Genomic DNA, 223695 nt, shown 5'->3' on the forward strand with positions numbered 1-223695 from the left:
CACTCAAACCCCAGAGCGACTCCTCCACCACATGGCCGATGTTCGAGGTGGTCAGCACCGAGTACCAAGAGAAGGTCTCGGCCACGGCAATCATGGGTACGATGGCCAGCGCAGCCAGCTTGCCTGTCCGGCTCCCGGCATTGCTTGACACCTCGTGCAGGAGCAAGGCCCATTGCGCCACAAAGCACAGTTCAGCGATGGTGGCCACCGACCGCCCCACCACCACGCTGGACAACCAGGTGTCCAGCAGGCACAGGCGCGGCACGTCGAACACCGGCAGCGCTGAGCGGAAGGCGCAACCCAGCACATAGCCGGCCGACAGCAGCAGTTGCAGGCGGCGCATCGAGTAGGCCTTGGGCGGCAACAATGCTTGCCGCTTGTGCAGTGCCAGCGAAGACATCATCCAAGCGGCGATATTGAACAAGGCCACGGCGCACAGCAGAGACCACCAAGTTGAAACGCTGATCGTCATCATGGCGTCATATTCGCACGCTAGTGCTTTGGCGCCAAGTGCCTTGACGCACTGTTTGCGATATTGGATGCCACCAAGATCAATCACTCGGCCCTATTCCGGCGAACCGGACATATGCCGCTCTATCGCGGCCAATAGCAGGTCGAGGGAGCAGGGTTCCAGCGTGAGCTGTTACAGCCCCGGCCATGCAGGCTGGCATGTAGAAGTTTTTTGTCCAAGCGCAGCCTTGCCGAAATTCAGTCGAGCGACTCCAATCCATCGCGTGCCGCCGCCAAGACCGCTTGAGTTAGCCTCTCCAACATGGGCAGTTGCTGGCGCGTGTATTGCCAATACAGCGGCAGCATCAAAGGCGCTTGCGGCAGCAAGGGCTGCAAGCGGCCCTCGGCCAGCGCTTGCGCGACCGAGCTGGCCGGGTTCATGCCCCAGCCCAGCCCGGCGACCGTGGCGTCCACAAAAGCTTGGGAGGAGGGCAGGCCATGAGTCGCTAGGGTCAGGTCTTGCCCGAGCTGTTGTTCGACCCAGCGCGCTTGCAAGCGGTCCTGCTGGCTGAAGCGCAGGCAGGGCGCCAGGCTCAAGGCCTGGGCCGTCACGCCGGCCGGGAAGTAACGCTTTACAAACGCAGGGCTGGCGGTGGCCAGGTAGCGCATGGCGCCCAGCGGCAGGCTGCGGCAGCCTTGCACGGGTTCGACCAGGTCCGTCACCGCCGCCAGCACCTCACCGCTGCGCAGGCGCTCGGCCGTATGGGCCTGATCCTCAATGCTCAAGTCCAGCAAGGCCGCTTCGCTGTCGGCAAAGGCGCTGGCGGCAGGTAAAAACCAGGTCGCCAAGCTGTCGGCGTTGACGGCCAGACGCAGCGTCACGCGGCCAAGGCCGTCGGGTGCCAGCGCCGGCATTGCGCCGACGAGATCTTGCTCCAGCATGCCAACCTGCTCGACATGACGGCATAAATGCCGGCCCGCCTCGGTCGCCACGCAGGGCGAGCCGCGCACCACCAAGACCTGGCCCAAGCGTTCTTCCAGTAGCTTGACGCGTTGTGACACTGCCGAGGGCGACAGGTGCAAGGCGCGCGCTGCGCGCTCAAAGCTACCTTCGCGCACCACGGCCGCGATGGCGGCCAATAAGGAGTAGTCAAGCATGAGGCTGTGCGGGCAAAGGGGAGTGGATTCAGCAGCGCTGATGCGGCATCAGCAAGTCTAACTGGCGCCCTCGGGGCACTATCGGCGATGCTGCGCGGCATGAATATCGACTCGACAGCTTTCAATAGCTACTCTCAGGGCCTGTTGTTGGGCGCCTCCTTGATCGTTGCCATCGGCGCGCAGAACGCTTTTGTGCTGCGCCAAGGCCTGCGGCGTGAGCATGTGACGGTCATCGTGCTGGCTTGCGGCTTGACCGATGCCTTGTTGATGGCGGCGGGCGTTTTCGGCCTGGCCGCCTTGATCAATGGCCAGCCCTTGCTGACCCGCTTGATCAGCTGGGCGGGCGCCCTGTTTCTGAGCTGCTATGGCGCGCGGGCGCTTTGGCGGGCGCGCCGGCCCGGCGCCGACCTGCATGCCGCGCAAGGCCCCAGCCTGAGCCTGCGTCAAGCCTTGCTGCAGTTGGCCGGCTTCACCTTGCTCAATCCGCATGTCTATCTGGACACGGTGATGCTGGTCGGCTCGGTCGGTGCGCAGCAGCCAACGGCCTTGCGCCTGGCCTTTATGGCCGGCGCAGCTAGCGGCAGCCTGCTCTGGTTTGCGCTGCTGGGCTTCGGCGCGCGCTGGCTGGCACCTTGGTTCGCGCGGCCACGCGCATGGCAGATCCTTGACGCCCTGATTGGCCTGACGATGTTGGCGCTGGCGGCGATGCTGATCTTTCAGACCTGAGACACTGCCCGCATGTGGACAGGAATTGTTTTTGCGCTCGCGGCCGGCTTGATGTGGGGGCTGGTTTTTGTGGCTCCGCTGATGTTGGGAGACTACCCGCCCTTGATGCTGACCGTAGGTCGCTATTTGGCCTTTGGTTTGATTGCGCTGCCCTTGGGCCTGTTGGACCGCAGCCGCTTGGCCGAGCTGCGCCCGGTCGATTGGCTGCAGGCGCTCAAGCTCAGCCTGATCGGCAATTTCATCTACTACCTCTGCCTGTCCGCCGCAATTCAAATGGCGGGCGGGCCGCTGCCCACCGTCATCATCGGCACCTTGCCGGTGGTGATCGCCATCATCGCCAATCTGCGTAGTCATCAGGCTCTACCCTGGCTCAAGCTGGCGCCTTCGCTGCTCTTGATCGCGGCCGGCATTGCGGCAGTCAATCAATCCGAGCTTGACGCGCTACTTCAGAGCCGGGACGCAGACCTGCACCATTACTTGCACCGTTACCTGCTGGGTGCCCTGCTGGCGGTGGCCGCCGTCGCTTGCTGGACCTGGTACCCGATCCGCAACGCCGATTGGCTCTTGGCCCACCCCCAGGCCAGCCCGCGCGCCTGGGCCACCGCGCAGGGCTTGATGACGCTGCCGGTGGCCTTAGGGGGCGTCTTGCTGCTGTACGGCGCGCAAGGCCTGGGCTGGCCCTTGTTGCCGGCCGGCTTCGAACTGCCGCTTGGGCCGCGTCCCTTGCCCTATCTCGGGCTGATGTTGGCGGTCGGCCTGTTTTCCTCCTGGTTGGGGACCTTGTGCTGGAACGAGGCCAGCCAGCGCCTGCCCACTTCCCTGGTGGGGCAGCTGATCGTGTTTGAGTCGCTGGCTGCGCTGGCCTATGCTTTCATGCTGCGCGGCCAGCTGCCGCCGCCTTTGACGCTGCTTGGGATTGCCTTCTTGTTGGCCGGGGTGGTGTGGGCCTTGCGGCGGCATCAAGCAAAGTAATCCGCAGCCGTTACCATCAAGCCCCAACCAGGTAGCTCCGGGCCCATGCCCACACCATGTACGCGAATTTTTTTGGCCTGAAGCAAGAGCCCTTCTCGATTGCCCCCGACCCGCGCTATCTCTATATGAGCGAGCGGCACCGGGAGGCTCTGGCTCATCTGCTGTACGGCCTGCGTGGCGGCGGCGGTTTTGTGTTGCTGACGGGTGAGATCGGCGCCGGCAAGACCACGGTTTGCCGTGCCTTCCTGGGGCAGATCCCGAAGCGCTGCAATGTCGCCTACATCTTCAACCCCAAGTTGTCGGTGGCCGAGCTGCTGCGCACCGTTTGCGAGGAGTACGGGATTCAGCACCGGCAGGCTCTGCCCGAGGACGGCTCCGCCTTGGTCTCGGTCAAGCCTTTTGTAGACGCCATCAACGAGTTTTTGCTCACCACCCATGCGGTCGGGCAGAACAATGTGTTGATCATCGACGAGGCGCAAAACCTCTCGCCCGAGGTCTTGGAGCAGCTGCGCTTGCTGACCAATCTGGAGACCAACGAGCGCAAGCTCTTGCAGATCATCTTGATCGGCCAGCCCGAGCTGCGCGATATGTTGGCGGCGCCCGAGTTGGAGCAGTTGTCGCAGCGCGTGATCGCGCGCTTTCATTTACCGGCGCTGTCCGAGGCGGAAACCGAGCACTATGTGCGGCACCGCCTGGGCGTGGCCGGCTTCAGCGCCGCCTTGCCCTTCGAGCCCAAGGCACTGCAGCGCATCTACCAGCTGTCACGCGGCGTGCCCAGGCGTATCAATTTGCTGTGCGACCGCGCGCTGCTGGGCGCCTATTCGCAGGATCAGCGCAGCGTTGACCGCAAGACCGTGGACCGTGCCGCCGCCGAAGTCTTTGGCCCGCAGGACTTGAGCGCCAAGGCGCCCAGCGCAGGGCTGAAGCGCCTGCGCTGGACATTGGGCGGCGCCGGCCTGCTTGCGACCGCAATGATCTTTGCCTGGTTTGGCAAAGCTTCGTTTTTGCCGTCTAGCCTTCCAGGCAAGGGGCAGGCGGCCATGCCGCCCAAGGCAATGCCGGGTCAAGCGGCTCAAGCGGCAAAAGCGGCTCTTGCCGCCTCGGCCCCAATGAGCGGTGCTGCACAGCAGGTGCAAAAAATTGAGCTGACCGAAAGCCTGACCAGCAGCCTGGGTTTGCGCAGCGAAGCTCAAGCCTGGCAAGAGCTTGCGCGCAGTTGGCAACTTGAGGCCGCAGAAATCGAGCCCTGCCAAGCCTTGGCAAAGCAGCAGGTTTTTTGCTATCGCAGCGGCGCCAGCCACAAGAGCGATAGCGACGGTGGACTGAGCCTCTTGCGCCTGCTCGACCGCCCCAGCATCCTGAGTCTGCGCGATGATGCCGGCAAAGCTTTTTACGTTGTCTTGACCAAGTTGGACGATCAGTACGCGACCGTGCGACTGGGGGAGCAGACCCAGCGCATCAGCCTGCCGAACTTGAGCACGCAATGGCGCGGAGAATTTGCCCTGCTATGGCGCGCTCCGCCCGGCTACCCGGCCAAGGACGGCGGTGGGGAATTACTGGCCTGGGTGAATACCCAATTGGCCAAGGTCTTTGGCGGCACGCCGGCCGCCGGACCTTTCCGCCTGGATGCGGCGATGCGAGCAAGGCTGGCAGCATTTCAACGCTCGCAAGGCTTGCGCAGCGACGGCCAACTAGGCCCCGTCACCTTGATGCTGCTCAGCCGTGTGGCGGCAAGCGGCGAAGCAGCCGGCTTGCCCGAGCCCCATCTGAAAGGCGGCAAGGCCTTGCAAACCGCCACTGCGGCACCGTAAGAAGAAAGCGCTATGTCCTATATTCTTGACGCCTTGCGCAAAGCCGACTCCGAGCGGGAGCGCGGCAGCGTGCCTACCTTGCACAGCCATGCAGAACATGAGCATGCCGGCGGCAGGCCGGGCCGCTCCGGCACGGTAGCTGCTGATTGGCCGCCGGCCCTGCGCTGGGCTCTGGCCGCTGCTGCCGTGGTCTTGCTCTTGCTGCTGGGGGCTTGGGCTGCGCGCTGGGGGGCTGCGGATTCGGCGCCGGCCGGCTCGGTCGCAATCCCACCCGCACCGGCGGCGACCCTGCCTCCGCCAGCCGCCATTGCCGCCAAACCCACGCTAGCAAGCCAAGCTCCCGCGCCGCTAACGCCTGTTTTGTTGGCACCGCCGCCGGCGGCGGTCGAGCCTTTGCCGGCGGCCAAGCCGCTGGCCGGCGGCGCGCCAAGCAGCGCTGTGCAGGCACCTGCCATCAGCTCAAGCAGCCCAATTGCTCAGCCCAACCCAAGCGCCCCGGCCATCCTCAAGTTTGCTGATTTGCCCGACGCGACCCGCAAGGCGCTGCCCACAATTGCCACCAGCGGGGCGATGTATTCCGACACGCCCGCCAACCGCATGCTGATCGTCAATGGCCAACTGCTGCACGAGGGCGAGCAGATCGCGCCCGAGCTGCTGCTGGAACGCATCGAGCTGAAGAGCGCCGTGCTGGTCTTCAAGGGTCAGCGTTTTAGGATCAGCTACTGAATGAGCGCGCGCCAAGCTTTGTCAGCGCTGCTGCGCTCTTTCACCGTCCTTGGCCTGCTGCTGGGCACGCTCTTTGTCGCGGCCTCTTTGACGCCCAGCCTGGTGCCGCGCCATCCTGCCGTGCAGGGCATGCTCAGCGGCCTGTGCTTTGCGGCCGGTTACGGCATCGGGGTGCTGGTGCAAGCCTTGTGGCGGCTGTTGCAACTGCCCGAGCCGCGCGCCGAAACCATGATCTGGCGGCGCGCGCCGGCGCTGCTGCTGTGCCTGGGGGCGATCAGTTATGGGCTGTGGCGCGCCAATGAATGGCAAAACCGCCTGCGCGCCCTGATGCAGCTGGCGCCGCAAGACAGCGCCGGCCCGTTCACGATCGCAGGCGTGGCGCTGCTGACCTTTGCCCTGCTCTTGCTGATTGGGCGCGCCTTTGACTGGGTCAAGCAGGGCATCGCAGCGCGCTTGAAGCGGCAGGTGCCAGGGCCGGTGGCCGTGTTGACGGCGCTGGGCCTGACCGCCTGGCTGTTTTATTCGATCGGCAATGGTGTGCTGGTGCGCGCCGGCATGCATGCTTTTGACGCGTCCTACCGGCGCCTGGATGCCTTGATCGAAGACGACAGCAGCCCGCGCCCCAGCGACCCGCTGAAGGTCGGCGCACCCGGCTCCTTGTTGAAATGGGAGGACTTAGGGCGGGCTGGCCGCCGCGTCATCGCCGCCGGGCCGGATCGCGCCGCGATCGCACAGATGACGGACAGCAGCGCCGCGCAAGTCAAGGAACCACTGCGCGTTTACGTCGGCCTGAACTCGGCCGACACCGTCGAGGCGCGCGCGCAACTGGCGCTGGCCGAGCTCAAACGAATCGGCGCGTTTGAGCGCAGCAACCTGGTCATCGTCACGCCCACGGGCACCGGCTGGGTCGACCCCGAGAGCCAGACAGCGCTGGAGTATTTGCTGCGCGGCGATGTGGCCAGCGTGTCGGTGCAGTATTCCTATCTGGCCAGCTGGCTGGCCTTGCTGGCCGACCCCGAGCTGGGCCGCGACACCGCCCGCGCCACCTTCACCGCCGTCTACGACCATTGGCGCAGTCTGCCGCGCGACAAACGCCCCAAGCTCTATCTGCACGGGCTGAGCCTGGGTAGCCTCAACTCCGACCTCTCGCATGACCTGCATCAGGTGATTGGCGACCCTTACGCCGGCGCCTTCTGGGCCGGGCCACCGTTCGCCAGTGAGACCTGGAACCTGGTCACCGCACAGCGCAAGGCCGGCACCCCGGCCTGGCTGCCCGAGTTCCGCGATGGCTCGGTGATTCGCTTTACCGCGCAGGTCAACCGATTGAATCAGGCGCCGGCCGCTTGGGGACCTTACCGGGTGATTTATTTGCAGTACGCGAGCGACGCGGTCAGCTTCTTCGACCCCGGCGCGCTGTGGCGCCGTCCGGCCTGGTTGCAAGCGCCGCTGGGGCCGGATGTGTCACCGGATTTTGTCTGGGTGCCAGTGGTGACGTTTTTGCAGCTGACGATTGACTTGATGCTCGCCACAACGCCGCCGCTGGGCTATGGCCATCTCTATGCTTTTGAGCATTATCTGGACGGCTGGGCCGGCCTGACCGACGCGCCCGGCTGGACGCCAGAGCAATTGCAGGCGCTCAAGAACAAGATTGCGGCGCGGCGCTGATGCGCAGCGTTAAGGCTGACCCAGCGCGGGCGGCACGACGTCCTCGCTGCTCTGCCCGGTGCGGCTGCGAAACAAGGCGGTGCGCGCCAGCATGATGGTGGTGACCGGCACCGTCAGTGACAGGCAGATGATGATCAGCCACGCCTGCAGGGCCAGGCCTTGCTCCAGTGCCGAAAAATAGAGGATGGTGGCCAAGGAGGCCGCCCAGCTCGCCAGCGTGAAGGCCAGCGCCGGCGGGTGCATGCGCATGAAAAAACTCTTGAAGCGCAGCACGCCAATGGCTGCCGCCAAGGCGAAGCCGCCGCTGAGCAGGAGCAGCAAACCGACCGGTACTTCAATCCACCAAGGCAGGGCGTTGATCATTCGATCACCTCGCCGCGCAACAAGAACTTGGCCATGGCGGCGGAGCCTACAAAGCCGAACAGCGCGATCAGCAGCGCCGCTTCAAAATACATCGCGCTGCGGTAGTTGATGGCCAGCACCAGCATGATCAGCATGGCCAGGGTGCAGATCAAATCCAGCGCCAAGATCCTGTCCTGTGAAGCGGGCCCCCGAATCATGCGTACAAAACACAGCGCCATGGCCGTCACATAACAGGCCAAAGCAACGGTGATGGCCAGGAACAAGAAGCCGCTCATTCGAAGATCTCCATCAGGGGGCGCTCGTAGCGGGTTTTGATCAAGTCGATCTCCGCTTGCGCGTTCTCCAGTTCGAACATATGCACCAGCAGCGCGCTGCGGTCCAGCGCCAATTCGGACCAGATGGTGCCCGGGATCACGCACATGATGACGGCCAAGGCGGCCAGGCCATTCGGGTCGCGCAGCTCCAGCGGCACGCGCACAAAGCCGCCTTGTGGCAGCTTGCCCGGGCGCGCCAGCGTGCCGCGCAAGACTCGCCAATTCCAGATCAGCACATCGGCGCCCACCTGCCAAAACAGGCGCCAGGCCACCGCCGGCCGCTTGAGGCTGACCGGCGTGGACCGCAGCGAGGCCGTCAGCAGTGGCGCCGCCACACCCAGCAGCACGGCCATCAGCCAAGCTCCGAGACTGAAGGCATCGTTGAGCAAGAGCCACAAGGCCATCAAGGCCAAACTCAGCAAGGGCGCGGGCACGCAGCGCCTGAACAGACTGGGCTTCATGGTTGGGGCTCCGGCGGGGTGCTCGCGCGCAGGCGCTCGGCGTTGGTCGGTGTGAGCAGGGGGCGGGCCGACAGCACCGCATCGATGTAGCGCTGTGGGCTGTACAGCAGCTCGGCGGTGGTGTTGGCATAACGCAGAAAGCCCTCGGCATGCCAAGTCATCGCGCCGCACAAGGCGATCAGCATCACGATGGGCGCGTACTCGAACAGCTGCAAGCTCGGCGGGCAGCGGTCGACCGGGGTCCAGAAAAACCGGATGCCGGTGCGTGACAGGGCAATCAAGGCCAACAAACCGGCCGCGATCAGCAAGCTCAGGAACAACCAAGCCGAAGAGGCGATGCCCCCGGCCGCCGCGCTGGTCTGCAACAGCGCCGACAGCATCGCAAACTTGGCGACAAAGCTGGCCAAGGGCGGCAGGCCGGCGACCAGCAGCGTGCAGCAGATAAAAGCCAGGCCCAGCAGTGCCGTGGCCGCCGGAATGGCGCGGCCCACCAAGCGCTCTTCGTCCTCGTCCAGATTGCCCTCGCGTGCCAGCTCCTGCTCGGCCAGCGCAAAGGGCAGGTGGTCTTCTTCGTCCTCGGGCGCGCGCGGAGCTTGCGGGCTGGGGTTGCGCGAGCGGTCCATCAGCTCGGCCAACAAGAAAAATGCCGCCACCGCAAAGGTCGACACGGGCAGGTAGTAGAGCGCGCCAGCGCTCAGCTCGGGCCGAGCAAAACCCAGCACGGCCATCAAGGTGCCCGAGGACACGATGACTGCAAACGAGGCCAAGCGGGCGGGCCGCTGCGCGCTCAACATGCCGATCGCGCCAAAACTCAGCGTGGCCATGCCGCCCCACAAGAGCCAGCCCTGGCCAAAGCCCGCCGAGGCGCCGGCGCTGGCCGAGAACAGCAGCGTAGACAGGCGCATCAGCACATAGACGCCAACCTTGGTCAGCAGTGCAAATACCGCGGCAGACGGCGCGCTGGCGGCCGTGTAGGCGGGGGCTAACCAAAAGTTCAAAGGCCAGCAAGCCGCCTTGGCCAAAAAGGCCAGCGCCAGAATCGAGCAGCCCACGTGCAACAAGGCCCGGTCGGACGCCGCCACCAAGGGGATGCGCGCGGCCAGATCGGCCATATTCAGCGTGCCCGTGACGCCGTAAATCAGCGCAGCGCCGACCAGAAAGAGCGAGGACGCGACCAAGTTGATGCTGAGGTAGTGCAGGCCCGCCTTGACCCGCGCCGGCCCGCTGCCATGCAGGAGCAGTCCATAGGAAGCCGCTAGCATGACCTCGAAGAAGACAAAGAGATTGAACAGATCGCCGGTCAGAAAGGCGCCGTTCAGGCCCATGATTTGAAGCTGCAAGAGCACATGGAAATGCGCGCCAGCCTTGTGCCAACGGGCCAGCGAGAACAGCACGGCCATCAAGGCCACGACGGCTGCAACCACCAGCATCAGCGCCGAGAGATGGTCCAGCACCAGCACGATGCCGAAGGGCACATCCCAGTTGGACGGCAGGTAAACGCCGAAGGCATGGGGCTGAGCGGCTTCCATATGCACGCCCAACATCAAGAACAAGGCGATGGCCAGATTGGCCAGGGTCGCCGCCAAGGCCAATGTGGCTTTGCGGTGATGGCGTCGGTCGCCCAGCAGCAAGAGCAGGCAGGCCGCGATCAAGGGCAGCAAAATCGGCGCCATGGTCAGATGGGGCATCAGCGCCGCATTGGCCAGCAAGGCCCAGTCGCTCAGCAGCGTCATCATGGAGGCGGATCCTGAGGGCCAAGCTCATCAGCGGTGCCGTCCACATGGTCATTGCCGACAAAACCCCGCTGCGCCAGCATCACCACCAGGAACAGGGCGCTCATGGCGAAGCCGATGACGATGGCCGTCAGCACCAAGGCCTGCGGCATCGGGTCGCTGTAGTTTTGCAGGGTGGTCGCCACGCCGGGGCTCAGGACCGGCTCTTTGTCCAGACTCAAGCGCCCCATGCTGAAGATGAAGAGATTGACGCCGTAGCCCAAGAGGCTCAAACCGATGATGACTTGGTAGCTGCGCGGGCGCAGCAGCAGCCAGACGCCGCAGGCGCTCAAGAGGCCAATGGCCAGGGCCAGGACGATTTCCATCAGCGCTTGCTCCCGGCTGTTGTGTGCTGCGTGTCGCGTTTGTGGCCGCGCACCGATTGGTGACCCAGCGCCGTCAAGATCAAAAGTACAGCGCCGACCACCAGCGTGAACACGCCGATGTCATAGAACAAGGCGCTGGCGATATGAAGCTCGCCCAGCAGCGGCAGCGTCAGGTGGCTGGTGTGGGTGGTCAAGAAGGGGTAGCCGAAAAACAGCGAGCCCAGCCCGGTGGCGCAAGCCGTTAGCAAGCCAAACGCGATCCAGCGCTGCGGCCGCAGGCTCAGGTGGGCCTCTACCCACTGGGTGCCGGAGACGATGTATTGCAAGATGAAGGCCGTCGACAAGACCAGGCCGGCCACAAAGCCACCGCCCGGCTGGTTGTGGCCCCGCATGAACAAATGCACCGCGATCACCAAGGCTACCGGCAGCAAAAGGCGCACCAGCACGGCCGGCACCAGGAGGTAGCCGCTGGCGCCGTCTTTGGGCGAGTTGGTCGCGGTGTTGGCGTGCACCAGGTCGGTGGCAATGTCGGGTGCGAGCAGCAGTTGTTGGTGCGGCAGCGCCATGCTCTCGGGCGCCGGGCGAAAGCGCCGCAGCAGCGCGTAGACGGTCAGCGCCACGCAGCCCAGCACGGTGATCTCGCCCAAGGTGTCTAGGCCGCGGAAGTCCACCAGCATCACATTGACCACATTGGTGCCGAAGCCCTCGGGCAGCGCGCGCTCCAGGAAAAAGGTCGAAATGCTTTGCGGGAATTCGCGCGTCATCATGGCGTAGGACAGGCCGCTCATGCCCGCGCCCGCCGCCAGGGCCAGGCTCAGGTCGCGCAGGCGCCGCGTTCTTTTGCGTGCTCTTTGCAGCTTGTGGCGGCGGGCCTGGTCCGGCAACGATTCGGCCTGGGGCCCGGCCCGCTCCAGCGAGCTGATCCGTTTGGGCAACCAGCGCAGGCCCAGCAGGATCAGCACCGTGGTGACGGTCTCGACGGCCAACTGCGTCAGTGCCAAATCGGGTGCCGAGAACAGGGCGAAGGTGATCACCGTGCATAAGCCCGCCACGCCCATCAGGGCCAGCGCGGTCAGGCGTTGATACTTGGCCGCCTTTGTGCAGGCCAGTGCGGCCGCGCCGCCTATCAGCCAGAGCAAGGTGAAACCGGGCGAGAAAGGCAGCGCCTCTCGCGCACCCAGGGTGATGCCGCCTTGGCCAGCCAAGACAGCGGCGAGCACCGTCAGGCCCAGCAAGAGCAGCAACTGCGTCTGCAGCCGGCGCGTGCTGATCAGGCGCAGCAGGCTGCGGCTGGCGGCGGTCAGCCCTGCCAAGCCGGTTTGGAACAAGCGCTTGCCATTGAGCCGGCCCAGCAGCGGTGTCTGCGTAAACTGGCCACTTGCGAGCGGGCCGCGCAAAACCCAGTACAGCGCGATACCTCCGGCCAGCGCGATCAAGCTCATGATCAAGGGCGTGTTGAAGCCATGCCAGAGGGCCAGATCAAAGTCCGGCAGAGCGCTGCCCACGACAGGCGCGGCAGCCGTCTCCAGCACTGCCTGCATGGTCCACTGCGGCAGGGTGCCGACAGCCAGGCAGGCCAGCACCAATAACTCCACCGGCACACGCATCCAGTGCGGCGGCTCGTGGGGACGGCGCGGCAACTCGGCACTGCTGTCCGGCCCGAAAAACACATCGACACAAAAACGCAACGAGTAAGCCACGCTGAACATGCCGGCTAGCACGGCCGCCACAGGCAGCAGCAGATCAAACCAGGGCACGCTGCTGACGAACACCGCCTCGGTGAAGAACATCTCTTTGGAGATAAAGCCGTTCAACAGCGGCACGCCGGCCATCGCCGCGCTCGCCACCATGGCCAGGGTGGCGGTGATCGGCATGGCTCGCCGCAAGCCACTGAGGCGGCGCATATCGCGCGTGCCGGTTTCGTGGTCGATGATGCCCACGGCCATGAAGAGCGAGGCCTTGAAGGTGGCGTGGTTCATGATGTGAAAGACTGCAGCCACGGCGGCCAGCGGGCTGTTCAGACCCAGCAGCGTGGTGATCAAGCCCAGATGCGAAATGGTTGAGTAGGCCAGCACGCCCTTCAAATCCTGCTGAAAAATCGCCGCGAAGCCGCCCAGCAGCAAGGTGATCAGCCCGCATCCAGTGACGATCCAGAACCATTGCTCGCTGCCGGCCAGCACCGGCCACAGCCGAGCCAGCAAGAACACCCCCGCCTTGACCATGGTGGCCGAATGCAGATAGGCCGAGACCGGCGTCGGTGCCGCCATTGCATTGGGCAGCCAGAAGTGAAACGGGAACTGCGCGCTCTTGGTCAGCGCGCCCAGCAAGACCAGGATCAATGCCGTGAGGTAGAGCGGATGCTTGCGCACCAAGTCGCCCGACGCCAACACCACATCCAGCTCATAGCTGCCGACGATATGCCCCAGCAGCAAGACGCCGGCCAGCAGACATAAGCCGCCCGCACCGGTGACGGTCAGCGCCATGCGCGCGCCGCGCCGCGCGTCGCGGCGGTGGTGCCAGTAGCCGATCAAGAGAAACGAGAACAGGCTGGTCAGCTCCCAGAACAGCACCAGTTGCACCAGATTGCCGGAGATGACGACGCCGCTCATCGCGCCCATAAAGGCCAGCAAGAAGGAGAAGAAACGCGGCACCGGGTCGCTGGGTGACATGTAATAGCGCGCATAGAGCACCACCAGCGCGCCTATGCCCAGCACCAAGAGCGAGAACATCCAGGCAAAGCCGTCCATGCGCAGGACGAAGTTCAGTCCCAGCGAGGGCAGCCAGACGAACTCCTGCCGGATCACGCCGCCGGCGGCGACTTCGGGGAAGTAGGACGCCGCCTGCACAAAGCAAAACAGTGCCACGAGGCCGGCCAAGGTCGATTCGGCATTACGCGCATTGCTGGGCAGCAGCGCCGCGATCAAGCTGGCCAGAAACGGCAAAGCCACCAGGCTGATCAGGCCGAATTGTTGGAAGAAGTACAGGTAATTCGTTACTTGGTTTGCCATTGGCAATCTGGAACTTCTGGCTTGTTCGGGCGAGGCTGAGTTTAACCGCCGGCCATAAATCCCCCCCAGGCCGGCCGCCTCAAGCGACCCGGCTCAGACATCAAAGGCCGGGTCTTCACCCAGGTCCGGCAAACGCCGAGTGACCTCAGCAGCGCCCCCGTCCCGTGGCACGTTGGCGCCGGAACCAGCTAGACCGACGTTGGCGCGCAAGGCATTGAGCCGGTTCATCCAGCCGCGCAAAAACACATTCAGCTCCGGCTTGGCGTGGACCAAACGCTGGTAATAGCTTTCACGCGCATTGCAAAACATCGGCAAGGCCCGAGCCGGATCGCAGCACTGCACGGCCGTGAAGGTGGCCGGGCCGAAGCCGCCATCGACCGCGCAGCCCACGCTGCCCTGCAAAAAGCCCACCGCCCGCCCGACGCCCATATTGACGGCGGTGTCGAACAGGGCCAGATCGAGCTTGTCCTGCACATCGCCGCAGTGCGCCGCGCGCCAGTAGTTTTGTTCGTAAATGGCGGCCATCTCCTTGTCTTGCAAGTCGCGCACCGAGCGTCGGGGCAGGCCGTTCTTGGCCCGCCAAGTGTCATAGACTTTTTGCGTCACGCCGCGATTGGTGGCGCCGCCCGGGTCGGCGGGGTGGTCCACAAAGCCGCCCTCCCAGCGCAAGACAAAGGGCAAGGATTTTGCAAAAGACATGACGCGCTCCTACTCTGGATGGGGCCTGATTGTGTTGCCGCAGGCTAGCCGGGGCACTCCCTAGAAAGACAGCAAAAGCCCCGCAAAGCCTAGGCTGCAAAGCGCTTGACCGCGCGCCGATTGCCGGCATGATGGCGGCAACTCTGTCGCCAGACTTGCGCCATGCCCAGCCTATCAACTTTGCCGCCGCCGCATGTGCAGCGCATGCACCAGATCTTGTTGTGGCCGCTGCGCCTGATGCCTTTGGGCGATGCGCCGGGCGCACCGCGGCGACCTTGGGAGTTGCTGCCCAAAGGCGCCGAGGCGGGGCCTTGGCATGAGTTGATTGACGAATACACCGGCGACCCGGCCAGTTTTCACGAACGTCACTATCAGGAGTTCGTGACCTTCCTGCCCTATGTGCAGCGCTTTCTGTATGGCGACGGGCGCTCGCCCGGCCGCCCGCAAGACGGGCGCAGCGAGGCCGGCATGAAGGTGTTCCGGCGCCGCGATCTGGCCAAGCTGCGCGTCTGCCCGCGGCCCGGTGCGACTCCGCTGACGCTCGACGTGGTGCATGTCGATTTGTATTTCTTTTTCGACGTGGATGTGGTGCTGCTGAATGTCGAGGTCTGCGCCACCGACCTGGAATTGCGCCAGGCGCAGGAATTGCTGTACCGCCTGGGCCGTGCCTACCCGTCTGGCTGGGACGCGCAAGGCTTGCCGCTGCACAGCCTCGCCAGCGCCGAATGGCTGGACGCACAGGGTCAGGTCTTGTCGGCCTCGGATGCGCTCGAGCGCGAGCATTACATCGCCCATGTGCAGGAGCACCGCGCGCCATGCATTGCCGAGCATTGGGCCTTTGTGCTGCGCCCGCTGGTGGTTGACCACTCAAATGAGCCCGGCGCCTTGCGCTTTCGGCAGATCGAGTATTACCGCATGCCGATGATGGCTTATCTGGCGCTGGACGAGCCGCTCGCGCTGACGCGCAGCGATATGGTCAGCTTGGGGCTGGTGACCGGGCCGCAGGGCAAGCCGGGCTCGCAGCAGCTGCCCTTTGCCGAGCAGCATCTGCATGATTTTGAAAGCAAATATTGCTATGACAGGTTCTGGGGCGATGCCGGCGCAGCGCCGAATACGCGTTACTTGTGCAGCGGGCATTCGCTGGTGGTGATTGGGCGCGCCGACTCGAGCTTCTTCAGCTGCCGGGATCGAGGCGTCTTGGCCCATTTTCGGCATCAGCATTTCATGATCTTCCTGATCGCTCATTTTCAGAAGGCATCGCTGCTGATGTTCTCCGACCGTTTGGTCGAAGCGCTGCGGCGGCTGAATGTGCAGGACGCCGAAAACGTGCGTCGCTTCAAGCGCGCGATTCGTTCCAGCTTCGAAGGTTTCTTGCGCTTCTCGCATCGCTACTGGTTTCATGAGGTGGCCGAGCAAGCGCAATCGCGCGCCTTGTTCCGCATGTGCGCCAATCATCTGGAACTGCCGGTCTTGTACGCCGAGGTCAAGGAGCGCATCACAGATATGAGCGCTTATCTGGAAACCGACAGCATCCGCCGCCAGGCCAACACCGTCGTGCGCTTGACGGTGGTGACGATCTTTGGCTTGGTGGGCACCATCACCACCGGTTTTCTGGGCATGAATTTGCTGGCCGAGGCCGATGCGCCGCTGAGCCAGCGCCTGCTCTACTTTGCGCTGGTGATGGCCGCGACCTTGGCGTTGACGGTCTACACCATGGTCAAGTCCAAGCGTCTGTCGGACTTTCTGGACGCATTGTCGGACGAGCGCATGTCGGCCTGGAACAAGCTGCGAGCCTTCGCAGCGGTCTGGCGTTCCGGGCCAGATTGAGCAGATAAGCGAAAATCACCAGCTGCCCACCTTCTTGGCCCTTGCCGATGTTCACCGATCTGATTCCCGACAGCGCGCCACCCGTGGCCAAGGCCGATGCCAAAGTGCGTTTCTTGCGATTGCTGGAAACGGCGCTGGCCAACAGCACATTTGCAAAGCTGCTGCTGAGCAAATATGTCGGCGAAGAGGCACAGTTGGACCGGCTGACGGTGCGCGAAGTAGTGTTGCGCGGCGAGCGCCAGCTGTCCTTCTTGTGGCGCTATCAGACCCGCGACATCACCAAGAACTTCCCCCTTGCCGAAGCACTGGCGCGCTTGAGCGAGCTGCTGGGCGCGCAGTTCCACAGTGCGCATCTGCAAACGCAGAGCGAGGAAGTGCAACTGGTGTTCAGCCGCAAGGGCCGGCCCAGTTTGCGGCTTGGCAAGGCGCCTCCCGCAGTTTTGCCGGTGGCGACTGAAGCTGGGCATGACAAGGAAAAGCTGCGTTACTTGGAGTTGAGCCGGCCTTTCTGGCTTGACCTGGGCGTCACGCATCTGGTGCGCGGTGAGGCTCAGTTAGTGCCGGCGATGTCGCGCAAATGGAAGCAGATCAACAAGTTCATCGAAATTTTTTCGGCGGCCCTGAAGTCTTCCGGCCTGAGTGATAGCCCCGATGTGCATGTGGCCGACTTTGGCTCCGGCAAGGGCTATCTGACCTTTGCCATGCATGACTGGCTGCGCGCGCAGGGCAAACGAGCCGAGGTGACTGGCGTCGAGCTGCGCGACGATATGGTCAAGCTCTGCGGCGCTGCGGCGGCCAAACATCAGATGACGGGCCTGCGCTTCGATCAGGGGGACGTGCGCAGCTACACGCCGCTGAGGCTGGACGTCATGATCGCGCTGCACGCCTGCGACATCGCGACCGACTACGCGATCCACTTCGGCCTGCGCGCCGGTGCCAAGGTCATCATGTGCTCGCCCTGCTGCCACAAGCAGGTGAGGCCGCAGATGCAAACGCCGACGCTGCTGCGCCCGCTGCTGCAGCACGGTATTCATCTGGGCCAGGAGGCCGAGATGGTCACCGATGGCCTGCGGGCGCTGTTGCTGGAGGCTGAAGGTTATGACACCCAGGTGTTTGAGTTCGTAGCACTTGAGCACACCAGCAAGAACAAGATGATTCTGGCCGTCAAGCGCGCGCAGCCGCTGAGCGCCGCCAGGCGCCAGGAGCTGCTTGAGCAGATCGCCGAGATCAAGCGCTTTTACGGCATCCGCGAGCAGGAGTTGCAGACCCTGCTCGCGGCGTGAGGCGCGCCAGCAGGGCTCAGCGGACGGTGTTCTTGTAGACCTTGCCGTCCTTCATGATGACGAGGAAGTTCTTGGCTGCATCGGCCACCAGGTCAATATTGGCGATGGGGTCGCCATCGACCAAGATCAGGTCGGCCAGCGCGCCTTCTTGCACGACGCCGAGCTTGCCGGGGTAGGGGTTGCGCGGGCCGCTGAGCGCCAGCAACTCGGCATTGCCGCTGGTGGCCATCTTCAGCACTTCGACGGGGCTGTACCAGCGCACCATCTGCGCCAGCTGCGCGCCTTGGGTGGCGGCGGCCTTGGCGTCGAACAAGGTGTCGGTGCCCCAGGCGGTTTTGATCTTGAACTTCTTGGCCAGGGCGAAGGCGGTGTCGGTGCCGGCCATCATCTGCTTTTGCTTGATGCGGTTGGGCGAGCCCTCGGCAAAGGCCGACTTGCCGTCATCAATAAAGGGTTGCAAGCTCCACCACACGCCTTTTTCGGCCATCAGCTTGGCGGTGGCTTCGTCCAGCATCTGACCATGGTCTATGCACTTGACGCCGGCCTCGATGGCCTGGCGCACCGCGCGCGGGGTGTAGGCATGCACGGCCACATAAGTGCCCCAGTTCTCGGCGGCCTCAACACCGGCGCGCAGCTCGGCGGTGGTGTATTGGGTGACGTCCAGCGGGTCATAGTCGGAAGAGACACCGCCGCCGGCCATCATCTTGATTTGCGAAGCGCCCAGGGCGAGTTGCTCGCGGGCGCGTAGGCGGACCACATCGGGGTTGTCGGCAATGGCCGCGGCGCCCACGCGCTCGCTGTGGCTGAAGTCGCCCGGCCGGGCCGGCAGGTCAACCGGCAGGCGGAAGTCCCCATGGCCGCCGGACTGCGAGATGAAGGCGCCCGAAGACCAGATGCGCGGGCCGCTGGCCAGGCCCAGGTCGATGCCCTTTTTCAAACCCAGCGAAGGGCCGCCCAGGTCGCGGATGCTGGTGAAGCCACGCATCAGCGTGTCTTGCGCTTCTTTCGTAGCCGCCACATTCATGAAGCCGACATCCGAGGTCAGGATGGCCAGTTTCGACAGGCTGGAGAACATGATGTGGGTGTGGGCGTCAATCAGGCCCGGCATCAAGGTGCGGCCCGCGCCGGCCACGCGAGTCAGCGCTACATCTGCTGGTGCGGCAATCGGCGCCGAGGAGATGGCTTTGATCTGATTGCCCACCACCAGCACGTTGGACGGGGCTGAGAGCTTGTCGGCCTTGCCGTCAAAGATGCGCACGTTCTCGAACAGCACGCCGCTGAGCTTGGCTGCAGGGGCAGCAGCAGCCGGGGCAGCGTCGGCCTCAGAAGTGGGCCCGGCGCCATGAGCCAGCGCAGCAGGCAGGCCCTGCGCCAGCAGGCAGGCGGCCAACAAAGACTTGATGATCATGGGGCGGCGACGCAGCGACATGGGAATCCTCGGTTTGTGATTAAAGCCGGGTGATTCTGACTCACCGTCCGCGGCCGAGAATTGGCAAAAGTGCCAGCGCCAAAAAAAAGACCCCGACCAAGCTGACTCGGTCGGGGTCTATCAAGAGCGCGTGACGCTGCCCGAGGACATGGCTAGCTCGATGCTTGATTGATCTGGGCTAGCCCGTAGGGCCGCAGCGTTGAAGAGTTTTGCGCTGGCAGCGCTGGGCCGGGCAGACCGTTACGGGCCTGCAGCCTGGGCGCTGTTGGATGTGAATCCTTGCTGGCCTAGGAGCTCGGCGGCCTGGGCGCCAACGCCGGCTGTTGCAGGGGGCCGCAGCAGAATTTGCTGTGGCACTGGTGGGAGCGGTGTGGCGTCGTCATGGGCTGTATTCTCACCGGCCAGCCCTGCACAAAACCGTCAAGAACCGGGCCCAAAGCTTGCCATCTTGTGGGCTGGTTTTCGCCGGCTTTTCCAGACTTTGCGGCTCGGATCAATGCTGGTGCGAGCCCGGCGCGGCAGCCGGCTTGAGCAGCATCAGCCGCACGGCCGGCGCTTTCAGGCCCTTGGTCGAGTCGCCCTCGGCCGGCAGCTCGGCCCAATTCCATTCGCCTTTGACGCAGCTTTGCCGCACCTTGAACCAGATCGGCCCGGGCTGCTCCGGCAGGCTGCCGCGCAAGATGAACTCCTCATACCAGGCGTCTTGCAAATAGGCGTCCTCGCCTTTGGCCGTCCAGCTGAGCTCGATCACGTCATCGCTGATCGTGCGGCCATGGCTGTCATAGGGCTTGGCCAGCGGCGCGCGCTTGATATCCAAGGCCCAGCCGGCTTTAGGCATCGGTTTGGCGCCGCGAAAGCCGGCCGGCAATGTGACGGTGACTCGGGTGGTGGCCGAGCCCTCGCAGCCGTGGCCGACGCGCAGCACCGCTTTATAGGGCGTGCCGGCCACGGCCTCGGGCTGCTCCAGCGTGATATGGGCTTGGGCCGCCGCACTCAAGCTGGCGGCAAGAACAAATAAGAGAGGGGTCTTCAACATGGTGGTGTGCTCCGGTGAAAGGGACGAGAACATGGGTCAAAGGTCGAACTTCAGCTCAGCGTGATAGGTGCGCTGGGGGTAGGGGTGGAAGGCCCAGTAGCGGTAGTTGTTCAGGTTGTCGATGCCGGCGGCCACGGTCCATTGCTTGGCCACGCGCCATTGCAGCCGCAGGTCGGTGGTGAAGAACTTGGAGAAGCCCTGATAGGTAAAACCGTTAGGGTCGCTGTTATTGAGCGTGCCGTACTGCGGGCCCGAGTAGCGCAGGCCATAGCTGGCGCTCAAGGCCGGCGTGATTGCATAACTGGCCACCAGCGTGGCACGCCACTTGGGCACGCGCGGCTGCTGTTTGCCCACCGTGTCGCCGGGAACGCTGACGAAGCCGGCGTTCTCCAGAATCTCGGAGTCGGCAAAGGTCAGGCTGCTTTGCAACTCCAGGCCACGGGCAGACAAAAAGTCCTCGGCGTTATAGGCCAACTCGACGCCCATGGTGCGTATGCGGTCAATGTTTTGCACGCTGCTGATGGTCTTGGCCGGGTCCGCCGGGTTGCTGCTGAGTTGTGAATACAAGGCATCTCGGGTGTCTTCATGGAACAAGGTGCTGCGCAGTTGCTGCTTGGCCGAGCTCCAGGTCGCACTCAGCTCGCTGGTCCAGCCCTTCTCCGGTTTGAGATTCGGATTGGTGCTGGGGTCGTTCGGCACATAGACGCCATTGGCATTGACGCCGCCTTGGTACAGCTCGCCGGCCGTCGGCATGCGCACCGCTCGGCCGGTGGACAGTTTGAGGGTCCAGGCCTCACTCAGCTCATAGCCCAGCGCCGCCTTGGGCGACAAATACTGTTCCTTGCGGGTGGCAAAGCTGACCGGCTTGCCGTTGGCGGCCGTCTTGTTGCCCTCAGTGGCTTGCCATTGCTCGGCGCGCAGGCCGAGCACGCTCTTGAGCTGCGGGCTGATTGCCCAGGCATCTTGCACAAAGGCGCTGCTGAGTTGGGTCTTGCCGCTGAAGTCGGTGAACAAGGCCCCGGCCGCGCCGCTCAGCCAGTCGGCTGTATCGGAAACCTTCTGCTGCCAGACATAACGCTCATGCTGCAGGCCAAAGTCCAGCACATGGGTGCTGCCGCTTGGGCGCCACACGCCCTTGGCACTCAGATTGCTCCAGCCGGTGCCGCGCAAATCGGTGATGCGGCCGGGGCCGCCGGCGTCGGCCGCTGGCCTACTCAGGCTCTTGGGCGCGTTCGGCGCGCGCGCTTCGTCGCTGCGATAGTCATAGCTGCTGGCGGCCAGCTCGAAGTCAAACACGCCGCGTGTCTGGCTCTTCAGCGCCAGGCCATGCATCAGATGTTCCAGCCGGTCGCGGTTCTGGCCGAAGTCGGTGTTGGCGATGGTGTATTGCTTGCCGCCTATTCCGATATTGGCCCCGCTGTAGACCGTGTTGCCGCCCGCGTCACGCAGATAGCTGGCGCTGCCGCCGACGGCATTGTTCTTCCACCAACCCAGGCTGTAGGTGGCGCGCAGCTCGGGGTTGAAGTCATAGGCCAACTTGAGCTTGGCATGGTCTTGCTGGGTGTGATAACTGGTGCCGGCGCCCAGAATCTGCCAGGGCACGTTGCTCTTGTCGGCGTCCAGCACATTGCCCGTGACGGGCAAGGTCGCGGCATTGACGGGTTTGCCGGTCGAGGTGAGCTTGGTGATAAAAGTCAGCGGCTGGCCTTCGCTGTCCAGGTGATTGACGTTGACCCACCAGGCCAGCGCGCCGGCGCGGTCGCCTATCGACGCGCTGGCTTGATAGCCGCCGTAGTTGGCCGAGCTGTTGTAGAGCTCAAACGGTTGGTGAAAGATGCCGACCTTGGCATGAGCCTCAAAGGTTTTGGGCATGCGGGTCTGGTAGTCCACCACCGCGCCGACCGAGTTGCCCGAATAAGCGGCCGAGAAGGGGCCGTAGAGCACATCGACGCGCTCGATTTCCTCGGGCGTGACCATGCCCCAGCGCGGGGTGAAGCCGGCGCCGTTGCCGAGCAGATTGGAGAGCTGTATGCCATCGGCAAACACCAGCGAGCGCGCGCTATTGCCCGTGCCCGAGGCGCGCGTGGACAGCACCGCGTGGTTGTAGTCGCCGATATAGCGCTTGCGCACCAACAGGCTGGGCAGGTACTTCAGCGCATCTTGCGCGTCGGTCGCGTTGATCGTGCGGGCGATCTCCTCGGCCGTGACGCTCTCCATGGTGGTGGGGATATTGCTTGGCAAGGAGCGCGTGGCGTTGCCGGCGATCAGAACGATGCCGAGATTGCGGGTCGGAGTGCCGGAGGCGCTTGCCGTGGCGGAATTGCCGGCGGCGGCCACCTGGCCGGCTTCAATCGCGGCGCTCGCGGCCGTGGCTTCGTCGCCGCAGTCGTCGCAGGCACCCGCGGCGGGGTGGTGGAGCATGGAGAAAGCTGCGGCCAAGGCCATGCTCAGCAGGCTTGGTTGGAACATCATGGGCTTCATGAGAGGGAAATTCGATTCGGTCAGCACCGCAGCCCGGCCTCTAAGAGGCCGGCGCAAGCGGGGCAAGGGATAAGTGGAGCGGGCTGCGCGGACGAGAAGCCGGCAAGCGCGCTCAGGCGCGTTCAGAGCTGGTGAATCAAGCCAGCAGCACAGGTGGCGCGCGTGACTGCGCGGGCGCCCAGGCATGGGCGCTTTGCGGAGCGCTGTAGAAGCGCTCGGGCATGTCGAAACTCAAGGGCAAGAGCAAGACCGTGCTTGCCAAAGCGGCCGGCGGCGGGGCCAGGTCTTGCGTGTGAAGCGCGCAGTAGGGGCAGTTGGCGAACAAACCATGCACCGACTGTTGTGAATCCTGTTGATCAGCCTGGGCCGCCAGCACCGAGCTACTGGCGCGCGGCGACACCACGCTGCTTCGGCACACCTGGCTCCATGCCACCACATCGCCCCGCGCATGCGCCAGCGCCTGCGACAAGGCAGGCATCAGCGCAGCCAGCAAGAAGGTCAGTGCGACCAGCCAGCGGCTTGTGATGGAGGGGCGAGGGAAAAGGGCTTGCACGGGCGGGATTCTAGCGAGCGAGCGCCATGCCGCCCTTGAAGCCGATCAAGATTGGCTCAAGCGAGGATGGGCCTGGCCTTGCGTGCTCATGTCCTAAACTAAAGCGCAAGCCCCAAGGAGTCACCCCTCATGTCCAACTCGCCCTTGATCTTTCGCCAGCTCTTTGACCCGGCGTCCTCGACCTACACCTATTTGCTGGGCGACAAGGCGTCTGGCGAGGCGCTGATCATTGACCCGGTGTTCGAGCATCAGCGCCGCGACGCGGCCTTGCTGCGCGAACTGGGCTTGCGGCTGCTGGCGACGCTGGACACCCATGTGCATGCCGACCATGTGACCGGCGCCTGGGGCTTGAAACAGCGCTGCGGCAGCCAGATCCTGCTGTCCGAGCAGGCCGGTGCGCAGAACGCCGATCGTTTGTTGAAGTCGGGCGAGCGCGTGTTTTTTGGCGCGCGTTATCTGGAAGTACGCGCCACGCCGGGCCATACCCATGGCTGCCTGAGCTATGTGCTCGACGACCACAGCATGGCCTTCACCGGCGACAGCCTGCTGATCCGCGGATGCGGCCGCACCGACTTTCAGCAGGGCAGCCCGCAGCAGCTGTACCAATCGGTGCAGAGCCAGATCCTGTCCTTGCCCGAGGCTTGCTTGCTCTACCCGGGCCATGACTATCGCGGCCTGACCGTCACCAGCGTGGCGGAAGAGCGGCGCTTCAACCCGCGCCTGGGCGGCGAGGTCAATGAGGCCGACTTCACCGGCTATATGAACAACCTCGGCTTGCCGCACCCCAAGCTGATGGATATCGCCGTGCCGGCCAATCTGCGCTGCGGCCGGCCGAGTGAAGATTCCGACGCGGCCGTCGAGCAGACCTGGGCGCCCTTGACCTTCACCTTCAGCGGCATCTGGGAGATTCAGCCCACGGTGTTGGCCGAACTGGCCGCTGATGTTCAACTGATCGACGTGCGCGAGCCGGCCGAGTTCAGCGATGCGCTTGGGCATATCGAAGGTGCCCGACTGCTGCCCTTGTCGCAACTGGCCGCGCATGCTGCCGAGCTGGCCGCAGCCGGCCGGCCGGTGGTGGCCATCTGCCGCTCGGGCACACGCTCGGCGCAGGCGACCGTGCTGCTGCAAAAGTCAGGGCTGGCGCAGGTGGCGAATCTGGCCGGCGGCATGCTGCGCTGGCGCGCCGAGCAGCTGCCGGTCGTGGGCAATGCCGCTCAGTGATGCATGGCGGGGGCCGGTGCGCCGAGCTGGCGCGCTTCGGCCTTGACATCAACGGTCTCGCGCTTTTTGTCCGCGGCCTCGAACACCAGCGTCAAGGGCACGCTGTCACCGGCCTTGATCGGCGCCTTCAGGTCCATCAGCATCACGTGATAGCCGCCGGGCTTGAGCTCCACGGTCTGGCCGGCCGGCAGCGCCAGGCTGGGCACGGCGCGCATCTTCATCACTGAGCCGTCCATTGCCATCTCATGCACTTCGACGACGCCGGCCGCGCTGGAGCGCACTTCAACGAGCCGTGCATCGGTCTTGGCCTTGAGTTGAAAGAACGCGCCGGTGGCTTTTTGCTGCGCGACGGTCGCGCGCACCCAGGCTTGGCTGACTTCGACTTGAGCTGCAGCTTGAGTCGCGCCAATAACCATCAGGAGGGCCGCGAGGGTCTGGTTCAGTTTGATGTTCATGGCTCGATTCTATGCAGCAAGTCCAGCAGCGTGCGCGCCACCACCTTGGTCGCGCCACGCAGATCGGCCAGATTGAGGTGCTCGTCGGCGCGCTTGGCGTTGCTCTCCAGCACCGTGCGCGGGCCGGCGCCGTAGATGGCAGCCGGGATGCCGTAGGCTCCGTACAGCCTAACGTCAGTGTAGAGCGGTGTGCCTGAGGTGGGAATCGGCTCGCCGAAGATCGCCTCGCCATGTTTTTGCAAGGCGGCGACCAAGGCCTGGTTGGCCGGGTTCGGTTTGAGCGCATGGGCCAAGAGCAGGCGCTTGATGTCAACGCTGATGCCTGGGAGTTCGGCCACAGCGTCGCGGATCAAAGCGCGGATCTGGGCCTCGACCAAAATCGGATTCTCCTCGGGGATCATGCGGCGGTCGAGCTTGAAGCTGACCTTGCCGGGCACCACATTGGTATTGCTGCCGCCCTCGATGCGGCCGACATTCAAGTAAGGGTGGGTGATGCCTGCCACCTCGGAGCTGATGGACTTGTAATGCTCGTTTTGCGCATAGAGCGCTTTCAGCACCGCCACTGCGGCTTGCAGGGCATCCACGCCGCTATCGGGGTAAGCCGCGTGCGCAGCCTTGCCGTGCAACGTCACCTCCATCTGCAAGCAGCCGTTGTGAGCGGTGACGACCTGGTAGCTGAAGCCGGCGGCCAAGAGCATATCGGGCTTGGTGAGGCCATTTTTAAGCAGCCAGCCGGGGCCCAGCTCGCCGCCGAATTCTTCGTCATAGGTGAAGTGCAGTTCGACTCCGCCTTGCAAGTCCAGGCCCAGCGACTCAAGCGCCCGCAGCGCGAAGCTGTAGCTGGCAAAGTCGCTCTTGCTGACGGCGGCCGCGCGGCCGTAGATTTTCCCTGTTAGCAAGTCCCCGACCAGCTCGCCGCTGTAGGGGCCATGCGTCCAGCCTTCGCCCGGCGGCACCACATCGCCATGCGCGTTCAGCGCGATCACCGGGCCGCCCTCGGCCTTGTCTTGGCCGCTATTGCCGCTATTGCCGTAATGGCGGCGCACGATCAGATTGGTGATGCTCTGCATGCCCTGAGCCTGCACTTGCTCGCTGGGGACAGCATGCTTTTCGGCCGGCAGCCCCATGGCGGCCAGCAGCTCGGCCGTGCGTTCGGCATGCGGCGCGTTGTTGCCGGGCGGCGTGTCGGTCGGCACTTGCACCAGCGCCTGCAAAAAGCCCACTTCTTCGGCGAAGTGGGTATCAACCCATTGGTCCAGTTGGGCGTAGAAAGAGGGGTTCATGCGGCTTCCTTGGCCAAGTTGTCCAGCAGTGTTTGAAAGGCTCGCACCGCCAGCTCGGCATCATCATTGCTGACTTGTTCCAGCGGGTTGTGGCTGATGCCGCCGTTGCCGCCGCGCACAAACAGCATGGCCTGCGGCAGCGAGCGGTGCAGCATCATCGCGTCATGGCCGGCACCCGAGGGCAGGCGATGCACCGGCAGGCCTTGGGCGGCGACGGCCGCCTCCCAGCGGGCCTGCCAGCGGGCATCGCTGGGCGCGGCGTCGGCCTTCATCGTCGGCGTGAGCGTCCACTGCAGGCCGCGGCGCTGGCAGATCACGGCCAGCGCCGCGCGCACATCGGCGTCCAGCGCGTCGCGGGCGGCGTCGGTGCTGGCACGCAAATCAAGGCTGAAGCGGCAGCGGCCGGGGATCACATTGATGGAACCGGCCGGCACCTCCAGCATGCCCACGGTGCCCACCACTTGATCCTTGTGCGTACCGGCGCGCTGCTCTACATAAAGAATCAACTCGGCCACGGCGCAAGCCGCGTCGAGGCGGCGACCCATCGGTGTGGTGCCCGCATGCGCGGCCAGGCCCTGCACCTCGCCGAGATAGCGCATGCTGCCGTTGATCGAAGTGACCACGCCCAGCGGCAGGTCCAACTCGGTCAGGACCGGGCCCTGCTCGATATGCAGCTCGACAAAGCCGAGGTAGCGGGCCGGGTCACGCCGCAGCGCCTGAATGCTGGCGATATCTCCCGGCAGGCCCGCCGCCTGCATGGCGGTGCGCATAGCCAGGCCTTCGGCGTCAAGTTCATCCAGCCAGGCGGCGTCGAAGTCACCTGTGATGGCGCTGGCGCTCAGAAAACTGGCCTTGTAGCGTTGGCCTTCCTCCTCGGCAAAGGCAATCACTTCAAGGTCAAAAGGCAGGCGGCGGCCGCTGGCGTGCAGCTCGCGCACGCAAAGCATAGCCACCAGCACGCCGAGCCGGCCATCGTATTTGCCGGCGCGGCGCACGGTGTCGTAGTGGGAGCCGGTCAGCAGGCCTTGGGCGCCGGCTTGCTGTGCCCGGTAAAGGCCGACCACATTGCCCACCGCGTCGATGCTGACCTCGTCAAAGCCGCAGTCCTGCTTCATCCATTGCCGCAGCTGCGCCGCGCAGGCTTGGTGCGCAGCGCTCAGATAGGTGACGGTCAACTCGCCGTTTTCCTTGAAGCCGGTGTCGGAATGGACGGCCAAGCTTTCGGCCCAGTCCCAGACCTGATTGCCCATGTCCGGGCTCAGGCCAAACTTGTCATTCAAGCGGATCTCGGCGATGCGGTGGACATTGCGCAAGCATTCCGCCAGCTCCAGGTCGGCCGTCAGCCCGAGGCGGCGCTCGAAGGTTGCGATGATCTCGGCCCGGCTCAGGCCCAGCCCGCGTGGGCCGCGCACGGCCAGGATGAAGGGCCAGCCGAATTTGGCCGCGTAGTCGGCGTTGAGTTGCCCAATCCGCTGGAGCTCCTCCGCCGAGCAGTGGCTCAGGCCAGCGCGCGCCTGCTCTTGAGTGGATTCGGCCGTCAGCGACTGGCTGGCAGCGGCCTTGCCGGCCAGCTCGGGGTGGGCGCGCAGCAGGGCGAGTTGCTGGCTCCGCCCGGCCTCGCGCACGGCGCCGGCCAAGGCCAGCTTCAAGCCGGCGAGGCTGGCGAAGGGGCGCGCAGCGGCGGCGGCCTGCGCCACCCAGGGCGAATGCTCGTAAGTGCCGGCCAGCAGCCGCACAAACGCGTCCGCGTCGGCGCTGTTCAATTGTTCCAAGGTCAACAACATGCTTCAGCGCTCCCAGACAAAGGCGGTGTTGGCGTCAAAGGGATGAACGCTGCGCCAATGCCGCGCAATGTCGACGCGTCGGCAAATCCAGACGCGCTCATGCTTTTCCACATGGTCAAGAAAGCGCTGCAGCGCACGCATGCGGCCGGGTCTGCCCAGCAGCCGGCAATGCAGGCCGACGCTCATCATCTTTGGGGCCTCGGCGCCTTCCGCGTAGAGCACATCAAAGCTGTCGCGCAGATACTCAAAGAACTCATCGCCGGTTGAAAAGCCCTGCGGCAGCGCAAAGCGCATATCGTTGCAGTCCAGCGTGTAGGGCACGACCAAATGCGGCGCCAGCTCGCCGTCGCTCTTGCGCACCTGCAGCCACAGCGGCAGGTCGTCGCCGTAGTAATCGCTGTCGTACTCGAAGCCGCCGTAATCGGCCACCAGGCGGCGGGTATTGGGGCTGTCGCGGCCGGTGTACCAGCCCGAGGGGCGCTCACCGAACAGGCGCTGCAAGCTGTCCATGCCGCGTTCCATATGGTCGCGCTCGGTCGCGGCATCGATGTTTTGATAGTTGATCCAGCGCCAACCGTGGCAGGCGACCTCATGGTTCATGCCCACCAAGGCCTGGCACAGATCGGGGTGGCGCTCCAGCGCCATGGCCACGCCGAACACGGTCAGGGGCAGGCCGCGCGACTCGAACTCGCGCAACAAGCGCCAGACGCCGGCCCGTGAGCCGTACTCGTACATGCTCTCCATCGACAGATGGCGCGCCGGGTAAGCGGGAGGGTTGGCCATCTCCGACAAAAACTGCTCCGAGCCGGGGTCGCCATGCAGCACCGAGTTCTCGCCGCCTTCCTCGTAGTTCAAGACAAACTGCAGGGCGATGCGGGCCTGGCCCGGCCATTGCGCTTGCGGCGGGTGTTCGCCGTAGCCGATCAGGTCGCGGGGGTAGTGTGGGCTGGCGGGGAGTTCGGGTCGCATCGGGAATGGCCTTGGGTTCTTGTGCCTACACTGTGCCTCAAATCTGCATCCATCGACTCAAGCCATGACTTCTACAACAGGCAAGCTCACCACCCATGTGCTGGACACCATGCATGGCGCGCCGGCCGCTGGCATGGCGCTGTACTTGTATCGCCTGGACGGTGACCAGCCCTTGTTGTTGAAGAGCTTGAGCTTGAATCACGACGGCCGTGCCGACGGCCCCTTGCTCGCAGGCGCGGACCTGCTGCCCGGCCGCTACCGGCTGGTCTTTGGCGTCGCCGACTATTTCAAGTCGCTCGGCGTGGCTTTGCCCGAGCCGGCTTTTCTGGACCAGGTGCCGTTGGATTTCGGCATTGCCGATGCGGGCCTGCATTACCACGTGCCCCTGCTCGCCAGCCCGTGGAGCTATTCCACCTACCGGGGGAGCTGAGGCATCTTGGCTGCTTTGGACGAGTTGCAATTGGCACTGCACGACGGCCCTGCCGTGCTGGTGCAAGTGACCCGGGTGCAGGGCAGTGGGCCGCGCGAGGTCGGTGCCTGGATGGCGTTGACGCCGACGCGGCTGATCGCCACCATAGGCGGCGGGCATCTGGAGTTCGAGGCGATCGCGCATGCGAAGGGCTTGCTGGAGGGTCAGGTTTTGCCTCCGAGCCGCAGCTTCGCGCTCGGCCCGAGCTTGGGGCAATGCTGCGGCGGCGTGGTCGACCTGAGCTTCGAGCTGCTGCCCCAGCGGCCCCAGCACGCGCTGCCTGACGCGCTACCCGACGAACTGCTAGACGAGTTACGCCAGCGCCTGAGCCCGCCCGAGGCAAGCCTGTTGCCGGTGGGCCTGTTCGGCGGCGGTCATGTCGGCCGCGCCATCATCGAGCTATTGACCCGCTTGCCCAGCCGGGTGCAGTGGTTTGACAGCCGCGACGAGGTATTCCCAAGCGGCTTGCCCGCCCATGTGCGGGCAGAGCACAGCGAGCCTGTACAAGCGGCGGTGCAGGAGCTGGCGCCCGGTAGCCGGGTCTTGATCATGAGCTTCAGCCATGCCGAGGATCTGGATGTGCTCGCCGCATGCCTGCTGCGTCAGCGCGCACGGGGAGATCTCGCTTTCATCGGCCTGATCGGCAGCAAGAGCAAATGGGCCAGCTTCAGCGCCCGCCTGCGAGAGCGCGGCTTCAGCGCTACCGAGTTGGCCCAAGTGACTTGCCCGATCGGCTTGGCCGGCATCGCGGGCAAGCAGCCCGAGCTGATTGCGCTGGCTGTCGTGGCGCAGTTATTTCTGAGTTGGCAGTGCTCGGTGTAGTCCGAATGGATCATGGCGGGGTGAACTTGGCCGGCAGACTTTCATCTGACGCCATGATCATGCCGGCTCCAACCTGGAGCCTGTTATGCAAACCAAATTCATTCTTTCCGCACTGGCCGCCGCCTGTGCATTCGCCGCTGCACCTGCTTTTGCCTGGAACACGCTGGACGGTAAAGCACCGCTGGTGATCGCTCACCGCGGCGCCTCTGGCTATTTGCCCGAACACACTATTGAGGGCTACACCAAGGCGATCGAGCTGGGTGCAAACTTCATCGAACCCGACCTGGTGATGACCAAGGACGGCGTGCTGGTAGCTCGCCACGAGCCCATCATTGGCGCTTCGACCAATGTCGCCAGCCTGGCGCAGTTCGCCGGCCGCAAGACGACCAAAACGATTGACGGCGTCACCTATGCGAATGAGTATTTCGTCGAAGACTTCACGCTGGCCGAACTGAAGACGCTGGGCGCGATGCAAACCCGCGCCGGGCGCCCGACCACGTTCGACGGTCAATTCAAGGTGCCCACCTTGGACGAGGTGATTGCCTTGGCCAAGGCCAAAAGCATAGAGACCGGCCGCACCATCGGCATCTATCCTGAACTGAAGCACTCGACCTATATGCAAGGCGTCTCGGTCGCTCAGGGTCGCAGCAAGTCCTACTTCGAAGACAAGCTGGTCTCGACCTTGCACGCGGCCTATGGCAACCAGGCCAATGCACCGGTCTTCATCCAGAGCTTCGAAGTCTCGAACCTGCAATACCTGAACACCAAAACCGATATCAAGCTGGTGCAATTGGTGGACGCCGATGACGTCAATGCCGATGGCTCCATGTCTCTGGTCGCTCCTTATGACAAGCCTTTCGACATCGCCAAAAAGGGCGGCAAGCTGACTTTTGCCGACCTGGTCAGCGATGTCGGCTTGTCCTTCGTCGCCACCTATGCCGACGGTATCGGCCCGTGGAAGCCCTATTTGCTGAAGACGGTGGCGGATGGCGTTGACCGCAACGGCGACGGCGCCGTGAACGGCAAGGACCGCCGCGTGGATGGCTCCACCGGCGTGATCGAATCGGCCCATGCCAATGGCCTGTTCGTGCACACATGGACCTTCCGCAACGATGCATCGATGCTGGGCTTTAGCGACCCGCAAAAGGAAATTGAAGCCTATCTGAAGCTGGGCGTTGACGGCATCTTCACCGACTTCACCGACACCGGTGTGGCCGCTGTTGCCGCTTTGACGCCTGTGCCGGAGCCAGAAAGCTATGCCTTGCTGCTGGCTGGCTTGGGCGCTTTGGGTCTGGTCGTGCGCCGCCGTCGCGCGGCCTAAATCAGGCGCAGTGCGGAATTAGGGCTGGCCCCAGATCAAGGTCTCGGTCCAGCCCAGGGCGGCAAACTCGGCCGCCCGCTCATCGGCCTCGCCGGCGCAGAAGAATTCATCCAGCTGCGGCGGGGCGACCGAGCTGCCAGCCAGCATCGCGTGAACTTGCCCGCGGTGGTGGATCTGGTGTTGGAACAAGTGCGCCAGCAGGCGTGTGCGGCTTTCCAGCTGCGGCCGGCCAGGGCGGGCTATCGTGACGATGCGCTCAAGTTGATCGTCATGCTGTGCCCCGCACAAGGCGATCAGACGCAGGTCGACCTTGCTTTGCGCTTGTTGCAGCTCCGCACAGCGTTCAAAGGGCTCGTCTACGGCAAAAAAGCTATAGCAATCCGCATGCGGTGGCAGGCCTTGCTGCTCGCGCTCCAGCGCGTCGACATAGAACCAGTCGACGCACAGATTGTGATTCAGCGTCGCCTTGATGCTGGGGAAGAAGCTGCAACGCTGGGCTTCGAACTCCGCCTGGCTGAGCTGCGCGCAAGCCCGTAGCAGCCGATCATTGGCCCAAGCATTGTTGTAAGCCATGCTCAGCAAGTGATGGGCCAGGGGGTCAGGTCTTGCGCTTTTCATGGTGTTGGTCTGATGCTTGTCGCTTGGATGAAACGCAGGCCCATCCTAGTTGAAGCTAGGGGTTTCGCTGCCGGCCTGCGGCATGGAAGATCCAGAGTTGCCGCCATGGGGGCGGTTTCAGGAGAACTGCACCATGGCCAGCAAAACAGCAGCAGCGTCAGCATCCGCACCGGCGCTTAAAGTTTCAACGGTGAAGCCCAAGGCTTTGTCACTGCACATCGGCTTGAACGCCGTCAGCCCCGCAGCCTACGGCGGCTGGGACGGCCCGCTCGCCGCTTGCGAGTTCGACGCCAATGACATGGCCGCGCTGGCCAAGTCCAAAGGCATCAAGTCGACCGTGCTGCTGACCAAAAAGGGCACGCGGGCGGCGGTGTTGTCGGCCCTGCGTGCGGCCGCCAAGGCCTTGAAATCGGGGGACTTTTTTCTGCTGACCTACTCGGGTCACGGTGGCCAGGTCGGCGACATCAATGGCGACGAGCCTGATAACCAAGACGAAACCTGGTGCCTTTTTGATGGTCAGTTGATCGACGACGAGCTTTACCTGGAGCTCAGCCGCTTTGCCGCCGGCGTGCGCGTGCTGGTCTTGTCGGACAGCTGTCACAGCGGCTCGGTGGTGCGGGACTTCCCGCCTCCACCGCCCCCGCCCGGTCAGCGGGTCAAGCTGATGCCGGCCGAAGTGGCGCGCCGGGTCTATGCCGAGCACAAGGATTTCTATGACCAGCTGCAGATCAATGTGCTGAGAGAAACCGCCAAGGCAACGATCGACCCCGATGCCGCCCTGGCCCTGGTCGGTGCGGCCTCGCATGCGGCGGCGCTGGTGGGTGTGTTCAAGCCGGCGGTGCTTTTGATCTCGGGATGCCAAGACAACCAGACTTCGATGGACGGCGCCCATAACGGCGCCTTCACCGGCCAGTTGCTGAAGATCTGGAACGGCGGCGCCTTCACCGGCAATTACGCCAGCTTCCATGCGCGCATACGCGCCGGCTTGCCGCCCACCCAGTCGCCCAATCTGTTTGTCTTGGGCAGCAGCGCAGCAACGGCGGCCTTTGTGGCGCAAAAGCCATTCACGGTTTGAGTCTGGAACAACAGTAGCAGGAGATCATCATGGCCGAGCGCAGCATCCAGATCAGGCTCAATGGCCGGGCGGCAGAGCAGCTGCGCTTGCCGGCCATGCTGACGCCGGCAGCCCGATCGGCCGATCGGCGTGATGACGTCTTCTTGCCGGATGGCTATCTGGAGCCGCTGAGCGCGTTTGATATGAGCCCGGCCGCGCGCAGCGTGGCTGGCGCTGCCGTGGTGCAGACCCATGTTGCGGCGGCCAACGAGGTGCTGGTGCTGGAGCTGGCCGATGGCAGCACGCTGATCACCAGCGCCGGGCGCCTGCGCGAGACGCTCTTGCTGACGCATCCTGAGCTGATTGCCGAGGACGGCGCCATCTTGCTGGAGGCCTTGCGTGCCCAAGGCGCGGCACCCGGCCGGGGCCTGGGTGAGGCGGTCGGCGGGCTGATCAGCAAGGTCTATTCCTTTGCAGTCGGGGCGGCGCCCGACGCCATCATTGATGCGGCACTGGGGGTTTTGAAGAACAAGGCCGAGCTGGGGGTGACTTGGGCCGGCACCAAGGCCTTGATGTGGGCGATCGAGAAACAGCTGTCGCAAGCGCCGGGCCTGTACCGCTGGGTTTCAGCGACGGGCAAGCCGCAAGACCTGGAGGACTGTGGTTTTGAGGCCAAACCGCCGGTCGGCCCGATGTTGGTCTTTGTGCATGGCACCGGCTCCAGCACCCTGGGCAGTTTTGGCGAGTTGCGCAGCGGCGACCGCGATTTGTGGGGGGCACTGCAGGCCAAGTTCAGCGGCGGCATCTATGGCTTTGAGCACAGAACTCTGTCGCAAAGCCCGATCGAAAACGCGATCGAGCTGGTCCGTGCGTTGCCCATAGGCGCACAAATCTGCCTGGTTTCCCATTCGCGCGGCGGCCTGGTGGCGGATCTGCTGTGCCTGGGGGACTTCGACGCCTTGATCGACGGCTATGCCTTTGCCTTTGAAGGCACGGGCGACGCAGATACCGAAGAAGCCGGGCGCGTGATCAAGGAGCTCAAAGACGCCCATGCCGAGCAGCGCCTGCAACTGCGCACGCTGGCCGGTCTGCTGCGCGAGCGCAAGATCAGCGTGCAGCGCTATGTGCGCGCCGCCTCGCCGGCCAGCGGCACCAAGTTGGCCAGCGGCAACTTCGATGTGTTTTTGTCCGGTCTGCTGACGCTGATCGGCACCGTCCCTTTTTTCTTCGGCAGCCCGCTTTATTCGGCGTTCAAGCGGGTGGTGATCGAGATTGCCAAAAACCGCAGCAACGCACATCTGGTGCCGGGCATCGAGGCGATGCTGCCGGACTCGCCTATGGCCAGGCTCTTGCACGACGCGCCGGTGCGGCCGGGCACGGCCATGTCCATCATCGCCGGCGACATCCAGGGCGGCAATATGCTGCTGCGCCTGGGCGTCATGTTGACCGACTTCTTGCTCTTCGATAACGACGACAACGACCTGGTCGTCAACACCACCTCCATGCTGGCCGGCATCGCGCCCAAGTCCGCCGCGCGGGTCTTGTTTGACCGGGGTGCCGATGTCTCGCACTTTCGCTATTTCGTCAATATCGACACCCGAAGTGCGCTGCGCGACTGGCTGTTGGTGGCCGAGCCCGAGGGTTTGAGCAGCTTCCGTGCCTTGCCCGACCCGGCTGACTATGAAGCGGCTCTGGCGGCCGCCGGCGCCAGCCGCAGCGCAGCGGCCCCTGACCGGCCGATTGTGGTCGTGCTGCCCGGCGTGATGGGCTCCCATTTGCAGGTCGAAGGCAAGGACCGGGTCTGGTTCGACCCGGGCGATATTGCCACCGGCGGCCTGGCCAAAATCGAATGGTCGCGCAGCGGGGTCGAAGCCGAGGAGTTGTTCGCGATGTTCTATGGCCGCGTCTGCAAACATCTGGCCGACAGTCATCGGGTCGAACCCTTCCCCTATGACTGGCGCCAACCGCTGGATGTGTTGGCCGAGCGCCTGGGCGAGTTTCTGGACCGCCTGATGCGTCAAACCCAGCAGCCTATCCGCCTGCTGGCCCACAGCATGGGCGGCCTGGTGGTGCGCGCTTGCATCTACAAGCGCCGCGCCGTGATGGACCAGTTGATGGCCCGCGACGGCGCCCGCCTGATCATGCTGGGCACACCGCATCAGGGCGCGCATTCGATGGTGGAGAACCTGATCGGCAAGGGCGACACCTTGCGCACCCTGGTGCGCCTGGATGTGACGCACGATATGCAGGAGGTGCTGGACATCATTGCCGGCTTCCGAGGTGCCTTGCAGTTGCTGCCCAAGCCCGGTTTTGTCGACACCTTCCAGGGTCAGCCGGATGGCGGCGCAACTTATGCCTACCAAGAAGCCGACACCTGGCTGAGCCTGAAGAACAAGGTGCGGGATTTTTGGTTTGGGGACCAACATGCGGGCACGCCCAAGCAAGAGGTGTTGACTTCGGCCAACTGGTTGTGGGCGCAGGACGGGCCCAATGCGCCGGCCTTGCCGGCTGCCTACGAGGCCAAGAGCATCTATATCTTTGGCCAGGCACCCAACACGCCCTGTGGTTTGCGTGAAGAAGGCACAGGCTCGAACGCGCGCTTGAAGATGGTCGGCACCACACGCGGCGACGGCACGGTGACCTGGGACTCCGGGCGTATCGGCGGCATTGGGCGCTTCTATCATTTGCCGGCAGCACATGGCGACCTGCTCTCGACCAGCGCCTACTTCACGGCCATGACGGAGTTACTGAACTCGGGCTCGACCTCGGCTCTGAGCAGCCAAGCCCCGAGCACCCGGGCGATCGAGCATGCGCAGCCGGTCAGTTATGACGCCGGCCCGCCCAGCGCCGAGGACCCGGACGCCTTGCTGCGCGGCCTGATGGGTGGCTCGTCCCGCAACCGCGTGCCGCCCCGCACGCAAAGGCGGCTGGAGGTGGCGGTCAAGGCGATGGATCTGCGTTTTGTGTCCGACCCCATCCTGGTCGGGCATTACGAGCGCGACCCGATTTCCGGCGCCGAGGCCTTGATCGACCGCGAGTTGTTGAACAAGGAGTTGAGCGAGCGCCACAGCCTGGGGCTGTATGCCGGCGCGCGCGGCACGGCCGCTGTGGTGCTGCGGGTGCGCGGCGATTTCGAGCGCCAACTGGGTGTCTTGAGCGGCGCGGTCGTCACCGGCCTCGGCTCATATGACCGCGCCCTGAGCCCGGCCGACCTGACCGAAGCGGTGCGAACCGGCGCTTTGCGCTACCTGTTGCAGATCATTGATGTGCTGGGCAAGGCGGACCGCGAGGTGCCCTTGGCCAGTTTGTTGCTGGGCTATAACTCCTCGGCCAATCTGACCGTGGCGGCTTCGGTGGAGGCCTTGGTGCGCGGCGTGATGGAGGCCAACACCCGCTTCTACGCCACCACCCGGCTGAACATCCGCATCGGCCGGCTCGACATCATCGAGCTCTACCTCGACACCGCCATCGGCGCCACCTACGCGCTGCGAAGCTTGAGCACGCAGCTGGCTGCCCAGGCCGAGAAGCAAGGCACGGCCTTGCTGTGTCAGGGTGAGTTGCAGCAAGGCGAGGGCTTCCGGCAACGCCTGTACGACGATGGCAACTCCAGCTATTGGCCGCGCTTGATCATCACCGACGCCGAGCGCAGCGAAGCCCAGAACGCGGCGGCGCACAGCGGTGGCGCCGCCCCGCTGGCCGACAAGCTGCGCTTTGTTTTCGTTGGCCAAAGAGCGCGCGCCGAGTCGGTCGCCTTGCAGCGTCAGCCCGGCTTGATCGAGCAGATGGTGGCGCAGCAGATCGCCAACCCCATCTGGAACGAAGACTTCGGTCGCATGTTGTTCCAGCTGATGGTGCCGCATGACTTCAAGGACGCTGCGCGCCAACTCGACCGGGTGGTGCTGGTCGTGGATGGCTACACCGCCAATCTGCCCTGGGAGCTGATGCTGGCCGATGACCCGGACCGGCCGTCGGAAGAGAAGCAGCCGCTGGCCTTGCGCACGGCGGTCGTGCGTCAGCTGGCCGCGCAGGTCTTCCGTGCCAGCGTGCATCAGGGCGTGGTGTGCCGCGCGCTGGTGATTGCCAACCCCTCGGTGGCCGGCTTCGCCAAGGGCTTCCCGCTGCTCAATGGGCAGCCAACTCAGGCGCCGCCCGATCTGCCCGGGGCACAGGCCGAGGGCGAAGCCTGCCTGAGCTTGCTGGGCAGCATGGGCTACGAGGTCGAGGGCGTCATTGGTGACTACAACAAGGCCAGCGACGTGCTGGCCAAGCTCTACGCCAAGCCTTGGCGCATCCTGCATGTGTCCGCCCATGGCGTCTTCGATCTGCCCCATGTCGATGGACGCAGCCGCAGCGGTGTGCTGCTGTCTGACGGTTTGCTGATCACCGCGGCCGAGATCATGGCGATGGAGACCGTGCCCGAGCTGGTGTTTCTGAATTGCTGCCATTTGGGCCAGGTGAACAATGAGAGCCAAGGACCCGGCAGCAACAAGCTGGCGGCCAGTGTGGCGCGTGAAATGATCGCCATCGGTGTGCGCTGCGTGGTCGTGGCCGGCTGGGCCGTCAATGACGAATCAGCGCGCCTGTTCGGCCAGGTCTTTTACGAGCAACTCTTGCTGCGCCGCCAGCCCTTTGGCGATGCGGTGTTCGCCGCCCGCAGGGAGACCTGGAGGGCCCACCCCCAGGACATCACCTGGGGCGCTTTCCAGGCCTACGGCGACCCGGTCTGGCTGGCCGAGCCTGCGGCCGAGAAGCTGGGCGGCGCCGGCACGGCAGGGCGTTATGTCTCACCGGACGAAATGCTTGACGAGTTGGCCAGCCTGCGCTCCGACCTGGCGCGCCGGGGCGACAGCCTGGGCTCGCGCGAACTGCAGGCCGAGGTCGAACATGTCGCTGAGTCGCTGGCGCGGCGCTGCCCGCCCGGCTGGCAGCAGAATCCGCAGCTGCAATATGCCTTGGGCAAAACCTGGTTTGATCTTGGCCAATGGGAGCGTGCGCGCGCGGCCTTTCTGAGCGCGGCGCAGGCGGTGGACCGCAGTGGCGGCGTGCCGATTTCTGACCTGGAAAAATTGGTCGATGTGGAGTCGAGGCTGGGTGAAGCGCGTGCGGTCGAGGCATTGCCAAAGGCCTTGAGCGGCGACGCGGCGGCCTTGCAGCAATTGCGGGCCGGCGAAGCCTTGATCGATCTGGCGCTGCGCCGCCTCGACGGGCTCGACGCCTTGGTGGCGGATGGCGATGACGACGACTCAAACGACGTCGCCGCCGGTTCATCAATGCACAGCGAGCGCACCGCCCTGCGTGGCGCGGCCTGGCAACGCAAGGCCAACTTGCAGGCCCGCCGTTTGCTCAGTGGCAAGCTGGATACGGCCGCTGCCGACGCTGCCGCCAAGGCCATGGCGAACTGCTTGCAGCAAGGCGTCGAGGCCTACCGGGCCGGTGAAGGCCAGCCCGGCTCAGACCATTTCAGCCCCTGCCATGCGCTCTACCGCTTGGCGCTGGATGCCTTGACCGATTGGCACAGCCCGGCGGAGAAGGACGCGGCGATCGAGCTGGCGCAGCAATGCCGCCGCACGGCCGCTCGCAACTTTGCCATCCAACCCAGCCCCTGGGACCTGCTGATCCAGCCCGAAGCCTTGCTGGTCGAACGCATGATAGACGGCAAGCTGGGCCAAGCCGCGGAGGAGGGGAGGCGCTGGTTTGAACAGTTAGCCGCCAGCTATGCCCAGGCGCTGGGCTGCGTGACGGTGCGGCCGCTGCAGTTGGAGGCGATTGTGGACCGGCTTGAGCGCCTGTCCCGTTTCGTCGATGCGCTGGCCATGGCCCAACATGATGACGCCGCCTTGAGCCGCAGCGCGAGCCAGCTGATCGCCCTGGCGCAAAGCATTCTGCCCAGCCATGCGGCGCGCACGGATAGGCCGGCCAAACCAAGGCCGCCCGGCCCGTCCGCGAAGAAAGCGCGCAAGCCCGGATGACTTGGAAAGCTCGCTACACTTTGCCGCACCAAGAACTTGTCCGTAAATAGCCGGGTCAGAGGATGGCGAGGCGATTTGAGCGCAGAGCAAGGCGCAGACCACAGCGATACCCGTAGGTATCGCGAGGATCTGCAACGCAGCTATGGGTTCAAATCGACCGTCAGCCGACCCCGGTTATTTACGGACAAGTTCTAAGGAAATCTGTCGCAGCGGCCTTGATTGACGCGACTTGTCTGCAGCTCACAGCGCCCGCCTGTGGTGAGATGCATCTGACTCATTGAATGAGACTCGCATGGATCTCGCCTATCTGCTGGATTGGGCCGCGTTGTTGCTGCGTTGGCTGCACCTGATTGTCGGCATTGCCTGGATCGGCGCTTCTTTCTACTTTGTCTGGCTGGACAATCACCTCGTCCAGCCGCAAGCACCGGAGCTGCGCGCCAAAGGCGTTGACGGGGAACTCTGGGCTGTCCACGGCGGGGGCTTTTACAACCCGCAGAAATACATGGTGGCGCCGCCCAATCTGCCCCAGCATCTGCACTGGTTCTACTGGGAGAGCTACTGGACCTGGATCAGCGGCTTTGCGCTGTTTGTGACGCTGTACCTGTTCAACGCCAACACCTATCTGATCGACCCGCGCGTGCAAGTCTGGAGCGCGCCGGCGGCTGTCGTGGCGGCACTGGGTTTTTTGCTCGCGGGGTGGCTGGTCTATGACCAAATTTGCCGCCGGCTCGGGCATAAGCCCGATGGCAGCATAGGCCATGATGGTCGGGTCTTGGGCCTGATCGCCGTCTTCATAGCCCTGGCGACTTGGGCTGCCTGCCAGCTGTTTGCCGGGCGCGCCGCCTTCCTGATCATCGGCGCCATGATGGCGACGATGATGAGCGCCAACGTGCTGGTCTGGATCATCCCCGGCCAGAAGCAGGTGATTGCCGAGATGCGCGCGGGCCGCCCGGTCGACCCGGTTTACGGCCAGCGCGGCAAGCAGCGCAGCGTACACAACACCTACTTCACGCTGCCGGTCTTGATTGCGATGCTCAGCAACCATTACGGCATGCTCTACAGCCACGCGCAGAACTGGCTGGTGTTGACGCTGTTGATGGCGGTAGGCGTGCTGGTGCGGACCTATTTCGTCAAGCGCCACAAGGGTGTCAATGCCTGGGGTTTGCTGGCTGGCGCGCTGGCGCTGCTGGCCGGGCTGATCATGTGGATGGCGCCCACGCGGGCGCCGCTCACGGTTGCGCAGGCCGCGCCGAGCTTTGGCGAGGTGCAGGCCGTCATCACGCAGCGCTGCGTGCTGTGCCACAACGCCGAGCTGGCGCAGAAGGGGGTGCAACTGCACACGCCCGCTTTGATCGCTCAGAACGCCCAGTTGCTCTATCAACAGGCGGTGGTGCAAAAGCTGATGCCGCTGAACAATGCAACCGCCATCACCGAGGCCGAGCGGGCCTTGCTGGGGCGCTGGTTCGAGGCCGGCGCCAAGGCGCAGTGAAGGGCTCGGCTGCAGCCGCCGCCAAGGGCTGGCGTGGCCGCCTCGCCGGCTGAATTGCCCAGCGGCCTGGCGAGCGAAAGAAGTTAGGTATTTGCGCTAGCCCCCCCGGAATCAGGGGTGTTGTGCTGTCATGTCGCGCAAATATACTGCGCCCGACCCAGCACTTGGCGGACCTGTTGAGTGGCAAATCATCGGGTCTCCACACTTACATTCAGACAGAGGGAAAGACAATGCAGAGCTTGAAGATGAAGACATTGAAAACGGCCGCGCTGCTGGGCGCCATGAGCTTGATGGGTGCGGCGCAAGCCACATCCGCGTTCGAAGGGCGCGCTGCCAACGGTGCGGTGGACCTCACCTGCACCGCGACGGGTGCAAGCAAGTGCGCAATGTTCTATAACGCCACGCTTGACCTGACGATCCTGAACGACTGGAATATCGGTACGGGCGTCTGGAGCGCCACGGCTGACGCAGGTTCGGCCCAGGCCCTGGCTGAAGCGGCAGGTGCTTCGCAGACCAACTTCAAAGGTTGGTCCTTGCCAACTGGCGGTAACCAACCAGCCGGCAGCGCTAACCAATTCCTATCCATTTGGAACGATGCAGGTGGGAGTTTTGACTACTTGTCGGCGCAATTTGACGGCGTGCAGCGCCAGCGCTACTGGTCCAGTTCGTTTGCCTTTTCAGGCTCCGCGTATATCTTCCATGCCGGTGGTGGCTGGTATAACCACGATGTCATGTACTCTAAGAATTACACACTGGCTGTGCGCACCGGAGATGTGGCCCTCGCTGTGCCGGAGCCACAAACTTACGCGCTGATGCTCGCCGGTCTCGGCCTGATGGGCTTTGCCGCTCGCCGCCGTAGCAGCAAGCAGCAGTAAGCCTTGGGCTTGCCCTGCGCATAAACAAAAAACCGGCTCAAGTGGCCGGTTTTTTTATGCGCAGCTGCGAAGTTCAATGGCTGCGAAGCGTCCATTCTCCCGGCCAGATAAGGAGCTACGCTGATTGACCGGGGGCCTGCGATGGCTCCGAGCAGTGAGCGGCATCGCAGCCGCAGAGCGGGCCTTGCTGGGGCGCTGGTTCGAGGCCGGCGCCAAGGCTCAGTGAAGGGCTCGGCTGCAGCCGCCGCCAAGGGCTGGCGTGGCCGCCTCGCCGGCTGAATGGCCGAGCGGCCTGGCGAGCGAAAGAAGTTATGTATTTGCACTAGCCCCCCCGAAATCAGGGGTGTTGTGCTGTCATGTCGCGCAAATATACTGCGCCCGACCCAGCACTTGGCGGACCTGTTGAGTGGCAAATCATCGGGTCTCCACACATAAATTCAGACAGAGGGAAGAACAATGCAGAGCTTGAAGATCAAGACATTGAAGATGGCCGCGCTGCTGGGCGCAGTGACCTTGATGGGCGCGGCGCAAGCAGCCGGGGTGCCGAACCAAGGCACCTGGGAAACCACGCTCAAACCACGCGACCTGGACGGCATTCTTGCCAATGGCCCGGAAGCCTTCTACGACACCGACCTCAACATCACCTGGTTGCGTGCCGGTAACACCTACGGCGCGATAAGCGGTGACGAGGCCCGCGCTTGGGCCAAACAGACCTTTTTCGGCCTGAAGGGCTGGCGCTTGCCAAATGCCGTGGACAAAGGTGGTAACGGCTGCGACTGGAGCAACAAAGGCGGCACCGATTGCGGCTACAACCCCGACAGCAGCGTCGCTACTGGCAGCGAAATGGCGCACCTGTTCTTTCAGAGCCTGGGGAACAAGAGCTACTACATCCCCGGCACAACGACAGTGCAAACGGGCTATGGCCTGACCAATACCGGCAATTTCCAGACTCTGTGGCAGCCCGGCGTCTACTGGGCCTTTCAAAAGGACTTTCCGGATATGGATGTGGCGTGGATCTTCGATACCGAATATGGCATGCAGCAATTTAAGGGCTTCGGAAAGAACGACCCTCTTCTTTATGCGCTGGCCGTGCGCGACGGAGATGTGACGGAAGCGGTGCCTGTACCGGAGCCACAAACCTACGCCCTGATGCTCGCCGGTCTCGGCCTGATGGGCTTTGCCGCTCGCCGCCGCAGCAGCAATAAGCAGTAAGCAGTAAGCAGTAAGCAGTAAGCAGCATGCAGCAGCAAGCGTTGGGCTTGCCCTGCGCATGAAAAAAAACCGGCTCAAGTGGCCGGTTTTTTACGCGCGACTGCGAAGTTCAATGGCTGCGAAGCGTCCTTTCCTGCCAGATACCGAGGTCCGCTGATTGACCGAGGTCCGCAGATGGCTCAGGGCGCCGAGCGGCATCACAGACGCAGAGCGGACCTTGCTGGGGCGCCGGTTTGAGGCCAGAGCCAAGGCGCAGTGAAGGGCTCGGCTTTTGCCGCCGCCAAGGGCTGGCGTGGCCGCCTCGCCGGCTGAATTGTCCAGCGGCCTGGCGAGCAAAGAGAGGCGAGGCATTTGCCCCAATACCCCCGAATTCGGGGATGGTTTGCGCTCTTGTCGCGCAAATATACTGCGCCCGACCCTGCACTTGGCGGACCTGTTGAGTGGCAAATCATCGGGTCGCCACACCTACATTCAGACAGAGGGAAGAACAATGCAGAGCTTGAAGATGAAGACACTGAAGACATTGAAAGCGGCCGCACTGTTGGGCGCCATGACCTTGGTGGGCGCTGTTCAGGCGGCCGGGGTGTCGGGCCAAGGCACATGGGAAACCACGCTCAAAGCGCGTGACCTGGACGGCATCACGGCCAACGGCCCGGAGGCCTACTACGACACGGCCTTGAACATCACCTGGTTCATCAACGCGGGCGGGGCTGCCCTTCCCTGGAGTCAGGCCAATGATTGGGCGGCCAACTACGTGATTCTCTATGGCATCACAGGTTGGCGCTTGCCGAAAATGGTTGATCTCGCCGAAGCGGGCTGTAATTTTGAATACAGTGGCTCCGATTGCGGTTACAACGTGAGCACGGCAAATGCCGAGTTGGCGCATATGTACTACGTGACGCTGGGCAACAAGGCCTCTGTGGCTCCGAATGGGTCTAACCAGGCCGGGGCTGGCTTGGTCAATACAGGGCCCTTCAACAATCTTTCGAAAGGTTATTACTGGTACGGCACTGGCTCCTATGACGCGGCGGATCCGACGGGTCAGGTTGTGGCTGAGCGAGCGTTTTTTTTCATAAATGAGCTCACCTTCACCTATGACGACGGCTACACGGAGCTGAAGGCGGGACAACAGGGCACAGTGGGTATAGGTCGTTCTGCTTTTGTCTGGCTTGTGCATGACGGCGATGTGACCGCTGCGGTGCCAGAGCCACAAAGCTACGCGCTGATGCTCGCCGGTCTCGGCCTGATGGGCTTTGCCGCTCGTCGCCGCAGCAGCAATAAGCAGCAGTAAGCAGTAAGCAGCATGCAGCAAGCCTTGGGCTTGTCCTGCGTATGAAAAAAACCGGCTCAAGTGGCCGGTTTTTTTATGCGCAGCGGCGTAGTTCAATGGCTGCGAAGCGTCCCTCATCCCGGCCAGATAACGAAGTACGCTGACGGACCTGCGGCCGGCGATGGCTCCGAGCAGTGAGCGGCATTTCAGCCTTGCCTTGTCTGGCCTGGCAGCGTTGTTTGGGCAGTTGGCGCCGATGTACCCTTGGCGGGTTTCGCCTTCTCGCCAACGAATGCCTGGCACTTTCAAGCGCACGCCGGTGAACACCAAAGTGAACACCAGGAACACCGGTTTTCGGGCCTCGCAAATTTTGTGAATATCCACAAGCATAACCCCTCGAATAAGTGGAGTTTTCGCTTTTTTCCGCAGCTACACTCCCGCCGGTTTCAGTGCTTGCTGGCCATGGGCCTGAAGCGTGCACTCGGTGCTTTGAGATCCAATTATTCAGGGAAAAGACTATGCGTAAATTGACGACGAAGACCTTCAAAACGGCCGCGCTGCTGGGCGCACTGGCCATGGTGAGCGCGGCGCAAGCCGCTGGCGTGCCGGGCCAAGGCACATGGGAAACCACGCTGCAAGCGCGCGACATCGACAAAGACGGCACGACCGATGCCTTCTATGACACCGAACTCAACATCACCTGGCTGCGTGCCGGCAGCACCGGCACCATGGACTGGGGCACGGCCAAAGCCTGGGCCGAAAACGGCAACTTCTTCGGCCTGAGCGGCTGGCGTCTGCCGACGACCCATGTCACCACGCCAGATGGCAGTTGTGATTACTCTTACACGGGTGGCACCAGCTGCGGCTACAACCCGCTGAGTGACAAAGTCAATGGCAGCGAGATGGCGCACCTCTTCTTTCAGAGCCTGGGGAACAAGAGCTACGTCGCGCCCGGCACAATTAACTATCAGCCAGGCTATGGCCTAAGCAATACCGGCGATTTCCAGAATCTGCAGTCCAAATTCTACTGGTCCGGTACGGAGTTCGCGTCGGAATCAGACTACGCGTGGTTCTTCCATACCAACGTCGGCCTACAGAGCGAACTCGCCAAGCACTTTAGTGAGTACGCGCTGGCTGTACGCGACGGAGATGTGACCGCTGCGGTGCCAGAACCACAAAGCTACGCGCTGATGCTCGCCGGTCTCGGCCTGATGGGCTTTGCCGCTCGCCGCCGTAACAGCAACAGCAACAAGCAGCAGTAAGCAGCAGCAAGCTTTGGGCTTGCCCTGCCCATGAAAGAAGGAACCGGCTCAAGTGGCCGGTTTTTTTGTGCGCAGCGGCGGAATTCAATCCCAGCGATTCATCCCTGCCAATTACCGATGTCGTGCAGTTGCTCAGGGCACTGTGTTGCCACGCAGTCAGTGCAGTGCCCCCGAGATGTCCCGGCTTGCGCTAAGCCGACCGTTTTGGTCAAGGTCGGCTTCCCAGCGATGTTGCGGTCTCACGTTCCCGGCAGGCAAGTTCCTGTCTTTCAGATGCGCAGTGGAGGCGGCAACAGGGTGGCCAAAGCGGCCCAATGCCCCCGCCTACGGCAGCATAAAAACAGCGCAAAGGGCCGGCCACATGCAGCCATCTTGGTGGTGAATCAGTCACCGTTGATCCATCAAGTTAGGGGGTGGCGGACCATTGGGTGCAGGCCTATCGTTTTTACGATAGCGAGAGACGCAAGCCCTGTGATACAACCCCGCGACCGTTTCAGGCAAGCGCGTACTCAGGTCGCATCGGGGAGAGGTCGCGCCATCAAAACATTCCGGTGCTGAAGGTAAAGGGAGAGATTTATGACCGTTTTTTCTCGTGCTCTAGCGGCTGTTGCGGCTTCGCTCTTGATCGCCCCGTTTGCAGCGGAGGCTGCACCACAGAATTACGCGATCCAGTTCACCGTCACGCAGGGGTCAATTGCGCCGACGGCAGGAAGCTTCACCTACGACGCCGGGGTTGGCTTCAGTGCTTTCACTGTCGTATGGAATGGAGTCACGGTTGATTTGACTGCGACATCGAACAAGCCGCAGCTCTATACAACAGCAGGCGGATATTTCTTGGGTACAGCGGCTGACTCTTTCGCTCTGTTGAGCAATACGCTGCCTCAGCCGCGAAGCTACACGAATTGGGCCGCCTACAACTTCAGCAGCGGTACCTTTTTTGGGTTCGCATCCGGGGCGGGAACGCCTGGCGTGAGCGAGTCTATGGTGTCCTTTCGAGAAGTACGGCCTGTGATTGGAGTGGATCCCACAAGCCAGGTTCAATCCGGGGCATTCACCATCACCGCAGTGCCAGAGCCACAAACCTATGCAATGCTCCTTGCTGGTCTTGGCCTCATGGGCTTGGTTGCTCGCCGCCGTAGCAGCAAGCAGCAGTAATCGATTGACTTAGGCCTACCGAAAAAACCGGCTCAAGTGGCCGGTTTTCTTATGCGCGGCGGCGGAGTTCAATGGCTGCGGAGCGTCCATTCTCCCGGCCAGATAACTAGCTACGTTGATTGACCGGGGGCCTGCGATGGCGCCGAGCAGTGAGCGGCATCGCAGCCGCAGAGCGGGCGCTGCTGGGGCGAGGCTTCAAGGCCGCCGCCCCCAAACCCCCTCAAAAGATCCGAAGGGGACGAAGCCTCAAAGCCTCAGCGTGCCCGCCGCCGGGCGACCACCGCCAGGGCGCCTAAACCCGCCAGCAGCATTGCGTAAGTCTCGGGCTCCGGCACCGGGGCGCTCACATCGCCTGTACGCACAGCTACGGCAGCGAAGTTACCGTTCTTGGAGAAACCGTACTGGAAGTCGCCTGTGGTGCCGAAGTTCCACGCGTTGGCCGTACCCGACCCATACCCGGTACTGGACCAGTAGTAAGACTGCACGTTTTTGAACGGCAGAGTGTTTGAAGTGAGATTGCCGCCGTAGGCGGTACGCAGCTCAATGTACTGATAAATGGTCGGTAATTCCCAGTCGCTGCTGCCGGCGAAGGTCAAGCCTTCGGCCCAAGATTTCTGCGTGGCCCAGCTATTGGAACCGTTGAGGTTCCAGTCCTTCAGCCAAATCAGGTGCTTATTGGGGTCATAGACGGTGCCGTCGCCGACATCGACCAATGGCTTTGGCACCGAGGCCTGTGCCGCGCTTGTCAAGGCCAACGCTCCCAGCAGGGCGGCGGTCACAAAAGTCTTCTTCTTCAAGCTCTGCATTGTTCTTCCCTCTGTCTGTATAAAAGTGTAATGACCCGATCATTTGCCACTCAACAGGTCCGCCAAGCGCTGGGTCGGGCGCAGTATATTTGCGCGACAAGAGCCCTCCCCATCCCCTATCTCGGGGGGGCGCTGATGTAAATCTCCACGTTTTTTTGCTCGCAAGGCCATTCGGAATTTCCGCTCGGGAGCCGCGGCAGTTTCTGCGTTTTGCCTTGTGCAGGCGCAAAGGAATCTGTAGCTGCGCCGAGCACGAAGCTGACTTCCAATCTCAGCGGAAGATCGGGGCAGTTCGGCTCGCAGCCATTCAAGCTGGTCAAGCGAGGTGCAGCGAGCCGAGTTCTTCAGAATTCCCCTTCTGCATGGGCGCGGCCTGGCAAATTTGAGCATCCGAGCGGACCCGAAGGGCCATGCGGCAGGGCCTGAGGCCGCACCAAGCAAGCATCGCTTGCGACGGCTGCCGAAGGATCAGACGCCTATCAGCGGTTGAGTGCCTTCTTATGCTCACTTTTCTTGGCGAAGGCAAGAAAAGTGAGGCGCCCGCCGGGGCGAAATCCAGGCATCGTGCGGGCAGAGCAAACTTAGCCCTAACAAACACCATCGGCGTCTATGCCCCTGGATAATGAAGCTCATGCGCGCCATCAATGGGTCTGAATCCCCCGCCGATCTTCTGCGACATCTCTTCGATGTTGCTGTGGCTCGCGCCTTGCCGGCCCAGATCTTGGCCGCTCATCTGCCGGCGCCGCCAACTGGACGCACCCTGGTGCTGGGTGCCGGTAAAGCAGGCGGCGCGATGGCGCAGGCGCTGGAAGCGGCCTGGCCTGTTGATGCGCCGCTGAACGGCCTCGTTATCACGCCCTATGGGCATTGCCCGCCGGACTACAGGCCGCGCCGAATCGAGTTGGTCGAGGCCGCTCACCCGGTGCCCGATGCTGCTGGTGCCGCAGCGGCCGCGCGCATCTTGGCCATGGCACAAGGTCTTACCCCCGACGATCTGGTCATTTGTTTGATCTCGGGCGGCGGCTCGGCGCTCTTGAGCCTGCCCGCGCCCGGCCTGAGCTTGGCCGACAAGCAGGCCATCAATCGCGCGCTGCTCAAAAGCGGCGCCAGCATCAGCGAGATGAATTGCGTGCGCAAGCATTTGTCGGCCATCAAGGGCGGGCGCTTGGGCGCGGCCTGTGCGCCGGCGCAAATGCTGACCCTGTTGATCAGCGATGTGCCCGGCGACGACCCGGCCGTTATTGCCTCTGGCCCGACGCTGGCGGATGCGACGACTTGTGGGCAAGCGCTGGCGATTTGCCAGCGCTATGGCATAGCCTTGCCGGCGGCGGCGCAGCAAGGCTTGAGCAGTGGCGCCTTCGAGACGCCCAAGCCGGGCGCGGCTTGCTTCGCGGGCCAGCAGATGCGTCTGATCGCCACGCCGCAGCAGAGTTTGCAGGCCGCAGCCGAGGCTGCCCGGGCGCTGGGTCTTGCGGCCTACATCCTCAGCGACGCCATAGAAGGCGAGTCGCGCGAGGTGGGCCGCGTGCATGCGGCGATCGCACGCGCCGTGGCGCGGCATGGCGAGCCTTTTGCCAAGCCTTGCGTGCTGCTGTCCGGCGGCGAAACGACAGTGGCTTTGCGAGGCAGCATGAGCGCTCCTGGCCAGGGCGGCCGCGCCAGCGAGTTCTTGCTTGGGGCAGCGATCGCCTTGGACGCCGAGCCCGGTGTTTACGCGCTAGCGGCCGATACCGACGGCATTGACGGCGTCGGTCCCAACGCGGGCGCCATGCTCACGCCGAGCAGCCTGGCCCGCGCAAGTGCGCTCGGTCTGCAGCCTCAGGCCGAGCTGGATGCCCACAACGCCGCCGGCTTCTTCGACGCGCTGGGGGACTTGGTCAACACCGGCCCGACCTTCACCAATGTGAATGATTTCAGGGCGCTGCTGATCCTGTGATTTGCGCTGGCGCAAGCCGCGGCCCCCGCGGATGGGTTTGTCAGGTGCCGTTTTGACTTTTCGCAAAGACAGAAATAGGGGCTTGCGACACATTGCGATCCATTCAGCGACTTTTCCGTCAGGCCCACCGTGGATACTGCCATCATTTCCCAGTCCGCTCGCCGCTTGCCGCGCAGTACCGGCAGCAGTGCCGCTTTGCTTGACAAGTTGCTCGGCCCACCTCGGCTCAGCGATGCCGAGTTGCATGCCTTGGCGCCTTTGTCCCAAACTCGCCAGCTGCAAACCGGTGCAGCGGTGTTCTCGCGGGGGCAGGCAGCCAGGTGCTTGGTCGCGGTGCTGGACGGGGCGGTCGGTCTTGGCTCGGCCGTCGAAGACCAGCCGTTTCAGCTGGAGCGATGTGTCCATGGGCCGGCTTGGCTGGACTTGAGCAGTGCTTGGCTGGGCTCGGGTCATGTGCAAGATGCGCGCGCCTTGCAGCCCTCGACCTTGCTTGAGCTTCCCTTGGACGGCATGCGCGTGCTGCTGGACCGCTTTCCGGACATGCGCGAGCGCCTGATGCTGGGCCTGGCTCAGACCGTGCAGAGCCTCACCGGCGCCACCCATGACTTGATGTCCAAGGACGCACAAAAGCGCTTGGTCACCTGGCTGCTGCAGCGCAGCCCGGTGCAGGGGGCCGATGTGGCGCTGAAGGAGCGCAAGCGCGAGTTGGCGGCGCAGTTGGCCATCACACCCGAGACCTTGTCCCGCCTGCTGCGCCAGCTGATGACGGCCGGCCTGATCGAGGTGAAGGGCTATTCGATCAAGCTCTTGAACTTGGCCGCCTTGCAAAACCTCGCGCATGGCTGAGGGCCGCGCCTTTTGGCGGTAAATTTCAGCGCTTTTCAGCTCTTCAATCTCAGCAAAAAAGCTCGGCCGCCGCTTAGACTGCGGGTAACGGGGCCCCGCTGTGGTGGCTCCGATGCTGCTCAGGTTGCTCAAACCTTGGGCCATCAGCTTGAGGAGACCAATGTGAGCGCTGCAGCCGAAAAGTTTTTCAAGAACAACAACGCCTTGCCCACCATGCCCGAGGTGGCCAGTCGTTTGATTCGCAGTTTCGACGATGAGAACATCAGCCTCGGCGCCATCGCCGATCTGATCGGCAAGGACTCCACCTTGTCGGCCAAGGTTTTGCGCTTGGCCAACTCGGCCCGCTACAGCCCCTCGCACCAGATCTCCAGCCTGAACGACGCCGCCGGCGCGCTCGGCCTGGACACCTTGCGCAATCTGTCTTTGGCGGCCTGTATTTCGGGCGCCTTCCCGGTCATCAAGGGCTTGGACCGCGCCTTGTTCTGGCGCCACAGCATCACCACGGCCGCCTACGCCCGCATCCTCAGCCAGATTCTGCGCGTCGACGCCGACACCAGCTATCTGGCTGGCCTGATGCTGCGCACGGGCCAGCTGATGATGGCAATGGAAGAGCCTGAGATGGTCGCCGACGTTGAGGCCCATGCGGCCGAGCCGGGCAGCCGCTTCTCGCTGGAAGAGCACCGTTTTGGCTGCACCCATGCCGATGTGACGGCCTCTTTGGCTTCGCACTGGCGCTTCCCGGCGACCATGGTCGAGGCCTTCAAGGATGCCAACACGCCGATGGAGATTCGACCCTTTTCGCTGATGGCTGCGGTCTTGCATCTGGCCGAAGTGCTGGCCGACGCCGCCGAGCATCACGACAACCCGGCGCAGGCGCTGCTGGTTGCCGTGCCCGACCTGGTCGAACATTTGCACCTGGATCTGGCCTTTTTGGAAGCCAAGATCACGGCCGCAGGCGATGTGGCCAGCGACGTGGAGCAACTGCTCCACTGAGGGCGGTTCAAGCGGCGGCTCAGGCCGCCAGTCTTCAAGGTCCGGTGTAGCGCGCCGCCACCCAGAGGCGTTGGCCGCTGCGGCGCTGCTCCAGGATATGGGCCAGCACACCGATGCCGCGCCCGGCCATCTGCAGGCTTAGCGCGGCGTTGGCCGGCGCGCCCAGTGCGCGCCGCAAGCTCACCAGCGCGAAGTCGATCGAGGGCTTCCAGCCGGTTAGGCGCTCCACGGCCGGGGCTATGCTTTGCGCCAATCCAGCTGAGTCGGCTCCGGGCATATGGCTGCATTCGGCCAGCAGCATGCGCGCGCGCGGGTCGCCCGCCGGATAGGACATATGGTTGAAGCCCGGCAGACCTGCGCCGCGGTCGAGCCGGCGCATCAGTGCAGCTTCCAGATCGGACGCGGCCGCCAATTCGTCCCACAAGGCCTCCACCTGTTCGCAGGAGCCGCCGTTGAAGTTGGCCGTTATATTGCACATCGCCGCGAGCAGCGCAGCGCCCAGGCTGGCGTTCACCGAGGCCAGGCAGCGGGCGGTGAAGCTGACCATATTCATTTCGTGATCGGCCACCAAGACAAGCGCGCGTCGCAAGAGCGGGTCCGCCGCAGCCGGCAACTGCCAAGCCTCGCGAAATTGGCAGTGCAGAGGCTGGTCTGAAGGCGGGCTGGCCAAAAAGCTGGCGATCAGTGCGCGCAGATGGGCGGCGCAGGCTTGCGCAAGAGCCGGCCCGTCGGGCAGCCAGGACGGACCATGCAAGTCCCCCAAGGCTGTGGCGAACAAGGCCAGGGTGCGGGTGTTGTGGCCGGCCGGCAAGGTGACGCACAGGCTGTGCCAAGGCGCGCACAGGGTCGGCGCAGGCCCGGCGAAGGGGTCAATCGCGGCGTCGAACTGCCACAGCAAACGTGCAATGTCTTCGGCGCTGGCCTGCTCGGCCAAATCCAAAGCCGACTGGCCGCGGTAGATCGGCTGGCCGTCGCGCGCACAGGACAGGGCCGTGTCCAGCACAGGCAAGCCTTCGCTGAGCGCGGCCATCGAATGTTGCTCACGCTGGCGCCCGCCTTCTTTGCGCCGCAACAGCCGTTCGATCTCAAAGCTTGAATAGCGTCGTACGCGTGGGTCGCTTGCGTCCGTCGTGGCGCTGAGCAGGCCGCGGCTGACATAGGCGTAGAGCGTGGCCTTGCTGATGCCCAAACGGGAGGCCGCCGCGCTGGAATCCAACAAGGTGTAGGTGCCACTCAGGGGCAGGTGGCCCAGCGATTGCGTCAATGAAGGCGGCAGAGCGCGGGCGACGGACTTGGTTTTGCGCATAGCTTGATTAACTTGATCAAGATTGATTTGTCTGGCGAGCCACAGTCTAATCGCGCTCCTGCACCCTGGGTGCTGAGATATTTTGAAAAGTGATGTCGTGGTGAATTCAATCCTTGGGCGGATGAAAAACGGGGTGTTGGGCGCATTGGCCGTGATTGGCGTAATGGGCATATCTGGCCTGCTGTGGCCAGCCTTGGCCGAGGCGCAAAGTGAGGCCGCTGTCGTGGCCACGCCGGCTCAGCCCGCGGTGCTCGCACCGGCTGCCACGCTGCAACGGGTCGAAGTGCAGGGCGATGGTGCGGCCAATGCGCTGAGTGCGCGGCGCGAGTCGGTGGGCGCCTTGCTGGTGGTGAACCGGGACGAGCTGCTGCGCCAGGGCGACACGCGCCTGAGCGACGCTTTGCGGCGCGTGCCCGGCATCAGCATCGTCAGCCAGGGCTCGCGCGGGCCGGAGATTCGCATGTCGGGCCTGGGCGGCGGTTACACGCAAATCTTGCTCAATGGCGAACCTGTGCCGCCGGGCTTCTCGCTCGAATCGATCTCACCCGAGGCGATCGAGCGCATCGAGGTCTCGCGCAGTGCCAGCGTCGAGCAAAGCAGCCAAGCCATTGCCGGCAGCATCAATATCGTCACCCGTGGCACGGCGCGGCAGGCGCAGCGGGATCTGAAACTGGGGCTGGGCTCGCAGTTGGAGCAGCCGACCCTGAGCGCTGACATGCAGCTGGGCGACCGTGATGGCGGATTCTCATGGGGCTTGGGGCTGGGCTTGGCCCATGAGCGGCAGCTTTGGCCGATGCTGCTGGATCAGCAGGCGCTCGACGCTCAAGGCGTGGTCGTGCAGGCCTACCGCACCGACAAGCGCGAATATGACCGCAGCAACAGGCTCACGCTCAGCCCTCGTGCGACCTGGACGCTGTCTCCGCAGCAGACCCTCAGCACCGATCATCTGCTGCGTCTGTCGCGCTCCAAAGGGGGCGCCATCGATGATCGTTACAGCTCGGTCGGCCTGCCGCCCGAGCAGGCGCACAACGATCTGGCACTGGACATCCGGGCACTGCAACTGCGCAGCCGGCTGAACTGGAGTTTGAGCGAGGCGGACGGCAGCAAATGGGAGTTGAAGCTGGGCTACACCCGCTTGCAGCGCGACTCCAACGCTCAGTATGAGGGTTATGACTTCAGCGGCCGCTGGATTCGCGACGCACAGGTCGACTCGCTGGCCGTTGATCAAGGCTGGAGCCTGGCCGGGCGCCACCGCCGTGCGCTGGCGGACCAGCATAGCCTGAGTACCGGCTGGGATGCCGAGGAGAACCGCCGCAGCGAAGACAGGCTGCAGCACGAGAACCCCTTGCCCGGCGGCCTGCCGGTGGAAAACCTGGACGAAATCTATGACGCCCGCATTCGCCGGCTGGCCTTTTTTGTGCAAGACGAGATCGACATCAGCAAGGCCTGGCAAGCCACGCTGGGCCTGCGCTGGGAGGCGCTGCAAACCATCAGCTCGGGCAATGTGTTCGAGACGGTCAACAAGCGCTCCAGCGTATTGAGCCCGGTGCTGCAAGTGCTGTGGCGAGTGCCCGCAAGCAAGGATCAGCTGCGCATGGGCCTGGCACGCAGCTACAAGGCACCCACGCCGCGCGAGCTGACCCCGCGTCGCTTTGTCGCCAATAACAACAGCCCCACCACGCCGGATCTGCAAGGCAACCCGGACCTGCTGCCTGAGCTGGCCTGGGGCTTGGATGCTGGCTGGACCCACCCCTTGAGCAAGTCGAGTCTGCTGAGTGTGAGCGGCTATCTCAAACGCATCGAGCAGGTGATCGTCAGCGAGTTGATCTATCAGAACGGCCATTGGGTCGAGCGCCGCGCCAATCAGGGGCAGGCCTGGGTGCAGGGTGTGGAGCTGGAAGGCAAGTTGAGCGTGCAGGAGCTGCTCGGCAGCGCGAGCCCGGCCGCGCCGGCTTTGGACTTGCGTGCCAACTTGGGCCTCAATCAATCTCGTGTGAAGGCGGTGCCGGGCCCCGATAACCGCCTGGCTCAGCAGACACCGCTGAGCCTGAACCTGGGCTTCGACCACCGCCCCGTGACGCTGCCCCTCGCCGGCATAGCGGGCGCGCTCAGCTGGGGCGGCAATCTGAACATCACGACCGGTGGCCTCAAGCGCCTGGCCGTCGACCGCTGGGCTGACAAATCGAGCAATGCGGCGCTGGACTTCTACGCGGCCTGGAAGCCCGAGAAACAGTCTCAGTGGCGTTTGAGTCTGAGCAATCTGCTGCATCCTGATCAGACCACCCAGCGCCGCGTGCTGGCCGAAGGCCTGGACCATAGGCTGGAGGAACGATTGCAAACCGGCGCCAATCTGCGCCTGCTGTGGGAGCGCAGCCTGTGAAGCTTGTCATTCGTGAAGTCGCAGCAGGCGACGTTCAATCGATCGCGTCCCTGCATGCGGCCAGCTGGCGATCAGCGTATCGGGGCATCATCAGCAATGCCTTCCTGGACGCCGACCTGTGCGCGAACCGCGCTGCGTTCTGGGCCCAAAGACTCGGCCCCGGCGCGAAGGATTCATTCGGCTTTCTTGCCATGCGGGGTGATGAGGCGGTCGGATTTGCCTTCGCTTTTCCCAATGCCGATCAAACCTGGGGAACCTTGCTGGACAACTTGCATGTCCTGCCTCGGCACAAAGGCCAAGGCATTGGCAGCGCCTTGCTGGCGGCCGTGGCCCAGCGCTGCAGCCAAGCTGTGCCGGCCGAGGGCGTCCACCTTTGGGTCTACGAAGTCAACCTGGCGGCGCAGCAGTTTTATGCCTCGCTGGGCGGTCAGCGCGGCGAGCGAAGAATGGTCGAGGTCAGAGGCGGCGGCACGGCCGCTGAATGGCGCTTCGCCTGGCCTTCAGCGGCTGCGCTGCTCGCCCAGGTCGGCCGTGCGCCCACTTGAGATGGCACGATAAAAAAGCCAAGGGTGGCAAGACCTGCCCCCCTTGGCTTTGACTCTATCGTGGGTCGCTTCAGGCTTGCTTGTCCGAGCGGCGATTGGCCTTGATGCGTGTGGCGCCCACCAAGCCCAGGCCCGCCAACAGCAGCAAGTAGCTGCTTGGTTCCGGCACGGCACCGGTGATCTGCAGACCGAATTCAATGCCGGGGCTGGCTTGGTAGCCGGCAAAACCACCGTCGGAAAACGCTGTTAGGCCGGGCATGGTCAGGCCGCCGGCGTTGGCGACAAAACTGCCGTCCGGCTCGGGTAGGCCGGGGATGACTTCCTTGGTGGCACCTTCCAGCGCCAACCAGTAGCTGCCGGCTGTCGGCAAGCTCCAGTTCAGCGCTGAACTTTTGTTCCAGCCATCGGTCGAGAACTCGACTGTGCTGGCCGCGATCAAGTCGCCCGGCAGATGAGCACTGCTGTCGGCGTACAAGGCCACGGTGAAATGCTCGCCGGCCTTGCCGCCGCTCAGATAGGCGGACAGGCCGTCAATATGCCAAGCGGCGCCGGCATTGAACTGCACAGCCAGGAAGTTGCTGGTGTCCAGCGCATAGCCGGGCTTGCTTGCGTCGGGGCTGCCGGTGTCGATCAGGCTGGCCGCATGGGCTGTGCCGAACAGTGCGAGCACGGCGGCGAGGGTGATTGTCTTGGTGAGCTTCATGTGTGCGTTCTGCTTCAGTCTCATTGCGCCAGCGTGACTTGCTTGAGCACCTGGGTGGGGCCGAAGGCGTCATTGAAGCCATAGGCAGTGATCTCGACCTTGCCGCTCTTGCGAACCAGGACATTGGCCCAGGAATAGGTGCGGTCGGTGGCCGGGTGGGCCGAAGCGTCACCGTTCTTCGAGTCAAAGGGCGAGCCGCCCGCGCCGACCAGCACCTGCCAGGCCGCGCCCTTGGGTTGCTGCATATTGAAGATGTGCTCGTGGCCGCAGAAGTAGGTGGCGCGGTTGTCTTCGATCACCTTCCAGAAGGCGTCACGGGCAGCGACGTTGACGTCCAGGCCGCCGGCCGGTGTGGCGGTGTTGGTAGCCGAGTAGTTGTAGGTGTAGGCCGGCTTGTGGCCGAAAGCAAAGAAATGCTTGGCGCCGCGCGTCTTGGCGGTGGCGAAGTCACTGGCCAACCAGGCGGCCGGGGCCTTGGCGTCGGCGCCGACCGGGTCGGTGTTGACGACGGCGAAGTGCGAGTCGCCTACATCGAAGCTGTAGGACAGCTGGCTCTGGTCGGTGCTGAGGCCATCGAATGCGCCGTTATTGCCAACGTTCACATGGCTGGCGTCCTGGCCGACGACGGCCTTGAAGCGGGCGCTGTCGATGATCAGGTCGCCCATATTGGCGCGCCAGGCATTTTCGTTCTCCACCTTGGCTTTCTTGCCGCAGGCCTTGCACTGAGTTTCGTGGTTACCAGGCACAGGCACGACATAGGTGCCGGTTTCCATCACAGGCGCCACCATGCCGCGCCAAAACGCATACTGGGTGTAGAACTTGACCAGGTCGCTGTTGAGGATGTCGCTGACATTGCTCGGTGCCACTGGCGCGCTGATGGCCGTGCCGCCCAGGTTGGAGGTGTAGCCGAAACCGGCCCAGCCGTAGCCGTGGATCATGTCGCCATTGAAGAACAGCAGGTTCGACTTTTGGGCCTGGATGCTGCGCAGAATGCGCGAAAAGGCCTTGCTGCTTTGCAGCCAGGTCTTGTCTTGGCCGGACAAGGGGCCAAGCGTGGGGTCAGCGGTGAGCGGGTCCTGACGCGAATCACCGACGGTGGCGAAGCTCAGGATGACCGGGTCCGCATCAGCGGCGATAGCCGCCGTAGAAGACAGGGCCAGCGCGCCCAGCAAAGCGGTGGAAGCCGCGCATGCGAGTGCATGCCGGCCGATGTTTTGGCTGATCAAAGTGAACATGAGGTCCCTCCAGGACTCTAGGTGAATGCAGGGCGCCCAAGGTGTCGGGCGCCTATCCGAACGACTGCGCGCAGCCTAGGGTCTGGAGGTGACAGTGGTGTGACGTGTGCTTCTTGCTCGGTTCAGTTCGCCACGTCGATCGCCCCGGCCGTGATGACGATGCTGTCAGCTGCGGCCGGCGTGGCGGCGATCGCCGGCACATGAGCGTCACTCAGCGGCACGCTGGCCGAGGCGCGGGCCTTGGCGCGCACCAGCTGCGAATCGGGCAGGGCCGCACCGGTCGTCAGCTTGGCCCACATCAGGTCCAGCGCACGCAGCGTGTAGACATGCAGCGGCACCAAGGTCTTGGGGTACATGCCGACCAGGGCGTCGAAGTGGTTGGCGTCGGTCACCTCGTAGTAGCGCAAGCCGCTGTTGGCGTCGGCGCGTTTGTTCAGCGCGGCATAAGGGCGCGAGTTGTGGTTGACCGGGATCAGTGCGTCCGAGCGGCCATGCACGATCACGACCGGCTTGCCGCGCAGGTCACCGCTGACGCGCACCTCGCTCAGCCCCGTTTTGACGCGCGCCGCCAAGGCTTGTTCGGCCGCGCTGTAGGGGCTGCTTCCCACCGCCGCGCCTGTCGCCAGGCGGCGCAAGCAGGTGGCGCCGTCGAGATAGAAATCCGGCTTGCCACTGCTGGGCGAGGCAGCCAGCAAGAACAAGGCAGGCCCGCCGACCGAGCCATCCGCAATGATGTTGAAAGCGCCGCCCAGAAAGCCCAATCCGCCGCCGGTCGCCCAGCCGGTCTTGAAGGCCTCGGCCGCGGGAGCCACTGGCGTTTGGTAAGCGGCGTCAATGCCGGCCACGCTATAGCCGCAGACGCTTTCCGTCACCGAGGCGCGGGCGAAGGCATTGGCATAGGTGTGTGCCACCAACTCGGTGAACTCGAAGCCGTAGTGGCTGTCATGCAGCAGGTCGGACTCGGCCTCCCAGCCATAGGCGTGCAGCTTGGCCAAGGCGTCGGCCGACTGTTCGGCCAGGCTGCTGCCGCTGACCAGCCCTTGCGCCGCCAGCGAAGCGCAGCGGTTGGCCGCGAAGGGTGCGATCACAAAAGCGCTGCTCGGCGCCAGCGCGGCCGACTGGGTCGCGCAGGCCTGGTAGAGGCCGGCCATGGTGATGTAGTCAAACAGCGGCTTGGCCGAGGTCGGCACGCTGACGCCGCCCCGCTTGACGGTGAGGCCCGCGTTCTCGGGGAGATTGAGCTGGGGCTCGCCGGCCACCACGCCGCGAATCAGGCCCTCGCTGTCTTGTTCGGCGGCGCGCAGCACGGCTGCGCCGCCATTGGAGATGCTGGAGGCGATCACCAAGGTGTTGAGGGGCGAAAGGCTGGCGGCCGGGAACTGCTTGTTCAGAACATAGAGCGCCACCTTGATCGATTGCAAGGTGTATTTGCCCCAGTCTTTCTCGGGGTTTTGCTTGCCATGCGCATGCTTGAGGGCCATGCGGTTCGGATTGGCGGCGCGGAACTTGGTCAAATCGTCGCCGAGTAAATTGGCATTGAATGTCAGGTCTTTGCGCGTGCCGGCCGTGGCCACCGCGCCGTCGAAAGCAAAGCTGTTGTCGCGGTCCAGGTCATGGATGCCGACACCGCCGCCTTTGTCCGTTAGCGCCACCGCGCAGCCCTTGTTGAGCGCCCACTCGCCGATGGTGCCCAGCTCGCCATAGACTGGCCGTGAGCCACTCGACGGCACCGCCACCACGCAGGCCTTGGCCGGGTCGAAATTGCTCGGCACCGTCACCACCATGGTGACGTTTTGCTTGCCGCTGCCGTCGTCGGACACCGCCACATACTCGCTGCCCTTGTTGCCTGCCGCCGAGATGCGGCCGTAATAGCTGCCGAAGCCGCCCGCCGCCGTCACGTCGAGCAGGCCGGTGTAGCTGGTTTGTATGGCCAAGGTGCGCAAATCCGCCGGGCTGGGGCTGGCAGGCAGTTTGTAGCTCAGCAGCTCGGTCAGCGAGGCCGCCTTGCCGGTCAGCAGGCCGTTGCTGCTGCCGTCGTAGTCGGTGCGAAGCGGCTCGGCACTCAGGAAGTCGGGCTTGAGCTTGAAGGGCGCTGCCGGGTCAACCGGCAGGGGTGGCGGGTTGTCGTCCCCGCTGCCGCAGGCTGTCAGCAGCAAAGGAAAGGCGAGTGCGATCAAGGCCACGATGGGCAATTGTCGGTGTTTGAACATGCTTGTCTCCGTTATTGTTGAACGAGGGTCTGAATGCCCTCGACTCCACAATCACGATAGACGCAGCGACCGCGCCACTCAATCACGCAAATGCGTGACAGCTCAGCCCCTCATTGCTCCATCAGGCGCTGAGCCAGCGCCGCCTTGTCATGCACTTGCAGCTTGGCGTAGGCTCGGGTGATTTGGGTGCGCACCGTGTTGGGCGCGACACCCAGTTCGCGGGCGATCTCTTTGCTGCTCAGGCCGGCGGCATAGCGCCGGGCCACGGCGCTTTCACCCGGTGTCAGCGCCGCCAGTGTGTCGACCGGCTTGGCCGAGCAAACCCACAAATGCTCTTGGCGCCTGGCGCTGACCTCGACCTGCTGGCCTCGAAAGCTGACGCCGCGTTTGAGTGCATCCAGCAAGGGAAGCGGCAACTGACGGCTGCCCATATCGGCCCATTGCAGGCGCAAGAGCGTCAAGAACTGCGGGTCGGCGGTCTCTATGCCGCCCTGCGCGTTGACCAGGGCCGAAGCGCGCTGCGCCCGCGCGCTGTCTTGTCGGTCGAGCAGGGCATTGCGGTGAATGACGATGGCGCGCGACAAATGGGCCCAGGTGGCGTGCAGGTAGTCGGCGTCTTCGGCCCCAAAGCCGCTGTCGCTGCTGCGGTAGAGCACCAGCCAACGTCCGGGTAGGCCAGCGACGGGCCGGTCTCCGAACAGCAGCAAATGGCGCAGGTCAAAGGCCTTGCTGAAGTCAGCCATTGCGCCTGTCGCCTGCTGGCGGCCACCGTACTGGGCTTGGCAGTCGACCGCAAGGGGCTGGCTCAGGCCGCGCAAGAACTGGCCGGTGACCGGGTCTTCGGCAGCGACCGCGCCATAGGCTTGCAGAATTTTTTCATCGCGCTGGTGCACATGGGCTTGGGTGATTTGCAAAGGCCCTTGCGGCGCGGGCCCGGATTCCCCCAGCCCCAAGACCGCGCCGTCAAAGCCGACCGAGCGCCCCAGCAGGCGCAGCGCCGCCCCAGGGAACTCCTGGAAACTTGCTTGTTCGGCCAAGCTGTACAGCTCGACCATGGCGCGGGAAAAGGCGTGCATGGCGTGATGATCGCATGGGCGGGCTCGGGCCCCAACTGTTTCTTCCGACGGTTTTGGTTTGAAATGGTTCAGAATATTTGTTCTAGAACATTTATACTGAATGAATGCCGCAATCCAGCATTCCCCATCCCACCGCCGCCGAGCTCGATCTATTGCGTGTGCTCTGGCGCATCGGCCCCGCCGACGCCAAGCAAGTGCACGAAGCTTTGCTGAGCGATCGCCCCGAGGCCACATATGCCACCGTCTTGCGGCAACTGCAGCTGATGCATGCCAAGGGACTGCTGAACAGGGATGAAAGCAGGCGGCCGCAGCTTTATGCGCCGGCCCAAAAGCAAGACAAGCTGCAGACCCATTTGCTCAAGGACCTGATCGCCAAGGCCTTTGCCGGCTCGGGCAAGGCGCTGGTGCTGGCGGCTTTGAAGGGCCATGTCAGCGCGCAGGAGCGGGCCGATATTCAGAAGCTGCTGGATAGCCAGGGTGAGGGCAAATGAGTTCGACCTTGCTGCAGTCCTGGGTGCCGGCCATCGGTTGGGCTTTGTTGAATTTTGTCTGGCAAGGCCTGGTCGTCGGCGCGCTGGCTTGGGTCGCGCTCGGCTATTTGCGTCAGGCCGGCCCGCGTTGGCGCTATGCGGTCTGTGCTTGGTCGCTGTTGATTTGCCTGTGTCTTCCGCTGGCTCATCTCGTGTGGATGCTGAGCGGCGAAGCGGGCAGCAGGCTGCCGTCGCAGCTGACAGCGCTGCCCGCGTGGCTGCAGGCTGTGGCCGCGCAGTTGCCGGCCCTGGTCACGGCCTGGGGTTTGGGCGTTATGCTGATGGCGCTGCGCCTGGGTGCCGGCTTGGCCTGGCTGGGCACGCTGCGCCGCCGCGCCGGCCCGGCCCCGCAGGCCTGGCAGCAGCGCATGGACTCTTTGGCGAAGCGCCTGAACCTGGGCCGCAAGGTCACGCTGGGGCTCTTGCCCGAGCTGAGCAGCCCCATCACCTTGGGGCTGCTGCGACCCTTGGTGCTGCTGCCCACCGCCTTGCTCAGCGGCATGCCGCCCGCCTTGCTGGAGGCCTTGCTCGCGCATGAGTTGGCCCATGTGCGGCGCTGGGACTACCTCGCCAATTTGCTGCAAAGCCTGGTCGAGTCGCTGCTCTTCTTTCACCCGGTGGTGTGGTGGTTGTCTGGCCAGATGCGCGATGCGCGCGAAGAAGTGGCTGACGAGTTGGCCGCCCAGGCGCTGGATGATCCGCGCCGTTTGGCCAAGGCCCTGCAAGCCTTGTCACTGCAGCAAGCTGCTTTGACACCGCCGCTGGCCATAGCCGCCAACGGCGGCAAATTGCTGCAACGCTTGGAGCGATTGCTAGCGCCTCAGGCCCAAAGTGCCGGCTGGAAAATGGCCTTGCCCGCTTTGCTGGTGGCCGCCAGCAGCCTCTGGATGCAGACGCAGCCGCGCTTGGGTGCCGGCGGCCAGGCAAGCGAAATTGCCGGGCTTGCCGCTACGAACCAGCGTGCGCGCCTGCCCAGCATGCCCCAGTTGCTGCAACTGCCGGTCAATGCCCGTCATATGCTGCTGCTGGACGAGAGCAGCGGCGCGGTTCTGATGAGCAAGGACGCCGACACGGCGGTGCCGATTGCCTCCATCACCAAGCTGATGACGGCGATGGTGGCGCTGGACGCTAGGCCAGACCTCGATGAGCCATTGCGAATTGAAGCCGGTGACTTGAACCCGAGCAGGCCCAGCGCCGCGCATCTGCCGATAGGCGCGAGCATCAGCCGGCTCAGCGCGCTCAAGCTGACGCTGATGCCCTCGGACAACCGCGCCGCCGCCGCGCTGGCGCGCAACTATGCGGGCGGCACGCCCGCCTTTGTGCGGGCCATGCAGGCCAAGGCGCAAAGCCTGGGCCTGACGCAGACCCGCTTTGTCGACCCGGCCGGCATCTTGCCCGGCAATGTCTCCAGCGCCACCGAGGTCGCCAAGATTGCCGCGGCCGCCTCGCATTACCCTGAGATTGCACGCATCAGCAGCGAGCAAAGCGCGCGCGTGGGCGTCGATGGCCGTGCGCGCGCGGTGCGCAACACCAACCCGCTGGTGAGCGAGGAGGGCTGGGACATCCAGCTGTCCAAGACCGGCTACACCAGCGCTGCCGGCAGTTGCCTGACCATGCGCTTCAAGAGTGGCGGCCAACAGTTCACCGTCGTGCTGCTGGACGCCGATGACTCGGCCGAACGCATGCGGGACGCCGGCCGCATTCGCGCCAATATTGCCATGCTGCACAGCAGCTAGCGCTCCCGCGCCGGAGCCGGCCCGGTCAAAAAACTCACTAGGAAACTCTCGCTATGCAACGTCGCAACTTTCTGTGCGCGGGCGCAGCCACGCTCGCCTCTTTACCTGCCAGCCAAGCCATGGCCGACGAACTTGGCAACTTTGCACCGCCGCGCCAGCTCGCAGCGGTGCGCGCCAAGGCCGATCGCATCATCGACATCAATGTCTGCCGCCGGCCTTTTCGCGCCCAAGGGCCGCGCATTGAGTCCGAGCAGCGCTACGGCAAGACCATCGTTCACCATTACGGCCATGGCGGCGCCGGCTGGTCGCTGTCCTGGGGCTCGGCCCAGCTGGCCCTGCCGCTGATCCGCGCCAGCGGGCCTAAGCAGATTGCGGTGATTGGTTGCGGCGCCATTGGCCTCACGACCGCCCGCGTCGCGCAAATGAACGGAATGAAGGTGCGCATCTACTGCAAGGAGCGCCCGCCCGAAGTGGCGTCTTCCAAGGCCACCGGCATGTGGTCGCCGGACTCGCGCATCTGCAGCAGCGAGCACGCGACGCCGGCCTGGACTCAAGCCTGGGAGCAGATGGCGCGCAGCTCCTTCAAGACCTACCAAAGCATGCTCGGCCTGGCCGATCAGCCGGTCGAGTGGCGTGACGGCTATTTCTTGTCGGACATTCCCTTCGATCAGCCCTTGCCCGATTCCGCGCATGGCGGCGAGGACGACGAGCCCGACTACCCCGATCTGATGGCGCAGCTGGACGATCTCCGGCCCAGGTCGATGCTCTTGAAGCCCGGCTCGCACCCGTTTCGCGTCGCTCATGCCAAGCGCTTCACGCAGATGAGCTTCAATATCTCCAGCTATCAGCGACTCTTGATGGATGACTTTTTGCGCGCCGGCGGCGAGATCGTGCAGCAGGAGTTTGAGCATCCACGCCAGTTCGGCAACTTGCGTGAGCGCACCGTCGTCAACTGCACCGGCTATGGCGCGCGCGCCTTGCTGGGGGACACCTCCATCATCCCAGTGCGCGGCCAGACCGCCCGCCTGGTGCCGCAAATCGAGGTGGATTACGCGCTGATCTACCGAGGCCACAACTTGTTCATGTTGCCGCGCCGCGACGGCGTGCTGGTGCAGGCGCAAGGCGAACACGACTTCGGCAATGAGGACACCCGCATCGACCGGGCGCTGTCGGTCGCTGCAGTGGAGCGGCTCGCAAGCTTGTTCGCCTGATGACTCTCGTGCAAAAGTTGTTGACCTTCGCGCTGGTCTGTTCATGCCTGCTGCCTGCCGGTACCAAGGCCGCCGAGCCCCCCGCAAAGCTTGTAGCCATCGTCGATGCTGCAATTCTTCCCTTGATGGCTCAGCATGACGTGCCCGGTATGGCGGTCGCGATCACGCTCAACGGCGAAGCCAGCTTCTACAACTACGGCCTGGCGTCCCGGGCGGCCCACAAGCCCGTCAACGAGCACACCTTGTTCGAGCTGGGCTCCATCAGCAAGACCTTCACCGCCACGCTCGCTTCATACGCACAAGTGCAGGGCAAGCTGTCATTGAACGACCATCCCGGCCGCTATATGCCTGAACTCAAGGGTCGGGCGATCGACCGCGCCGCCTTGATCCATCTGGCGACCTACACCGCCGGTGGCCTGCCGCTGCAGTTTCCGGATGAAGTCGAGCCGAAGGGCATGATCGCGTATTTCCAGCAATGGCGGCCGAGCGCTGCGCCGGGCACAAGGCGCGAATACTCCAATCCAAGTATTGGCGTGTTGGGTCATGTCACCGCCTTGGCCTTGAACAGCAGTTTTGTCGAGGCGATGCAAACCCAGCTGTTCCCGCAGCTAGGCCTACATGACAGTTACCTCCAGGTGCCGGACGCACAGATGGAACGATATGCCTGGGGCCATAGCAAGGCCAATGCCGAGATCCGCGTGAGCCCAGGCGTCTTCGCCGAACAAGCGTATGGCGTCAAGTCGACAGCCGCCGAGATGATTCGTTATGTGCAAGCCCAGATGGATCCGCAGCTTTTGAGCGTGACCATGCAGCGCGCGATCGCGGGCACGCAGCTTGGCTACTTCAAGGTCGGTGAGATGGTGCAAGGGCTGGGCTGGGAGCAGTACCCTTTCCCCATCACGCTGGATCGTTTGCTGGCCGGCAATTCCGAGGACATGATTTTTGAGTCCAATCCAGCCAAACGCCTCTCGCCGGCGCAAATGCATGCCCAATCGAGCCGGCCGACCTTGTTCAACAAGACCGGCTCAACTGGGGGATTCGGCAGCTATGTCTTGTTTGTGCCCGAGCTGAAAATTGGCATCGTGATGCTGGCGAACAAGAACGTGGAGATCCCAGCGCGCATCGCGGCGGCGCATGCGATCCTGAGCCAATTAGCGCAACTCTCTACACAGTCCCAACAGCCCGCACAGCCTGCAAGGCCGACAACACCGCCTCGGCCGTAGCCGGTGCCATCAACAGCGGGTCGCAGCCGACTGGTCCGGCCGATGCGACTGCATCCTTGATCGCCAGCAGCACCGAGAAGGGCAAGAGCAGCGGCGGCTCGCCGACCGCCTTGGATCGGTGAATGCTGTCAATCGCATTGGCTTGATCGAAAAGGCTGACCCGAAAATCGGGCGGGCTGTCGTTGGCGGTCGGGATCTTGTAGGTGCTGGGCGCGTGGGTCAGCAGGGCGCCGGTCTGCGGATGCCAGCGCAGTTCTTCGGTCGTCAGCCAACCCATGCCCTGCACAAACGCACCTTCGATCTGGCCAATGTCCAAGGCTGGGTTCAAGGACTTGCCGACATCGTGCAACACATCGGCGCGGGTGACGCGGCTCTCGCCGCTCAGCGTGTCGACCAGGACCTCGGCCACCGCCGCCCCGTAGGCAAAGTAGTAGAAGGGCTTGCCCCGCAGATTGGCGCGGTCCCAATGCAGACCCGGCGTGGTGTAAAAACCATCTGCCCAAAGCTGGATGCGCTGCATATAGGCTTTGTGCACGAGCTCCGCGAAACTCAGGGACTGTTCGCCCGCGCTGACCCGCCCACCGCCGAACAGCACTTTTTCCGGCGTGCAGCCGAACAGCTGCGCCGCCAACGAGCTCAGCCTTTGCTTGATCTTGCGCGCCGCATCCTGCGCCGCCTTGCCATTCAGATCGCTGCCGGTAGACGCGGCCGTGGCCGAGGTGTTGGCGATCTTTTGTGTGTCGGTGGCGCTGCAGCGCACGCTGCTCAGTGGCAGCCCCAACTCATGCGCCACCACCTGCGCGACCTTGGTGTTCAGGCCTTGGCCCATCTCGGTGCCGCCGTGGTTAACCAAGACCGAGCCATCGGTATAGACATGCACCAAGGCGCCGGCCTGGTTCAGATGCACGACGTTGAAGCTGATGCCGAATTTCAGCGGCGTCAGCGCCAGGCCTTTCTTCAACACCAGGCTGTGCCTGTTGTAAACGGCGATGGCCTCGCGGCGGGTTTGGTAGTCGCTGTTGTCGACCAGCCGGTTGATCAGTGCGGCGAGGATGTTGTCCTCGACCTGCTGGCCATAGGGCGTGATGTTGCGCTCGCCAGAATCACTGTAAAGATTGCGTTGGCGCACCAGCAGCGGGTCCAGCCCCAGCCGGCGGGCGACCGAATCCAGAATCATCTCGATGGCCAGCGCGCCCTGCGGCCCGCCAAAACCGCGAAAGGCGGTGTTGCTCTGCGTGTTGGTGCGGGCGCAAAAGCCGTGCAGGGCGACATGCGGCAGGAAGTAAGCGTTGTCGAAATGGCAGAGCGCGCGCGCCATCACCGGCGCCGACAGATCGGCCGAATGGCCGCAGTTGGAGATCAAATCGACCTCGGCACCGAGGATCATGCCGGTCTCGTCAAACCCCACATCCCAGCGGTAATCAAAACCATGGCGGCGCCCGGTGATCATGAAGTCGTCATCCCGGTCCAGGCGCAGCTTGACCGGCCGGCGCAGCTTCGCTGCAGCAATGGCCGCCACGCAGGCGAATAGCGCCGACTGCGACTCCTTGCCGCCAAACCCCCCGCCCATGCGCCGGCATTGCACCTGCACCTGATGCGCCGCATAGCCCAAGGCATGGGCGACCAGTTGCTGCATCTCGCTGGGATGCTGGGTCGAGCAGCACAACAGCATCGCTTGCTGCTCCTGCGGCAATGCATAGCTGATCTGGCCTTCCAGATAGAACTGCTCCTGCCCGCCGACCGACCATGAGCCGCTGAGCCGCTGCGGCGCCGTGGCCAACGCCGAGGCCGCATCACCCCGGCTCAGGTGCATGGGCGGCAACACATACTGGCCCAACTCATGCGCGGCCTTCGCGTTCAGCACGGCGGGCAGCGCCTCGAAGCGAATCGCCGTCTTGGCCAGCGCGGCGGCGCGGCGCGCGAGGTCGCGGCTGCTGGCGATGACGGCAAACACCGGCTGGCCCAGGTAACTGAGTACGTCCGCGGCGAGGATGGGGTCGTCATGCAGCAGCGGGCCGCAGTTATTGCTGCCGGGAATGTCGGCGGCGGTCAGCACCGCGAGCACGCCGGGCTGGGCGCGCAGCAGATCCAAGTCAATCGACAAGAGCCTGCCATGCGCGACCGGCGACAAGCCGAGTGCCGCGTGCAGCGTGCCCGCCGGCTCGGCGATGTCGTCGGTGTAGATCGCCTCGCCCGACACATGCAGCGCCGCCGATTCGTGGGGGCGGCTGACACCCACTTGATCATGGGCGCTCATGCAGCGCTCCCGGTGGCCTTGTTGAAGCTCACAGCCTGCCAGACGCTCAGCTCGGCGGCGGTCAAGGGCGCCTCGCTTCGTGTTTCCAGCCAGCAGCGGCGCAAGAGGTTTTGCGCGACCTGCATCCGGTAAGCGCTGCTGGCGCGGGCATCGCTCAGGGGCGTGAAGTCTTGCGTCAGGGCGCTTTGGGCGGCCTGCATGCTCGCTTCCGTCCAGGGGCGCCCCAGCAATGCAGCCTCGGCCTGCGCCGCCCGTTTGACCACGGCCGCCATGCCGCCGAACACCAGCCGCGCCTCCGTGATCAAGTCACCGTCCAGCCGGATGGCCAGCACCGCGCAGACGGCCGAGATATCGCTGTCATAGCGCTTGGCGATCTTGTAGGCCCGCAGTCGCCAATCGGCGCTGGGCAGCGGCAGGTGCATGGCCTCGATGAACTCACCGGGCTGCAAATCTTTTTGCATATAGCCGAGGTAAAAGTCTTCTAGCTTGAGGCGCCGCTGCTGTGCGCCACGGCGCAGCAGCAAGTCGGCGCCGAGTGCGATCAAGGCCGGCGCGCCGTCGCCTATCGGTGAGCCGTTGGCGATATTGCCGCCCAGCGTGCCGGCGTGGCGCACCGGCGGCGATGCAAAGCGCAGCCATAGCTCGCGCAAGCTGGGCGCGGCGGCAGTCAAGGCGGCCCAGGCGTCTTCCAGCGAAGCGCCGGCGCCTATCCACAGCCCGGCTTGGCCTTGAAAGGGCTCCGCCCGAATCTGGCGTAACTCATCCACCGCGCCGAGGTAGATCAGGTCGCCCAGATCGCGGAACTGCTTGTTGACCCATAAGCCGATGTCGGTGGAGCCGGCCAGCAGGCGGGCCGCCGGCTTGCTCTCGACCAAGGCGGCCAGCGCGGCCACGCTGCGCGGCGCATCGAAACTGTCAATGCGCTGCCCGAAGGCGGGGTGGGGCGCTTCATGGTGCAGCGCGGCGCCCTCAATCTCCATGTTTGCCTGCATGTCTGCCTGCATTTGCTGCAGGGCGGCCTGGGCCGACTTCAGATCGAGGCGCTGGCCCGGCAGCTCAAACATCTTTTCTCCCGCATCCAGAATCGGCCGATAGCCGGTGCAGCGGCACAAATTGCCGGCCAGATCGTCGGCCAGTTGCTGGCGCGTTGGGCGGCTGCCGGCCTCGCTGTGTTTTTCATAGCAGGCTTGCAGCGTCATCGCAAAGCCGGGGGTGCAAAAGCCACATTGCGAGCCATGGCAGTCGACCAAGGCTTGCTGCACCGGGTTCAGCGAGGTGGAAGGCGAACCCAGGTCTTCCACCGTCAGCAGCGCCTGGCCGTCCAGTGTGGGCAAAAATTGGGTGCAGGCGTTGACGTTGCGCAGCTCTAGCCGGCCCTGCCGCATCTCGCCCACCAGCACCGTGCAAGCACCGCAGTCGCCCTCGGCGCAGCCTTCCTTGCTGCCCAGGTAAGCGTGTTCGCGCAGGTATTGCAGCACGGTGGTCGTGACCGGCAAGCCTTGCACGGACTGGATCTGTCCTCGGTGGAAAAAGCGAATCGGGCGCGCGGGCAGGCTCATGTGGTGAATGTGCATCTGAGGCAATGGCCCGACGATATACGATCCCGCTCAGACCTTCGCCTGGAACCTTGCATTGCCACTCGCCACTCCCCCTGAAAAATTTGCCCTGCGCGGCGATCTGCTCGACTTCACGGCCGCACCGGCTTGGGGCGAGATCGACCCTGGCAGCGCGCTGCGCTTTCAGCCCGACCATTGGCTCCTGATCGACGAGCGCGGCCGCATCCAGGGCACGCAGGCCGAAGCGCCCGATGCGAGCTGGCGGCAGATCGACCACAGCGGCCGCCTGATCCTGCCGGGCTTCATCGACACCCATGTGCATGCGCCCCAGCTCGATGTGATCGCCTCCTACGGTGCCGAGTTGCTGGACTGGCTCAACACCTACACCTTCCCGGCCGAATGCCGCTATGCCGACCCGGCTGTCGCGCGCGTCGGTGCCGAGCGCTTTTTGGACGCGCTGCTGGCTCACGGTACGACGGCGGCGGTGGTCTTCGCCACCGTACACAAGGTTTCGGCCGAGGCGCTGTTCGAAGCGGCAGCGCAACGCGGCATGCGTCTGATCACCGGCAAGGTCTTGATGGACCGCAACGCCCCGGCCGCGCTCTTGGATGCCGATGTGGCCAGCGCGGAGCGCGACTGCGTCGATCTGATCTCGCGCTGGCATGGTATGGGCCGCCTGGCTTATGCCGTCACGCCGCGCTTTGCGCCGACCAGCACGCCCGCCCAATTGGCGATGGCCGGTGCGCTGTGCCGCGCCGACGCCTCGCTCTATATGCAGACCCATGTGGCCGAGAACCGCGCCGAAGTGGCCTGGGTGAGCGAGTTGTTCCCCGATGCGCGCAGCTATCTGGACGTCTACGCCCGCGAAGGCCTCTTGCACCCGCGCGCTGTGCTGGCGCATGGCGTCTGGCTGGACGATGCCGACCGCGCCGTGCTCAAAGCCAGCGGCGCGCAGATCGCCTTCAGCCCCTCGTCGAATCTGTTTCTGGGCAGCGGTTTGTTTGACTGGGCGGCTGCGGCCGAAGCCGGCGTCGCGGTCAGTGTGGCCAGCGATGTGGGCGGCGGTAGCAGTCTGTCCATGCAGCGCAATTTGCTCGACGGCTACAAGGTGCAGGCGCTGGCGGGTCAGCGCATGAGCGCCTGGGCGGGTCTGCATGCCGCCACGCGCGGAGCGGCCGAGGCGCTGGGGCTGGTGGATGAGATCGGCCATTTCGGCGCCGGCACGCTGGCCGATTTTTGCGTCTGGGACTGGGCCATAGGCCCGGTGGCGACGGCCCGCGCCGAAGTGGCGCGTGGCCTGCATGAGCGGGTGTTCGCGTGGATGGGCTTGTCGGATGAGCGCAATCTGCACAGCGCTTATGTGGCCGGCGTGCCTAGATATTCTCGGAGCTCAACCGCATGACCGCAGACAAGATCGCTTTCTTTGTTGCCCTGGAGACCCGCGTCTGGCAAGCCTTGACCCTCGGCGACAAGCAGGCCTACTTGGCGCTGTTGGCGCCGGAGTTCCTGGGCGTCTATCCGAGTGGCTTTGCCAGCTTGGCCAAAAACCTCAGCACCTTCGAGCAGGCACCCGGCTTTGCCCCAAGCTATGTACTCAGCGAAGCGCGCATCATGGATCTGTCGCCCAGCCTGGTGATGCTGTCCTACCGGGCAGTGTTCCAGCGAGTCGATGACGCTCAAGCCAAGGCGATGTATGTCTCGTCCTTGTGGCGCCGCCAAGAGGACGAAAAATGGGTCAATGTATTCAGCCAAGATAGCTTGGCACACGCCGGCACGAACGGGTAGTAAGGGAAGTTGAGATGTCGATGATTGATCTTGCCGCTGCGGCGGCGGACTTGCCGCAGGCTTGGCGTTCGCAGATTCTTGGCCGCGTTGGTGGCGCTAAATTCAAGGTCTTGCGCATGGACGGCAGCGCTTACCCAGACGAAATCCATGACTTCGACGAGGCGCTGCTGGTGCTGGACGGTCAGATGAATCTGGCCTTTGCCGACCAGGTGATCGCTGTGCCGGCCGGCTCGGTCTATCTGGTGCCAGCGGGTCAGGCGCATGCGGTTGCGCCGGGCAGTCATGGCACGCTGGTCATCATCGATTGCTGAGCGGCCGAGAGCTTTCTACTGCTTAACCCCGACAGCATCTCGGCAACAGCCCCCTATGATCTGAGCATCAAACTTCGGCCTGTCCATGAGCATCGCCCGACTGCAACTCACCGGCATCAGCAAGCAATACCCCGCCGTCAAAGCGAACGACGGGGTGTGCTTGTCGGTGGCGCCGGGGCAGATCCATGCGGTCTTGGGGGAGAACGGCGCCGGCAAGTCGACGCTGATGAAGATCATTTACGGCGCGGTGCAGCCCGACGCCGGCCAGGTGCTCTGGAATGGCCAGCCGATTGCGCTCAAAAGCCCGGCGCAGGCCCGGGCTTTGGGCATCAGCATGGTGTATCAGCATTTCTCGCTGTTTGACACGCTGAGCGCGGCCGAGAACATCTGGTTGGGCCTCGATAAAGGCCCGAGCCTGGCCGAGCTGAGCGCGCGCATCGCCGCCGTGGCGCAGAGTTATGGCCTGGAAGTAGACCCGCAGCGCCCGGTGCACAGCTTGTCGGTCGGTGAGCGCCAGCGGGTTGAGATCGTGCGCGCCTTGCTGACCGAGCCGAAGTTGCTGATCCTCGACGAGCCGACCTCGGTGCTGACGCCGCGCGCTGTGGACAAGCTCTTTGTCACCTTGCGCCAACTCGCCGCACAGGGCTGCAGTATTTTGTACATCAGCCACAAGCTCGATGAGATCCGGGCGCTGTGTGAGCATTGCACGGTGCTGCGCGCCGGCCGCGTGACGGGCGAGGTCGACCCGCGCACGCAGAGCAATAGCGAGCTGTCGCGCCTGATGATTGGCGCCGAGCCACCGCCGCTGCGGCGCCTGCCGACCAAGGCCGGAGCCTTGGCGCTGGGCGTGCGTCGCTTGAGTCTTGCCAAGGCCCAGCCTTTTGGCACCACCTTGGTGGATATTGAATTGAACTTGCACGCCGGCGAGATCGTCGGCGTGGCCGGGGTGTCGGGCAATGGCCAGCAGGAGTTGCTGGCCGCGCTGTCGGGCGAAGATCCGCGCGGCCAGCCCGGCAGCGTGCAGATGTTCGGTCAGGATATTGCCCGCAGCAGCCCGCGCAAACGGCGCCATCTGGGCCTGCATTTTGTGCCGGAGGAGCGGCTGGGGCGCGGCGCTGTGCCGGGGATGTCATTGGCGCAAAACACCTTGCTGACCCGCACCGACCGAGGCAGCGTGACGGCCTGGGGCTGGCTGCGTACCGCGCGGGTTCAGCGTTTGGCCGAGCATTTGATTGCGCGCTTTTCGGTGCGCGCCGGCGGTGCGGGTGCGGCGGCGCGCAGCCTGTCGGGCGGCAATTTGCAGAAGTTCATCGTCGGCCGCGAGATCGATGCCGCGCCTAAGGTCTTGATCATTGCGCAGCCCACCTGGGGCGTTGATGTCGGTGCTGCCGCGCAGATTCGGGCGGAGCTACTCAAACTGCGCGATGCAGGTTGCGCCGTTTTGGTGCTCAGCGAGGAGTTGGACGAATTGTTTGAAATCAGTGACCGCCTGGTCGTGATGGCGCAGGGCCGCATGTCGCCGGCCGTGCCGGTGGCGCAGGCCAGCCGAGCGATGATTGGCGAGTGGATGAGCGGGCTCTGGAACCTTGGAGCGGGCAATGCTCAGGCTTGAGCCTCGTCCGCAACCCTCCAAGCTGATGGCATTGGCCTCGCCTTTGCTGGCGCTGTTGATCACGGTCGCCTTGGGAGTGAGCCTGTTCCTGCTGCTGGGCAAAGACCCGCTGCGCGGCCTGCAGATGTTTTTCTGGGAGCCGATCCGCTCGGTCAGCGCCTGGAGCGAGCTGGGTCTGAAGGCGACGCCGCTGGTGCTGATTGCGCTTGGCTTGGCAGTGTGCTTTCGCGCCAATGTCTGGAATATCGGCGCCGAAGGGCAGTTCATCATTGGCGCCTTGGCCGGCGGCTGGGTGGCGATGCAGGCCGACGCCAACACGGGCCGCATCATCGTGCTGTGGATTTTGCTGGCCGGCATGCTGGGCGGCATGGTCTGGGCGGGCATCACGGCGCTGCTGCGCGCGCGCTTCAATGCCAATGAGATTCTGGTCAGCCTGATGCTGGTCTATGTGGCCGATCTGCTCTTGAGTTATCTGGTTTACGGCCCCTGGAAAGACCCGCAGGGCTATAACTTCCCGCAGAGCATCAGCTTTTTGGCGGTCACAAAGATCCCTCGCCTGTTCGAGGGCTCGCGCCTGAACATCGGCTCCGCTATTGCGGCGGGCTCGGTGCTGGCTTTTTGGGTGCTCTTGTTTCGCTCCTATGCGGGTTTCGCCTTGCAGGTCGGCGGGCTAGCCCCTGCGGCTGCGCGTTATGCCGGCTTCTCATCAAGCCGCGCGCTATGGACGGCGCTGCTGCTGTCGGGCGCCATGGCCGGCCTGGCCGGTGCCTTGGAGGTGGCCGGGCCGCTGGGGCAGCTGACGCCTTATGTGCCGGCCGGCTATGGCTTCGCTGCCATCATCGTGGCCTTTGTCGGCCGCTTGCATCCGGTGGGCATCGTGTTCTCTGCCGTCTTGATGAGCATGTTTTACATTGGCGGCGAGCTGGCGCAAACGCGCCTGGGCCTGCCCAAGTCCATCACCGGCGTGTTCCAGGGCCTGCTGCTGTTCTCGCTTTTGGCCTGCGACAGCTTGATCAATTACCGTCTGCGCCGCACGGTGCGCGCAGCGGCCTGAGGGGCCCAACACATGGACGCTATTGCGCTGTTGATCGCCTCCTCTTTGAACGCCGGCACATTGCTGGCGCTGGCTGCCTTGGGGCTGCTGATCAACGAGCGTGCCGGCATCGTCAACCTCGGCGCCGAGGGCTTGATGCTGGTCGCGGCGATCGCCGGCTTTGCCACCGCCGTGCACACCGGCAGCAGTTGGCTGGCTTTTGCCGCAGGCATGGGTGCGGGCGCGCTGCTGGCCGGCTTGTTTGGCGTGCTGGTGATTTGGCTCAACACCAATCAATATGCGGCCGGCCTGGCCCTGAGCCTGTTTGGAACCGGCTTTTCGGCCTTTGTGGGCATCCGCTACACGTCCGAGAAGCTTGGGCCCCGCAGCAGTTTCGAGTGGCCCTATCTGGCCGACATCCCCTTCATCGGCCCGGCGCTGTTCAAGCAGCATCCGCTGGTTTATGGCGCTATGGTCCTGACCGCTGCCCTGGCTTGGTTTTTGTACCGCTCGCGCGCCGGCTTGGTGTTGCGGGCGGTGGGTGAATCGCCGGAGTCGGCCCATGCGCTGGGCTATCCGGTGCGCGCCATTCGCCTCGCGGCGGTGATGGCTGGCGGCAGCTTGTGCGGGCTGGCCGGCGCCTATGTGTCCACCGTCTACACGCCACTCTGGGTCGAGGGCATGATCGCCGGCAAGGGCTGGATCGCGCTGGCGCTGACGACCTTTGCCACCTGGCGCCCGGCACGCATCCTGCTAGGTGCTTACTTGTTCGGTTTTGTCACCATGCTGCAGTTTTATCTGCAGGGGCAGGGCGTGCAAGTAGCAAGTCAGTTCCTGAGTATGCTGCCCTATCTGTCCACCATTGTGGTGCTGGTGCTGATTTCGAGTAACGCCGCTTTTATACGGGCAAACATGCCAGCCTCGCTGGGCAAGCCTTTCTTTCCTGGGTCTTGAAGTTTTCTTTTCTTCCTGGTCTTTTTTTGGAGATGACGACGATGAACAAGCGTAGATCTTTGTTGAAGCTCGGTGCTCTGAGCGTGCTGGCCAGCGCTGCGGCTTTGCTGGCCGGCTGCGGCAAGAAGGCCGATGACGCATCGGTGGCGGCCGGGCAGCCTGCCGCCTCGGCCGCTTCTGCCGCAGCTTCTGCGCCACCAAAGGCCGAGCCCTTGAAGATCGCCTTTGCCTATGTCGGCCCGGTCGGCGACGGCGGCTGGACCTTTGCGCATGACAACGCGCGCAAGGCGGTTGAGAAGGAGTTTGGCGACAAGGTGCAAACCAGCTTTGTCGAGAAAGTGCCCGAGGCGGCCGATGCCGAGCGGGTCTTCCGCGATATGGTCGGCCAAGGCAATAAGCTGATTTTCGGCACCACCTTCGGCTATATGGAGCCCATGCTCAAGGTGGCGGCCGACAGTGCCGACGTCAAGTTTGAGCATGCCACCGGCTACAAGCAAGCCGCCAATCTGCGCAGTTATGACTCGCGCACCTATGAGGGCGCCTACATGGCCGGCGTCATCGCCGGCAAGATGAGCAAGACCGGCACGCTGGGCGTGGTGGGCTCCATCCCCATCCCCGAGGTGATCCGCAATATCAACAGCTTCACGCTGGGCGCGCAAAGCGTCAACCCTAAGACCGTGGTGAAAGTGGTGTGGGTGAATAAATGGTTTGACCCGCCACAAGAAACCGAAGCCGCGCAGACCTTGATCGACGGCGGCGCCGATGTGCTGATGCAAAACACCGACTCCAGCGCGGTCTTGCAAACGGCCGAGAAGAACGGCAAATACGCCTTCGGCTGGGACTCCGACATGACCGCCTACGGCCCCAAGGCTCATCTGGGATCGGCCGTGATCAACTGGGCGCCGTACTACATCGCCACCGTGCGAGAGGCCTTGGACGGCACCTGGGCGGCCGGGCCGGGCAAGCATGCTTGGTGGGGCGTCAAGGAAGGCGCGATCGATATGGTGTCCATCGCCGAGGCCGTGCCGGCCGACACCCGCGCGCAGATCGACAAGATCAAGGCCGGGCTCAAAGACGGCACGTTTGCGATCTGGAAAGGCCCCATCGTCGGCCAAGACGGCAAAGAGCTGCTCAAGAAGGGCGAGCAGGCCGACGACAAATTCCTCTCTGGCGTCAATTTCTACGTCAAGGGTGTGGACAGCAAGATGCCGGGCGGGAAGTGAGTTAGCGGGAGAGCCGGCAAGGCTTGCCCGCCCTCCCGTCATTCAGCCATTCAATCAATCAATCAGTCTTTCAATCATTCATTCAGAGTTGGTCCAAGGGGCTGCGCACCGCCCAGCCGCCCATGCGCAAGACATGGGTGTAAATCATGGTGGTGGACACATCCGCATGGCCCAGCAACTCTTGCACGGTGCGGATGTCGCTGCCGCCTTGCAGCAAATGGGTGGCGAAGCAGTGGCGCAGCGTGTGCGGGGTGGCTGGTTGCAAATGAATTCAATATTGACGGCTCCAAGGCGAGCAAATGCGGGTTTTCACTTGAGCTTTGTCGCTCAATCGACGAGCTGCTTTTGCCGACCTGTCATTGCTGTATGAAGCTACAGCCTATGGCCTGCCAAGTCAATTTTCAAGGGGCTTTCGCCCGTTTTTTTGCCGCAGATTTAGGGAGAAAGTTTGCGGGCGACAACGGATTTAACTGTCTCCCGACAACACGCTAGGCCGCATGAAGATGTCAAGCACCTCCGGTTACTCTGGAACGCCGCTTTCGAAGAAGCTCGGCATCAAAGAGGCACATCGAGTGCTGCCCCTTGATGCGCCGAAGGAGTACGAAAGCCTTTTGGCCCCACTCCCGCCAGCCGTGGTGTTTGTCACTCAGCCCGACTCAATGGTTGATATCGCTCACGTCTTTGTCACCCAGAGAGACGAACTGGCAAAGGTCCTGAGTCACTTGCGCAAGAAGCTGAAATCCGACGCAGCACTGTGGATCTCCTGGCCGAAGAAGTCTGCCAAGGTTCCAACCACCATCACAGAAGACACCATCCGCGAGTTGGCGTTGCCACTTGGATTCGTAGATATCAAAGTCTGCGCCGTCACGGAAATCTGGTCGGGGCTTAAGTTGGTAGTTCGCAAGGAGCTTCGCTGAGAATGCGGCCTAACCCTGCGTTCGAGCCGACTCGCAACGGCTGGTCTCTTCAGGCCCCCATTTCATTCTGGGCCTTCCGCGCCCAGCCGCCGCTCGCGACTCAACTTCGACGTTAGGCACCATGAATAGACGGATCTTCATCGTTGCATTGGGAGCAGCCCTGGCCAGCCCTGGCGCGAAGTGCGGGGAATCGGTCTACCTTGAGTCAATTCAATGTGTCGGTGGCCGGTACGGACTTGTCTTGCCCAAGGACGTAAGACAGCTGAAGTCTCTTAGCAAACTACTCCGCGAGAGCGTCTCGCAAGTCGAGCACTGGGACGGCTACACCGCTACACGCAAGACACTTTTCTTTGATGGGCTTGAACTTGGGATCGCTGAGTTCTCGAATGATCCTGCGCGCGTAATCGTCACACACGCGGAAGTTTCAAAGCCAAGTTGGAATCGCCTTAGCCCCTTCAAGCTAGGGCGGCCTGCAGCAGAAGCGCAGGCGCTCATTGGTGAAAGCGCCAAAGGCGATGATGAGCTTAAGAACTCGTATGGCAGCGACAGCGACAGCGTGGATTTTCAAGCCGTTTCAGGAGTTGTAATCCGTGTCTCATACAGTTGCTACTCGGGATGAGGGCGGCGTGGTGCCTAACCGGTTGCTCGAGTGGGCCTCCGCCAGCTGGCCGCGCTACGCTGCCTGTATATTTTCAGCTCCGCGCGGCCAGCTGGCTGCGGCCCCTCAGCTCGAACGTTAGCCCGCACAGAAAACGCCTTTGCCGAGCCTGCCTGATGAATCCAGAATACTTCGCCAAGCTTGAAAAGGAGCGCACCCGCGCCATCGTGGCTCGTGACATGGCTACCGTTGAAGCGATGCATGCCCCCGAGTATGAGTTAGTCACGCCGGCCGGACGCGTCTTGCCCAGAGAACGCTACCTTGAGCTTATCGCGGAGGCTCCCTTCTACTCGGCGTGGGAACATGGGGCAATGCAAGTGCGTGTATCGCCAGGCATGGCAGCGGTCAAATACCAAGCGAAGCTCGCATTTCCAGAAGGTAAGGTCCTTGAGTGTTGGCACACGGACATCTATGAATTGCGTGGCTCGCTTTGGCAGGCAGTCTGGTCCCAGGCAACCCAGCTTCCCGGCAGTGAAAGAAATGCGGGCTAACCGGTCGCTCGAGTGGACCTCCGCCAGCTGGCCGCGCTGCGCTGCCTGTATATTTTCAGCTCCGCGCGGCCAGCTGGCTGCGGCCCCTCAGCTCGAACGTTAGCCATCAGAAATGCTTCTTCGCGACCCTACTGCCAGTGATTACGAGGCCATCGCGCTATGGGTGCCGGATGCTGCGGCCGGGCTGCGTTGGGCTGGACCACGACTGCCATTCCCGTTTGCACCTCCGGACTTGCCGAGTTTGCTGGCTGTGCCAGGGGGCGGGGAATCGAGCTATTGCCTGATTGACGAATCCGGTAATCCCTGCGGCTTTGGTCAGCATTGGGTACTGCAGCCGGGGGCTGTACATCTTGGCAGAATCATCGTGGCTCCGGATGCCCGAGGTCGAGGGATCGGCCGCGTACTATGCCAGCGGCTGGTTCTTGCAGCGCTAAGCTCGACATCAGCAGAAGCTGTTACCTTGCGAGCGTACAGAGACAACCTTGCGGCCGTTGGGCTGTATTCGAGTCTTGGCTTCGCCGAGGTTGTTTCGCAATCAACGGAAGATGTCCTATTCATGAAACTGCCGGCTAACCAGTCGCTCAACCGGACCCTACACGGCGCCGCGCCTTCGGGCATCATTTCATTCTTGCCCTGCGGCACTTCGCCGTTCCAGGCCGGTTAGCTCGAACGTTAGGCGTCGCAAACACACCATGCCTCAGATTGCCGCCGAGTTCATGAGATTCAGCGCACCCGACCCAGGTGCGCTGGAGCGCAGCATTAGCGAAACACGTGCCAAGCTGGCAATTGCTGTCCAGGCTGGTCAATCTCTAGCCATTGTTGATGCTGCCGCTGACCTGGGAAGCATGCTCACCACCGCGAGAATGGAGGTTGAAGCAGCACAACTGCTCGAGGAATTTCTGCCTCACGCAGAAGCGCACGCAATGCAAGAGGCTGCGGGTTGGTTCTGGAATGCATACGCTACGGCACTGCAGTACTGCGGGAGGCGAGAGCAAGCCGAGGCGCACTTCGCGAAGGCCATCGAGATAGCAACCGTGGGTGACTGGCGTCGACTCGAAGCGCTTGTTCTTCATCATTGGGGTCGGAGTCTTGCTGAGCAGACGCGCTTCGTCGATGCAGAGGCTCGAATTTCAAAAGCACTCGCCATCCGTGTTGAACTCAACATACCGAATCAAGAGTCGTCACGGCGGGCTTTGGTCGAACTTTCGGCGCTGCGAGAAGCCAATGTTCACCCATAAACGCGTAGCGACGCCTAACCGGTCGTTCGAGTGGACCTCCACCAGCTGGCCGCGCTACGCTGCCTGTACATTTTCAGCTCTGCGCGGCCAGCTGGCTCCGGCCCCTCAGCTTCGACGTTAGGCGCCCAATCGATGTTCGCTTGGATTCGACGGATCGGAAAAACCGGCGCGCCGCCGCCTCGAGAGGCATTGCTTAACCAAGGACTCAGTCTAGCGATGCAATGGGGCGATGACTGGTTGAAATCAATTCAAGGAAGACTTGCGCAGCGCTTTCCGGTGCTTTCTCGGGATCAGCTAACCCTTCTCTCGAGCGGACCAAAGCCGGCAAGGTACCCTGGCCGCGACACCGCAATGGATATCATCGGTCTCGCGGCCAGGGTGCCTTGCCGGCGCGGGCCGCTCGGCTCAAACGTTAGGCCGACGACATGAATCTGAAGAATTGTCTTTTGCGAGCGCTCTTTGTCCTTGCGTGCAGCACTTCGCTTTCGGCGCACGCGGACTATGCTTGGGATCTTCTGAAGCGGCCCGAATTCAAATCAGCATATCTCAAGGTGCTCGGACCGAAAGCAAGCCAGTCCTGGATTGCAAAGTTGCTCGGTCCGAGTGAACAGGCAACTCGAACAACCATTGGTGGCGAGGAATACATATTTGCCAATTCATGCAAGCCGCACGCTTGCGACACGGACAACTTGGCTATTGCTTTTGGCCTCGTGTCAAAGCAAGTGTTCGTTCTGTTGCATGAGGATTCAGGCACCAATGTGCTGTTCGGCGCACCGCCGGTCGCTGTCAAGGCCGAGATTGAGGCTTACTATTTAAAGAGCTTCGTTGCACGGTAGGCCTAACCTAGCGCTCGAGCCGCCTCGCAACGGCTGGGAACTTCAGGCCCCCATTTCATTCTGGGCCTTCCGCGCCCAGGCGCCGCTCGCGGCTCAACTTCAACGTTCGGCCTCACCAAATCCAGTTTCCCCGGTTGCTTGCGCTGCTTATTTGTTGTAGCTACAATTAAGCATGCGGATTGAATTCGACCTAGCCAAAGATGCGTCCAATCAAGAGAAGCACGGCCTGTCACTTGCGATGGCATCAACGCTCGACTGGGACGAAGCTCTGGTGTGGGTTGATGATCGGTACGAATACGGTGAGTTGCGCATGATCGCTCTCGCACCGGATACGGGAATCCTGTACTACGTGGCGTTTGTGGATCGTGATGATGCCCGCAGGATCATCAGCTTGCGCAAGGCCAATCGACGCGAGGTGAAGCACTATGTCCAAAGTTATTAAGCGGCCAGCGGTTGTCATGCCGACCCTGGCAGAAGACAAAGCCATTACGGTTGCCGCCAAGGCCGACCCAGATGCACAGCCCCTAACCCCGAAGCAGTTGCAAGCCATGGTTCCGCTCAAAGCGGTGCGCGGTAGGCCCAAGTCGGAAAACAAGAAGTTGCTTGTATCTGTCCGGTACAGCCCTGAGGTTGTGGCCTACTTCAAGTCAACAGGCGAAGGCTGGCAGTCGCGGATGGATGGCGTGTTGCAGCAGTACGTAGCCCGTCATTCGCGCAGGGCATGAGGCCGAACCAGTCGTTCGAGCCGACTCGCATCGGCTGGTCACTTCAGGCCGCCATTTCATTCTTGGCCTTCCGCGCCCAGCCGCCGCTCGCGGCTCAAGTTCGACGTTAGACCTCATGGGAACTAGGCTTCGAGAACTTCATACCGACGAGTATTTGGCCGTATGCGCCTGGGCGATCGCGGAGGAGTGGCCGGCGCTAGTCAAGGGTAATTTGCTTACCTACGAGGATTTTCCAAAGATCCTCAACCAGCCGGGTCACCTGAGTTTTGCCATGAGTGAAGACGAATCGCCAGTCATCGGTTTCGGGCAGATTTGGTCATCCCCGAACGGAAAAACAAACCTTGTTCGCATCCTGGTCAATCCTGCTTTCCGCGGCAAAGGCTTGGGAAAACGCCTTTGCTCCTTGCTGCTCAAAGAGGCTTTGTGCTTGCCAAACGTCAAGGAGGTGCGGTTGCGCGTGCACAGAGACAATATTCCAGCAGTCGCGGTCTATCGATCCCTTGGGTTTCGCGAGCTGGAGGCGGAGAGCCATGCAACTGTCCTCGCGATGGCGTATGAGGCCTAAGCGGTCGTTCGAGTCGACTCGCAACGGCTGGCCACTCCAGGCCCCCATTGCATTCTGGGCCTTCCGCGCCCAGCCGCCGCTCGCGGCTCGACTTCGACGTTAGGCCGCGCTAAAAGCCGCAGCATCAACCCACTCACGCGAGGAGAAACACAATGACCAGTTCTATTCGTACTTGCCTCTGGTTCCGTGACGGTCGCGGTCGTGAGGCCGCAGAGTTTTACTGCGCTCTAATTCCGGGAAGCCGGATCGAGGGGACATACGAAATCGGCGGAGAAGGTGGCGCTTCCTGGCTGATCGACTTCACGCTTGGCGGGGTGCCGTATCAGATACTCGATGCAGGACCGATGTTCACCCTATCCGAGGCCGCGTCCATTTCGGTCGAGACGGACGATCAGGCAGAGACCGATAGGCTTTGGGCAGCGCTAAGCACGAACGGTGGCGAGGAAAGTCACTGCGGCTGGCTGAAGGATCGCTATGGGGTGTCGTGGCAGGTTTTCCCGAGGCGGCTGACAGAATTGACATTGAGGGCCGAGAAGAATGTGGCTGCGAAGGCAATCGCGGCGATGATGAAGCAAAAGAAGATCGACATCGCCGAAATCGAAGCGGCAGTTCGTGCCTGATAGTTCACGGCCCAACAATTCATTCCGGCCGCCCGCCTTCGGCGGCGGCTGAATTCAAACGTTAGCCCGCAACAAATACCTCAATGCTCGTTCGCCCTATGCTCCCGCAAGATTCGGCAGCAGTTTCCGAACTCCTCCCGCACCTCGGCTACCAGGCCAATCGAGGCGAAGTTGCTGACCGTCTTTCGGCCATGTTGGCGTGGCCCGACAACGTCGCCTTCGTGGCAGAACTTGAAGGGCAAATTGTTGGCCATTGCCAAGTTCACGGCGTTCGCTTGCTTGCAAGCAACGGGTATGCCGAAGTGGCTGCATTGGTTGTTCATCCCAAATGCCAACGCAAAGGTGTCGGCGCTGCCCTGGTTCAAGATGCTGAGTCTTGGGCTGCGCAGCAGGGATATGAGAGGCTACGCCTACGGTCTGGCGTTCACCGAGAAGATGCTCATCACTTCTATATCGCGCTTGGCTTCTCAAAATCTCGGGCTAGTTACGCATTTGAGCGCAGTCTTGGTACGAATGCGGGCTAACCAGTCGCTCGAGTGGGCCTCCGCCAGCTGGCCGCGCTGCGCTGCCTGGATATTTTCAGCTCCGAGCTACCAGCTGGCTGCGGCCCTTCAGCTTCAACGTTAGGCCTCGAAACCCATGATACGTCCACTTGAATCGTTGCCATACGCCGAATTAGCTCGCGAAGAGTTCGCTCGTGAGCAGTTCCCTGTGGACGAACCGCCCGGCCGATATGCTGCGGCAAACGCCCACTGTTGGGTTTCATTCTCCTTTGCGGACTACCGTTACTCCGATGATCGCCTCACCATGTGGGTACAGGAACTGGGCGATATCTTGTTTGAACGCAACGGGGCGCCGACCATCGAGCAGCTGCGTCAGATGTATCTATCTCCCGCAGAACTGCAAAAGGTCCAGGCTACCTTGGCTAGGCAGCAACGCGAAGGCGACCTTTGAATCTCGGCAGCGTCACTTGCACCCAGACCACCACCCGCTCGGCGAGGCCTGTCCGGTTGCTCGAGTGGACCTCCGCCAGCTGGTCGCGCTACGCTGCTTGTATGTTTTCAGCTCCGCGCGGCCAGCTGGCTGCGGCCGTTCAGCTTCAACGTTAGGCGTCGCCGCTCGTCAGAACCAATGACTCCATACCGCTACGAATCCGGCCGTCGGATCCTTTGGGTGGATGATCGCCCAAACGACAACCGACCGATTGCTGCCCATCTTGAGCGACGAGGATTTCACATTTCCTATGCGCTTTCAACCGGACTGGCCTTGGTCCTACTGTCAAAGAACAAATACTTTGCCGTGATCTCAGACATGGGCCGACCGGAAGGGATCAGAGAAGGGTTTCACTTGTTGGACAGTATGCGCGGGCGGGACGATCAAACGCCCGTAATCTTCTACGCATCCCTTGACGCACCGGCGCTGCGAGAGGAAGCAGCGCTGCACGACGCTCAAGGCTGTACAAACAACTCTGCCGAGCTAATTCAGTTGATTGAAAAACTCGGTAACTGCCCCAGATGAGGCCGATATCAAGTACGGGTAGTCGGGGCCTGGCACCAGCGACACCTAACCCTCCGATCGAGTGGGACTCCGCCAGCTGGCCGCGCTATGCTGCCTGTATATTTTAGCTCCGCGCGGCCAACTGGTTCCGGCCCCTCAGCTTCAACGTTAGGCGTCACAACACACGCTGCACCAATGCTCATATGAAGATCAGTTTAAGAAAGATCACGCTTGAGAACTTAGACGATGTCGTCGATCTTCGGTTGCTTGATCACCAATACGAGTACCTCGCGAGCAACTCCTATTCAATAGCCGAGGCCAGCCTGAATACATCACTTCGCACCCATGCTATCTACGGTGACGAGCGGGTGATCGGCTTTGTCTTGTACTGCACGCCAGATGAAAGTGATAGCGAACCGGGCACATATGAAATTTGGCGATTGATGATCGATGCGGGATTTCAAGGGCGCGGGTACGGTCGGCAGGCTCTAGAGTTCGTCCTTCGGGAGATATGCGCAGACGACACTGCGCGGAACATCCACATTTGCTATAAACCAGACAACGAGGCGGCGAAACGTGTTTACTCAAGCCTTGGATTTGAAGAAGTCGGTATCGAGCCTGAAACTGGTGAGATGGATGCTGTGGTGTCGCCCTTGCGCATCAGATGGTCGAGGCCAGCAGGTGAGGCCTAACCGGTCTTTCGAGCCGACTCGCAACGGCAGGTCTCTTCAAGCCCCTATTTCATTCTGGGCCTTCCGTGCCCAGCCGCCGCTAGCGGCTCAAATTCGACGTTAGCCCATCGCTCAACCGGGCCTGCAACGTCACACCGGCTGCGGGCCTCATTTAATTCTGACCCTTCGGTGCCTTGCCGCCGCGGGCAAGTTGGCTCAAACGTTAGGCGCCATGGAAACCACCTTTCTCGAAGACGTCACCGCGAATCAGGCGAATCGAGCCATCTTGTCTCGCTGGCAACGCCTTGGGCTACCGAACTCGTGGCTCGTTGCAGGCTGCTTGTTTCAGACCATCTGGAATATAAAGTCGTCGAGGCAAGCCGGTGAGAACATCAAGGACTACGACATCTTTTACTTCGACACAGGTGACCTGACCAAGGAGAGCGAGGAGCAGGCCCAGCGGCACGTGGATTCGGTACTCATGGACCTTGGTATTACTGTTGAAGTTGCCAACCAAGCCCGCGTTCATCTCTGGTACCCCGACTTCTTTGGGCAACCTTACACCCCACTCAGCTCGGCCGAGGAGGGCATCAAGCGCTTCCTCGTTAAGGAAACCTGTGTTGGTGTCAGGCCCAGGGAGTGCCACGCTCCCTATGGACTAGCTGGCGTATACGCGGGCACGCTCACAGCCAACCCTATGGTTCCGCAAACGGATCTCTTCGTTCGCAAGGTTGCAAGCTACAGGCAACGCTGGCCTTGGCTAACCGTGAACGAGCGGGAGGTAGAGCATGGCGCCTAACCGTTCGCTCGAGTGGCCCTCCGCCAGCTCAAATGTGAGGCATCCATGAAGAGCCTTGTCATTCGAGATGTCGACCCGCAAGGCGCAGATGCCTTGAGCTTGCTTAACGAGGCATCGGTTGACGCACGCGCTTTGTATCCGGAACTATTTGCCGGCGCCACCAAATCCGCCACAAACGAACCCCTTTCTGAGCGCGGCGTTTACGTCGTTGCATACATAGACGGTTGCCCGCTCGCTTGCGGATCAGTGCGCCAACTCAGTCTGACGGATGCCGAGCTCCGGCGGATCTATGTCCATCGCGAGCACCGGCGCCAGGGTTTGGCTCGCGCAGTGCTCTTGCATCTCGTGGGCGAAGCCAAGCGGCTTGGCTACATTCGGCTAGTCCTCGAAACCGGCAGTAAGCAGCTGCCAGCGATGCTTCTCTATGAGTCGATGGAATTCAAACGTATTCCCCCATTCGGCGAGTACGCCAACGACCCAACCAGTGTTTGCTATGAGCGGCTGCTTGACGCTGATGCCTAAGCTGGTGCTCGAATGGACCTCCGCCAACTGGCCGCGCGAGCCTGCCTGTATATTTTTAGCTCCGCGCGGCCAACTGGCTGTGGACCCTCGGCTTCAACTTTAGGCCTGCATGAAGTCGCTTCTCGCGTTTGGCGTCGCCCTTCAAATTTCCTCTGCGTACGCGCAGGGCGTCGAGCCCATGCCATGTGTGGACGCAGCGAATACCGTTGAGAAGAATTTGTGCTTGGGCAGAGAGGTGGAGGTATTGGATAAAGCCATTTCTGCTCAGGTCAGTCGAGTTGACGCCGTTTTGCGCAAGCGGGACGCTGATGAACCAGTGGTTCGACTCGAACCGGCCTTTGCATCGTCGCAAGTCAAGTGGCGGCAGTTTCGAGACGCCGAATGCAGCTTTAGAAGCCTCTCATTCGGCAGTGGAACGGGCGCGACGGCGGAACATGCATTCTGCAAAATGGAGCATGGTCGCCTAAGGTTGAGCCACCTCCAAGGGTTGCAGTGAAAACAGTATTCGCACGCTGTTGCCGTTGCCGGCCTAACCTGGCACTCGAGTGGACCTCCGCCAGCTGCCTGCGCTACGCTGCCTGTATATTTTCAGCTCCGCGCGGCCAGCTGGGTGCGATCACTCAGCTTCGACGTTAGGCCGCGCAGGGCCAGTTCTCTCCGTCCCCCGCCAATGAAAATCACAGTTGTCACCCTCGCTGTCGCCGCGTCATCCATAGCAGCCCAGAGCCTACCGCCTCCATCACGGACGGTTTATAAATGCGAGGAGGGCAAGAATGTCCACTACTCTGATTCCCCCTGCCTCGGTGGAAAGAAGGTTGATGTGGCGCCAACAAGTGGAATCAACAAGTCAACTGGTCAAGAACGAATCGGCCATGACGTACAACGCGAGAAGCACAACGAGCTAATGGCGGATGCGCTTCGACCCATCATCAACGAGACGCCTGAGCAAAGAGCAACGCGTCACAAACGCTTCAATCTGGTGCCATCGGCCAAAGCCGATTGCGCAAGATTGGATAACTTGATTCCGAAACTTGAAGGGCAGGAACGTTCGGCAGCCCCTCAAACGATTTCAACAGTCCAGCGAGAGCTGCTCGCCGCGAGAGAAAAATTCCACAATCTGAGGTGCTGAGTGCGGTTTAACCAGTCTCTCGAGCGGCCTTCCGCCACCTGGCTGTGGCCCCTCAGCTCGAACCTTAGGCATCTCATGGAGGATCTATGACTAACCAAGTTGAGATGATTGGCCAGATCGCCATCACCGTGAGCGATGTCGAGGCATCCGTTGCTTACTACCGGGATGTCCTCGGCCTGAAGTTCTTGTTCAATGCTGGGCCAGGTTTGGCCTTTCTATCTGACGGATCGATTCGAATCATGCTCACCACACCACAAGGGTCTGGGGCAATTGGAGCGAATTCAATTCTCTATTTCAAAACGACCGATATAGAGAGTACCCATGCCGCAATAGTTGCCCGTGGTTCAGTGTCTGAAAGGCCGCCACAGTTCGTCTCAAAAATGCCTGATCATGATTTATGGATGGGCTTCCTCCGCGACCCTGATGGCAATTTGGTCGCCCTCATGGAAGAGAAGCGTTCTGGCTCAGAGGCGAGGACAGTCGCTTAGCTCAAACGTTGAGTCACCGGTGGAGCGCCTCGTCTGCTGCCCGGGTGCTCTATTTCTTTGCGAGGGAGGCGTGCCTTTTAGCCGCGCCGGCAGGCCACTAACAGCGAACTAACAGCCAACTAACAGCCCATACAATCGGCTTCTAGCAGCGGGCAAACAGTCAGCTTCCACTGCTGCTCATGCCGCTGCGCGGGGAGATCTATACGATGGTGTCGAAAGCTCTAGGCTTGTTGAAGTGGAGTGTGGTGATCGCTCTGGTGGGCGGTATCACGCTGCTGGCGGTGCGCGCTTTTGATGCGCAGCGCGGGCCTGATCTGGAGCTTTGGCATACCTTTGTGCCGCATGAGTTGTCGGCGGCCGAGTTGGATAAGGCCGATTGGAAGCAGTTCCTGGCGGCGGAGGCGCAGGCCTTTGCCGAGGTGCGCAGCGAGGTGACCGACAAGCTTGGCCCTGAGGCTCGTATCGAGAGCAATCGCTATGACGCCAACAGCCCTATCTACCCCGGCAAATTCGCCACCGACTGGAATCGCTCCTATGTGATGCAGCCCGAAGGCAAACCGGTCGGCGCGGTGGTGTTGCTGCATGGCCTGACTGACTCGCCTTACAGCTTGCGGCATATCGCGCGGCGCTACCAGGAGGCGGGCTTTGTTGCGGTGGCCGCGCGCATGCCCGGGCATGGCACGGTGCCGGGTGGCTTGACCACGGTTGAGTGGGAGCAGTGGACGGCGGCAACGCGGCTGTCAGTGCGCGAGGCGCAGCGCCTGGCGGGGCCGGGTGCACCCTTGCACGTGATCGGTTTTTCCAACGGCGGCGCTTTGGCGATGAAGTATGCGCTGGAGGCGCTGGGCGACAAGTCGCTGGCGCGGCCCGACCGCATCGTGCTGATCGCGCCGATGATTGGCATCACCGCGATGGCGCGCTTTGCCGGTGTGATGGGCTGGCCGGCGCTGTTGCCGCGCTTTGCCAAGGCGGCTTGGCTGGGGCTGGTGCCCGAGTTCAACCCCTTCAAGTACAACTCCTTCCCGGTCAATGGCGCGCGCCAGTCTTCGCTGGTGGCCAACCGCTTGCAGCAAGAAATCAATGCCGCAGTGGCCGATGGCAAGATGGCCCATATCGCGCCGGTTCAGACCTTCCAGTCGGTGGTTGATTTCACCGTCAGCACGCGCGCGATTGTGGATGCGCTCTATGTCAATTTGCCGGCCAATGGCAGCGAGCTGGTCTTGTTCGATGTGAACCGCAACACCAAGATCGGTGCATTGATGCGAGCCAATACAGATACCGTGGTGACGCGCCTGTTGCCGGCCGCACCGCGCAAGTTCAGGGCCACCATCATCACCAACGAGAGTCCCCGCCATGCCGAGGTGGTGGAGCGCGTCACCGAGGCTGGCGCCACGACTGAGCAAGTTCGACCCTTGGGCCTGCTCTATCCGCGCCAAGTCTTCTCGCTCTCGCATCTGGCGCTGACCTTCCCGATGAACGATTCGCTTTACGGGTTACAGCCCGACGAGCCCGAGGAATATGGCGTCAACCTGGGCTCGATGGCGACGCGCGGTGAGCGCGGCACCTTGATCGTCAGCTTGGATTCGCTGTCACGGATGTCGGCCAACCCCTTCTTCCCCTATCTGATCGAGCGGATCGCGGAGGGGTTCAAGGGTTTGCCGGCCGCGAAATAGGCTCAGTCAGGGCGCCTTGGCGCTGCTTTGCGGCTTGGGCGCCATCGCGACCGCGCTGTCAACCCAGCCGCCGCCCATGGCGCCATAGACATTGACGATTTGTGCGTAGCGGGCGGCTTGCAGGCCGACCGAGGCGAGCTCTGCCGCGAACAACTCGTTCTCGGCCACGAGCACCTCCAGATAACCCGTTACGCCCTTGTCAAAACGAAGGTTGGAGAGGCGCGCGAACTCGCGCAGGGCCACCACCCGTTCGCGCTGAAGCGCATATTCCTGCTGGCGTTTTTGGCTGCCGCTGAGCGCGTCATTGGTTTCCCGGAAGGCATTCAAGACGGTCTGCTGATAGCCGGCCAGCGCCGCGCGTTGCCCGGCTTCGGCCGAAGCGACCTGGCCTTCTATGGCGCCGAAAGTGAAGATGGGGCCGGTCAGGCTGGCCGCCACTTGGCCGGCGCCGGCTGGGCCGCTGAGCAAGCTGCCGAAGGCGGTGCTGGTGCTGGCCAGGGCGGCGCTGATCGACAGATTCGGGTAGTACAGCGCCCGCGCCGCGCCGATATTGGCATTGGCGGCGATCAGGTTTTGTTCGGCCTGCATGATGTCAGGGCGGCGCTGCAAGAGCGCGCTGGGCAGGTCGGCCGGAATCAGCGGGGCGACCAAAGCATCGATGGGCTTGCCGCGCGCGATCGGCCCGGGGTTGCGGCCGAGCAGGATAGAAATCAGGTTTTCTTGCGCGCTGATGGCTTGCTCGAAGTTCGGAACGGCGGCGCGCGCTTGTTGCACTTGTGAGCGGATCTGCGTGACCTCGGTCATTGCCACGATGCCGGCCTTGTAGCGCAGCTCAAACACCCTCAGCGTGGCCTCGAAGTTGCGCAAGCTGGCCTGGGCAATCTCCAACTGGCGGTCCAAGGCGCGCAGGGCGATATAACTCGCCGCGACCCCGGACACCAAAGACAGCACCACGCCGCGCTGGCCTTGCTCACTGGCATAAACCTGCGCTTGAGCAGCTTCATTGAGGCGCCTCACGCGGCCGAACAGATCGGTCTGCCAGGCCGCGCCGAGCGACATCTTGTAGAGCGAGAAATAACGGTCCGCACCGGCGGGTAGCGGCGGCATCGCGACGGTGCTGGCGTAGTTGCGGGCGGCGTCACCGCCATAGCCGATTTGCGGGTAGAGCTGCGAGCCGGTGGCTGTCAGCGCACCCATGAACTGATCAACCCGCGCAGCGGCGACGCGCAGGTCGCGGTTATCGCGCAGCGCGGTTTCCACCAACTCGTTCAGTACCGGGTCGCCGAATTGCTCCCACCAATTGAGGTTGGCCACATCGGCTGCCTTGGGGTAGTCGATGCGCCATGCGGCGGGCGCTTCCACCGTGGGTCGCACATAGTTGGGGCCGACCACGCAACCGGTAAGGCCGGCGGCCAGCAAGGCGGTGAACAAAGGCAGTTTCATTTTTCTCATTTCCTTCGAGGGATCTTGTCGCCAGAGGCAAAAGCAAAAGCAGAGGCTGCCGCCGAATTCAAGCGGGGCGTCAGGGCTTGGTTCACCGCAGCACCTCGCGGATCATCAGCCAGCCAAACAGGCCAGCCAGGCTCAGCATCGCCAGGCTGGCGGTGGCCCAGCGGCGCAGCCAGGCATCCAGGTTTTCAAAGCCTTTGCCCAGGCTGCTGAACACCGCGCCGGGGGCAAAGCCCCAGGCCAGCAGTGCACCTACCGCCAACACCAGCAAGGTATTGCCCAGTTCTTTGAGCGCGAGCGGGTTTTTGATCAAATCCGGCGACAAGTTGCTAGCGGGCGAGCCGACCAGGGCCAAGCCGGCCAGCAAAAGCGAGCACAAGGCCAAGGACAGCGCCGCCAATTCGGACAGGCGCGACACTTGCTTCACGAGGACCAAGGGTGTGGCCGGGCGGCGCAGGGCACGACTCAAGATCAAGACCACATAGCCGGCGGTGAACATCGCCCCGCATTGCAGTACCGCCGTCCACCACCATTGGCCAGAGGCGTCGGCTGCGTCCAGCAACAGCTTCTTGGCCAGATAGGCGCCGCTGGGCACCACGCCCATCAAGGCCAGTCCCGAGATCGCGAAGGTCAGGACGGTCAGGGGCAAGGCGCGGGCCAGGCCGGCCAGATCGTTGATGCGGTCATGGCCGAGCGCGGCGTAGATCAAACCAGCCGCCATGAACATGCCGGCTTTGGCGGTGGCGTGCGAGATCGCTTGCAAGAGCCCGCCGGTGAGCACCGCGCCATGCACCAGCATGCCGGTGGCCGCGTCGAAAGCGAGTGGGAACATCAGGAACAAGTAGCCGATCTGTGCGATGGTGGAATAGGCGACCAGCAGCTTCAGCCTTTGCTGGCGCAGCGCGACCACGCTGCCGACGACGATGGCCGACGCGCCCAGGGCGGCCAAGACTTGGGCAGAGGGCAGGGTGATGACCGCCGGCATCACGTCAAACCACAGGCGCACGACCAGGAACCAGGAGCCCTTGATGACCAGGGCCGACAGCATGGCGCTGGCAGCGGCCGGGGCGCCGGCATGCGCAGGCGGCAGCCAGATATGCAGCGGGAACAGCGCGGTCTTGGCCAAGAGGCCAACCGTCATCAGGGCGGCTGCGGCCCAGGCAATCGGCTCCGGCCTAACCGTCTGACCCAGCAGCGTGATGTCGAGCGTGCCGTAGCCGCCGTAGATCAGCACCGCGCCCAAGAGATACAGCACCGAGCCGGCCAGCGCGAAGAGCAAATAGCGCAGCGCGGCGCGCAGCGTCTCGGCCTTGCCGTCCAGGCAGACCAGCGGCACGCCGGCAAAGGTCAGCAACTCCAGCGCGACATAAAGCGTGAACAGATCGCCGCTGACGAAGACCAGATTGAGCGAGCCCCAGATCGCCATCAAGAGCAGCCAGAAGATCAGCGGCGCGCGCTTCTCAGCGGCCCCCGAGGGCAGGCCGAAGTCCGCCCTCGCATACAGCGCGATGCCGCAGATCACCACGCTAACGGCCAAGATCATGGCGACCGAGATGCCGTCGGCACGCAGCGCAATGCCCAGGGGTGGCGACCAGCCGCCCAGCAGATAGACCAGCGGCGCGCCGCTCTCCAGCCAGCTCAGCAGAATTGCTACCGCGCAGCCCAGGCCCGCGAGCAGGGTCAGTGAGGCCACGCGCTGCGCATGGCGCCCGCCCAGGAGCAGGCCTATCAGCACGCCCGTAAATGGCCCCAACACGGCCAACACCAGCAAGTAGCCTCCCAGCGTCGTCGCCATCAGTTCAACCCGTCCTTGTGTTGGGGCGGCGGCTCATTGGCGAGCGTGACCGAGCCGCTTGCATCGAACAAGCGCAGCAGCAGCGCGACGGCCAGCGCGGTGGCCGCAAAGGCCACGACGATGCCGGTGATCAGCAAGGCCTGCGGGACCGGGTCGCCCCCAAAGCCGGCGCCGGCACCGCGCCGCGCAATCGCCCCGAAGAGCAAGAACACGCCGCTGCCGATGATGTTGAAGGCGAGGATCTTGCGCAGCGGATGCGGGTTGACGATCAGGCCATAAACGCCGATACCGATCAACAGCGCGGCGCAGAGGCCGAACAAAGTGGCCGCATTCATGTCTCATCCCTTTGCGCCGCGCCGAGCAACATCAAGGCCAGGATCAGGGTCAAGGTCGGCATCAGCGCGAACTCGATCACCAGGATCAGCGGCTTGGCCGAGCCGACCGGGTAGGCCAGAAAGGCGCCCGCCGAGACAGCGCCCAACACGCCGACGCCGATGAAGATCAAGGGCCCGGCCACCAAGAGCGCGCGCAGCCAGCGCCGGCTGATCGGCGGCGCATCGGCCAAGCCCGCCATCAAGACCAGCAGCCACATCGCCGCCATCAGCGTGGCGCCCTGGAATTTGCCGCCGGGGTGGTCGGCGCCGATCCAGAAAATATAGGCACCGATCACCAGGCCCAGCGGCGGCAGCAGGCGCGCGGCATAGGCCAGCAGACCGTTGGGCTCGGCGCTTTGCCGCAGACCCGGCCGGCCGCCCCAGTATTCGTCCGGCGTCAAGGACCACACGCCGATCAAGGCGAACAGCAGCACGATCGCTTCTAGCAGCGTGTCCATCGCCCGAAAGCCCAAGAGCACGGCGGTGATGGGGTTGCCGACCTCAGTCGCGCCCATTTTGGCGGCGACCTCGGCCGCCAACGAAGGGGCAGGGTCGGGCAGGGACAGCACGCCCAAAGCCAGCGCAACGGTGAGCCCGATCGAAACAAGCAAGGCGAGCCCGCGCGTAGCGGCCGAGGCGCTTTCCGCCCGGGCAGCAGCCTCGGTGTGGCGCAGGCGCTTGGCCGCGTTGATCAGCAGCGCGCCGGTCAGGCCGCCGCCTATCGCTGCTTCGGTCAGCGCGACATCAATGCCATGCAACTGCACCCACACCAGAGTCAAGAGCAGGCCATAGGCGATGAAGCCGGCCACCGCAGCGAAGGCCCCGCGCGACACGACCGTCCAAACGGCCAAGCCCAGCAGCAGCGCCACCAGCATCAGGTTCAGCACGTCCATCATGGCCGCCGGGCCTCGTCGTTGCTGGCCTCTTTGGCCTCTTTGCCCTCTTTCTTCAGGCTGCGGTGCAGGCCATTAGCGATCAGCTGAGAGACGGTGGCGCTGGACAGCAGCATCAGCAGCCAGATGCAAAAGAGCTTGAGCATGGCCGCGATGCCGTCCACTTGCGGCATCAGCCCCAGGGCGACCAAGCCCAAGCCCAGGTTGTCGGCCTTGGTCAGCGCGTGCAGGCGAGTCAATGAATCGGGGAAACGCAACAAGCCGACGGTGCCGGCGAGAAAGAAGAACAAGCCCGCCGTCACGGCCAGCACGGTGAAAACGTCGAGGGCGGCTCTCATGGCCTATCCTCATGTTGACCAGGCGTTTGATCCTCTTGGGCCGCCGAGGACTGGGCCTTGACGAAGGCAAATCCGGCAAAGGCCGCCAGCAAGGCCAGGGTCAGGGCGACATCCAGGCTTGCGCTCTCGGCGCTGGCCACGCCCAGCAAGAGCAGTGCCGCCACACCGCCGGTGCCCAGCAGTTGCGCGGCCATCAAGCGCTCTGCATCGCCCGGCCCGCGCATCACGCGCAACATGCCCAGTGCCACGGTCAGCACCACAAAGGCGGCGGCGGCCAACAAGAATTCAGCCATGTGCTTGGCCTTCGACAAAGGCGCGCGCCAGCAGACGCTGTTCGGCGCACAGTTGTTCGACCACCGGCTGGTCAGTGTCCAGGCAGTGATAGAGCAGGCCGCCATCGCAATCGGCCACCGGCAGGGTGCCCGGCATCAAGCTGGTGATGGAGGCAAAGGTGTTGCGCGCCAGCCCGGGGGCGAAGCTCATCGGGCATTCCACCAAGCCGGGCTTGAGCGGCATGCTCGGAGCAAAGGCGCGCCGGGCCACATCCCAGCCGCCGCGTACCGATTCCCACAGAAAATGCGGCAGCAGCTGCAGCAGCGCGCCCAAGCGGATGCCGCCGGCGGCCGGCGGCAAGAGATAGATGCTGAGCCAGCTTGCGGCCCCAGCGCTGAGTGCGCCCAGGATCAAATCGGCGGGCTTGGCGCTGGGCAAGAGCAGCAGCCAAAAGCCGTAATAGACCAAGCCGCGAGCCAGCGCGGCGCTTGCTTTGGACGCAGGGGCTGGCGGCGCGAGCTGGTTCATGCGAGCCCAGCCTCCAAGGCTTTGCCCTCGCCGATGGGCTCACTCTTGAGCTGCACCTGGATGCGACTGATGCGGTCAAACAGCCGAGCTTCGGCCAGCATGGGCCACCATTCGTGCAAGAAAATCTCGGCGGGGCGCCACAGCGCCACCCAGCCGCCAATCACCAGACTTTCTTTCAATAAAGTCGCGTAGCCAATATGCTTGAAATGGGTGTAGGCAGCTTCGCCGAGCACCATCATCAAGCCCATAAAAGCCAGACCGATCAGCAGGCTGATGCGCCCGGTGCGCAGCAGTTGGCGCACCTTCTTGCGGGTTGTGACGGCACGCCGGGCAAAGTAGTCGTGAATCGCGCCGCGCAGCATTTGAGCGGCATCTGCATCGCCGGACCGTTGGCCCAGATGCACGAGCAGCGACAGGGTTTGCGCCGGGGGTACTTCGCGGGCCCAGTCCAGGATGTAATCGGCCGCCTTGGGGTCCAGGTCGCGCTTGTGGAAGGGCGCCGGGTCCATGGAATTGAACAGTTGGCGCGTGTCGCCCAGGTAGAGCTCCAGCGTGTTGCCGCCCTGGCCACTGCTGGGCGGCAGGGCTTGGGGCTCAACAGACTTCAAGGCGTCGGCACTCATGGGCTCTCAAGAGGATTACTTCAATGCCGGTTGGCTGGCCGGCGCAGCGACGGCCGACTTTTCTTTGCCGAACACCGCCACATAGACCACCGGCAGCAGCACCAGCGTCAACAGCGTCGCCACCAGCAGCCCGCCCATAATCGCAAAAGCCATCGGACCCCAGAACACGGTCGGCGCGATCGGGATCAGGCCCAGCACGGTTGAAGCCGCCGCCAGCATCATCGGCCGGAAGCGCCCGGTGGCCGAGGCCATCACCGCCTCCAACACGCCCTTGCCCTCGGCCCGGTCGGTCTCGATCTGCACGATCAAAATCACCGCGTTCTTGGCAATCATGCCGATCAAGGCCAGCACGCCGAGGATGGCGACGAAGCCCAGCGGTCGGTTAAAGGCCAGCAGCGCCATCACCACACCGATCAAACCCAGCGGCATGATGGCCACCACCATCGCCAGGCGCCGGAAGCTCACCAGCATGATCATCATGATGAAGAGCATCAGGCCAATCATCAGCGGCACGACCGCAAACACCGATTGGCTGGAGGTCTTGCTTTCTTCATACATGCCGCCGGTCACAACCTGGTACTGCGCGGGCAGTTTGGCCGAGAACTCGGCGATCTTCGGCGCCAGGCTCGTCACCACGTCATCCGGGCTGCCGCCGGGCATCACGTCGGCCCGCACGGTCAGCGTTGGCAGGCGATCGCGGCGCCAGACCAAGGGGAACTCCTGCTCTTCGCTCAGCGTGGCGAACTGGCTCAGCGGCACCATGCGCCCGCTCGGCGTGGGTACCTGCAGCGAGCGCAAGGTGTCGAACGATGCGCGCTCGCTGTCGACGGCGCGGGCCAGCACATTGACCGTGTAGATGTCGTCGCGCACCTGTGTCACTGCGGTGCCGGTGACGGCGGCGTTGAGCACATTGCCAATGGCGGCCGAGCTGATGCCGAGTTGGCGTGCCTGGTCTTGGTTGACCGTCACGTGCAATTGCCGCGCCGGCTCCATCCAGTCGAAGTTGACATGGCGGGTGCGCTGATCGGAGCCGAGGATTTGCGCTAACTCCAAGGACAGGCGGCGTACCTCGTCCTTGTCAGGCCCGGTCAGCCGGTATTGCAGCGGCCAGCCCACCGGCGGGCCCAGCTCCAGCGGCGAGACGCGCGCGATCACCTCGGGGAACTGCTCGGCCAAGACCTTGTCCAGCTTGGTGCGCAGGCGTTCGCGGGCTTCGAGGTCCTTGGTGACGATCACAAACTGGCCAAAGAAGGGGTCGGCCAGCTGCACATTCAGGGTCAGGATGAAACGGATCGCGCCGCGCCCGACATAGCTGCTGTAATGGTCAACGTCCGGGTCGCCTTTCAGCACTTCTTCCAGGCGTTTGACCTGCGTCTCGGTCGCGTAGATCGAAGAGTTCTGACGCAGCGTCATGTCCACGGTCAGCTCGGGCCGATCAGACGCCGGGAAGAATTGTTGCGGCACCAGGCGCAGCAGGAACAGCGAGAGCACGAAGGCGCCTAGCGTCAGGCCTATGGTTACCCACTTCATGCGGATGGCGCCGGCGAGGAAGGCGCTGTAGCCATCCATCAACTTGCTCGGCTTGGCCTCGGCTTCGACAGCTTCCCCCGCTTTAGGCGGCTTCAGCAAGGCCTTGCCAATCAGCGGAGCGAACAGCACCGCCACCAGCCAGGACGCGATCAGCGCGATGCCGACCACCGAGAAAATCGAGAAGGTGTACTCGCCGGCCGAACTTTGCGCAAAACCGATGGGGACAAAGCTGGCGATGGTCACCAGGGTGCCGATCAACATCGGCGCGGCCAAAGTGCGGTAGGCAAAGGTGGCGGCCTGGTCCGGCGTGTCGCCGGCGCCGAGGCGGCGAATCATCGCGTCCACTGTCGTCATCGCGTCGTCCACCAAGAGCGCCAGCGCAATGATCAAGGCGCCGAGCGAGATCCGGTGCAGGTCGATATGCAGGATGCCCATGACGGCGAACACGATCGCCAGCGTGAAGGGAATGGCCAGCGCCACCACAGTGCCTGGCCTCATGCCTAAGCTGACAAAGCTGCAGACCAGGATGATCACAATCGCCTGCCACAGCGAGGTCATGAAGTCGCTGATCGCGACATCGACCGACACGGCCTGGTCGGCCACCAGTGTCGACTCGATGCCATGCGGCAAATTGCTGCTGATCGCAGCCATTTCGGTGCGAATATTCTTGCCCAAGGTCAGGATGTCGCCGGCATCGCGCATCGAGATCGCCAAGCCAATGGCGGGCTTGCCATTGACGCGGAACATCGGCTGCGGTGGGTCGACAAAACCGCGCCTCACCTTGGCAATGTCGCCCAGGCGGAAGATGCGTTCACCGGCGACGATATTGACCGCCTCGATGTCGGCCTCGGAGTCGAAGGCGCCGCTGACTCGCAGGAAGACGCGCTCTTTTTCGGTCTGTATCGTGCCCGAGGGGCGCACCATATTCTGTGCCTGCAAGGTCGCCAGAATGCTGCTGATATTCAGGCGCAGACCGGCCAGTTTTTCGGCCGAGAACTCGATGAAGATCTGCTCGTCTTGTGCGCCCAGTACTTCAATCTTGGAGACATCGGGCACATGCAGCAGGCGCGAGCGGGCGTCCTCGACATGGTCGCGCAGCTCGCGGAAGTTGAAACCATCGGCGGTGAAGGCGTAGATGATGCCGAAGGTGTCGCCGAAGTCGTCGTTAAAGAAGGGACCGGCAGTGCCGGCAGGCAAGGTGTGGCGAATATCGCCGATGTTCTTGCGCACCTGGTACCAGACATCCGCAATTGCGGCCGGTGGCGTTGACTGCTTCAGGTCAACGAAGATGGTCGTTTGCCCGGCCGTCGTGTAGGAGCGAATGCGGTCCAGATGATTGGTCTCTTGCAGCTTGCGCTCCAATCGCTCGGTCAGCTGCTTGAGCGTTTCATCGACGGTGGCACCCGGCCAGCCTGCGCCTATCACCATGGTGCGTATGGTGATGGCCGGGTCTTCGCCGCGCCCCAGGCGCAAGAACGCAAAGGTGCCGGCAATGACGGACACCAGCATGATGAAGATGACCAGCGAGCGCTTGGACAGCGCCCACTCGGAGAGATTCGGCCCGATCACGATTTGGTCTCGAGCAAACGGACCTTCTGGCCCGGACGCAGCGCTTGTACGCCTGCGGTGACGATGATGTCGCCGGCGCTCAAGCCGCTGGCCACCTGGACGGTGCTGGCGTCCGAGCTGCGTACCGTGATCGTGCGCAGCGACACCGTGTTGGCTTTGGGCTCGACCACCCAGACGGCGGTTTTGCCTTCGGCGCGCACCAAGGCGGCCGATGGAATCTGCACGCCCGCGACTGCGTCGAGCTGAATGCGGCCGGTGACGGTGCTGCCCAGGCGCATGGCTGCCGGCGGGTCAATCAAACGCACGCGCACGGCGAAGGTGCCGGTGACGGCGTCGGCGCGCGGTGCCACTTCGCGCACCTTGCCATTGGCGGTGATCTTGGGGTCATTGCTCATGCTGACCGTGATCTGCGGGCTCTTGGGCATCACGTCCTTGGTCTGGCCGGGCACGTCGAAGACCGCGTCGCGCGCACCCTCGCGCGCGACCTGGATGATCATGCGGCCTGCCGAAACGATCTCGCCCGGCTGCGGCCCACGCGCGGTCACCACGCCGGATACGTCGGACACCAGGCGGGTATAGCTGAGGCGGTTTTGGGCCAAATTGACCTGTGCTTGCGCGGCTTCAATCTGCGCCTCGGCGGTCTTCAAGAGCGCCTCGGCCTGATCGAACTGTGCGCGCGAGACGGCGCTTTCGGCGACCAGATCGCGCATGCGCACATGGTTGTTGCGGGCCTCGACCAGTTGCGCGCGTGCGGCCGCTTGCTGGGCGCGTGCCGCTTGCAGGCCGCTCTCTTCGTTTTGCGGGTCCAGGCGCGCAATCAGCTGACCGGGGCGAACGCTGTCGCCGATGTCCACGGTGCGCTCGATCATGCGGCCGTCGACGCGGAAGGATTGGTTGATCTCGGTCTGCGCCTGCACCGTGCCGGTGAAGGCCACCGTGCCGCTGCTTGCCAACTTGTCTATCGTCATCACGCGGGCCGGGCGGATCTCGGGCGGCGGCGCTTCGGTCGTGCGATTGCAGGCGCTCAGGGCGGCCAGCGCAATCAGGGACATCAGGGCGGTGCCAACCCTGAGCGAAGGGCGGCGCGGGGCACGCAGAGTGATGAAGTTATCAGACACGAGGCGGTTCCGATCAAGGCTGCGGTTAGTTTGCACGCCGCATGGCGACAAATAAGGAATTACTCAATGGACCAAGGATCCAGGGCTCAAAAAGCCAGGCGGATTGTAGGCAGGCTTTGTGACGGCCTCTTGGCCCCAAAGTGGTGCCGGCGAGGCCTCAAGAAACAGTAGCGCCCGCTGCCCGCCGCCCCCAGTCTTGGCGAGCGGTGAGTGGCGGGCGTCGTGTGTCGGGTCGGTTTAGAAATCGACCGCGTCGCGCACGATTGGGCAGGTCATGCAATGGCCGCCGCCACGTCCGCGGCCGAGTTCGGCGCCGACGATGGTGATGACTTCAATGCCTTCTTTGCGCAGCGCCGTGTTGGTATAGGTGTTTCGGTCATAGGCATAGACGACGCCGGGGGCAGCGCAGACCAAGTTGGCGCCGCTGTCCCACTGCGTACGCTCGCGCTGGTAGTCGGTGCCGCCGGCCTCGACCACGCGCAGCTTCTTCAGGCCCAGAGATTCGGCCACCACGTCCACAAAAGGCTTGTTCTCCGCGTGCAGCTCGATGCCGCTTGGGTGATCGCTTGGGCGATAGGAGAAGGTGCGGGTCTGGTTCATGAAGTCCGGCGCCACCAGCACGCAGTCGCGGTCGGCGAAGGTAAACACCGTGTCCAGGTGCATGGCGGCACGAATCTTGGGCATCGCCGCCACGATCACGCGCTCGGCCGCACCCTTCTTGAACAAGGTCGCGGCGAGTTGGCTGATGGCCTGGCGCGAGGTGCGCTCGCTCATGCCGATCAAGACATTGCCCTTGCCGATAGGCATCACGTCGCCGCCTTCCAGCGTGGCCAGCCCGTGGTCTTCGGTCGGATCGCCCCACCAGACATTCACCTTGCCGCCAAAGTCGGGGTGGAATTTGTAGATCGCCGTGGTGAGGATGGTTTCCTCATGGCGAGCCGGCCAGTACAGCGGGTTGAGCGTCACGCCGCCGTAGATCCAGCAGGTTGTGTCCCGTGTGTACAGGGTGTTAGGCAAGGGCGCCAACAGGTACTCGGTGACGCCGGCCGCATCGCGCACGACCGAGAAGGCCGCGCCGCCCACCGACTCGGGGAACTCGTTCGTCGACAGGCCGCCAATCAGGGTCTCGGCCAGCGTGCGGTTGTCCAGGCCTTCCAGGTAGCCGCGCAACTCGTTGACAAAGCCCAGGCCGATCTGGTTGGGCACGACCTGGTTGTCCAGAATCCACTTCTTGCCTTCGGGCACGGCCAGGGTCTCGGCCAGCAGATTGTGCATTTCCAGCACTTCGATGCCGCGGTCGCGCATCTTGCTGACGAAGTCGAAGTGGTCGCGCTTGGCGTTCTCCACCCACAGCACGTCGTCGAACAAAAGGGAATCGCAATTGGACGGTGTCAGGCGCGCATGTGCGCGGCCTGGCGCACACACCATTACCTTGCGCAGTTGGCCGACTTCCGAATGGACGCCGAACTTCACTTCACTTGCAGTTGTCATGATGATCTCCGTTGGTAATTAGTTAGCTCACTGCTTAAATTGCTACGGCGCCGGTGGCCAGACCGTAAACGCCGTAGATGGCCGCTGCGACGATGACGCCGAAGGTGACCCAATCCGATGTCTTGACGAACACCGGTTTGCCTTGTTCGCGCCGCGCGATGAAGTAGAGCACGGTGCCCGGCGCAAACAACACTGCTGACAGCACGATGAATTTCAGGCCGCCGGCGTAAATCATGAACAAGGTGTAGAGCACCGCCAGGGTGGACAGAATCAAGTCGCGCTGGCGCTCCTCCGGCCGCACCTGATAGGTCTCGCCCCGCTTGGCGATCATCAAGCCGTAGGCGGCCACGAACAGGTAGGGGATCAGCGTCGTCGCGCTGGTCAGGTTGAGCATCAGCGAGAAGGCGTCACGTGACCAGTAGGTGGTGATCACGATCAGCTGGATCACGCCGCTGGTGACCCACAGCGCCGTCACCGGCACATTATTGGCATTGACCTTGGCGAAGGCCTTGGGCATGTCTTTGGACTTGCCTGCCGCGAACATCACCTCGGCGCAGATCAAGGCCCAGGCCAGGTAGGCGCCCAGCACCGAGACCAGCAGGCCGACGCTGACGAAGATGGCGCCCCAGGGGCCGACCACCGACTCCAGCACGCCCGCCATCGAAGGCTGACGCATGCCGGCGATCTCGGCGCGCTGCATCACCGCATAAGGCAGCAGCGAAACCAAGACCATCAGGCAGGTCACGCTGATGAAGCCCAGAATGGTGGCCTTGCCGACGTCGGCACGGTCCTTGGCAAAGCGCGAATAGACGCTGGCGCCTTCGATGCCGATGAACACAAACACCGTCACCAACATGGTCGCCTTGACCTGATCGAACAAGCCGGTGGTGAGGTCGCCGCCGTACAAGTTGAAGCTGAACAGGTCCATCTTGAAGGAGAAGAACATGATCACGATGAAGATGCCGATCGGGATCACCTTGGCCACCGTGACGATGCTGTTGATGAAGGCCGCTTGCTGCACACCGCGCAGAATCAGGAAGTGAAAAGCCCAGATGCCCATGGAGGCCACGGCGATCGCGACCGCCGTATTGCCGTCACCGAAGATCGGGAAGAAGGCGCCCAGCGTTGACTTGATCAGAACCCAATAAGACACGTTGCCGATGCAACTGCCGATCCAGTAACCGAAGGCTGACAAGAAGCCCGGGTAATCGCCAAAGCCTTCGCGGGCATAGGCATAAACACCGGCGTCGATCTCGGGCTTGCGCTCGGCCAAGGCCTGGAACACGCGGGCCAGCATATACATGCCGGTGCCGGCGATCACCCAAGCGATCAAGGCACCCAGCGGCCCGGTGGCGTTGGCAAAGGTGCGCGGCAGCGAGAAGATGCCCGCGCCCACCATTCCCCCCACCACCATGGCCGTCAAGCCCATGCGTGACATCTTTTGTTCAGCCATGTCTCTCGTCCTTTTTGATATTGATTTGATTCAGGTCAACCCTGCTTCTCGCCAGGGCGTCTTGCTGCAGATCAACTAACGCTCAATCGCAGCGCAGCGCACACCAGCTCGGCGCAGTATCTGCCAGCTTTTCCGCATGAAAGCAGACTTGTGATTCCGGAAATTCATTGTGAGATAACTTTCCAGCTGCGTGCATCTTGGGTTAACCCGGGGTACCCCCTAGAATGAAGTGACTCTTTGCTCATTCACCTATGTCGCCAAGTAATCATCTGATTCATCGTTTGCCTCGACACTTGAAGATGAGCGAGCTGCGCGTGTTCCTGGCCGTGTTCCAGTTGCGCAGTTTTCACAAGGCGGCTGCGGCGGTGCACTTGACGCAGCCGGCGGTGACCAAGTCGATCGCCGGGCTGGAGCAGATGCTGGGCGTCAAGCTGTTCGAGCGTCAGGCCAGTGGGGTCGAGCCGACCGCCTATGGTCTGAGCTTCGCCCCGCGCGCGATGGCCGTTTTTGAAGAGCTGCGCCACGCGGCGCAAGATCTGGCCAGCCTGAGCAGCGGCGCTACCGGCACCTTGCGCATTGGCACAGTGCCCATGCCGGCCATCCCGTTTTTGCCGGTGGCCATCAAGCGCCTGTGCGCGGCGCAGCCCCATAGTGCGGTGACCGTGGTCGAGGCACGCGAGGCCGAATTGCTGGAGCGTCTGCGCAGAGGCGATATTGAGCTGGCGCTGTTGCGGCTTTCGCTGTTCGAGCTCGATGTGGACCTGCAGGCGCAGACGCTTTTCGAAGAGCGCTTGATGGTGATGGCCGGAGCGGATCACCCTTTGGCCAAACGTCAGAGCCTGTGCTGGCCCGAGTTGCTGGAGCAGCGCTGGGTGTTGCCGCCGCCGGACTGTGTCTTCTATGAGTTCGTGCTTCGCAGCCTGGCTGAGCAGGGCTTGGCGATGCCACGTGCTGCTGTGGAGGCCTACTCGGTGCCGGTGCAGGTCGGCCTGGCTCAGCATGGCGGCATGCTGTCCTTCGGCATGCGCTCGCGCTTCGAGTTTGGCGACAAGCGTTACCGCTTGTCACGTCTGGCCATCAACCTTCATTGCGCCGAGAAGCCCGTGGCCGCAGTATGGATAAGGGCACGTGAGTTGAGCCCGCTGGCGCAACAGCTGCTAGAGCATGTGCAGGCGCAATGCGATGCTGCACAAACGGTCTATCCCTGAGTCGAGTTTGGGCTAACCTTGAATCGGTGAGGACTGGTTTTTTGTCCCCGCCGACATTGCGCGCGTGTAGACTGCGCGCCGAACTGCTGTGTTATCGCTGATATGCCAAGCGCTGCGCCCATTTGAGCGACAGCGCTGGTGGCGATGCCTATTTTTCGTAAAACCATTTGAGGGACTGCTATGAGCAATTTTTGGGACTCGATCCTGCTGATGATTTCGGCCTTTGTGTTTGTGGCCTATCTGATCATCATGTTCCAGATCGTCGTGGACCTGTTCCGCGATGACGAGATGGGCGGCGGCTCCAAGGTCTTGTGGATCATCGGCTTGATCTTCGTACCGATGTTGACGGCCATCATCTACATCGTCGCTCGTGGCAAGGGAATGTCGACTCGGCAGCATGCCAGCATCAAGCGCGCCCAGTCCGAGACCGAGGCCTATATCAAGGGCGTGGCGGGCAAGTCGCCGGCGGCCGATATTGCCGAGGCCAAGGCCTTGCTCGACGCCGGCACCATCAGCGCCGACGAGTTCGCCAAGCTCAAGGCCAAAGCACTGGCTTGATGTCTGGCTGCTGAACAAGGCCCTGCTGACTTCCGGTCTGCAGGGCTTTTTTATGGTTTATTCGCGCAGAGGCTCCATGCACAAGCACTCATTGACACCTCATCGTCTGCTCGCTCTGCTGCTGTTGAGTTCGACGCTGACTCCGCTGGCGGCGCGGGCCGATATCCATTTGCTGGCCCCCAGCCGCACGCTGGACCCGACTCAGCCCTTCAAGCTCAGCCTGATGCTGAGTGCCGAGGCCGAGCCGCGTTCCTACGCCTTGCCTGAAGTTCTGCGTGTGACGCTGACACCGGACCTGGGTGCGCTGACTGCAGTGAACCTGCGGCTCGAGTCCCCGCTGCCGCCGCAAATCGATCTGCACCCGGGCGAGTTTTTGCGCATCAACTATGTGGGCGAGTTGCCGGCCAATCTGCGCGGACGCGTGCGCATCGACGCGCTGGACCTTGATGTGCCGGCGATGCTGGTGCAACTTTCGACACCTACACCTGCACCTACATCGACGGCGGCGCCATCTGCCGCAATTGCTGCCGCGCCTATGGACGCCGCCAGCGCGCCTGCCGTCACGACCTTGGCCGTGCGCGCCGACAGCGACCCCAATTTGCAAGACCAAGGCCGGCTGAGCTTCAACGAGCCGATGTTTGCCGCAGTTGGCCCCGGCATCGAGGCCAATGCCAAGTTCCAGATCAGCTTCAGGCTGCGCTTGTACGAGCCGGCCGACAAGCTCTCACGCCGCCTTGTCGACAATCTGTACCTGGGCTATACCCAAACGGCTTTTTGGGATTTGACTGGTGACTCCAAGCCCTTCGTGGACACCAAGTACAAGCCCGGCTTTTTCTATCAGTCGCCCAGCACCGGTTGGCGCGCAGGGGGCAATGAGGTCGGCTTTGCGGCCGGCTACGAGCATGAATCGAATGGCCGTGATGACCTCGACGCCAAGTCGCGCAGCATTGACATCTTGTATGTGAAGCCCTTGTTCACCTTCGGTGACAGCGCGGGTTTCCACACCACCTTCGAGCCCAAGCTCTACGTCTATCTGGACAAGGATGAAAACCCGGATATGCACAAATACCGGGGCTACGGCGATTTCCGCTTCACCTACGGCAAGAAAAATGATTGGCAGATTGCCATGGATCTGCGCAAGGGCACGCTGGCCAAGGCCTTCAGCGCCGATGTGCAGGCGACCTATCCGCTGAATCGATTTGTCCCCGGACTATCGGGTTACTTGATGGCCCAGTACTTCACTGGTTATGGTGAGACGCTGCTGAACTACAACAAGCGCGAGCCTTGGGCGCTGCGCTTGGGCTACGCGATCTGGCGCTGATGCTGATGTGAGCCCCCCGTCCAAGCCCGCCTTGCTGGACGCGGGCGGGCCTGGCCGGCCCCCCGTGGGGGCGGCGATTGACGCGGCAGCGAGCCGCGTCAACATCGCCATCGCGGGCCGGCTTGGGGCGGCCCGGCGCTCGGCCCGAGCTCCGCTTGCTTGCTTGGGTTCAGACCTTACGCATCAGTAAGGGCTAAGGGTAGCCATGTCTTAGTCGCTGGCCGCTGGATCGCCTTGGCGCCCCGGCGGGGCGGTGGCCCAGGGCTCGCGAGACTGGGCCATGTGATAGCCGAATTGATACAGCATATTCATCTGCACGGGGTCAAAGGTTTCGGCGCTCGTCATGCTGACGTCATTGGGAATGGTGACCCAGCGAAAGCCGGCCCCGAACTGCTGGGCATGGCCGTAAATCCGGAACAAATCGCCCAGCACCGCGACGCGGCCGGTGGCGTCGAGCACGCGGATGGCAATCGCCGACATGCTGCGGGCAACCGGGTCGGGCACCGGCAGCAGCTGGCCGTTGTGGATGACATAGAAGTCTTCATGGCCGGCGCCGAGGCCGCCTCGCTCTTGAATGATTGCGGAGCGGAAGACGCCGCCGTTGACGAAGACGCGTGAGCCGACGCCACCGTCGACATGCATCTCGTCATAGCTTCTCGGCTCGGCCCTGCCTTCGCCGCTGCTCTCGTCCTGGACTTCCACCTTGAAGTAGACCGGCGGAAAGGCGACCGGTATCGAGGCCGAGGCCAGCATGACCTTGCGGAACAACTCAAGCGCTTCGGGGCGGCCGCTGCTGGCGATCAGGCCCATATTCCAGATCACAAAGGCGCGCGCGTCGAGGTCGGCGGTACCGATATATAGGCGCCGGCCCTGGCCATGGGCAAGCGCTATCTGGCCCAGAAACTTGGCATCGACATTGCGCTCGATGATGGCCGCCAGTGGCTCGGTGCTGGCCAAGGCTTCGCCGGACAGCAACTGGCGCAGCAGCGAGCCCAGCTTGAAGATGTCGCGCGAACTGGTGGTGGTGTAGAACTCGCGCAAGGCCGGGTCATAGGCCGGGCCCAGGAAGGCAAAGGGCGCCATCAGCGCGCCGGTGGAGACGCCGGTGACGATCTTGAAGACGGGCCGGGTGCCGCTGCTGGTCCAACCATTGATGAAGCCCGCGCCGAAAGCGCCATTGGCGCCACCCCCCGACAGGGCCAGATGCGCATAACGGACCGAACCATCGGCGCTGGCTGGAAAGTCATTGGGAGATTCCATTTTGAACGAGGCCGCCAGATCCGCCTCCATGGCCGCACTGGGCAGGCCCGCTCTGGCACGAATATCGGGCATGCCGGGTACCGCAGCGGCGGTGGACAGCCGCGGCGGCACCGGATTGCGCGGCAAAGAGCCGCAAGCGCTCAGCAAGACCAGCAGGCCGAGCAGGCTGATTTGCAGTGAGTGCCGCAATGAACGCCGCAGGGCAGTCGATGAACTCAAGTTTCTCTCCTGTTGGGCATAGCTTGCCGGCGACTTCAAGCCGCCGTCATGCCGCCGTCATGCCGCCTTTAGGTCGGCGCTAACGCGCTACTCCGCTGTACACTGAAGCGCACTTAGCGCAGCCGGCCGCGCATGATACCCAGGCCGCACGGCGCTGTCTTATCTCTTCAATCAAATCGAGGTTTGCATGGTCAAGACTGTTTTTGCTGCACTGCTGATAACGGCATGCGCCATCGGCGCTGCGGCCCAGGCCCAGAGCACGTCAAATGGCGGCGCCAACACCTTGGGCAAGATCAAGGCGGCCAAGACCATCAATATCGCTTACTCGGCCGATTCTTTGCCCTTCTCCTTTGATGGCCCCGACAAGGCGCCCTTGGGTTTCTCGATTGAGCTGTGCAAACGGGTGGTGGCACAGATTGGCCGCGCGGTGGGCGAGCCTGATCTGGCAATCAAATGGATTGCCGGCTCGGTCAGCGAGCGTCTGCAAATGGTGGCCAGCGGCCGCGCCGATCTGGACTGCGCCAACTCCAGCCAGACCCAGAGCCGTTTGGCTCATGTCGACTTCTCCAATCTGATCTTCATCGATGGCGGCGGCTTGCTGGTCAAGTCCGGCTCCCCCGTCAACCAGGTCAGTGATCTGTCCGGCAAGAAGGTTGCCGTGATCAAGGGGACGACGACCGCAACGCGTCTTGCGGATGCCTTGCGACTGCGCCTGGTCAATGCCGGCTTGGTGCCCGTCAACGATGGGGCGAGCGCCCTGGCGATGCTGGAGGCGGGAACGGTTGACGCCGTGGCCAGCGACAAGGTCAAGCTGGTGGGCTTGGCGATCCAAGCCAAGGAGCCGGCCAAGCTCGCCTTGGTGGCCGAGGACTTTTCAATCGAGCCCTATGCCTTTGCTTTGCCGCGCAATGACTCGGCCCTGCGCTTGGAAGTCAATAAGGCGTTGACGCAGGTTTATGTCAGCGGTGACATTGAAGTCATCTTCGCGCAATGGCTGGGCAAGCTGGGGCGCCCCACCGGACTGCTGTCGGCGATGTACTTGCTGAACGCGATTCCCGAGTAAGCTGTAGCGTTCAATTTCTTTTTCACTGGAGTAACAAAATGATCAATTTCTCAACCATTCGACGCGCCGCCACCGTGTTCACGGCCGGCTTGACGCTGATGCTGGCGGCTTGCAGCACGCCGCCTGCGTTTCAAGTGACCCAGCCTGCATCACGTGACGGCGTGGTCGAGTCCATCGTCCAGGGCCAGGTGCAAAACGGCAATGCCACCGGCGGCGCGATTGCCGGCGCGGTCATCGGCGGTCTGCTGGGCAACCAGGTGGGCGGCGGGCGTGGCCAGACGGCAGCGACCGTGGTCGGCGCGGGCGCGGGCGCGATGGCGGGTAATCACATGGCTTCGCAGCAAACCATCGTCTGGCAGATCGGCGTGCGTTACGACGACGGCAGCCGTGCCACCATTGAGCAAACATCTGCCCCAGCGCTGCGCATTGGCGACCGCGTGCGCGTGTCGGCCAACGGCATCCAGCAACTGTGATTGAGGTCGGCGCCGTATGAAGCGACGTGGCTTTGTCGGCGCAGCTGCCGCCGCTGTAGGGTCCGGCATGCTCTTGAGCGGCTGTGACTTCTCTTTGCGCGATGGGGTGCTCAACCCCTGCGTGCCGGAGTTACCGGCAGACTTGCGTGAGCATCCCTTGGTGCAGGCCGCTTGGCGAGGCATCGATGCCAGCAAGGTCTGGGACAGCCACTGCCATGCCTTCGGTGACGGCGCCTCGGGCAGCGGTCTGTGGTTCAACCCGCGCCTGAACAATATCTGGAAGCCGGTCGGCTACGCGCAAAAAGCGATGTACGTCAACGCGTCCTGCGTCGACGAGTCGTCCGGCCGCGCCGACGCCAGCTTTGTCGAACGCTTGCTGTCGCAATGCCGGGCCATGGCGCCGGGCTTCAAGGCCATGCTGTTCGGCTTCGACTGGGCGCGTGATGAGGCGGGCCTCGCCATGCCTGAGCGCTCCACCTTCCACGTGCCCGACAACTATGTGGCCGGCCTGGCCCAGAAGCATTCCGCTCATATCGAATGGGTGGCGTCGGTTCACCCTTACGACCCCGCTGCGCTTGACCGGCTCGACGCCGCTGCCGCGCGCGGCGCCAGGGCCGTCAAATGGCTGCCCTCGGCCCAGAATATAGACCCGGCCGACGCTCGCTGTGATCGCTACTTCGCCAAGCTCGCGGCCTTGAAAATCCCGTTGATCACCCATGCCGGGGATGAGCGCGCGGTACACGGTTTTGGCGAGCATCTGGGCAACCCCTTGCGCCTGCGGCGCCCGCTTGACGCCGGAGTCAAGGTCGTGATTGCGCATTGCGCCTCGCTCGGCGAGGGTGAGGATACTGACCGAGCAGGCGGCGCCAAGTTGCCAAATTTCGAGCTGTTTGCGCGGCTGATGGATGAGCCGGCTTATCGCAGCAATTTGTTGGGCGACATCGCCGCGGTCACGCAGGGTAACCGGATGAACGTGCTGTCCAAGCTGCTGGCACGTCCCGATTGGCATGGTCGACTGGTCAATGGCTCCGATTACCCGCTGCCAGGCATCGTGCCTTTGATTTACCTGAAGGCCGTGATCGAGCAGAACATGCTGGACCCGGCCGCCCTCGAGCCGCTGCGGCGCTTGCGCGAGACCAATGTCTTGCTGTTTGATTTTGTGCTCAAGCGCAGCCTCAAATTGAACGGGCGCGGTTTTGCGCCGGCGACCTTCGAGACGGCGTCTTTCTTTCGGCGCCCGGCCTGATGCACCAGTTGCCCCCCGATTACTTTGGAGACATTGATGACGATGCAAACTCGATGGTTCAAGCTACCGCTGACTGCTCTGGCTGTTGCGGCTATTGCGGTGTTCTCGGCCTGTGCGCCGCTGACTGAAAGCGCGCCAAAGCCCGCCATGCCTGACCCCGCCCACAGCAGCCGCAATGCGCTCGACTGGGCCGGTACTTACGCGGGCATCTTGCCCTGCGCTAACTGCCCCGGCTTGCAGACGAGGTTGCGCCTGAATCGTGACGAGAGCTTTGAGTTGTCGGTGCAATACCTGGAACGCGACCCCGAGCCTAAGGTTTCCCGTGGGCGTTTCAGTTGGAATGCCAGCGGCAACGCCATCACGCTCGACGAGCAGGGCGGCGGGCGCCAACTCTTGGTCGGCGAGGGCCGGCTCGCCATGTTGGCCACCGGCGCCGCAGCGACTTGGCCTCAAGACGGGCAGCGCCAGCTGACGCGCTTGAACCCGCTGCCCGCAACCGAGCTGCCGCGCACGCTTGAAGCACATCGCTGGACCTTGGTCTGGGCCACGGACGCGCAGGGCCAGCCGATTGGGGGTCTGCCGGCCGCCAGCCCGCGCGCCATCCATTTCAGCTTCAACGCCGGCCGATTCAATATCGAAGGCGGCTGTAACCGCATGATGAGTGGCTACCAGGTCGATGCCGAAGGCAAGCTGGGATTCAGCCGCATGGCCTCGACCATGATGGCCTGCGAGCCGGCCGCCATGAAGGTGGATGCGGCCTTGGCGGAGCTGCTTGCTGCACCGCTGAAGAGTGAGGTGCTGGCCGGTGCGGCGACAACGCTGCGCTTGACCAGTCCCGCCAATGCAACGCTGTTCTTCACTGGCCAAATGACGCCTGAAGCGCGTTACGGCCAGCCGACGCGGGTCTTCATGGAGGTCAACTCGAGAACGGTGGCCTGCAAGAATGCCCAGGGCGCGAACGCCGAATGTTTGCAGGTGCGCGAGCGCCGCTTTGATGAGCAAGGTTTGACCGTCGGCACGCCCGGCGCTTGGCTGCCCTTCGCCGAAGCCATTGAGGGCTATACCCACCAGCCCGGCGTGCGCAATGTGCTGCGCCTGAAGCGCTTTGACCGTGCGGCTGTGGGCGGCGGCGCGCCTTACCTGTATGTGCTTGACATGGTGGTTGAATCGGCGACAGAAAAGCCCTGATCTGACCCCTCCTTTCCCTTGTTCGTGATTCGTTTTACACAGGAGTAATCAGCATGAAGTTTGTTTCTACTTTGGCCGTCTTGGCCGTCGCGGCGCTGGCCACCGGCTGCCAATCTACGTCGGTACGCTCGGCTTGGTTCGACACCGACTTCAAGGGCCCGCCGATGAACAAGATCGTCGTGGCCGGCAGCGTCAACTCGGTCGCCGAAGATCGCTTGGTGGAAGAGGTGTTCGTTGAGCGCATGCGCGCGACGGGCGTGGACGCGGTGGCGGGCCACACACTTCGCCTGGATGACCCGAATCTGTCGCAGGCCGACTTTGAAGCGGCGGTGAAGGGCACTGGTGCGCAAGGCTTGTTGTTGGTCCGCGTGTTGGGCGTGGACACGCGCACCCAAGTCTCGACCACCATGGTGCACGGCGGCATGGGATGGGGTCACAACTCCTGGGGCCCGACCAACACCTGGGGCGGCATGCATTCGCGTGGCAGCTTCCCGGTTCAGGAAGTGCGCCAGTACGATCTGGCCACAGTTGAGACCAAGCTGTTTGACGTGAACACGCGCCGTCTGGTGTGGGCTGTCACGACCACGACCTTCAACCCGCGTTCGGTGGCCCAAGAAGCGCCACCCTTTGCCAATCTGATCATCGAGCAGCTGAAGGGCCGCCAGATCATCGCGGTCAAGTAAGGCTTTAGCTCTCAATGCAAAACGGGCCCAGCGGGCCCGTTTTTTCGTCCAGGCGTCTTGTGCCCGTAGCCCGTTCAAGGACTACTTCTTGGCGCCTTTGGCGACCCAGAGGTAGAAGTTCAGGGCCACGATCACCAGGGCCACGGGCACGCCGATGTCAAGCAGGTCGGCGGCGCCGTCCCAGGACATGATGTGCCCCAAGAAAGTGACCGCCATGACGGCAATCACGACCGTCACCAGCGTGCTCTTGAGATCCTCGAAGGTGTTGATCTGCAAGCGGGACGCCATCTTCAGGTCCGGGTTGATGAACAACTCATAGAGCCCGAGCGCCAGAATCAGCATCACGGTGCCGAGCAGGAACAAGTCAAAAATCTCGATGAAGTAGAGCATCAAGCCCTTGGCGCCTTTGGTCGAGACTTCCGCCGAACTCAGCGTGCGCGTAATCACCACCAGCGTGTCGATCAGCCCGTAGGCATACAGCGCCACCGCTGACAGCAAGGAGCCAATCACGGCCGCCATGACCAAGTAGCGGCTGGCATTTAAAACCTTCAACATGTCGCAAAAACTCCTGGTCAAGCGATCGTGCACGACGCGATCGTTGCTAAGGCTCTTGGGCCAAGCTCAGAACGAACCGAACATCGAACCCAGCACGACGACTGCAATCAGGCCCAGGATCGCGCTGACGATGCCGACCATCACGATATCAAAATAACTCTCTTTATGCGTGGCACCGCAGACGGCCAGCATGGTCACCACCGCGCCATTGTGCGGCAGGCTGTCGAGCGAGCCGGCGCCGATCACCGCCACACGGTGCATCAGCGCCGGGTCGATGCCGTACTGGTAGGCGAGTTCCATATAGGTCTCGCCCAAAGCGCCCAGCGCAATCGTCAAGCCGCCCGAGGCGGAGCCGGTCAACGCCGACAGCACATTGGTGGCAATCGCCAGGCCGACCAGGGGCCCGCCTTCGATGGTCAGCACCCACTCACGCACCGCCGCAAAGGCCGGCAAGGCCGCCACCACGGCGCCAAAGCCGACCAGGCTGGCCACGCTGATGATGGGCAGTGCGGCCGCATTCAGGCCGGCGTCGACCGTGTCACGCAAGCTCTGCAAGCGGCTGCGGTTGAAGGCGTACAAGACCAGGATCGCAGCACCCAGTGCCATCAGCACCGACCAGACGCCACCGACGCTGGCGATGGTCGTGCCACCCCAGCGCGGCTCGGCCAGGAAGCTGGTGTCCAGACGCGGCAGCACCAGCAGCGACATGGTCAGGTTGACCGCCATCACCACGATCAGCGGCAGCAGCGCGATGCCGATGCTGGGCAGTTGCGGGCTGCGAGCGCCATGTTCCAGCTCGGCCGGGTCAAACTCGCGCGAAGCAGTGGCGCGCTCTCGCACCATGCTGTCGCTGGCGGCATCAGCGGCAGTAGCCGCCGGGCCGCCAAAACCCTCTCCGTTGCGGCGTGCAGCCGCTTCCGAGCGGCTCAACCACCACATGCCAAAGCCGAACATGATGGCGGCGGCAATAAAGCCCAGGCCCGGTGCGGCAAAAGGCGTGGTCTCGAAAAACGGCATCGGGATCGCGTTCTGGATCGCCGGCGAGCCGGGCAGGGCCGACATCGTGAAGGTGGCCGTGCCCAGCATCACCGCACCCGGCAAGAGGCGGTTCGGGATATTGGCGGCCTTGAACAGCGCCTGACCCATCGGTGCGAGCACAAACATCGCCACGAACAGGCTGACGCCGCCATAGGTGACCAAGGCGCCGGCCAGCACCACTGAAAGAATGGCCCGCTTGCTGCCCAGCTTCTCGGTGATGAACTGTGCGATCGCGCTGACCGAGCCGCTGTCGGCCATCAGCTTGCCGAATAGCGCGCCAAGCAAGAAGAGTGGGAAGAACTGGGCGATAAAGCCGGCCGCCGAACCCATAAAGGTCTGCGTCCAATGCGCCAACAAGGGCTCGCCCGCGAAGCCGGCCGCTATCAGGGCGGCGACGGGTGCTAAGCCCAACACGCTCCAGCCGCGAAACGCCAGCCAGACCAGCAGGCCCAAGCCTAAAAGTATGCCGAGCAAGCCCATGGTTACTGCACCTCCAGCATGGCGTTCAGATCCAGCGAGGACCGCACACCCAGCGCATCGCCATGGTTTTCAAGGAACAGCTCGGCGGTGCGCCGGCCTTCGTCGCGCAAGCCGCAGAGGAACTTCCACTCGGTGATCATCTTGGAGCTGGAGTCGAGCTCGGTGACCCGGTCGGTGGCGATACGGTGCATGCGCATGCGCGCCCATTGCCCGCCCTCGCCGCTGTCCGCATCGGCGCATTGATGCAGCAGCGCGATCATGCGCAACTCTTTGAGCAGCGGCGCGTTGAAGGAAATCTCGTTCAGGCGGTTGCTAATATCGCGCGCGGTCTTGGGGATGGCCTCGCGCACGATAGGGTTGATCTGCACCAGAATCGTGTCACGCGATTGGCATTCACGCACCAGCGGCGTGATGGTGGGGTTGCCCGAGTAGCCGCCGTCCCAGTAGAACTCGCCGTCGATTTCGACCGACTGGAACATGGTCGGCAAACAGCCCGAGGCCAGCAGCACATCGGGCGTGATCTCGGCGTTGCGAAACACCCGACCGCTGCCGGTGCGCACATTGGTGGCGGTGATGAACAAGCGAATCGGCGCCGTGGCCAGGCACTCAAAATCAACCGTCTTGGCGAGGATGTCGCTGAGCGGGTTCTTGCCGCTGGGGTTCAGGTCATAGGGCGAGAACACCTGCGTCATCATCTCGGCGGCGCGGTACATGGGCGAATTGTCCAGCGTCCACTGGCCGCTCATGATGTCCATGATGCTGCGCTTCATCGGGCTGAATTTGGCGCCGTCGGAGACCAGTTTCCAGAAATCTTCCAGCGCGGCCTTGGCGCCGTCGGCCCCGCCATGGGCATGGCCGCTGGCCATCACGGCCGCGTTCATCGCACCAGCCGAGGTGCCCGAGATGCCGTCAAATGTCAGCCATTCTTCTTCCAGCAAACGGTCCAGCACGCCCCAGGTGAAGGCGCCGTGGGCACCTCCACCTTGGAGCGCCAGATCAACGAGGACGGGCTTGCGACTTTGGGGGGAGGTATTTTTGTGCATTGCAACATATTACCCATGCCTCGATGACAAAACCACCCCCCTAAGGCCATTTAGCGCCGCTCAGCGCCACTGCACCAGGGAAACCCCTAGGCCGATGCCGTTGTTGCGGAAGTTGTAGTTCTGTAGCGAGTCCGCATAGCCGGCAAAGCCGCGCACATAACCGTGTAGCTCGCTGAACAAGGGGAAGGCCCATTCAATCTGCACATTGCTGCGGTTCGGTGTGCTGGTGTTGAACTTCAGATTGTTCTGCAGCGTGGCCGAGACGATATGTTCGCCGAAGTTGTAAATCGCTTGCACCTCGATGCGGCCGGCGTAGTCGCTGATGTCGGGGTTGTTGTCGGTCTCCGCCTTCTCTTTGACGCGCCACCAGGGCTTGACGAAGAGGCTCAAGCCGCCAGAGGTGGCCCCCAGGGTCGCGTAGATGCGGTTCCAGGAGCGCGACAAGGGGTCGGTCTGGCCGTTCGATTGGTGCACCAGGCCCAGATTGAGCATGCGCAGCTGAAACGATTCCGAGCCCAGTCGGAGCGGCATGGTCACAAAGGTCTCGGGTTGGTAATTGGACTCGCGAAACGGGCGGGAATCTTCGGCGTTATAGACCTGCCAGAAGCTCTGCTGGGTGTAGGCCGCCCACCAGTCGATCTCGCTGCCCAAGATGTTTTGCATCATCTTGGTCTTCAGGCTGAGCTGGAACTTGGCCTCAAGGTTTTTATTGGTCTCGCCCGCGCCGAGTGCGTTATTGCGTGGGTTGGCCGAACTGGGGTTGCGGTTGACATGCTGGCGCCAGCTGAGCGGCAAGACATAGACCGGCAGATGGGGCTTGACCTTGAAGAGGCCATCCTTGGTCTCGGGGTCGAGCTGAAAGCGCTCAGAGAAAGTTTGGCCGGTCCATTTGGTGGGGGCCGATGACGGCGCCGGTGTCGGGGCTGATGTCGCCACTGCGGTGGGCGCAGCGGCTGCTGGCGCCGAAATTGCAGCCGGCGCAGCAGGCACAGCAGCATTCATACGCCCGGCCGCCCGGTCATAACAGGCCAAACGCTCGGCGTCGATCTGGATCTCGGTGCAAGATTGCGCTGCGGCGCTCAGTGGCGCCAGGGCAGCCAAGCCGGCCGAAAGAAGATGGAGTTTGTTCATGGTCGCAGCGCAGGCGGTGATGGGTGATGAAGCGTCTTCGCTCCGGCAAAGACGGCGCCGATCATAGGCGAGATCAGCGCGGCATATTGCCGCCACTGGCGCGCAAGGGGTCGGTGCAAATGTCTGCACCGTCGGGCGGATTCGGTCCCCGCATCAGCCGCTCTATGGGCAGCCAGACGGGCGAGAGAACGGAGCGTATGGTCGAGCCGATCAGGTCGCCCCGGTGGATGCCGATGCGCTGGTTGTTCAGGGTGCCGCTGACGCGCAAGGGGGTTTGCAGGCGAAACAGGGCGAAGCCTTTGGCGCGTGGGCGGAACACAAAAGACAACTCATCGGTCGCCAAGTCGGCAAAGCCCTTGCCATGCACGCGCACCCGGGTGGTGTCTATGGTCAGGTTGTCTTCGGTCAGCTTGCCGTCCTTGAGGTCGAAGCGCGCCACCACGCAATTCACCTGCGGCTGTCCGCCCGGATCAAACAGCGGTATGAGGTTCAAAACCAGATTGACCGACCAGAGGTTGAAGACATCGGCACGCAGATTGCTGGGCCAGACAGCCACATCGATCTTGCCATCGGCCGCGCGCAGCACGGTGTCCAGGGTGGGCGCTTTGCCGGCCAGGTCCAGATTCATGCTGAATAGGCCTTGCACATTGCCCTCGCGGCCCATGCGGCGGGCAATGATGCCGTAGTCAAAGCGCTCGATCACGGTTTGCGCCTTGAACTCGATTTGCTCGCCGGTTGGGTCAAACGTGGCCGTCATCCGCATGCCGCCGCCTGGCAGATTGACGAAGGCAGGGTCCAGGCGCAGGCGACCGTCCTTGAGCTTCAGGTGTAACTCTCCGTCGGCCAGCCGGTCCTCGCCGGAGAAGACCTCGCGGGCGACGACATCGACATTGGCGTCGAAGCGGCGCAAGAAACCCGCGCTCAACAAGCCCTCGGCGCGGCTGGCCACGCTGCTGATTCTGTTGCGCAGGCTGAACATGGCGCTGCCGTTCCCCTCAGCCTTTGCCTGCGCCGCCTGCTCTGCCTCATCGCTGAGCTCAGGGGTCGGGAAGTCGGCCAACTGAACGCTGCGCCCGGATAGGCGGGCATCCAGGCGCGGCCTTGGCCCGCTCAGGTCGATATTGCCGCTGCCGCCGAGCTGACTGTCGCCGACGCGCAGGCGCAGCTGCTCCAATTCGTAGCCATCGGCGTTCATGCGCACCGGCCCGCGCAGCCGCCAGGGCCCCCAGTGCGGCAGCTTGACCCGCAGGAGCGCGTTCAAGCTGTCGAGCCTGTCACCGCTGATTTCGAAGGTCAGGTCGCCTTCGCGTCCCAAGGGCAAGGCCACCCGACCTTCGAGCTGCAGCAGCGTGCCGGCGCCTTGCGCCTCAAGCCAGAAGGGCAGGCGCTCATCGACTTGGGTAAAGCCCGCCAGCGTACCGACGCGCAGACCTAGCTTGAGCGGAGTTTGGTCGACGCTGCCGTTCAGCTCCACCCACAGCGGCTGACCGGCCGCCGCATGGATGAATGCCTGGTCGATGGCGATGTCGGTCACGGGCCGCCGGCCCGCGCCGATCACCCTGACGCTGCCGCCGCTGATATGGGCCTCCAGGGCAGCCTGGCCGAAGAACTCGCGAACGCTATTGCCCTGGCCGCTCAAGTTGACTTGCAGAGCGTCGGCCCTGCCATCGAGGGCGTCGGCCGCACCCAGCCCGCGCAGCAGGGCGCCGATGTCAATGGCCTTGCTGGAGAGTTCGAGCTTGGCGCTGAAGGGCTCGGCGCGCGGGTCCATGGCGAGCTGGCCTTGCAGCGTCTGGCCGGCGATCCTCGCGCCTAGCGCCGACGGAGCCAAGCGCCCATCGCGCAGCCGGGCTTGCAGGTGCAGGTCTTTGAGCTCGGCCAGATCGGGGCGCTCCAGCACGACGCGCTGCAGGCTTAAGTCCAGGTCGGCATCGGGCCAGCTGAGCATAGATGCGAGCAAGGGCTCCAAGGAGCGGGGTGTGGGCTGTTGCCTGGGCACGGCGCGCAGGGTCGAGAGCTCGGCCATATCGACCAAGGGGCTGTGCAGCGTGGCGCGGCTGATCTGGCCGTGGCCGTCTGCAGCGCTTGCGACGCGGCTGAGGTAGGCGTCCAGCAGCAACTCGCTGCGGCCAAGCTTCAGTTGGGCATGACTCAGCTGCAGCGCCGCATCGCTGAGCTGCAGCTGCCCCTTGAAGTCGACCGCAAGCCTGGACGTCGGTGCAAGGCTCAAATAAGGCGCCAGGTCGCCGGAGCTGGGCGCCTTGAAGGCGAAGCTCAAGGCGGTGTCGCGCCAAGCACTCGGCTTGAACTGGCCTCGCAGGCGCAAGCTCATCTGCGAGGGTTTGAGCTTGAGGTCGAGCTCAAGCGGTGCGGCGAGCTCGCGCCACAGCTGCTCCAGCGAGCCTGCGCGCACAGACAGCAGCGCGCTTTGGCCGAGCAAGCTGCCGCGTGCCTGCCCGCTCAGGCGCCCACCTGCGCGGGCAGCCATGCTCAGGCGATCGAGCGTGATGGCGAGCGGCGCTGCGGCCTTGTTGCCGTCGCTGCCGCCGGGCCTGGGGATGTTCAAGCGCGCCCCTGCCGCAGCAAGCGAAAACTCGAGCCGGGGCAGCAAATCGTCCAGCGTTTCGCCGCTGCCACTGAGGCGCAGGTCCAGCCGCCCGAGCTGGCCATGGACTGGGTGCGCAGCGTCGCTCTTGCTGTCCAGTTGCTGCAGCAATGGCTCGAGCGCCAGGTCTGCGGCCCCCAACTGCAGCGTCAGCCTTGGGCTTGCAGGGCGGGTGTCCAGGTCGAGCTGGCCGTCAAAGGGCAGACCGGCAGCCTTCGCATTGAACTTCAGGCTTGCCGTCTGCCCCTCGCTGCGCAAGGCAAAGGCGCTATCACCCAACTCCACCGGCAGCCCGAGCCAGCGGTCCACGCTCAGATCCAGTTGCAGATCCACGCCGGCCGGCACCAGGCTGCGCAGGGCAAAGGGCTGTGGCCCTGCGGCGGGCGGCTCGGACTCCCGCGCTGGCAACCAGGGCTGCAGATCCAGCGTCGCGAACTTCAAATCTCCACTGAGTCGGGGGCGTGTGGCGTCGAGCGCAAGCGTCAGCCGCCCCGCCAACTCGGTGTCGCCCAGCTTTGCGCTCAGCGCGGTCAAGCTGATCTTGGGGCTACTTTGTAGCTGGGCCTGGCCTTCGGCGCGCAGGCTGGCGCCGTCGAAATTGGCAGCCAGTTGGAAGGGCCAAGGCCCCTGGCCCGTCAACAGCCCTGTCAGGGGAGAGCCTGTTATCGAGAGGCTCAGCGGCGGCTTAGCTGCGGCTGAGCTCTTCGCGGCCGGCAGCCAAAGCATAGACAGCTGCACATCCTCGCCGGCCCGGGCGCTGCCACTCAGCTCCTGCAGCGCCAGCTCATATTGATGGGCTTTGGCGAGGTCTTGATAACGAAGGTTCAGCCGGTGCAGCTTGAAGGGCGCGAGGTCGAGGTCTGCGGGCGCAGCGTTCGTGGCGGGGGATTGGCCGGCCGCCCAGTTGCCGTGACCATCGGCCTTGCGTTCGAGCAGCAGGGCGGCGCTGCCGACCTCCACGCGCTTGAGCGGCACGCGCCCGCGCAGGGCCTCCGTCAAGTCCAGTTCGGCACTCGCGTCGTCCAGCACCAACAGGTCGGCCTGGCTAAAACCGGCCGGGTTTTGAATCCGCAGCCGACCGAGCTGCAGCTCGATACCGAGGCTGCGCCTGAGCTTCAAGACCAGCGGCCCTTGCGTCAGCACCGGGCGGCCCAGGGCTTCGGTCGCATGGCGCTGCGCCGACTGGCGCCAGGGCGATATATCGATCGCCAACTCCAGCATGAAGGCGGCGACGAGCGGGGCCGCTGGCAGGGCGATCAAGCCCACAGCCAGCCATGCCCAACGGCGCCAGCTCAAGCTCAAACCCCAAGCTCCAATACTTTGGCGCGGGCGCGGCAGATCCGTGGCCTTGAGATATGCGGCAAAGACTTGGCGCGCCGATTGATGACAGTCATTGATGAATCATAAATGACAGGCACTGTGGCAAAAAGGCCCAGGCCAATGGCCGCTCGGCCTGCTAACGCTTGAATCGCAGTGCAAGTTGCGTACACTAGATCGACTCGGTCTGCGTACTCCGCAATGGCCAAGTCCAGAGGGGCGGGCACAAACGCCTGCCCCAGCGCACACCCTTTGGTGTGGGTTCACTCCGAAGTCCGAACATTAGAAAGACTACATCCATGAACAAGAGAAACTTCCTCGTTACCGGCGCATCTTTGGCAGCTGTTGCCTTGTTGAGCACGGCTTGCAGCACCACCGGCGGTGCCTCGGGTGACCCGGCCGCCCAGCGCGCTGCGATCGACTCGGCGGTTGAGAGTTCTTTGGCCCGTCTGTTCCAGGAAAATTCCAACGCCAAGGAATTGGTGGCTTCCGCCAAGGGCGTGCTGGTGTTCCCTAATTTCGTGTCGGCAGGCTTTATCGTCGGCGGCGCCAGCGGCACGGGCGCGCTGCGCAAGGGCGGCAAGAGCACCGCTCACTTCCGCATGACCGAGGCCTCGGTAGGCTTGCTGGCCGGCGCGCAGTCGCAAGGCGTGTTCATCTTGTTCATGACGCAAGAAGCCCTGAATAGCTTTGAAGCCAGCAGGGGCTGGACGGCCGGCGTCGATGGTTCCATCACCTTCGTCAATGTGGGCGCGGGCGTCAATGTCTCGACCCAAACGGCGCAGCAGCCCATCATTGGTTTCGCGCTGACCAATGGCGGCTTGATGGGCAATCTGAGCCTGAACGGCAGCAAGATTTCGCCCCTGACTTTCAATTAATTGCCGGCGCAAATCTGGCAAAGGCTCGGTAACTCGGCGCGCTCGCGCCCCTGTCGCTCTTGCTACCCTTGATGGCATGAATGCCGACATTGGTGAGCGCAACCGAGCCTGTTGATATTGTTTACCTCTGGGTAGACGGTAGCGACCCCGCTTGGCGACGCAAACGTCGCCGGGCGGCAGCGCGCCTGTGTGCGGGGCACCGCGACGCCATGGCTGTTTATGGCAATGTCGAAGGGCGCTTTCGTGACAACGATGAGCTGCGCTACAGCTTGCGCGCATTAGAGCGTTACTTCCCTGCACATGGCCATGTCTATTTGGTCACCGATGGGCAGCGGCCGGCCTGGTTGATCGAGTCCGAGCGCCTGACCGTCATCGACCACAGCGCGCTGATGCCGGCCGGCGCCTTGCCGACCTTTGACTCCGGGCATATCGAGTCCTATATCCACCGGATCCCGGGGCTGTCGGAGCGTTTTCTCTATTTGAACGACGATGTCTTTTTGGGCGCGCCGCTGCGCCTGGAGGATTGGTTTTGGCCAGGCGGCATCTACACAGCCTGGTCTGACGAAGCGCCGGTCAGTGATGAGCCGATGCGGGCCGACGCGACCGCGCTGGACAATGCCTGCCGGCTCTCGCATCAATGGCTGAGTGCCAGCCCACAGCAGCCCGTGGCGAGCTATCTGCCGATCTTTCGCACCTTTGCCCATGCCCCGCGGCCGATGCTGCGCTCGGTCTTGTTTGAGCTGGAGGAGCTGGCCCCGGAGCTGTTCGGAACGGTTCGCTCGACGGTTTTCAGGGTCTGGAACAAGCCGACGATTGTGTCGGACTTCGTGATGCGCTGGTCGCTCAGCCGCGGCTGCGCCAAGCTGCGCAGTTATCGCCATCTGTTCTTGGCCACCGGCGCCGCGCACGAGGACACCGAGGCGCAGTCCGCGCTACAGGCCCTGATTGCGGCCGAGGGCGAGCTGGACTTTTTCTGCCTCAACGACACCACCGACGACGCGTCCGCCGACGACCCCCGCTTGTTGCGCGTGCGCGCCGCCTTGCAGCAGATGTTCGCGGTGCCGTCGAGCTTTGAGCGCTCGACCGGGGCAGCTGCTGCTTGAATGGGCCTGGATACCCCGCTGCCCAAGCGGTATTCTCGGTGTCTCAGATGCTCCCCTGCCGGCGTACTTCAGAGTGACCGTGGACACCCGGTCTGGAGCGCCGTCGCAGCTATCTTTCGTCGATCTTGCTTGCCTTTATATGAAGAATAGAAATAGCGTGGCTGCCTTGGCTTTAGGTGCGCTGGTCTTGCTGCTGGCGCTGGCACCGCTTGGCGCCAGCGCTGCCAGCGCTGCCAGCGGTACCAGTATCGGCGCCGCCCCTGGCGGCTCCGCAAGGCCGCCGGCGGCAAGCGTCAGCAAGCAAGAGGCCAAACGCTTGCAGCAGCTGCTTTCCGACTACTACCTCGCCAGGAGCCGGTACGAGCCGCTGGGGGCAAGTGCGAGCGGAGATCAGCGATTCGACGACCAACTCGGCCTCAGCATTGCACCGCATCTGCAGGCCAAGCAATACGCGCTGTACCGCCAATTTGCCGCGCGCCTGCAGCAGATCAAGCCGGCGCAGCTTGGGCAGGCAGACCGCATCAACTACGAAATTCTCGACTACGAACTGGCCGAGGCTCTGTCTTTCGAGCCTTTCCCGACCCATCTATTGCCTATCGATCAAGAGGACAGCGTGCCGGTGCAACTGGCCAATTACTCCAGCGGTGACGGTCCTCAAGCGCTCTCAACGCCTAAGCAATACTGGGCTTATCTGAATCGACTCAGGCAATTGACGCCCTGGATAGATCAGGCCATTGCCAATATGCGTGAGGGCATACAGACCGGCATCGTGCCGCCCAAGGCCTTGGTGGTCGCGGCTCTGCCGCAGCATCAACAGATTGTCAGCAGCACGGCCGAGGCGAGCGTTTTCTACAGCCCGATCAAGCGCCTGGAAGCAGGTGCGACGGCGGGCTTTTCGGCGGCCGAGCGGCGCCGTCTTGGCGCTGCCTACCGGCGCGAAATCGACACACATCTCAACCCGGCCTTGGCCCGTTTGGCGCAGTTTTTGCAAACCGACTATCTGCCGGCAAGCCGCAGCAGCGCCGGCTTGGGCGCGCTGCCGAATGGCGAAAAATGGTACAGGGCAGCCGTCGCAAGCGCCACCGGCAGCCTTTTGGATCCGGCGCAGATTCACGCCATCGGCCTGACCGAAGTGGCGCGCATACAGCAGCAGTTTGAGTTGCTGGGGCCGAAGCTGGGCTATAGCGGGCCGGCGGCTGATTTGCCGCAATGGGTTGCTGCGCAAGACCGCTTTCGTCCCTTCAACAGCGCGGATGAAGTCAACGACTGGTTTCGCCGGCTCGACCGCCAACTGGACGGCAAATTGCCGGCGCTGTTCAGCCTGATGCCCAAGGCTGGCCTGGAGGTTCGGCTTGAGCCCGAGTTGACCCGGGCGACGGCGTCAGACCACTACACCAGCCCCAGCGCCGACGGCCAGCGGCCCGGCGTGTTCTGGTCGGTGGTCAATGATCCTCGCCGTTATGACAGCACCCAGATGAGCAGCCTGTTTTTACATGAGGGGCGCCCCGGCCACCACTTTCAGATCGCCCTGCAGCAGGAGTTGAACTTGCCGGACTTCCGCAAGTTCGGCGGCAACAACGCTTTCATGGAGGGCTGGGCGCTTTACGCCGAAACGCTGGGTCAGGAAATGGGCTTGTATGAGGATACGGCGCAGTATTTTGGCCATCTCAATTCGGAGCTGCTGCGCGCCGCGCGCTTGGTGGTGGACACCGGCCTGCATGCGCAGGGCTGGACACGCGAGCAGGCCATCCAATACCTGCAGTCGACATTGGGCTACGACCTGGATGAGGCGACCAGCGCGATCGAGCGCTATATGGCCAGTCCGGGCCAGGCGCTGGGCTACAAGATCGGCGCCATGAAGATCGCGGCGCTGCGCCAGCGAGCCAGCAAGGCCTTGGGAGCCAAGTTCAGCTTGCCCGCCTTTCATGCCGCCGTGATCGGCGAGGGCTGCCTGCCGCTGCCTGTGCTTGAGGCCAAGGTCGAACGCTGGATTGAGGCTCAGAAATAGGCAGGCGAGGGCGAGGCTTGTGGCCCGCTGCCGCCCAGCGCAATTGCTCTCAGCGGGCGCCGCGTAAGCTCACCTCAGGTCGAGACAATTTGGTTGCGGCCCTTGAGTTTTGCGGCGAACAGCCGCTTGTCGGCTAGATTGATCAATTCTTTGAGGGTATTGGTTTCCTGCGGGTACATCATGGCCAAACCAATACTGACCGTCACGGTCGGCAAAACCGTCGATTTTTCATTTGGAATCTGCAACTGCCGGATTTCTGCCATGAGTCGTTCGAGGACAACCATGGCTTGCTCAATATTTGTATTGCCGAAGACATAGACAAACTCCTCGCCACCGTAGCGGGCGCAGATGTCCCCCGGGCGCTTCCCTTGGCTAGACAAGGTTTCGGCGATACGTATAAGGCAATCATCCCCAGCTTGATGCCCATAATGGTCATTGAGCAGTTTGAAGAAATCTATATCTATCATGGCCAAGCTGATGGGTACTTGCAGCCTGGCGCATCGATTCCATTCCGCCGCTAGAAACTCATTAAACCAACGTCGATTGAAAATGCCGGTCAGACCATCGAGTCGGGATAGCGCCATGACCGCTTCTTCCGCTGCTTTTCTTTTTGTGATGTTTTGGTGAGAAATGAGGAAATAGGTTTCCGACAGGTAATCAAACGGTTTTACCGTCATCATGAACCAGCGAACTTCATCGGGGCTATTGCAGGGATATTCGAAATTGAAGACGCCTTGCCCCGCTGCGATTAAATTCCTGATGCCTTTTGCGGCGGCGCTGCTGAATTCCTCACCGTAGTCTGCGGAACTGTCGCAGACAGCGAGATAGTTCACATCGGTCCAGTCCATCGTCGGACAGGAATTTTCCTGCCCGAATTGGGTCCAGGCCCTATTGACGAATCGAATCAAACCTGTGCGATCGATAACAACAATATGCTCGGACAGGCTGTTGATTGTGGTCAGCAAAAACGCGTAGCTGTTGATCATTCAGCTCGCAACATGGTTGCGTCCTGGTGTCGGTGCAGTGTCGAAGATGCTAACAGGCAGCCAAGTGCTCAGGTGAGGAACGAAATCAACGTCCGGCCGACGCGGCTCAAGACATCACACCGGGCACGCAACTTTGGCGCTGCGCGTTCGCGCTCGGTACAGCCCGCCGCCAATGGCGGTACAAAGAGCCATCACGAGCAGACCATCGGCACTCGGCGAGAACAGCCAGGCCTGCGGGCCGGACAGCGCCAAGCCGCCGGCCAGGGCGAGCTGCGCGCTGATATTCATGCTCGCGTGTAGCGCAAAGGCCGGCCAGATCGATGGCCAGCGCAGAAACAACTCGATATAGAGCCATTGCATCGCCAGCACACCGAGCAGAAGGCGCGGCGCCAGCGTCCAGAGCGACTCGCTGGAGTAGGCGGCCGTCAGCAGGTCCAGATAGGGCAGGTGCCAGGCAAACCAGATCAAGGCGCCGAGCAGCAGCACGCGCAAGTACGAGGTTCGCGCCAGCAGGCTGGGCAACAAATAGCCGCGCCAACCCGACTCTTCCAGAAAGGCAAACAAGGCGATGCCGAGCGCGCTCGGCAGCAACTGCGCCATGGCCAGCGGCTTCGGACGCAGCACCAGGCTGCCCCAGGCTAAGCCGATGGCGATCACCAGACCGACCGCCAAAACCGCAGCAAGTGCAGCCACCGCAGCGGCCCTGGCGCTGCGCTCGTGCCAAGCGAAGTAGCCCCCCTGGGCCGGACGGCGGGTCGCGGCGTCCCGCCGTCTGAACACAAAGCCCAACAGGGCCGGCGACAGTATCCACAAAAGCATGCCTGTCGTGCCGCTCGGGGCTATCACCTGCCCCTGGTCAAACACCATGCGGCCAAGCAGGCCGGCGCCAATGGCGAGGGCGCCAAACAGCAGCGGCAGCAGCGGCAGCTGCTGTTTGGCGCCCGATCTGTTCACAAGGCGCGGTGCATGAATGTCGTCAAAGTCTCGGGTGGCGGCTGCACACCGGCCTGGAACAAGATCCGGCCGACGGCACCGCGGTGATAGCCGCCATGCGTGATCAGGTGCATCAGCATCTCGGCACGCGTCATGCGACCGGCCTTGCCGTCGACGAAAGTGAAGGCCACTTCTTCGGCCAGCTCTGCGTCGCCGAGTCCGCGCACATAAGTCTCCAGCCACTGGTCGGCCGTCTGCTGGGCTTCGAACAGATCGACCAACGCCGGTGTCTCCGCTGTGTTCAGGCCGGTATAACCATGCGCCAGACCTTGCAGATTGCCGTGGAAAATCTTGTCCACCACATAGATATGGTTCAGCACGCGGGTGGCGTTATGCCGCTCTTGCGCTTGGCTGGTTTCATGCAGGCTGATGACCAGTGGAAACAGATCCTGATTGGCCCAGGTCTTGAAGGCGATCAGTTTGAGCAGCAGCGGTTTGATGGACATGAGGGTGTGTGGCTTGGCGGTTCAAAAACTCAGCAGCTCCTTCAGCTCGGCCGCATTGCGGCGCGAGACCTCCAGGCGCTTGCCGTCGATCATGGTGATCTCAAAGCCCTCGCGAATCGACTCCGCGATGCCTTTGATGGCTTGCAGATTGACCAGATGCTGCCGGCTGGCGCGGAAAAAAAGCTGCGTCGGCAGGCGTTCCTCAATCTGGTTCAATGACTTTTTAACATAGGCGCTTTTGGTCTCGCCTGCGGGCTGGGTGAAAAACACCCGCACATAGTTCTTGCAGCTCTCAATGTAGAGAATCGAAGGCAGGGCGAGCAAGTGACAATGGTCACCGTCCTTGATGAAAATCTTGCTGTTGAGGTCCAGCACCGGTTTGGGTTCGGTTTCGGCCTCGGGCCCGGTCTGAGCCAACTCCGGCTCGGCGCTCAGCTTGGCCACTGCTTGCGCCAGCCGCAGCGGGCTGATCGGTTTGAGCAGGTAGTCGACCGTGTTGAAGTCAAAGGAGCGGATCGCGTGCTCGGAGAAGGCGGTCGTGAACACGATGCGCGGCGTGTAGGCTAGCTTTTCCAGCAACTCGAAACCGCTGTCGCCGGGCATGTGGATGTCAAGGAAAAGAAGGTCGGGCCGCAGCTCTTCGATCAGGACGCGCGCGTTTTCGGCGTTATCGGCCTGCCCCAAGACCTCGATCTGTTCGGTAAAGGCACCCAACATGCGCACCAGGCCTTCGCGAGCCAGCCGCGAATCCTCGATCACCAAGGCTCTTTGTTTGGTTTTGCTCATCAGCTGAATTCCTTGGGCAGGCTGAGTTCGACCTGGAAATGGCCGGGAGTCGATTTGATGCCTAGCGCCGCACGCTCGCCGTAGAGCAAATGCAGGCGCCGCTTGAAATTGGGCAGACCCAGGCCGAGTCCTTGCCCGGCCGGTGTGGTGGCGGCATTGAGTGGCGAGTCGTTGCTGACCAGCAGCCGCAGCTTGTCGCCGACGTCGATCACTTCAACGCTGAGTGTGCCGCCTTGGGGCAAGTGGTCGAGGCCATGTTTGATCGCGTTCTCGACCAAGAGCTGCAAGACCATGGGCGGCAAGAGGCAGCTCATCAGCGCGGGCGCTGCGTTGATCCTGAAGTCCAGCCTGTCCTCCATTTGGGTGCGCATGATGGAGACATAGGCCTCGATGATGGCTAACTCCTGGTTCAAACGGGTCTTGCTTTGCTGGCTGCTCTCCAGCGAGTAGCGCAGCAGCTCGGACAAGGCCACGATCATCGCGTCGGCGCGCTCACCGTCTTCATGGATCATGAAGCGGATATTGTTCAGCGCGTTGAACAGAAAATGCGGTTTGAGCTGGTTGGTCAAACTGCTCATTTGCGCGGCTTTCAAGCTCATCTGCAGCTGAAGATTTTGCACTTCACCCTCGCGGGCGCGCTGTGCGGCGGCGGCGCTGATGTAGACAAAGGCCCAGGCGCTGATGAAGAGCTGGGCCTGCAGACCATTGCTGAGGATGTTGCGCAGCAGAAAGCTCGGGGCGTCGAAATCCGCCCGCCCGCCGTTGATCTGGGTCCAAAAGAAAGGTATCACCATGGCCGCCACTGCCGCCATCACGGCCACACCGCTCAGGCTGCTGTAGCCGATGACGACAGGGATCAGGCGCCCCATTGCTAGCCCAGCCCAGCCGCGCCGCAAATAGAGCCAGCGAAAGCCCAGCACCGCCAGCGTGTAGGGCGCCGTCCAGGCCAGGGTGTTGGCCAGATTGTTGGCGTCCAGCCGACCAAACAAGAGGATGCTGAGCAGCGTCACCGCCGCGATAAAGCCCATGGCCGCGCCGTGATAGAGCCAGAACCGCCGCTCGCGGGGGAAGAACTTCATCGCTTTTTTCGCTGCTTTGCTGGCTAGGTGAATAGAGGGGGCTGCGCGCGGATTGTCGTGCTCATTGCTCGCTCACCACAGGCGCACGCGCTCGGCGGCGGGCTTGAACATTTTGTCGCCGGCGTGGGTGCCGAAGGCTTCGTGGAAACCGTCGACATTCTGCGCCGGCCCATTGGCGCGGAATTCGTTCGGCGCATGCGGGTCAGAGCTCAGCAGCTGCAGCGTGCGCTCATCGCGGCGTTTGACACGCCAGCTTTGCGCGAAGCTCAAGAAGAAGCGCTGCTCGCCGCTGTAGCCGTCAATCACCGGCGCCGGCCGGCCGCCCAGGCTGGCTTGGTAGGCCTTGAACGCGATTTGAAGGCCGATCAGATCGGCCATATTCTCCGGCAGGGTCAGCTCGCCATTGACATGCTTGCCCGGCAGAGCCTCCAGCGCATTGAACTGCGCCACCAGCTTGGCGCCGAGCGCCTCGAAAGCCTTGCGGTCGGCCTCGGTCCACCAGGGCCGCATCACGCCGTCGCCGTCGAATTGGGCGCCCATATTGTCGAAGCCATGGCTGATTTCATGGCCGATTTGCGCGCCGATGCCGCCGTAATTGGCTGCGTCATCGGCTTGCATCTCGAACAGCGGCGCTTGCAAAATGCCGGCCGTCAGATTGATCTCATTGCCCATCGGGTCATAGAAGGCATTGACCTCCAACGGCGACATCGCCCAGGCCTTGCGGTCCATGGGCTTGCCGGCCGCCGCGGCCTTGTGCTCCCAAGCAAAGCGCTTGGCGCGCTGCTGGTTGCCGAAGGCGTCACCGGTGCGCAACTCCAAGGCGCTGTAGTCGCGCCATTGGTCCGGGTGACCGATCTTGGCCTTGTACTTGGACAGCTTGTCCAGCGCGGCTGCCTTGGTGGCGGGCTCCATCCAGCTATTGGCCGCCATCAGCTGCTGGTAGGCGGCCAGCACATTGTTGAAAATGAGCTCGACCTTCTGCTTGTGCGCAGCCGGGAAATGGCGGGCCACATATTGCTGGGCCAAGGCTTCGTTCAGCGCCTCGCTCAACTGCTCCAAGGCGCGCTTAGCCCGTGGGCGGTCGGCTTGTGCGCCCGTGACGGCCTTGCCGTGGAAAGCAAAATGCGCCGCCCTAAAGCCCTGCGGCAAGACCTGCGCGCTAGCGTCCAGGCTGCGCAGTGTGAAGTAGGCCTGCCAGTCGGCCAGCGGCAACTCGGCGAAGAGCCGGGCGGTGGCGATGGCCGTGTCCAGCTGGGTGACAGTGACCTTGTCCTCTGCTGAGATCTTGGCGGCGGCCAGAAAAGCCTGCCAGTCGAAGCCGGGGGCTTTGCCCATCAGCTCCTCGGCCGTTAGCGGGTTGTACATCTTGGCCGGGTTGCGTGCCTCGCTCAAGGGGGTGTGCGCTTGGGCCAGGCGAGTCTCCAGGCTCAGCACGCGCTGGGCCAGCTCGGCCGGCTTGGGAAGCCCGGCGAGTTCGGCCAAGCGGGTCAGATAAGTCAGATAGGCTGCCCGAGCTTTAGCGAATTGAGCATCGTCCAGCTTCAGGTAGTAGTCGCGGTCGGGCAGACCCAAGCCGCCTTGCCAGGCCATCACGCGGTTCAGGCCCGGGTTCATGAAGTCGGCAAAGCCGCCCCAAAGCCAGATCGGCGTTTCGATCTGCCCTTGGGCGCGGCCGGCCCAGGCAGCGAGTTGCTGCGGGGTCTTGATGGCGGCGATCTCGGCCAGCAGCGGTTTGATGGGTGCCAGGCCCGCCTTGTCGATGGCGGCGTTGTCCAGATAGGCGGCGTAATAGTCGCCGATCTTCTTGGCGCTGCTGGCCTTGGGCTGGGGCTTGCTGGCGAGTTCTTGCAAGATGCTGCGGATGCGCTGGTCCACCACGGCCGGCATATCGGTGCCGTGCAGCTCGGCCTTGTCGGCCGCAATCGCCTTGTCTCGCAGCCAGGTGCCGCTGCTATGGCGATAGAGATCGTCTTGCGCGCGCACGGCTTGATCGAAGCCGGGCAGGTCCAGCCCGGATTGAGCTTGGGTGGCGCCAGCCGGCGCGGCGTAGCCGGCCAGTTGAAGGAGCAAAGCGACGCTGCTGAGTTTGAGGAGTTGGCGGGCTTTCATGGGGGAGGGCTTTCGTGTTGAAGTGTCTGGTGGGCAGTCAGGGCGTATCAGCAGGCCCGGCGTCGCCAGTGTCTCGAGTAGCCGCTTGTTTTGGGGGAAAAGGTGCCGAGCGGCAATGGGCGGGGATGAGTGGCGCCTCGGTGCATCACGGCCACTGCCAGCCGCCAAATTCAGGCATAGTTGAGCAACTTGTCCAGCGTGAGACTCCAGCTCTATGCAATCTGCCCCGCTCCGTGATGACGAAGCCCAAAGTCTGGCTGCACTGCGTGCGCTGGAGGTGCTGGATACCGGCCCCGAGGCCGAATTTGATGCGCTGGTCAGGGCCGCTTCCATCGTCTGCGGTGTGCCGATCTCGCTGATCAGCTTGATCGATGTGGAGCGGCAGTGGTTCAAGGCGAATATTGGCCTGCCGGGCGTGCACGAGACGCCGCGCGATTTGGCTTTTTGTGCGCATGCGGTGTTGGGCGATGAGTTGTTCGAGGTGGCTGACGCCACGCAGGACCCTCGCTTTGCCGACAACCCATTGGTCATCAGCCAGCCGGACATCCGTTTTTATGCCGGCGCGCCGGTAAGGCTCAGTGACGGCTCGCGCATCGGCACTCTGTGTGTGATCGATCGCCAGCCAAAGCGGCTGACCGAGGCCCAGCGCCAAGTGCTGACGGAGTTGGCAGTGGCTGCGGCCCAGGCTTTGGAAGGGCGGCGAGCGCTGCGGGCGGTCAAGCAGATATCGCGTGAAATGGCAGACAGCGAAGCGCGTTTTCGCCTGCTCAGCGAGAGCGTACCTATCGGCGTGTTTGAGCTGGATGTCCAGGGGAACTTCAGTTACGGCAACAGCAAGCTGCTGGATATTTTTGGCCTGCAGCATCGCCAAGCCCTGGACTGGACGCAAATGGTTGACGCGGACGAACGCAAGGTGATTACAACAATGTGGCGCGATGCCTTGGCCCAGCAAGAGGACATGGACGCCGAATTCCGCATTCGGCGGGCCGACGGCCGTGTGCGGCAGCTGCACGCGAAAGCGAAGCTGCGACGCAATGAAGCAGGCCAGCCGCTCGCCTATGTAGGCATGGTCGAAGACATCACCGAGGCTCGACAGCAGCAAGACGCACTGCGAACAAGCCGGGCCTTTCTGGATCGGACCGGCCGCATGGCAGGCGTGGGCGGCTGGGAAATTGACTTGGCAACGAACAGCTTGTTTTGGTCGGATGAAACCTGCCGCATTCACGGCCTGGAGCCCGGTCATAGGCCCAGTCTTGAGGAGGCGCTGGACTTCTACACCCCAGAGGCCAGACCCGTTGTCCAGCAAGCGGTGCAGCACGCGTTGGCTACCGGTGAGGGTTGGGATCTTGAGCTAGAGCAGCAGTTGCGTGACGGCCGCAAGATCTGGGTTCACGCCGTCGGTTCGGTCGAGTTCGAGGATGGCCAGGCGCGACGTTTGGTGGGGGCGTTTCAAGATGTCACCGAACGCGTCAAGGAGAGGCTGGCCTTGAAAGAGGCCCATACCTTGATGCAATTGGCCACCGACAGTGGCGGTATCGGTATTTGGGACTACGACCTCGTGCAGGGCAGCCTGAAGTGGGATGCTTGGATGTACCGGCTCTACGGCCAGATGCCCAGTGATGAGCTGGGGCCTTACGATTTGTGGGCGCGGCATTTGCATCCAGACGATAAAGCTGTTGCCGAACACAACCTTCAGGACGCGATCGAAGGGCGCCGCCCCTTTGCAACGGAGTTCCGCGTTATTTGGTCGGATGGCTCGGTGCACCATATTCGCGGCACGGCGCTGATCAAGCGCGATGAGGCGGGCCGGGCTTTGCGCATGGTGGGCGTCAACTGGGACACTTCCGAGCATCACCGCATCGAGGCCGAGTTGCGCGAGGCCAAGCTGGTGGCCGAAGGCGCCAGCAAGGCCAAGAGCGAATTTCTGGCCAATATGAGTCACGAAATTCGCACGCCTATGAATGCCATCTTGGGCATGTTGACGCTGCTGCGCAAAACCAAAATGAGCGAGCGCCAGGCCGACTACGCCGCCAAGACCGAGGGCGCGGCGCGTTCCTTGCTGGGCCTGCTCAATGAGATCTTGGACTTCTCCAAGGTCGAGGCCGGCAAGATGACCTTGGACCCGCAGACTATGCGCGTCGACCATTTGCTGCGCGATTTGTCGGTAATTTTGTCGGCCAATGTGGGCGCCAAGAAGTTGGAGTTGGTGTTTGATATCGACCCGGCCTTGCCGCGCGAGTTGGTGGCCGATGCGATGCGCCTTCAGCAAGTGCTGATCAATCTGACCGGCAATTCCATCAAGTTCACCGAGCAGGGCGAGGTGGTGCTGGCCATCAAGGTCTTGCAACGCAATCAAGACTCGGTGAGCCTGCACTTCGCCGTCAGCGATACCGGCATTGGCATTGCGCCGCAAAACCAAGCGCGCATCTTCAGCGGCTTTACGCAGGCCGAGGCGTCGACCACACGGCGTTTTGGCGGCACCGGGCTGGGGCTGGCGATCAGCCAAAGACTGGTCGCGCTGATGGGCGGCGAGCTGACGCTGCAAAGCGAGGAAGGGCGCGGCAGCCGCTTTGAATTCAGCCTCACGCTGGCGCTTGCTGATACTGCGGTGGCCGCAACAGCGCTGGGCGAAAAAACCGACCCACCCGCTGCGCAAAGGCGCGCACTGATCGTCGATGACAACGCGATCGCGCGTGAGGTGCTGGCCCGGATGTGCGAGTCGCAGGGCTGGATGGTGGACCTGGCCGAGAGCGGCGAGCAGGCCATTGCTTGCCTGCAAGCCCATGCCCATACCGCTGCAGGTCCTTATCAGGCCTTGTTTGTCGACTGGCAAATGCCTGGGCTGGATGGCTGGCAAACCATCGGCCGCATCCGCGCGCAGGGGCTGGCCGGGCCGGCTCCGGTGATCGTCATGGTGACGGCGCTGGGGCGCGAGCAACTGGCGCAGCGCAGCGAAGCGGATCAGGCCATGCTGGACGGTTATCTGGTCAAACCTGTCACCGCTTCAATGCTTTTTGATGCCGTGGCCGACGCTGGCCTGCATCCAAGCCTGTTGCTGGCCAAACGCGAAGCGGCCATGCCCCATGCCGAGCAGCAAAGATTGCTCGGCGTGCGCCTGCTGCTGGTGGAAGATAACCTCAACAATCAGCAGGTCGCCAGCGAGTTGCTGCGCGGCGAGGGCGCCAGTGTGCAAATCGCCGGTGACGGTCAGCAGGCGGTCAGCGCTTTAGCGGCCGCGCCTCATGCTTTTGATGTGGTCTTGATGGATCTGCAGATGCCGGTGATGGATGGTTATGCCGCGACCCACCATCTGCGCGAAGTCTTGGGGCTGAGGGCTTTGCCCATCGTGGCGATGACCGCCAATGCAATGAGTTCGGACCGCGAGGCATGCCTGGCGGCCGGCATGAACGACCATGTGGGCAAGCCTTTTGATCTGGATGAGCTGGTGCGGGTCTTGCGCCAGCATGGTGGGCTGGCAAGTTTGGACGGGGCGCGCAGGCTGGCCCCTCAGCAGGGAGGCGAGTTGACGGCGGCATGGAGTCGGGCGGCGGCCGGCGCGGGCGTGGACCTGTCCGCCGCACTGCAGCGCATGGGCGGCAAGCCGACTGTGTATGCACGCATGTTGCGCAACTTCACGGCCGACCTGGGCGCCATGCAATCGCAGTTGCGCGAGCATCTGGCGCAGGCCGATGCCAGGTCTGCGCTGCGCCTGATCCATACGCTCAAGGGTGTGGCAGCAACCTTAGGCGCCGTCCAGTTGGCGGAGCAGGCCAGCCAGGCGGAGCGGGCCCTGACAGAGGCTCTGGCCGATCAGGGGGCCGAGGGCTCGGTCGCTGAGGCCTTGCTGCTGGCGAGCGTCGAGCGCTGCTGTGTTGCCATGGTCGCCGCCATGCCCGGCTTGACCGAGTTGCTGCGAGTGATGCAAGACGAAGCTAATGCGGCCGCGCCGCTGGCGCTTGCCGATTCAGCGGCCTTGCCCGCCTTGGGCGAGTTGCCAGTGGCAGAGCTGCAGGATTTGACCCAGGCGCTGAGCGAGCTCTTGCTGCGTCTGCAAGATTCGGATATGGACGCCTTGCAAGTGATGTCAGTCTTGCAAAGCCGTTACGGCGCTGTCTTGGGCGGGCGCCTGCAGGGCTTGGACGAGGCTCTCGGGCGGCTTGAGTTTGAGGCGGCGATCCTGCCTTGCCGCGACTTGATCAGCGAGGTGAAAGGCATCTTGCAATGAGGTTGCCTGCTTTGTTGCTGAGCTTTGCGATGCTGACTTGCGCTACCGCTCGGGCGCAAGATTCGGCGCCGGTGATACTTTGCCTGACCGAGTTTCCACCTTTCAATAGCGAACAATTGCCCAAGCAAGGTCCCTTGATCGAGTTGGCGACCGAGGCCTTCAAGCGCGCGGGTCGCCGTATCGATGCGCAGTTCATGCCCTGGGCGCGGGCGCTCAAGGAGGCCGAAGGCGGCCGCTGTGCTTTGTTTGGCATCTGGCGCAACGCGGCGCGCGATCAGGTGTTCGACTACTCCAAGCCCATCATTCAAATGGAGCTGGGTTTTTTCGGCCGGCGCGGGGTGGCGCTTGATTTCAACGATCCTAGAGTTCTGGCAGGGCTGCTGATCGGCATACAGCGCGCCACCTATTTACCGCCCTTGCTCGACAACAAGAACCTGCGCTTTGATCTCGGCAATGACCTGCTCAGCAGCATGCGCAAGCTCGTTCGCGAACGGGTCGATCTGGCCTATGGCAACCGGGCGCTGGGCCAGCATCTGCTCGCAAGCGATCCAGACTTGGGTGCGGCGGTGGAATGGAAATCTCCCGCGCTGGAGGTCAAGGATCATTTGCTGGGTTTCGCCAAAAGCTATGAAGGCGGCGGAGCCTTGTTGAAAGGCTTCAACAAGGGGCTGGACAGCATGAAGGCGGACGGCAGCTACCGCAAGATCCTCAGCGCCGGCGGGCTCGATGTTGCGCGCTGAAATGCCGCGAGAATAGGCCGCCAGAACAGGCCGCGAGAATGCCCCCCGGAAAGGCCCCGGCCTGTTTTTCGTCCCGTCCGCCACTTCTGGAATCGACCTTGTCTTCTCAACCTAGCTTTTTGGCCCGCATCCCCGCCGGCGCCGGCGTGCTCTTTTTCGTGCAGATGTTCTCCACGCTGGCCTACGCAGTGCTGTATTCCAGCCTGGTGCTGTACATGAACAAGCATCTGCGTTTCCCGCCCGAGCAGGCCGCGCTGATGATGGGCGTGTTCGGCGCCTTCAATTACGGCCTGCATTTGTTCGGCGGTTATCTGGGCGGGCGTTTCTTGAGCAACCGCAACCTCTTCGTCGGCGGCATGGTGCTGCAAGTGCTGGGTTGCGCCGCGATTGCCGGGGGCACCAGCGCCTTGCTCTACTGGGGCTTGGCACTGTTCCTGGTCGGCAGCGGCCTCAATGTGACCTGCTTGAACATGATGCTGACCCAGCGCTTTGCGCCCGAGGACAGCCGCCGCGAGGGCGCGTTCTTGTGGAACTACGCCGGCATGAATATCGGCTTCTTCATCGGCTTCACCATGGCCGGGCATTACCAGCTGAGCGAGAGCTACAGCAGCCTGTTCATCTTCGCCACGGTAGGCGGCGTGCTGGCGATTGTGCTGTCGGCGCTGTTCTGGAAGACCTTGGCCGACCTGGACACGCCGCTGATGCATGTCAGCGCGGCACAGTTCCGCCTGCGCTTTGTCGCCGGTGTGGCGATCTTGTTGGGTCTGGTGCCGGTGCTCTGGATGCTGCTGCAAAACCCCAAGGACACCGACACCTTGCTGAAGGGGATTTGTGCCCTGGTTGCAGCGGCGCTGGTGTTCATCACCATCAAGCATCCGGATGAGCCCGAGCGCCGGCGCATGTGGGCCTATTTGATTCTGACTCTGGGTTCGCTGATGTTCTGGTCGCTATACCAGATGGCGCCCAGCGGCCTGCAGTTGTTCGCCGTCGGCAATGTGCGCTTGGAGTTATGGGGTTATGTGATCGCGCCGCAATGGGTGCAAAACATCAACACGCTGGTGATCGTGATCGGCGGGCCGCTGCTGGCGGCCTGGTTTGCGCGGCTGCGCGAGCGCGGCTGGCCGATCGATATTCCTCAGCAGTTCGCCGCCTCGCTGGTGCTGATGGGCTTGGGCTTCCTGGCCTTGCCGCTGGGCATCGCGCTGGCGGATGCGCAGGGTCAAGTGGCGTTCTCCTGGCTATTCACCAGCTATGTTTTACAAAGCGTGGGCGAGCTGCTGATCTCGCCGGTCGGCTACGCGATGATCGGCCGCCTGGCTCCGCGCCAATATCAGGGCGTAATGATGGGCAGCTGGATGCTGGTGACGGGTCTGGCCTCGCTGTTCGCGGCCGACTTCTCCGGCATGGTGGCGCAGCCGGCCGACAGCACGGCCTTGATCAGCAACCCGGCTTATAGCGCGCTGTTCACGCAGCTGGGCGCGGGCTCGGTGGTGGTGGGGCTGGTGTTGGTGGGCTTGATCCCAGCGCTGCGCCGGCTGATTGGTGAGCCGGCCAAACCCTGAGCCAAACCAAAGAATTGGGCTGAGCTGAAATGACTTAATGCGATAGTGCCCGCAAGCAAAAACCAATAGTCATTGCACTTCATGCGCAGCAAGCAGTTTCTTCTTTGTACCGCTCTCTTTGGCAGTTTGGCCGCGCCACTGCCCGCGCTCGCGCAGGTCCGAACCGAGCCCTTTGAACATCAACGAATCGAGTCCGTCCAGGTCACGATCGACAATCCCAGCCCAGACGCGGCGCTGAACTCGCGGGTCGAGGACTTGGTCCGGCGCACGCTGGCGGCCTACCCCAGCAGCCGCTTTTCCGAGGATCGCTTGATCGCGGCGCTGGCGCGCTTGTCGCGCGTGCCGGAGATTCGCGCCACCCGTCATGAAGTCGTCAACGGCAGCACCGGCGGGGTTCAGCTGCGCGTCGCCGTGACCCTGGCCGACGGGGCCGCGCCGCCAGCCGACGCCAGCCCACAGTTCCCGTCCCTGTACCAGTCGAACGGTACCTTGGTCCGCGCCAAGCTCGAGACGCTGGCCATGTATTACGGCAATAACAATGCCTGGTATGGCCGCAATGACTTGATGCTCAATGGCAATCCTTTTGCCGTCGGCAAGGCTGCCGGCAAGGGCTATAGCCAATGGCTGGAAGGCTTTGTGCAGGCCGGCCTCTACGCCATCACGCCGCTCACAGACAGCTTGTACGTCTATGGCGGGGCCAGCGTCATCGCCAGCGGCTCGGTCGGGCAAGAGTTGTTTACCGATAAGACGCGCAGCCATGTGGCACTGGAAGATGCTTTCCTTGGCCTGGTCGGCGGCAGCACTACCGAACAAGGTGACCGTTTGGTCTATAACCTCTCAGCCGGACGGCAACGATTCAGCGTCGGCGAGGGCATGATGCTGGTCAACACCGCCCAGAATGGTTTGAACCGGGCGGCGCTGCAGTCCAACCCGCGCTGGGCGGGCGATCAGGTCGTGTTGGCGCGCCTGGCCTACAACGACTGGAAGCTCGAAGCCTTTCATATCGACCCGGACGAGTTGCCGGAGGTGGACTCCAAGACGCAAATCCAGGGCCTCAATGTCGAGACCACCGCGCTGAATGATTTCACGCTGGGTGTGATGGCGCTGCGGGTGCCCAAGTCGCAGGCGTCCTACTACACCACCAGCAGCCAGTTGCAGCGCGAAGGGTTGCGGGCGTTGGACTTTCGTGTCCGCTGGCAACCGGCGCCCAGCGGCGGCGCAGGCCCCTTCATTGCCGCTGAATTTGCCCGTCAGACGCACAGCAAATTCGATATGCAGGCGCAGGGCTATTTCGGCGAATTCGGCTATGTATTTGCCAAGGCCGCCTGGTCGCCCACGCTCAGCTACCGCTATGCGCGCTTCACCGGCGACAAGCCGGGCACAGAGCGTTTCGAGCGTTGGGACCCCTTGCTGTCGGGCGGTAATGGCGAGACCTGGGTGCAGGGCATCAACCATTTCAAGATCTTTCAGGACTCCAATCTGATCGCGCACCGGGTGCAGGCGAGGCTGAGGCCGCAGCAGAACATCGAGCTGGTGCCGCAGTTCTGGCTGTTCCAGGCGGACTCGCTGGCCAATCTGGGTGGCAACCCCGCCCTGTCGATGTTGCAGTCCAAACAAGTCGGCAAGGAGTTGAATTTGACGGCCAAGTATTTCTACTCCAGGAACGTGATGTTCCAGGGGCATGTGGCCGCGACCTATGCCGGCACAGCGATTGATCAGGGCCTGGGCGCGCATTCCAGCCCATGGCTCAGCACCATGTTCTTTGTGCGCGTCGGTTATTGAAACCATTTTTTTTCCACAGCAAAAGGGAGTCAGCAATGGAACGTCGTGATTTGATGAAGAGCGTGGCGGTGTTGGCGGCTGCGGGCGCAGCGGCCACTGGGTCCGGCAATGCGGCGGCGCAGTTTCAAGGCAAGCCGCAAGCCGGCGTCGGGGTGAAGGACATCGAGCCGGTGCCAAAGGATCAGTTCACGCCCGATCGCTTCAAGGGCAAGACCATGCTCATCACCGGCTGCGCCCGTGGCATGGGTGAGGCGGCTGCGATCCGCGCCGCGCGTGAAGGCGCCAATGTGGTGGGTGTCGACTGGATACCGGAGCTGGGCGCCCAGACGATTGAGCGCATCCGGGCTGCGGGCGGCAAGGCGGTGTTCGTGGCCGGCCATGTCGGCGAGACCGCGACCTGCGAGCGCATGGTCAAGACGGCTGTCGATACCTTCGGTGGCTTGGATCTGGCCATCAACAATGCCGGCGTGATGGACGGCGTGTACTCGGGCGACCCGATTGATTTTGAGAAGCAGAAGTCGCTGATCTTCGCGCCCATCCATGAAGCCTCGGACGAATATTGGGACCGGGTGTTCCTGAGCAATTCGGCCGGCGTATTTCGCAGCATGCGGGCGGAACTGAAACAGATGGTGGCGCAGGGGCGCGGAGGTGCGATCGTCAATGTGGGCTCGATCGCTGGGCTCACCGGCTTGGCCGGCAACCCCGCTTATGTGGCCAGCAAACATGCGGTGACCGGCCTGACGCGCAATGCGGCGATCGACTATGCGCCCTACGGCATTCGCGTCAATTCGGTCAATATGGCCGCGACCGATACGCCTATGGTGGCGCGTGCAACCGAGCTGGTGATGGCCGCGAGCAAGGCGGCGAGCCGCCCCGGCATGGGCAGCATCAAGACGCAAAGCGTTCTGGCCTATGCGGACTCCAAGCGCCGCCCGGCCACGGTCGGTGAGCAGGTCGCGGTGATGCTGTTCATGCTGTCGAACGAAGCCTCCAACCTGACCGGCGCGGCTTACGCGACCGATGGCGGCTGGACCGCCTATTGACCACGTGGCGTTGGCCTTGCGGCCTCCAAGCTCTTCACTCGCAACAAAGGCCTCGCCATGATCGAAATCCACCACCTGAACGAATCCCGCTCGCGCCGCATCACCTGGATGCTGGAGGAGCTGGGTCAGCCCTACGAAGTGATCAGTTACCAGCGCGACGCCGTGACCCGCTTGGCGCCGCCCGAGCTGATGGCGATTCACCCGTTGGGCAAAGCGCCGGTGCTGCGTGATGGTGGGCTGGTGATGATCGAGTCGGGCGCCATCATCGAGTATCTGGTGCGCCGCTATGGCAATGGCCGCTTCGCGCCGGTGCTCGGCACACCGGACTACAACCGCTATAGCCAGTTCTTGCACTATGCCGAGGGCTCGGCGATGTTGCCGCTGATGCTCAAGCTTTATGTCGGGCGCCTGGGCGAAGCCGGCGCACCGCTGCAGCCGCGCATCAGCAGCGAGTTGCAAAATCATCTGGGCTATCTGGAGAGTGAGTTGACCGGGCGGGACTACTTTGTCGGCGATCAGCTCAGCGGTGCTGATGTGCAGCTGTCCTTCGTCGCGCAGATCGCGATCAAAGGCGCGCCGGCCGAGGCTTATCCGAATTTGCGCCGCTTTGTCGCGATGCTGGAGGGGCGGCCCGCTTACAAAAAGGCGATTTTGCGCAGCGGGGCTTGAGCGTTCAGATCAACTCAAGCCAAGGAATCGGCAATTCGTCGCACAAGCTTGGCTGCCCGCAGAGGCGGGCGACACAATCGCCGGCATTGACCCACTCCCTGACCCTATGCCCATGCAAACTCGAATCCAAGGCCGTTCACGTACCTTCCTGGCTGCACTGACCTTGCTGACGGCGCTGGGCTCGGCTCAGGCCACCATCTTCAAGGACAAGGAACTCGACGCGCTCTCGGACGCGAACAAGTTTGCCGAGCTTGAGCGTTTGGCGCAGACGCGGCTGAAGGCCAATCCGGCCGATGCCGAGGCCAGCGCGGCCTTGTCGCTGGCGCTGTCTTCGCTTGATCCAAGCGACAGCAAGCGGGTCGAGGCTGGCGCAAAGCAGGCCAAGGTCTGTGTCGAGCAGCATCCGACGGTGGCGGTGTGTCAGCTGGTCACGGCACAAAGCCTGAATGTGCAGATGGGCAGCGCCGGCATGTTCAAGATGGCCTCGATGCTGGGTGACATCAAGGCGGCGCTGATCCGCACGCTGGAGCTGGAGCCAACGCAGGCGATGGCGCGCATCCAACTGGCCAAGCTCTATTTGTTTGCGCCAGGCATGCTGGGCGGCAGCGTCGCCAAGGCGCGAGAGCTGGAGGCGGCGGTGCGTAACAGCCAGCCCGAGCAGGCTCGGATCATCCGCATCTACATTGCCGCCGAGGGCAAGAAATGGGCCGAGATGGAGGCCGAGTTGCTGGCGCTCAAACCCGCCAAAGACGCGACACTGCTGGACGAATCACGCAACGCCTATTTGCAGCTGGCCACGCATTACCTGAAGGACGATAAAGACTTCGCCAAGGCCAAGAGCTTGTTCGAGCAACTGCAGCGCGAGCAGCCTGCTCAGGCGGCCGGCGTCTATGGGCTGGGGCGAGTGCAGGCCGAGATGGGTCAGGCCGACGAGGCGGTGCGGCTGTTCGAACGCGCCAGGACGCTCGAAGGTGCGGATGATTTGCCTATCGATCACCGCCTGGGTGACGCTTTGCTGGCCAAGGGCGACAAGCCGCAAGCCAAGGCCGCCTATGAGCGCTTCCTCACCAAGAAGAATGCTAACCCCAATAACGTTGAGGCCGCACGCAAGAGCCTGGCCAAGCTGAGCTGAGCTATGCCTCAGCTACTTGCTTGGTGAACTGCAGCCAAATTTCGGGCTCCCGGTAGCTGTCAAAGCTGACCTTGAGCAGCTTGAAGCCAGCGCTTTCAAAGTAGCGAATCACGGTGGCCCCTTCGTCTTCGATCGGGGTGCCGAGCTCGTATTTGGCGCCGTGTGCTTCGTCGTTCCAGTTGCCCGGATCGGGGTAGGGCAGCACGACGAGGAGTGCGCCCTCGGCATGCAAGATGCGGTGAAACTCGGCCAGCACCTTGGCCGGCTCGTAGGCATGCTCGAGCGAATGGGACGAGTAGACGATGTGGAAGGCCCCGTCCTCAAAGCAGCCGAGATCATGCATATCGCATTCCATCACCGGGTAGCCGCTTTGCCGTGCCATCTCCAGCTTGGCGGGGTTGAGTTCCACGCCGACTAGATTGGTAAAGCCCATTCTTTTGAAGTGGCGCAGGCCCACGCCGTCGCCGCAGGCAATGTCGGCAATGCGCAGATCGTGCGGCAGGTCGGCAAAGGTGGCGTTGAGGTAGCGCTGTTGGCCCAGCTCCCATTTGGGCACCGAGATCTCATGCGAGGCCCATTTGTCCGTCTGGTAGCCCAGATAGGTCTGGTAGTCCGGGACGATGTCCTGGTAGGTTTTGGTGGCCTGTTGCGGGCCGGACGCTGAGCTCATGCGGGTCTCCGTTTGCCGGGATCACAGAAGTCAATACGGTAGCGACCGCTCCATGACTCGATCGTCGGAAAAGACGGCAGGCCGCAAGCTATCTGTCAAAGACCTAACCAAGGGCTGCGTTTGACCGACACCGCCACCATATAGGCCAAGAGCAGCAGCGAGACGAAATAGGCCGGCAGGTGGAAACGGTTGCTGCCCATCGCCATATGGGCGCTGAAGGTGTAGGCCGCCAGGGCCAGCAGCTTGGCCAGCAGCCAGCCGTCACGCAAGAACGGGTTCAGGTAGAGCAGCACCCACAGGCTCAGACCGGTGATGGTCAGCAAAAAGTCGATGCCAAACACCAGCGTGCGCACGCGCTCGTCCATCACCCAGGGTGCTCCGAACTGAAAGAGCAGACCGCGCACCAAAAACATCACCACGCTGGCCCAGGCCAGCACGGCGTGTATCTGACCCATCTGAAAATCAAAGGAATAGCCCATGGCCTCGCACCTCTCGTTCGGGCGATAGCTTGGGCCAGTGGGCCTCCCGCTGTCAAGCCGGGCTTGCCATGAGTGGCGAAGCTTGATGTGTTTGGGAGAAGCGCTTGAACAAGCCGCAGCAGCAAGCCGCTGTGCCAAACCGCTCTACCAAACCGCTGTACCAAATCGTTAGAGTTGTGATCCTTTGATTTTCTCGCGCTCGGTCTTGTCGACTTCGAAAGACAGTCGAGCGGGTTTTTGGCAATCGGCAGGCTCTGCGGCCGAGCTCTTGCTCAGGCATTCGCTGCGCGCTCGGCTTTGCTCGCTTGAATAGACGCTGCTGCTGTGCTTGTCTCCTTTGGCGATAGTTTCAAACAAACCCATCAGCCAGCACATCGGGCAGCCGCGCAGCAGCAAAAGGGCGCCGACCAGTGCCAAGCCGGAACCGATGGCGCCCAAACCCTTGAGCATCAAGGCGGCGGCGATCAGCGCAAAAGCTGCCGCGCCGCGCAAGAGGTGAAGAGAAACCGAACTGCTGCAAAACATGTTTAAGCGTCCTTGTTGACTTCGAAGGAGCGCGGCTCGAGCGCGCCGTCCTTCATCCAATAGCCGCTGGCCATCAAATGCTCACGCACCTGCGCGCGTGCCCGGTGCAAGCGGCTCTTTACCGCTTCCAGGCTGAGCCCCAGTTGCGCGGCCACTTCCGGCGCGGTCAGCTCATGCACATCGCGCAGCAACAAGACCTCGCGGTAGGGCGGGGTGAGTCGCTCCATGGCGCGCACCAGGTCGAGCCGCAGATCGGTGGGCACGGCCGCTGCGGCTGGCATGTCTTGCGGCGCCAACTCGTCCAGATCCTCGGCCTTGCTGCGTAGGCGGAACAGTCGGTAGCACTCGCGCTCGACGATCCGAAACATCCAGGTGGCAAAGGTGGCGGCGGTGCGCAACGCGCCAATCTTGCGGTAGAGCTGCCAAAGCGCGATTTGCACAGCGTCCTCGGCATCCTCGGTGGTGGAGCAAGTACGCCGGGCGAAGCGTTTCAGGTCCGGCTGGCAGACGCTCAGCAGGCTTGAAACGGCACCTGCTTCGCCCCGCGCAGCGGCTTCAATCAATTGCGCTTTGGCAGCGATCATCGGTCTATTTCTCCAGGTAGCGGCGGCCAACCATCGCACAGGCCGGGCAAAAGCCGACGAAGGCGGTCAGCACCATTGTGGCGGCGGTGGCGATGGCTAAGTAAGTCACGATGCCTGTCGTAAGGCCGCCGAGTATGGCCGCGGTGATGGCCACACCCATGGCGATGCGTAGGGCGCGTTCCCAGGTGGGTAGATTGCGTTTGAGGAAGAACATGATGAAAGAGTCCTAGGTTCAGGTGGATGACCTAGACCTAGAGGCGCAGTGCTTCGAAAAGGATTCAAAAGGGAGCGAAAAAGATTGAAAAAGTTTTCGGTAAAGAAAATTCACCAAAGCTGAACCGTTTGGCGCCTCGTCCGCCTCTTGGCCAACGCTCGCGCGATCTTGGCGGCGCTGCCCATCCAAGGACAAGCTGCGCGAATTCATTCGCACGGCTTTGTAATCGCTTAAGAAGCAAGGCGCTGCTCGGCACCTCAGTTGTCATGGCCCTCCGCGAGCCGGGCTAAAGGGTCCGAGAATCCTTGCTCACATCAGGAGAAATCATGCTTCCAGCACTGCAGAGAATTGACCACATCCATGTTTTCGTCTCCGATCGGGCGGCGGCCGAAGCCTGGTATGGCACCGTCCTGGGCCTCAGCCGGATCAAAGCCCTTGAGTTCTGGGCGGCGGACGGCGGCCCTCTGACCCTGTCTGACCGGTCAGGCATGGTTCATCTTGCCTTGTTCGAGCGGCAACCCGAGCGCTGCCGATCGACGATCGCCCTGGCGGCTAATGCCGGCGACTTTCTGGCCTGGCGGGCGCATTTGGCGGCGGCGCTGCCAGTGCCCGTGAGCTTGGAGGACCACCAAGTCTCATGGTCGCTGTACTTCAACGACCCCGACGGCAATCCCTTTGAGATCACCAGCTATGACTACGCCGAACTGGCATCGCAGTTGGGGCTGGGGCGCAACGCTCAAGCTTGATTGAATCAATCGCGAATCATTGGCAGCAAATTCATGAAGCTCATTTCGATCGCGGTCGAGCAAGACCCAGATAGGCAGACAAGGAACACCGTACAGACAGGACTGTTCGACGCGATGTTTGTCGCGGCGCGCGATTCGCATGTAAACCTGATCGGCGGCCTTGTGGGCGAAGCCTATGGGGGCTGGATTAGCTTCACCGCAGTTTGGGTGCGCCAACTCAGCGCCGGTTTGATGATTCTCTTGGCGCCCGAGGCGGGTCGGGTCGGTCTATTGCGTTTGATTGAGCGCCTGCATGCGGGTGAGCCGTTTGAACTCTCCAGGGCCGGCCCGGCTCTTCGGTAAAGTTCGCCGATTCTTCGCGCGAATGCAGCTTAGCCATGACTCAATTCGAACTCTTCAGTGAACTGCCCACGGCCGACGCCTTCAAGGCGCTCTACGACACCACAGGCTGGGGGCCGGCTTCGCGCGACACTGCGTTTTACCAAGCTGCACTGGCCGGCTCCTGGCGGGCGCGCGCGGCCTATGCCGAGGGGCAATTGGTCGGGTTTGTGCGCGCGATCTCCGACGGGCATCTGCACGCCTTCATCACCGAGATGATTGTGCGCCCAGAGTTCCAGGGCCAAGGCGTCGGCGCGGCCTTGCTGGGCGCCATCATTGCGGATTGCCAGGCTGCCGGGCTGGACGATATCCAGTTGTTTTGCGCCAAGGGAAAGTCGGCGTTCTACCAGCGCCACGGCTTTGTCAGCCGACCAGATGATGCTCCTGGTATGCAGTTCAAGCCGGCAGGGTAAGCCGCTTTGCCTCTGGGGCTGCGGTCGATATAGTCAGCCCGGGCGGGCGAGGCCCGGCCGCTCTACTGATTTGAAAGGCACTGCTCGATGAACGCAAAGACTCTTAAACTACTGGCGGCCGGATTGGCCCTGCTGGGTTCAAGCGCACTCTTGCTGGCACAAGCGCCGGCCCCCGCCCCCGCTCTAAGTCGCACCGTGGTCGCCACCGCCGATGTGTCGGTGCCGAACCGGCAGGCGGTGATCGCGCGAGTCGAAGTGGCGCCGGGCGGCGTGGCCGGCTGGCATACCCATCCCGGTGACGAAATGAGTTATGTGATGGAGGGCGAGGCGGTGCTCTTGATCGCCGGTCAGCCGCCGCGCCATGTGGCGACGGGCCAGGCTTTTGTGGTGCCGGCCGGCGTCGTGCACAGTGCACGCAACGAAGGTGGCGTAACGGCCAAGCTGGTCGGCGTCTATGTGGTCGAGAAAGGCCAGCCTCTGGCCTCGCCCGCCTCGGCACCATCGGCTGGTCTTTGATCGGCTAACCAAGGCCAAGCCAATATGGCCCAGACCTTGGCTTCCGACTTCAGTACTGCGTCTTTACCTGGACGCCCGAGTAGGCCGTCTTGCCGTAGAGGCTGATGTAGATATAGCTATTGCCAGGCGGGTTGGTGATGGTGATGGTTTCGGCGTTGCTGGCACCGATGGAGCGATAGTTGTAGGCGGTCGAGGTGGCCCAGGTGCTGGTGTTCACGTAAAGGTCCGCGTTACCGCTTCCGCCCGCCGACGAGATGGTGATCGCCGTCGTGCCCGCCGGGATGTACACGTACATGTACTTCAGGCTGCCCGCGCCGCCCGAGAGATTGCTTTTCACGCAGTTCTTGCCCAAGGCTTCGGCCGCGCCGGTGCATTCGGGCAGCGTGCCGGCTTGCACCACAACAGTGGCCGTGCTGGAGGCGCTGCCGCCTTTGTTGTCGGTGACGGTGAGCGTGACGCTATAACTGCCGGCTGCCGCGTAGGTCTTCACCGGCGCGGCCAGGGTCGAACTTGTGCCGTCACCAAAAGTCCAGGTGCGCGAGCTGATGCTGCCGTCACTGTCGGTGGATTGATCGGCAAAGTTGACGCTCAAGCCATTGACGCTGCTGCTGAACTTGGCGACCGGCAGCGCGTTGCCCGAACTGGCTTGCACAGTCAGCAGCTTGGAGACGGTGGCTTTGCCGCCGCTGTTGTCGGTCACGGTCAGGCTGACGGTGTAGCTGCCCGCAGCCGCAAAGCTGTGGCTGACCGTGGCGACCGTTGAACTGCTGCCATCGCCGAAATTCCACAAACGAGAGGCAATCGTGCCGTCGCTGTCTGTGGAGGTGTCGGTGAAGCTGACCTGCAAGTTGGTGATGGCGTTGTTGAAACTGGCCACCGGCAAGACATTGGCCGGCGGCGTGGTGTCCGCGCAATTGGGCAGGGCGGCGTCAGCGGCGCATGTCAGCCAGGTGTTGAAGCCGGCGTCCATGCTGGCGCTCATCGCGGCGCCATTCATATAGCTTGTGTAGCCGGCGTAATTGCCCGGCCGGAAATAGCCCAGAATATTGCCGACCTTGCTGCGTTGCTTCTCGAACATATAACGCACGGCCAAATAGCCCCAGTTATAAACGCGGGTGGTGCCGGAGTTGTAGTCGTTCTTGAAGATGGTGCTCAAGGCATAGGTTTTCGCTGCGGCTTGATTGCGCGCATCCACATAGTCGAGCTTTCGGTAGGAGTAGGACATATATTCAGCGAAACCTTCTATCCACCATACCGAATTGACGCCGGTGGCGGCACCGAAGTCCCCATACATATTGAATCGGCCATCGAGGTAGTGAATGTATTCGTGTGTCAGATTCCAGATCTCAAATTTCGGCAACATCCATTCTGCTTGGTAGGCGATAAAGCGCGCCTGGTTGCCGGCGATTTCTGGGCTGCCTTCCAAATACATGCCGCCGTTATTGGTATCAATACCAAAAAGCGCACCCGCATAGGCTTTATAGTCCTTGCTGCTGCTGAAGATGACCATTTCCAGCTGGGTATTGTTGTCGTTTGCGACCGGCACTTTTCCGCTGGCGACTTGGGTGTGGAAGTAACCCTCTTCGGCGCCGACGATGGCGCAAGCCTCGCTCAGTTGAGCCGCGGTCAGGGATTGCGCCTTCAAGCGCAAGGTACTGCTGCAGCTGTGTTTGATCGGCAAAACATTGCTGTCGATGCGAGCGACAAAGTCACAGAGGTTGTAATAGCTGCAATTGGCTTTGTCGTAATAGTCCACATTGCCGCCGACCGCAACCCATAGTGCGGCGGTGTTGCCGGTGACATTGCTGCGATCCAGTATCAGTTTGACTTTGGGCTTGGTGGCATTTTTGAGTGCTGAGCCTTCGGTGTATTTTAAAAAGCGGCTGAGTTCCCGCCCGGCATTGGTAACGAGATAATCGGCGCTGCCGCCAAGTGCATTGAAATTGTTATTGATGAAGTTGTACAGCGTGTCTGTGATCGATGTATCTGCTTGCACCAGCGTTGCGAAAGCAGCATTGTCATGGCCGCGAAAAAGAATGGTGAAGGTGTTGTTGACAGCGCTTTGCATCCAGAAGTAGTTATTGAAGCTGCTGTTGTAGTTATCCAGCAAGCGTTTGACTACCGAGCTTAAATAACGGGCATTTTCTGAGCTGCTGTCAATCAAGGTCACAAACTCGGCCAGTATTTCGCCATGCGTGTTATTGACCAAGCTGAAATTGCCGTTGTTGACAAAGGCGTCCAGCGCTGCCCGCACTGCGGTTTTCAAGGCCGCGCCGTAAGGCCCGGTGTCGGCGCTGTAATACCAATTGACGTAATAGCCGGCGCGCAAGAACAGAATCAGCTGCATCGCGCTGTTGGCGTTGCTGCCGTCATAGCTTGAGGCTACCGTTCGAAACGCGTCCGCAATGCTGACCATTTTTGCTTCGTTCAGCGTTTGGCCGGCAGCACTGCCGGTGAGGCTGAACAGTTGTCCGACGCAGTCGGTGCTGCTGGCCTTCACTGCATTCACCAAGCTGGCGCCGGATGAGGTGGCAAACAATTGCAAATCACAGCTGGCAGCGGCAGCGGCTGCCGCATTTGCGGCGCCTTTTGCGGGCTGAGCTTGTGCCTGCGCCTGTAGCTGAGCTTTGGACTGGTTTTCTGCCCGCATGGACGGGCGCTGCATCAGCGTTTTGAGGCTCGCTTCTTGGCCGCCGTATTTCATCCTTGCGCTGAGTTCGCTGGGCGCGTTAGGCCGCAATTCGGCAGCGCTTAAAGGGCGCTTTTGATTGTGGGCGCCACTCAGTTGCGACTCCGTGCTGCCGGCAACAGCAGGCGGCTTGGATTCACTCTTGCTGCTGCCGAGTTGCTCGTTTGCGGTTTGCGCATGCGCTGCCGTGCCGAATACTGCCGCTGCGACGGACATTGCGCAGACTGCGTTGATGGCGCTGATTACATTGCGCCAGCCGGCCGATTGTTTGCCATGTGTTTTCACAAAGTCTCCTGCTCACTGAAGGGGAGGGCACCCCGGGGAGGGGGTGGACTCAGGCGCCTTGTCGCTGCCTGGTTTGCTCAAATGTTTTTCTGATATATCAACACAAGAGCTGCGCCGACTGTAGGAGCGGATGGGCTGGGCCCACACTGTCAGGTCTTACAGGGGTGGCTTGCCACGAGTGGCCTTGACTTTGTGTCCAGCGCGTGCCAAACCCGTGCCTGGGGGCTGCAGTTTCTGCTCCATCGTCGGGTACAGGGACCGAGGAAAAGGCTGGGGGTGGCGATTCACCGTGCTGGCGTGAATCGTCGCCTTAGACGAGTCCCTTCAAGCGCCGCGCCGACTCGTTCATTTCCGCATGCAGCCAGTCGCACAACATGCGCAGCGCCGGCTCCTCACGCAAGGCCGGCGGGTAGACGATGTGATAGCGGCGCTGGCTGGCGCCTTCCAGCGTCGGGCCGGGCAAGCGCCGCAGGCGACCGTCCAATAGCGCATCGGCACACAGCAGTTCGCGCGCCAAGGCCACGCCCATGCCTTGCTCAGCGGCTTGCACCAGCAGGCCGCCGTCATTGAAGCTGGCCGCCGGGAAGATGCTGCAGGCCAGGCCTGCTTGGGCGAACCACTGCGTCCATTGCTCGGCGTCTCCGAGCAGCGCTTGATCGGCCAAGGTCTGCAAGCTGGCGCCTTCCAGTTGCTGCGCCAAGGCCGGCGCGGCCACCACGATCTGGCGCGACTCCATCAGCACCTCGTTGACCAAACCCGGCCAAGGCCCCGCGCCCTGACGCAAGGCCAGGTGGAAGCCCTCTGATTCCAGATCAATCACGCGCTGCAGCGTGAACAGTTTCAGGCTGATGTCTGGATGCGCGGCCCGCCAGCCGCTCAGGCGGGGCATTAGCCAGCGCTGCGCAAACGAGGGTGTGCAGGTGATGTTGAGGCTGCGCATGGCACTGCCGTCAGCCGCACTGGCGGCGCGCAGGCCCAGATCCAGCTCGGCCCAGGCGCGCTCCACGGCGGCTTGCAAAGCGCTGCCGGCGGCATTGAGCTGGATGCCGCGGCCGGCCCGCTCGAACAATGCGAAACCCAGCTGCGCCTCCAGCGCGCGGATTTGCTGGCTGACGGCGCTGTGCGTCAGGTGTAGTTGTTCGGCCGCGGCGCGCACATTTTGCAGGCGCGCGACGGCTCGAAAGGCGGCCAGGTATTGCAGCGGCAGACGGGGTGAATTACTCATTTGGTAAGTTTAACTACCCATAACGGGTGGAAATTCGCGCTTTTCAGTCGGTTATTGAAAACTTACGATGCCCAGCAAGTGATTTGACCTCAGCATTCCCCGCCTTGAAGGAGCCCCCGCGCATGAGCCCGCACCGCCTGATGATCGCCACCCTCGTGATTGCCGCCTTGGCAGCGAGTACTCAATTGCAAAGGGTCTTTGCCACCGATGCGGCGGCCTTGCCGCATGCGCAAGTGGACCCGCAGGCGAATGCCGAAATCGGCGCCGCAGCGGCGCGGGCCGGCGAGTTGCTGCGGGTGAGCGCGCTGTCTTCGACGCCCAAGTCGGCTGAGCTTGCCCAGCTCGCCGCCTGGAGCGAACACCAAGTGGCCACACCCGACGGCTTGCTGGCCTACACCAGCATTGGCCAGGGCCCAGTGCTGCTGGTCATCCCGGGTGGGCCGGGCGGCAGCAGTTACGGCCTGCGCAGCCGCTTCCTGCCGCTGGCCAAGGACTTCAACATCGTCCTTGTTGACAATATCGGCCGGGGCCGCTCGGCGAGGCTGGCCGACCCCGCTCGCTACACGGTGGAGCGGGATGCGCAAGACATCGAGCATCTGCGCCGCTTTTTGGGCGTGAAAACGCTGGCGCTGTATGGGCATTCCTATGGCGGCCTGGTGGCTCAGGCTTATGCCGCGCAGTACCCGCAGGCGGTGGACCATTTGATTCTGGGCAATACCTTGCACGGCGAGCGGAGCTGGCAGGCGCAGATAGACGGTTTCAAGGCTTGGTTACAGCGGCATGATCCCGAGCGCTGGCAGCGCTTGTTGGTGCTGCACGAGCAGGGTCAGCTGACCGGCAGCGCCCAGGCGCAGGACTTGATCGGCGCTGTGTTTGAACCTTTGTACTGGGCCAATCGTGCGGCGGAGCGCCCCAAGGCGGTCGCCAGCGGCGACCCGCGTGACGCGATGAACAAGACGGTGTATTTGGCGATGCTGGGCCCTGACCCGGAGTGGCGGGTTGGCGGCACGCTGCAAGGGGTCGAATTGCTGCCTCGGCTGAAGGCCGTCACCGCGCCGACCCTGTTGCTGACCGGGCGCTTTGATGCGGTGGCGCCGCCCAGTGTGATGATGGAGATGAAGCAGGCCCTGGTGGCCAGCGCGGGAGCGAGCGCCGTGGTGTTCGAGCATTCCGGCCATCGGCCATTTGCCGAAGAGCCCTCGGCCTGGGCCAAGGCCGTCAGCGAATTTATGCAAAGCAGAGCTAACTGAATATGTCCAATCACCCAGCGCCTGAATTCGTCGTCCAAGCCCAGCTGGATGCTTACAACGCTCGCGATATGGATGCTTGGCTCGCGACCTATGCAACGGACGCCAAGCAATATGCTTATCCCGGCGTCTTGCTGGCCAGCGGCCACGCGGAAATCCGCGCCCGCATGACCGAGCGATTCACCGAAACCAATCTGCATGCCCGCTTGCTCAGCCGCTCGGTCTTGAAAACCGCCGACGGGGCGACGGTGATCGACCATGAAACCATCACCCGCAGCTTCCCCGAGGGGCCGGGCGAGATCGATATGGTGGCCATCTACGAAGTGGGCGGCGGGCTGATTCGTTCTGGGCTGTTCATTGTCGGGGAGGCCAGGCTCGCTGCTTTGTTTGGCGATCGGGCTTGACGCTTGCTCAGCGCAAGCGCCATTCCGCCAAACCTTTCAACCAGACGGCGGCCGATTGCTGCAACCAGCTCTGGGCCTGGGGGTCGGCCCGCAGATGCGTGTTCAGGAACGCAATGCTGATGTGCTCAACCACGACGCCGGCTTCCTGGTTGCCCTTGTCCAGCAAAGTGGGCGGCGGTGCGGCACTCATGATGGCGTTCTGCGGCCCCGAGCCCTTGGCAGGCTGGCTTTGTGGGCGTCGGCTGATGCCCCGACCGGCCGGCTCCTCCGGTGATTCAGCCATGCCGCTGGCACCCGCCAGCGCGGCATGGCTGGGGTTGTTCAGGAGTAATAGATATTTGTTCGCGTCAGCGGGCAATTGCTCGAAGAAGCGCGTGCGCTCGGCCGCCGAGTTGAGCAGGCCGGTGAGGTCAGCCGCGCGGCGCGAGTTGATCGCCAGCAGCGGCAGCCTCGGGGGCATGGTGGCCAGCGCCCGTTCGGCATCAGCATGCGTCACGCCCGAGGGGCTCAGCATGATGACGGCGCGGGCGCCTCGGCCCGGTTCAGCGGCCTGTGGCCCCAGGCTGGAACCCCAGGCCAGCGCCGTGGCCGCGCCCAGGTCATAACCGACCACTGCGACGCGGCTCAGGTCCACCCGCGACCACAGCGCCTCGCCGGCTGCGGCGCGCCGGCCGAGCTCGGCAATCGCCCCCTGCAGCGCATGCAGCCTTGCTTGCAGCAGGTGGGGCTGCTGGTGTTGCAAGGCCAGCGCGCTGAAGTCGGCCGAGCGAGCCAGCGCCGATGACCAGGCCGTCTGGTCGGCCTCCAGGGCTTGAAAGCTCAGTACCGCATAGCCCGCACGTGCCCAGGCATAACGCCAATGTGCACCGGCATTGGCCGACTCACCCAGGCCGGGCAAATAGACCAAGAGCGGCAAGCTTTGGCTGCCACCCTGCGGAGCAGCCAGAGTCACGGACAGCGGCTCGCCATGGACCACCCATTGTTGGCTGGCGACCGCGAGCTCCACCGCTGTCGCCTGCGTGCTGGCCGGCCTGGGGGCGCCGCTATAGCCACGCTCGGCCAAGTCCAGTGCGCGTTGCTGGGCGGCCGAGGCGTCTTGGCGCGGCGGGCCATAGGGCGTGTGCTTCTGGCTCGGGCTGGAGCAGCCCAAGACAGCCGAGGCGCAAATGAGAACACAGAGCAGCGAGCAGGCGAATCGGGGGGACCTATTTTTCGGCATGGATCTCAGTCTTGGACGGAAGGCGGTGGGGCGGCGAGCAGCGACAAAAACCGGCCAAGGATAGCGCCTCAATGCAAGGCCGCGTCCAACAGACGGCTGCGCACCAGTGGGTGCCACAGTCGCGCATCGCCTAGCGGTGTGGCGGGCGGCAGATCGGGGTTGCGCAGAATCAACCAACGCCGTTCGGCCAGTTTGGCGCGCAGCAGTTGCGGGCCCACCCAATGGTCGAACAAGGCCTCAAAGCTGCCATCGGCCAGCACCAACTCCCAGCCCTTGCGCAAGCGCTCGGCCAGCGCCGGCGACTGCGGGCTGACGAAAAAGTAAAAGGCCGAAGGATAAGCAATCAACCATTGGTCCAGCACGGTCAGGCCCGGCAGCGCGTCAACAATGGGGAAGACCTCGATCGCTCCGAGCGCAAACAGATCGATGCGCTCGCGCTTGAGCATTTCGGGGAAGGGCGCTAGCTTCGCCATGCGTTCGACCTTCCAGCCATTGGCGCTGAGGATCTTGGCATCGGGCCAATCCGCCACTTGCCCGATGCTCAGCGCTTGCGCCTGACTCGGGCTGCTGATGGCTTCCATCTGTTCTCGCCGGCTGCTCAGCGCGACAGGCAAGCGAACACCCAGGAGGCCACGGTAAAGGCAGACCCGAACCGGGATGCCTTGGGCTTCGCGGGCTTGTGAAGTCATCGAACTCAGCAACTCCAATTCGCCCGCTGCGAGTTGCAAAAAGGCCCGGCTTTGCGACACCACCTCGCTGGGCTGCAGCCGGTAAGGGCCGTGGGACGGGATGGTTTTGTCCAGCAAAAGCTTCAGCACTGCTTGCTCATAGGTCAAGACCTTGGCGTTTTGCTCCTGCGCCAAGGCGTGCCGAATCACCATGACCTCGGCCAAGCAGCTTCCGCCGCAGAGGGCAAGCCACAGGGCCGCAACGACGATCAAGCACCGCTTGATGGCTGCGGCGTCCCTACTCAACAGTGCTGCGGCCGGCTTCATCGTCTGGCCATCTTAATCAAAGCGCCTGTACACGCACCGCTGTAACCTTGAAGCCAGGAATTTTGCCCGCCGGGTCGAGCGCGCTGCCGGTCAAGACATTGGCCGCAGCCTCCCAATAGCAAAACGGCAGAAAGACCTGACCCCGGCGCACCTCGGGGCTGATCTGCAAGAGGGCTTGCAGCGTGCCATGACGCGAAGCAATGACGATTGCTTGAGCGTCATCCAAGCGCAGTGCTGCGGCGTCCTCGGCGTGCATGCTGAGCAGGGGCTGCGGCGACAAAGCGTCCAAGACCTCGGCGCGGCGCGTCATGGCACCCGTATGCCAATGCTCCAGCACGCGGCCGGTGCTGAGCACGAGCGGATAGTCCTGGTCGGGTTGTTCCGGGCCGGGCATAAAGCTGGCCGGCACCAACTGCGCGCGCCCGCTCGGTGTGGGGAAGCTCTGCTCGAAGATGATGGCATGGCCGGGTTCGTCTTCAAGAGGCGCGGGCGTGACCACCGCTTCTTCGCGCCTCAATCGAGCCCAGGGCACGCCGGCCAGCGGCGCCATCGCCGCACGCATTTCCTCGAACACGCGCTCCGTTGGCGCTTCGGCCGCCAGCTGACCATCGCCGTCGGCGGCTTGCCAATAGTGCCAACTCAGGCCAATGCGGCGCGCCAGTTGCTCGATGATCCACAGGTCTTGGCGTGCCTGGCCCGGTGGCGTCAGGGCCGGCCGGCCCAGCTGTATCAGCCGGTCGGTATTGGTGTAGCTGCCCCACTTCTCCAAATGCGCCGAGGCCGGCAGGATCACGTCGGCGAGCAGCGCGGTTTCTGTTGCGAAGATGTCTTGCACGACCAGATGCTCCAGCTTCGCCAAGGCCGCGCGCGCATGGTCGAGATCGGGGTCGGACATGGCCGGGTTCTCGCCCTCGATGAACATGCCCTTGATGCGGCCCTCGTAGGCGGCATGGATGATCTCGACCACGGTCAGCCCGGGCTGCGGGTCCAGCGGCGTGGCCCACAGTGCTTCGAAATGCTCGCGTATATCGGGCAAGGCGATGCGCTGGTAGTTGGGCATCATCATCGGGATCAGGCCGGCGTCCGAGGCGCCCTGCACATTGTTCTGACCACGCAGCGGATGCAGGCCGCAGCCGGGGCGGCCGATCTGCCCGGTGATCATGGCCAGCGCGATCAGGCAGCGGGCGTTGTCGGTGCCATGCACATTCTGGCTGATGCCCATGCCCCAGAAAATCATCGCGCTCTTGGCGCTGGCATAACGCCTTGCCACATCGCGCAAGACCTCGGGCGCGATGCCGCAGATCTCGCTCATGCGCTCCGGCGTGCACTCGGCGACCGAGGCCCTCAAGGCTTCGTAACCATTGACCCGTGCGGCAATGAAGTCCGGATCGGTCAAGCCCTCGGCAATGATCACATGCAGCAGCGCATTGAGCAGCGCCACATCGGTGTCGGGCCGGAAGGCCAGATGGTGGGTGGCGAAGCGGGCCATCGGTGCGCGCCGAGGGTCGGCGACGATCAGCGTGGCGCCGGCCTTCACCGCGTTCTTGATGAAGGAGGCGGCGACGGGGTGGTTGGAGCTGGGGTTGGCGCCTATCAGCAGAATCACTTCCGCATCCTTTGCGTCCAGCACTGGGTTGCTGACCGAGCCCGAGCCCAGGCCTTCGAGCAGTGCAGCAACCGAGCTGGCGTGGCACAGCCGCGTGCAATGGTCGACGTTATTGGTCAAGAAGCCCTGGCGAATCAGCTTCTGGAACAGATAGGCCTCTTCATTGCTGCCCTTGGCCGAGCCAAAGCCGGCCAGCGGGCTGGCAGAGCCGTTGGCGTGGGCATCGCGCAATTGGCAGAGGCCGGCGGCGGCAAGGTCCAGCGCTTCGTCCCAAGTCGCTTCGCGGAACAGCGCCGCCAGCGGCACCTCGCCGCGCCGCACGCGGCCAATGTCGGCCGGGTCCTTGGCCAGGCCTTCGCGCCGGATCAGGGGTGTGGTCAAGCGCTGATCGCTGGACACATAGTCGTAGCCATAGCGGCCTTTGACGCATAGCCGCCCCTGGTTGGCCGGGCCGTCGCGCCCGATCGCCTCAATCACCTTGTTGTCCTTGACTCGGTAGCTGAGCTGGCAGCCGACGCCGCAATAGGGGCAGACCGAATCGACCACTGCGTCGGCGGCCTGCAGCGCGGCGCCATTGGCCGGCGTCAGCGCCCCGGTTGGGCAGGCTTGCACGCATTCACCGCAGGCCACGCAGCTGCTGCTGCCCAGCGCCTCATCGGCATCGAAGCTGATGCGGGTGTCGGCCCCCCAGCCGGCCACGCCCAGCACATCGTTGACCTGTTCGTCGCGGCAGGCGCGCACACAGCGCATACATTGGATGCAGGCGTCCAGGTGCACGCTGATGGCCGGGTGGCTGCGGTCGGCGGGCGGGGCCGCTGGCTGCGTAAAGCGTGGCTTGCCGACTTCGAGCGCCTCGCACCATTGCGTCAGCTCTGAATTAAGGGTGTGGGGCTCGGCGGGCGCCTTGGCGGCCAGCAGTTCCAAGACCATGGACTGGCTGCGCCGCACGCGAGCGGTTTCCAGCCCGACCGTCATGCCCTCTCGGGGCTGCCGGCAACACGAGGCTGCCAGCGCACGTTCCCCGCCAATCTCGACCACGCAGGCGCGGCAATTGCCGGCCGGGTTCAGGCCGTCTTGGTGGCACAGCGTCGGGATGCTCAGACCTTGGCGCCGCGCGGCGCTCAAAATCGTCTCGTTCGGCTTGGCCTGCAGGGCCTGGCCGTCAACGGTGAAGGTGATGTCACTCATGCTCGTGCCTCGGCGCTGAACTCGTGCGGGAAATAGCGCATCGCGCAGCGCAAGGGATTGGGGGCGGCCTGGCCGAGGCCGCAGATCGAGGCGTCGGCCATCACCGAGGCCAGCTCCTCCAGCAGAGGCTGATCCCAGACCGGCTGGCGCATCAACTCGACGGCACGCTGCGTGCCTTCACGGCAGGGCACGCATTGGCCGCAGCTCTCATGCTCGAAGAACTCCATCGCATTGAGGGCCAAAGCGCGGGCGCTGTCTTGGTCAGAGAACACGATGACCGCAGCCGAGCCGATAAAGCATTCATGCACCTGCAAGGTGTCGAAGTCCAGCGGCGCATGGGCATGGCTGGCCGGCAGCATGCCGCCGGACGCGCCGCCAGGGAAGTAACCGTATAGCTGATGACCCGGCAACATGCCGCCGCCGTATTCGTCGATCAACTCCACGGCGGTGATGCCGGCCGGCGCCAGATAGACACCAGGCTTGTTGACCCGGCCCGAGAGCGAAAACGAGCGCAGCCCTTTTCGACCGTTGCGGCCTTGACTTGCGAACCAGTCGGAGCCGCGCTCCAGAATGTGACGCACCCAATGCAGCGATTCGATATTGTGTTGCAGGGTCGGCCGCCCAAACAGACCGCGCTCGGCCACATAGGGCGGGCGTTGGCGCGGCCAGCCGCGTTTGCCTTCGATCGATTCGATCATCGCCGACTCTTCGCCGCAGATATAGGCGCCGGCGCCGCGCCGCAGCTCGATCACCGGCAAGCCGCTGCGCGCCGCTTGCAGCGCGGCAATCTCCTCGCTCAGCACCTGGCGCAGTGCGTGGTACTCGTCGCGCAGATAGATGTAGACGGCCTCGGCGCCTATGCAATGTGCCGCTATCAACATGCCTTCCAAAAATAGCTGCGGCTCGCGCTCCAGGTAATAGCGGTCTTTGAAAGTGCCTGGTTCACCTTCGTCGATATTGACGGCCATCAGCCGGGGCGCGGGCTGCGCGCGCACGATGGACCATTTGCGCCCGAGTGGAAAACCGGCGCCGCCCAAGCCCCGCAGGCCCGATTCGCTGAGCGTGTGAATCGTGGCGTCAATGCTGCGCGTGCCGCTCAGCAACTCGTCGAGCACGCGGTAGCCGCCTTGAGCGAGATAGTCGGCCAGTGGCTGGTGTGCAGGACGAATATCTTGGATTTGACCTTGTTGCAGCAGCTTGATGGCTTCGCTCGCCGTGGCGTGGCCCAGTGGCCGCTGACCAATGACCGCCACGGGTGCCTGCTCGCAGCGGCCGACGCAAGGCACATCGATGACGCGCACACCGCTTTGTTCCGCCAGCAAGGCGCGCAGCTCGCGGCTCAAACCGACGCCGCCGGCCATTGAGCAGCTGAGCGAATTGCAAACGCGTAAGCTCAAGCGTGCCGGTGCTTGCTCACCTTCGTAGACGATGTCGAAGTGGTGATAAAAACTCGCCACCTCATGCACCTCAGCTTGAGACAGCTTCATCTCCTCGGCCAATGCGGCCAGCATATCGACGCTCAAGTGCCCCTGCGCGTCCTGAATGCGGTGCAGGTGTTCGATCAACAAGTCGCGTCGGCGCGGCAGGTCGCTCAGTAAAACGCGCACCGCTTCGATGGCGGCAGGGCTGGCTTGGCGGCCCCGTAGGCCGCCGCCTTTGGCGGGGCGGCGATAGGCTTCGCTGTGGATGGGGATGACGGCTTTCATGACGGGATTGTGCCGGGTGAATTGACAGCGGGAGGGCTGCGATACTGAGCAGATTACTAGGAGTTTCATGCATGGAGACATTGACGATTGCGGTCGACGCGGGCGGCGTGGCCCACATCACCATGACCAGGCCCGAGGTCTTCAACGCTTTCAATGAGCTGATGATTTCGGAGCTAAGCCAGGCGGTGGAGCATTGCGTGGCCGACCCCGGCGTGCGCGTGATCGTGCTGGCCGGCGCCGGCAAGGCCTTCAGTGCCGGTGCCGATATCGAATGGATGCGCCGCGCGGCGGCTGCCTCGGAGCAGGCAAATCTGGAAGACGCACGGCGCTTCGCCGCGATGCTGCAGCGACTGGCCGAATGCCCCAAGCCGACGCTGGCGCGCATCCAGGGCCTGGCCCTGGGCGGCGGGGTGGGTTTGGCCTGTGCCTGCGATATAGCGATTGCCAGCAGCGAGGCCAAGTTCGCCGTCAGCGAGGCGCGCTTTGGCATTTTGCCGGCCGTCATTGGCCCTTATGTCATCAATGCGGTGGGGCCGCGTCAGGCCAAGCGCTTGGCGCTAACGGCCAGCCGTATCGGCGCGGCCGAGGCGCTGCATATGGGCTTGGTGCATGAGGTGGTGGAGCCGGGTGAGCTGGACGCTGCGCTGGCGCGCTGGGTGCGTGATTTGCTGCCCAGCGGGCCGCAGGCGCAGGCCGAGATCAAGGCCTTGTTCGCGCAGATCGAGGTCGGCCCTGTCAGCGCCGAAGTACGCGAGTTGACGGCTCAGACGATAGCGCGTGTGCGCACAGGCGCCGAGGCGCGGGAAGGCTTCGCCGCCTTTTTGGCCAAGCGCGCGGCGCCCTGGGCGCCCCAGTAAAAAGAAACATTTGGAGCAGAGCGATGAGTGAGACAAAGCAATGGGCGGTGGCCGCGGAGCGGCCGGCGCTGATTGGCGTGGTCGGTGCTGGCGTCATGGGAGCCGGGATCGCCCAAGTGGCCGCACAGGCGGGCCACGCGGTGCTGCTGCTGGATCTGCGCGAAGGTGCGGCCGCCTCGGCGATCGCGCAGACGGCCCGGGCCTTGGACGCCTTGGTGGCCAAGGGCCGCATGGAGGCCGTCGAGTGCGCGGCGGTGCTGGCGCGCATTCAACCGGCGCAGAGCATGGCCGAGTTGAAGGATGCGGCCTTGGTGATCGAAGTCATCGTCGAAAAGCTGGAGCCCAAGCAGACCTTGCTGCGCGAGCTGGATGCCTTGCTGGGCGAAGGCGCCATCATCGCGAGCAATACCTCGTCGATCAGCGTGACGGCCCTGGCCAACGGCATGCAAAACCCGGGCCGCCTGGTTGGCATGCATTTCTTCAACCCGGTGCCGTTGATGAAGTTGGTGGAAGTGGTCTGGGGCGCCGAGACCGAGGCCAGCGTGGCCGAGGTGATCGAGGCCTTGGCGCGGCGCTGGGGCAAGACGCCGGTGCATGCGAAGTCGACGCCAGGCTTTATCGTCAACCGCATTGCCCGGCCTTTTTACGCCGAGGCGCTGGCCTTGTTGCAAGAGCAGGCCGCGACACCGGCGCTGATCGACCGGGCCTTGCGCGCGGCGGGTTTCCGCATGGGGCCTTGCGAGCTGATGGATCTGATTGGGCATGACACCAACTTCTTGGTCACGCAGTCGGTTTTCGAAGCTAACTTTGGCGATAAGCGGTATATGCCGTCCTTGGTGCAAAAGGCCTTGGTTGACGGCGGACGCCTGGGACGCAAAGTGGGCAAGGGGTTCTATATCGGCCTGCCCGAGGCGGCGGGGCCGGTGGAGGCGCCGAAGCAAGCGCTGGCCGCGATCGGCGTGGTCGGGCGCGGGCCTTTGGTCGATACCCTGGCCGCTTGCTTGGACCTGAAGGGCTTGACTTACACGCGCGGGGAATCTGCCGATTGGAACGGTTTGTCGGTGGGCGATGTTCATGTGCATCTGAGCAGCGGTGTGACCGCTGCGCAACTGGCCGCCGAATGGCGTCACCCGCAGTTGGCCGTGATGGACTGGCCTTTGGCGCCCGGCCGTGTCGATGCGCTGGCGCTCAGTGTGGCGCCGCAATTGGACGACGCAGGCTTGGCGGCGATCGAAGATGTCTGGCGTGCCTTGGGCTGGCAGCCGCTGCGCATGCGCGATGTTCCTGGCTTGGCCGTCGCGCGAACCGTGGCGATGTTGGTCAACGAGGGTTGCGACGCGGTCTGGCAAGGCGTGTGCGACGAGCGCGCGGCAGATCTGGCCTGCAAGCTCGGTGTCAACTATCCGGCTGGGCCGTTTGAATGGTTGCCGCTGATTGGCGCGCCGGCCTTGGTGGCGACACTGGACGGCCTGTTTGCTGCCTACCGCAGCGAGCGCTACCGCGTCAGCCCTTTGCTGCAACAGCGGCGCTGGTCAGAGCCCGGGCACAAACCGGCCTGAGACCAGTTTGTGCCTGGCGAAGGCTTCAGGCCTCCGGCCTGGAGCTGGACTAGGCTTCACTACAGCAACATGCGCAGATGCGTTTGGGCTTGAAGCAGGGGAGGCAGGCATTGCTCAAGCAACTGCTCCATGCTCATGCGGGAGGCGTGGGCGCAGATATTGAGCGAGGCGACGACCTCGCCCCGGTAGTTTTTCAGCGGGACGGCGACGGTACGCAGGCCCAACTCCAGCTCTTGGTCAATGCAGGCGTAGCCGAGCGAGCCGGCTCTTGCGATTTCTTGGCGCAGGCGCTCAGGCTGTGTGATGGTGTGTGGTGTCAAAGCCGTCAGCTGCTGGCGAGCCAGCCAAGCGTCTAGCTCGGCCGGGGCCAAGGCGGCCAACATGACGCGCCCATTGCCCGAGCAATGCGCCGGCACGCGCATGCCCGGCTGCAAGGCGGGCGCCACGAGGCGGCCGGAATTGGTGGCGGCGATGCAGATCACGTCGTCACCGTCCAAGACGCCGGCCGAGCTGGCCTCTTTCAGGGCAAAGGCGAGCTTGTGCAGCTCGGGCTCGACGATGCGGGGCAGGCGGGCCGAATGCATATAGCTTTGACCCAGGCGCAGAACTCTTGGCGCCAAGGCGAACATCTTGCGGTCTTGCGTCACAAAGCCCAGATGCGTCAGGGTCAGCAGGTAGCGCCGTGCGGCCGCTCGTGTCAGCCCGGTGCGGATGGCGACCTCGCTGATCGTCAGCCGAGGCCGCTCCTGATCAAAGGCCTCGATGACGGCCAATCCTTTTTCCAGGCCGGCAACCAAGTCGCGCTTCAGTGGCCCGGCCGGCTTGCTCTCTTGCGCAGGCAATGCCGCGGGATATTGCTCGGGGCGCTCAAAGGTCGGGGGCGAGGGCGAGCCCAGGGCCTGCTGATACTCAAGGTCATCGAAATTGCGGGCAGCTGACATGGTCGGAGTGGCGAAAAGGCTCCCCAATCTTGATTGCTTGGTCAAGAGGCGCGGCCATGAGTGAGCCGGGGAAGCTTTTGAATCTGAAAGAAAGCTCCACCGCGAGGCGGAGTGCTGCCGGACAGGCCTGTGAACAAGTTGGATCGGCAACTTTTCGGGCGAAACTTCCGTTGATATATGTGCGCTGTACGCCAAGAATCAAATTTAGTATGCCATGTTAAATTTTGTTTCTGGGTACTAATACCTAGGAAGTTCGGGACTAAAACTCATTTTGCTATGAGCTTTAGTCATGGCAAATGACTGTGCTTCTCAGACTCTTTCGATGACGAGGGCGATGCCTTGGCCGACCCCAATACACATGGTGCACAGTGCATAGCGCCCGCCGCTGCGCTGCAATTGATGGACGGCCGTCATCACCAAGCGTGCGCCGCTGGCGCCCAGCGGATGGCCCAGGGCGATGGCCCCGCCGTTCGGATTGACGCGCGCGTCGTCGTCGGCCAGGCCCAATTGGCGCAACACGGCCAAACCCTGGGCGGCAAAGGCTTCATTGAGCTCGATCACATCCATCTGATCGAGGCTCAAGCCCGTCTGCGCCAGCACTCGCTGGCTGGCCGGCGCCGGGCCAATGCCCATGATGCGCGGCGCCACGCCGGCACAGGCCATGCCAAGCACGCGCGCGCGGGGCGTCAGCCCATTCTTGGCGGCCGCAGATTCGCTCGCCAGCAGCAGCGCGCAAGCGCCGTCATTGACGCCCGAGGCATTGCCGGCGGTGACGGTGCCGTCGGGGCGCACGATGGGCTTAAGCTTGGCCAGCGCCTCCAGGCTGGTTTCACGCGGATGCTCATCGCGATCAACGCAGATCGGCTCGCCCTTTTTTTGTGCAATCGAGACCGGCGTGATCTCGGCGTCGAAATAGCCGGCCTGCTGGGCGGCGACCGCCCGCAACTGGCTGCGCAAGGCCATTAAATCCTGGTCGGCACGGCTGATGCCAAAGTCGGTGGCGACGTTTTCGGCCGTCTCGGGCATCGCGTCGACGCCATACTGCTCCTTCATCAGTCGGTTGACAAAGCGCCAGCCTATCGTGGTGTCATAGACGGTGTTGCTGCGGGCGAAGGCGGTTTCGGCCTTGGGCATCACGAAGGGCGCGCGGCTCATGCTTTCGACGCCGCCGGCCAACATCAGGCCGGCCTCGCCGGCGCGAATTGCGCGCGCGGCCGAGCCAACGGCGTCCATGCCCGAACCACACAGGCGGTTGATCGTGGCGCCGGGAACGCCCACCGGCAAGCCGGCCAGCAGCGCCGACATGCGCGCAACGTTGCGGTTATCTTCGCCGGCCTGATTGGCGCAACCGTAGAGCAGGTCGCTGACCGAGGCCCAGTCCACGCCAGGGTTGCGGGCCATCAATGCACGCAGCGGAGTGGCGCCCAGATCGTCCGCCCGAACTGAAGACAAAGCACCGCCATAGCGTCCGAAGGGTGTGCGAATAGCGTCACAAATAAAGGCCTGTTGGGTCATGGTTCTTCCTGTTGGGAATAAAAGTGCTGCGTACTGCTGAATTTATGCACGCAAACGACTGCCGTGGTCGCAGCAGTTGATGCGTGACTATATATAGTGGCCTCAGAGATTGAGAGTGCTTGCGCGGGGCTGAGCTGGTCCCCGTTCAAGCCGGTCATTTGGGCCGTGGTGGACGTGATAAATCGCACGAGCCTTTCAGGCATTTGAGCAGTGCGCACCAAAGGCGGGACTAAGGACTTAAGTTTTAACCATTGCTTGCCGAAGCTTGACCGGAGGGCGCCTCAAGGAATTGGCGTAGGAAAAATATGAAGGAAAGTTCGGACTATCCGCTGATCGAAGTCAGCCAGTTGAAGGTGGGAATGTTCATCCACCTGGACCTGGGCTGGATGGCTCATCCCTTCCCGCTCAGCAGCTTCAAGCTGGCCAGCGAGGAGCAGCTGATGATTTTGCGCCGCTTGGGGCTGAGTCAGGTGCGCTGGAGTCCGGGCAAGAGCGAGTTGCAACTGGAGGCTACGCCGCTGCCCATCGCGGCGCCGGCGGCCGCTGACCTGTCGGCCGTTTCGAACGAAGATTTGGCCCGCGAGGCGCATCGGCGCGCGCTGGCAGCGCAGCGTGCGGCGCTGCAACTGTGTGAGCGCCAATATGGAGAAGCGGCTTCGGCGTTCCGGGATGTGATGGAGTCAGTGCCCAAGGACCCGCGCGGCAGCCGCGAGCAAACCACCGCACTGGCGGCGGCTTTGCTGGACAAAATGCTGATCGAGGGCGATCTGAATATTCGCCTGCTGAACGAAGGTGCCGGTGATCGCAGCACCGCGCATGCGCTGAATGTGTCCATCATCGCTTTGTTGCTGGGTCGGGCTTTTGGCCTGAACCGGGAGGAAATGCTTGATCTGGGCGTTGGGGCGCTCTTGCATGATGTGGGCAAACTCGAGGTGCTGGCCCGCTTGCGGCACCGTGAAGATACGTTCACCGGCCCCGAAATGCAGCTTTATCAACAGCATGTGGCCAAGGGTGTGGCGATCGCGCAAGGCATGGGTTTGACGCCCGGCCCCTTGCTGATCATTGCCCAGCATCATGAGAACGCCGATGGCAGCGGCTTCCCGCAGCGCATCAATATGGACAAGATGAGTGCCGGCGCACGCATCGTTGCGCTGGTGAATCGCTTCGACGGGCTGTGTAATCCCTTGCTGGCCTCCAAGGCGATGACACCGCATGAAGCGCTGTCGCTGATGTTTGCGCAGGGCCGCAACCGCTTCGACGCCACGATGCTGAATGCTTTCATCCGCATGATGGGTGTCTACCCGCCGGGTTCAGCGGTGCAGTTGACCGATGACCGCTATGCCTTGGTGGTGGCCGTCAATTCTTCCCGGCCGCTCAAGCCACGCGTGATGGTGCATGACCCGAAAGTACCGCGTGAAGAGGCGCTGGTACTCAATCTTGAGGATCAACCCGATTTGGGCATTCGTCGCAGCATCAAGGCGCAGCAATTGCCGCGAGCCGCGATGGACTACCTGAGCCCGCGTACGCGGATCGCCTACTTCTTTGAGCCGGTGGGTGCTGGCATGGCGACGGAGTTAGCGGCGTGACAGTTCTCAGGCTGCAGCTGGCGCCTCAACCAAGCCCTGTCGAACCTTATGCTGCCCTGCTGGACGGGCTGCTGGATTCGGCATGGTTGGTTGACGGCACAAGCCGCTGCATCCTGGCAGTGAACAAAGCTGCGCACCAGATGTTGGGGCTCAAGCCCGAGCAAATGGTCGGCCAAGCGGTTGAAACGCTGGTCAGCACGCCCGAAGATGCGATGTTCTGGCTGGAAGCGGCCAGCAGCACGGCGGCCAGTTTGAATTCGGACACCTTGATGCGCCATGCCGATGGGCAGATGCTGTGGGTCACGCGGCGTATCAGCTATGTGGCGCTCAATTCAAAAGCGGCCGGTATGGCCAGCTCAGTTTATGGCGCAGAGCCAGCCGGCTACTGGTTGGTCGTGATCCGTGATCAAAGTCGGCAGCGCCAAAGCGAAGAAGAGCGTGAGGCCTTGGTGGCCGAGTTGCAGGCCACGCTGGAATCAACCGCCGACGGCATTTTGGTCACCGATCTGGCCGGCCGCATGCGTTCCTTCAACAAGCGTTTTGCCTCTTTGTGGGGGATTCCCGCTGATTTGCTGCAGGAACGTAACGACGAGGCTGTGCAGACCTGGATGCGACGTAGCGTGCTTGACGGCAAGATCTATGCGCAGCGCTTAGATGCGATTGAAGAGGCGCCCTTGCTGCAGAGCAGCGACGTGATCACGCTGACCGATGGTCGGGTGCTGGAGCGCGTCTCGCTGCCGCAATTCAGCCGCGGTCGGGCGGTCGGGCGGGTGTATTCCTTCCGTGACCTGAGCGAAAAGCTGGCTGCCAGCCAGCGCATCGACGAACTGGCTCACTCCGACATGTTGACCGGCCTGCCGAACCGGCGCGCTTTGGCCGAACGGGTCGACTATGCGCAGGCAATGGCGCGGCGCGAGAGCATTCCTTTTGCGCTGCTCAGCGTCGATCTGGATCGCTTTCAGCAAATCAATGAAACGCTCGGCCACTCCTATGGCGACCGGGTCCTGAAAGAGGTGGCCGAACGCTTGAAGAGCTGCCTGCGCGAAGTCGACACGGTGGCTCGTCTGAGCGGCGATGAGTTCGCGCTGCTGATTCATCAGGCCGATGTGCGCGGCGCCGAGAACGCGGCGCGTCGGGTGCAAGAGGCGATGTCGCGGCCCTTTAGTTTCGATACGCTCAGCTTCACCGTGACCTGCAGCACCGGCATTGCCCTGTTCCCGGGCGACGGCGGCACGGCAGAGGAATTGATGGCCAGCGCCGAGCGGGCGATGCACTGGGTCAAGGAAAGCGGCCGCGGCACTTTCCACTTTCATCGGCCGCGCAAGGACGTCGATCTGCTTTCGCGCATGCGCCTCGATCATGCGATGCGCCAGGCCTTGCAAGAGGGGCAGTTCCGCCTGCATTTTCAGCCGCAAATCGCCTTGGGCAGTGGTCAGGTCATAGGTGCGGAAGCGCTGATTCGTTGGCGCGATCCGCTGCGTGGCGAGATCTCCCCGGGCGAGTTCATCCCGGTGGCGGAAGAAAGCGGCTTTGTCGTTGCGATTGGCGAATGGGTGCTGCGCCAGGCCGTCGAGCAAGCGGCGACTTGGCTGCGCCAAGGCCGTACGATGCCGGTGGCGGTCAATGTCTCGGCCATGCAGTTCCAGCAAAGCCAGTTCGTCGACTCGGTGGCTGCGGTTTTGAAATCCTCTGGCTTGCCGCCCGCCTTGCTCGAGTTGGAATTGACCGAATCGATTTTGTTGCGCGACGCCGAAGAGGCGCTGCTGCGCCTGCAGGCGCTGGCAGAGCTGGGGGTGACCATGTCGATTGACGACTTTGGCACCGGCTATTCGAGCCTGGGCTATTTGAAGCGCTTCCCGATTCAACGCTTGAAGATAGATCGCAGCTTTGTGCAGGGCTTGCCAGGCGACAGCAGCGACGCGGCCATCGTCAATGCCATCATCCAAATGGGCCAGGCCTTGCGTCTGCAGGTGATTGCCGAGGGTGTCGAAACCGAGGCGCAGCGCGAATTTTTGCTGCGTGCCGGCTGCCACGAATTTCAGGGTTTTCTCTTTGCGCCAGCCTTAGACCCGCGCGCTTTCGAGGAGCGTGTTTGGCGGCGCAGCCCCGAGACTCCGGTGCGCTCCGTCGGCATGCATTTTCTAGGCGGCTTGCTGGTCTGAGGGATGACGGTTCAAGCAGGCAACGCACAATAGCGCTCAGTTCCCAAAAGGAGTGAGTGATGATTTACAAATTCAAGTCCAAAGCCGGTGCCGACGTCATCATGATGGGCCCGCAGGGCGATCAAATCTTGGCGCTATTGGGCCGGGAGCCTTCCAGCCAAGGCCTGCTTGCCCTGGCAAGTCTGAGCGAGGCGATGGCCAGCCTTGAGCGAGCCGCAACAGAAGATGATGCCGCGTTTGCCGCGCAGCAAGCCGAAGCAATGGCTGCCGGCTTGCCCGCCCCGCGCCGCGAAGGCATCAGCTTGCGTCAGCGTGTTTGGCCGCTGCTTGAGTTGATGCGCCACAGCGTGCAAGCGGGGGAAGACCTTGTGTGGGGCGTCTGAAGCGATGCCTCTGGACAGCAGTACTCAAATCCTGGCGATTCGGCATGGCGAGACCGAATGGAATCGCGTCAAGCGGATTCAAGGCCACACTGATATTGCACTCAGCGAGATCGGTCTGGCCCAAGCGCGCTTGTTGGGCCTGGCCTTGCAGGAACAGCCGATCGCTGCGATCTACACCAGCGACCTGCAACGTGCCAGGCAAACCGCCAAAGCGGTGGCCGACCGAGCGTCTCACGCAAGCTTGCACTTACGGCTGGATGCGCACCTGCGGGAGCGCAACTTTGGTGTTTTCGAAGGCCTGACCTGGGAAGAGATTGCTGCGCGCTGGCCGGAGCAAAGTGAACGCTGGCGCAAGCGGGATGCCGAGTTCGGCGCGCAAGGCGGTGAAACCTTGGGTGAATTTTACCGACGCAGCATCGCGGCGCTGACCGGCATTGCTTTGCAGCATCCGGGGCAAACGATTGTGGTACTGACGCATGGTGGCGTGCTGGACTGCCTGTATCGCGCTGCCACCGGCCTGGATTTGCAGGCGCCGCGCAGTTGGGTACTGGGCAATGCGGCCATCAACCGGCTGCTTTTCACGCCAGCGGGTTTCAGCTTGATCGGGTGGAACGACGCCAGTCATTTGGTCGACCTGGGCAAAGAATTGCTGCCTTGAAAATCGTTTCAATTTCGATCGCGCGCGCAAGTGCTGAAGCGCATGCTCTTGGGGTTAGCAGGGAAGTGTTGCAATTTCGCGTCGAACCACTGGCGCTCAAACGTGGCACTTCTATACTCGCGACACATTGCGCAGAAGTCCGGGCCAATCAGCCTAACTGAGCTCAGCTCAATTTCAACTCACCAAGGAAAACGATGAAAAAGATCGCTATCGTGGCCGCTATTGCAGCCTTCGCAGCTCCCGCCGCATTCGCACAAAGCTCGGTCACCCTGTGGGGCCGGATCAATACGTCGGTTGAGAGCCAGTCGACTGACGGCGGCGATCGCGTTGCCGTGGTTCAGAACAACAGCTCGCGTTTGGGCTTCAAGGGTACCGAAGATCTGGGCGGCGGCCTGAAGGCTCAGTTCCTGCTGGAGCATGGTCTGAATTCGGACACCGGCGCGGCAACGAAAGGTTCCAGCGCGTTCTGGAATCGCGAAGCTGCAGTTCAGTTGAGCGGCTCTTTCGGTGCCGTCAAGCTGGGTCGTTGGACCAATGGTTCCTACTTCGCCACCGCTGACTACATCAGCATGCACAACCACGACACCGGCACTTCGTCGGATGCGCTGTATGCATTTGGCACCGGCTGGAGGGAGGCTAACAAGGTTGGTTACTTCACACCTAACTACGCAGGCTTCACCGCTGAAATTACCGCCAGCGCCGGCGAAGGCGCTCCTGGCGTTGAGCGTGCATTCGACCTGTCGGCGAACTATGACATGGGCCCTATCCACTTGGGCGCTGGCTACGGCAAGGAAGGCGACAACAGCCAATACGCCATCCGTGGCCTGTACGAAATGGGCGCTTTCACTTTCGGCGCCTACTGGCAGTATGAAGATCACGCAAGCAAGGGCGTGAAGAACAGCACCCGTAACATCGGCCGTGTTTCGGCCATGTACACGATGGGCGCATCTGAATTCCACGTCAACGTCGGTGGCACCGAGTCCGGCGGCACTGCGGGCTTCAATAATCATGGCGCCAAGCAGTACACCTTTGGTTATAACTACAACCTGAGCAAGCGCACCAAGGTCTATGGCTTCTACACAGCCATCGACGCTAACGACACCAAGAAGGGCGACTTTGACTCCTTCGCAGTGGGCGTGCGCCACAATTTCTGATCGTTCACGACAGAATCAAAAAAGCGACCTTCGGGTCGCTTTTTTTATGGGGCAAGAGCTTCGACTATTCGTCGAACAAAGCCCCCATCGCCTTGGGTGGCGTCACGCCCAGGTGCCTGAATGCCGCCAAGGTCGCGATACGTCCCCTCGGCGTACGTTGCAAAAAGCCTTGCTGTATCAGATAGGGCTCGATCACGTCTTCGATCGTGCCCGCTTCCTCGCCTATCGCTGCGGCGACGTTCTCTAGGCCCACCGGCCCACCGTCAAAGCGATGCACGATCGCCTCCAATAGCTTGCGGTCCATCAGATCGAAGCCGCGCGGATCCACGTCCAGCATCGCCAAGGCCTTGTCGGCAATGGTTTTGCCAATGCGGCCATCTCCTTTGACGTCGGCATAGTCACGCACACGCCGAAGTAATCGGTTAGCAATACGCGGCGTGCCGCGCGAGCGACGCGCTATCTCTAACGCGCCTTCTTCATCCATCGGCGTGTTCAGCAGCGCAGCAGAGCGGGTGACGATGCGCTGCAGTTCCTCGGCCGTATAGAACTCCAGTCGCGCCACGATGCCGAAACGGTCGCGCAGCGGGTTGGTCAGCATGCCGGCGCGGGTGGTGGCGCCCACCAGCGTGAACGGTTGCAGATCGAGCTTGATCGAGCGCGCAGCCGGGCCTTCGCCGATCATGATGTCGATCTGATAGTCCTCCAGCGCGGGGTAAAGAATTTCCTCCACCACCGGCGAGAGACGGTGTATCTCGTCGATGAAGAGCACATCGTTCTTCTCGAGATTGGTCAGGATGGCTGCCAGATCCTTGGGCTTCTCCAGCACCGGCCCGGAGGTCTGGCGCAAATTGACGCCCAACTCGGCGGCAATGATGTGAGATAGCGTAGTCTTGCCCAGACCCGGCGGGCCAAACAAAAGCACATGATCCATCGCCTCATCGCGCTTGCGGGCTGCACCGATGAAGATCTCCAACTGCTCGCGGGCCTTGGTCTGGCCCACATACTCGTCTAGCAACTTTGGCCGTAATGCGCGCTCAATCGCTTCTTCTTTGGGCGAGGAAGGCGCTGCGCTAACGACGCGTATCGGCGCGCTACCGAAATCATCGGTTTGAATGCTCATCGTGACAGTGCCCTCAGAGCCAGCTTGATGCCGTCACTCACGCCGACATCGGCCGGCAAGGGCTTCAGTGCCAGTGCGGCGTCTTTCTCGCTATAACCCAGCGCCACCAGCGCCTGCAAGATGTCACCTTGGTTGTCGTTGACTATGCTGATTGGCACGGCCAGATCTGGCCCGAGTTTGCCTTTGAGCTCAAGCAGAAGCCGCTCGGCGGTCTTCTTGCCTACGCCGGGGACCTTGACCAGACGTGCAGCTTCTTGGCGTGCGACGGCTTGAGCCAGTTCGGCCACTGACAAGCCAGACAGCAGCGACAGCGCCATGCGGGGGCCGACGCCGCTGATCTTGATCAACTGGCGAAAGGTCGCGCGCTCCTCTGCGCTGAGGAAGCCAAACAGGATTTGAGCGTCTTCGCGAACCACAAAATGGGTCAGCAAACTGACCTTGTCGCCCAGGCCGCCCAAGTTGTAGAACGTGCTCATGGGCACATCGACCTCGTAGCCGACGCCCTGCACGTCTATGAGAACCAGCGGGGGCGATTTCTCCGCAATGACGCCTGTGAGTCTTCCTATCATCCGGCCATTATCCGGCTGAACGGGTAAGAATCAGCTTCTGCCGAATAGACCCAGGCGCTGCGCTTCGAGTGCCGCTTCGGCGCGCGAAGAGACATTCAGTTTGCGATAGATCTGCTTCACATAATCGGCAATGGTGTGGCGTGACAAGCCCAGTTGCACGCCGATCTCCGGCAGGGTGAAGCCTTTGGCTACACGCAGCAAGACTTCGGTTTCACGGTCAGTCAGTGAAACCTCTTGGACGGGGGCGGCCGCCTGCTGGCGCCTTTGCTTGCCGAAGTAGGAGATCACCTTGCGGGCGATTGACGGCGACAGCGGCGGTTCGCCCTGGCTCATGCGCTGCAACTGCTCGATCAACAACTCGCGCGATTGCTCCTTCAGCAAATAACCAAAGGCGCCGGCTTGCAAGGCCGGGAAAAGGTGTTCGTCATCATCGTGAATGGTCACGATCACCGACTGCGCCTCCGGCTGGCGGTCGCGCAAGGCGGCAATGACGTCCACGCCCGAGCCATCCGGCAGACCCAGATCCAGCAGTGCCAGATCAAAGCGATGGCTGTTGACGAAGGCCAGCGCGTCTTGGACGCGCGAGCATTCGGTGATCTGCGCATTGACGAAGACTTGCTTGATCAGCGCCTTCAGCCAGGCGCGGATTTCGGGAATATCTTCAAGCAACAGAATATTGTCCATGGTGTTCTCGGTGTTCCGAAGAGGCGGGGCGCGGCATGCGCTCACTTGCATCTCAGTCGATGACGGTAAGGCTTTATCGGCTTGAAGCCAAGCGGCCTGAGCTTGATCAACTGACGCAGATGTGCGAGATGCACGTTTATTCAGAGCGGAATCGTCAGGCGGATCACCGTGCCCCAGCCTGGCCCCGATTCGACCAGGCATTGCCCATGCATTTGCTTGGCGCGGGATTTCATGCTCGCCATGCCATGCCCCCGGTCCAGCCTACCGTCCAGTTCGGCCGGTATGCCCTGACCATTGTCCTGGATCACGACCAGAAAGTCCCCGTCTTGAACCTTGCAGCTGATATTGCAATGTGTGCCGCCGCTGTGCTTGATGATGTTGCTGACGGCCTCGCGGAAGATCCGTGTGGTTTGCACGTAAGCGCGTGCCGGCAGGGTGTGGACGATGTCCTCCGTCGGTGATTCCCACTCGGCCAGGATATTGGCCTGGCCCAGCCTGGACACCAGCTCGGCCCGCCAGTCGCCCAGGGCGTCCAGCAACTGCACCGGCTTGCCCGTCAGCCCCCGCACCGACAAACGCATTTCCTCCAGCGCTTCACGCGCCAGGGTCGAGATGCGGTCAGACTCGCTGGTGTGAACAATCGTCAGCAGCTTGGCGCCCAAGTCATCGTGCAGATCGGCGGCAATGCGTTTGCGCTCACGTTCGGTCACTTGCTCCAGCTTTTGTTCCACCAAGGCGCCAAAGCTGAGCTCGACTTCGGCCACTCTTGCATGCATATCTTGTTCGGCCTGTGCGTGGCGGATCTCGGCCAGCCTGCGGGCGCGTGCTAACGCGGCAATTGCTTGCAGCCCAAGCGCCATCAGCAGCAACGCCATGGCCCATAAGAGGAGCAAGGAAATACTCGGCGTGTTGGCTGCCAGGGCATCACCGCTTACAGACAAGGCTGGTGCGACCTGCACAAGCATCAAGGCCGAGGCCGACAGTGCCAGCAGGCTCAGCAGTGCGCGCAGCCGCAGCGGGTCGCTGAGCTGGGGCAGCAGCGGTTCGACGACGGGCTCTGCGTCACTGCTGTGCGAGCGCAGGTAATAGACGACGGCCAGCAGCATCTCCAGCGCCAAGGCTGCGAACCAGAACTGCGCCAACCAGGGCAGTTGTGCGTCGCCCAGCAGCCCGACCGTCAGCGGCGCCAGTACCAACTGCACCCGCAGCGCCGAGGCCAGCCAGGCCGGCAGGCCCAGCAAAGGCCTCAGCACGAAGCGCAGCGCACAAAAAGTCAGCAGCGCCAGCAAGCCCATCTCCGCGCCCGCTAGGCCGGGTCGGAACTCAAGCAGCAGCGCCCAGGCCACGGCGCTGAGCATCATGCCGCTGAGGTAGGGCAAACGCCTGTCTGCCGGGCAAAGGCGGGCCAGCAAGCCGGTCGTGACGCCCATCATCATCAGCATGGCCATCAGCCAAGTGCTGATGATGGCGCTGAGACCGGAAGGGCCTAGGGCAGGGGCTTGGGTCGGCTGAGCCAGCAGCAAAGCCGGGAGCAAGAGCGTGCCAAGGGCTGCCGCAGCTATCAATCGAATTGGTTTGACCATGACGGAGTTTCTATCTGTCCAACAAGCTAGGTATGGGCGCGATTGTGCAGGACGCGCGAGCGGCTGCGACCCAGTGCTTGCACGGGCGACAATGCGAGCCTTGCCCACTGCGCCCAAATACCGCCGCCATGATGCTTCGCCATGATTTTGCCCCGATTGACAACCTGCGCTTGGCGCATTTGTGCGGCAGCTTGGACGGGCATTTGCGGTTGATTGAAACCAGCATGGGTGTCAGCATCACGCGCCAGCATGCGCATTTCCGCATCGAAGGCGCACGGGCCGCCGCAGCCCGTACCTTACAGCTCTTGCAAACGCTTTATGAGCGTGGTCAGCGCGCCATCGCGCCCGAGCTTTTGCATTTGGCGCTGGCCGAAGCCGTCAGTGAACTGGCCCCGGCCAAAAAACGCCGTCAAGCCTCGGCCGTCCCGGCGAAAGCGACAAAATCGGCGGATGCCGCCGCGACAGAGGCGCTGGTCTTGCGCACGCGCCGTGCCGATCTGGCCGGCCGCACGCCTTTGCAGCATCAATACCTGCGCCAAATCATGGGGCATGACATCACTTTTGGCTTAGGCCCGGCCGGCACCGGCAAGACCTATCTGGCCGTGGCCTGTGCCGTCGATGCGCTGGAGCGCAACAGCGTGCAGCGCATCATCCTGACGCGGCCGGCGGTCGAGGCCGGGGAGCGCCTGGGCTTCTTGCCCGGTGACTTGACCCAGAAGGTCGATCCTTATCTGCGCCCCCTGTATGACGCCCTGTATGAGTTGATGGGCTTCGACAAGGTCACCAAAGCGTTTGAGAAAGGAAGCTTGGAAGTCGCGCCCTTGGCCTTTATGCGCGGCCGCACGCTCAATCATGCTTTTGTGATTCTGGACGAGGCGCAAAACACCACCCCGGAGCAGATGAAGATGTTCCTGACCCGCATCGGCTTCGGCAGCAAATGCGTGATCACCGGCGACACCAGCCAGGTGGACCTGCCCAAGGGGGCTACCAGCGGTCTGGTCGACGCCGAGCGGGTGCTGGTCAAGGTGGAGGGCATCGCCATGACGCATTTCACCAGCGCCGATGTGGTGCGCCATCCCTTGGTGGCGCGGATTGTGGAGGCCTATGAGGCGCGCATCAAGGCCGAGGCCAAGTTGAAGAGCAAAGGAAGTGCAGCATGAGCCAGCCCGAACTGAGTTTGTCCTTGCAGTTTGCCGACCCCCGGCACCGCGCGCTGCTGCCTCGCCACAAGGTGATGCGCTGGATCCGTGCCGCACTGGAGCTGCCGGGCGAGTTGACCGTGCGCATTGTTGGCGCCGAAGAAGGGCAGGGGCTCAACCGCGAGTTCCGGGGCAAGGACTACGCAACCAATGTGCTGACCTTCGACTACAGCCATGAGCCTGTGGTGACGGCCGACCTGGTCATTTGTGCCGAGGTGGTTGAGCGCGAAGCCTCGGAGGCGGGCACCGATATCGCTGCCTACTACGCTCATATGTTGGTGCACGGCACCCTGCATGCGCAGGGTTATGACCACGAAGAAGACGATGAGGCCGCCTGCATGGAGGGCCGCGAGACCCAAATCATGCTGGGCCTGGGTTTCGCGGACCCCTATCCGGCGACTTGATTTGCGGAACTAGCGTCGAGTGCCCAGGTAGCGCTTGCGCCAGAAGAAGCTGCCCAGCAGGAGGGCGATCATCACCATCACGCCCAAGGCGATCCAGACGCCGGTGGCGCGGTGAATCAAGGGCAGGGTGTCGAAGTTCATGCCGAAGATGCCGGTGATCAGGTTCAGGGGCAGAAAAATCGCCGTCAGCACGGTCAAGGTGCGCATGATGTTGTTGGTGCGGTGCCCAAGTGCCGAGAAGTGCATTTGCACCGCTGACTCTGATGATGATTCCATGCGCCGCACATGGGTCAACACTCGCTCGATATGTTCCAACACGTCGCGTGAACGCACGCGCAGCAGTTCGCGGTCGCGCAGCACGGCCGCGTCTTGCGAGGCCGGCCAGTCGTCCAATACGTCGATCCACTCCTGCATCGCGCTGCGTTGATCCTCGCAAGTATCTTCAAGCCTGTGTAGTGCGTCGCGCGACTCCAGCAGCAGCGGCCACTCATGGAATTCACGCTGCGAATCCATCAAAGCATGTTGCACCGTTTGCATCTGCCGGGTCAGCAAGCGTCGCAAGTCCAGATAGCTGTCCACCATATGGTTGACCATGCGCAGCATCAGCTCGGCCGAGCTATTGGGCAGGCGCGAGGCGCCGCGCAGGTCGCGGCCCTCGGTCAGGGCTCCCAGCTTTTGGGCGAAGTAGTCACGCACCGCGCAGTCGGTCGGGTGCACGCTCAGCAGCACGCGGTCAAACACGGCAAAGCCGACCGGACTGGTGTCGATAGCCCTCAGCGCTTTTTGTGCGCTTGCCAGCGTGCCATGCTGATCGTCCACGAACAAGTCTTCACTGCCGGGTGCCGCCGCCAACCGGCGGAAGATCAACATGTCGTACCAGGAGGTGTAATCGAAATGCGAGGGCAGCTGGTTGTTGATCAGGTCGGCGACATGCAGGTCGACCAGGGCTCCGCAGTTCCAGCGCTGCAGGCCGAGCTGCACATCCATATAGTGCAACTCGAACTCGCGCCGGCCAAAGGCCAGCCACAAATAGCCACCTTCCGGCGGGTCAGCCGGGAGTTGCCCCAGTTCGGTGAACTGATCCCCTCGGATGTGGAAGACCCGCATCAGCCGTTCTTCTTCAGCAGGCGGGCGGCTTCAAGCGCAAAGTAAGTCAGCACGCCGTCGGCGCCGGCGCGCTTGAAGGCCAAGAGCGACTCCATCATCACCGCGTCATGGGCGAGCCAGCCGTTCGCAGCCGCCGCTTTGAGCATCGCGTATTCGCCGCTGACTTGGTAGGCGAAGGTCGGTACGCGGAACTCGTCCTTGACCCGCCGCACGATGTCCAGATAAGGCATGCCGGGCTTGACCATCACCATGTCTGCCCCTTCGGCGATGTCCAGCGCCACCTCGCGCAGCGCCTCATCGCTATTGCCGGGGTCCATCTGGTAGGTCTTTTTGTCCGCCTTGCCGAGGTTGCCGGCCGAGCCGACGGCGTCTCGAAATGGGCCGTAGAAGGCGCTGGCGTATTTGGCGCTATAGGCCATGATGCGGGTGTGAATATGGCCCTGAGCTTCCAAAGCACAGCGGATCGCACCGATTCTGCCGTCCATCATGTCGCTAGGTGCCACGATGTCAACGCCGGCTTCGGCCTGCACCAAGGCTTGGGCGGTCAGCATCTCCACCGTGCGGTCATTGATGATGTAGCCGGTCTCGTCTAGCAGGCCGTCTTGGCCATGGCTGGTGTAGGGGTCCAGCGCGACGTCGGTCAAGATGCCGAGTTCGGGGAATTTCGCCTTCAGCGCCCGCACCACGCGTGGCACCAAGCCGTCCGGGTCGATTGCTTCGCTGCCATCGGGGGTCTTCAGTGAGTTATCGATCACCGGAAAGAGCGCCAGCGCCGGGATGCCCAGCGCCACGCATTCTTCGGCGACGGTGATCAAGTGGTCCAGGCTCAAGCGGGCCACACCTGGCATAGAGGCAATCGGCGTGCGCAGATCGACCCCTTCATGAACGAAGACCGGCAGGATCAGGTCGCTGGCGCTGAGTGCGTGTTCTCGCACCATGGCGCGGCTGAAAGCATCGCGGCGCAGGCGGCGTGGGCGGCTCGAGGGGAAGGGGGCGGGAGGCAGGACTGAGCGGGACAAGGGCGATTCTCCGGGTCAAAGTGACGGACTGCGCAATCTAAGCGATAACAATTAAAGACAGCCGCGTGAAGATTCTGTTAATATTCACCTCGAATGATAGCCGCAAGGTGGTCGTTCCCTGCTTTTCCTCCCTGAGCAGGAGCCTTTGCGTGATGACAGCGAAAAGGCTTTCTCGCCCCGGCTTGTGAGCCGGGGCTTTTTTTTGTCCGCAGCGACAAACTGCCCGCAGCAGTGCCGACAGCGTTTGCGTCGGCCACTGCGGTCACCGCGGTCGCGCCCCGCATAATGCCGCCATGCTCTGGATCAAAGCCTTTCATATCATCTTCGTGGCCAGCTGGTTCGCCGGCCTGTTCTACATGCCGCGCATCTTCGTCAATCTGGCCATGGTGCCGACAGAGAGCCACGCCGAGCGTGAGCGCCTGCTCTTGATGGCGCACAAGCTGTACCGCTTCATGAGCTTGTTGATGATCCCGGCCCTCGGTTTTGGTGCCTGGCTTTGGATGGACAACTTCAGCGGGTTCAACCGCGGCTGGCTGCATCTCAAGCTGGCCTTGGTGGTCGGCGTGATTGGCTACCATCATTTCTGCAAAAGCATCTTGCGCAGTTTCGAGCTGCTGGCCAACCGGCGCAGCCACCGCTGGTTCCGCATCTTCAATGAGATGTCGGTGCTGCTGTTTGCTGCCATCGTGATTTTGGTGGTGGTCAAGCCCTTCTAGGCCGCGAACCGATGGCACGCCGGCAGAGCTCCGCGACCTGGTTGCTGCTGGCCTATGCCTGCTTGATCGTCTATGCCAGCCTCTACCCTTTTGGTCCCTGGGTCTTGCCGCCCGGCGTGCCGCTTGAGAGCCTGTGGCGCCTGCCCTGGCCCAAGTATTTCGGTGCCTTTGATCAACAGCTCAATCTGATCGGCTATTTGCCCTTGGGCCTCCTGGGCTTGGCGGCCGGCCTGCGCAGCGGTCTGGGGCTGCGTGGCGCATTGCTACTCGGGCTGCTACCGGCCCCCTTGCTCTCTTATGTGCTCGAGACGGTGCAGTTTTTTCTGCCCTCGCGGGTGCCCTCTTTGGCCGATTGGTTGTTGAATTCCATCGGCGCTTGGGCGGGGGTGGTGCTCGGCTTGGTACTGCATGCTTTTGGTGGCCTGCGGCGCTGGCATGAGTTGCGCGAATACTGGTTTGTGCCGCACAGTGCTTCGGCCTTGGCCTTGCTGGCCATTTGGCCTTTGGGATTGTTGTTCCCCACGTCGGTGCCCTTGGGGTTGGGCCGCTGGCTGCCCCATCTGCAAGACACCGCGGTCGACTTGCTGGAAAACACGCCCTGGGCCCTGCAATGGAGCGATGAATGGGTCGACGCGGCGCGCGCTCTGCCGCCGGGCTTGGAGGCGATCGTCATTGCGCTGGGTCTGCTGGCGCCTGCCTTGCTCGTGTTGTCTGTGGCCAAGCCCGGCAAGCGCCGCGCCTTGCTGGTGCTGGGGCTTGGCGTGTTAGGGGTGCTCATCACGGCCTTGTCCACCGGCTTGAATTTTGGCCCGCACAACGCCTGGGCTTGGTTGACGCTGGCCACATGGCCGGGCCTGGCAATCGGGCTGCTGCTGGGCCTGCTGGCGGCCTTCTTGCCTCGGCAGGTTTGCGCGGGGCTGGGGCTTTTGGTGCTGAGCGCCTTGATCGCTTTGATCAGCCAGACGCCGGCCGATCCCTATCTGGTGCAGCGCCTGCAGACCTGGGAGCAGGGTCGTTTCATCAATCTTTACGGTCTGGCGGAGTGGATAGGCTGGGTGTGGCCGTTTGCGGCAGCCCTGTGTTTGCTGAACTTAATGGCCCGACGCAAGCTCTGAAACGCGGCCCCTCCCTACAATGGCGGCATGAGTTATTTTCAGCGCCATATATTCTTCTGCCTGAACGAGCGCGAGAGCGGCAAGAGCAGCTGCGCTCAAAGCGGCGCCCAAGCAGGTTTCGATCATTGCAAGTCCAGGGTGCGCGACTTGGGGCTGGCCGAAGTCGGCGGCGTGCGCGTCAACAAGGCCGGCTGCCTGCATCGCTGCGCCGGCGGCCCGGTGGCGGTGGTCTACCCGGATGCGGTTTGGTACACCTATGTGGACAACAGTGATATCGATGAAATCGTCGACAAACATCTGAAAAATGGCCAAGTCGTCGAGCGCTTGGTCTTGCCCGACGATGTGGGTTTGTAAGCGATGAACTCCCTGACCGAGAAGCGCCTGATAGCCGGTCCGGCCGGCTTGATCGAATGTGCGATTGATACGCCGGGCGCTGGCTTTGACGGGCGCTTGCGCGGTATGGCGCTGATTTGCCATCCGAACCCGACCCAGGGCGGCACGATGGACAACAAGGTCGTGCAAACCTTGGCGCGCGCCTTGGTTCAGTTGGGCTACCGTGCGGTGCGTTTTAACTTTCGCGGTATTGGCAAGTCTGAAGGCACATGGGATGCCGGTCAGGGCGAAGTGGATGATGCCCTGGCCGTGCTGGCTGCATTTCGCGAGTCCGATGAGGCTTTTGTGTTGGCGGGGTTTTCGTTCGGCGCTTTTGTCACATCACAGGCCGCGCAGCGTTTGCCTGACGGCCAAGTGGCCGAACGTTTGATCTTGGTCGGGCCGGCGACAAGCCGGTTTGATACCGCACCGGTGCCCGCCGAAACGCTGGTAATCCACGGCGAGGTTGACGATGTGGTCCCACTTGCTTCGGTGCTGGACTGGGCTCGCCCGCAGTCGCTGCCCGTCGTTGTCGTGCCCGGCGTCGGACATTTTTTCCATGGCCAGTTGCCTCTGCTGAAGAACATCATTGTTCGCAACTGGCAAATTTGATTTCCCCGATTTTCGAGACTCTTTGATGAAACGATTGATTGCCTTTGTGTTGGCCGCTGCCAGCGCCTTCACTGTTCATGCGCAAGCGCCGCAGCCGCCCGAGATTGCTGCGCGCAGCTTTTTGCTGCTGGACATGACTTCCAACAAGGTCTTGTCCGAGCGCGACGCCGACACGCCCAACGACCCGGCCTCACTGACCAAGCTGATGACTGCTTATGTGGTGTTCGGCGCGCTGCGCGACAAGCGCCTGACGCTGGATCAGACGCTGACCATTTCCAAGCGTGCCTGGGATGAGCGCAAGGGCGACCCGTCCCTGATGTTCATCGATACCACCATGACGCCCAAGGTCGACGAGCTGCTGCGCGGCATGATCATCCAGTCCGGCAATGACGCGTCGGTGGCCTTGGCTGAGGGCGTGGGCGGCACGGTGGAGCAGTTTGTCGCGATGATGAATCGCCAGGCACAGGCTTGGGGCCTGAAGAACACCGAGTTCAAGAACGTCACCGGCATGACCGAGCCGGGCCACCGCAGCAGCGCACGCGATCTGTCGGTGATCGGCTCCAATCTGATCCGTGACTTCCCCGAGTTCTACGGCTATTACTCACAGCGCGATTTCACTTTCAACAAGATTCGCCAAGACAACCGCAACCTGCTCTTGCGCCGCGACCCCAGCGTCGACGGCATGAAGACCGGCTACACGGAAGCGGCCGGCTACTGCCTGGTGGCCAGCGCCCAGCGCGAATTTCCTAACGGCAAGCGCCGACTGCTCAGCGTCGTGATGGGCACGGCGTCCAAAGAAGCGCGCGCCAGCGAGAGCCAGAAGTTGCTGAACTGGGGCTATTCCGCTTTCGATGCGGTGCGCCTGTTTGACAACGGCCAAGCCATCAGCACCGTGCCGGTGTGGAAGGGCGCCGTGCGCGAGGCCAAGCTGGGTGCGGCCGGGCCGGTGTTTGTGGCGGTGCCACGCGGCGAGGGCGCCAAGCTGCAGACCAAGGTCGAGCGTACCGACCCCTTGGTGGCGCCGCTGAGCAAGGGTCAGCGCGTGGGCACACTCAAGGTCACCACGACTGGCGGCGTGGCCGTGGCCGAGGTGCCCTTGGTGGTACAAGAAGAGGTGCCGATGGCCGGCATTTTTGGCCGCGCCTGGGACGCAATCCGCCTCTGGATCAAATGACGAGTCAGCGTGCTTTGGGCGTAAGCTCAAGCCCGATCAGGAGAGCCGCATGAAAAGCACCTTGCCCGATGTCTTTTGCTATCTGAACGGTGAATACACGCCCTTGGCCGAAGCCAAGATCTCGGTGATGGATCGCGGCTTCATCTTCGGCGATGGCGTCTACGAAATGCTGCCGGTCTATGGCCGGCTGCTGTTTCGTTTTGAGAGCCATATGGATCGTTTGGAGCGCAATCTGGCCAAGCTGCGCATCGAAAGCCCGCTGCTGCGTGCCGAATGGCTGGAGATCGCCCGCAAGCTGATTTCTAAAGTGGACGCCGAAGACCAGGCGGTCTACTTGCAAGTGACGCGCGGTGTTGCACCGCGCAACCATGTCATGCCGTCGCAGATCAAGCCGACGCTGTTTGCCTACAGCAGCCCGGCCAAGCTGGTCAGTGCGGAGGACAGGCATCACGGCGTGTCCTGCATCACGGCGCGGGACTTCCGCTGGGAGCGCGGCGATATCAAGAGCACCTCGCTGCTTGGTAATGTGTTGGCGCGGCAAATTTCGGCCGATCAGGGTGCGATGGAGACGATTCTCTTGCGTGATGGTTTTCTGACCGAGGCCTCGGCCTCCAATGTCTGGATCGTCAAAGAGGGCGCCTTGCTCGGCCCGCCCAAGAGCGAGCATGTGTTGGAGGGGATCAGGGTCGAGTTGCTGAAGGAGTTGTGCGAGGAGGTCGGCATTGGCTACAAGCTGCGGCCGATCTCGGAAGCCGATCTGTTTGCGGCCGATGAAATCATTCTCAGCTCCTCGTCCAAGGAGGTCTTGCCGGTCACCAAGCTGGATCATGAAGCGGTCGGGCATGGGGCGCTGCGCGGCAAGCCCGGCCCGGTCTATGCGCGGCTGTACGAGGCCTACCAACGCGCCAAGTTATTGCAATCCATTTGAGCCAGCCATGAGTCATTTGCCCCCCATCAATTTGCCCCCGGACATCCCACCGGAACAGTCGCTGATCGAGTACCCGTCTAAGTTCCCGATCAAGGTGATGGGCACCCATGTGGACGGTTTTGTCGAAGCTATCGTGATGGTGGCGCGGCAGTTCGACCCCGAGTTTGATGAACAGACCATCGAGCGCCGCCCCAGCAAGGCCGGCAATTACCTGGGCCTGACCATCACCGTGACGGCGACCAGCCGCGAGCAACTCGACGAGCTATATCGGACGCTGAGCACGCATCCGATGGTGAAGATAGTCCTTTAAGCCAGCATCTTTAGGTCGTCGGCTCCAGCGCCAGTCGCCGGTCGATATCGATCAGCTTGCTCGGCGCGGCCTCGTCGCCATTGCGGGCGGCAATGTCATACCAGTAGCGTGCCAAGCGCAGATCGGCCGGCAAGCCAAGCCCCGTTTCATACATTGAGGCGAGCAGGTATTGCGCTCCGACATCGCCGCCTATGGCCGCTTCGCGGAACCAGCGCGCCGCTTGCTTCATGTCCAGTGGCGCCCCGCGACCCAGGTAGTAGGCGGTAGCCAAGGCCACTTGCCCATCGACGCTGCCATGCTCGGCCGCGCGGGCATACCAGACCGTAGAAGCTGCCAGTTCGGGCTTGCCGAGCACGCCTTGCTCATACAGCTGACCGAGTGCCAGTTCCGCGCGCACCAGCCCCTTGGCTGCAGCGCGCTCCAGCAGGCGCTTGGCCTCGCGGGGATTAGGCTTGGGCAGCTCGGCGCGCAAATGCATCATGGCCAGGTTGTAGTCACCCAAGGGGTCACGCTTGGCAGATAGCGCGGTGAAGCTGCGCGCTGCGGTTTTCAAGTCCCCCGACTCATAGGCCTCGACCGCGAGTTCCAATGGCGTCGCAGCAGTCTGCGCGCGGGGGCTGCCGACCAGCGCCGCCAGCATCAGGGCTACGGCAAACGAGGACTGAAGACGAGTAGACATGGGCTTCCTTGGCAATTGAGGCGTGACCTTAACTGAATCTGTGTCGGCCCGCAGGACTCAGGCCTTACAGCCCGGCGCTACGATAGCGGCATGATTCTTGTGAAAACCTTGGGCCTGGTGGATTACGAGGCCACCGTCGAAGCGATGCGGGCTTTTACCGAAACGCGCGGCCCCGATACCCCCGATGAATTGTGGTTGTGTGAGCATCCGCCCACCTATACCCAAGGCCTGGCCGGCCGCGCCGACCATGTGCTTGAAGCGGGCGGCATTCCGGTGGTGCAAACCAACCGTGGCGGCCAGGTCACTTATCACGGCCCAGGTCAGGTCGTCGCCTATCCGCTGCTCAATCTGCAGAGGCTCGGCTACTTTGTGCGCGAGTATGTATTCAGGCTGGAAACGGCCGTCATCCAAACGCTGGATGGCTACGGCATCACCGGCCACCGCGTCGCCGGAGCGCCCGGCATCTATGTGCGCCTGGATGATCCGCAAAGCCATGCCGCCTTGACCGGCCCGGTCGATCCGCTGAACCCTTTTGCGGGCTTGGGTAAGGTGGCGGCACTCGGCATCAAGGTCAGCCGCCACTGCACCTACCACGGCGTGGCGCTGAATGTGGCGATGGATTTGCAGCCCTTTGCTGGTATCAACCCATGTGGCTATGCGGGGTTGGCGACGGTGGACCTCGTTACACTTGGGGTTTTTGCGGATTGGCCGACTGTGGCCGCGCGCTTCGGGGAGCGGCTACAAGCCCAGCTGGAGCGCTGAACAAGCATGGAGTTTGGCTGGCATGGCGACCGAGAACATCACTCACGAAGCGAAGACGGGCGAGGCGTATGACGCCAGCGCCAAACAAAAATCGCAGGCCAAGACCGCCCGAATCCCGATCAAGATCGTGCCGGCCGAAACCCTGAAAAAACCCGACTGGATCCGCGTCAAGGCCGGCTCGCCGTCAACCCGTTTCTACGAGATCAAGCAGATCCTGCGCGAGCACAAGCTGCACACCGTCTGCGAAGAAGCGTCCTGCCCGAATATTGGCGAATGCTTCGGCAAAGGCACGGCCACCTTCATGATCATGGGTGATAAGTGCACGCGGCGCTGCCCGTTCTGCGATGTCGGCCATGGTCGGCCCGACCCACTGGACGAAGCCGAGCCACTGAATCTTGCCAAGACGATTGCCGCCTTGAAGCTCAAATACGTCGTGATCACCAGCGTGGACCGCGATGACTTGCGCGACGGCGGTGCCGGCCATTTCGCCGAATGTATACGCCAGGTGCGCGAACACAGCCCGATGACGCAGATTGAAGTGCTGGTACCCGACTTCCGTGGCCGCGCCGACCGCGCGCTGGACATCCTCAAGGCCGCGCCGCCGGACGTGATGAACCACAATCTGGAAACCGCGCCGCGTCTGTATAAGGAAGCCCGGCCCGGCTCAGACTACCAGTTCAGCCTGGACCTGTTGAAGAACTTCAAGGCGGCGGTGCCCGGCGTGCCGACCAAGAGCGGCATCATGGTGGGCCTGGGCGAAACCGACGAAGAAATCCTGCAGGTGATGCGCGATATGCGCGCCCACAACATCGATATGTTGACCATCGGGCAATACCTGGCGCCGAGCGGTCACCACCTGCCGGTGCGCCGCTATGTGCACCCGGATACCTTCAAGATGTTCGAGGAAGAAGCCTACAAAATGGGCTTCAGCCACGCCGCCGTTGGCGCGATGGTGCGCTCCAGCTATCACGCCGATCAGCAGGCCCATGGGGTGGTTGCGGGCAGCTGATCGCCAAGCCCAGACAAAGAAAAAGGCGCTGAGTTCAGCGCCTTTTTTTCATGGGGCCAGCAGCCTGCTCAGCCCTCAGCCCTCAGCGATCCGCTTCGCCAAATGCGCTAAGGCTTCTTCGACCTGGTCGACCAGAACCAGGCATAAGTCACCGGGCTGCAAGCGCGCCAAGGCCTTATCGATGGCCACAAACTCGCCGCGGATCTCATCGATGAAGGTCGTGCGCTCCGCACCCACCAGGCCTTCGCGCAGCAAGGCCAGCACTTCGCCGTCCGAGCGGCCGCGCTGGCAGGCGTCTTCGAACAACAGCACATCATCAAAGGCGGCGCCCAAGATAACGGTCTGCTCGCGGATGTCCTCGTCGCGTCTATCTCCCGCGCCGCTGATCACGACCGAGCGGCGCTTGCCTGGCAGGGCCGCCACGGCGCTGACCAAGGCCCGCATCGCGTCGGCGTTATGGCCGTAGTCGGCGATCACGGTGGCACCGCGATAGTCCATCACATTGAAGCGACCGGGCGCGTTGTCGGCGTCATTGGCGAAGCTGGCCAGACCACGGCGCACGGTGTCCCAGTCCAGGCCAATGCCCCAGGCGGCGGCGACCGAGGCCATCGCGTTTTCGATCTGGAAGCCGATCGCGCCATTGCGGGTGATGGGGATGTCGCGCAGCGCAATGTTCTCGCGCCATGAGCCTTGCGCGGCCACCAGCATATCGCCGTCGATATAGACACAGCGCTTGCCCTGCGCCCGGTGGGTAGCCATCAGCGGGTGGTGGCGGTCGGAAGCAAAGAAGATGATCTGGCCCGGGCAGACCTCGGCCATCTTGGCCACCACCGGGTCGGCGGCGTTCAAGACCGCATAACCCGAAGCAGCGACGTTTTGCACGATCACGCGCTTGACCAGGGCCAACTCGTCCACCGTGTTGAGGAAGTTCATGCCGAGGTGGTCGCCGGCGCCCAGATTAGTGACGACAGCCACTTGGCAGCGATCAAAACCCAAGCCTTCACGCAGCACGCCGCCGCGCGCGGTCTCAAACACCGCAGCTTCAACGTCCGGGTGCATCAGCACATTGCGCGCGCTCTTGGGGCCCGAGCAATCGCCGCTGTCGATCTGGCGGCCGTCCACATAGACGCCGTCGGTATTGGTCATGCCGACCTTGAGCCCGCAGGTCGCGAACAAATGGGCGATCAGGCGCGAGGTGGTGGTCTTGCCATTGGTACCGGTGACGGCGACCACTGGGATGCGACCGTCTTCGCTCTTGTGGCCATGGCCATAGAGGTGGGAGATGATGGCCTCGCCGACATTGCGGCCCTTGCCATAGCTGGGGCTCAGGTGCATGCGCAGCCCCGGTGCGGCGTTGACTTCAACCACGCCGCCATTGATTTCTTCCAGCGGCCGCAGCACGCTCTCGGCCACCACATCGACGCCGCAGACATGCAGGCCGACCACTTGTGCGGCCGCGATTGCACGCGCCGCCACTTCGGGGTGCACATCATCGGTGACATCGGTGGCGGTGCCGCCGGTGGATAGATTGGCGTTATTGCGCAGGATCACCCGCTGGCCCTTGGGCGGTACCGACTCCGGGGTCAGGTCTTGCTGTACCAGGCGTGCGACGGCGATATCGTCGAAGCGAATCTTGGTCAGCGAGGTGGCGTGGCCGTCTCCGCGCTTGGGGTCGGCGTTGACCTTGTCGACCAATTGCTTGACGGTCAGCTTGCCGTCACCGATGACATGCGGCGGGTCGCGGCGGGCGGCGGCGATCAAGCGGTCACCGACCACCAAAAGCCGGTAATCGCTGCCGGGCAGGAACTTCTCCACCATCACCTGGCCGATGTCCTCGGCGGCCTTGTAGGCGATTTCCATATGCTCGCGGGTGACAACATTGACCGTCACGCCCTTGCCCTGGTTGCCGTCGAGTGGCTTGACGACCACCGGCAAGCCGATTTCTTCGGCCACGGCCCAGGCTTCATCGACAGAATCCACTGGCGCGCCAATCGGCACCGGCACGCCGGCCGACTGCAAGAGCCGCTTGGAGAGGTCCTTGTCCTGCGCGATCGATTCGCTGACGGCGCTGGTCGCGTCAACCTCGGCCGCCCAGATGCGGCGCTGTTTGGCGCCCCAGCCGAACTGCACCAGGCTGCCCTGCGTCAGGCGGCGAAAGGGCACACCGCGGGCAAGCGCGGCATTGACGATGGAGCCGGTCGAGGGGCCCAGGCGCACATCCTCGTCCAGCTCGCGCAGCTGCGCCAGTGTCGCGTCGGCGTCGAAGGTGCCGCCGTCGCGGGCGGCCGCGACCAGCTTGCAGGCCTCATTGAACGCGAGGCGACCAACGTCTTCTTCGCTGTATTCGACCACCACCTGGTAGCTGCCGGCTTCCGAGGTGATGTGAGTCTGGCTAAAGGTCACCGGGCAGCCGGCTTGGGCTTGCAGGGCTAGCGTTGCCTGCTCCAAGACATGGGCCAGTGAGATTGGCGTGCGTGTGGCGCTGGCTGGACGCAGGGCGCCGATGCTGGGGAAAAGGGCGCGCAAGCGAGCCTCGAAGTCGGGCATGTCGGCGATCGACTGCTCGGCGGGTGTGCAATGCACCACAGCTTCGATGGCGGTGTGGCGGCTCCACATATTCGGGCCGCGCAGGGCGCGGGTGCGAGAGACTTCCATGGATGGTCTTCCTCGAAGAAATATTGTTTATGAGTAGCGCGTGCTCAGGCGGCGAGCTCAGGCACAAAGGTGTCCAGCCCGGCTGAAATCAGTTCGGGCGAGATGTTCATGGCCCAGGCGGTGGCGACGGCGCCCAGCACGGTGGCGGCATCAATTTCTGCCGCAGCGTCCATGTCGGCAGCTGCGAAGCGCCGCAGCAAGGCGTCAACATTGGCGCCGACCGTTTCGGACTGGCCATGCGCCAGCACGGCCGCACCCCCTTGCAAAAAGACCGCCCGCCCGCCTTGTTCGCGGTGCGCGGCCAGGGCCGGCAGCGTGGCGTCCAGGGCATAGAGCACGACCTCGCCGTCGCACAGATCGCTCATCTCGACCAGCAGCGGCTCAGCCGCATTGAGCACCGCAGCGCCTTCGCCCAAGACCACATCGACTTGCGTGCGCAAGACCTTGAAGAGCTGGTCCGGGTTCATCACGTCGAACTCGGCCAAGCCTTCGATGCCGCCCATATCGGTGACCAAGCCAACTTGGCAGCGGTCATAGGACAGACCGTCACGCAAAATCGCCTCGGCGTTATTTTCAATCACCACCGCGTCGACGCCGCGATTCATCAGCAAACGGTGGGCAGCGTCCCAACGCACGCTGCTCTTGCGTTCCACGCGGCGGGTGCCGAGGAACAAACCGTTGCGGCAGGCCAGGCCCACATGGCGGCCGTTCAGATGCAAGAGCCAGGCCACCAGGCGCGAGATCGTGTGGGTGCCGCGCGAGCCGGCCACGCCGACGATGGGGATGCGGCCGGTTTCGTCTTCGGCAAACAGGTGGTCGATGATGGCCTTGCCAACCGGCTGGGGCATGCCCTCGGCGGGCTTCAGATGCATCAGCAGGCCGGGCCCGGCGTTGACCTCCACAATCGCGCCGCCTTGTTCGGCCAGCGGTCTGCCGATGCTCTCTGCGACCAGGTCAACACCGGCGATGTCCAGGCCGATCACACGCGCAGCCAGGCTGACGGCATGGGCCACATCGGGGTGGACCTCGTCGGTGCAGTCAATCGAGACATTGCCGTTGCGTTGAATCATCACCTGGCGACCGGCCTCCGGCACGCCGTCGATCTGCAAGCCTTGCCGCTCCAAGTCGAGGGCGATCACCGAGTCTTCCAGCACATTGATGCGGTTGAGCGGGAACTCTTCGGTCAAGCCGCGGCGCGGGTCGTTATTGATCTGCGAATCGATCAGCTGAATGACGGTTTGCACACCGTCACCGGTGACATAGGCCACCTCGCCACGCGCGGCTGCCACGACCCGCCCGCCCACCACCAGCAGGCGATGCTCATTGCCGGGGATGTAGCGCTCGACCAGCACCTCGCTGCCGTGCTGTTCGGCCAAAGCGAAGGCTGCCATCACATCGGGGCGGGTTTTCAGATCCAGCGTGACACCGCGGCCGTGGTTGCCATCCGATGGTTTGACGACGACCGGCAGGCCGAGATCCTCGGCCGCTTCCCAGGCTGCTTCGGCGGTTTTGACGGCCACGCCTTCCGGCACCGGCACGCCAACGGCCTTCAGCAGCGATTTGGTCAGGTCTTTGTCGCCGGCAATGCCTTCGGCGATCGCGCTGGTCATATCGGTCTCGGCCGTCCAGATGCGACGTTGGCGCGCACCGTGGCCCAGTTGCACCAGATTGCCGTCGTTCAGGCGGATGTGCGGGATGCGGCGGTCGGTCGCGGCGGCGACGATGGCGGCCGTCGAGGGGCCGAGATAGCAGTCGTCGAGCTTGTCGCGCACGCGCGCCACGGCTGCATTGACATCGAAGGCTTCGTCATTGATGGTGGCCATCAGCAAGGCGTGGCCCTCGGCCAGGGCGCTGCGGGCCACATGTTCGTCGCGGGCCCGGAACACCATGCGGTAGACGCCGCGCTGGCTGGTCGAGCGGGTCTGGCCGAAGCCGGTCGGCATGCCGGCCAGGTTCAGCAACTCGATCACGATGTGTTCCAAGACATGGCCGCACCAGGTGCCTTCGACCAGGCGCTGCAAAAAGCCGCCGCGCTCGCCAACGCCGCAGTGATGCTCGATCAGCGCCGGCAAAGCCTTGGTGATGCGGTCGGTGAAGCCGTCCAGCAGATTGGTGGGCCAGTCTTCCAACTCGCCCAAATCCAGCCAGACTTCCAGCACGGGACGGTAGGTCCACATATTGGGGCCGCGCAAATAATTGATGCGCAGCAGCTTGATGTCTTCTTTCTTGCTCATGTGTGACGAGGAGGTTGAGGGCTGTTTGGGAGCCTGATGCAGGGAGGCGGATTTCTAAACTGGCGCAATTGTGCGCCCTTTGCGGCTGGCTTTGAGGCAGGCTTTGAGGTGCAGGGCCGAGCTGTCGCTAATGCAGGGTTTGAGCAACGTTTGAGCAAGGCTTGGCTCGCGCCGTGGCGTCAATGTGCATGAATTCGGCATTGCCTTGGTGGCGATGAGTGAAAATCCGGACTTGAACCTTGCCGGAGACCCCTTTTGAGGTGGCCGGCCTATAAATAGATTGCGTCATCACATGTCAGTTGAAGTGTCTGTGCAGCACCCCCGATGGCCCGAAGTCCAAGCGCGATTGCTGCCGCATGAGAACGTGCTGGCCCCGCTGGAGGTTGACCTGGACTCGCAATGCCGTTTCGCGCGCGGTCTGCTGGTCTTGACATCGCAGCGTCTGCTGGCCTGGGATCCGGCCAGCGCCCAATGGTCAGACTGGCCGCTGACGGCCGATTTGCGCATGCAGATCTCGGACCATGCCGGCGTCGGCTCGCTGGAACTGCTCAACGCCGAACGGCGCTTGGGGCTGTGGCGCTTCACATTACAAATGAATCTGCAGGCGCAGCGCTGGCAAGATTTGTTCACTCGGCGTATCGAGTCGGGCGGGGTGCAAGAACAGGCTCAAGTCGAGGAAGCGGAGTATTGCCCCAGTTGCCAAGCCCCGCTGCCGCCGGAGAGTGAGGAATGCCCGGCCTGCGCGCGCGAACTGCACACGCCGCCGTCGACCTGGGTGCTGCTGCGCCTGGCGCGTTTTGCCAAACCTTACCAAGGTCAACTCTTGCTGGGCTTTTTGCTGATGCTGGGTTCCACCGGCGCCACGCTGGTGGCACCGTACCTGAGCATTCCGCTGATGGACAAGGTCTTGATCCCCTTCCAGGCCGGCCACAAGATCGATCCCTATCTGGTGGCGCTGATTCTGAGCGGCTTGTTCGGCGCATCCCTGGTGTCTTGGTTGCTGGGCTGGGCCAAGACCTATATCTTGGCCTTGGCCTCGGAGCGTATTGCCGCCGACCTGCGCACCGCGACCTTCGAGCATTTGCTCAGCCTGTCGCTGGAGTATTTCGGCAACAAGCGCACGGGAGACTTGATGTCGCGCATCGGCTCCGAGACCGACCGCATCAGCGTGTTTTTGTCCTTGCATGCGCTGGACTTCATCACCGACGTCTTGATGCTCTTGATGACGGCGACGATTTTGTTCTCGATCAACCCCTGGCTGGCGCTGGTCACCTTGGTGCCGCTGCCGTTCATTTCCTGGATGATTCACTTGGTGCGCGACCGTCTGCGGACCGGCTTCGAGAAGATCGACCGGGTTTGGGGCGAAGTCACCTCGGTGCTGGCCGACACCATCCCCGGCGTGCGCGTGGTCAAGGCCTTTGCGCAAGAAAAGCGCGAGGCGCAGCGTTTCCGCGAGGCCAATGCCAATAACCTCAAGATCAATGACAAGCTGAACAAGACCTGGAGCTTGTTCGGCCCGACGGTATCGCTGCTGACCGAGTTCGGCTTGCTGGTGGTGTGGGCCTTCGGTATCTATCTGGTGTCCAAGCAGGAGATCACGGTCGGTATCTTGACCGCCTTCATTGCCTATATCGGCCGCTTTTATGGGCGTATGGATTCGATGAGCCGTATCGTCTCGGTGACGCAAAAAGCGGCTGCCGGCGCCAAGCGCATCTTCGACATCCTCGATCACCAATCGAATGTGCCCGACCCGGTCAATCCGACGCCGCTGCACAACTGCAAGGGCGGCATACAGATTCAAGACATCGGCTTCCGCTACGGCAACCGGGCGGTGATTCGCGGCCTGTCCCTGGACATCAAGCCGGGCGAGATGATTGGCTTGGTCGGCCACAGCGGTTCGGGCAAGAGCACGCTGGTCAACTTGATTTGCCGTTTTTATGACGTCACCGAAGGCGGCATCCGCGTTGACGGGATTGATTTGCGCCGCATCGGCGTAGCCGATTACCGTCGCCATATCGGCTTGGTTCTGCAGGAGCCGTTTTTGTTTTTCGGCACGATTGCCGAGAACATCGCCTACGGCAAGCCCGAAGCGTCGCGGGCCGAAATCGTCGCCGCCGCGCGTGCCGCTCATGCGCATGAGTTCATCTTGCGCCTGCCGCAGGGCTATGACTCGCTGGTCGGCGAGCGGGGTCAGGGCTTGAGCGGCGGTGAGCGCCAGCGCATCTCGATCGCACGCGCTTTGCTGATTGATCCGCGCATCTTGATCCTCGATGAGGCCACGTCCTCGGTCGACACCGAGACCGAAAAAGAAATCCAAAAGGCGCTGGACAACTTGGTCAAGGGCCGCACGACGATTGCGATCGCCCACCGCTTGTCGACTCTGCGCAAGGCCGACCGGCTGGTGGTGATGGATCGCGGGCAGGTAGTCGAAGAAGGCCCGCACGACGTTTTGATGGAAAAGCGCGGCGCTTACTGGCGCTTGTATGAGGCGCAGGTGCGCAGGGTGGACGCCGATGGTGAGCAAGTGTTGCCGATGCTGCCGCCGAATTTGAATGCACACACGGCGCAGCAATGAGGACGAGCGAGAAGACCATGAGCAGCAATCTGAACCTGTCACGCAACGCCTTTGGCCGCCTATTGCTGACCGATGCGCAGGGCCGTGAGCATGCCGACATCAGCGTCGTGCGGGCTCATCCAATTTCGGCGCCGGATGAGGGTGTGTCCTTGATCGGCAGCGATGGCCATGAATTGGCCTGGATCGAAGACCTGGCCGCCTTGCCTGTGGCCCAGCGCGAGTTGTTGACGGCCGAGTTGGCGAGTCGCGATTTCATGCCGACGATTCAGCACATCACAGCGGTGTCCACCTTCTCCACGCCCAGCCAATGGACGGTCGCGACCGACCGCGGCGAAACGGTCTTCATCTTGAAGACCGAAGAAGACATTCGCCGCCTGCCGGACGGCCGCTTGTTGATCGCCAGCAGCCATGGCCTGCAACTGATGATTCAGGATCGCTTCGCGCTCGACCGGGCTTCGCGCAAGTTCCTGGAGCGCTTTCTCTGATCAAGCGGGCCTGGCGCGCTGCGCTCGTCAGGCCTTGCGTCGGCGTTGCTGCGCTGCACCGGCTACGCAAGTCAAGCCTGCCAGCAGCATCGCCCATGAGGCTGCTTCCGGCACCGGGCTCACACCCGGGCTGAAAATGAAGTGGCCGCCCGCCGGAGCCGCGCCGCTGACCGCAAAGCTCGGGTCCAGCACGGACGAAGCCAAACCGATGGCTGTTCCGTTGTTCGAGAACGCGTTTGCTTCGGCATAGAGCTGCATTTGGACGGTGTAAACCGTGTTTTGCCGCAAATTGACGCTGAAGGGTTGAATCGGCAAAGATGGAGTGCCGCCGCAGGGTTGGTAGGCGGCCGATGTGCTGGCGCTGCTGCAGTGGTAGCCGGTGTACACCGTATCCGATGCCGGGCCTGTCAGCGACAGCTTGCTCCAGGTATAGCTGCGGTAATAACCCCCTGATGGTGCGGAGCCTTGCGCGAGCAAATTGTCGAACGCCTGCACGCTGACGTTCAGCCAGTCATGGCTGCCGGTCGGATTGATGTACGCGAGTTGGTAACTCAGCTTGTTGCTGGCAGACACATAGCCGGTGCTGCCTGTTTGCACCTCGGCGGTGATCGTGGGCGACTGGCCCAGCACGGTGCTGACGCTGCCCCGGCTGCCGTTGACCGAGGACACGGCAGAAAAAGAGCCGGTGCTGTAGTTCCAAAAGGTGTCGCCATAGGGTTCATCGGGCCGCACGGACTGAATCAGGCTTGGATCGGCCAAGGTGATGGCGTGGCTTGGGCCTGCTTGACTAAGGGCAAGGCTAGCGGTGAAAGCGGTCGCTAAGGTGGCGCGCAGCTGTGGATGGCTTGACATAGAAAGAAGCTCCCTGTTGTGTAGGTTGAAGCCGTCATCTTCCGGCCGACCCGGCTAAGCCACAATAGTGGGAACACCCCAAGGGAAGTGACAAGGCATGAACAGGGCAGGCAATACAAGCTCCGGTCTGGACATCTCCGACGGCATCGCCCAGATGTACCGCGCGGCGCGCGACCCGCAGGTGGCAGATTTCCGCGCCTGGGCATTGGCCCATTGCCGGCAGTGGGTGGACTTCCACTCGGCGTCCTGGGTCAGCGGGTGCATGCGGGACGGCCGTCCTTTGTTTCACGAGGTTTACACCGAGGGGCTCAAGGCCGGCTACTGGGAGTGCTTTCTCACGCTGGCTGATGGCGATCCGCTGGGGCCGCGTATGTTTGCCAGCCCAGGGCATTCATTTTTGACATCCACTGCAGATTTTCCAGCGCTGATGGTGGAGCGTTGGATGAAGGTGTTTGACGTGGCGTCCGCGATCTCTGGCATGGCGGCCGACCAAGCCACTGGGGTCTACTCCGTCGTGTGTTGGCATCGTGACGCCGCCATGCCCGCCTTGACGGAGCGCCATCGTCAGCTGCATCAGCACTTGCTGCCACATTGGGTCGAGTGTTTGAATATTCATCGGCTGACATCTGCGCTGCGCGAACTGTCGAACCACGCGCTACCCGGCCATCAACTGGCTCTGGTCGACGCAAGCGGCCAACTGCACTTTGCGCAAAACGGTGTCATGCAGTTGCTTGCCAGGGAGTTCGGCGCTGCGCAGGGGGGTGCTTTTCCCGATGCATTGATGTCTGCCTTGCGCAGTGACATCTCCCGGTTCACAGGCAGTCAAATCGTTGCAGCGCGCAAGCTCACGACCTCGGGTTTGTGGTTCGTGCAGTTGCGTGAAAAGTCTGACATGGACAGCTTGACGCCGCGAGAGCTGGAGATCTGCGGCTTGCTTTGCCAGGGTTTGACTGTGAAAACTGCGGCCCGTCAGATTCAAGTGGCGCCCTCTACCGTTGACAATTTACGCAGCCTTGCCTACCGCAAACTCGGCGTGCGCAACCGCACTGAGTTGGCGCGCGCGATGGCGAGCAAGGCTTGAAGTCAACGCGCAGAGCCGGCCTTCGCGCAGGCTCTTGGAGCGCTTTCTCTGATCAAGCGGGAATCACGCGCTGTGCCACGCCGACGTAAAGCGGGATGCCCAACAAGATGTTGAAGGGGAATGTCAGCCCCAGCGACATGCCGAAATAAAGGCTTGGGTTGGCCTCCGGGATGGCGTGGCGGATCACGGCGGGCACGGCGATATAGGAGGCGCTGGCCGCCAACACCATCAGCAGCGCCGCATTACCTTGCGACAGGCCGAAGACCAGGCTCAGCCCTAATGCGATGCTTGCATGCACCAGCGGCGCACCCAGGGCATAAGCAATCAGCAGCGGTGGCTGGCGTTTGAGCCCACCCATATTGCGCGCCGCCAGCAGGCCCATGTCCAGCAAAAAGAAGGCCAACATGCCTTTGAACAAGTCGCCGGCAAAGGGCTTCATCGCGGCTTGGCCCGACACGCCGCTCAAGATGCCCACCACCATCGCGCCGATCAGCAGCAGTTGCGCGCCATCGGTGAGGGCTTCGTGCAGCACCTTGGATAAAGGTCCGGGGTTCTGGGTTGCTGCCGTACTGCCCTGTTTGCGCCGCACCAGATTGGCCAGCAACACGGCCATGATGATGGCGGGCGACTCCATCAGCGCCATGGCCGCAGCCATATGACCGCCGAAGGCGATTTCATGCGTGTCCAGGTATTGCACGGCGGTGATGAAAGTCACCGCGCTGACCGAGCCATAGGTGGCCGCTATGGCCGCTGCGTCAAAGCCGGAGAGGAAGCGGCGCAAGACCCAGTAGCCCATCGCCGGCACCAACACCGCCATCAGCAAGGCCAAGCCCAGGCTGACGCTGACTTCGTGCGTCAGGCCAGATTTAGCGAGGGCAAAGCCACCTTTCAGGCCCAGGGCCATCAGCAGATAAAGCGATAGAAACTTTGATATCTGCGGCGGTATCTCGAGATTGGATCTGAGTGTGCCGGCAATGATGCCGAACACGAAAAAGAGGATGGCTGGATCCAGGAAGCTCTGCATGGTTGAATTTTTCTATTGTTGATGCAGGCCGGCATTGTCCTTTAACTAGAGTTGACGCGCGATCCATGAGGGTATTTGCTGCGCGAGCGCCAGCGCTTCAAGGCCCCAAAACCAGGTGGCGGCTGCGACGGCGAGGCTGAATAGCAAGGCCAGGGCGGCCATGGCGGCGCCGGCCAGGACGGCCAAACCGTCGCGGGCCACCAGGCCCACGCCGAGCAACATCAAGGCCAGCGCCGGAAACAAATTGCCCATCGGGATGGGCAAGATGATCAGGGCCGCCATCAAGCCAACCTTGGCGCTCAAGCAGCGTTCCAGCGCACCGTCGGTCAGATGCGTTAGGCGCTGCCGGGTCAAGCGGCCCGAGTGCGCATAAAAGCGTGCCAGCATGTGCAGCACGCGGGTGGCCCAAAGCCTGGACAGGCCGAACTCACCGACTCTTTGAGGCAGAGCGGCAGAGGCTGCCGAAGCGCCGCGCCAAAAGGTCATCGCCATGGCCAGCAGGCCAAAGCCCAGCACCGAACCAACGCCCGGCAGGGGCATCAGGCAGGGCGCGGCCAAAAGGATCAACAAGGTGCCCTGCGCGGCCGGCCCATGGGCGGCGGCCAGCTGTTGCAGGCTGACACCCTCTGCAGGCAGGTCGGCGGCCGCCTGGCGCAGGCGCTCTGACAAGGCTATGGTCATTGCGTGGCCTAGCCGGCCTCAGTGCATCGCGGCTTGGGGTGCCAGCGTGAGGCCGCTGTCTCTCGGCAGTGCTTGCGGTTGCAGCACGTGGTGCAGATCCCATTGTTCCAGCGCGGTCAACAGCAGCAAGGATTCGCCCGCGTCGATGTGCTGGTCGGCCTCGATCACGGTCACGCAAAGCTGCAGCAGCGTCATGCGCAGCTGTGGGTCGTCGACTTCGGCCATCAGGGCTGACATCGCGGCCGGCGCGACGCGGCAGACGCCGCCTTCGGTGAGCTCGGCCTGATTCAGCAAATCATGGCAAAGCGCCCGCATCACCTCTTGCATTTGCAGGCGGTGCAGACCGAGCTGCGCATAGGCATTCGCCTCTTCCAAGGCTTCGAGTTCAAGCATCGAGAGGCTGCCGTCGGCGAGTGCCGCCAGCGACAAGATGCGGGCAGCGGCTTCGGGGCTGTTGCGGGGGTAGTGACGCATGGGTAAAACTTTTGGACAGTGTTTAGAGCAAAAAGAGGCCGGCGCCGGCAATGGCACTGGAGGCACCAATGCCGGCCAAGAGGCGGCCATCGCGGTGGTTCTTGGCCTTGAACTCGATATAGGCCACATAGAGGACGGTGGCCGCTAACAGTGCGATGGCAATAGCAAGTACGTTCATTTGATTACTCGTCTGAGCCACCGAAGCCGAACAGGCTCAAGAGGCTGGTGAACAGATTGAAGATGGACACGAACAGGCCGACGGTGGCGAGCACATAGTTGGTCTCGCCGCCATTGACGATGCGGCTGGTCTCAAACAAGATCAAGCCGGCCGACAACAAAGCGACCATCGCCGACACCGCCAGGCCCAAGGCCGGGATCTGCAAAAACACGGCGCCCAAGCCAGCTAACAGCGCGATCACCATGCCGGCGAACAGAAAGCCGCCCATGAAGGAAAAGTCCTTCTTGGTGGTCAGCACATAGGACGACAGGGCCAAGAAGGTGGCGCCGGTGGCGGCCAGGGCCAACATGATGGTTTGCGCGCCACCCGGCAAGGCCAGCGACTTGGCCAACACCGGGCCCAGGCTATAGCCCATAAAGCCGGTCAGGGCGAACACGGCCGGGATGGCCCAGCCGCTGTTTTGCAGCTTGTGGATGGCGAACAGCAGGCCGAAAGTGGCGCCGAGCGTCAAGATCAGGCCGGGCGCCGGCAGCTTCATGGCGACCCCTGCGGCTGCGACGGCGGCGCTGAACAGCAGCGTCATCGACAGCAGGGCGTAGGTATTGCGCAAGACGCGGGCGGTGGCCGGGCTGCTGACGGCGGATTGGTCTCGGCTGCCGCTGTGTTGTTCGATGCTGTCAATGACGGCAGGGCTGGCGTAGGTTTTGGTGGCGGTTTCCATGGTGGGGTGTTCTTTCGCTTGAAAAGGGTTGATCGGATCAGCGCTCGCTGGAGGCGGCAACCACGAACTGCAGCCGCTTGTCGCCACGCGGGTGGCTGCGGCCGCGCTGCCAGGCTTTCACCAAGGCATGTGCGGCGCGGGTCAGGGCGGCCTCGAAAGCGGCGCGCCAGGCTTTTGCCGTGGCGACGATCACCAGCGTGCCGGCGCCATGCGTGCGCAACTCCAGGGTGCAGCGCTTGTCGATGCCGCCGCGCGGGCCGTTGACATCACTCATTTGCACGCGGGCAAGGGGTACGTTCAAGGCGACACGGCGCATGGCAAAGCGCAGCCGCTCGGTGGCGACCTCGCGCAGTGCCAGCGCGTCTGCGTCTTTGGATTCGAAATGGACTTGCATATCGGAACTCCTGTGGGCTTGAAGGTGAACGAAGAATAGGTTGCCGCTGTCAAATGAAAAAGCAGATAATCGCGCAACAATACTTCTGTTTAACATGATGAATGGCAGGGCCAAGCGATGAGTCTGAGCTACAGCTACAAGCATCTTTATTATTTTTGGGTGGTGGCCAAGGAGGGCGGCGTGTCGCGCGCGGCCGACCGGCTGGGCATGGCCGTGCAGACCGTCAGCACGCAGGTGCGGGAGCTGGAGCGCGCGCTGGGCTATGCCTTGCTGAAGCCGGCTGGGCGCGGCTTGGTGCTGACCGAGGCGGGGCAGGTGGCGCTGCAGCAGGCCGACCAAATCTTTCAGTTGGGTGAGCAACTACCCGCGCTGGTACGCGACGCGGCCAGCACGCCGACCGTGCGCTTGGCGGTGGGCATCTCCAACGGCCTGCCCAAGCTGGCGGTGCGGCGCCTGCTCTTGCCGGTGATGGACGAGCCGGGCCTGCGCCTGCTCTGCCATGAAGACCAGTTCGAGGGCCTGCTGAGCGAATTGGCGCTGCACCGCCTGGATGTCGTGCTGGCCGACCGGCCGGCGCCGCCCAATCCGAATCTGAAGGTTTACAGCCATTCGCTCGGCGAGTCGCCAATGGCCTGGTATGCGCCCGAGGCCTTTTATGAGCAGGCCTTGCTCGACTTCCCGCGTTCGCTGGCCAAGGTACCGGTCTTGCTGCCGACCACGCATTCGGCGGTACGTGCACGCATTGACCAATGGTTCGAGCGCGTGGGCGTGCAGCCGCGCATCGTCGGTGAGTTCGAGGACAGCGCCTTGCTGGCGACGTTTGGCGGCGGCGGCATGGGCGTGTTTCCGGCCACCGAGCTGGTGCAAGACAAGCTGATCTCCCGCTATGACTTGCGCCGCGTCGGCGATTGCGAGGGCGTGCAGGAGAGCTTTTACGCTATCGGCGCGGACAAGAAGGTGGCCCATCCGCTGATTCGGCAGCTGCTGCTGGCCTGGCATTGAACTAGAATTTGCAGGTTGACGTTTACGTAAGCGTCAACCAAAAAAGCGCGCGTACGGCCTTACGATGGCCGGCGCCCAACAATCTTGGAGACGATATGAACTTGCCCGGCCTGAATTTCCAACTTGGTGAAGACATCGACGCGCTGCGCGATGCCGTGCGTGACTTTGCACAAGCCGAGATCGCGCCGCGTGCGGCCGAGATCGATCACTCCGACCAGTTCCCTATGGACCTGTGGCGCAAGATGGGTGACCTGGGCGTGCTGGGCATTACCGTCGGCGAGGAATATGGCGGCGCGAACATGGGTTATCTGGCCCACATGATCGCGATGGAAGAAATCAGCCGGGCTTCCGCCTCGGTCGGCCTGAGCTATGGCGCGCACAGCAATCTGTGCGTGAACCAGATCAAGCGCAATGGCAATGCGGCGCAAAAAGCCAAATACCTGCCCAAGCTGATCAGCGGCGAGCATGTCGGTGCGCTGGCAATGAGTGAGCCGGGGGCTGGCTCTGATGTCTTGAGCATGAAGCTGCGCGCCGAAGACAAGGGCGGTTACTTCTTGCTCAACGGCAGCAAGATGTGGATCACCAACGGGCCCGACGCCGACACCCTGGTCGTCTACGCCAAGAGCGAGCCCGAGCTGGGCGCACGCGGTGTCACTGCCTTTTTGATCGAAAAAGGCATGCCCGGTTTCAGCGTCGCGCAAAAGCTCGACAAGCTGGGCATGCGCGGAAGCCACACCGGCGAATTGGTGTTCCAGAACGTCGAGGTGCCGACCGAGAACGTGTTGGGTACGCTCAACGGCGGCGCCAAGGTCTTGATGTCGGGCCTCGACTACGAGCGCGCGGTGCTGACCGGCGGCCCGCTGGGCATCATGCAAAGCGTGATGGACAACGTGATCCCCTATATCCACGACCGCAAGCAGTTCGGCCAAAGCATCGGCGAGTTCCAACTGATCCAGGGCAAGGTCGCGGACATGTACACGGTCTTGCAGGCCGGCCGCTCGTTCGCTTACACCGTTGCCAAGAACCTCGATTTGCTCGGCGCCGAGCATGTGCGCCAGGTTCGTAAGGACTGCGCCTCGGTAATTTTGTGGACGGCAGAGAAAGCCACCTGGATGGCCGGCGAGGGCGTGCAGATCTTTGGCGGCAACGGCTATATCAATGAGTACCCGCTCGGCCGCTTGTGGCGTGATGCCAAGCTGTATGAGATCGGAGCGGGCACCAGCGAGATCCGCCGTATGTTGATTGGCCGGGAACTCTTTGCGGAGACCATGTAATTGGTCGAGGCAGCGGTTCAGATCCCGACGCTGCAACGCCAGCGTTGTCGTTTGCGCGAGTTGCGGCCGCTTGATGCCGGCTCGCTGCAAAGGCATGCCGATGACGAGGCGGTCTGGCGCAATATGTTTGAAGGCTTTCCGAGCCCCTATTTACAGGCCGATGCCGAGGCCTGGTGCAGTGGCGGTTGGCGTGATGGTGGGCATGTCTGGGGCATTGAGGTCGACGAACAGATCATCGGCTGCGTCGGTTTTCAGGCACAGGCCGGTTGGCTGCGCTGCAATGCCGAGATTGGCTATTGGATTGGTCAAGCCTTCTGGCGGCGAGGCATCAGCAGTGAAGCGCTAGGCCTGGTGACCGAATGGGCTTGGGCTCATCAGCCTGAATTGAGCCGGCTCTGTGCAGGCATCTTTGCCTGGAATGAAGCTTCGCAGGCAGTGGCTCGCAAAGCCGGCTATCAACTCGAGGCCCGCCTGCCGCAAAGTGCCTTCAAGGCAGGCCGCCTGATCGACCGCGTTGTCTGGGCCAGCTACCGCAATCCCGCAAGTCCGGTGTCATCCGGCGCCGTGACAATGCCGACATGACTACTGAACTCAAAGAACTGCTGGACAGCAACAAGCATTGGGCGGCCGAGACCGAAACGCGGGAGCCCGGCTTTTTCTCACGCCTGCTGAAGCAGCAAACGCCGCAATATCTGTGGATTGGCTGCGCCGACAGCCGCGTGCCGGCCAACGAGCTGGTCAATCTCTTGCCGGGCGAGTTGTTCGTGCACCGCAATGTGGCCAATGTGGTCGTGCACTCGGATCTGAATTGCCTGTCGGTGATGCAGTTCGCGGTTGATGCTTTGAAGGTCAAACATGTGATCGTGGTTGGGCATTCCGGCTGCGGTGGCGTCAAGGCTGCTTTGAACGACACCCGCACCGGCCTCGCCGATAACTGGTTACGTCATGTGCAGGATGTGCGCAACCACCACCAGGAATGGCTGGACACGGTGCCAGCGGCGCAGCGCGTAGACGCCTTGTGCGAGCTCAATGTGCTGGAGCAAGCTCGCAATGCCTGCCAGACCACCGTGGTGCAAGACGCCTGGGCGCGCGGCCAGGAAATCGTCGTGCATGGCTGGGTTTATGGCCTGCACAACGGCTTGCTGGAGGATCTGCGCATCACAGCGGCTTCGGCCGAGCAGGTCGGCCCGGCTTTTTCACGCGCCTTGAGCGCGGTCAAGCTGCGCTATGACAGGCAGCGGCTACAGTCGGCCGACTGACTCAACGCCGAGGCCGCCAATGTTCCCGCAAAAGCTGACCGACTCCCGAGCGTTCGAAATTGCGCAGGCGATGTTGGGCGGCTTTAATCGGCATTACGGCCTGTTTCGCGCTACTTCGGCCGCGGCCAAGGGCCGCTTCGAGCGGGCGGACTGGCACGGCCAGCAGCGTGCTCAGCGCGAGCGTATCGAGTTCTATGACGCCCGGGTCGATGAGGCGATCGCGATGCTGGAGCAGCGCTTCCAGACCAGCAGTTTGCCGATGGACGTCTGGCAGCAGGTCAAGCTGCATTACATCGGCTTGCTGATCGACCACCACCAGCCCGAGCTGGCCGAGACCTTCTTCAATTCGGTCTGCACGCGCGTGCTGCACCACGGCTACTTCCACAACGACTTCATCTTTGTGCGACCCGCCGTCTCGACCGAATACATCGAAAACGAAGAGCCGGCCGCCAAGCCAACCTACCGGGCTTACTACCCGACGCCCGCCAATTTGCGCGAGACCATGCGCCGCGTGGTCACGAACTTCCAGCTCGACCTGGAGTTCGAGGACCTGGGGCGCGATGTGGATTGGGTGCTGAGCGCGGTGCGCAAGGAGTTGGGCAACTTCCGCTGGCGCACCAATTTTCAGATCCAGGTCTTGTCCAGCCTGTTTTATCGCAACAAGGGTGCCTACCTGGTCGGCAAGATCATCAACGGCTTTACCGAGACACCGTTCGCGCTGCCCATTTTGCATAGAGAAGCCCCAGGCAAGCAGGGCCCAGCCTTGCTCTATATCGATGCGATGCTGTTTGGTGAAGACGATTTGCTGATGTTGTTCAGCTTCGCGCGCGCCTACTTCATGGTCGATATGGAGGTGCCCAGTGCTTTTGTAGCTTTTCTGCGTTCGATGATGCCGCGCAAACCGCGCGCCGAAATCTACAGCGCCATCGGCCTGCAAAAGCATGGCAAGAACCTGTTCTATCGCGACTTCCTCTATCACCTGCGCCATTCCTCCGACAAGTTTCGCATCGCACCCGGCATCAAGGGCATGGTGATGCTGGTGTTCGACTTGCCGTCTTACCCCTTCGTCTTCAAGCTGATCAAGGACTTCTTCCCGGCGCAAAAAGAAACCACTCGCGAGCTGATCCAGAGCAAGTATTTGCTGGTCAAACAGCATGACCGGGTTGGCCGCATGGCGGACACGCTGGAATACAGTAACGTCGCATTCCCTCGCCACCGTTTCGAGGATGAGTTGGTGGCGGAGTTGAAGCATTTTTGTCCCAGCCTGCTGGAGATCAAGGGCGACGATCTGGTCTTGAAGCATGTCTATATCGAGCGCCGTATGGTGCCGCTCAATATCTATCTGCAGGAAGCCACACCGGCGCAGATGGAGCATGCGGTGCTGGAGTATGGCAACGCGATCAAAGACCTGCTCGCGGCCAATATCTTCCCCGGCGATATGTTGTGGAAGAACTTCGGCGTCACGCGTCACGGCAAAGTCGTGTTCTACGACTACGACGAAATCGAATACATGACCGATTGCAACTTCCGCCATGTGCCGCAGCCGCGCAATGAGGAAGAAGAAATGTCGGGCGAGATTTGGTACCGGGTCGGACCGCGCGATGTTTTTCCCGAGACCTTCGGCCCCTTCTTGCTCGGCCACCCCGGTGTGCGCGAGCTGTTCATGCGTCACCATGCCGATCTGCTCGACGCCGACTATTGGCAGCAACACAAGCTGCGCATTCAGGCCGGCCATGTGCACGATGTCTTCCCCTATGACCCGCACAAACGCTTTGCCTACACGGCGGGTCAGAACAAGCATCCCCATGTCGATGGTGCAGCGCTGATCGCAGCAAGCCATCACGATCTTCCCGTTCAATAAACCAGGAGCATTCCCATGTCTGATTCCATCGTCATCGTTTCCGCCGCCCGCACCCCCATCGGCGGCTTGTTGGGCGACTTCGCCGGCTTGCAAGCCTGGGAGTTGGCGGCCGTCGCCATCAAAGCCGCAGTCGAGCGTGCCGGCGTCCCCGGCGACGCGATTGAAGAAGCCTTCATCGGCAACTGCCTGATGGCCGGTCAAGGCCAGGCTCCGGCGCGGCAGGCGGTGCTGAAGGCCGGCCTGCCGCAGTCGGTGGGTGCAGTGACCTTGAGCAAGATGTGCGGCGCCGGCATGCGCGCCACCATGTTCGCGCATGACACGCTGAAGGCCGAGAGCGCTGACATCCTGATCGCCGGCGGCATGGAGTCGATGACCAATGCTCCGCATCTGATGTTCGCCCGCAAGGGCGTCAAGTACGGCGCCGCGCAGATGTATGACCATATGGCGCTGGACGGCCTGGAAGACGCTTACCAGCGCGGTAAGGCGATGGGTGTGTTTGCCGAACAATGCGTGGCCAAGTACGGCTTCACGCGTGAAGCGCAAGACGCCTTCGCGGTCGCGTCGACCGAGCGCGCCATACGCGCCAACGAGGACGGCAGCTTCGCTTGGGAAATGGCGCCGGTGACGGTCGCCGGTCGTGCCGGTGACACCGTCTTCAGCCGCGACGAGCAGCCCTTCAAAGCCAAGCTGGACAAGATCGCCGGCCTTAAAGCCGCCTTCGTCAAGGACGGCACCATCACCGCTGCCACTTCGTCCAGCATCTCCGACGGCGCCGCCGCCATGGTCTTGATGCGCGAGAGCCATGCTGCGAAGTTGGGTCTGAAGCCGGTCGCCCGCATCGTCGGCCATGCCGTGCACGCGAACGCGCCGGAGTGGTTCACCACCGCCCCGGTCGGCGCGATCCAAAAGCTCTTGGCCAAGAACGGCTGGGATGCCAAGAGCGTCGATCTGTGGGAAGTCAACGAAGCCTTCGCGGCCGTCACGATGGCGGCAATGGCCGAGTTCAAACTGCCGCATGAAATCGTCAACGTCAACGGCGGCGCGGTCGCCTTGGGCCACCCAATTGGCGCCTCCGGTGCCCGCATTCTGGTGACCCTGATCGGCGCCTTGAAGCATCGCGGCCTGAAGCGCGGCGTAGCCGCTCTTTGCATTGGCGGCGGCGAGGCGACTGCGATGGGTGTTGAGCTGATCTGATGGCGCAGACCCTGATCATCGGCGCCTCGCGCGGCATCGGCCTGGAGTTCGTGCGCCAATGCCGCGCCGCTGGTGGCAAGGTCGTCGGTACGGCGCGCAGCGAGGCCGGTCTGGCTTTGTTGCAAGCCGAGGGCGCCACCGCGATCAAGCTGGATGTAGCCGACACGGCCAGCGCCTCTGGCCTGGCCTGGCAGATCGATGGCTACCAATTCGATCAAGTGCTGTTCGTGGCCGGCGTATTCGGCCCGCGCAGCGCTGGATTGCAAACGCCCACCGAGGCCGATTTCGATGCCGTCATGCATGCCAATGTGTTGGGGCCTATGCGGGTCTTGCCGCAACTGGTGGACGCCTTGGCGCCGGGTGCAAAGCTGGGCGTGCTGTCCTCGCGCATGGGCTCGCTTGCCTTGCGCGAGAACAGCAGCGGCTGGCTCTACCGCGCCTCCAAGGCGGCGGTCAACTCGGTGCTCAAAGATGCCTCGATTGCCTTGCGTGAGCGCGCCATCTGCATCAGTTTTCACCCCGGCTGGGTGCGCACCGAGATGGGTGGCGAAGGCGCCGACATCGATGTGCGGACCAGTGTGGCCGGCATGCGGGCCGTGCTGGCCGGCTTGAAGCCGGCCGACAACGGCAGCTTTTTCAATTACGACGGCCAGCCCCTGGCCTGGTGACGAGACACAATCAATATGTTGCTTAGCGAAGACCATCTGGCCGTGCAAGACGCGGTGCGCGCTTATGTGCAGGCCGAGATTGCTCCCAAGGCCGCGCAGTGGGACAAGACCCACCATTTCCCTGCCGCTGAGTTGCAGGGTTTGGCCGAACTCGGCTGCTACGGCGTGGCCGTGCCGACCGAGTATGACGGCGCCGGCCTGGACTACCTTGCGCTGAGCGTCATCCTGGAAGAAATCGCCGCCGGCGATGGCGCGACCTCGACCGTGGTCAGCGTCAATAATTGCCCCTGTTGTTCGATCCTGATGGGCTTCGGCAATGAGGATCAAAAGCAGCGTTTTCTGAAGCCCCTGGCGCGCGGCGACATGCTCGGCGCCTTCTGCCTGACCGAGCCGCATGTCGGCTCCGAGGCCGGCGGCCTGCGCACCACGGCCGTGCTGGACGGCGGCGAGTATGTGCTCAACGGCGTCAAGCAATTCATCACCAGCGGCAAGAACGGCGACGTGGCCATTGTGATGGCGGTCACCGACAAAGCCGCCGGCAAAAAAGGCATCAGCGCCTTTTTGGTGCCAACCAACACGCCCGGCTACGAGGTCGACCGGGTCGAAGACAAGATGGGCCAGCACGCCAGCGACACGGCGCAGATCCGTTTCGAGAACTGCCGTGTTCCCGTCGGCAATCGTCTGGGCGAAGAAGGCCAGGGCCTCAAGATCGCCTTGGCCGGTTTGGAAGGCGGCCGCATCGGCATCGCATCGCAGGCGGTCGGCATGGCGCGCGCCGCCTTCGAGGCGGCGCTGAGCTATGCCAAGCAGCGCGAATCCTTTGGCCAGCCCATCTTCAATCACCAGGCGATCAACTTCAAGCTGGCCGATATGGCCACACAGATCGAAGCCGCAAGGCAGCTGATTCACCATGCCGCCAGCTTGAAGGATGCCGGCAAGCCCTGCTTGAAAGAAGCGGCGATGGCCAAGCTCTTCGCCACCGAGATGGCCGAACGCGTCTGCTCCGACGCGATCCAGGTCCATGGCGGTTACGGTTATGTCAGCGACTTCCCCGTCGAGCGCATCTACCGCGATGTGCGGGTCTGCCAGATCTATGAAGGCACGTCCGAGGTGCAGAAGATCCTGATCGGGCGCGCGCTGGCTTGACCCTTTTGGTAGCGGTTTACGCTACTTGGTCAGATCATTCTGTTCTTGTGCCGCGGCAGGTCTACAGTGCGTCACCGCCGCAGACCGTGCGCAGCACAAAAGGACAGGAATGCTCATGAGCTTGGAGACAAGGCAGCTTGGACCACTCAGCTTCAAGATTGCCGATCAGGCGCAGGAGTTCGAGGCCATTCATGGCCTGAACTACCGCACCTTCGTTGATGAAATCCCTCAGCATCAGAGCAACCCCGAGCAGCGCCTGGTGGACCGCTTCCATGCGCAGAACACTTATGCGATCTGCTTGCACCAGGGGGAGCTGGTCGGGATGATCGCGGGCCGCTGCGAGCGCCCGTTCTCGCTTGACGGCAAGCTCGGCGATCTGCAGCAGCATTTGCCGCCGCATCAGAAGGCGGTGGAGATTCGCTTGTTGGCGGTGGCACCGGCGTTTCGCAAGCATGGGGTGTTTGCTCGGCTTGCCGGTGTTTTGGCCCGTTACTTCCGTGCCCAGGGCTGCGATCTGGCCCTGATCTCGGGCACGCTGCGCCAGACCAAGCTGTACGCGCATCTCGGCTTTCAGGCCTTTGGCCCGCTGGTGGGCAGTGCCGAGGCGCCGTATCAGCCGATGCTGATGCGGCTGCCCGACTATGCGGCCAAATCCGGCCATCTGGAGTTTTTGTCTGACGGCCAGCATGCGAGCTTTTTGCCGGGCCCGGTGACGATCGCCCCAGCCGTCGCGCAGGCCTTGGCGGCGCCGGCACTCTCGCACCGCGGCTCCGTCCATTTGCAGCGTTTGGCGCGGGTGCGGCAGCGTTTATGTGAGCTGGGTCACTGCGAGGGCGCCTTGGTGTTTCCGGGCACCGGCACCTTGGCCAATGATGCGGTGGCGGGCCAGCTCTCCTTGCTCGGTGGGCGCGGGTTGGTGATCAGCAACGGCGAGTTCGGTGAGCGGCTAGCCGACCATGCGCAGCGCTGGCGCCTGCCACACCAGCTGATGCGTCTGCCATGGGGTCAGGCGCTCAGCGCAGCGGCGCTGGAGCAAGCGCTGGCCGAGCAGCGGCCCGATTGGGTTTGGGTGGTGCTGAGCGAGACCTCCACCGGCATGCTCAACCCGCTTGACATGTTGCGCGAGGTCTGTATGCGCTTTGGCGCGCGCTTGTGCGTGGATGCGGTCAGTGCGTTTGGATTGCAGGCCTTGGACTTGCGCGGCGTGTGGCTGGCGAGCGCCGTTAGCGGCAAGGCCTTGGGTTCCTATGCCGGGCTGGCCATCGTCATGCACAACGGCGATCTGCAGCCCGCCGGGGCCCTGCCTCGTGCGATTGATCTGGGTGGTTTTGCGCAGGCCGACGGTGTGCCCTATACGCAAAGCTCCAATTTATTGGCCGCGCTTGAGGCGGCGCTGGCGATCGACTGGCCGGCGCGCTGGCAGGCTGTGCGCGAGGCCGACGCTGCGCTGCGGCTTGCGCTCGGCGCCGATGGCGATGGCGATGTTGAAGCTTGGCGTTTGCTGGTAGATGGCCCGCACGCCATGCCGGGCATTTTGACCCTGGCGCTGGGACCGTCCTTGCGGGCGGGCCGCGTTGGCCAGCGTCTGGAGCGAGCCGGCTTCAAGCTTGCCTGGCAGAGCAGTTATCTGCATGAACGCAACTGGCTGCAGATCTGTTTGATGGGCGCCTGGAGTGAGGCGGCGCTGGCTTTGCTGCCGCAGCGGCTCAGGCTGGCTGCCGGCACGGTCTGAGTCCTTAGCGCCCTGTCGCGCTCAATCAGCTCGCTTTGAGTTGCGAAGCCTTGGCTCATAGAGTCTGGGTCATCTCAGCCCAATTGCTGCATGGACTCGGTTTGTTGCGGAAAGCCCCGATCGTGGGTGCGCCGGCGCGCTGTACAAAACGTACACAGACACTCGAAATCACTTTTCCTAGAATGGCGTCACTTTGCAGCAAGGCCCTCCGATCTGCGTTCAACAGACGGGCCTGCAGCGCCTTCATAAGCTTCTAGGGAGAGATCATGTTCACACCGTCCGTTCAACTCAATCAAAACTCAAGTTTTCGCCCCTTCTTGTTGGGCCTGAGCCTATCCGCTGCAGTCTTGCTGAGCGCCTGTGGCGGCGGCGGTGGCGGCAGTGACGGTGGCGGCACGGTCGTCCCACCACCACCGGTGGATGGGCCAGACTTGATGGTGACCGCAGACCCGACCTCGATCGGCGAAATTCCTTCCGGCACCGCGCAAACCATGATCAGGTTCAAGTTGAGCAATGTGGGCAAGGGTGCGGCGGTGTCGACCGACTTCAATATCGTCGCCGATGCGCTGCTGCAAGACATGAAGGTGCTCAACTGCAAATCAGACAATGCGGGCACCGCCTGCCCGACGATCCTCGGATCGCGCATGGCGATCAGCAATTTGCTGCCTGGCACGACGCTCAGCTTCGATGTGTTCGGCACGGTCAAGTCCGGCACCAGCGGGACGGTCAATTTCGAGGCTTCAGCCAATTCGACGGGAGCCGGCCAGCTTTCCAGCAGCAAGCAGGCTGTGGGTCTGAAGGCCTATACGGTGGACGTCGGTGTGCAGGTCACCGGGCCGACAGCACCCGTGCCCCTGGGCGACAGTTTTGAATTTGTGGTGACGGTCGGCAACCAAGGGCCCGATGCAGCCAAAGGTGTCGATTTGATCCTGACTGCGTCGAGCATTCCGGTCGGAACAGCGCCTAGCCTTGGCGCAATGACCTGCACGGCATCCGGCGGAGCTGTCTGCCCGACTGCTTTGAGCGTCGCCAAGATGACCCTGCCCAATGTGCCCAAGGACGGCAGCCTGGTGTTCAAGCTGCCCTACAGCTTTGCGCCTGGCCAAAGCGCAAAAATGGTGTTCAACGCCGACCTGACTGCCAAGGGCGACAACAACCTCAGCAATAACAGCTTCACGCTGCTGACGCCTTAATCTCAGGGCAAGGTGTTGGCGAGCCCGCCACTCTTGAGGATTCTCTGCAGGCTGCCATCGGCCTTCATGCTGAGCAAGCCCTTGTCGAAGGCGGCTATCAGTTCACTGGCCTGCGGGTGCGTCTTGGCGAAGGCCAGGTAGGTGTCCTTGCGCTCCAGGCCTGGTGACAGCCATTCGACTTGGGCCTTCAGCGAAGGCTCACGCTCCAAGCTGGCCAGGCCGGCCTCTTTGGCGCCGAAGGCCAGGTCGATACGGCCAAGGGCTAGCTTTTGCAGGTTCTTTTGCAGCGAGCCGGCGGGGTCAAAGCGCAGGCTCTTGTCGCTCAAGATCGGCGGCAGATAACTGCCTCGCTCGACGCCAATCAAGAGGCTCTTCAGCTGTTGTGCCGTTTGTAATTGATGCTTAGCGCCCTTGCGCGCAAAGAAACCCAGCTCTTGCTGCAAGATCGGCTGGCTGAAATCAAACATCAACTCGCGCTCGGCGTTACGCCAGATACCCAAGATGCCGCAGCGACCGTCGCTGCCGTCCTTCAAGATCCGCGCCCAGGGCATGAACTCGGCCTTGAGTTCATAGCCCGAGCGTCGCAAAGCCTCGGTAGCAATTTGAATCACCGGCCCGCCTTGCGGCAGCTCGGGGCTGTTGTAAGGCGAGAAGTTTCCGACGCAAATGTCCACCGGCGGCCCTGCTGCTATGGCCGCGCCCATGCCCAGCCAGAGCAGCAGGGCTGCATGCGCAAAGAAACCTGAGAACTTCGGATGGGACATGGCTCGCCCACCATAGCGCCTAAGCGGCGCTGGCTCAAGTGGGTTTAGCCCGGCTGGATCGGGACGTCAGAGTTCTGCCACGCTCTTGATGCGCTGCGGCATGGCCACCACCTGCTCAGTGGCCGGCGCTGCCCGACCGTGGAATCTATCCAGCAAGGCTTGCTGCTTGGCCCGCACGGTGACCACATTGGCATGTTTGACATGGCCATAACCACGGATCTGCTCGGGCAAGCGTGCCAGTTGCACGGCCAGCTCCAGCTTGTCGGCGCTCAAGCCGGCCAGCAACTCATTGACGAGGCTCTCATAGTCGCCGATCAGGCGGCGCTCCATGCGGCGCTCATCGGTCTTGCCAAAAATGTCCAAGGCGCCACCGCGCAAGCCCTTGAACTTGGCCAGAAGCTTGAAGGCCTTGAAGGTCCAGCTACCCAGCTCGATCTTCTTGGCGCGGCCATCGGCGCCCGGCTTGGAAATCAGCGGCGGTGCGAGGTGGAAGGAGAGGGACTCCCAGTTCTCGAACTGCGCCTTCATCGCGGCCTCGAACGTGCCGTCGGTATACAGGCGCGCGACCTCGTACTCGTCCTTGATCGCCAGCAGCTTGGCGTAGTAGCGCGCCACCGCTTTGCTCAAGCGCTCGGTTTTGCCGGCTTCACCCAAAGCGGCCTCGGCTTGGCGGACCTTGCTCACCAGAGCCAGATAGCGTTGTGCATAGGCGCTGTCCTGATAGGCGGTCAAGTGGCTGGCGCGGCGAGCGAGTAGGCCGTCTTCGCCGTCAAGGCGGTCGAAATTGAGGACTTGAATGACTTGGCCTAACTTGCCAGCCAAGCGGCGCAAGGCCTCGGGATTCGCGATCGCCAAACGACCGAGCGCAAACGCGGTCTTGTTGCCTTCGACCGCCACGCCGTTCAACTCCATTGCGCGAATCAGCGCCGCCTCGCTCAGCGGCACGAGGCCGCGCTGCCAGCAGGCACCCAGCATGACGATATTGGCCGGCATGGTGTCGCCCATCAGCTCTTGAGCGATTGCTTGAGCGTCGATGGTCGTCATCAACTCAGGCTTGCCCCCTACCGCATGCAGCATCTTGGCCAGCAGCGACTCGCCTTGCAAGCTGGCATCCGGGTTGCGCACAAAGGCTGCGGTCGGCAGCTCATGCGTGTTGGCCAGCACGACCGTACGGCCAGGCTTGACGGTGCCCAAGGCATCCGGCGAGGCGCCGACGACCATATCGCAGGCCAAGAGCACATCGGCCTGCTGGGTGTCGATACGCACCTGATTCAGCAGGTCTTGCGTCGGCGCCACGCGCACAAAGCTCAAGACCGAGCCGCCTTTTTGCGCGAAGCCCATGAAGTCCAGCACCGAAGCCTGCTTGTGTTCCAGATGCGCGGCCATGCTGATCAAGGCGCCGACGGTAACGACGCCGGTGCCGCCGACGCCGGTCACCAGCAGGTCGAATGGACCGGTCCATTGCCAGGGGGCGGGCGCCTGAATGGCCGCGATTTCGCGCGCCAGATCGGCGGGCGTGAAGCCGGCGCCGGCGCGCTTTTTCAGCTGAGCACCATGCACCGACACAAAGCTCGGGCAAAAGCCATTGACGCAGGAGAAATCTTTGTTGCAACTGCTTTGCTCGATCTGGCGCTTGCGGCCAAAGTCGGTTTCCACCGGCACGACAGACAGGCAGTTGGACGCCTGGCCGCAGTCGCCGCAGCCCTCACAAACCGCCTGGTTGATGAAGATGCGCTTGGGCGGATCGACCATTTCCTTCTTCTTGCGGCGACGCCTCTTCTCGGCCGCGCAGGTCTGGTCGTAGATCAGAATCGTGACGCCCTCGATCTCGCGCAGCTCGCGCTGCACCGCGTCCAACTCGCTGCGGTCGTGAAACGTCGTGCCGGCAGGGAACAGACCGTGGTGACCGTCGTACTTGCCAATTTCATCGGACACCACGACCAGGCGCTTGACGCCCTCGGCCTCGACCTGGCGCGCGATCTGCGGCACGCTGGTCTGGCCGTCGACCGGCTGGCCGCCGGTCATCGCGACGGCGTCGTTGTAGAGGATCTTGTAGGTGATATTGGTCTTGGCCGCGATCGCCTGGCGGATCGCCAGATAGCCGGAATGGTAGTAAGTGCCGTCGCCAAGATTCTGGAACACATGCTTTTCGGTCGTGAAGCGGCTGTGCGCCGCCCAGTCCACGCCCTCGGCACCCATCTGAATCAGCCCCGAGGTGCCGCGCTCCATCCAGCTGGCCATGAAGTGGCAGCCGATGCCGGCCAAGGCGCGCGAGCCTTCGGGCAGCTTGGTCGAGGTGTTGTGCGGGCAGCCGGAGCAGAAATAGGGCTGGCGGCGCACGCCGTCGGCCGCATTGGAGAGCAGGCAGGGCGTGAGGAAGTCCACCACCAGATGGCGCCGGTCTAGCGCCGGATTCAAGCGGGCCAGCCAGTCGGCGACGGTGGCCATGATGCGCGAAGGCCGCAGCTCGCCCAAGGCGCTCAACACCGCCGCACCATGCTCATCCGTCTTGCCGATCACATGCGGGCGCTGTGCGTCGGGCAGGTGGTAGAGCAGCTCCTTGATCTGGCGCTCGACGACCGGCGCTTTTTCCTCGATCACCAGCATATCGGTCAGGCCTTGGGCGAACTCGCTCATGCGGGTGGCCTCCAGCGGGAATACCAGGCCGACCTTGTAGACGCGCACACCGGCGGCGGCCAAGGCGTTCGGGTCCAGGTCCAGACGGCGCAAGACTTCCATGAAGTCGTAATGCGCTTTGCCGACGGTAACGATGCCTAAAGTTGCTGCCGGGCTGCTGACGATGTGCTTGTCGATGCTGTTGAGCTTGGCGAAGGCCTTGACGGCGTTGAGCTTGTGCTCAAGCCGCGTCTCCAGCTCCAGCGAGGGCAGGTCGACCGCGCGGATATGCAGGTCGACCGGCGGCACATGGTCCACCGGCAGCTCGAAGTCCAGCGGCACGCCGTCCAGATCGACCGTCATGCCGCTTTCGACCACCTCCGAGATCGCCTTGAAGCCGACCCAGGTCGAGGAGAAACGGCTCAGCGCCCAGCCGTAAAGCCCGAACTCCAGATACTCGGCCACATTGCCCGGGTGGACGATGGGCATATGCCAGGCTTGCAGGGCCAGATCGCTTTGGTGCGGGGTGCTGCTTGAAACGCAACCATGGTCATCGCCGCAGACCACCAGCACGCCGCCTAACTTCGAGGTGCCGTAGACATTGCCATGCTTGAGCGCGTCGCCGCTGCGGTCCACGCCCGGGCCCTTGCCGTACCACATGGCGAACACACCGTCTGCCGTGCGCTTGGGGTCGAGGGCGACGCGCTGCACGCCCAGGCAGGCGGTGGCTGCGAGGTCTTCGTTGATGGCGGGCAAGAAGTTGACCTTGGCTGCATCGAGGAACTTTTTGGCCTTCCAGAGTTGCTGGTCGACCATGCCCAGCGGGCTGCCGCGGTAGCCGGAGACGAAGCCGGCGGTGTGCAAGCCTTTGCTTTCGTCCTGTGCTTTTTGCGCCAGCAGCAGGCGCACCAAGGCTTGGGTGCCGGTCAGAAAGACCGCGCCGGAGGTGGCAGCGAGGTTGTCCGAAAGCTTGTAATCGCGCAGCGTTGGCGATCCAACTAGGGTGGTGCTTGTGATCTCAGACATGGGCAATCCTGGCGGCAATGGGCTGGCGAGATTTTTCATCAAGTCAGCAAGTGATTGTTGCCCGCATTGCCGCTGTCAAGCATTCAAATGAGAGAATTCAACTCAAAGAGGTGGCAAATGGAGAATGAACGTTTTGATCGGGCGAGCCGCGAGATTCTTGCCGCTTTGCAGGACGATTGCCGGCAGAGCACGCAGGCGCTGGCCGACAAGGTGGGCTTGTCGGCCACGCCGGTCTGGCGGCGCATCAAGGAGCTGGAAGACAGCGGCGTGATCCGTCGCCATGTGGCGCTGGTGGACCGCGAAAAGCTGGGTCTGAATATCTGCGTGCTCGCTAACGTCAGCCTGGTGCGGCATAGCGAAGGGGCGGTCGAGCAGTTCGAGCGCCTGGTGCTGGCCAGCCGCGAGATCATCGAATGCCACGGCATCACCGGCGAGGCCGATTACGTGATCAAGGTGGTGGTGCCCGATATGAAGGCCTATGACCTTTTTCTGCAGGGCCAGATCTTCAAGGTGCCGGGCGTGGCCAGCGTGCGCAGCAATGTGGTGCTGCGCGAGGTGAAGTATGAGACGGCACTGCCTGTGAGCGCATAGGCTGCAGGCGGTGGAGCCGCGTTGAGTGGCTCAAATTTATTCGTTTGGGCTCCACTCGTTTCAAGGGTTTGCAATACCATGTGTGAGCTTGCGAGAGGATGCCGTGAACGACGACGATTTGATTGCCTTTGCGGACGAGGAAGTTGCCCATCGATGTGTCCCCGGTGCGTCCTGGGTGGTGCTGGTCGTGGACGACGAGCCCAGTGTGCATGAGGTGACCGCGCTGGTCCTTGCCGAATTGGTGTTGGATGGGCGCGGCGTCGATTTTTTGCATGCCAGCAGTGCCGGCCAGGCCCAGGCGCTGCTGGGGCAGCGCGACGATGTCGCCGTGGTGTTGCTGGATGTGGTGATGGAAACCGAAACGGCGGGTCTGGATTTGGTGGCGCGTATACGCCACGAGTCGCTCAGCCCAAGCACGCGTATCGTCATTCGCACCGGCCAGGCCGGCGCGTTCTCGGAGCACGAGGTACTGCGCCAGTTTGACGTGAATGAGTATTGCCACAAGACCGACATGACCGATCGGGTCCTGAACCGAATCTGCCTGTTGGCCTTGCGCAATTACCGCGATATCTTGACTGCCAGGAGCCTGCCATGAGTAGCGTCGATGTTGCCGGCCGAAGTGCGGCGCTATTTTCCGTCGATGAGGGCCGCAGCTTGGCCGAAGCGGCTTTGCGCTCCATCACGCTGAGCACCTCGCGTGCGCAAGGCGAGGAGTTCTTTCGTGTGCTGGTGCGCGACCTGGCGCAGGCGCTCGACGTGCAATACGTGATTGCCGCTGAGGTCTGCACGGTCGAGACCGGTGAAGCCTCGCGCACCTTGGCGGTCTGGGCCGGCAGCGACTTTGCGCCGAATATGACCTATTCGCTGGAAGGCACGCCCTGTCAGAACGTGGCCGACCAGACCATGTGCTTCCATGCCTGCGGCGTGCAGGCCGCTTTTCCGCAGGATAGCCTGTTGGTGGAGATGGGCGCGCACAGCTATATCGGCATGCCTATGGTCGGCACCCATGGCAAGACCCTGGGTATTCTGATTGCTCTGGATGTGCGGGAGATGCAGGAAAGCAAGCGGCTGCTGGCGCTGTCGCTGTTGTCGATTTTCGCCGCGCGCTGCGCCGCCGAACTGCAGCACCGGGCGCGCGAGGCCGAGCTGGAGGCCAAAGTGGCACTGCGTACACATGCGCTGGAGGAAGCCCGCGCCCATCTGGTCGAGCATGAGAAGCTGGCTGCCTTGGGCGGGTTGGTGGCCGGCATGGCCCACGAGGTGAACACGCCCATCGGGGTGGCGGTCACTTCGGCCTCGGGCCTGCAACGTTTTGCGACCGAGATCACCGAGATGCTGGCCACCGAGAAGGTTTCGCGCAGCCGTTTGGCGACGCTGGCCTCACAGATCTCGCAGTCGGTGGAATTGGTCGAACGCAATCTGCAGCGCGCGGCGGAGTTGATGGGCAATTTCAAAAGCCTGGCGGTGGACCAGAGCTCCGAGGTGGTGACCGAGTTCGAGTTGGCCGACTACCTGAGCAAGGTCACGACGGCCCACCAGGCCGAGATCAGCAAATGCGGCGCCAGCCTGAGTTTGCGCGTACCGTCGGGCTTGCGCGTGCGCATGGCGGCCGGCATGCTGGCGCAGATCACCTCCAATCTGCTGATGAACGCGTTGCTTCACGGCGCTCGCCCCGCGCTGGAGTTGTGCCTGACGGTAGAGACGCGTGGCCGCGACCTGCGCTATGTGTTCGAAGACAACGGCGTCGGTGTCAGCGCCGAGGTGCGCGCCCGTATGCTCGAGCCTTTTTACACCACCCGCCGTGGCGCGGGCGGCAGCGGCCTGGGTTTGCACATTGTTTACACCCTGGTGCAGCGTCTGGCGGGCAAGCTGTCGCTGGAGAGTCGGCCGGGCGAGGGGCTGAGTGTGACGCTCGACTTGCCCGACTTGCTGGTGGCGGCTTAGACCTTGTCCGGCTTGGATAAATTCGACCGCCGCATCCTCGCGCTGCTGCAGCAAGACGCGCGCATCAGCTCGGAGCTGATCGCCGCCGAAGTGGGCTTGTCGGCCACCGCCGTGCAGCGCCGCATCAAGAAGCTGCGCGAGGACGGCGTGATCGTCGCGCAGGTGGTGGTGCTGGAGCCGCGAGCCCTCGGGCGCGGCGTGACGGCGCTGATCGAGGTCACGCTGGCCGAGGCCAGCCGCGAGGCGGTGATCGACGGTTTCAAGCGCCGCATGGCCGAGCAGGCCGAGGTGCAGCAATGCTATTACGTCGCCGGCGAGAGCGATTTCGTGCTGATCGTGACTGCCGTCGACATGGCCGATTACGAGGCTTTGACGCGGCGCTTGTTTTTCGACGACAGCAATATCAAAAAGTTCCGCTCCACCTTTGTGCTTGAGGCCAGCAAGCGCAGCCTCAGTCTGCCCGTCGATTCAATCTAGATTCAAGTCGCATTGATAGGCGATGAGTTCGGGGTCTTTGCCTCGCAGCGCTTCCGACGCGGCCGGGTCTAAACGCACAAAGCCGCATTTCTCCAGCACCCGGGCGGAGGCCGGATTAGCTGGGCTGGCCACGGCGACTAGGCGCCGCAGACCCAGTTCTTGCATTGCCAAGGCCTTCATTTGAACGACCGCTGCGGTCGCCACGCCGGCACCGGCCTGGTCTTGCCCCACTCGGTAGCCGAGCTCGGCCACGCCGGCCAGCGAATCCACGTCTTTCAAATTGGATCGCCCCACAATGACGCCGGCCTCGTCCAGCAGCAGGGCGGGAAACCAACGTCCTTGGGCATGAGCTGCCAGCAGCTCGGCGATATGTTGCTCTACACCTGCTCGGGTGTAGAAGGCCTCGCCGCGCAGGGCAACATGCTGCTCGAACCAGCCGCGATTGCGGGTTTCAAAGTCCAGCAGCGCTGGGCAATCGGCCGGCGTCAGCAGGCGTATCTTGACGATTTTCTTGATGGTCTTCATGCCTGTATTTTGAAGTGGAATCAGCCTAGTACGCAGTTTCGCGGCGCGCAGCTTCAAGGATTCGCCGCGCCGCTGCGCCTGAGTTTGCCGACAATTTCGGCATGACGACCTCACACCTCACCCCCACTCCCACCCTCAATCCAAGCCCCTTCGAACTTCTTGACCCTCGCTTCGAGGACTGCGTGCGCAGCAGCGCCCAGATCGAGCAGCTCTACACCGGCTGCCGCTGGGCCGAAGGGCCAGCCTACTTTCCGGCGCAGCGCTCGCTGGTCTGGAGCGATATCCCGAATGAGCGCATGCTGCGTTTTGACGAATGCACGGGCCAGGTCGGCGTGTTTCGGCAACCCAGCGGCTATAGCAATGGCAATACGGTTGACCGCGAGGGTCGCTTGATCACTTGCGAGCATGGCGGCCGACGCGTCGTGCGCACCGAACACGATGGCCGCATCAGCGTGCTGGCCGACTGCTATCAAGGCAAGCGTTTGAACAGCCCCAACGACGTGGTCGTCAAGTCCGACGGCACGATTTGGTTCACCGACCCGAACTACGGCATCACGTCAAACTACGAAGGCGTCAAGGCCGAGCAGGAGCAGCCCGGCTGCTATGTCTACCGTCTGGATCCCATAACCGGCGATCTGCGCGTGGTGGTGGATGACTGCAAGGGCCCGAATGGACTGGCTTTTTCGCCCGACGAGCGCACGCTCTACATCGTTGACACCGAGCAGGGCTGCGGCACCATGCGTCGTTTTGCAGTGGGCGCCGATGGCGTGAGTTTGAGTGGCGGTGAGGTATTCATCACATGCGAGACTGGCTTTTACGACGGCTTTCGCTGCGATGACCAAGGCCGCATCTGGACCAGTGCCGGCCGCGCCATCCACTGCCATTTGCCGGACGGCACCCTGATCGGCCGCATCAAGATGCCCGAGCGCGTGTCCAATCTCGTCTTCGGCGGCCCCAAGCGCAATCGCTTGTTCATCTGCGCGACGACGTCGCTTTACGCTGTCTTGCTGGCGGCGGATGGGGCCAAGACCTTCTGACCCGGACTAGGCCATCAATGCTCGATGGACTTGCCCAGCTTCTTGCCCAGCGCAATCGCACCGCCGCCGTTGCGTACATTGGTGTAGCCCATTCGTTGCAGCAAGCCCAATGCTTGCTCGGCGCGGCCGCCCGAAGAGCAATACAGCACGATGGGCGCGTCATGGTCAGGCGCCATCTGAGAGACCAGATGACTCATCTGCGGCAGCGGCAGGCAATGCGCATCAGGGAGATGACCCGCCATGTATTCGGCATAGGAGCGCACATCGATCAGCAGCGCATCCTCTGGCAGCGCTTGTTCGCGCTGCCTGCTGCCGGCATGCGGCTGATCGGATTCATGGTGGTAGTGCGGCTCTTCTTGCGCAGCCATGTGCGCGTCAATCGGTAAATAGAACGATGCCCAGGTCATGATGGTCTTCTCCTAAAGCGCAGGGTCGACGGGCTTTAGAGCAAAAACATGGCTAGGCCAAGGAGGCTGCCTTGATCTGCTGCGAGCCGGACCCTGTTTTACATCAAGTACCAAGACTTGGCGAGTGGGAATTCAGTGACCGCTTTGTCCGTGGGCCCGCGTGTGAAATATTGTCGCTTTCCGGCCAATCGGGTGACTTGCTCTGGAAGGGGCGACTGCTCTCCCGAAACTCATCAATTGCGCGCCATTGACTGCAGCATTTCGCCCATCTTCTGGTGCAGCAGATTGATCGCCTTGAGCGGTCGGATCATGACCTTGAAGTCGCAGATGCGGCCGGCTTCATCCCAACGGATGATGTCGACGCCATTGATTTCAATCCCGTCCACCTCGGCGATGAATTCCAGCATTGTGTCCCGAGGCCCGACGATCTCTCGCAAGTAGCGGAACTTGCCCGGCTTGAGCAGCACTTGCAGCGCGCCGGCCAAATACATGCGGGTCAAGGCTTTGCCCTGCTGCGGTTTGTGCACCACGGGCGAATGGAAGATCACGTCGTCTGCAAGCAGTTCGTCGAGCGCCTGCGCGTCGGCACTGTCGATGATGTGATGCCAAAGCTTCAAGGTGTCCAACATGCGGGTTCCTCAGTGTTTGTATAGCCTATGCTATATCTTCGCCAGCTGCTTCACGGCTGCCTGAATTTCTGCCGGCGTGAGCGCGGCGAAGCCCAAGAGCCAACCGTCCAGTTTCGAGGGCCCAAGGTATAGGCCGCTCAATCCTGGCGTCAGCAGACCCAAGCGGGCGGCTCTTTGAGTGAGCTGCTGCTCTTCACTTGGCGGCAGCAGGGCGGCAATTTGCAAGCCACCAGCGCTAGGCTGTGGCCGCAGCCAGCTGCCAACTTTCGACTGCAGCTCGTTCAAAAGCAGTTCCCGTCGTTGGCGGTAGAGCTGGCGCATCAGGCGCAGATGGGCGGCGAAATGGCCTTGTTTGATGAAGTCGGCAGTGACGGCCTGGGTCAATTGCGCGCTGTGGCCATCTTGCACGCTGCGCGCCAGTCTCAACGGCGCAATCAGCTCGCGCGGCACCACCATATAGGCCAGCCGCAAGGACGGAAACAGGGTTTTGGAAAACGTGCCCAGATAGAGCACCCGCTGCGGGTCTTGCTCGGCCTGCAGGCCTTGCAGCGCGGGCATCGGGCGTCCCTCATAGTGGAACTCGCTGTCGTAGTCATCTTCAATCAGCCAACAGCCTTCGCGTTTGGCCAGATCCAGCAACTGCAGGCGCCGCGGCAAACTGAGTGCGACCCCGCTGGGGTATTGGTGCGAGGGCGTCAGGTAAATCAGCTTGGGCGCCGGAACTTCGCTGGGCGCCTGCATGCCCTCTTGATCCACCGGCACCGCTTGCAGCTGCGCCCCGGCTGTGGCGAAAGCAGTGGCCGCACCGCGGTAGCCGGGTTCCTCCAGCCAAACGCGGTCGCCTTCGTCCAGCAGCAGGCTGGCCAGTAGCTGCAAAGCTTGCTGCGAGCTGGTCAGCACCAGCACTTGGTCGGCATCGCAGCGCAGGCCGCGTGATTGGCGCAGATAGTCGGCGATGGCGACCCGCAGCTCCTCGCGGCCCTGCGGGTCGCCATAGCCCAAGAGCTGGTGGCCTTGCGGCCCGTTCAAGCGGCGGGCGTGCAACTGGCGCCAAAGTTGGATCGGGAAGGCTCGTAGATCTGGGCTGCCGGCGGCAAAGGGCAGGGGCAGCTGAGGATCCTCGCAGCCGCCGCCCGCGACGATGCGCTCGCCGCGCTTGGACAAGCTCAAGGGCGTCGCTATAGCGTGCTGCTGATTGCGCTTGCTGTCCGTGAAGCCTTTGAAGGCCACAAAGCTGCCCTGGCCCACGCTGCGGCGCAGATAGCCCTCGGCCTCCAGCTGGGTGTAAGCCGCCTCAACCGTCACGCGAGACAGGCCCAAGTCCAGCGCAAGCACTCGGCTGGCCGGCAGCCGCTCGGATTGCCGCAGCTCGCCCATGTGCATGGTCTGGCGCAAGCTGGCACAGAGTTGCTCGCGCCGGCCGAGGCCTTGTTGAGCTTCGCGCTCAAAACGTTGCAACCAGAGTCTGGGCTTGTCCATTGGTCTTATTGCATGTGCTGAATGGGTATTAATGTTAAGGCCAAGCTGGCAGACACTGTGTACACCTTTTCACCACGAGACGCCCCATCATGAGCACGAATGAAAACCTTGCGCCCTCTTCGGTGCTGCTGCACTACCCTGCGCCAAGCCCGGCCGAGAGCGCCGCTTTCATGCTGGCAAAGCTGCACTACCACGCCGATGCCTGGGATGTGGCCGAAGACCTGAGTGCCGGCTTTGACGAGATCGTCGTCATCGACACCAGAGCCGAAGTCCATTACGCCGCCGGTCATGTGCCCGGTGCCGTCAATCTGCCGCACCGCCTGATGGACGAAGCCAGCACCGCGATGCTGGACCGCAGCAAGACCTACATCTGCTACTGCGACGGCATAGGCTGCAACGGCTCCACCAAGGGCGCCTACAAGCTCGCCAGTTTGGGCTTCAAGGTTAAGGAAATGCTCGGCGGCCTGGACTTCTGGAAGCGCGATGGTCATCCGGTCGCCACCGGCAGCGAGCCCGGCAGCCTGCGCGGCGCGTCGCTGATCGCTTGTGCTTGCTGAGCCGAGCCGCCGGCTCGAATCTGGCGTGATGACGATTCGCTCGGCCGTGCCTAGCCAGGCCGCAGACATGGCGGAACTGGCGCAGCTCTGTGGCGAGCATGCCGAATATGAAGGCCTGACTCCTTGTCGTGATGCAGACTTCAGCCAGCGTTTGGCCATCGCAATTGGTGCCGGGCGTTTGCATGTCTGGCTGGCGCAGCAGGGCGAACAAGCACTCGCCTATGCCAGCGCGACCCTGGATTTTTCAACCCTGGCGGCCCAGCCTTTTATGCATATGGACTGCCTCTACCTGCGTCCGGCAGCGCGAGCCCAAGGCCTGGGTGCACGCTTGCTGCACACGGTTGCGGACTTTGCTCGGCAGCGGCGCTGCCAGGCCATGCAATGGCAGACGCCGCTGTGGAACGAAGGCGCCACGCGCTTTTATCTACGCCAAGGTGCGATGGCGCTGAGCAAAACGCGCTTCAGTCTGGCGCTGTGACATGGCGACTCTCTGCCGGTCAGGCGGGACAGGGCGCGCCCTTGGGTCAGGCCGCCCGGCGCAGCTTGACGGCGGGGAAGTCCACCGGCACGGCGAAGGCGATGTTCACATAGTTGGTGAACAGATTGAGCGCCACATGGGCGAGGATCTCGGTGATCTCCGCGTTGTCGAAACCCACGGCGCGCAACGCTTGAACGTCGGCATCGCCGACCTGGCCGCGCTCATTGACGAGCTTGAGCGCGAAGCGCAATGCCGCCTGCGTCTTGGGATCAGCGGATTCCCCGGCCTGGGCATGCCGCATCTCCTCGGCGCTGGCGCCGGCCTTGCGACCCAGCGCGGTGTGCGCGGCCAGGCAGTACTCGCAGGCATTGCGGTCGGCCACCGCCACGGCGATTTGCTCGCCGAGCTTGGCCGGGATCACGCCGCCGCCTAGCGCGCCAAACGCGCTCCACATGCTGCTCAAGGCGGCCGGCGAATTCGCCACGGCGCGGAACATATTCGGCACCGTGCCGAAGGCGCCGTGGACGGCGTTGAGCAAGGCTTTGCGCTCGGCAGTGGTGGCGGCGCGGTCGATCAGAGGAATGCGGTTCATGGTGTGTCCTTGTGTAGTTGCTTGGGGTTTGTGTCTTGCGGCACACCAGCAGTTTCTGTCCGCTTGAAGAGCGAATTGCTGCTTAAAATCCAAACAACATACCAATTCGTCCGAGGCTTGCTTGAATCCTCACGCGCCCATGCCCGCAACTTCCGCGCCGCCACTTGATCGCCTGTCGTCGCTGCTCGATCGCTTCCGGGTGCGAGCGCATCTTTTCCATGCCGGGGCTTTGTGCGGGGTGACGCATTTCGACGCCCAGCCGGGCCGCGCTTTCATGCATGTGCTGCGCCGGGGTGAAATGGTGCTGACGCACCCGCCAGGCAGCGCCGCGCCACGCAAAGTGAAAGTGAGCGAACCTACGCTGCTGTTTTACCCGCGGCCGCTGGCGCATCAATTCCGTAACGCGCCCAGCGAAGGTGCCGACTTTGTGTGCGCCACCCTGGACTTTGAAGGCGGCGAGCGCCATCCACTGGTGGCGGCCCTGCCGCCGGTTTTGGTCTTGCCCTTGCGCTCGGTGGACGGGCTCGAGCCGACGCTGGCGCTGCTGTTCGCGGAGACCGAACGCTTGCGCTGTGGTCAGCGCCTTTTGGCCGACCGTTTGTTTGAGGTCTTGTTGCTGCAGTTGCTGCGCTGGTTGCTCGATCACCCCGAGCAGGCTGGCATGCCGGCGGGCCTGATCTATGGGCTGGCGAACCCGAAGCTGGCGCGTGCGCTGACGGCCCTGCATGAGGCGCCGGGCGAGGCTTGGTCGCTGCAGAGCATGGCGCTGGTGGCGGGTATGTCGCGCAGCAGCTTCGCAGCCGAGTTCAAACAGCAGCTTGGCCGCACGCCGGCCGAATACCTGTTGCAGTGGCGGGTCTCGCTCGCGCGATCGATGCTGCTGGGCGGCTCGTCCATCAAGAGTGCCGGTGAGGCGCTGGGTTATGCCAGCGCCGCCTCGTTCTCGCGCGCGTTCACCCAAGCGAGTGGGCAGGCGCCCCGGGCTTGGCTGTCGCAGCAGCGCCAGGGCTAAGCCTCAAGTCTTGGGCACAAGGCGCTAAGCACCAAGCACTAAGCACAATGCCTAGCGCCTAGCCGGCCTTACATGCTGCGCCGATACTGCCCGCCCACCTCGAACAAGGCCGAAGTGATCTGGCCCAGCGAGCAAACCCGCACCGCATCCATCAGCACCTCGAAGACATTTTTGTTGTCGATGACGGCCTGCTGCAAACGCTGCAACTGAGCGGCGCTGTCGGCCGCATGCGTGGCGTGGAAGTCGCGCAAGCGATGCAGCTGGGACTGCTTTTCTTCGTCGGTGGAGCGCGCCAGCTCGATGCTTTCCATCACCTGGTCGCCATGCGGGTTGCGGAAGGTGTTGACACCGATGATCGGGTACTCGCCGGTGTGCTTGAGCATCTCGTAGTGCATGCTCTCTTCCTGGATCTTGCTGCGCTGGTAGCCGGTTTCCATCGCACCCAGCACGCCGCCGCGCTCGGCAATTTTCTCGAACTCGCTCAGCACCGCTTCTTCCAGCAGTTCGGTCAGCTCTTCGATGATGAAAGCGCCTTGGCTGGGGTTTTCGTTCTTGGCCAGGCCCCATTCGCGGTTGATGATCAGTTGGATCGCCATCGCGCGGCGCACCGACTCTTCGGTCGGCGTCGTGATCGCCTCATCGAAAGCATTGGTGTGCAGGCTGTT

At 62.9% G+C, this 223695-nt stretch carries 205 protein-coding genes and 1 pseudogene (2 of these 206 cut by a window edge); 118 read left to right on the forward strand and 88 right to left on the reverse strand.

The window, feature by feature from the left end:
• Nucleotides 1–475, reverse strand: the 5' portion of a protein-coding gene (locus LNV08_RS13415) for a hypothetical protein (RefSeq protein ID WP_263534221.1). Its footprint begins 353 nt before the window's first position; only the first 475 of its 828 coding nucleotides appear in the window; its start codon is at nt 473–475; its stop codon lies off the left edge, out of view.
• 233 nt (nt 476–708) lie between these two features.
• Complete coding sequence (locus tag LNV08_RS13420) at nt 709–1608, reverse strand: LysR family transcriptional regulator ArgP (protein ID WP_263534222.1); 900 nt, start codon at nt 1606–1608, stop codon at nt 709–711.
• A gap of 99 nt (nt 1609–1707) precedes the next feature.
• Here LNV08_RS13420 and LNV08_RS13425 point away from each other — a divergent pair, with 99 nt between their 5' ends.
• The 5 genes from LNV08_RS13425 to LNV08_RS13445 are packed head-to-tail and all read left to right on the forward strand — an operon-like array spanning nt 1708 to nt 7508.
• On the forward strand, nt 1708–2334 hold the full coding sequence (locus tag LNV08_RS13425) for a LysE/ArgO family amino acid transporter (RefSeq protein WP_263534223.1): 627 nt from the start codon (nt 1708–1710) through the stop codon (nt 2332–2334).
• Between the two features lie 12 nt (nt 2335–2346).
• Nucleotides 2347–3306, forward strand: a complete 960-nt coding sequence (locus LNV08_RS13430) for a DMT family transporter (protein ID WP_263534224.1) — start codon at nt 2347–2349, stop codon at nt 3304–3306.
• A 56-nt stretch (nt 3307–3362) separates the two neighbouring features.
• Nucleotides 3363–5117, forward strand: coding sequence for an ExeA family protein (locus tag LNV08_RS13435; RefSeq protein ID WP_263534225.1), 1755 nt, complete (start codon nt 3363–3365; stop codon nt 5115–5117).
• 12 nt (nt 5118–5129) lie between these two features.
• Nucleotides 5130–5843: a general secretion pathway protein GspB gene (locus LNV08_RS13440; RefSeq protein WP_263534226.1), complete on the forward strand. Its 714-nt coding sequence runs from the start codon at nt 5130–5132 to the stop codon at nt 5841–5843.
• Nucleotides 5844–7508 carry an alpha/beta hydrolase gene (locus tag LNV08_RS13445; RefSeq protein ID WP_263534227.1) on the forward strand — a complete coding sequence of 555 codons (1665 nt, stop codon included), beginning with the start codon at nt 5844–5846 and terminating at the stop codon, nt 7506–7508.
• Nucleotides 7509–7517: 9 nt separating this feature from the next.
• On the opposite strand, the gene LNV08_RS13450 is transcribed toward LNV08_RS13445, so the two are convergent.
• The 7 genes from LNV08_RS13450 to LNV08_RS13480 all read right to left on the reverse strand — a co-directional run bounded on the left by LNV08_RS13450 (nt 7518) and on the right by LNV08_RS13480 (nt 14451).
• A complete protein-coding gene (locus LNV08_RS13450; protein ID WP_263534228.1) occupies nt 7518–7871 on the reverse strand; it encodes a Na+/H+ antiporter subunit G in 354 nt (117 codons plus the stop codon).
• Nucleotides 7868–8146, reverse strand: coding sequence for a K+/H+ antiporter subunit F (locus tag LNV08_RS13455; RefSeq protein WP_263534229.1), 279 nt, complete (start codon nt 8144–8146; stop codon nt 7868–7870). Before LNV08_RS13455 ends, LNV08_RS13450 begins: the two co-directional genes overlap by 4 nt.
• Nucleotides 8143–8646 carry a Na+/H+ antiporter subunit E gene (locus tag LNV08_RS13460; protein WP_263534230.1) on the reverse strand — a complete coding sequence of 168 codons (504 nt, stop codon included), beginning with the start codon at nt 8644–8646 and terminating at the stop codon, nt 8143–8145. The genes LNV08_RS13455 and LNV08_RS13460 overlap by 4 nt, the downstream gene beginning before the upstream one ends.
• Nucleotides 8643–10382: a monovalent cation/H+ antiporter subunit D gene (locus LNV08_RS13465; RefSeq protein WP_318014123.1), complete on the reverse strand. Its 1740-nt coding sequence runs from the start codon at nt 10380–10382 to the stop codon at nt 8643–8645. Before LNV08_RS13465 ends, LNV08_RS13460 begins: the two co-directional genes overlap by 4 nt.
• A complete protein-coding gene (locus LNV08_RS13470; protein ID WP_263534231.1) occupies nt 10379–10744 on the reverse strand; it encodes a Na+/H+ antiporter subunit C in 366 nt (121 codons plus the stop codon). Before LNV08_RS13470 ends, LNV08_RS13465 begins: the two co-directional genes overlap by 4 nt.
• Nucleotides 10744–13752 (reverse strand): monovalent cation/H+ antiporter subunit A, encoded by a 3009-nt coding sequence (locus LNV08_RS13475; RefSeq protein WP_263534232.1) that lies wholly within the window; start codon nt 13750–13752, stop codon nt 10744–10746. Before LNV08_RS13475 ends, LNV08_RS13470 begins: the two co-directional genes overlap by 1 nt.
• Before the next feature lie 93 nt (nt 13753–13845).
• Nucleotides 13846–14451, reverse strand: coding sequence for a glycoside hydrolase family 108 protein (locus tag LNV08_RS13480; protein ID WP_263534233.1), 606 nt, complete (start codon nt 14449–14451; stop codon nt 13846–13848).
• 162 nt (nt 14452–14613) lie between these two features.
• Between LNV08_RS13480 and LNV08_RS13485 the strand changes: the two genes are divergently transcribed.
• Nucleotides 14614–16278: a hypothetical protein gene (locus LNV08_RS13485; protein ID WP_263534234.1), complete on the forward strand. Its 1665-nt coding sequence runs from the start codon at nt 14614–14616 to the stop codon at nt 16276–16278.
• Nucleotides 16279–16325: 47 nt separating this feature from the next.
• Entirely contained in the window at nt 16326–17561 is a 1236-nt protein-coding gene (locus LNV08_RS13490; RefSeq protein ID WP_263534235.1) for a class I SAM-dependent methyltransferase, read from the forward strand.
• Nucleotides 17562–17577: 16 nt separating this feature from the next.
• On the opposite strand, the gene LNV08_RS13495 is transcribed toward LNV08_RS13490, so the two are convergent.
• From LNV08_RS13495 to LNV08_RS13510, 4 genes are all read right to left on the reverse strand, one after another.
• Nucleotides 17578–18990, reverse strand: coding sequence for a metal-dependent hydrolase family protein (locus LNV08_RS13495; protein ID WP_263534236.1), 1413 nt, complete (start codon nt 18988–18990; stop codon nt 17578–17580).
• A 493-nt stretch (nt 18991–19483) separates the two neighbouring features.
• A complete protein-coding gene (locus LNV08_RS13500; RefSeq protein WP_263534237.1) occupies nt 19484–20026 on the reverse strand; it encodes a YcnI family protein in 543 nt (180 codons plus the stop codon).
• A gap of 36 nt (nt 20027–20062) precedes the next feature.
• Nucleotides 20063–22498: a TonB-dependent receptor gene (locus LNV08_RS13505; RefSeq protein ID WP_263534238.1), complete on the reverse strand. Its 2436-nt coding sequence runs from the start codon at nt 22496–22498 to the stop codon at nt 20063–20065.
• Nucleotides 22499–22643: 145 nt separating this feature from the next.
• The gene (locus LNV08_RS13510; protein WP_263534239.1) at nt 22644–23060 is read right to left on the reverse strand and encodes a DUF2946 domain-containing protein; all 417 of its coding nucleotides are present in this window, start codon (nt 23058–23060) and stop codon (nt 22644–22646) included.
• Between the two features lie 144 nt (nt 23061–23204).
• Between LNV08_RS13510 and LNV08_RS13515 the strand changes: the two genes are divergently transcribed.
• Nucleotides 23205–24281 (forward strand): MBL fold metallo-hydrolase, encoded by a 1077-nt coding sequence (locus LNV08_RS13515; RefSeq protein ID WP_263534468.1) that lies wholly within the window; start codon nt 23205–23207, stop codon nt 24279–24281.
• Here LNV08_RS13515 and LNV08_RS13520 read toward each other — a convergent pair.
• The 4 genes from LNV08_RS13520 to puuE are packed head-to-tail and all read right to left on the reverse strand — an operon-like array spanning nt 24275 to nt 28772.
• Nucleotides 24275–24736, reverse strand: coding sequence for a copper chaperone PCu(A)C (locus LNV08_RS13520; protein WP_263534240.1), 462 nt, complete (start codon nt 24734–24736; stop codon nt 24275–24277). The two genes, LNV08_RS13515 and LNV08_RS13520, sit on opposite strands and share 7 nt — an antisense overlap.
• Nucleotides 24733–26019 carry a M20/M25/M40 family metallo-hydrolase gene (locus LNV08_RS13525; RefSeq protein WP_263534241.1) on the reverse strand — a complete coding sequence of 429 codons (1287 nt, stop codon included), beginning with the start codon at nt 26017–26019 and terminating at the stop codon, nt 24733–24735. Before LNV08_RS13525 ends, LNV08_RS13520 begins: the two co-directional genes overlap by 4 nt.
• Nucleotides 26016–27803 carry a 2-oxo-4-hydroxy-4-carboxy-5-ureidoimidazoline decarboxylase gene (gene uraD / locus LNV08_RS13530; RefSeq protein WP_263534242.1) on the reverse strand — a complete coding sequence of 596 codons (1788 nt, stop codon included), beginning with the start codon at nt 27801–27803 and terminating at the stop codon, nt 26016–26018. The genes LNV08_RS13525 and uraD overlap by 4 nt, the downstream gene beginning before the upstream one ends.
• 3 nt (nt 27804–27806) lie before the next feature.
• Nucleotides 27807–28772 carry an allantoinase PuuE gene (gene puuE / locus LNV08_RS13535; protein WP_263534243.1) on the reverse strand — a complete coding sequence of 322 codons (966 nt, stop codon included), beginning with the start codon at nt 28770–28772 and terminating at the stop codon, nt 27807–27809.
• 64 nt (nt 28773–28836) lie between these two features.
• Here puuE and uraH point away from each other — a divergent pair, with 64 nt between their 5' ends.
• From uraH to LNV08_RS13550, 3 genes are all read left to right on the forward strand, one after another.
• Nucleotides 28837–29202, forward strand: coding sequence for a hydroxyisourate hydrolase (gene uraH / locus LNV08_RS13540; protein WP_263534244.1), 366 nt, complete (start codon nt 28837–28839; stop codon nt 29200–29202).
• A gap of 6 nt (nt 29203–29208) precedes the next feature.
• The gene (gene xdhC / locus LNV08_RS13545; RefSeq protein WP_263534245.1) at nt 29209–30063 is read left to right on the forward strand and encodes a xanthine dehydrogenase accessory protein XdhC; all 855 of its coding nucleotides are present in this window, start codon (nt 29209–29211) and stop codon (nt 30061–30063) included.
• Between the two features lie 85 nt (nt 30064–30148).
• Nucleotides 30149–31384 (forward strand): glycerophosphodiester phosphodiesterase, encoded by a 1236-nt coding sequence (locus LNV08_RS13550; RefSeq protein WP_263534246.1) that lies wholly within the window; start codon nt 30149–30151, stop codon nt 31382–31384.
• Between the two features lie 18 nt (nt 31385–31402).
• On the opposite strand, the gene LNV08_RS13555 is transcribed toward LNV08_RS13550, so the two are convergent.
• The gene (locus LNV08_RS13555) at nt 31403–32002 is read right to left on the reverse strand and encodes a DinB family protein (protein WP_263534247.1); all 600 of its coding nucleotides are present in this window, start codon (nt 32000–32002) and stop codon (nt 31403–31405) included.
• A 133-nt stretch (nt 32003–32135) separates the two neighbouring features.
• Between LNV08_RS13555 and LNV08_RS13560 the strand changes: the two genes are divergently transcribed.
• The 8 genes from LNV08_RS13560 to LNV08_RS13595 all read left to right on the forward strand — a co-directional run bounded on the left by LNV08_RS13560 (nt 32136) and on the right by LNV08_RS13595 (nt 46288).
• Nucleotides 32136–33077, forward strand: coding sequence for a caspase family protein (locus LNV08_RS13560; RefSeq protein ID WP_263534248.1), 942 nt, complete (start codon nt 32136–32138; stop codon nt 33075–33077).
• A 29-nt stretch (nt 33078–33106) separates the two neighbouring features.
• On the forward strand, nt 33107–39025 hold the full coding sequence (locus LNV08_RS13565) for a CHAT domain-containing protein (protein WP_263534249.1): 5919 nt from the start codon (nt 33107–33109) through the stop codon (nt 39023–39025).
• 292 nt (nt 39026–39317) lie between these two features.
• A complete protein-coding gene (locus LNV08_RS13570; RefSeq protein WP_263534250.1) occupies nt 39318–40514 on the forward strand; it encodes a urate hydroxylase PuuD in 1197 nt (398 codons plus the stop codon).
• A gap of 230 nt (nt 40515–40744) precedes the next feature.
• On the forward strand, nt 40745–41389 hold the full coding sequence (locus LNV08_RS13575) for a PEP-CTERM sorting domain-containing protein (RefSeq protein WP_263534251.1): 645 nt from the start codon (nt 40745–40747) through the stop codon (nt 41387–41389).
• A 486-nt stretch (nt 41390–41875) separates the two neighbouring features.
• Entirely contained in the window at nt 41876–42601 is a 726-nt protein-coding gene (locus tag LNV08_RS13580) for a PEP-CTERM sorting domain-containing protein (protein ID WP_263534252.1), read from the forward strand.
• Between the two features lie 505 nt (nt 42602–43106).
• On the forward strand, nt 43107–43892 hold the full coding sequence (locus tag LNV08_RS13585) for a PEP-CTERM sorting domain-containing protein (RefSeq protein WP_263534253.1): 786 nt from the start codon (nt 43107–43109) through the stop codon (nt 43890–43892).
• A gap of 497 nt (nt 43893–44389) precedes the next feature.
• Nucleotides 44390–45133, forward strand: coding sequence for a PEP-CTERM sorting domain-containing protein (locus LNV08_RS13590; protein ID WP_263534254.1), 744 nt, complete (start codon nt 44390–44392; stop codon nt 45131–45133).
• A gap of 576 nt (nt 45134–45709) precedes the next feature.
• On the forward strand, nt 45710–46288 hold the full coding sequence (locus LNV08_RS13595) for a PEP-CTERM sorting domain-containing protein (RefSeq protein WP_263534255.1): 579 nt from the start codon (nt 45710–45712) through the stop codon (nt 46286–46288).
• Between the two features lie 254 nt (nt 46289–46542).
• On the opposite strand, the gene LNV08_RS13600 is transcribed toward LNV08_RS13595, so the two are convergent.
• Entirely contained in the window at nt 46543–47094 is a 552-nt protein-coding gene (locus LNV08_RS13600) for a DUF1566 domain-containing protein (protein WP_263534256.1), read from the reverse strand.
• A gap of 631 nt (nt 47095–47725) precedes the next feature.
• On the opposite strand from LNV08_RS13600, the gene LNV08_RS13605 reads away from it, so the two are divergent.
• From LNV08_RS13605 to LNV08_RS13615, 3 genes are all read left to right on the forward strand, one after another.
• The gene (locus LNV08_RS13605) at nt 47726–49030 is read left to right on the forward strand and encodes a glycerate kinase (RefSeq protein WP_263534257.1); all 1305 of its coding nucleotides are present in this window, start codon (nt 47726–47728) and stop codon (nt 49028–49030) included.
• 129 nt (nt 49031–49159) lie between these two features.
• Nucleotides 49160–49876: a Crp/Fnr family transcriptional regulator gene (locus LNV08_RS13610; protein ID WP_263534258.1), complete on the forward strand. Its 717-nt coding sequence runs from the start codon at nt 49160–49162 to the stop codon at nt 49874–49876.
• A gap of 162 nt (nt 49877–50038) precedes the next feature.
• On the forward strand, nt 50039–50869 hold the full coding sequence (locus LNV08_RS13615; RefSeq protein WP_263534259.1) for an HDOD domain-containing protein: 831 nt from the start codon (nt 50039–50041) through the stop codon (nt 50867–50869).
• Between the two features lie 34 nt (nt 50870–50903).
• Here LNV08_RS13615 and LNV08_RS13620 read toward each other — a convergent pair whose 3' ends face one another.
• Nucleotides 50904–52175, reverse strand: a complete 1272-nt coding sequence (locus tag LNV08_RS13620; RefSeq protein WP_263534260.1) for a citrate synthase — start codon at nt 52173–52175, stop codon at nt 50904–50906.
• Nucleotides 52176–52275: 100 nt separating this feature from the next.
• On the opposite strand from LNV08_RS13620, the gene LNV08_RS13625 reads away from it, so the two are divergent.
• Nucleotides 52276–54555, forward strand: a complete 2280-nt coding sequence (locus LNV08_RS13625) for a TonB-dependent receptor plug domain-containing protein (RefSeq protein WP_263534261.1) — start codon at nt 52276–52278, stop codon at nt 54553–54555.
• Nucleotides 54552–55100: a GNAT family N-acetyltransferase gene (locus LNV08_RS13630; protein ID WP_263534262.1), complete on the forward strand. Its 549-nt coding sequence runs from the start codon at nt 54552–54554 to the stop codon at nt 55098–55100. Before LNV08_RS13625 ends, LNV08_RS13630 begins: the two co-directional genes overlap by 4 nt.
• Before the next feature lie 70 nt (nt 55101–55170).
• Here LNV08_RS13630 and LNV08_RS13635 read toward each other — a convergent pair whose 3' ends face one another.
• The 4 genes from LNV08_RS13635 to LNV08_RS13650 all read right to left on the reverse strand — a co-directional run bounded on the left by LNV08_RS13635 (nt 55171) and on the right by LNV08_RS13650 (nt 60324).
• Nucleotides 55171–55803 carry a PEP-CTERM sorting domain-containing protein gene (locus LNV08_RS13635; protein ID WP_263534263.1) on the reverse strand — a complete coding sequence of 211 codons (633 nt, stop codon included), beginning with the start codon at nt 55801–55803 and terminating at the stop codon, nt 55171–55173.
• Nucleotides 55804–55823: 20 nt separating this feature from the next.
• A complete protein-coding gene (locus LNV08_RS13640; RefSeq protein WP_263534264.1) occupies nt 55824–57038 on the reverse strand; it encodes a metallophosphoesterase family protein in 1215 nt (404 codons plus the stop codon).
• Nucleotides 57039–57160: 122 nt separating this feature from the next.
• Nucleotides 57161–59248 (reverse strand): D-(-)-3-hydroxybutyrate oligomer hydrolase, encoded by a 2088-nt coding sequence (locus tag LNV08_RS13645; RefSeq protein WP_263534265.1) that lies wholly within the window; start codon nt 59246–59248, stop codon nt 57161–57163.
• A gap of 110 nt (nt 59249–59358) precedes the next feature.
• Nucleotides 59359–60324, reverse strand: a complete 966-nt coding sequence (locus LNV08_RS13650; protein ID WP_263534266.1) for a helix-turn-helix transcriptional regulator — start codon at nt 60322–60324, stop codon at nt 59359–59361.
• Between the two features lie 104 nt (nt 60325–60428).
• On the opposite strand from LNV08_RS13650, the gene LNV08_RS13655 reads away from it, so the two are divergent.
• The 4 genes from LNV08_RS13655 to ampC are packed head-to-tail and all read left to right on the forward strand — an operon-like array spanning nt 60429 to nt 65024.
• Entirely contained in the window at nt 60429–60815 is a 387-nt protein-coding gene (locus LNV08_RS13655) for a BlaI/MecI/CopY family transcriptional regulator (RefSeq protein WP_263534267.1), read from the forward strand.
• The gene (locus tag LNV08_RS13660) at nt 60812–62590 is read left to right on the forward strand and encodes a M56 family metallopeptidase (protein ID WP_263534268.1); all 1779 of its coding nucleotides are present in this window, start codon (nt 60812–60814) and stop codon (nt 62588–62590) included. Before LNV08_RS13655 ends, LNV08_RS13660 begins: the two co-directional genes overlap by 4 nt.
• A 53-nt stretch (nt 62591–62643) precedes the next feature.
• Complete coding sequence (locus LNV08_RS13665) at nt 62644–63801, forward strand: FAD-dependent oxidoreductase (RefSeq protein WP_263534269.1); 1158 nt, start codon at nt 62644–62646, stop codon at nt 63799–63801.
• The gene (ampC, locus tag LNV08_RS13670) at nt 63801–65024 is read left to right on the forward strand and encodes a class C beta-lactamase (RefSeq protein WP_263534270.1); all 1224 of its coding nucleotides are present in this window, start codon (nt 63801–63803) and stop codon (nt 65022–65024) included. Before LNV08_RS13665 ends, ampC begins: the two co-directional genes overlap by 1 nt.
• On the opposite strand, the gene xdhB is transcribed toward ampC, so the two are convergent.
• Both xdhB and xdhA read right to left on the reverse strand, forming a co-directional pair.
• Entirely contained in the window at nt 64966–67281 is a 2316-nt protein-coding gene (gene xdhB, locus LNV08_RS13675) for a xanthine dehydrogenase molybdopterin binding subunit (RefSeq protein WP_263534271.1), read from the reverse strand. The two genes, ampC and xdhB, sit on opposite strands and share 59 nt — an antisense overlap.
• The gene (gene xdhA, locus LNV08_RS13680) at nt 67278–68840 is read right to left on the reverse strand and encodes a xanthine dehydrogenase small subunit (protein WP_263534272.1); all 1563 of its coding nucleotides are present in this window, start codon (nt 68838–68840) and stop codon (nt 67278–67280) included. Before xdhA ends, xdhB begins: the two co-directional genes overlap by 4 nt.
• Nucleotides 68841–68913: 73 nt before the next feature.
• Here xdhA and guaD point away from each other — a divergent pair, with 73 nt between their 5' ends.
• From guaD to LNV08_RS13715, 7 genes are all read left to right on the forward strand, one after another.
• Complete coding sequence (gene guaD / locus LNV08_RS13685; protein ID WP_263534273.1) at nt 68914–70239, forward strand: guanine deaminase; 1326 nt, start codon at nt 68914–68916, stop codon at nt 70237–70239.
• Nucleotides 70236–70622 carry a nuclear transport factor 2 family protein gene (locus LNV08_RS13690; protein ID WP_263534274.1) on the forward strand — a complete coding sequence of 129 codons (387 nt, stop codon included), beginning with the start codon at nt 70236–70238 and terminating at the stop codon, nt 70620–70622. The genes guaD and LNV08_RS13690 overlap by 4 nt, the downstream gene beginning before the upstream one ends.
• A gap of 14 nt (nt 70623–70636) precedes the next feature.
• Nucleotides 70637–70933 carry a cupin domain-containing protein gene (locus LNV08_RS13695; protein ID WP_263534275.1) on the forward strand — a complete coding sequence of 99 codons (297 nt, stop codon included), beginning with the start codon at nt 70637–70639 and terminating at the stop codon, nt 70931–70933.
• 85 nt (nt 70934–71018) lie between these two features.
• Nucleotides 71019–72545: an ABC transporter ATP-binding protein gene (locus LNV08_RS13700; RefSeq protein ID WP_263534276.1), complete on the forward strand. Its 1527-nt coding sequence runs from the start codon at nt 71019–71021 to the stop codon at nt 72543–72545.
• Entirely contained in the window at nt 72532–73599 is a 1068-nt protein-coding gene (locus LNV08_RS13705) for an ABC transporter permease (protein WP_263534277.1), read from the forward strand. The genes LNV08_RS13700 and LNV08_RS13705 overlap by 14 nt, the downstream gene beginning before the upstream one ends.
• Before the next feature lie 12 nt (nt 73600–73611).
• Complete coding sequence (locus LNV08_RS13710; RefSeq protein WP_263534278.1) at nt 73612–74532, forward strand: ABC transporter permease; 921 nt, start codon at nt 73612–73614, stop codon at nt 74530–74532.
• Nucleotides 74533–74564: 32 nt separating this feature from the next.
• Nucleotides 74565–75755, forward strand: coding sequence for a BMP family ABC transporter substrate-binding protein (locus LNV08_RS13715; RefSeq protein ID WP_263534279.1), 1191 nt, complete (start codon nt 74565–74567; stop codon nt 75753–75755).
• Nucleotides 75756–75837: 82 nt separating this feature from the next.
• Here LNV08_RS13715 and LNV08_RS13720 read toward each other — a convergent pair.
• Nucleotides 75838–76017, reverse strand: a pseudogene (locus tag LNV08_RS13720) (tyrosine-type recombinase/integrase); the annotation flags it as partial.
• A 241-nt stretch (nt 76018–76258) separates the two neighbouring features.
• On the opposite strand from LNV08_RS13720, the gene LNV08_RS13725 reads away from it, so the two are divergent.
• The 20 genes from LNV08_RS13725 (at nt 76259) to LNV08_RS13810 (ending at nt 88584) form a co-directional block, all read left to right on the forward strand.
• On the forward strand, nt 76259–76672 hold the full coding sequence (locus LNV08_RS13725) for a DUF3052 domain-containing protein (protein ID WP_263534280.1): 414 nt from the start codon (nt 76259–76261) through the stop codon (nt 76670–76672).
• Nucleotides 76673–76793: 121 nt separating this feature from the next.
• Entirely contained in the window at nt 76794–77291 is a 498-nt protein-coding gene (locus LNV08_RS13730) for a hypothetical protein (RefSeq protein ID WP_263534281.1), read from the forward strand.
• Nucleotides 77292–77446: 155 nt separating this feature from the next.
• The gene (locus LNV08_RS13735) at nt 77447–77821 is read left to right on the forward strand and encodes a nuclear transport factor 2 family protein (RefSeq protein ID WP_263534282.1); all 375 of its coding nucleotides are present in this window, start codon (nt 77447–77449) and stop codon (nt 77819–77821) included.
• A gap of 112 nt (nt 77822–77933) precedes the next feature.
• Nucleotides 77934–78485, forward strand: coding sequence for a GNAT family N-acetyltransferase (locus LNV08_RS23180; RefSeq protein ID WP_414858740.1), 552 nt, complete (start codon nt 77934–77936; stop codon nt 78483–78485).
• A gap of 28 nt (nt 78486–78513) precedes the next feature.
• Nucleotides 78514–79059, forward strand: coding sequence for a tetratricopeptide repeat protein (locus tag LNV08_RS13740; protein WP_263534283.1), 546 nt, complete (start codon nt 78514–78516; stop codon nt 79057–79059).
• 425 nt (nt 79060–79484) lie between these two features.
• Nucleotides 79485–79895 carry an inhibitor of vertebrate lysozyme family protein gene (locus tag LNV08_RS13745; protein WP_263534284.1) on the forward strand — a complete coding sequence of 137 codons (411 nt, stop codon included), beginning with the start codon at nt 79485–79487 and terminating at the stop codon, nt 79893–79895.
• Nucleotides 79896–80067: 172 nt separating this feature from the next.
• Nucleotides 80068–80337: a BrnT family toxin gene (locus tag LNV08_RS13750; RefSeq protein WP_263534285.1), complete on the forward strand. Its 270-nt coding sequence runs from the start codon at nt 80068–80070 to the stop codon at nt 80335–80337.
• On the forward strand, nt 80321–80620 hold the full coding sequence (locus LNV08_RS13755; RefSeq protein ID WP_263534286.1) for a BrnA antitoxin family protein: 300 nt from the start codon (nt 80321–80323) through the stop codon (nt 80618–80620). The genes LNV08_RS13750 and LNV08_RS13755 overlap by 17 nt, the downstream gene beginning before the upstream one ends.
• Before the next feature lie 115 nt (nt 80621–80735).
• Nucleotides 80736–81185 (forward strand): GNAT family N-acetyltransferase, encoded by a 450-nt coding sequence (locus LNV08_RS13760; protein ID WP_263534287.1) that lies wholly within the window; start codon nt 80736–80738, stop codon nt 81183–81185.
• A 152-nt stretch (nt 81186–81337) separates the two neighbouring features.
• Entirely contained in the window at nt 81338–81805 is a 468-nt protein-coding gene (locus LNV08_RS13765) for a VOC family protein (RefSeq protein WP_263534288.1), read from the forward strand.
• An 83-nt stretch (nt 81806–81888) separates the two neighbouring features.
• On the forward strand, nt 81889–82329 hold the full coding sequence (locus tag LNV08_RS13770) for a GNAT family N-acetyltransferase (protein WP_263534289.1): 441 nt from the start codon (nt 81889–81891) through the stop codon (nt 82327–82329).
• A gap of 283 nt (nt 82330–82612) precedes the next feature.
• Complete coding sequence (locus tag LNV08_RS13775) at nt 82613–82759, forward strand: hypothetical protein (protein WP_263534290.1); 147 nt, start codon at nt 82613–82615, stop codon at nt 82757–82759.
• A 177-nt stretch (nt 82760–82936) separates the two neighbouring features.
• On the forward strand, nt 82937–83323 hold the full coding sequence (locus LNV08_RS13780; RefSeq protein ID WP_263534291.1) for a response regulator: 387 nt from the start codon (nt 82937–82939) through the stop codon (nt 83321–83323).
• A gap of 182 nt (nt 83324–83505) precedes the next feature.
• Nucleotides 83506–83994: a GNAT family N-acetyltransferase gene (locus LNV08_RS13785; RefSeq protein ID WP_263534292.1), complete on the forward strand. Its 489-nt coding sequence runs from the start codon at nt 83506–83508 to the stop codon at nt 83992–83994.
• Between the two features lie 211 nt (nt 83995–84205).
• Entirely contained in the window at nt 84206–84772 is a 567-nt protein-coding gene (locus LNV08_RS13790; RefSeq protein ID WP_263534293.1) for a nucleotidyltransferase family protein, read from the forward strand.
• Between the two features lie 45 nt (nt 84773–84817).
• Complete coding sequence (locus tag LNV08_RS13795) at nt 84818–85294, forward strand: GNAT family N-acetyltransferase (protein WP_263534294.1); 477 nt, start codon at nt 84818–84820, stop codon at nt 85292–85294.
• Nucleotides 85295–85472: 178 nt separating this feature from the next.
• Nucleotides 85473–85790, forward strand: coding sequence for a lysozyme inhibitor LprI family protein (locus LNV08_RS23185; protein ID WP_414858746.1), 318 nt, complete (start codon nt 85473–85475; stop codon nt 85788–85790).
• A gap of 174 nt (nt 85791–85964) precedes the next feature.
• Entirely contained in the window at nt 85965–86423 is a 459-nt protein-coding gene (locus LNV08_RS13800; protein ID WP_263534295.1) for a DUF4124 domain-containing protein, read from the forward strand.
• A gap of 86 nt (nt 86424–86509) precedes the next feature.
• Entirely contained in the window at nt 86510–86911 is a 402-nt protein-coding gene (locus tag LNV08_RS13805; RefSeq protein ID WP_263534296.1) for a VOC family protein, read from the forward strand.
• 206 nt (nt 86912–87117) lie between these two features.
• Nucleotides 87118–88584, forward strand: a complete 1467-nt coding sequence (locus LNV08_RS13810; RefSeq protein ID WP_263534297.1) for an alpha/beta hydrolase — start codon at nt 87118–87120, stop codon at nt 88582–88584.
• A 6-nt stretch (nt 88585–88590) separates the two neighbouring features.
• Here the strand turns inward: LNV08_RS13810 and LNV08_RS13815 are convergent, their stop codons facing one another.
• From LNV08_RS13815 to LNV08_RS13870, 12 genes are all read right to left on the reverse strand, one after another.
• Nucleotides 88591–90027, reverse strand: a complete 1437-nt coding sequence (locus LNV08_RS13815; protein ID WP_263534298.1) for an efflux transporter outer membrane subunit — start codon at nt 90025–90027, stop codon at nt 88591–88593.
• Nucleotides 90028–90118: 91 nt separating this feature from the next.
• Complete coding sequence (locus tag LNV08_RS13820; RefSeq protein WP_263534299.1) at nt 90119–91828, reverse strand: complex I subunit 5 family protein; 1710 nt, start codon at nt 91826–91828, stop codon at nt 90119–90121.
• Entirely contained in the window at nt 91828–92163 is a 336-nt protein-coding gene (locus tag LNV08_RS13825; RefSeq protein WP_263534300.1) for an NADH-quinone oxidoreductase subunit K, read from the reverse strand. The genes LNV08_RS13820 and LNV08_RS13825 overlap by 1 nt, the downstream gene beginning before the upstream one ends.
• Nucleotides 92160–93098, reverse strand: coding sequence for a hydrogenase subunit MbhD domain-containing protein (locus tag LNV08_RS13830; RefSeq protein ID WP_263534301.1), 939 nt, complete (start codon nt 93096–93098; stop codon nt 92160–92162). Before LNV08_RS13830 ends, LNV08_RS13825 begins: the two co-directional genes overlap by 4 nt.
• Complete coding sequence (locus LNV08_RS13835; protein WP_263534302.1) at nt 93095–93433, reverse strand: cation:proton antiporter; 339 nt, start codon at nt 93431–93433, stop codon at nt 93095–93097. The genes LNV08_RS13830 and LNV08_RS13835 overlap by 4 nt, the downstream gene beginning before the upstream one ends.
• The gene (locus LNV08_RS13840; protein ID WP_263534303.1) at nt 93430–93726 is read right to left on the reverse strand and encodes a monovalent cation/H+ antiporter complex subunit F; all 297 of its coding nucleotides are present in this window, start codon (nt 93724–93726) and stop codon (nt 93430–93432) included. The genes LNV08_RS13835 and LNV08_RS13840 overlap by 4 nt, the downstream gene beginning before the upstream one ends.
• The gene (locus LNV08_RS13845; RefSeq protein ID WP_263534304.1) at nt 93719–94234 is read right to left on the reverse strand and encodes a Na+/H+ antiporter subunit E; all 516 of its coding nucleotides are present in this window, start codon (nt 94232–94234) and stop codon (nt 93719–93721) included. Before LNV08_RS13845 ends, LNV08_RS13840 begins: the two co-directional genes overlap by 8 nt.
• On the reverse strand, nt 94231–94857 hold the full coding sequence (locus LNV08_RS13850) for a hypothetical protein (RefSeq protein WP_263534305.1): 627 nt from the start codon (nt 94855–94857) through the stop codon (nt 94231–94233). The genes LNV08_RS13845 and LNV08_RS13850 overlap by 4 nt, the downstream gene beginning before the upstream one ends.
• Nucleotides 94858–94872: 15 nt before the next feature.
• On the reverse strand, nt 94873–97956 hold the full coding sequence (locus tag LNV08_RS13855; RefSeq protein ID WP_263534306.1) for an efflux RND transporter permease subunit: 3084 nt from the start codon (nt 97954–97956) through the stop codon (nt 94873–94875).
• On the reverse strand, nt 97953–99074 hold the full coding sequence (locus LNV08_RS13860) for an efflux RND transporter periplasmic adaptor subunit (protein WP_263534307.1): 1122 nt from the start codon (nt 99072–99074) through the stop codon (nt 97953–97955). Before LNV08_RS13860 ends, LNV08_RS13855 begins: the two co-directional genes overlap by 4 nt.
• Before the next feature lie 237 nt (nt 99075–99311).
• Entirely contained in the window at nt 99312–100565 is a 1254-nt protein-coding gene (locus tag LNV08_RS13865; RefSeq protein ID WP_263534308.1) for an arginine deiminase, read from the reverse strand.
• 34 nt (nt 100566–100599) lie between these two features.
• Nucleotides 100600–102018: a basic amino acid/polyamine antiporter gene (locus tag LNV08_RS13870; RefSeq protein WP_263534309.1), complete on the reverse strand. Its 1419-nt coding sequence runs from the start codon at nt 102016–102018 to the stop codon at nt 100600–100602.
• A 299-nt stretch (nt 102019–102317) separates the two neighbouring features.
• Here LNV08_RS13870 and LNV08_RS13875 point away from each other — a divergent pair, with 299 nt between their 5' ends.
• The 3 genes from LNV08_RS13875 to LNV08_RS13885 all read left to right on the forward strand — a co-directional run bounded on the left by LNV08_RS13875 (nt 102318) and on the right by LNV08_RS13885 (nt 105105).
• The gene (locus LNV08_RS13875) at nt 102318–103226 is read left to right on the forward strand and encodes a LysR family transcriptional regulator (RefSeq protein WP_263534310.1); all 909 of its coding nucleotides are present in this window, start codon (nt 102318–102320) and stop codon (nt 103224–103226) included.
• Between the two features lie 180 nt (nt 103227–103406).
• A complete protein-coding gene (locus LNV08_RS13880; protein WP_263534311.1) occupies nt 103407–103784 on the forward strand; it encodes an SHOCT domain-containing protein in 378 nt (125 codons plus the stop codon).
• A gap of 76 nt (nt 103785–103860) precedes the next feature.
• On the forward strand, nt 103861–105105 hold the full coding sequence (locus tag LNV08_RS13885) for a phospholipase A (RefSeq protein WP_263534312.1): 1245 nt from the start codon (nt 103861–103863) through the stop codon (nt 105103–105105).
• Nucleotides 105106–105315: 210 nt separating this feature from the next.
• Here LNV08_RS13885 and LNV08_RS13890 read toward each other — a convergent pair whose 3' ends face one another.
• The gene (locus LNV08_RS13890) at nt 105316–106584 is read right to left on the reverse strand and encodes a patatin-like phospholipase family protein (RefSeq protein ID WP_263534313.1); all 1269 of its coding nucleotides are present in this window, start codon (nt 106582–106584) and stop codon (nt 105316–105318) included.
• 187 nt (nt 106585–106771) lie between these two features.
• Between LNV08_RS13890 and LNV08_RS13895 the strand changes: the two genes are divergently transcribed.
• The 5 genes from LNV08_RS13895 to LNV08_RS13915 are packed head-to-tail and all read left to right on the forward strand — an operon-like array spanning nt 106772 to nt 111237.
• Nucleotides 106772–107647 carry an amino acid ABC transporter substrate-binding protein gene (locus LNV08_RS13895; protein ID WP_263534314.1) on the forward strand — a complete coding sequence of 292 codons (876 nt, stop codon included), beginning with the start codon at nt 106772–106774 and terminating at the stop codon, nt 107645–107647.
• A gap of 38 nt (nt 107648–107685) precedes the next feature.
• Nucleotides 107686–108120, forward strand: coding sequence for a glycine zipper 2TM domain-containing protein (locus tag LNV08_RS13900; RefSeq protein ID WP_263534315.1), 435 nt, complete (start codon nt 107686–107688; stop codon nt 108118–108120).
• 16 nt (nt 108121–108136) lie between these two features.
• Entirely contained in the window at nt 108137–109366 is a 1230-nt protein-coding gene (locus LNV08_RS13905) for an amidohydrolase family protein (protein ID WP_263534316.1), read from the forward strand.
• Nucleotides 109367–109402: 36 nt separating this feature from the next.
• Nucleotides 109403–110554: a copper resistance protein NlpE N-terminal domain-containing protein gene (locus LNV08_RS13910; RefSeq protein ID WP_263534317.1), complete on the forward strand. Its 1152-nt coding sequence runs from the start codon at nt 109403–109405 to the stop codon at nt 110552–110554.
• Between the two features lie 53 nt (nt 110555–110607).
• On the forward strand, nt 110608–111237 hold the full coding sequence (locus LNV08_RS13915; protein WP_263534318.1) for a hypothetical protein: 630 nt from the start codon (nt 110608–110610) through the stop codon (nt 111235–111237).
• Between the two features lie 81 nt (nt 111238–111318).
• Here the strand turns inward: LNV08_RS13915 and LNV08_RS13920 are convergent, their stop codons facing one another.
• The 5 genes from LNV08_RS13920 to LNV08_RS13940 form a co-directional block, all read right to left on the reverse strand.
• Nucleotides 111319–111792, reverse strand: a complete 474-nt coding sequence (locus LNV08_RS13920; RefSeq protein ID WP_263534319.1) for a YqhA family protein — start codon at nt 111790–111792, stop codon at nt 111319–111321.
• 66 nt (nt 111793–111858) lie between these two features.
• Complete coding sequence (locus LNV08_RS13925; RefSeq protein WP_263534320.1) at nt 111859–113310, reverse strand: GntP family permease; 1452 nt, start codon at nt 113308–113310, stop codon at nt 111859–111861.
• A gap of 2 nt (nt 113311–113312) precedes the next feature.
• Complete coding sequence (locus LNV08_RS13930) at nt 113313–114353, reverse strand: patatin-like phospholipase family protein (RefSeq protein ID WP_263534321.1); 1041 nt, start codon at nt 114351–114353, stop codon at nt 113313–113315.
• Between the two features lie 60 nt (nt 114354–114413).
• Nucleotides 114414–115484: a phospholipase A gene (locus LNV08_RS13935; protein WP_263534322.1), complete on the reverse strand. Its 1071-nt coding sequence runs from the start codon at nt 115482–115484 to the stop codon at nt 114414–114416.
• A gap of 73 nt (nt 115485–115557) precedes the next feature.
• Nucleotides 115558–119391 (reverse strand): AsmA-like C-terminal region-containing protein, encoded by a 3834-nt coding sequence (locus LNV08_RS13940; protein WP_263534323.1) that lies wholly within the window; start codon nt 119389–119391, stop codon nt 115558–115560.
• Nucleotides 119392–119705: 314 nt separating this feature from the next.
• On the opposite strand from LNV08_RS13940, the gene LNV08_RS13945 reads away from it, so the two are divergent.
• The 3 genes from LNV08_RS13945 to LNV08_RS13955 all read left to right on the forward strand — a co-directional run bounded on the left by LNV08_RS13945 (nt 119706) and on the right by LNV08_RS13955 (nt 123395).
• Nucleotides 119706–120284 carry a YSC84-related protein gene (locus tag LNV08_RS13945; protein ID WP_263534324.1) on the forward strand — a complete coding sequence of 193 codons (579 nt, stop codon included), beginning with the start codon at nt 119706–119708 and terminating at the stop codon, nt 120282–120284.
• Between the two features lie 80 nt (nt 120285–120364).
• Nucleotides 120365–121387: a stealth family protein gene (locus LNV08_RS13950; protein ID WP_263534325.1), complete on the forward strand. Its 1023-nt coding sequence runs from the start codon at nt 120365–120367 to the stop codon at nt 121385–121387.
• 139 nt (nt 121388–121526) lie between these two features.
• Nucleotides 121527–123395 carry a DUF885 domain-containing protein gene (locus LNV08_RS13955; protein WP_263534326.1) on the forward strand — a complete coding sequence of 623 codons (1869 nt, stop codon included), beginning with the start codon at nt 121527–121529 and terminating at the stop codon, nt 123393–123395.
• A gap of 74 nt (nt 123396–123469) precedes the next feature.
• On the opposite strand, the gene LNV08_RS13960 is transcribed toward LNV08_RS13955, so the two are convergent.
• The 6 genes from LNV08_RS13960 to LNV08_RS13985 form a co-directional block, all read right to left on the reverse strand.
• Nucleotides 123470–124381 (reverse strand): diguanylate cyclase, encoded by a 912-nt coding sequence (locus LNV08_RS13960; RefSeq protein WP_263534327.1) that lies wholly within the window; start codon nt 124379–124381, stop codon nt 123470–123472.
• A 114-nt stretch (nt 124382–124495) separates the two neighbouring features.
• Nucleotides 124496–125335 carry a CPBP family intramembrane glutamic endopeptidase gene (locus tag LNV08_RS13965; protein WP_263534328.1) on the reverse strand — a complete coding sequence of 280 codons (840 nt, stop codon included), beginning with the start codon at nt 125333–125335 and terminating at the stop codon, nt 124496–124498.
• Nucleotides 125332–125820 carry a DinB family protein gene (locus tag LNV08_RS13970; protein WP_263534329.1) on the reverse strand — a complete coding sequence of 163 codons (489 nt, stop codon included), beginning with the start codon at nt 125818–125820 and terminating at the stop codon, nt 125332–125334. The genes LNV08_RS13965 and LNV08_RS13970 overlap by 4 nt, the downstream gene beginning before the upstream one ends.
• A gap of 21 nt (nt 125821–125841) precedes the next feature.
• Nucleotides 125842–126606 (reverse strand): LytR/AlgR family response regulator transcription factor, encoded by a 765-nt coding sequence (locus LNV08_RS13975; RefSeq protein WP_263534330.1) that lies wholly within the window; start codon nt 126604–126606, stop codon nt 125842–125844.
• Nucleotides 126606–127685 (reverse strand): sensor histidine kinase, encoded by a 1080-nt coding sequence (locus LNV08_RS13980; protein ID WP_263534331.1) that lies wholly within the window; start codon nt 127683–127685, stop codon nt 126606–126608. Before LNV08_RS13980 ends, LNV08_RS13975 begins: the two co-directional genes overlap by 1 nt.
• 72 nt (nt 127686–127757) lie before the next feature.
• Nucleotides 127758–129794, reverse strand: coding sequence for a M13 family metallopeptidase (locus tag LNV08_RS13985; protein ID WP_263534332.1), 2037 nt, complete (start codon nt 129792–129794; stop codon nt 127758–127760).
• 214 nt (nt 129795–130008) lie between these two features.
• Between LNV08_RS13985 and LNV08_RS13990 the strand changes: the two genes are divergently transcribed.
• The 7 genes from LNV08_RS13990 (at nt 130009) to LNV08_RS14020 (ending at nt 140947) form a co-directional block, all read left to right on the forward strand.
• Complete coding sequence (locus tag LNV08_RS13990; protein WP_263534333.1) at nt 130009–134019, forward strand: response regulator; 4011 nt, start codon at nt 130009–130011, stop codon at nt 134017–134019.
• A complete protein-coding gene (locus LNV08_RS13995; RefSeq protein ID WP_263534334.1) occupies nt 134016–134759 on the forward strand; it encodes a substrate-binding periplasmic protein in 744 nt (247 codons plus the stop codon). The genes LNV08_RS13990 and LNV08_RS13995 overlap by 4 nt, the downstream gene beginning before the upstream one ends.
• A 98-nt stretch (nt 134760–134857) precedes the next feature.
• The gene (locus tag LNV08_RS14000) at nt 134858–136321 is read left to right on the forward strand and encodes a peptide MFS transporter (protein ID WP_263534335.1); all 1464 of its coding nucleotides are present in this window, start codon (nt 134858–134860) and stop codon (nt 136319–136321) included.
• Between the two features lie 81 nt (nt 136322–136402).
• Nucleotides 136403–138103, forward strand: coding sequence for an alginate export family protein (locus tag LNV08_RS14005; protein ID WP_263534336.1), 1701 nt, complete (start codon nt 136403–136405; stop codon nt 138101–138103).
• Nucleotides 138104–138138: 35 nt separating this feature from the next.
• A complete protein-coding gene (locus LNV08_RS14010) occupies nt 138139–139146 on the forward strand; it encodes an SDR family NAD(P)-dependent oxidoreductase (protein WP_263534337.1) in 1008 nt (335 codons plus the stop codon).
• A 57-nt stretch (nt 139147–139203) separates the two neighbouring features.
• Nucleotides 139204–139815, forward strand: coding sequence for a glutathione S-transferase family protein (locus LNV08_RS14015; protein WP_263534338.1), 612 nt, complete (start codon nt 139204–139206; stop codon nt 139813–139815).
• A 112-nt stretch (nt 139816–139927) separates the two neighbouring features.
• The gene (locus LNV08_RS14020) at nt 139928–140947 is read left to right on the forward strand and encodes a tetratricopeptide repeat protein (protein WP_263534339.1); all 1020 of its coding nucleotides are present in this window, start codon (nt 139928–139930) and stop codon (nt 140945–140947) included.
• A 1-nt stretch (nt 140948) separates the two neighbouring features.
• On the opposite strand, the gene LNV08_RS14025 is transcribed toward LNV08_RS14020, so the two are convergent.
• The 5 genes from LNV08_RS14025 to LNV08_RS14045 all read right to left on the reverse strand — a co-directional run bounded on the left by LNV08_RS14025 (nt 140949) and on the right by LNV08_RS14045 (nt 143419).
• Complete coding sequence (locus tag LNV08_RS14025; RefSeq protein WP_263534340.1) at nt 140949–141617, reverse strand: class I SAM-dependent methyltransferase; 669 nt, start codon at nt 141615–141617, stop codon at nt 140949–140951.
• Between the two features lie 95 nt (nt 141618–141712).
• Nucleotides 141713–142096: a SirB2 family protein gene (locus LNV08_RS14030; protein WP_263534341.1), complete on the reverse strand. Its 384-nt coding sequence runs from the start codon at nt 142094–142096 to the stop codon at nt 141713–141715.
• Between the two features lie 168 nt (nt 142097–142264).
• On the reverse strand, nt 142265–142621 hold the full coding sequence (locus LNV08_RS14035) for a hypothetical protein (protein ID WP_263534342.1): 357 nt from the start codon (nt 142619–142621) through the stop codon (nt 142265–142267).
• A 2-nt stretch (nt 142622–142623) separates the two neighbouring features.
• Nucleotides 142624–143205 carry an RNA polymerase sigma factor gene (locus LNV08_RS14040; protein WP_263534343.1) on the reverse strand — a complete coding sequence of 194 codons (582 nt, stop codon included), beginning with the start codon at nt 143203–143205 and terminating at the stop codon, nt 142624–142626.
• 4 nt (nt 143206–143209) lie between these two features.
• Nucleotides 143210–143419 carry a DUF2892 domain-containing protein gene (locus LNV08_RS14045; protein WP_263534344.1) on the reverse strand — a complete coding sequence of 70 codons (210 nt, stop codon included), beginning with the start codon at nt 143417–143419 and terminating at the stop codon, nt 143210–143212.
• Nucleotides 143420–143745: 326 nt separating this feature from the next.
• Between LNV08_RS14045 and LNV08_RS14050 the strand changes: the two genes are divergently transcribed.
• From LNV08_RS14050 to LNV08_RS14065, 4 genes are all read left to right on the forward strand, one after another.
• Nucleotides 143746–144165 (forward strand): VOC family protein, encoded by a 420-nt coding sequence (locus LNV08_RS14050; RefSeq protein ID WP_263534345.1) that lies wholly within the window; start codon nt 143746–143748, stop codon nt 144163–144165.
• A 33-nt stretch (nt 144166–144198) separates the two neighbouring features.
• The gene (locus LNV08_RS14055; protein WP_263534346.1) at nt 144199–144507 is read left to right on the forward strand and encodes a hypothetical protein; all 309 of its coding nucleotides are present in this window, start codon (nt 144199–144201) and stop codon (nt 144505–144507) included.
• A 35-nt stretch (nt 144508–144542) separates the two neighbouring features.
• Nucleotides 144543–144956 carry a GNAT family N-acetyltransferase gene (locus tag LNV08_RS14060; RefSeq protein WP_263534347.1) on the forward strand — a complete coding sequence of 138 codons (414 nt, stop codon included), beginning with the start codon at nt 144543–144545 and terminating at the stop codon, nt 144954–144956.
• An 87-nt stretch (nt 144957–145043) separates the two neighbouring features.
• Nucleotides 145044–145472, forward strand: coding sequence for a cupin domain-containing protein (locus tag LNV08_RS14065; RefSeq protein ID WP_263534348.1), 429 nt, complete (start codon nt 145044–145046; stop codon nt 145470–145472).
• A 49-nt stretch (nt 145473–145521) separates the two neighbouring features.
• Here LNV08_RS14065 and LNV08_RS14070 read toward each other — a convergent pair whose 3' ends face one another.
• Together LNV08_RS14070 and LNV08_RS14075 are read right to left on the reverse strand one after the other, a co-directional pair.
• Nucleotides 145522–148377 carry a collagenase gene (locus LNV08_RS14070; protein WP_263534349.1) on the reverse strand — a complete coding sequence of 952 codons (2856 nt, stop codon included), beginning with the start codon at nt 148375–148377 and terminating at the stop codon, nt 145522–145524.
• 379 nt (nt 148378–148756) lie between these two features.
• Nucleotides 148757–149671, reverse strand: coding sequence for a LysR substrate-binding domain-containing protein (locus tag LNV08_RS14075; protein WP_263534350.1), 915 nt, complete (start codon nt 149669–149671; stop codon nt 148757–148759).
• A 122-nt stretch (nt 149672–149793) separates the two neighbouring features.
• Between LNV08_RS14075 and LNV08_RS14080 the strand changes: the two genes are divergently transcribed.
• Nucleotides 149794–150921 (forward strand): alpha/beta hydrolase, encoded by a 1128-nt coding sequence (locus tag LNV08_RS14080; protein WP_263534351.1) that lies wholly within the window; start codon nt 149794–149796, stop codon nt 150919–150921.
• Between the two features lie 2 nt (nt 150922–150923).
• A complete protein-coding gene (locus tag LNV08_RS14085; RefSeq protein WP_263534352.1) occupies nt 150924–151322 on the forward strand; it encodes a nuclear transport factor 2 family protein in 399 nt (132 codons plus the stop codon).
• A 7-nt stretch (nt 151323–151329) separates the two neighbouring features.
• On the opposite strand, the gene LNV08_RS14090 is transcribed toward LNV08_RS14085, so the two are convergent.
• From LNV08_RS14090 to LNV08_RS14105, 4 genes are all read right to left on the reverse strand, one after another.
• A complete protein-coding gene (locus tag LNV08_RS14090) occupies nt 151330–152541 on the reverse strand; it encodes an alpha/beta hydrolase family protein (protein ID WP_263534353.1) in 1212 nt (403 codons plus the stop codon).
• A gap of 68 nt (nt 152542–152609) precedes the next feature.
• Entirely contained in the window at nt 152610–153434 is an 825-nt protein-coding gene (locus LNV08_RS14095; RefSeq protein ID WP_263534354.1) for a transporter substrate-binding domain-containing protein, read from the reverse strand.
• 118 nt (nt 153435–153552) lie between these two features.
• Nucleotides 153553–156330, reverse strand: coding sequence for a formate dehydrogenase subunit alpha (fdhF, locus tag LNV08_RS14100; protein ID WP_263534355.1), 2778 nt, complete (start codon nt 156328–156330; stop codon nt 153553–153555).
• Nucleotides 156327–158036: an NADH-ubiquinone oxidoreductase-F iron-sulfur binding region domain-containing protein gene (locus tag LNV08_RS14105; protein WP_263534356.1), complete on the reverse strand. Its 1710-nt coding sequence runs from the start codon at nt 158034–158036 to the stop codon at nt 156327–156329. Before LNV08_RS14105 ends, fdhF begins: the two co-directional genes overlap by 4 nt.
• Nucleotides 158037–158107: 71 nt before the next feature.
• Here LNV08_RS14105 and LNV08_RS14110 point away from each other — a divergent pair, with 71 nt between their 5' ends.
• Nucleotides 158108–158893, forward strand: a complete 786-nt coding sequence (locus tag LNV08_RS14110) for an enoyl-CoA hydratase-related protein (protein WP_263534357.1) — start codon at nt 158108–158110, stop codon at nt 158891–158893.
• 23 nt (nt 158894–158916) lie between these two features.
• On the forward strand, nt 158917–160452 hold the full coding sequence (locus LNV08_RS14115; protein ID WP_263534358.1) for a 3-hydroxyacyl-CoA dehydrogenase: 1536 nt from the start codon (nt 158917–158919) through the stop codon (nt 160450–160452).
• Between the two features lie 59 nt (nt 160453–160511).
• Here the strand turns inward: LNV08_RS14115 and LNV08_RS14120 are convergent, their stop codons facing one another.
• Together LNV08_RS14120 and pcaF are read right to left on the reverse strand one after the other, a co-directional pair.
• Nucleotides 160512–161393, reverse strand: coding sequence for an IclR family transcriptional regulator domain-containing protein (locus LNV08_RS14120; protein ID WP_263534359.1), 882 nt, complete (start codon nt 161391–161393; stop codon nt 160512–160514).
• 309 nt (nt 161394–161702) lie between these two features.
• The gene (gene pcaF / locus LNV08_RS14125; RefSeq protein WP_263534360.1) at nt 161703–162908 is read right to left on the reverse strand and encodes a 3-oxoadipyl-CoA thiolase; all 1206 of its coding nucleotides are present in this window, start codon (nt 162906–162908) and stop codon (nt 161703–161705) included.
• A gap of 305 nt (nt 162909–163213) precedes the next feature.
• On the opposite strand from pcaF, the gene LNV08_RS14130 reads away from it, so the two are divergent.
• The 5 genes from LNV08_RS14130 (at nt 163214) to LNV08_RS14150 (ending at nt 168851) form a co-directional block, all read left to right on the forward strand.
• Nucleotides 163214–164494, forward strand: coding sequence for an HD-GYP domain-containing protein (locus LNV08_RS14130; protein ID WP_263534361.1), 1281 nt, complete (start codon nt 163214–163216; stop codon nt 164492–164494).
• Nucleotides 164491–166656 (forward strand): EAL domain-containing protein, encoded by a 2166-nt coding sequence (locus LNV08_RS14135; RefSeq protein ID WP_263534362.1) that lies wholly within the window; start codon nt 164491–164493, stop codon nt 166654–166656. Before LNV08_RS14130 ends, LNV08_RS14135 begins: the two co-directional genes overlap by 4 nt.
• 59 nt (nt 166657–166715) lie before the next feature.
• Entirely contained in the window at nt 166716–167039 is a 324-nt protein-coding gene (locus LNV08_RS14140; protein WP_263534363.1) for a DUF1840 domain-containing protein, read from the forward strand.
• Between the two features lie 4 nt (nt 167040–167043).
• On the forward strand, nt 167044–167697 hold the full coding sequence (locus LNV08_RS14145) for a histidine phosphatase family protein (RefSeq protein WP_318014124.1): 654 nt from the start codon (nt 167044–167046) through the stop codon (nt 167695–167697).
• Between the two features lie 194 nt (nt 167698–167891).
• The gene (locus LNV08_RS14150; protein WP_263534364.1) at nt 167892–168851 is read left to right on the forward strand and encodes a porin; all 960 of its coding nucleotides are present in this window, start codon (nt 167892–167894) and stop codon (nt 168849–168851) included.
• Between the two features lie 64 nt (nt 168852–168915).
• Here the strand turns inward: LNV08_RS14150 and ruvB are convergent, their stop codons facing one another.
• The 4 genes from ruvB to LNV08_RS14170 form a co-directional block, all read right to left on the reverse strand.
• Nucleotides 168916–169971: a Holliday junction branch migration DNA helicase RuvB gene (gene ruvB, locus LNV08_RS14155; protein ID WP_263534365.1), complete on the reverse strand. Its 1056-nt coding sequence runs from the start codon at nt 169969–169971 to the stop codon at nt 168916–168918.
• Nucleotides 169968–170540 carry a Holliday junction branch migration protein RuvA gene (gene ruvA, locus LNV08_RS14160; protein ID WP_263534366.1) on the reverse strand — a complete coding sequence of 191 codons (573 nt, stop codon included), beginning with the start codon at nt 170538–170540 and terminating at the stop codon, nt 169968–169970. The genes ruvB and ruvA overlap by 4 nt, the downstream gene beginning before the upstream one ends.
• Nucleotides 170541–170570: 30 nt before the next feature.
• A complete protein-coding gene (locus tag LNV08_RS14165; RefSeq protein ID WP_263534367.1) occupies nt 170571–171224 on the reverse strand; it encodes a response regulator in 654 nt (217 codons plus the stop codon).
• Nucleotides 171225–171364: 140 nt separating this feature from the next.
• The gene (locus tag LNV08_RS14170) at nt 171365–172807 is read right to left on the reverse strand and encodes a sensor histidine kinase (RefSeq protein ID WP_263534368.1); all 1443 of its coding nucleotides are present in this window, start codon (nt 172805–172807) and stop codon (nt 171365–171367) included.
• 128 nt (nt 172808–172935) lie between these two features.
• Between LNV08_RS14170 and LNV08_RS14175 the strand changes: the two genes are divergently transcribed.
• Both LNV08_RS14175 and ybeY read left to right on the forward strand, forming a co-directional pair.
• A complete protein-coding gene (locus LNV08_RS14175) occupies nt 172936–173967 on the forward strand; it encodes a PhoH family protein (protein ID WP_263534369.1) in 1032 nt (343 codons plus the stop codon).
• A complete protein-coding gene (gene ybeY, locus LNV08_RS14180; RefSeq protein WP_263534370.1) occupies nt 173964–174410 on the forward strand; it encodes an rRNA maturation RNase YbeY in 447 nt (148 codons plus the stop codon). Before LNV08_RS14175 ends, ybeY begins: the two co-directional genes overlap by 4 nt.
• Nucleotides 174411–174419: 9 nt before the next feature.
• Here ybeY and LNV08_RS14185 read toward each other — a convergent pair whose 3' ends face one another.
• Both LNV08_RS14185 and hemB read right to left on the reverse strand, forming a co-directional pair.
• Complete coding sequence (locus LNV08_RS14185) at nt 174420–175517, reverse strand: magnesium transporter CorA family protein (RefSeq protein WP_263534371.1); 1098 nt, start codon at nt 175515–175517, stop codon at nt 174420–174422.
• Complete coding sequence (gene hemB, locus LNV08_RS14190; protein WP_263534372.1) at nt 175517–176536, reverse strand: porphobilinogen synthase; 1020 nt, start codon at nt 176534–176536, stop codon at nt 175517–175519. The genes LNV08_RS14185 and hemB overlap by 1 nt, the downstream gene beginning before the upstream one ends.
• 293 nt (nt 176537–176829) lie before the next feature.
• Here hemB and LNV08_RS14195 point away from each other — a divergent pair, with 293 nt between their 5' ends.
• The 7 genes from LNV08_RS14195 to LNV08_RS14225 are packed head-to-tail and all read left to right on the forward strand — an operon-like array spanning nt 176830 to nt 181763.
• A complete protein-coding gene (locus LNV08_RS14195; RefSeq protein WP_263534373.1) occupies nt 176830–177252 on the forward strand; it encodes a CopD family protein in 423 nt (140 codons plus the stop codon).
• 11 nt (nt 177253–177263) lie between these two features.
• Nucleotides 177264–178367, forward strand: coding sequence for a VanZ family protein (locus LNV08_RS14200; RefSeq protein ID WP_263534374.1), 1104 nt, complete (start codon nt 177264–177266; stop codon nt 178365–178367).
• A gap of 27 nt (nt 178368–178394) precedes the next feature.
• On the forward strand, nt 178395–178721 hold the full coding sequence (locus tag LNV08_RS14205; protein ID WP_263534375.1) for a (2Fe-2S) ferredoxin domain-containing protein: 327 nt from the start codon (nt 178395–178397) through the stop codon (nt 178719–178721).
• Nucleotides 178722–178724: 3 nt separating this feature from the next.
• Nucleotides 178725–179351 (forward strand): alpha/beta hydrolase, encoded by a 627-nt coding sequence (locus tag LNV08_RS14210; RefSeq protein ID WP_263534376.1) that lies wholly within the window; start codon nt 178725–178727, stop codon nt 179349–179351.
• A 25-nt stretch (nt 179352–179376) separates the two neighbouring features.
• A complete protein-coding gene (locus LNV08_RS14215) occupies nt 179377–180525 on the forward strand; it encodes a D-alanyl-D-alanine carboxypeptidase family protein (RefSeq protein ID WP_263534377.1) in 1149 nt (382 codons plus the stop codon).
• Between the two features lie 49 nt (nt 180526–180574).
• Nucleotides 180575–181453, forward strand: a complete 879-nt coding sequence (locus LNV08_RS14220) for a D-amino acid aminotransferase (RefSeq protein WP_263534378.1) — start codon at nt 180575–180577, stop codon at nt 181451–181453.
• Nucleotides 181454–181460: 7 nt separating this feature from the next.
• Nucleotides 181461–181763: a DUF493 family protein gene (locus tag LNV08_RS14225; RefSeq protein WP_263534379.1), complete on the forward strand. Its 303-nt coding sequence runs from the start codon at nt 181461–181463 to the stop codon at nt 181761–181763.
• A 10-nt stretch (nt 181764–181773) separates the two neighbouring features.
• On the opposite strand, the gene LNV08_RS14230 is transcribed toward LNV08_RS14225, so the two are convergent.
• Complete coding sequence (locus LNV08_RS14230; RefSeq protein WP_263534380.1) at nt 181774–182442, reverse strand: tetratricopeptide repeat protein; 669 nt, start codon at nt 182440–182442, stop codon at nt 181774–181776.
• Between the two features lie 90 nt (nt 182443–182532).
• On the opposite strand from LNV08_RS14230, the gene lipB reads away from it, so the two are divergent.
• On the forward strand, nt 182533–183204 hold the full coding sequence (gene lipB, locus LNV08_RS14235; RefSeq protein ID WP_263534381.1) for a lipoyl(octanoyl) transferase LipB: 672 nt from the start codon (nt 182533–182535) through the stop codon (nt 183202–183204).
• Between the two features lie 22 nt (nt 183205–183226).
• Nucleotides 183227–184213, forward strand: a complete 987-nt coding sequence (gene lipA / locus LNV08_RS14240; protein ID WP_263534382.1) for a lipoyl synthase — start codon at nt 183227–183229, stop codon at nt 184211–184213.
• A gap of 75 nt (nt 184214–184288) precedes the next feature.
• Here lipA and cphA (LNV08_RS14245) read toward each other — a convergent pair whose 3' ends face one another.
• Entirely contained in the window at nt 184289–186868 is a 2580-nt protein-coding gene (gene cphA / locus LNV08_RS14245; RefSeq protein WP_263534383.1) for a cyanophycin synthetase, read from the reverse strand.
• 44 nt (nt 186869–186912) lie between these two features.
• Entirely contained in the window at nt 186913–189102 is a 2190-nt protein-coding gene (gene cphA, locus LNV08_RS14250; RefSeq protein WP_263534384.1) for a cyanophycin synthetase, read from the reverse strand.
• 292 nt (nt 189103–189394) lie between these two features.
• On the opposite strand from cphA (LNV08_RS14250), the gene LNV08_RS14255 reads away from it, so the two are divergent.
• On the forward strand, nt 189395–191677 hold the full coding sequence (locus tag LNV08_RS14255) for an ABC transporter ATP-binding protein (RefSeq protein ID WP_263534385.1): 2283 nt from the start codon (nt 189395–189397) through the stop codon (nt 191675–191677).
• A 17-nt stretch (nt 191678–191694) separates the two neighbouring features.
• Complete coding sequence (locus tag LNV08_RS14260; protein ID WP_263534386.1) at nt 191695–192162, forward strand: DUF1854 domain-containing protein; 468 nt, start codon at nt 191695–191697, stop codon at nt 192160–192162.
• Between the two features lie 27 nt (nt 192163–192189).
• Here the strand turns inward: LNV08_RS14260 and LNV08_RS14265 are convergent, their stop codons facing one another.
• Entirely contained in the window at nt 192190–193014 is an 825-nt protein-coding gene (locus LNV08_RS14265) for a PEP-CTERM sorting domain-containing protein (RefSeq protein ID WP_263534387.1), read from the reverse strand.
• A 97-nt stretch (nt 193015–193111) separates the two neighbouring features.
• On the opposite strand from LNV08_RS14265, the gene LNV08_RS14270 reads away from it, so the two are divergent.
• A complete protein-coding gene (locus LNV08_RS14270) occupies nt 193112–194095 on the forward strand; it encodes a helix-turn-helix transcriptional regulator (protein ID WP_263534388.1) in 984 nt (327 codons plus the stop codon).
• A 52-nt stretch (nt 194096–194147) separates the two neighbouring features.
• Here the strand turns inward: LNV08_RS14270 and LNV08_RS14275 are convergent, their stop codons facing one another.
• The 6 genes from LNV08_RS14275 to LNV08_RS14300 are packed head-to-tail and all read right to left on the reverse strand — an operon-like array spanning nt 194148 to nt 197567.
• Nucleotides 194148–195119 carry a sodium-dependent bicarbonate transport family permease gene (locus LNV08_RS14275; RefSeq protein ID WP_263534389.1) on the reverse strand — a complete coding sequence of 324 codons (972 nt, stop codon included), beginning with the start codon at nt 195117–195119 and terminating at the stop codon, nt 194148–194150.
• Nucleotides 195120–195164: 45 nt separating this feature from the next.
• The gene (locus LNV08_RS14280; protein ID WP_263534390.1) at nt 195165–195800 is read right to left on the reverse strand and encodes an exopolysaccharide biosynthesis protein; all 636 of its coding nucleotides are present in this window, start codon (nt 195798–195800) and stop codon (nt 195165–195167) included.
• Between the two features lie 18 nt (nt 195801–195818).
• Nucleotides 195819–196274 (reverse strand): TerB family tellurite resistance protein, encoded by a 456-nt coding sequence (locus LNV08_RS14285; protein ID WP_263534391.1) that lies wholly within the window; start codon nt 196272–196274, stop codon nt 195819–195821.
• Between the two features lie 22 nt (nt 196275–196296).
• Nucleotides 196297–196452: a hypothetical protein gene (locus tag LNV08_RS14290; protein ID WP_263534392.1), complete on the reverse strand. Its 156-nt coding sequence runs from the start codon at nt 196450–196452 to the stop codon at nt 196297–196299.
• Between the two features lie 4 nt (nt 196453–196456).
• Nucleotides 196457–197173, reverse strand: a complete 717-nt coding sequence (locus LNV08_RS14295) for a Bax inhibitor-1/YccA family protein (protein ID WP_263534393.1) — start codon at nt 197171–197173, stop codon at nt 196457–196459.
• 37 nt (nt 197174–197210) lie between these two features.
• Nucleotides 197211–197567: an HPF/RaiA family ribosome-associated protein gene (locus tag LNV08_RS14300; RefSeq protein WP_263534394.1), complete on the reverse strand. Its 357-nt coding sequence runs from the start codon at nt 197565–197567 to the stop codon at nt 197211–197213.
• A gap of 117 nt (nt 197568–197684) precedes the next feature.
• On the opposite strand from LNV08_RS14300, the gene LNV08_RS14305 reads away from it, so the two are divergent.
• The 10 genes from LNV08_RS14305 (at nt 197685) to LNV08_RS14350 (ending at nt 208896) form a co-directional block, all read left to right on the forward strand.
• Nucleotides 197685–198569 carry a LysR family transcriptional regulator gene (locus tag LNV08_RS14305; protein ID WP_263534395.1) on the forward strand — a complete coding sequence of 295 codons (885 nt, stop codon included), beginning with the start codon at nt 197685–197687 and terminating at the stop codon, nt 198567–198569.
• 95 nt (nt 198570–198664) lie between these two features.
• Nucleotides 198665–199843 (forward strand): isovaleryl-CoA dehydrogenase, encoded by a 1179-nt coding sequence (locus tag LNV08_RS14310; RefSeq protein WP_263534396.1) that lies wholly within the window; start codon nt 198665–198667, stop codon nt 199841–199843.
• Nucleotides 199844–200425: a GNAT family N-acetyltransferase gene (locus LNV08_RS14315; RefSeq protein WP_263534397.1), complete on the forward strand. Its 582-nt coding sequence runs from the start codon at nt 199844–199846 to the stop codon at nt 200423–200425.
• Complete coding sequence (gene can / locus LNV08_RS14320) at nt 200422–201102, forward strand: carbonate dehydratase (RefSeq protein ID WP_263534398.1); 681 nt, start codon at nt 200422–200424, stop codon at nt 201100–201102. Before LNV08_RS14315 ends, can begins: the two co-directional genes overlap by 4 nt.
• 19 nt (nt 201103–201121) lie before the next feature.
• Nucleotides 201122–202963 (forward strand): bifunctional isocitrate dehydrogenase kinase/phosphatase, encoded by a 1842-nt coding sequence (aceK, locus tag LNV08_RS14325; RefSeq protein WP_263534399.1) that lies wholly within the window; start codon nt 201122–201124, stop codon nt 202961–202963.
• A gap of 15 nt (nt 202964–202978) precedes the next feature.
• Nucleotides 202979–204157 carry an acetyl-CoA C-acyltransferase gene (locus LNV08_RS14330; protein ID WP_263534400.1) on the forward strand — a complete coding sequence of 393 codons (1179 nt, stop codon included), beginning with the start codon at nt 202979–202981 and terminating at the stop codon, nt 204155–204157.
• The gene (locus LNV08_RS14335) at nt 204157–204825 is read left to right on the forward strand and encodes an SDR family oxidoreductase (RefSeq protein WP_263534401.1); all 669 of its coding nucleotides are present in this window, start codon (nt 204157–204159) and stop codon (nt 204823–204825) included. Before LNV08_RS14330 ends, LNV08_RS14335 begins: the two co-directional genes overlap by 1 nt.
• Nucleotides 204826–204840: 15 nt before the next feature.
• Nucleotides 204841–205971, forward strand: coding sequence for an acyl-CoA dehydrogenase family protein (locus LNV08_RS14340; RefSeq protein WP_263534402.1), 1131 nt, complete (start codon nt 204841–204843; stop codon nt 205969–205971).
• Between the two features lie 115 nt (nt 205972–206086).
• A complete protein-coding gene (locus LNV08_RS14345) occupies nt 206087–207703 on the forward strand; it encodes a GNAT family N-acetyltransferase (protein WP_263534403.1) in 1617 nt (538 codons plus the stop codon).
• Nucleotides 207704–207969: 266 nt separating this feature from the next.
• On the forward strand, nt 207970–208896 hold the full coding sequence (locus LNV08_RS14350) for a DUF11 domain-containing protein (RefSeq protein ID WP_263534404.1): 927 nt from the start codon (nt 207970–207972) through the stop codon (nt 208894–208896).
• A gap of 2 nt (nt 208897–208898) precedes the next feature.
• Here LNV08_RS14350 and LNV08_RS14355 read toward each other — a convergent pair whose 3' ends face one another.
• The gene (locus tag LNV08_RS14355; RefSeq protein ID WP_263534405.1) at nt 208899–209660 is read right to left on the reverse strand and encodes a substrate-binding periplasmic protein; all 762 of its coding nucleotides are present in this window, start codon (nt 209658–209660) and stop codon (nt 208899–208901) included.
• A gap of 66 nt (nt 209661–209726) precedes the next feature.
• Nucleotides 209727–213302, reverse strand: coding sequence for an indolepyruvate ferredoxin oxidoreductase family protein (locus LNV08_RS14360; RefSeq protein WP_414858743.1), 3576 nt, complete (start codon nt 213300–213302; stop codon nt 209727–209729).
• Nucleotides 213303–213419: 117 nt separating this feature from the next.
• On the opposite strand from LNV08_RS14360, the gene LNV08_RS14365 reads away from it, so the two are divergent.
• From LNV08_RS14365 to LNV08_RS14380, 4 genes are all read left to right on the forward strand, one after another.
• Nucleotides 213420–213893: an Lrp/AsnC family transcriptional regulator gene (locus LNV08_RS14365; protein WP_263534406.1), complete on the forward strand. Its 474-nt coding sequence runs from the start codon at nt 213420–213422 to the stop codon at nt 213891–213893.
• Between the two features lie 103 nt (nt 213894–213996).
• Nucleotides 213997–214488 carry a response regulator gene (locus tag LNV08_RS14370; protein WP_263534407.1) on the forward strand — a complete coding sequence of 164 codons (492 nt, stop codon included), beginning with the start codon at nt 213997–213999 and terminating at the stop codon, nt 214486–214488.
• A complete protein-coding gene (locus tag LNV08_RS14375) occupies nt 214485–215837 on the forward strand; it encodes a GAF domain-containing sensor histidine kinase (RefSeq protein WP_263534408.1) in 1353 nt (450 codons plus the stop codon). The genes LNV08_RS14370 and LNV08_RS14375 overlap by 4 nt, the downstream gene beginning before the upstream one ends.
• Before the next feature lie 12 nt (nt 215838–215849).
• Complete coding sequence (locus tag LNV08_RS14380) at nt 215850–216314, forward strand: Lrp/AsnC family transcriptional regulator (RefSeq protein WP_263534409.1); 465 nt, start codon at nt 215850–215852, stop codon at nt 216312–216314.
• Here LNV08_RS14380 and LNV08_RS14385 read toward each other — a convergent pair.
• Nucleotides 216306–216839 carry a GNAT family N-acetyltransferase gene (locus tag LNV08_RS14385; protein ID WP_263534410.1) on the reverse strand — a complete coding sequence of 178 codons (534 nt, stop codon included), beginning with the start codon at nt 216837–216839 and terminating at the stop codon, nt 216306–216308. The two genes, LNV08_RS14380 and LNV08_RS14385, sit on opposite strands and share 9 nt — an antisense overlap.
• 101 nt (nt 216840–216940) lie before the next feature.
• Between LNV08_RS14385 and LNV08_RS14390 the strand changes: the two genes are divergently transcribed.
• Complete coding sequence (locus tag LNV08_RS14390; protein ID WP_263534411.1) at nt 216941–217876, forward strand: SMP-30/gluconolactonase/LRE family protein; 936 nt, start codon at nt 216941–216943, stop codon at nt 217874–217876.
• Nucleotides 217877–217890: 14 nt separating this feature from the next.
• Here the strand turns inward: LNV08_RS14390 and LNV08_RS14395 are convergent, their stop codons facing one another.
• From LNV08_RS14395 to LNV08_RS14405, 3 genes are all read right to left on the reverse strand, one after another.
• On the reverse strand, nt 217891–218283 hold the full coding sequence (locus LNV08_RS14395) for a rhodanese-like domain-containing protein (protein WP_263534412.1): 393 nt from the start codon (nt 218281–218283) through the stop codon (nt 217891–217893).
• A gap of 233 nt (nt 218284–218516) precedes the next feature.
• Complete coding sequence (locus tag LNV08_RS14400; RefSeq protein WP_263534413.1) at nt 218517–218912, reverse strand: nuclear transport factor 2 family protein; 396 nt, start codon at nt 218910–218912, stop codon at nt 218517–218519.
• Nucleotides 218913–218942: 30 nt separating this feature from the next.
• Nucleotides 218943–220391: a PLP-dependent aminotransferase family protein gene (locus LNV08_RS14405; RefSeq protein ID WP_263534414.1), complete on the reverse strand. Its 1449-nt coding sequence runs from the start codon at nt 220389–220391 to the stop codon at nt 218943–218945.
• Nucleotides 220392–220480: 89 nt separating this feature from the next.
• On the opposite strand from LNV08_RS14405, the gene LNV08_RS14410 reads away from it, so the two are divergent.
• Together LNV08_RS14410 and LNV08_RS14415 are read left to right on the forward strand one after the other, a co-directional pair.
• Nucleotides 220481–220948 (forward strand): rhodanese-like domain-containing protein, encoded by a 468-nt coding sequence (locus LNV08_RS14410; protein WP_263534415.1) that lies wholly within the window; start codon nt 220481–220483, stop codon nt 220946–220948.
• 28 nt (nt 220949–220976) lie between these two features.
• Nucleotides 220977–221426 (forward strand): GNAT family N-acetyltransferase, encoded by a 450-nt coding sequence (locus LNV08_RS14415; RefSeq protein ID WP_263534416.1) that lies wholly within the window; start codon nt 220977–220979, stop codon nt 221424–221426.
• Nucleotides 221427–221472: 46 nt separating this feature from the next.
• Here the strand turns inward: LNV08_RS14415 and LNV08_RS14420 are convergent, their stop codons facing one another.
• Nucleotides 221473–222018, reverse strand: coding sequence for a carboxymuconolactone decarboxylase family protein (locus LNV08_RS14420; protein ID WP_263534417.1), 546 nt, complete (start codon nt 222016–222018; stop codon nt 221473–221475).
• A 139-nt stretch (nt 222019–222157) separates the two neighbouring features.
• Between LNV08_RS14420 and LNV08_RS14425 the strand changes: the two genes are divergently transcribed.
• Nucleotides 222158–223030, forward strand: a complete 873-nt coding sequence (locus LNV08_RS14425) for an AraC family transcriptional regulator (protein WP_263534418.1) — start codon at nt 222158–222160, stop codon at nt 223028–223030.
• Nucleotides 223031–223098: 68 nt separating this feature from the next.
• On the opposite strand, the gene icmF is transcribed toward LNV08_RS14425, so the two are convergent.
• Nucleotides 223099–223695: the 3' portion of a fused isobutyryl-CoA mutase/GTPase IcmF gene (gene icmF / locus LNV08_RS14430; RefSeq protein WP_263534419.1), read on the reverse strand. The gene runs 2694 nt beyond the window's last position; the window shows 597 of its 3291 coding nt (coding positions 2695–3291); its start codon lies off the right edge, out of view — the gene reads right to left on this strand; the stop codon is at nt 223099–223101.

This window comes from Paucibacter sp. TC2R-5, assembly GCF_025717605.1.
In the GTDB taxonomy this organism is placed as follows: Bacteria; Pseudomonadota; Gammaproteobacteria; order Burkholderiales; family Burkholderiaceae_C; genus Paucibacter_A; species Paucibacter_A albus.

What these genes read in the sequence shown, in the direction of transcription:
- LNV08_RS13420 (WP_263534222.1), bottom strand. Translation starts at nt 1,608, where the DNA reads ATGCTTGACTACTCCTTATTGGCCGCCATCGCGGCCGTGGTGCGCGAA.
- LNV08_RS13425 (WP_263534223.1), top strand. Translation starts at nt 1,708, where the DNA reads ATGAATATCGACTCGACAGCTTTCAATAGCTACTCTCAGGGCCTGTTG.
- LNV08_RS13430 (WP_263534224.1), top strand. Translation starts at nt 2,347, where the DNA reads ATGTGGACAGGAATTGTTTTTGCGCTCGCGGCCGGCTTGATGTGGGGG.
- LNV08_RS13435 (WP_263534225.1), top strand. Translation starts at nt 3,363, where the DNA reads ATGTACGCGAATTTTTTTGGCCTGAAGCAAGAGCCCTTCTCGATTGCC.
- LNV08_RS13440 (WP_263534226.1), top strand. Translation starts at nt 5,130, where the DNA reads ATGTCCTATATTCTTGACGCCTTGCGCAAAGCCGACTCCGAGCGGGAG.
- LNV08_RS13445 (WP_263534227.1), top strand. Translation starts at nt 5,844, where the DNA reads ATGAGCGCGCGCCAAGCTTTGTCAGCGCTGCTGCGCTCTTTCACCGTC.
- LNV08_RS13450 (WP_263534228.1), bottom strand. Translation starts at nt 7,871, where the DNA reads ATGATCAACGCCCTGCCTTGGTGGATTGAAGTACCGGTCGGTTTGCTG.
- LNV08_RS13455 (WP_263534229.1), bottom strand. Translation starts at nt 8,146, where the DNA reads ATGAGCGGCTTCTTGTTCCTGGCCATCACCGTTGCTTTGGCCTGTTAT.
- LNV08_RS13460 (WP_263534230.1), bottom strand. Translation starts at nt 8,646, where the DNA reads ATGAAGCCCAGTCTGTTCAGGCGCTGCGTGCCCGCGCCCTTGCTGAGT.
- LNV08_RS13465 (WP_318014123.1), bottom strand. Translation starts at nt 10,382, where the DNA reads ATGATGACGCTGCTGAGCGACTGGGCCTTGCTGGCCAATGCGGCGCTG.
- LNV08_RS13470 (WP_263534231.1), bottom strand. Translation starts at nt 10,744, where the DNA reads ATGGAAATCGTCCTGGCCCTGGCCATTGGCCTCTTGAGCGCCTGCGGC.
- LNV08_RS13475 (WP_263534232.1), bottom strand. Translation starts at nt 13,752, where the DNA reads ATGGCAAACCAAGTAACGAATTACCTGTACTTCTTCCAACAATTCGGC.
- LNV08_RS13480 (WP_263534233.1), bottom strand. Translation starts at nt 14,451, where the DNA reads ATGTCTTTTGCAAAATCCTTGCCCTTTGTCTTGCGCTGGGAGGGCGGC.
- LNV08_RS13485 (WP_263534234.1), top strand. Translation starts at nt 14,614, where the DNA reads ATGCCCAGCCTATCAACTTTGCCGCCGCCGCATGTGCAGCGCATGCAC.
- LNV08_RS13490 (WP_263534235.1), top strand. Translation starts at nt 16,326, where the DNA reads ATGTTCACCGATCTGATTCCCGACAGCGCGCCACCCGTGGCCAAGGCC.
- LNV08_RS13495 (WP_263534236.1), bottom strand. Translation starts at nt 18,990, where the DNA reads ATGTCGCTGCGTCGCCGCCCCATGATCATCAAGTCTTTGTTGGCCGCC.
- LNV08_RS13500 (WP_263534237.1), bottom strand. Translation starts at nt 20,026, where the DNA reads ATGTTGAAGACCCCTCTCTTATTTGTTCTTGCCGCCAGCTTGAGTGCG.
- LNV08_RS13505 (WP_263534238.1), bottom strand. Translation starts at nt 22,498, where the DNA reads ATGATGTTCCAACCAAGCCTGCTGAGCATGGCCTTGGCCGCAGCTTTC.
- LNV08_RS13520 (WP_263534240.1), bottom strand. Translation starts at nt 24,736, where the DNA reads ATGAACATCAAACTGAACCAGACCCTCGCGGCCCTCCTGATGGTTATT.
- LNV08_RS13525 (WP_263534241.1), bottom strand. Translation starts at nt 26,019, where the DNA reads ATGAACCCCTCTTTCTACGCCCAACTGGACCAATGGGTTGATACCCAC.
- uraD (WP_263534242.1), bottom strand. Translation starts at nt 27,803, where the DNA reads ATGTTGTTGACCTTGGAACAATTGAACAGCGCCGACGCGGACGCGTTT.
- puuE (WP_263534243.1), bottom strand. Translation starts at nt 28,772, where the DNA reads ATGCGACCCGAACTCCCCGCCAGCCCACACTACCCCCGCGACCTGATC.
- uraH (WP_263534244.1), top strand. Translation starts at nt 28,837, where the DNA reads ATGACTTCTACAACAGGCAAGCTCACCACCCATGTGCTGGACACCATG.
- LNV08_RS13550 (WP_263534246.1), top strand. Translation starts at nt 30,149, where the DNA reads ATGCAAACCAAATTCATTCTTTCCGCACTGGCCGCCGCCTGTGCATTC.
- LNV08_RS13555 (WP_263534247.1), bottom strand. Translation starts at nt 32,002, where the DNA reads ATGAAAAGCGCAAGACCTGACCCCCTGGCCCATCACTTGCTGAGCATG.
- LNV08_RS13560 (WP_263534248.1), top strand. Translation starts at nt 32,136, where the DNA reads ATGGCCAGCAAAACAGCAGCAGCGTCAGCATCCGCACCGGCGCTTAAA.
- LNV08_RS13565 (WP_263534249.1), top strand. Translation starts at nt 33,107, where the DNA reads ATGGCCGAGCGCAGCATCCAGATCAGGCTCAATGGCCGGGCGGCAGAG.
- LNV08_RS13570 (WP_263534250.1), top strand. Translation starts at nt 39,318, where the DNA reads ATGGATCTCGCCTATCTGCTGGATTGGGCCGCGTTGTTGCTGCGTTGG.
- LNV08_RS13575 (WP_263534251.1), top strand. Translation starts at nt 40,745, where the DNA reads ATGCAGAGCTTGAAGATGAAGACATTGAAAACGGCCGCGCTGCTGGGC.
- LNV08_RS13580 (WP_263534252.1), top strand. Translation starts at nt 41,876, where the DNA reads ATGGCCGCGCTGCTGGGCGCAGTGACCTTGATGGGCGCGGCGCAAGCA.
- LNV08_RS13585 (WP_263534253.1), top strand. Translation starts at nt 43,107, where the DNA reads ATGAAGACACTGAAGACATTGAAAGCGGCCGCACTGTTGGGCGCCATG.
- LNV08_RS13590 (WP_263534254.1), top strand. Translation starts at nt 44,390, where the DNA reads ATGCGTAAATTGACGACGAAGACCTTCAAAACGGCCGCGCTGCTGGGC.
- LNV08_RS13595 (WP_263534255.1), top strand. Translation starts at nt 45,710, where the DNA reads ATGACCGTTTTTTCTCGTGCTCTAGCGGCTGTTGCGGCTTCGCTCTTG.
- LNV08_RS13600 (WP_263534256.1), bottom strand. Translation starts at nt 47,094, where the DNA reads ATGCAGAGCTTGAAGAAGAAGACTTTTGTGACCGCCGCCCTGCTGGGA.
- LNV08_RS13605 (WP_263534257.1), top strand. Translation starts at nt 47,726, where the DNA reads ATGCGCGCCATCAATGGGTCTGAATCCCCCGCCGATCTTCTGCGACAT.
- LNV08_RS13620 (WP_263534260.1), bottom strand. Translation starts at nt 52,175, where the DNA reads ATGCGCAAAACCAAGTCCGTCGCCCGCGCTCTGCCGCCTTCATTGACG.
- LNV08_RS13635 (WP_263534263.1), bottom strand. Translation starts at nt 55,803, where the DNA reads ATGAAGCTCACCAAGACAATCACCCTCGCCGCCGTGCTCGCACTGTTC.
- LNV08_RS13640 (WP_263534264.1), bottom strand. Translation starts at nt 57,038, where the DNA reads ATGTTCACTTTGATCAGCCAAAACATCGGCCGGCATGCACTCGCATGC.
- LNV08_RS13645 (WP_263534265.1), bottom strand. Translation starts at nt 59,248, where the DNA reads ATGTTCAAACACCGACAATTGCCCATCGTGGCCTTGATCGCACTCGCC.
- LNV08_RS13650 (WP_263534266.1), bottom strand. Translation starts at nt 60,324, where the DNA reads ATGCACGCCTTTTCCCGCGCCATGGTCGAGCTGTACAGCTTGGCCGAA.
- LNV08_RS13655 (WP_263534267.1), top strand. Translation starts at nt 60,429, where the DNA reads ATGCCGCAATCCAGCATTCCCCATCCCACCGCCGCCGAGCTCGATCTA.
- LNV08_RS13660 (WP_263534268.1), top strand. Translation starts at nt 60,812, where the DNA reads ATGAGTTCGACCTTGCTGCAGTCCTGGGTGCCGGCCATCGGTTGGGCT.
- LNV08_RS13665 (WP_263534269.1), top strand. Translation starts at nt 62,644, where the DNA reads ATGCAACGTCGCAACTTTCTGTGCGCGGGCGCAGCCACGCTCGCCTCT.
- ampC (WP_263534270.1), top strand. Translation starts at nt 63,801, where the DNA reads ATGACTCTCGTGCAAAAGTTGTTGACCTTCGCGCTGGTCTGTTCATGC.
- xdhB (WP_263534271.1), bottom strand. Translation starts at nt 67,281, where the DNA reads ATGAGCGCCCATGATCAAGTGGGTGTCAGCCGCCCCCACGAATCGGCG.
- xdhA (WP_263534272.1), bottom strand. Translation starts at nt 68,840, where the DNA reads ATGAGCCTGCCCGCGCGCCCGATTCGCTTTTTCCACCGAGGACAGATC.
- LNV08_RS13690 (WP_263534274.1), top strand. Translation starts at nt 70,236, where the DNA reads ATGACCGCAGACAAGATCGCTTTCTTTGTTGCCCTGGAGACCCGCGTC.
- LNV08_RS13695 (WP_263534275.1), top strand. Translation starts at nt 70,637, where the DNA reads ATGTCGATGATTGATCTTGCCGCTGCGGCGGCGGACTTGCCGCAGGCT.
- LNV08_RS13700 (WP_263534276.1), top strand. Translation starts at nt 71,019, where the DNA reads ATGAGCATCGCCCGACTGCAACTCACCGGCATCAGCAAGCAATACCCC.
- LNV08_RS13705 (WP_263534277.1), top strand. Translation starts at nt 72,532, where the DNA reads ATGCTCAGGCTTGAGCCTCGTCCGCAACCCTCCAAGCTGATGGCATTG.
- LNV08_RS13710 (WP_263534278.1), top strand. Translation starts at nt 73,612, where the DNA reads ATGGACGCTATTGCGCTGTTGATCGCCTCCTCTTTGAACGCCGGCACA.
- LNV08_RS13715 (WP_263534279.1), top strand. Translation starts at nt 74,565, where the DNA reads ATGACGACGATGAACAAGCGTAGATCTTTGTTGAAGCTCGGTGCTCTG.
- LNV08_RS13725 (WP_263534280.1), top strand. Translation starts at nt 76,259, where the DNA reads ATGTCAAGCACCTCCGGTTACTCTGGAACGCCGCTTTCGAAGAAGCTC.
- LNV08_RS13730 (WP_263534281.1), top strand. Translation starts at nt 76,794, where the DNA reads ATGAATAGACGGATCTTCATCGTTGCATTGGGAGCAGCCCTGGCCAGC.
- LNV08_RS13735 (WP_263534282.1), top strand. Translation starts at nt 77,447, where the DNA reads ATGAATCCAGAATACTTCGCCAAGCTTGAAAAGGAGCGCACCCGCGCC.
- LNV08_RS23180 (WP_414858740.1), top strand. Translation starts at nt 77,934, where the DNA reads ATGCTTCTTCGCGACCCTACTGCCAGTGATTACGAGGCCATCGCGCTA.
- LNV08_RS13740 (WP_263534283.1), top strand. Translation starts at nt 78,514, where the DNA reads ATGCCTCAGATTGCCGCCGAGTTCATGAGATTCAGCGCACCCGACCCA.
- LNV08_RS13745 (WP_263534284.1), top strand. Translation starts at nt 79,485, where the DNA reads ATGAATCTGAAGAATTGTCTTTTGCGAGCGCTCTTTGTCCTTGCGTGC.
- LNV08_RS13750 (WP_263534285.1), top strand. Translation starts at nt 80,068, where the DNA reads ATGCGGATTGAATTCGACCTAGCCAAAGATGCGTCCAATCAAGAGAAG.
- LNV08_RS13755 (WP_263534286.1), top strand. Translation starts at nt 80,321, where the DNA reads ATGTCCAAAGTTATTAAGCGGCCAGCGGTTGTCATGCCGACCCTGGCA.
- LNV08_RS13760 (WP_263534287.1), top strand. Translation starts at nt 80,736, where the DNA reads ATGGGAACTAGGCTTCGAGAACTTCATACCGACGAGTATTTGGCCGTA.
- LNV08_RS13765 (WP_263534288.1), top strand. Translation starts at nt 81,338, where the DNA reads ATGACCAGTTCTATTCGTACTTGCCTCTGGTTCCGTGACGGTCGCGGT.
- LNV08_RS13770 (WP_263534289.1), top strand. Translation starts at nt 81,889, where the DNA reads ATGCTCGTTCGCCCTATGCTCCCGCAAGATTCGGCAGCAGTTTCCGAA.
- LNV08_RS13775 (WP_263534290.1), top strand. Translation starts at nt 82,613, where the DNA reads ATGTGGGTACAGGAACTGGGCGATATCTTGTTTGAACGCAACGGGGCG.
- LNV08_RS13780 (WP_263534291.1), top strand. Translation starts at nt 82,937, where the DNA reads ATGACTCCATACCGCTACGAATCCGGCCGTCGGATCCTTTGGGTGGAT.
- LNV08_RS13785 (WP_263534292.1), top strand. Translation starts at nt 83,506, where the DNA reads ATGAAGATCAGTTTAAGAAAGATCACGCTTGAGAACTTAGACGATGTC.
- LNV08_RS13790 (WP_263534293.1), top strand. Translation starts at nt 84,206, where the DNA reads ATGGAAACCACCTTTCTCGAAGACGTCACCGCGAATCAGGCGAATCGA.
- LNV08_RS13795 (WP_263534294.1), top strand. Translation starts at nt 84,818, where the DNA reads ATGAAGAGCCTTGTCATTCGAGATGTCGACCCGCAAGGCGCAGATGCC.
- LNV08_RS23185 (WP_414858746.1), top strand. Translation starts at nt 85,473, where the DNA reads ATGCCATGTGTGGACGCAGCGAATACCGTTGAGAAGAATTTGTGCTTG.
- LNV08_RS13800 (WP_263534295.1), top strand. Translation starts at nt 85,965, where the DNA reads ATGAAAATCACAGTTGTCACCCTCGCTGTCGCCGCGTCATCCATAGCA.
- LNV08_RS13805 (WP_263534296.1), top strand. Translation starts at nt 86,510, where the DNA reads ATGACTAACCAAGTTGAGATGATTGGCCAGATCGCCATCACCGTGAGC.
- LNV08_RS13810 (WP_263534297.1), top strand. Translation starts at nt 87,118, where the DNA reads ATGGTGTCGAAAGCTCTAGGCTTGTTGAAGTGGAGTGTGGTGATCGCT.
- LNV08_RS13815 (WP_263534298.1), bottom strand. Translation starts at nt 90,027, where the DNA reads ATGAAACTGCCTTTGTTCACCGCCTTGCTGGCCGCCGGCCTTACCGGT.
- LNV08_RS13820 (WP_263534299.1), bottom strand. Translation starts at nt 91,828, where the DNA reads ATGGCGACGACGCTGGGAGGCTACTTGCTGGTGTTGGCCGTGTTGGGG.
- LNV08_RS13825 (WP_263534300.1), bottom strand. Translation starts at nt 92,163, where the DNA reads ATGAATGCGGCCACTTTGTTCGGCCTCTGCGCCGCGCTGTTGATCGGT.
- LNV08_RS13830 (WP_263534301.1), bottom strand. Translation starts at nt 93,098, where the DNA reads ATGATGGACGTGCTGAACCTGATGCTGGTGGCGCTGCTGCTGGGCTTG.
- LNV08_RS13835 (WP_263534302.1), bottom strand. Translation starts at nt 93,433, where the DNA reads ATGAGAGCCGCCCTCGACGTTTTCACCGTGCTGGCCGTGACGGCGGGC.
- LNV08_RS13840 (WP_263534303.1), bottom strand. Translation starts at nt 93,726, where the DNA reads ATGGCTGAATTCTTGTTGGCCGCCGCCGCCTTTGTGGTGCTGACCGTG.
- LNV08_RS13845 (WP_263534304.1), bottom strand. Translation starts at nt 94,234, where the DNA reads ATGAACCAGCTCGCGCCGCCAGCCCCTGCGTCCAAAGCAAGCGCCGCG.
- LNV08_RS13850 (WP_263534305.1), bottom strand. Translation starts at nt 94,857, where the DNA reads ATGAGTGCCGACGCCTTGAAGTCTGTTGAGCCCCAAGCCCTGCCGCCC.
- LNV08_RS13865 (WP_263534308.1), bottom strand. Translation starts at nt 100,565, where the DNA reads ATGACAACTGCAAGTGAAGTGAAGTTCGGCGTCCATTCGGAAGTCGGC.
- LNV08_RS13870 (WP_263534309.1), bottom strand. Translation starts at nt 102,018, where the DNA reads ATGGCTGAACAAAAGATGTCACGCATGGGCTTGACGGCCATGGTGGTG.
- LNV08_RS13875 (WP_263534310.1), top strand. Translation starts at nt 102,318, where the DNA reads ATGAGCGAGCTGCGCGTGTTCCTGGCCGTGTTCCAGTTGCGCAGTTTT.
- LNV08_RS13880 (WP_263534311.1), top strand. Translation starts at nt 103,407, where the DNA reads ATGAGCAATTTTTGGGACTCGATCCTGCTGATGATTTCGGCCTTTGTG.
- LNV08_RS13885 (WP_263534312.1), top strand. Translation starts at nt 103,861, where the DNA reads ATGCACAAGCACTCATTGACACCTCATCGTCTGCTCGCTCTGCTGCTG.
- LNV08_RS13895 (WP_263534314.1), top strand. Translation starts at nt 106,772, where the DNA reads ATGGTCAAGACTGTTTTTGCTGCACTGCTGATAACGGCATGCGCCATC.
- LNV08_RS13900 (WP_263534315.1), top strand. Translation starts at nt 107,686, where the DNA reads ATGATCAATTTCTCAACCATTCGACGCGCCGCCACCGTGTTCACGGCC.
- LNV08_RS13905 (WP_263534316.1), top strand. Translation starts at nt 108,137, where the DNA reads ATGAAGCGACGTGGCTTTGTCGGCGCAGCTGCCGCCGCTGTAGGGTCC.
- LNV08_RS13910 (WP_263534317.1), top strand. Translation starts at nt 109,403, where the DNA reads ATGACGATGCAAACTCGATGGTTCAAGCTACCGCTGACTGCTCTGGCT.
- LNV08_RS13915 (WP_263534318.1), top strand. Translation starts at nt 110,608, where the DNA reads ATGAAGTTTGTTTCTACTTTGGCCGTCTTGGCCGTCGCGGCGCTGGCC.
- LNV08_RS13920 (WP_263534319.1), bottom strand. Translation starts at nt 111,792, where the DNA reads ATGTTGAAGGTTTTAAATGCCAGCCGCTACTTGGTCATGGCGGCCGTG.
- LNV08_RS13925 (WP_263534320.1), bottom strand. Translation starts at nt 113,310, where the DNA reads ATGGGCTTGCTCGGCATACTTTTAGGCTTGGGCCTGCTGGTCTGGCTG.
- LNV08_RS13930 (WP_263534321.1), bottom strand. Translation starts at nt 114,353, where the DNA reads ATGCACAAAAATACCTCCCCCCAAAGTCGCAAGCCCGTCCTCGTTGAT.
- LNV08_RS13935 (WP_263534322.1), bottom strand. Translation starts at nt 115,484, where the DNA reads ATGAACAAACTCCATCTTCTTTCGGCCGGCTTGGCTGCCCTGGCGCCA.
- LNV08_RS13945 (WP_263534324.1), top strand. Translation starts at nt 119,706, where the DNA reads ATGAACAAGAGAAACTTCCTCGTTACCGGCGCATCTTTGGCAGCTGTT.
- LNV08_RS13950 (WP_263534325.1), top strand. Translation starts at nt 120,365, where the DNA reads ATGCCGACATTGGTGAGCGCAACCGAGCCTGTTGATATTGTTTACCTC.
- LNV08_RS13955 (WP_263534326.1), top strand. Translation starts at nt 121,527, where the DNA reads ATGAAGAATAGAAATAGCGTGGCTGCCTTGGCTTTAGGTGCGCTGGTC.
- LNV08_RS13960 (WP_263534327.1), bottom strand. Translation starts at nt 124,381, where the DNA reads ATGATCAACAGCTACGCGTTTTTGCTGACCACAATCAACAGCCTGTCC.
- LNV08_RS13970 (WP_263534329.1), bottom strand. Translation starts at nt 125,820, where the DNA reads ATGTCCATCAAACCGCTGCTGCTCAAACTGATCGCCTTCAAGACCTGG.
- LNV08_RS13975 (WP_263534330.1), bottom strand. Translation starts at nt 126,606, where the DNA reads ATGAGCAAAACCAAACAAAGAGCCTTGGTGATCGAGGATTCGCGGCTG.
- LNV08_RS13980 (WP_263534331.1), bottom strand. Translation starts at nt 127,685, where the DNA reads ATGAAGTTCTTCCCCCGCGAGCGGCGGTTCTGGCTCTATCACGGCGCG.
- LNV08_RS13985 (WP_263534332.1), bottom strand. Translation starts at nt 129,794, where the DNA reads ATGAAAGCCCGCCAACTCCTCAAACTCAGCAGCGTCGCTTTGCTCCTT.
- LNV08_RS13990 (WP_263534333.1), top strand. Translation starts at nt 130,009, where the DNA reads ATGCAATCTGCCCCGCTCCGTGATGACGAAGCCCAAAGTCTGGCTGCA.
- LNV08_RS13995 (WP_263534334.1), top strand. Translation starts at nt 134,016, where the DNA reads ATGAGGTTGCCTGCTTTGTTGCTGAGCTTTGCGATGCTGACTTGCGCT.
- LNV08_RS14005 (WP_263534336.1), top strand. Translation starts at nt 136,403, where the DNA reads ATGCGCAGCAAGCAGTTTCTTCTTTGTACCGCTCTCTTTGGCAGTTTG.
- LNV08_RS14010 (WP_263534337.1), top strand. Translation starts at nt 138,139, where the DNA reads ATGGAACGTCGTGATTTGATGAAGAGCGTGGCGGTGTTGGCGGCTGCG.
- LNV08_RS14015 (WP_263534338.1), top strand. Translation starts at nt 139,204, where the DNA reads ATGATCGAAATCCACCACCTGAACGAATCCCGCTCGCGCCGCATCACC.
- LNV08_RS14020 (WP_263534339.1), top strand. Translation starts at nt 139,928, where the DNA reads ATGCAAACTCGAATCCAAGGCCGTTCACGTACCTTCCTGGCTGCACTG.
- LNV08_RS14025 (WP_263534340.1), bottom strand. Translation starts at nt 141,617, where the DNA reads ATGAGCTCAGCGTCCGGCCCGCAACAGGCCACCAAAACCTACCAGGAC.
- LNV08_RS14030 (WP_263534341.1), bottom strand. Translation starts at nt 142,096, where the DNA reads ATGGGCTATTCCTTTGATTTTCAGATGGGTCAGATACACGCCGTGCTG.
- LNV08_RS14035 (WP_263534342.1), bottom strand. Translation starts at nt 142,621, where the DNA reads ATGTTTTGCAGCAGTTCGGTTTCTCTTCACCTCTTGCGCGGCGCGGCA.
- LNV08_RS14040 (WP_263534343.1), bottom strand. Translation starts at nt 143,205, where the DNA reads ATGATCGCTGCCAAAGCGCAATTGATTGAAGCCGCTGCGCGGGGCGAA.
- LNV08_RS14045 (WP_263534344.1), bottom strand. Translation starts at nt 143,419, where the DNA reads ATGTTCTTCCTCAAACGCAATCTACCCACCTGGGAACGCGCCCTACGC.
- LNV08_RS14050 (WP_263534345.1), top strand. Translation starts at nt 143,746, where the DNA reads ATGCTTCCAGCACTGCAGAGAATTGACCACATCCATGTTTTCGTCTCC.
- LNV08_RS14055 (WP_263534346.1), top strand. Translation starts at nt 144,199, where the DNA reads ATGAAGCTCATTTCGATCGCGGTCGAGCAAGACCCAGATAGGCAGACA.
- LNV08_RS14060 (WP_263534347.1), top strand. Translation starts at nt 144,543, where the DNA reads ATGACTCAATTCGAACTCTTCAGTGAACTGCCCACGGCCGACGCCTTC.
- LNV08_RS14065 (WP_263534348.1), top strand. Translation starts at nt 145,044, where the DNA reads ATGAACGCAAAGACTCTTAAACTACTGGCGGCCGGATTGGCCCTGCTG.
- LNV08_RS14070 (WP_263534349.1), bottom strand. Translation starts at nt 148,377, where the DNA reads ATGTCCGTCGCAGCGGCAGTATTCGGCACGGCAGCGCATGCGCAAACC.
- LNV08_RS14075 (WP_263534350.1), bottom strand. Translation starts at nt 149,671, where the DNA reads ATGAGTAATTCACCCCGTCTGCCGCTGCAATACCTGGCCGCCTTTCGA.
- LNV08_RS14080 (WP_263534351.1), top strand. Translation starts at nt 149,794, where the DNA reads ATGAGCCCGCACCGCCTGATGATCGCCACCCTCGTGATTGCCGCCTTG.
- LNV08_RS14085 (WP_263534352.1), top strand. Translation starts at nt 150,924, where the DNA reads ATGTCCAATCACCCAGCGCCTGAATTCGTCGTCCAAGCCCAGCTGGAT.
- LNV08_RS14090 (WP_263534353.1), bottom strand. Translation starts at nt 152,541, where the DNA reads ATGCCGAAAAATAGGTCCCCCCGATTCGCCTGCTCGCTGCTCTGTGTT.
- fdhF (WP_263534355.1), bottom strand. Translation starts at nt 156,330, where the DNA reads ATGAGTGACATCACCTTCACCGTTGACGGCCAGGCCCTGCAGGCCAAG.
- LNV08_RS14105 (WP_263534356.1), bottom strand. Translation starts at nt 158,036, where the DNA reads ATGAAAGCCGTCATCCCCATCCACAGCGAAGCCTATCGCCGCCCCGCC.
- LNV08_RS14110 (WP_263534357.1), top strand. Translation starts at nt 158,108, where the DNA reads ATGGAGACATTGACGATTGCGGTCGACGCGGGCGGCGTGGCCCACATC.
- LNV08_RS14115 (WP_263534358.1), top strand. Translation starts at nt 158,917, where the DNA reads ATGAGTGAGACAAAGCAATGGGCGGTGGCCGCGGAGCGGCCGGCGCTG.
- LNV08_RS14120 (WP_263534359.1), bottom strand. Translation starts at nt 161,393, where the DNA reads ATGTCAGCTGCCCGCAATTTCGATGACCTTGAGTATCAGCAGGCCCTG.
- pcaF (WP_263534360.1), bottom strand. Translation starts at nt 162,908, where the DNA reads ATGACCCAACAGGCCTTTATTTGTGACGCTATTCGCACACCCTTCGGA.
- LNV08_RS14130 (WP_263534361.1), top strand. Translation starts at nt 163,214, where the DNA reads ATGAAGGAAAGTTCGGACTATCCGCTGATCGAAGTCAGCCAGTTGAAG.
- LNV08_RS14140 (WP_263534363.1), top strand. Translation starts at nt 166,716, where the DNA reads ATGATTTACAAATTCAAGTCCAAAGCCGGTGCCGACGTCATCATGATG.
- LNV08_RS14145 (WP_318014124.1), top strand. Translation starts at nt 167,044, where the DNA reads ATGCCTCTGGACAGCAGTACTCAAATCCTGGCGATTCGGCATGGCGAG.
- LNV08_RS14150 (WP_263534364.1), top strand. Translation starts at nt 167,892, where the DNA reads ATGAAAAAGATCGCTATCGTGGCCGCTATTGCAGCCTTCGCAGCTCCC.
- ruvB (WP_263534365.1), bottom strand. Translation starts at nt 169,971, where the DNA reads ATGAGCATTCAAACCGATGATTTCGGTAGCGCGCCGATACGCGTCGTT.
- ruvA (WP_263534366.1), bottom strand. Translation starts at nt 170,540, where the DNA reads ATGATAGGAAGACTCACAGGCGTCATTGCGGAGAAATCGCCCCCGCTG.
- LNV08_RS14165 (WP_263534367.1), bottom strand. Translation starts at nt 171,224, where the DNA reads ATGGACAATATTCTGTTGCTTGAAGATATTCCCGAAATCCGCGCCTGG.
- LNV08_RS14170 (WP_263534368.1), bottom strand. Translation starts at nt 172,807, where the DNA reads ATGGTCAAACCAATTCGATTGATAGCTGCGGCAGCCCTTGGCACGCTC.
- LNV08_RS14175 (WP_263534369.1), top strand. Translation starts at nt 172,936, where the DNA reads ATGATGCTTCGCCATGATTTTGCCCCGATTGACAACCTGCGCTTGGCG.
- ybeY (WP_263534370.1), top strand. Translation starts at nt 173,964, where the DNA reads ATGAGCCAGCCCGAACTGAGTTTGTCCTTGCAGTTTGCCGACCCCCGG.
- LNV08_RS14185 (WP_263534371.1), bottom strand. Translation starts at nt 175,517, where the DNA reads ATGCGGGTCTTCCACATCCGAGGGGATCAGTTCACCGAACTGGGGCAA.
- LNV08_RS14195 (WP_263534373.1), top strand. Translation starts at nt 176,830, where the DNA reads ATGCTCTGGATCAAAGCCTTTCATATCATCTTCGTGGCCAGCTGGTTC.
- LNV08_RS14200 (WP_263534374.1), top strand. Translation starts at nt 177,264, where the DNA reads ATGGCACGCCGGCAGAGCTCCGCGACCTGGTTGCTGCTGGCCTATGCC.
- LNV08_RS14205 (WP_263534375.1), top strand. Translation starts at nt 178,395, where the DNA reads ATGAGTTATTTTCAGCGCCATATATTCTTCTGCCTGAACGAGCGCGAG.
- LNV08_RS14210 (WP_263534376.1), top strand. Translation starts at nt 178,725, where the DNA reads ATGAACTCCCTGACCGAGAAGCGCCTGATAGCCGGTCCGGCCGGCTTG.
- LNV08_RS14215 (WP_263534377.1), top strand. Translation starts at nt 179,377, where the DNA reads ATGAAACGATTGATTGCCTTTGTGTTGGCCGCTGCCAGCGCCTTCACT.
- LNV08_RS14220 (WP_263534378.1), top strand. Translation starts at nt 180,575, where the DNA reads ATGAAAAGCACCTTGCCCGATGTCTTTTGCTATCTGAACGGTGAATAC.
- LNV08_RS14225 (WP_263534379.1), top strand. Translation starts at nt 181,461, where the DNA reads ATGAGTCATTTGCCCCCCATCAATTTGCCCCCGGACATCCCACCGGAA.
- LNV08_RS14230 (WP_263534380.1), bottom strand. Translation starts at nt 182,442, where the DNA reads ATGTCTACTCGTCTTCAGTCCTCGTTTGCCGTAGCCCTGATGCTGGCG.
- lipB (WP_263534381.1), top strand. Translation starts at nt 182,533, where the DNA reads ATGATTCTTGTGAAAACCTTGGGCCTGGTGGATTACGAGGCCACCGTC.
- lipA (WP_263534382.1), top strand. Translation starts at nt 183,227, where the DNA reads ATGGCGACCGAGAACATCACTCACGAAGCGAAGACGGGCGAGGCGTAT.
- cphA (WP_263534383.1), bottom strand. Translation starts at nt 186,868, where the DNA reads ATGGAAGTCTCTCGCACCCGCGCCCTGCGCGGCCCGAATATGTGGAGC.
- cphA (WP_263534384.1), bottom strand. Translation starts at nt 189,102, where the DNA reads ATGAGCAAGAAAGAAGACATCAAGCTGCTGCGCATCAATTATTTGCGC.
- LNV08_RS14255 (WP_263534385.1), top strand. Translation starts at nt 189,395, where the DNA reads ATGTCAGTTGAAGTGTCTGTGCAGCACCCCCGATGGCCCGAAGTCCAA.
- LNV08_RS14260 (WP_263534386.1), top strand. Translation starts at nt 191,695, where the DNA reads ATGAGCAGCAATCTGAACCTGTCACGCAACGCCTTTGGCCGCCTATTG.
- LNV08_RS14265 (WP_263534387.1), bottom strand. Translation starts at nt 193,014, where the DNA reads ATGTCAAGCCATCCACAGCTGCGCGCCACCTTAGCGACCGCTTTCACC.
- LNV08_RS14270 (WP_263534388.1), top strand. Translation starts at nt 193,112, where the DNA reads ATGAACAGGGCAGGCAATACAAGCTCCGGTCTGGACATCTCCGACGGC.
- LNV08_RS14275 (WP_263534389.1), bottom strand. Translation starts at nt 195,119, where the DNA reads ATGCAGAGCTTCCTGGATCCAGCCATCCTCTTTTTCGTGTTCGGCATC.
- LNV08_RS14280 (WP_263534390.1), bottom strand. Translation starts at nt 195,800, where the DNA reads ATGACCATAGCCTTGTCAGAGCGCCTGCGCCAGGCGGCCGCCGACCTG.
- LNV08_RS14285 (WP_263534391.1), bottom strand. Translation starts at nt 196,274, where the DNA reads ATGCGTCACTACCCCCGCAACAGCCCCGAAGCCGCTGCCCGCATCTTG.
- LNV08_RS14290 (WP_263534392.1), bottom strand. Translation starts at nt 196,452, where the DNA reads ATGAACGTACTTGCTATTGCCATCGCACTGTTAGCGGCCACCGTCCTC.
- LNV08_RS14295 (WP_263534393.1), bottom strand. Translation starts at nt 197,173, where the DNA reads ATGGAAACCGCCACCAAAACCTACGCCAGCCCTGCCGTCATTGACAGC.
- LNV08_RS14300 (WP_263534394.1), bottom strand. Translation starts at nt 197,567, where the DNA reads ATGCAAGTCCATTTCGAATCCAAAGACGCAGACGCGCTGGCACTGCGC.
- LNV08_RS14305 (WP_263534395.1), top strand. Translation starts at nt 197,685, where the DNA reads ATGAGTCTGAGCTACAGCTACAAGCATCTTTATTATTTTTGGGTGGTG.
- LNV08_RS14310 (WP_263534396.1), top strand. Translation starts at nt 198,665, where the DNA reads ATGAACTTGCCCGGCCTGAATTTCCAACTTGGTGAAGACATCGACGCG.
- can (WP_263534398.1), top strand. Translation starts at nt 200,422, where the DNA reads ATGACTACTGAACTCAAAGAACTGCTGGACAGCAACAAGCATTGGGCG.
- aceK (WP_263534399.1), top strand. Translation starts at nt 201,122, where the DNA reads ATGTTCCCGCAAAAGCTGACCGACTCCCGAGCGTTCGAAATTGCGCAG.
- LNV08_RS14330 (WP_263534400.1), top strand. Translation starts at nt 202,979, where the DNA reads ATGTCTGATTCCATCGTCATCGTTTCCGCCGCCCGCACCCCCATCGGC.
- LNV08_RS14335 (WP_263534401.1), top strand. Translation starts at nt 204,157, where the DNA reads ATGGCGCAGACCCTGATCATCGGCGCCTCGCGCGGCATCGGCCTGGAG.
- LNV08_RS14340 (WP_263534402.1), top strand. Translation starts at nt 204,841, where the DNA reads ATGTTGCTTAGCGAAGACCATCTGGCCGTGCAAGACGCGGTGCGCGCT.
- LNV08_RS14345 (WP_263534403.1), top strand. Translation starts at nt 206,087, where the DNA reads ATGAGCTTGGAGACAAGGCAGCTTGGACCACTCAGCTTCAAGATTGCC.
- LNV08_RS14350 (WP_263534404.1), top strand. Translation starts at nt 207,970, where the DNA reads ATGTTCACACCGTCCGTTCAACTCAATCAAAACTCAAGTTTTCGCCCC.
- LNV08_RS14355 (WP_263534405.1), bottom strand. Translation starts at nt 209,660, where the DNA reads ATGTCCCATCCGAAGTTCTCAGGTTTCTTTGCGCATGCAGCCCTGCTG.
- LNV08_RS14360 (WP_414858743.1), bottom strand. Translation starts at nt 213,302, where the DNA reads ATGTCTGAGATCACAAGCACCACCCTAGTTGGATCGCCAACGCTGCGC.
- LNV08_RS14365 (WP_263534406.1), top strand. Translation starts at nt 213,420, where the DNA reads ATGGAGAATGAACGTTTTGATCGGGCGAGCCGCGAGATTCTTGCCGCT.
- LNV08_RS14375 (WP_263534408.1), top strand. Translation starts at nt 214,485, where the DNA reads ATGAGTAGCGTCGATGTTGCCGGCCGAAGTGCGGCGCTATTTTCCGTC.
- LNV08_RS14385 (WP_263534410.1), bottom strand. Translation starts at nt 216,839, where the DNA reads ATGAAGACCATCAAGAAAATCGTCAAGATACGCCTGCTGACGCCGGCC.
- LNV08_RS14390 (WP_263534411.1), top strand. Translation starts at nt 216,941, where the DNA reads ATGACGACCTCACACCTCACCCCCACTCCCACCCTCAATCCAAGCCCC.
- LNV08_RS14395 (WP_263534412.1), bottom strand. Translation starts at nt 218,283, where the DNA reads ATGACCTGGGCATCGTTCTATTTACCGATTGACGCGCACATGGCTGCG.
- LNV08_RS14400 (WP_263534413.1), bottom strand. Translation starts at nt 218,912, where the DNA reads ATGTTGGACACCTTGAAGCTTTGGCATCACATCATCGACAGTGCCGAC.
- LNV08_RS14405 (WP_263534414.1), bottom strand. Translation starts at nt 220,391, where the DNA reads ATGGACAAGCCCAGACTCTGGTTGCAACGTTTTGAGCGCGAAGCTCAA.
- LNV08_RS14410 (WP_263534415.1), top strand. Translation starts at nt 220,481, where the DNA reads ATGAGCACGAATGAAAACCTTGCGCCCTCTTCGGTGCTGCTGCACTAC.
- LNV08_RS14415 (WP_263534416.1), top strand. Translation starts at nt 220,977, where the DNA reads ATGACGATTCGCTCGGCCGTGCCTAGCCAGGCCGCAGACATGGCGGAA.
- LNV08_RS14420 (WP_263534417.1), bottom strand. Translation starts at nt 222,018, where the DNA reads ATGAACCGCATTCCTCTGATCGACCGCGCCGCCACCACTGCCGAGCGC.
- LNV08_RS14425 (WP_263534418.1), top strand. Translation starts at nt 222,158, where the DNA reads ATGCCCGCAACTTCCGCGCCGCCACTTGATCGCCTGTCGTCGCTGCTC.